This window comes from Cellulomonas composti, assembly GCF_007990245.1.
Lineage (GTDB): Bacteria > Actinomycetota > Actinomycetes > Actinomycetales > Cellulomonadaceae > Cellulomonas > Cellulomonas composti.
Window position 1 is genome coordinate 57672 of sequence record NZ_BJWG01000006.1, and the last position, 176658, is coordinate 234329.

The window sequence follows — 176658 nt, forward strand, 5'->3', positions numbered from 1 at the left end:
CTGCTCGGCCGCGCGAACTGGTGGCTGCCGCGCTGGCTGGACCGCGCGCTGCCCACCGTCATGGTCGAGGTGCCCGACGAGCCCGCCACACCGCTGCCGGCACCCACCGCACCCCGGCAGGAGCGTCCGGTCCCCGCCTGAGCGGACGGACCCGCAGAACGGACCGACCCTGAGAACGGACCGACCCGTCCGAACAGACCGAACGGGCGGTCGGCTGCCCCGTAGCCGACCGCCCGTCCAGGTCCGCCGACACTGGTCCCCCGTGGCCCATGCAGCGGCTCCGAGATTGCTCGGTCGACGGTACGTGAAGCACCTCGTCGTGCCTCACGAACCGTCAGGACAGACCGTAGAACCGGACGGACCGGACACGCATCCGGTGTCCACGCCCAGCCGGACCATGGTCCAGGTCACCCGCACACGCCGGGCGGGGGGTTCAGTTCGAGGTGCCGACGATGTCGACGACGAACACGAGCGTGTCGCCCCCGCGGATACCGGCCTGCGGCACGCCCCGGTCGCCGTAACCGAGGTGCGACGGGATCGACAGCAGCACGCGGGAACCGACCTGCTGGCCGACCAGACCCTCGTCCCAGCCCGCGATCACGGCGCCGACGCCGATCGGGAAGCTGATCGACTCACGCCGGTCGTACGAGTTGTCGAACACGCCGCCACCCCAGGACTGGCCGAGGTAGTGCACCTCGATGTCGTCGCCGGCCTCGACCAGCGCGCCGTCGCCGCGGCTCAGCACGACGATCTCGAGCTCACCCGAGGGAGCGGCGTCCGGGAACGTGAGGGACGGCTTCTGGCCGAACGAGCCGGAGGCGTCGGGCAGTGCTGCGGACATGGAGGGCTCCTTGCGTCGGGTTGTCAGGTGCGCGCCCGTCGACGTCGGGCAGCCCGACCATGGTGCCAGCCACCGCCGACATCCACGACGTCAGCCCACCAGCGAGCGCAGCCAGTGCAGCTGGCGGTCGAGCTGGTGCGCCTGGCCGCCCTCGTGGTCGTTGAACTCGTAGACCTCGATCTGCGTCGCGGGACGCGTCGGTGCGAGACCCGCGTAGTGGTGGTAGGCCGCGTAGACCGTCGAGGGCGGGCACGTGGTGTCGCGCAGCGCGACCGAGAACAGCGCGGGCGCGGTCGCTCGCCGGCCAAGGTGCATCGCGTCGAAGTACGACAGCGTGCGCATCGCGGACTCGACCGCGCCGCGGTGCACCGCGAGGTACTGCACGACCTCGCCGTACGGGAAGCTGTCGGTGATCCCCACCGCCCGGCGGATGTGGCACAGGAAAGGCACGTCCGGCATCGCGGCGACCAGGCCGTCCGACAGGCCCGCCGCGGCGAGCGCCAGCCCGCCCCCCTGGCTGATCCCGGCCACGGTGACGCGCGCCGGGTCGACGCCCGGCAGCGCGCGCACCGCATCGACGGCCCGCACCGCGTCGGTCATCAGGCGCCGGTAGTAGTGGTCGTGCGGGTCCTCGATGCCGCGCGTCATGACGCCCGGTACGGCGGGTCCGCTGCCACCCTCGTCGGGCGTGTGGCCGCCCGCGCCCCACGACGAGCCCTGCCCGCGCGAGTCCATCACCAGGTGCACGTAGCCGGCGCTCGCCCACGCCAGGCGCTCGTGCGCGAAGCCGCGTCCCCCTCCGTAGCCGAGGTACTCCACGACCGCGGGCAGCGCGTCCCCCGACGAGCCCGCGGGCCGCGTGACCCACGCGCGCACGGGCTGGCCGGCGTACCCGGCAAACGTCAGGTCGAGCGTCTCGACGAGCCGCAGCCCGGTGTCGACGGGCTCGGCGGCGAGGAGGACGGGGTGACGGCGGGCCTCGGCGAGCGTCGAGGCCCAGAACGCGTCCAGGTCGTCGGGCTCGTCGAGCTCGGGCAGGTAGCGCTCGAGCTCGTCGAGCGGCAGGTCGAAGAGGGCCACCCGCCGACCCTAGCGAGGTCGGCGGGTGGCAACGGGTCGATGGTCCCGGCACCGGACCGAGGTCCGGCGCGCAGGCGCGGTGTCAGTTCCGCAGGATCGCCAGCAGGCGCAGCATCTCGAGGTAGAGCCAGACGAGCGTGACGATGAGGCCGAAGGCGGCCGACCAGGCCATCTTCTTGGGGGCGCCCGCGTCGACGCCGCGCTTGATCGCGTCGAAGTCGACGATGAAGCTCGCGGCGGCCAGGCCGACCGCGAACAGGCCGACCGCGACGCCCCAGCCGCCCGCGCGCAGCGGCCCGAAGCCGTCGCCGGAGTTGCCGAAGATCATGAACACGACGTTGACCAGCGAGAACACGAGGTAGCCGACCATCGACAGGATGAGCCAGCGCGTGAACTTGGGCGTGACGCGCACCTTGCCGGAGCGGAACAGCGCGAGCGCGGTCGCGGCGACGGCGAGCGTGCCGAGCACGGCCTGCCCGACGATCCCGGGGAACCGCGCCTCGTAGAACGCCGAGATCCCGCCGAGGAAGACGCCCTGCGCGACGGTGTAGAGCGTGATGAGCACGGGGTTCGGCTCGCGCCGGAACGCGTTGACCAGGCCGAGCACGAGCCCGACGACCGCCCCGATGATCCACAGCCCGGGGGCGACCACCCAGGTCACCGCTCCGGTCGCGATCAGGAGCGCCAGCAGGCCGGCGGTCTTGACGATGACGTCGTCGTAGCTGAGCCGGCCCGTCTCGCGGGTGGTCGCGCTCGGTGCGCCGTACAGCTGCTCGAGGGTCGCGGCGTCGACCGTGGAGTCGGGCGCCGTCGTCGTGCCCGCGGTGCCGGAGACGCGCTTGTCGCGCGGGTCCCCGAAGGTCGGGCTGTTGCTGAAGACCGGGTTGGCCACGTCGTCCTCCGGACGGCTCTGCCGCGGTCGCGCCGCGGGCGGTCGGATCCTCTGGTGGGATTCACTGTACGGAACGCACGCGGCCACCCGGGCGTTCCCTGTGGGTACGACCGTGGGGGGATACCGGAACGCGCGCGCTGCCCTCTAGGGTCGAGTGTCCGGTTCCCGACGAAGGACGACGCGATGATCGAGGCCGAGGGCCTGACCAAGAGATACGGCGACAAGCTCGCCGTCGACCACATCAGCTTCCGTGTAGAGCCCGGCAAGGTGACGGGCTTCCTCGGCCCGAACGGCGCCGGCAAGTCGACGACCATGCGCATGATCATGGGCCTCGACCGGCCGACCGCCGGGCACGTGCACCTCAACGGGCAGCCCTACGCGAGCCTGCGCTCGCCGCTCACCGAGGTCGGCGCGCTGCTCGAGGCCAAGGCGGTCCACACCGGCCGCTCCGCGCGCAACCACCTGCGGGCGCTCGCCGCGACCCACGGCATCAGCGACAAGCGGGTGACCGAGGTGATCGCGATGACCGGCCTCTCGGAGGTCGCCGGCAAGCGCGTCGGCGGGTTCTCGCTCGGCATGGGTCAGCGCCTCGGCATCGCCGCGGCGATGCTCGGCGACCCGCGCACGCTCATCCTCGACGAGCCGGTCAACGGGCTCGACCCCGAGGGCGTGCTCTGGGTGCGCACCCTGGTGCGCTTCCTCGCGCACAGCGAGGGCCGCACGATCTTCCTGTCGTCGCACCTCATGAGCGAGATGGCCCTCACGGCCGACGAGCTCATCGTGATCGGGCGCGGCCGGATCATCGCGAGCGGCCCGGTCTCCGAGATCGTGGCCCGCGGCACCCGCTCGACCGTGCGGGTGCGCTCGCCGCACGCGACCCGGCTCGCCGAGCTGCTCGCGGGGCCGGACGTCGTCGTGACGGCGACGGAGCCCGGGCTGCTCGAGGTCTTCGGGCCCAGCGCGGAGCAGGTCGGGGACACCGCCGCGGCGGCGGGCCTGACGCTGCACGAGCTCACCCCGGTGCGCGGCTCGCTCGAGGACGCGTACCTGAGCCTCACGCAGGACGAGGTCGAGTTCCACGCCGAGGCACCGCACGAGTCCGCGCCGACCGATGCTCCGGCCACGGGCGCGACGAGCACGACGGAGGAGGTCCGATGAGCGCCGCCACGACCACGCCGGCCACCGCACCGGCCGTCGGTGCGGCGACGCACCGTGTCACCTTCCCGCGCCTGCTGCGCTCGGAGCGCATCAAGCTGTTCACGGTCCGCTCGACCACGTGGACGCTCGGCACGTTCTTCGTCGGGTTCGTCGGGCTCGCGCTGCTGATCTCGTTGGCCTTCGCGAACGCGTCGGACGAGGGCGTCGACCCCGGCATCGGCCCGGTCGCGGCACTGGCCGTGCTCCAGCCCGTGGTGCAGCTCGCGCAGGTCGCGGTCGTCGTGCTCGGCGCGCTCGCGATCACGAGCGAGTACTCGACCGGAATGATCCGCGCGAGCCTCGCGGCCGCGCCGCGGCGCCTGGGCGTGCTGTGGGCCAAGGCCATCGTGGTCTGGGTCGTCGTGTTCGTCGTCTCGGCGGTGGCCGTCGGGATCGCGATGTCGCTGCAGCGTCTGCTGTTCGACTCGAAGGGCCTGTCGGTCGACCTCGGTGACTCCCAGATCCAGCGCGCGCTGCTCGGCACCGCGCTCTACCTCGCGACGATCGCGCTGCTGGCCTTCGCGCTCGGGGCGCTGCTGCGGCACTCGGCGGCGACGCTCGGCATCGCGCTCGCCGTGCTGATCGTGCTGCCGATCGTGTTCAGCGCGATCCCGTGGGACCCGCTGCACACGATGTTCCCGTACCTGCCGAACGTCGCGGGCACCCAGATCATGGCGACCGACGCGCAGATCGAGTTCAGCAACGCCGCCAGCGAGGAGCTCCAGGGCCTGTCCGCCTGGGGCGGCTTCGCGGTCCTGTGGGCCTACGTCGTCGTACTGCTGGGCGCCGCGGCGATCCAGCTCAAGCGCCGCGACGCCTGACCGGACCCGCTCCGACGCACGACGACGGCCGCGCCCCGAGGTGGGACGCGGCCGTCGTCGTGCTCGTGGTCGTGATCGTCAGACGAGCTCGAGGGCCTCCTCGGGTGAGCCCTCCGCCGCGCGCGCACCCGCGTTCGCGCGCGACCACAGGACGCGCTCGCCGATGCCGTGCGCGATGACGTGGCCGGCGACGAGGAACGTCAGCACGCCGAACGCCAGGACGCCGAACGCGAGCCAGAACGGAGCGGTCGGACCGACCTGCTCGGCCAGGATGCCGGCCACGACGGGCGCGGGCGCGGCACAGCCCCACCGCACGAGGTTGAACGACCCGGTCGTGACGCGCCGGTCGGGTGAGCCGGTCGCGAGCGCCAGGTCGGTGAGGTTCGCGTTCGCGACGCCCATGCACACGCCCGCGAGCACGAGGAACGCGACCGCGACCGGCGTCGCGTGGCTCGTCGCCAGTCCGACGAGCGTGCCCAGCAGGACGACGAGCGCGAACCCGACGGTCTGCACGGCCCCGAACCGGTGCGCCAGGCGGTGCCCGACGACGAGGATGCCGACCGCCATGCCGACACCCCACGCGGTGAACACGAGCCCGAGCGGGACCACGCCGAGCCCGAGGAACACGGGCGTGTAGCCGAGCACGACGAAGAAGACGAAGTTGTACGTGCCGGTGATGACGCACAGCAGCACGAACCCGGTGCGGCGGAACGGCTGCCACACCTCGCGCAGCCGCAGCGACGCGGGCATCACCTCGGGGTCGCGCAGCCGGGTCACGGACAGCACGAGCGCGACGATCATGAACAGCCCGCACAGCAGGAACGGGAACCGCCAGCTGATCTGGCCGAGCAGGCCACCGAGCAGCGGGCCGAGCGCGAAGCCCAGGCCGAGCGCGGTCTCGAACAGCTCGACGGCCCAGGCCCGGTCGTTCGCGAGCGAGACCAGGAGCACCATCGCCGTGGCGAAGAACATCGCGTTGCCCAGCCCCCACAGGCCGCGCAGCGCGGCGAGCTGGCCGATGCTGCCCGCGAGCGACGCGAGGATCGCCGAGACCGCGACGACGCTGACCCCGAGCGAGAGCACGCGCTTGTAGCCGAACCGTCCCGTCAGCATCACGGCGGGGATCATGCCGACGGCCATCACCGCGATGTACGCCGTGAACAACAGCTCGACCTGCCAGGTGCTGGCGCCCAGCTCGGCGCCGATCGCGGGCAGGATGGGGTCCACGATCGCGATGCCCGCGATCGCGAAGAACGCGGTGAGGGCGGTCGCGAGGATCGCGGTGCGGTGCGGTTCGTTGCGTCGTGCGGTGGTGGTCACGCGGCCGTCCTAGTTCTCTGTATGATGCAGGTAACTCGTGGGACGATACACCTACCTCCGGAGGGTCGGCATGGACGAGGCGGTCAGGGACGTCGAGCTGCAGGTCGCGATGCTGCTGCGGCTCGCCGACCGCAACCGGCGCAGCAACGTCCGGCTCGACCGGACGCTCGAGCGCTCCGCCTACCTCGCCCTCCTGCGGCTCGCGGAGGTCGGCCCGCTGGCTATCAACGAGATCGCCGAGCACCTGCGCCTCGACGCGTCGACGGTGACCCGGCAGGTCCTCGCGATGGAGTCGGCGGGGTATGTGAGCCGAGGCCGCGACGACGCCGACGCGCGCCGCTCCGTCATCGCGATGACCCCCGCCGGCCGCGCCGCGCTCGACGGCACGCGGGAGGCGCGCGCGAGCGTCTACGCCGAGCTGCTCGCCGACTGGGACGACGCCGAACGGCGCGTCCTCGCGGACGCGCTGGCCCGCCTCAACGACTCCCTCGACCGAGGCATAGGGCGTTGACGACACCCCAGGGCGTGCCCAACGGGGCACGACCCGGACGCCGCACACTGGAACCGAGGTTAGGCTCACCTACCATGACCGACACCGGCGGGCGCCCCGCCCGACCCGCACCCGCCCTCAGCCACGTGGTCCGTACCGAGCGGCTGACCCCGGGCCTCGTCCGGGTCGTGCTCGGCGGCGAGACGCTCGCGCCGTTCGTCCCGAACCCGCACGCCGACTCCTACGTCAAACTCATGTTCCTGCCGCCGGGGCCACGTCCGCTCACCGCCGACGGCCGCCTCGACGCGGACACGGTCAAGGCGGCGCTGCCCGACGGCGTGGTCCCCCGCCTGCGCGCGTACACGGTGCGCGCCTTCGACGCGGCGGCGCTCGAGCTCACGCTCGACGTCGTCGTGCACGGCGACGAGGGTCTCGCGGGACCCTGGGCGGCGAGCGCGCGACCCGGCGACGAGGCCCTCGTTCTCGGGCCCGGTGGCGGCTGGTCGCCCGACCCGGCAGTCGACCACCACCTGCTCATCGGCGACGTGAGCGCGCTGCCGGCGATCGCCGTCGGCCTCGAGCGGCTCGGCCGCGACACGCGCGGCGACGCCGTGATCGAGGTCCAGCACGCGCACGACGAGCTGGCGCTGGACGCCCCGTCCGGCATCCGCGTGCACTGGGTGCACACCGACGACGACGTCCCGGGTGCGCGGCTCGTCGCGGCAGCGCGCGCCCTGCCGTGGCCGGACGGGACGGTCGGCGTCTTCCTGCACGGCGAGGCCGGTGCGGTGCGCGACCTGCGCAGCTATCTGCGGGTCGACCGCGCGGTCCCCCGCGAGCGCATGTCCGTCTCCGGGTACTGGCGCCTCGGCGTCGACGACGAGGGCTGGCGCCGCGCCAAGGCGCAGTGGTCCACCTCGATCGAGGAGGCCGAGGCGGCCGCCGGCCTGGGCTGAGCGAGGCGGTCTCGTCGGACGCTCTCGTCGGGCGCTCTCGTCGGACGGGGTGACGCGAACGTGCCCCCGCGCGGGCTCGAACCGCGACTGGACCGGGTTTAAGCCGGCTGCCTCTGCCGATTGGGCTACGGGGGCCTGGCGGCATCCTGACAGACGACGAGCCCCCGGCCGGTCTCCCGGCGCGGGGGCTCGCGCGACGCACTCGTCGGAGGCGGTCAGCTCGCGTTCTTGGCCGTGCTCGCGCCGCCGACCGACGGGTCTTTCTCGCCGGGCTCGACGACGCGCGGCCGCGGCGGCACGGACGCGGCGCGGAACTCCGCGCGCGGGTCGTGCAGCGAACCCAGCGGGACCACCTCGCGGCGCAGCAGGAGCGAGCCGGTCCAGCCCGCCATGATGCGCAACTTGCGGTTCACGGTCGGCATCGCGAACACGTGGTAGGTGCGGTGCAGGACCCACGCCGGGAAGCCGCGGACCTTGATCTTGCCGAACATCTGCGCGACGCCCTTGTACATCCCGAGCGACGCGACCGCACCCACGTTCCGGTGCTTGTACTCGGTGGGCTCGGCGCTGCGCAGCACGCGTGCCAGGTTGTCGCCGAGGTGGTTGCCCTCGCGCAGCGCGTGCTGCGCGTTCGGCGGGCAGAACTGGCCGGGGTTGTACAGGTCGGGCACGGCCGCGCAGTCGCCCGCGGCGTACGCGTCCGCGACCACGGTGCCGTCCGCCTCGACGACCTGCAGCCGCGCGTTGGTGGTGACGCGGCCGAGCTGGTCGAGCGGCAGGTCGGACTGCTGCAGCACGGGGTTGGCCTTCACGCCGGCGGTCCACACGATGGTGTCGGCGTCGAGCTCCACGCCCGTCGACAGCACGACGTGGCCGTCGACGCAGCTCGACAGGAAGGTCGACAGGTGGATCTCGATGTTGCGCTTGCGCAGCTGCTCGAGCGTGTAGCCGCCGAGCTCCTCGGACACCTCGGGCAGGATCCGCGGGCTGCCCTCGACGAGCACGAAGCGCAGCTCGTCCTGCTCGACCTGCTTGTAGTGCCGGACGTTGTAGCGCGCGATGTCCTCGAGCTCGGCGAGCGCCTCGACGCCCGCGAAGCCGCCGCCGACGAACACGAACGTCAGCATCCGGCGGCGCAGCTCCGGGTCCCAGGTCGAGGCGGCCAGGTCGATGCGGTTGAGCACGTGGTTGCGGACCGCGATGGCCTCCTCCACGTTCTTGAACCCGACCGCCTGCTCCGCCAGGCCCGGGATCGGCAGCGTGCGCGCGACCGACCCGAGGCCGACCACCAGGTGGTCGTAGGTGATCCAGTACGGCTCGCCCTCCTCGGGCGTGATCTCGACCGTGCGCTCGGCGTGGTGGACCTGCGAGACCTTGCCCTGCAGCACGTCGACGCCCTTGAGCGCGCGGCGGTGCGGGGCGACGACGTTGCGCGGGTCGATCGAACCCGCCGCAGCCTCCGGCAGGAACGGCGCGTACGTCATGTACGGGCGGGGGTCGACGACGACGATCGCGGCCTCGCGGCGCCCCAGACGCTTGCGCAGCCGGCGTGCGGTGTACATCCCGACGGTGCCGCCGCCGAGGATGACGACGCGGGGCACCTTGCGGGGCTTGCCGACGCGGGCCTTCGCTGCGGTCTCGACGGAGTCGATCGTGCTCGGGGCAGAATGCGGCATACCTCAACGGTATCCGTGTGTCCGCAGACCGCAGCGGCCGGGAGCGGTGACGCTGCGCACAACGACGGCTCCGGGCATGTGAGTCTTCTCACGGCCGGTGCCCTGCGCCGCGCTCAGCCGACGAACCGCTCCGCGGCGCTCCACGCGATGCCGTCGAGGATGTCGTGCTCCGAGGTCACCGTGCCGGTGAGCGTCCCGCCGGCGGCGGCGACCTCGTCACGCACCCTGCGCACGACCTCGCCCCACACGAGCGCGCCCGCGCCGATCACGTCCACGCGACCCGGGTGCATGAACCCGAGCGCCGCGCGCTGCTCACGTGAGCGGTGCAGCAGGTCGTCGCACGCGGCGAGGGTCTGCTCGACCGTGAGCTGCGCGCCGTCGATCCGGCTCGGCAGGTAGGTCGCCAGGCCGAGCGCGTGCGCCGTCACGGTCGTCACCGAACCGGCCAGCCCGACGAGCGTGACCGCGCGACCCAGCGGCACCACGCGCGCCGCCTCGTCGAGCGCGGCCCGCACGTCGGCGGTCGCCGCCGCCACCTCGTCGGGCGTGGGCGGGTCGGCGCGAAGGTGACGTTCGGTCAGCCGGACGCAGCCCACGTCCATCGACCACGCCGCCTCGGGTGCGTCGACGCCCAGCACCAGCTCGGTCGAGCCGCCGCCCAGGTCGACCACCAGGTAGGGGCCGGGGTGGTGCGCGGCGACCACGCCCGTCGCACCGCGGAACGAGAGCTGTGCCTCCTCGGTCCCGGCCACGACCTCCGGCTCGACGCCGATCGCGGCGTGCACGCCGGCGACGAAGTCCGCCCGGTTCTCCGCGTCCCGCGACGCCGACGTCGCGACGAACCGCACCGTGGCCGCGCCCAGCTCCTCGCACCGCTGCGCGTAGCGCCGCGTCGCGTCCAGCGTCCGCTCGAGCGCCTCCGGAGCGATCCGGCCGGTGCGGTCGACCCCCTGGCCGAGCCGCACGACCTCCTGACGCCGGTCGAGGTCGACGAGCGTCCCCGCCGCAAGGTCGACGTCGGCGACCAGGAGCCGGATGGAGTTCGTCCCGCAGTCGATGGCTGCCACGCGCGTCACGGCGGACATCCTCGCATCCCCGAGCGACGCCGTGCCGACCGGTTCGCCGACCGGTTCGCCGGGCCGTTCGCGCCGAGCTGTTCGTGCCGAGCCGTTCGCGTCAGACGTTCGCGCCGAGCGCTCAGCAGGTGCAGCGGTCGGGCCGCCAGGTCTCGCGGATCAGCGCGAGCGCCTCGTCGCCCAGCGGGTTCACCCCGGGTCCCGCCGCGAGCGCATGCCCGACGAGCACGTGCAGGCACTTGACGCGCGTCGGCATCCCGCCGGCCGAGATGCCCGCGATCTCCTCGACGTGACCGAGCTCCTCGCGGTCCGCCAGATAGGCCTCGTGCGCGCGCCGATAGGCCGCCGCGAGCTCGTCGTCGTGCTCGAGCCGGGCGGTCCACTCCTTCATCAGCCCCGACGCCTCGAGCGTGCTCACCGCCGCGACGGCCTGCGGGTTGGTCAGGTAGTACGTCGTCGGGAAGGGCGTGCCGTCGTCGAGCCGCGGTGCCGTGCGCACGACGAGCGGGCGACCGCACACGCAGCGCGCCGCGACGCCGACGACGCCCCGCGGCGGGCGGCCGAGCTGCTCGGCGAGCACCTCGAGGTCACGGTCGGTCACCGGTGTGGACGGCACGGCTCAGCCTCCCGCGCTCGGCGCGACGCTCGGCGCCGTGCTCGGCCTGCTGTCCGGCACCGTCGCGCCGGCCTCGTCGGACGGATCGGCGGTCCCGACCGTCCCCGCGACGGTCACCGAGTCCCACACCGCGGTGTACCAGGGCACCAGCGGCGCGGCCGCCTCCGCATCGGTGGCCGGCTCGTCGGTGGTCTCGGGTGCGTCCGCGATGATCTCGGGGTCGACGACCCGGTACGGCGTCTCGCCCGGCATCACGTACGACAACCGCTCACGCGCCTGTGCCGCGATGTACGCCGGGTCGTCCCAGCGCGCCGACTCCGCGAGCAGGTCCTCGTTGCGCTCACGAGCCGCGGCGACCTGCGCGCGCAGCTCGCGCACGTCCGACTGCTGGCGCAGGTACGTGTGCAGCGTGGGGTAGACGAGCACGAACGCCATCACCGCGACGATGCCCAGGACCATCGAACGCACCGTGAGCAGCCGCGGCGCGCGGGCCTGCACCCGCGCCGCGCGGATCCCGCGCGGTGGCGTCGCCGGGCGGCCGCCCGGTCGGCTCGTCGGGCGGGCACCCGCCGGGCCGGAGCCCGCGGTGCGACCGCTCGAGCGCGGTGCGGCGGTCGGCGACGGCACCCGAACCGGCCGCTTCGCCGCGGGCGGCTTCGAGGCCGACGGCTCCGAGGCGGACTGCTTCGAGGTCGACGGCATCTGGGCCGACGGCTTCGAGGCCGACGACTTCGACGTGCCCTGCGCGGCGGCGGGCGGCTTCGCCCCCTGCTGCCTCGACGCGGGCTGCGTCGAAGAGGGCTGCGCCGAGGAGGTCTGCATCGAGGAAGGCTGAGGCTCCGGCACCGCCGACCCGCCCGTCGTCGGGCGCGGCCGGGCGGGGCGCGCCACCGGTCGCGCGCTCGCCGGGCGGCCCGCTGAGCGCGGGTCGAGCGGGCGGCGAGCGGTGGGCATGCCTTGATTCTGCCTGCGCAGTCCCGGATACCCGCGCACCCACCGCCCGCTCGTCGTGTCCCGCGTCAGGGCGTCGTCGCCGGTGCGGGCTCCGGTGACACCGACGGGCTCGGCGTGGCGCCCGACGTCGTGCTCGGCGCGGGCGTGCCCGAGGCGTTCGCGCTCGGTGTCGTCGTCGGCGTCCCCGTGGGCGAGCCGGTCGGCTCGACCGACGGCGTGGTCGACGGCTCGACCGACGGCGAGGTCGCGGGTTCGTCGGACCCGGAGAACGCCCCGGGCACGCCGAGCTCCGGGACGAGAGCGAACGGCCACCCGGTCCGCACGACCACCGCCGAGTCCGGCGAGGGCAGGCGGACCAGGCGCGTGTCGACGTCGACCTTGTAGGAACCCGCCTCGACGGCGAGCCAGGGGTAGGCGTTGCCGATCGTGAACCCGTCGCCGTCGACGCCGCCGATGCGCACGAACTTGGTGTTCCCGATGCGGTCGCTCAGGGAGCTCACCGTCTGGTCGGGCGTGAGCAGCACCGGGTGGCCCGCCTGGTCGAACACCTGCGCGCCGGCGACCGGCCGGCCCGCGGCGTCGTAGACGAACAGGTTGGTCGCGTACTCGCCACCCACCACGACGCCGTCCTCGGGTGCGTACCAGGCGGGGTCGTACGACTCGACGACCGCGTCCTGACCGCCCGCCATCGACAGCGCGAGCACGACCGCGGCGAACCCCGCGACCCAGCTCACGACGAGCAGGACGATGCGCCAGCGCCGCCCCGTGCTCCACCGGCCGCGGCCCCACTGCACGCTCGCGACGACCGCCGCACCGAGCACCGCCCACCCGAGCGCACTGCCCGGCAGCCACCAGCTCCCGCCGGGCTCGGTGCCGAGCATCCGCAGCGCGAGCCCGGCGACGGCCCAGCCGCGCACGACCCACCAGAACGGTCGCAGCACCACGAGGAAGTCCTCGACGGGTGCCCACCACCGGGTGGCACGCAGCCGTGCGAGCGTCCGCTCGCCGAGGCGCACGACGGCCCGGACCGGGGCGCCGAGCGCTCGGCGCATGCTGCGGGTGCGGCGGACGGGCACCGGTTCCAGCCCGGCCGACGAGCGCAGCTCGGCCGCGTAGGCCGCGGGCGGGCCGAACTCGTCGGCGGGGGTCGATCCGTGCGGGCGGCGCTCGTCGGCGAGCGCGTCCGCCAGGTTCGCCTCGAGCCCGTCCGTCAGCTCCTCGACCTGCTCCGGCCCCAGGTCCGCCAGTGCGGCCCTCACGCGTGCCGCGTACGCGGCGACCTCGGTCTGCTCGGAGACGTCCACGACGCTCACCTGTCCTCCCCCGTCCCCAGCAGGCGCGCCATGGTGCCCGCGAACTCGTGCCAGTCCTTGCGCTGCGTCGCGAGCGTCGCCCGCCCTTGAGCGTTGATCCCGTAGTACTTGCGGTGCGGTCCCTCGTCGGACGGCACGACGTAGGAGGTCAGCGAGCCCGACGCGTACAGCCGCCGCAGCGTCCCGTACACCGAGGCGTCGCCGACCTCCTCGAGGCCGGCCGCGCGCAGTCGTCGCACGACGTCGTAGCCGTAGCCGTCCTCCCCCTCGACGACCGCGAGCACCGCGACGTCGAGCACCCCCTTCAGCAGCTGCGTCGTGTCCACGCGCCCTCCTCGTCGGTCCTCGTCCGGCACGACGTCGTCGCCCGGTGCGCGGACACCCCCTGCGTGCCCGCGCATCGCACACTACTACGCACCCCGCACTACTGTTCACGACGACACACCGAACATCCACCCTCCCCGTCCGCCCACCGCCGCCACCTCCCCCACCGCGAGGGCGCAGAACCCGAATCGTTCGAGATGCGGCGGGCGGAGACGGGGATGAGGTGAGGGCGGCGGCAGTGGAGACGGTGCGGAGATAGTGGAGATGGCAGAGAGGCCGGTCGCGTGGGCGACCGGCCTCTCTGTCGGCGGGGGGACCGCCGGTGGTGCGTGGTGCGTCAGGCCTGGAACCGCGGGAAGGCGGAACGGCCGGCGTAGCGGCCGGCGTCGTCCAGCTCCTCCTCGATGCGCAGCAGCTGGTTGTACTTGTTGATGCGCTCGCCGCGGGCCGGGGCGCCGGTCTTGATCTGACCGGCGTTGGTGGCGACCGACAGGTCGGCGATGGTGGTGTCCTCGGTCTCGCCGGAGCGGTGCGAGGTCATCGTCGTGAAGCCGTTGCGCTGCGCGAGCGTCACGGCGTCGAGCGTCTCGGTGAGCGTGCCGATCTGGTTCAGCTTGACCAGCAGCGAGTTCGCGGCCTTGAGCTGGATGCCCTTGGCGAGGCGCTCGGGGTTGGTGACGAACAGGTCGTCGCCGACGATCTGCACGCGGTCGCCGACCTCGGCGACGAGCTGGCTCCACGAGTCCCACTCGTCCTCGGACAGCGGGTCCTCGATCGAGACCAGCGGGTAGTCGCGGATGAGCTGCTCGTAGTACGCGATCATGAACTCGGGCGTCTGCGCCTTGCCCTCGAACTGGTAGGCGCCGTCCTTGAAGAACTCGGTCGACGCGACGTCGAGCGCGAGGCCCAGGTCCTGGCCGGGCACGAAGCCCGCGGCCTCGATGGCCTCGAGGATGAGGTCCAGCGCGGCGCGGTTCGACGACAGGTTGGGCGCGAAGCCACCCTCGTCGCCCAGGCCCGTGGCCAGGCCCTTGCTCTTGAGCACCGACTTGAGCGAGTGGTAGACCTCGGCGCCGGTGCGCAGGGCCTCGCGGAAGGTCGTGGCGCCGATCGGGGCGACCATGAACTCCTGGATGTCGACGTTCGAGTCGGCGTGCGACCCGCCGTTGAGGATGTTCATCATCGGCACGGGCAGGACGTGCGCGTTGGGGCCGCCGACGTAGCGGAACAGGGGCAGGTCGGCCGAGTCGGCCGCCGCCTTCGCGATCGCCAGCGAGACGCCGAGGATCGCGTTCGCGCCGAGCTTGCCCTTGTTGGGCGTGCCGTCCAGGTCGATGAGCGCCTGGTCGACGAGCCGCTGCTCGGTGGCGTCGAAGCCCGTGATCTCCGGGGCGATCTCGTCGATCACCGCGTTGACGGCCTGCTCGACGCCCTTGCCCAGGTAGCGGGACTTGTCGCCGTCGCGGCGCTCGACGGCCTCGAACGCGCCGGTGGACGCACCCGAGGGGACGGCCGCGCGGGCGATGGTGCCGTCGTCGAGTGCGACCTCGACCTCGACTGTGGGGTTGCCGCGCGAGTCCAGGATCTCGCGGGCGCCGACGGCCTCGATGCTGGCCATGGTGCTCCTTCGAAGGATGTGTCGGTTGTCGTCCTCACCCTAGTAGCGTCCGCGGCCCGGTGCGCCGGGACCTCCGTCCACCGGACACCCTCCGCCACGCGGTAGGACGCCGATCGGCAGGCGACGAGCCGTCAGAGCGCGGCGAGGATCTTGTCGGTCTGGTCCTTGGCGTCGCCGAACAGCATCGCCGTGTTGTCGCGGAAGAACAGCGGGTTCTGCACGCCCGCGTAGCCCGTGGCCATCGAGCGCTTGAACACGATGACGTCCCTGGCGTGCCACACCTCGAGCACCGGCATGCCGGCGATCGGCGAGGCCGGGTCGTCGAGCGCCGCGGGGTTGACGGTGTCGTTCGCGCCGATCACCAGCACGACGTCGGTGTCCTCGAAGTCGTCGTTGATCTCGTCCATCTCGAGCACGATGTCGTACGGCACCTTCGCCTCGGCGAGCAGCACGTTCATGTGCCCGGGCAGGCGTCCGGCCACGGGGTGCACGCCGAAGCGCACCTTGACGCCGCGCTCGCGCAACCGCCTGACCAGGTCGGCGACCGGGTACTGCGCCTTGGCCACCGCCATGCCGTAGCCGGGCGTGATGACGACGGAGCGTGCGTCGCGCAGCAGCGCGGCGACGTCTGCGGCCTGCAGCTCGCGGTGCTCGCCCACAGGCCCGCCCGCGACGACGGTGCCCTCCTCGGTGCCGAAGCCCCCGAGGATGACGCTCACGAAGGACCGGTTCATGGCCCGGCACATGATGTACGACAGGATCGCGCCGGACGCGCCGACGAGCGCGCCGGTGACGATCAGCAGGTCGTTGCTCAGCATGAAGCCCGCGGCGGCCGCTGCCCAGCCGGAGTACGAGTTCAGCATCGACACGACGACCGGCATGTCGCCGCCGCCGATCGACGCGACCAGGTGCCAGCCGAGCGCGAGCGCGATCACGGTCATCGCGACCAGCGGCACGAGCGACGGCGAGACGATGAACCAGACCATCAGACCCGCCGAGACGACGAGCGCGGCGAGGTTGAGCAGGTTGCGGCCCGGCAGCTTCAGCGGGGCCGACGAGGTGCGGCCGGAGAGCTTGAGGTACGCGACGACCGAGCCCGTGAGCGTCACCGCACCGATGAGCACGCCGAGGAAGACCTCGACGAGGTGCACCGCGTCGGGCTCCTCGGTGAGGTAGGAGTTGTAGCCGACGAGCACCGCGGCGGCACCCACGAAGCTGTGCAGCATCGCGATGAGCTCGGGCATCTGCGTCATCTCGACGCGGCGCGCGCGCCAGGTGCCGATCACGGCGCCGATCGCCAGTACGAGCGCGATCAGCACCGCGGTGACGAGCGCGGGTCGCACGGACTCGCGCAGCGCGAGCGCGATCGTCGCGGCCAGCGCGAGCACCATGCCGACCATCCCGAGGACGTTGCCGCGGCGCGCGCTCTCCTGCTTGCTCAGCCCCGCGAGGGAGAGCACGAACAGCACGGCGGCCAGCAGGTACGTGGCCTGGGCCAGGGACACGAGCGTCATCTCAGGCATCCCTCCGGAACATGCGGATCATCCGGTTGGCGACGAGGAAGCCACCGAAGATGTTGATGCTCGCGACGGCCGCCGCGACGCACGCGAGGATCGTCACGACGAGGTCGTCGGACCCGATCTGCAGCAGCGCGCCGACGAGGATGATGCCCGAGATCGCGTTGGTCTGGGCCATCAGCGGCGTGTGCAGCGAGTGGCTCACGTTGGAGATCACGTAGTACCCGACGAAGACCGCGAGCACGAAGACGGTGAAGTGGCCGAGGAACGCGGTCGGCGCGAACGAGATGCCGAGCGTGAGCAGCACGGCCGCGAGCGCGAACCCGATCGTGCGGCGCTGCTTGCGCAGCGCGGCAGCCTGGGCGGCGGCGGCCCGCGCCGTGGCGAGCTCCTCCTCGCTCGGCCCGGCCGGACCCGCCGGCGCGGCCGAGACCGCGACGGCAGGCGGTGGCCACATCACCTCGTCGCCCGACGCGACGGTCATGCCGCGCTGCACCGGGTCCTCGAGGTCGAGCACGAGGACGCCGTCCTTGCCCGGCGTGAGGAGCTGCATGAGGTGGACGACGTTGGTGCCGAACAGCTGCGAGGTGTGCTGCGGCATCCGCCCCGCGAGGTCGGTCCAGCCGAGCACGACCACGCCGTTCGGGCTGACCACGCGTTCGCCGGGGACCGTGAGCTCGCAGTTGCCGCCGCCGGGGGCCGCCAGGTCGACGATCACCGAGCCGGGCCGCATCGCGGCGACCATCTCGGCCGTGATCGTCGTCGGTGCGAACCCGCGCACGAGCGCGGTGGTCACGACGATGTCCGCCTCGGCCGCCTCGCGTGCGTAGACGTCGAGCGCCGCGGCCTCCTGCGCCTCGGTGAGCGGCTTGGCGTAGCCGTCGGCGCTGATCTCCTGCTGCGCGAGCGGCTCGCGGACGAACTGCGCGCCCATCGACTCGATCTGCTCGCCGACCTCGGGCCGCACGTCGAACGCGCGCACCTGCGCGCCGAGCGAGTCGGCGGTGCCGATCGCGGCGAGGCCGGCGACACCCGCGCCGATGACGAACACCTTGGCGGGCGGCGTCTTGCCCGCGGCGGTCACCTGCCCGGAGAACATGCCGCCGTACTCGTCGGCGGCCTCGATCACGGCCCGGTACCCGGCGACGTTCGACATCGAGGAGAGCACGTCGAGCGCCTGCGCCCGCGAGATGCGCGGCACCGCGTCGAGCGCGAGGGCCGTCACACCGGCCGCGGCGAGCGTCGCGACGCGTTCGGGCTTCGCGGCCGGTGCCAGCAGCGCGACGAGCATCGCGCCGCGCGTCAGCAGCGCGACCTGCGCGTCGGTCGGTGCGTCGACCGCGGTCACGACGTCGGCGCCCCACGCCCGGGCGGCGTCGACGATCTGCGCACCCGCGTCGACGTACGCGGCGTCGGCGAAGGTCGCACGCTCACCCGCACCTGATTCGACGAGCACGTCGTACCCCAGTGCGACGAGCTGGGCGACGGTCCGGGGCGTGGCGGCGACGAGCCGCTGGCCGACGTCCGCCTCCTGAGGGATGCCGATACTGGTCAACGCGAACCCTCCCTCGCAGGCCGCTCTCGGCCCGCTCCGGGCCCGACCCTATCGATGCCGGTGGCGTTCCCCCGGGACGAGCGTCCCGCCCGCGTCCGGGCCGTTCGTGCGGGTCGGCCGATGCCGTTCAGCCCATGCCGTTCAGCCCGTGCCGTTCAGCCCATGCCGTTCAGCCCATGCCGAGGTCGCCCTGCAGCGCGACGACGAGGGTCGTCCACCGGTCGCGCTCCGCGGCGCCCTGGCCGACGACTGTCGCGGCGGCGACCAGCGCGGCCTGGTCGCCCGCGTCGAGCGCGTCGGCGTAGGCCGTCAACCCGTGCTCGTAGAACGCGACGGCGGTGCGGGCATGCTCGTGGATCTGCGCGACGCGCTCGGAGCCGCCCGGGTCGTCGGCCACCCCGTCCGACAGCTCGGCGACGACCGGCAGCACCTCGCTGCGGACGCGTTCGGCGCGGCGCGCGGGCGGGATCGTCGGATCGGCGTCGAGGGCTTGCGTGAGCTCAGAGAGCCGCACGAAGCCGCCCGCCAGCGCCGGCGCGGTGACCTGCGCATAGACGAGGTCGGCGCTCGCGTCGGCGTTCGTCTGGTCCACGGACCCGGTGTCGGCCGCCATGCCCGCGCCGTACAGCCGGTCGCGACCCTGCACCGCGAGCCCGACCGCCGCTCCCGCGACGAGCACCGCGCAGACGGCTGCTAGTACGGGGGCGAGGACTCGCGTGGTCGCGGCACGGCTCGTCGCCGCACGGCTCGTCGCGCCGGTCCCGCCGCGCGGCAGCGCGCCCACGCCCGCGCCGAGCATCCCGAGCAGCAGGCCGAGCGCGGCCGCGTCGCGTACGAACCAGAACGCCTGTCGACCGCCGCCGAGCACGTCGTGCGCGACGAGCACGAGCCCGCCGGCGGCAAGCAGCGCCGCGACCGGCGCTGCCCCGAGCGCCGCACCCGCACCCGGCGCACCCGCGACCACGGACAGCGCCAGCACCACGGCCGCGCCCGCCAGCTCGGCGGCGAGCAGGTAGCCCTGCATCCGCAGCACCGCGTCGTCGACGCCGCTGGGCGCACGGTGCAGCAGCGCGACGACGAGCACCGCGGACGCGGCCGAGCCGAGCACGGCGGCGAGCACCGTCCACAGCCGCGGACCGCGCGGACCGGGCCACGGCACGTCGTCGCCCGCCTCGAGCGCCCAGGCCGGTGCGACCGCGGTCGTCGTCCCGCGTCGAAGCCAGAGCGGGACCGCTGCCCCGACCGCAAGCAGTGCGGCGCCCGCGGTCAGCACGCCCGAACCGGACACCGACAGTGCCGTGATCCCGAACGCCCAGTCGATCTGCTCGGTCGCGAACGCGGTCAGGTCGAGCAGCCACGTCGCGCCCGCGAGCACGAGCGCCCCGGTGAGCGCGGCGGCCCACCAGTGCGTGCGCGCGCGGCGGACCCGCGGGGCGGCCTGCGCCCACAGCTCGCCGGCGCCGGTCACCAGCACCGTGGCACCGGTCCCGACGAGGATGCTCGCCACGATGTGCTGGGGCCGCACCGCCCCCAACGGCGCACCGGCCAGCAGCACGGGGTCGATCGCGCCGCCCACGGCCAGTCCGATCCCGACGGCGACCGCGGGGAGCCCGACACGCGCGCCCGGTCCGCCGAGCCGGCCGAACAGCGACGCGCGCCACTGCCCGAGCGCGAGGACGACCCCGAGCGGCGCGCCGACGACCAGCGCCGCGACCACGCGGGCCAGGTCGTCGCGCCCCGTCCCGGTCAGCCCGGCCACCGCCACCGACATCACCGACGGGAACGCCGTCCCGGCGAGGAACGCGACTGTCAGCGCGTCGACGCCCGACGAGCGCGCGAGCCGCGCCGGCTGGTCGAGCACCGCGACGCGCTCGGCCACCGCGGGGTGCTGAGCGAGCGGGCGACGACGCGGTGCGACCGGGGCGGGGACCAGGCCCGCCAGGAGCTGCCGCAGCGCGGGCAGCTTCGGCCCGCTCCCGGCGGCGAGGTCCGCGTCGTGCTCGCGCGCACGCAGCAGCGCCGCGGTGACCAGGCGCACGACGGTGAGCACGAGCGCGGCCCGCCACAGGTACGGCAGCAGGACGCCCACGTCACGTCGGGCGATCGACGCGACCGCGGGCACCATCAGCACCGGCCAGTACGCCCACCACACCGTGCGCGCGAACCACGCGAGCGTGACGTCGTGGTGGCGCACGTGTGCCAGCTCGTGGCGCAGCACCGGGTCGAACAGCGCCGCGTCACCGTGCCGCGCCGCGAGCTTGGGCGGCAGCGCGACGCGGTAGCGCCCCGGCAGGCCGAACGTGAACGCGTCGCGCTGGCTCAGTCGTCCGACGAGCAGCGCGGGCGGGCGGCGCACCCCCGCCTCGAGCGCGAGCTCCCCGACCCGCTGCTCCACGGTCGCGAGGGCCGCCGGCAGCGGGCGCAGACCTCGTCGTCGGGTCACGACGCGCGCAGGACCACGAGCATCACGAGCGCGACGAGCACGACGACGACCGCACCGGCGACGGCGCTCGCCGCCCGCTCACGTTCGACGCCCGACGTGCATGCGGAGAACGCCGCCTGCGCGGCGAACGGGTCGGCGGGCGGGTCCTCGAGGCACGCGGCGACCGTGCGCGCCCACCGCGACCCGGCGGCGATGTTGAACGACCACGACCCGACGAACAACCCGCCCGCGAGCACCGCGAGCACGAGGACCAGCAGGTGCACCGAGGTCGGCGTCGGGTAGGCCAGCACCCGAGGCCGCGGCGGCACCTCGCCGGCCATGGTGGTCAGCCCGCGACGACGAGACCGCCGACGACTGCGTCGGCCAGGAGTGCCGCACGGTTCTCGTCGAGGCCGAGATCGAGCGCCCGGCGATGTGCCAGGTCGTGCACCGAGCGGGCCTGCTGCGCGGTGAGCGCCGGCCCCGCCTCGCCCGCACCCTCGCCCGCACCGTCCGGGACGGTCCCGGCCGCCGGCTCGTCGCGACGCATGACCCGGCGCACCCAGGTGACCACGTGCGGCGTGAGCTCCTTCTTCGCCGCGTCCCCCAGCACGCCCTTGGCGACCTCGACGAGCACCTGGACGACCGCGGACGCGATCGCGAGCACGTACGGCGTGAGCAGCGCGAGCTCGAGCCCGAAGCCGAGGGCCTCGTCCCGGCTGCGTACCGCGAGCGCGGCCTGCGGGTCGTCGAAGTACTCGGTGCTCGTGCCGTCGAGCAGCACCAGCTCGTCGGGCGCTTCGCGCTCCAGCACCAGGCCGGTCAGCTCGACCGTGAGCCGTTCGTCCTCGGTCCGCGCCATGCTCCACCCCCGCACCGTCGCGTCCCGTCCAGCGTGACGCTCCGGCGGCCGGGTGGACAAGAGGGGACGAAGGTGACTTATCGCCCCTCGGCGGCGCGCGCCTCGCGCTCCCAGTCCGCCGCGGTGCGACGCAGCTCGCCCTCGGCGTCGAGGCCGGTGGCACGCGCTTCGAGCACGAGCGCGAACAGGCGCGCGCCGAGCGACCCGTCGCCGGCCGGCGCGGGTGCACTCAGCCCGGCACGGTCCGCGCGCGTGACGACCTTCTGTGCCCGCGCGAGCGCGCCGAGCGCGAGCGGGACGCCGTCGAGCGCCGACGCGCGCTGCTTCTCGGCCCGCTTGATCCGGTCCCACCGGACGTTGCGTCCCTCGTCGTCGGTCGCGTCGGTCGCGTCGCCGGACGCGTCGTCGGTCTCGTCGGGCGCGAACACGTGCGGATGGCGCCGGACGAGCTTGTCGACGAGGTCGCGCGCGACGTCGTCGACCGTGAACGGCTCGTCAGGGTGCTCGGCGGCGATCCGGGCGTGGAACACCACCTGCAGGAGAAGGTCGCCGAGCTCCTCGCGCAGCCCCGCGCGGTCGTCGTGCTCGACGGCCTCCGCGAGCTCGTACGCCTCCTCGAGCGCGTACGGGACCAGCGAGGCGTGCGTCTGCTCGGCGTCCCACGGGCACCCGCCCGGTGAGCGCAGGCGGTCCATGACCGCCACGAGCTCGTCGAGCGCGTCGGTCACGTCGCGGTCACTCGGCGACGGACGCCGCGGGGACGAAGATCCAGGCCGGCGCGCTCGGCGCGGTCAGCTGCAGCGTCTCGGGGTCGTACTCGCCGAAGCGCGGGTTGACGTCGATGTCGGCGTCCGTGATCCGCGTGGCGACCTCGGTGCTGAGGTCGTCGGCGTCGTCGGCGTCCTGCATCTTGCTGTTGGTCAGTGCGTACCGCGCGACCGCGAGCGTGGAGGGTGCGTACTCGTCCAGCGGGTCCACCCCCGCCTGCGTCGCGCGGGTGTTGAGCAGATCGACCGTCTCCTTCTCGGAGACGCCGATGCCGTGCTCGGTGGCCACCTGCGTCAGGATCGGCTCCTGGATCAGCACGGTCGTGACGTTCACGGTGTTCACCTCGTCGTACAGCGCACCGAGCTGCTCGACCGCGACGCGGACGTCCTCGGAGCTGATCACGTCCCCGTTCACGACCGCCGCGGCGCCGGGCGTGCCGGCACAGCCGGACAGGAGCGTGGCGGCGCCGGCCAGCGCGCCGACGACCAGCCATCGCACGGGCCTCGCCGTGAGCCTCACCTTGCGCACCCTGACCTCCTGCTGCTTCGCCCGTCGATCGCCGTCATCGTAGGCCCACGATCCGTGTCCGTGACGCGCGGCACTCAGCCGTGGGCGCCTTCGCTTCCCAGCGAGGTGCCGGGCGAGCTCGCAGGTGAGCTCGCAGGCGAACCCTCGGTGGGCCGAGGCGCGTGCCGGTCGAGGAACGCGTAGACCTCCGAGCGGTCGACGCCGGGGAACGCGCCGGTGGGCAGCGCGGAGAACACGTGCTGGTGGATGCGCGCACTCGGCCACGAGCGGTCCGACCAGCGCGCGATCACGTCCGGTGCGGGCCGTCGGCAGCACGCCTCGTCAGGGCACGTGGACGTGCGACGCACCGCGGTGTCCCGTCCGCGGAACCACTTCGCCGACGAGAACGGCACGCCGAGCGCGAGCGCGAACTTGCCCGTGGGCGCGGCGCCGGCCTGCGTCGAGCACCAGAAGGTGCCGGCGGGCGTGTCCGTGTACTGGTAGGACTCGGTCGCGTGGTCGCGGCGGGTCAGCGCGGCGCGCACACCCCACTTGCGGCACACGGGCTGCCCCTCGATCGCCCCGGTGACGTCCACCGGCAGGGGCAGGCCGTCGTTGGCGTAACCGCGGTAGATCGCGCCGTCGTCGGACACCCGCAGGAAGTGCACCCGGATGTCGAGGTGGTGCGTCGCGAGGCTGGTGAACCGCTGCGCGGCCGCCTCGTGCGTGACGCCGAACGCGTCGCGGAAGTCCTCGATCGCGAGCTCCTTGTCCCGCTTGCGTCGCTCCAGGAACTCGACCGCGGCCCCCTGGGGCATGAGGCAGCACGACGCGAAGTACGTGATCTGCAGGCGCTGGCGCAGGAACTCCTCGTAGGACGTGGGGCGCTGGTGTGCCAGCACGCGGTGCGCGATCGCCTGCAGCGCGAGCGAGCGCAACCCGTGCCCGCCGGGCGTCGAGGCGGGCGGCAGGTAGATGCGGCCGTGCGCGAGGTCGGTCACCGTCCGCGTCGACTGCGGCAGGTCGTCGACGTGCCGGATCTCGAGCCCGAGCTGCTCGGCCATGCGCGTGACCGACCGGTGCGTCAGCGGGCCCACGGTGTAGCCCGCGGCGCGGGCCATCCGCTCGCCGAGCTGTTCGAGCTCGGGCAGGTAGTTGTCGCGCTCCTGGCGTTCGAGCCGGAGCTGGGTGTTGGCGCGGCGCGCCTCCTCGGGCGTCGCGATCGCCTCGAGCTCGCGTCGCGCCAGCTCGTCGTGCAGCCCGACGAGCTGTTCGAGGACCGGCGTCGGCACACCGCGCGCCGGGCGCACCAACGGCAGGCCGAGTCGCTGGAACGAGCCTGAGCGCTGCGCGCGTTCGAGCGCGATCTCGAGCGCGGCGCGACGCGACGGCGGCTCGGGGTCGATCAGGTCGTTCACGCTCGCGCCGAGTGCGTCCGCGAGGTCGCGCAGCAGCGACAGGCGGGGCTCGCGCCGGCCGTTCTCGACGAGCGAGAGCATGCTCGACGAGACGCCGACGCGCTGGCTGAGCGCGTCGAGCGTGAGTCCCCGCGCCGTGCGCAGATGCCGGATGCGCCGGCCGACCGTCAGGCGTTCGTCGTCGGATGCCACGAAACGTCACCCTACGTCAAGAAGCCCCAAACTTGACACCCTTCCCGCCGCTCGATCGCCGCGGAGTTGACGAAGGATCGAACCAGGAGGCCCGACCACCGGGCCACGCAGCCCGGGAGCACCCGATGACCGCCATGTCCGTCCGCATCCCGCACCTGCCGCAGGTCGCCGCCGACGCACCGCTCGACCTGCACGCGTGGGTCGAGGCCGTCGCCGAGCTGACCGAGCCCGACGGCGTGGTGTGGTGCGACGGATCGGATCGCGAGCGCCGCTCGCTCGTGAACCAGATGGTCGTCAGCGGCACGCTGCTGCCGCTCGACCCGCAGCATCGCCCCGGCTCCTACCTCGCCCGGTCCGACCCGGCCGACGTCGCACGCGTCGAGGCGCGGACGTTCATCTGCTCCGCCGACGCGGCCGACGCGGGCCCGACGAACAACTGGCGCGAGCCGGTCGTGATGCGCACCGAGCTCGCGGAGGTCTTCGCCGGCTCGATGCGCGGGCGCACGATGTACGTCGTCCCGTTCTCGATGGGGCCGGTCGGCAGTCCGCTGGCACGCCTCGGCGTGCAGCTCACGGACTCGCCGTACGTCGTCGTGAGCATGGGGATCATGACGCGCATGGGGACCGCGGTCCTCGACCTGATCGACGCGGGTGCTCCGTTCGTCCCCGCGGTGCACTCGGTGGGCGCGCCGCTCGTCGGGCCGGACGGCACCGTGCACGAGGACGTGCCGTGGCCCTGCAACCCGACCAAGTACATCGTGCAGTTCCCCGAGACGCGCGAGATCTGGTCCTACGGCTCGGGCTACGGCGGCAACGCGCTGCTCGGCAAGAAGTGCTTCGCGCTGCGGATCGCCTCGGCGATCGGGCGCGACGAGGGCTGGCTGGCCGAGCACATGCTGCTCGTGCGCGTCACGTCGCCCGAAGGCCGGCGCTACCACGTGGCCGCGGCGTTCCCCTCGGCGTGCGGCAAGACGAACTTCGCGATGCTGCAGCCCACCCTCCCCGGCTGGACCGTCGAGACGATCGGCGACGACATCGCGTGGCTGACCCCGGGCGACGACGGCCGCCTGTACGCGATCAACCCCGAGGCCGGCTTCTTCGGCGTGGCCCCCGGCACGGGCGTCACGACGAACCCCACCGCGATCGCGACCCTCGAGCACGACACGATCTTCACCAACGTGGCGCTGACCGACGACGGCGACGTGTGGTGGGAAGGCCTGACGCCCGAGGTCCCCGCGCACCTGACCGACTGGACCGGCGCGTCCTGGACGCCCGACACGGGCCGCCCCGCGGCGCACCCGAACTCGCGCTTCACGGTCGCGGCCGCGCAGTGCCCGACCATGGCCGACTCGTGGGACTCGCCGCAGGGCGTGCCCGTCGACGCGATCGTGTTCGGCGGTCGACGCGCCTCGAACGTCCCGCTGGTCACGCGCGCGCTCGACTGGGAGCACGGCGTGTTCATGGGCGCGACGGTCGCCTCCGAGCAGACCGCCGCGGCCGAGGGCACGGTCGGCGAGCTGCGCCGCGACCCGTTCGCCATGCTCCCGTTCTGCGGCTACAACATGGCCGACCACTGGGCGCACTGGCTGCGCGTCGGCGCGAGCCTGTCCGACGCCGGACGCCCGCAGGTGTTCCAGGTCAACTGGTTCCGCAAGGACGCCGCCGGCCGGTTCCTGTGGCCGGGCTTCGGCGAGAACTCGCGCGTCCTCGCGTGGATCGTCGGCCAGGTCGACGCGGCACGGGCCGGGTCCGACGAGGGTGCGGTGGCCGGCCCCGTCGGCCTGCGACCCGCGACCGGTGCGCTCGACGTCGACGGCCTGGACCTGCCCGACGACGACCTCGCCGCCCTGTTCGCCATCGACCCGGCCGCGTGGGCCGCCGAGGCGGACCTGACCGAGGAGTTCTTCGCCCGCTTCGGCGACCGCCTCCCGCCGGAGCTCGCCGCCCAGCTGGCCTCCCTCCGCGCTCGCCTCCACCCCTGACGAGACCCAGCCCCACCCCAGCCGGGGTCCCGGCCGTCAGCTCGGGGCGTGGCGGTCGAGGAACTCGTAGACCTCCGTGGTGTCGACGCCCGGGAAGACGCCGACGGGGAGGGCGGCGAGCAGGCTCGCGTGCGGACGGGCCGACGGCCACGACGAGCCGGACCACCGCTGCGACAGCTCGGCCGGGGGCTGCCGGCAGCACGACGGGTCGGGGCAGCGGCTCTTGGAGCGCTCGGTCGTCTCGCGGCCACGGAACCAGCGCACGTGCGCGAACGGCACGCCGACCGACACCGAGAACGCGCCCTGCGAGGACGGCTGCACCCGTGAGGTGCACCAGTACGTACCCGACGAGGTGTCGGTGTACTGGTAGTACGGCGAGAACCGGTCCGGCAGCGTGAACACCACGCGCGCGGTCCACTGCCGGCACACGGGTTGGCCCTCGATCGCGCCGAGCGGGTCGGACGGGAAGGCGACGCCGTCGTTCTCGTACGCCTTGTGCAGCGACCCGCTCTCGTGGACCTTCATGAAGTGCACGGGCAGGTCGAGGTGCTTCGTCGCGAGGTTGGTGAACCGGTGCGCGGCGGTCTCGTAGGGCACGGCGAATGCGTCGCGCAGGTCCTCGACCGAGAGGCGGCGCTCGTCCTTGGCCGCGCGCAGGAAGGCGACCGCGCTGTCGCGCGGCAGCATGAGCGCCGCGGCCAGGTAGTTCGCCTCGACCCGCTGGCGCAGGAAGTCGCGGTAGTCGCGCGGCTCGGTGTGGCGCAGCACGTGGCTCGCGAGCGCCTGCAGGAGCGGTGAGCGCGAGTCGCTGAGCCCGCGGTCGCCCTGCGGCAGGTAGATCCGGCCGTGCGCCAGGTCCGTGACCGTGCGCGTGGAGTGCGGCAGGTCCGGCACGTGGTGGAGCGTGAAGCCGAGGTGGCCGGCGATGTCGGCGGTCGCGCGCTGGGACAGCGGGCCGCCGGTGTGGCCGATCGCCGCGAGCAGCGTCGCGGCGTGCTCCTCGAGCTCGGCGAAGTAGTTGTCCCGCTCGCGCATCTGCGCCCGCAGCTCGGTGTTGGCGCGCCGGGCCTCCTCGGGCGTCGCCGCGTGCTCGGTGAGCAGCCGCTCGACCTCGTGCTGCAGCGCGACGAGGGCCTCGAGCGCGTCGGACGGCAGCGACTTGGCGACCTTGACCGTCGGCAGGCCGAGCTGGCCGAACAGCGGGCCGCGCTGCGCGCGCTCGAGCTCGACCTCGAGGGCCGCCCGGCGGCTCGGGGCCTCCGTGCGCAGCAGCTCAGCGAGCGGCACGTCGAGCGCCTCGGCGATCTGCGCGAGCAGGCTCAGCTTGGGCTCGCGGTGGCCGTTCTCGAGCATCGAGACCTGCGAGGGGGCACGGCCGATCGCCGTGCCCAGGTCCTCGAGCGTCAGGCCGCGCTGCGTGCGCAGGTGACGGATGCGCCGGCCCAGCACGAGCGTGTCCAGCGCGGTGGTGGTCGCAGTCGTCGCCGCAGTCGTCGTCGTCGCCGTCATGCGTCCACCGTCACACGGCGCCCAGGTTTCCGTCCAGCAGAAGTATCGCGGATCTTCTCGCAGATTCGTCGGAGAAGAACCGCTCGAGGTGCGCGAACGTGGTGGTCAGGCCGAACGGCCGAGAAGAAGACTCGAACCGGAGGACACCATGACCACGCAGACCGACCCGACCGCGACGCAGCGGCCGGGTCACCCCCGCACCGGCGACCAGACCACCACGGCGGCGCAGCTCGCGGCCGAGTGGGAGCTCGACCCGCGATGGGCCGGCCTGCGCCGGACCCACTCCGCGGCCGACGTCGTCGCGCTGCGCGGGTCGGTCCGCGAGGAGCACACGCTCGCCCGGCGCGGGGCCGAGCGGCTCTGGGAGCTGCTGCACAGCCGCACCCACGTGCCGGCGCTCGGTGCGCTGACGGGCAACCAGGCGGTGCAGCAGGTCCGGGCGGGCCTGGAGGCGATCTACCTGTCCGGCTGGCAGGTGGCGGCGGACGCGAACCTGTCCGGCCAGACCTACCCGGACCAGTCCCTGTACCCGGCCAACTCCGTGCCCGCGGTGGTGCGTCGCATCAACAACGCGCTGCTGCGCGCCGACCAGATCGACGTCGCCGAGAACGGCCGCCGCGGCCACGAGTGGCTCGCGCCGATCGTCGCGGACGCGGAGGCCGGGTTCGGCGGCCCGCTGAACGCCTACGAGCTCATGCACGCGATGATCGCGGCCGGCGCCGCCGGGGTGCACTGGGAGGACCAGCTCGCCGCGGAGAAGAAGTGCGGCCACCTGGGCGGCAAGGTCCTGGTCCCGACGAGCCAGCACGTGCGCACCCTGAGCGCGGCGCGGCTCGCGGCCGACGTCGCGGGCGTGCCGACCGTGATCGTCGCGCGCACCGACGCGCTCGGCGCCGACCTGCTCACGAGCGACGCCGACGAGCGCGACCACCCGTTCCTCACGGGCGAGCGCACCGCCGAGGGGTACTACAGGGTCACGCCCGGCCTCGACGCGGTCGTCGCGCGGCAGGGCGCCTACGCGCCGTTCGCGGACCTGCTCTGGGTCGAGACAGCCACGCCGGACGTCGGGCTCGCGATCGAGTTCGCGGAGCGGATCCACGAGCAGTTCCCGGGGAAGCTCCTCGCGTACAACTGCTCGCCGTCGTTCAACTGGCGCCGGCACCTGTCCGACGAGCAGATCGCCCGCTTCCAGCGCGAGCTCGCCGGTCACGGCTACGCGTTCCAGTTCATCACGCTGGCCGGCTTCCACGCGCTCAACCACTCGATGTTCGAGCTCGCCCGCGGCTACGCGCAGCGCGGCATGAGCGCGTACGTCGAGCTGCAGGAGGCCGAGCTCGCCGCCGAGGACGCGGGCTACACCGCGACCCGCCACCAGCGCGAGGTCGGCACCGGCTACTTCGACCGCGTCGCGACCGCGATCTCCCCCGCGAGCGCCACCCTCGCGCTCGCCGGCTCCACCGAGACGGCCCAGTTCACGCACTGAGCCCACCGTCCCCTTCGCCCGCACTCCCTGTCAGGAGCCCGCCATGACCGTCATCACCGCCCTGCCGAGCAGCACCCTCACCGACCCGTACGCCCGTCCCCGGATCGACATCACCGGCGCCGCCGTCGCCGGGACCGACGAGATCCTCACGTCCGAGGCGCTCGACTTCGTCACCGACCTGCACGCCCGCTTCGCCGGCCGCCGGCACGACCTGCTGCTCGCGCGGCAGCGTCGTCGCGAGGCCTGGAGCAACGGCGTCGACCCGCAGTTCCTGCCGATCACGGCGGGCGTGCGCGCCGACCGGACGTGGCGCGTCGCCGGACCCGGCCCGGGCCTGGAGGACCGTCGCGTGGAGATCACCGGCCCGACCGACCGCAAGATGACCGTCAACGCACTCAACTCCGGCGCCAAGGTGTGGCTCGCGGACCACGAGGACGCGATGAGCCCCACCTGGGAGAACGTCGTCGGCGGCCAGCTCAACCTGTTCGACGCGATCCGTGGCCAGATCGACTTCACGTCGCCCGAGGGCAAGGAGTACCGCGTCGGCGAGCAGACCCCGACGATCGTCTTCCGGCCCCGCGGGTGGCACCTCACCGAGAAGCACCTCGCGTTCGTCGACCGCGCCGGGCAGCGCTCGTCGTCGTCGGCCTCGCTCGTCGACGCGGGCCTGTACCTGTTCCACAACGCGCACGCGCTGATCGACGCGGGCCGCGGGCCGTACCTCTACCTGCCCAAGCTCGAGGGGCACCTGGAGGCGCGACTGTGGGACGACGTGTTCCGGTTCACCGAGACGTACCTGGGCCTGCGGCACGGCACGATCCGCGCGACCGTACTGATCGAGACGATCGGCGCCGCGTTCGAGATGGAGGAGATCCTCTACGAGCTGCGCGAGCACTGCGCGGGCCTCAACGCCGGTCGGTGGGACTACATCTTCAGCGTGATCAAGAACTTCCGGGACCGCGGCCCGCGGTTCGTCCTGCCGGACCGTTCACGCGTGACGATGACCGTGCCGTTCATGCATGCCTACACCGAGCTGCTGGTGGCGACGTGCCACCGGCGCGGCGCGCAGGCCATCGGCGGGATGAGCGCGTTCATCCCCAACCGCCGCTCGCCCGAGGTCACCGCCCGCGCGCTCGAGCAGGTCCGCGCGGACAAGCAGCGCGAGGCCGGCCAGGGGTTCGACGGGACGTGGGTCGCGCACCCCGACCTCGTGCCCGTCGCACGCGAGGTGTTCGACGAGGCGCTCGGCGACCGCGTCGACCAGCGCGACCGGCTCCGTGAGGACGTGCGCGTGACCGCGGCGCAGCTCCTCGACATCTCGTCCGCGGGCGGCAGCGAGCCCGGTGCCGTCACCGACGCCGGCCTGCGCGGCAACGTCTCGGTCGCCGTGCGCTACCTCGAGTCGTGGCTGCGCGGCGTGGGGGCGGCGGCGCTCGACGACCTCATGGAGGACGCCGCCACGGCCGAGATCTCCCGGTCCCAGGTGTGGCAGTGGGTGCACCAGCAGGTCGTCACGGACTCGGGCACGACGATCACGCCAGCCCACGTGCGCGCCGTGCTCGCCGACGTCCTCGCCGATCTGCCGCGCTCGCCGCAGGACCGGTACGACGACGCCGCCGGGCTCTTCGAGCAGGTCGCCCTGGCCGAGGACTTCCCCACGTTCCTGACCATCCCGGCCTACACCCAGCACCTCGTCCAGCGGCCCTGACGCCGCGGGTCCGCTTCGGCGCCGGTCAGTTCGAGTCGTCCTCGTACTCGCCGGCGCCGAAGTCGTCCTCCTTGCCGATCATCGCGCCCTGCGACCGCGCGAACCGACCCAGCTCCGCCATCACCAGGTCCCACCGCTCCTGCGTGACACCCACATCCGGCTCGAAGTACAACGCCCGCAGCCGACCACCATGCACCTGCACGAGCACCGACGCCGCCTCGTCACGATGCCCCAGCTCACGCCCGCCGACCAGCAGGTCCGCCGCCGAGAGCACCGCACCACCCTCACCACAGAACCGCGCCAGGTTCAACGCGCGCGCCGCACCCACCTCGTCCAACGGCGCCAACAACCACGGCTTGGCGTCCAGCCCCGTCAACGTCCCCGCCGCCAGCACCAGCTCCTGCCCCACCCGCGGACCACGCGGCACGCTCGGACCCGGCTTCCACCACTCACCCGGCCACGACCACACCGGCGAGACCCGCACCAGCTCCGGCGGCTCACCCAGATCCACCGACAACAACGGCACCAGCACCGACTCCCCCCGCGGCCCCGACCGCGGCAACGACGCCACACGCTCCGACCACGACAACAGAGCGTCATCAGCCATCTGGGCCTCGACACCATCGAAGGCCATTCGAAGAATCGCATCGAGCCTCATCGGCTCGAACCACCCTCGGCCCCGATCGAGGACGACGCCGATCTCACCATGAGCGAGCATGGAGACCGGGACGAGCGGCGCCGCCAGAACGGCCCACGCGGCCGACCCGAACGCGCGCTCGCAGACCAAGCGAAGGTAGTGCTGCACGCTCTCGTTCGCGAAGTACCGTCGCCTGCTCTCAGCGACGCGGCACCGGTTCGCCTCGGTGTCTTCCAAGAAGCCCGATGCGCCAGGCCACGTAGCCGGCACGCTCTCGATCGGCACGCCCGGACAACCTGCACGCGCGAACCCAAGGAACCAGGGCCACAGCTCGACCAGCGACTGCGGTGAGGCATCCATCGACCCGACCGGGCCACCCGAGTCGCTCATCAACTGCGCCAACTCCTGCAACCGGAACGGCTCCCGCGCCCGCACATGCGCCAAGAATTCGTACGCCTGCTCACGCGACGTGTACTGGAACACCAGGACTCACCGGGTGCCGCGATCGGCCGCCGCGGCGACGTCGCCCAGGATCACGGCGTCGACGAGCTGGCGGGCCCAGGCCAGTACCGCGCGGCCGTGCAGCGGCTTGCCGCCGACTCGCGCGGTCGTCGGGAAGGGCACGAGCACGGTGCGCAGTGCGGGCTTGAGGACTGCGCCGGGGTACAGCCGCTTGAGGCGGAGCTGGGCGGACTCGGGCAGCTCGACGGGCGCGAAGCGCACGAAGCGGCCCTGTGCGGTGACGTCCGTCAGGCCCGCTCGTCGGACGTGCTGGCGGAACCGCGCGACGTCGAACAGCGCCTCGACGGGCTCGGGCACGGCGCCGTAGCGGTCGACCAGCTCGGCGTGCACCTCGGCGAGGGCCGCCTCGTCGGCCGCGACCGCGATCTTGCGGTAGGCCTCCAGCCGCAGCCGCTCGTGCGCGATGTAGTCGTGCGGGAGGTGCGCGTCGACGGGCAGCTCGATCGTGACGTCCGGCTGCTCCTCGGGCACGTCGTCGCGGAACGCCGCGACCGCCTCGCCGACCATCCGGATGTACAGGTCGAAGCCCACGCCCTCGATGTGCCCCGACTGCTCACCGCCCAGCAGGTTGCCGGCGCCACGGATCTCGAGGTCCTTCATCGCCACGGCCATGCCGGCGCCGAGGTCGGTGTTCGCGGCGATCGTCTGGAGCCGGTCGTGCGCGGTCTCGGTGAGCGGCTTCTCGGGCGGGTACAGGAAGTACGAGTACGCGCGCTCGCGCCCGCGGCCCACCCGGCCGCGCAGCTGGTGCAGCTGCGAGAGGCCCAGCAGGTCGGCACGCTCCAGGATGAGCGTGTTCGCGTTGGAGATGTCCAGCCCGGTCTCGACGATCGTCGTGCAGACCAGCACGTCGAACCGCTTCTCCCAGAAGTCGACGATGACGCGCTCGAGCTGGTGCTCGTGCATCTTGCCGTGCGCCACGGCGATGCGGGCCTCGGGGACGAGCTCGGCCAGCCGCGAGGCCGTCCGTTCGATCGACTCCACGCGGTTGTGCACGTAGAACACCTGGCCCTCGCGCAGCAGCTCCCGGCGGATCGCGGCGGTGATCTGCTTCTCCTCGTACGCGCCGACGAACGTGAGGACCGGGTGCCGCTCCTCCGGCGGGGTCGCGAGCGTCGACATCTCGCGGATGCCGGTGACGGCCATCTCGAGCGTGCGCGGGATCGGCGTCGCCGACATCGCGAGCACGTCGACGTTGGTGCGCAGCGCCTTGAGCGTCTCCTTGTGCTCGACGCCGAACCGCTGCTCCTCGTCGACCACGACGAGCCCGAGGTCCTTGAACCTGATCTCGCCCGTCAGGAGCCGGTGCGTGCCGATCACGACGTCCACCGACCCGTCGGCCAGGCCCTCGACGACCGCCTTCGCCTCCTTGTCCGTCTGGAACCGCGACAGCGCCTTGACGTTCACGGGGAACGCCGCGTAGCGCTCCGCGAACGTGTCGAGGTGCTGCTGGACGAGCAGCGTCGTCGGGACGAGCACCGCGACCTGCTTGCCGTCCTGCACGGCCTTGAACGCGGCGCGCACCGCGATCTCGGTCTTGCCGTACCCGACGTCGCCGCACACCAGCCGGTCCATCGGGATCGGCTTCTCCATGTCCGCCTTGACCTCGTCGATCGTCGCCGCCTGGTCGGGCGTCTCGACGTACGCGAACGCGTCCTCGAGCTCGCGCTGCCAGGGCGTGTCCGGCCCGAACGCGTGCCCCGGCGTCGCCATCCGCGCCGAGTACAGCCGGATCAGCTCGCTCGCGATCTCCTTGACCGCCTTGCGGGCGCGGCTCTTCGTCTTGGCCCAGTCGGTGCCGCCCATCCGGCTCAGCGAGGGCGCCTCGCCGCCCACGTACTTGGTCACCTGGTCGAGCTGGTCGGTCGGGACGAACAGCCGGTCGCCGGGCTGGCCGCGCTTGGACGAGGCGTACTCGATCACGAGGTACTCGCGCGTGGCCGCGCTCGCGCCCGACCCGATCGTGCGCTGCACCAGCTCGACGAACCGGCCCACCCCGTGCTGCTCGTGCACGACGAAGTCGCCCGCGCGCAGCGCGAGCGGGTCGACGACGTTGCGCCGCCGGCTCGGCATCCGCCGCATGTCGCGTGTGCTGGCCCCCGCGCGGCCCGTGAGGTCCGCCTCGGAGAGCACCGCGAGCCGCAGCCCCTCGGCGACGAAGCCCGGACCCACGGGCGCGGGGGTGACGAGCACGACGCCGCCCTCGGGCTCCTCGTCCACCGACGTGACGAGCCGCGCCGGGGTGTCCGCCGCGCGCAGCTGCTCGACCATGCGCTGGGCCGGCCCGTGCCCCTCGGTCGCGAGCACCAGCCGCCAGCCGGCCCGCTGCAGCGCGCGCAGGTCCGCCACGGCGCGATCGAGCTCGCCGCGGTAGCGCTCGACGTCGCGCGCCGCCACGACGAGCGTGTGCGCGTCCTCACCGCGGACGGCGGCCGCCGCCTCGTCGTCGTCGGCGCCCGCGTCCAGCGTGAAGCCCGACAGCGTCCACCAGCCCAGCCCGCGCACCGCCGCGAGCGCTCGCACGTCGGCGAACGTCGCGAACGACGCGGCGGACAGGTCCAGCGGCGTCGCGGCGCCCGCGGCGGCCGACGTCCAGGCCGCCTCGAGGAACTCCTGCGTCGTCGCGACCAGGTCGTGCGCGCGGCGACGGATGCGCTCGGGGTCGATCAGGACCAGCAGCGCACGGTCGTCGACGAGGTCCAGCACCGGCACCAGGTCGTCGACGAGCGCGGGTGCGAGCGACTCCATGCCCTCGACCGCGATGCCCGCCGCGAGCTTGTCCAGCATGTCCGCGGCCCCCGGCAGCCGCTCGACGAGCGCCGCGGCCCGCGCGCGCACCTCGTCGGTCAGCAGGATCTCGCGGCACGGCGGCGCCCACACGCCGTGGTCCGCGACCTCGAGGCTGCGCTGGTCCGCGACCGAGAACCAGCGGATCTCCTCGACGTCCTCGCCCCACAGCTCGACGCGCAGCGGGTGGTCCTCGGTGGGCGGGAACACGTCGAGGATCCCGCCGCGCACCGCGAACTCGCCGCGCTTCTCGACCATGTCCACCCGGCTGTAGGCCGCGTCGACGAGCCGCACCGTGAGGTCCTCCAGGTCGACCCGGTCCCCCACCGACACCTCCACGGGGCGCAGGTCGCCCAGCCCCGCGACCACGGGCTGCAGCAGCGCGCGCACGGGCACGACGAGCACGCGGACCGGACCGGCCGGACCGGGCTCGTCGGTCGGGTGCGCGAGCCGGCGGAACACCGCGAGCCGGCGGGCGACGGTGTCGGCACGCGGCGAGAGCCGCTCGTGCGGCAGCGTCTCCCAGGCGGGCAGGACTGCCACCTCGTCGGGCGTGACGTAGCAGCGCAGCGCGGCCGCGAGCTCGTCGGCGTCGCGTCCCGTCGCGGTCACGACGACGAGCGGCCGACCGCCCGCGCGACCCGCGCCCGCACCGCCCGGGACACCGTCCGCGAGCGCCGCCAGCAGGGGCGGCCGCACACCCGCAGGACCCACGACGTCGAGCTCGCCGCGCGCCGGCAACGCCTCGAGGGCCGCGGTGGCGGCCGGGTCGGCGAGCAGGAGGGGCAGCAGTCCGGTGAGGTCCATGCACGGCCTTTCGCGGTTCGTCCTGGCACAGCCAGGCAGCACGAACGCCCCGGATCCGGATGAACGCGGGGTGCCCGACGAGTCTACGAGCGCGCACCGACACGGTCGCGCCCGGCCGCCGGCGTGCGGTGCTCGTCGGACGACCGGACCGTGACGCGCTCGAGTCCGCATCCGCGTCCGCGTCCAAAGGCGAGCGCTGGGGTTGGTTTTTCGCCGCGGGACGGGCACCCTGTTCCGGTGGACTGGACCATGGCTGCCGCGGCGTTCTTCATCGGTATCGTCGTCGGCCTGACGGGCATGGGTGGCGGCGCCCTCATGACGCCCGTGCTCGTGCTGTTCTTCAACGTCCCACCGCTCACGGCCGTCTCGTCCGACCTCGTCGCGAGCGCCGTGATGAAGCCCGTCGGCTCGTTCGTGCACCTGCGCCACGGCACGGTGAACCTCAAGCTCGTGATGTGGCTGGTGATCGGCTCGGTCCCCTCCGCGTTCCTCGGCGTGGTGCTGCTGCAGGCGTTCGCCGATGACGAGCAGATCCAGCACATGATCAAGATCGCGCTCGGGATCGCGCTCATGGTCACCGCGCTCGGCCTCGTCGTGCGCGCCTACCTGCGCCTGGCCGAACGTGCCCGCGAGCGCGACGGGCAGCTCCCGCTGCCCACCGCGGTGCCGGTCGTCACGGTGCGCCCGATCCCGACCGTGGCGCTCGGCATCGCGGGCGGCCTCATCGTCGGGCTGACGTCCGTGGGATCCGGCTCGCTCGTGATCATCGGCCTGATGATGCTCTACCCCGGTCTCAAGGCGAGCCAGCTCGTCGGGACCGACCTGGTGCAGGCCGTGCCGCTCGTCGCGTCCGCCGCGCTCGCCCACGCGCTGTTCGGTGACCTCGACATGGCGATCACCTGGCCCCTGCTCATCGGCAGCATCCCCGGAGTGTTCATCGGCGCGCAGATGTCCGCGCGGATGACCGGCGGGCTGGTGCGCCGGGCGCTCGGGTTCGTGCTGCTCGCCTCCGCGCTCAAGATGCTCGGCGTCGGCAACATCGAGACCGCGGTCATGCTCGTCGCGGTGCTCGTGCTCGCGCCGTTCGCGTGGATGGGTGTGCGTCGCCGGCACGGCTTCCCGGCGATCGCGCGCGCGCAGGAGGCGCCCGCCGAGCTGCCTGAGATCGCGTCCGAGACGGCGACCGTCGGTGCGAGCGCCGACCCCGTCTCCGTGCTCGCCGCGGACACCGGCGGCGAGTCGACGGGCTCCCGGCCGGGATCGACCACCACAGGTCTGTGACCTGCGGCCCGTGACCTGCGGCTCTCGCCGCACGGCGCGCCCGGGCGGTGGGCGTCACCGCTCGTGCGGCTCCGCGGTGCGCGCATCGGCCCGCTCGAACGCCTGCGACCACCGCGCCGGCATCGCGAACAGCGGGACCTGGAGCCCCACGCGCCGCACGCCCGTCCCGACGGCGAGGCACAGCGCGACGACGACCGAACCGACGACCGCCGGGTACAGGATCGCCCCGAGCGTGCTGCCGAGCACGGCGGCCTCGACGTCGTGGCCCACGGAACCGGCGGCCACGATCAGCAGCGCGATCCACAGCGGGTGCAGCACGTAGATCGGCAGCGTCTGCCGACCGAGCGCGAGCCCGAGACGCCGCACCGGGTTCCACCGCACCGCGAGCACGACGACGAGGACCGCGACCACCAGGAACGCCGTGCCCCGGGCCAGCGAGAGGACCGCCCCGGCGACGTCGTGCCCGGCCGTGAAGCGACCGAGCGCCGTCACGCCTGCCGCGACGAACGCCGCGGCGAACGCGAGCGGCACGCTCGCTCGCTCCGCGAGGCGGCGCAGCACGCCCGAGCCGTACACGCCGATCGCGAAGAACACCGCCAGCTCGGGCACCTTGCTCCACACCTGGTCGGACGTCGTGAACGTCGCCGTGACGACGCTGAGGACCGCGAGCCCTCCCAGGACCGCCCAGGCGGGTGCGCGATAGAGCGCACCGAGCACCGCGATGTAGACCGCGAGCGCGAAGACGTACCAGAGCGTCGTTCCGGGCACGACGAGCTGGCGTAGCACGTCGAGCGGCCCGTCCACCCGGTGCGGGAGCCCCGGTTCGCGCACCACGGCGTAGAACACCGCGTAGATCAGCAACCACACGACGTACAGGTAGTAGTTGCGGGCGACCCGGACCGTGAGACCCCCCGCGCGGAACCCCGCCCGCACACGCCCCGCGACGACGAGACCCGAGACCGCGAGCAGCACCGGCATCCGGACGCTGCCGAGCACCGAGTACACGCGGTCCCACAGGCTCGCGCCGACGTCCGCGACCGGCACGCCCGGGTCCGCAGCGTGCCACAGGACCACGTGCGCGAGCACCACGGCCGCGACGCTGTAGCCGCGCGCCGCGTCGATCCACTCCAGACGGACGCCTCTCGGCGCGACCGCCACGGGTGCGCGCTCGCGGGCCCGGGCATCCGTCACCGCAGCCTCACGGGACCGCGGCGAGGTCCTCGTCGACGCCCTCGAGCAGCGCGAGCGCACGGCGCAGCGCCGTGCTCGAGGTGTGGACGGTGTACGGGAAGTAGACGACCTCCACCCCGACCTCGGCGAACCGTTGCTCGAGATCGATCCCCTTGGCGGTGCCGCGCCAGTCGTCGCCCTTGAAGAACACGTCGAAACCCAGCTCGCGCCAGGTGTCGAGCTTGTCCGGGACGACCTCCGCGTGCACCCGGTCGACGAAACCGATGTGCCGGACGATCTCCATCCGCTCGTTCAGCGGGATGACGGGCCGCCTGCCGCGGGCGAGCTCGAGCATCTCGTCGCTGACGACGCCTGCGACCAGGTAGTCGCAGTTCTGGCGTGCGTGGCGAAGGATGTTGAGGTGACCGACGTGGAAGAGGTCGTAGGCCCCCGGCGCATAACCGATGCGAAGCACCATGCGTTGCACTCCTGTCCGGGAAACGGGTGCCGGCATCGGCGGCGGCGAATACGACGAGACTAGGCCGAATCGGACATGTCGGGCAGACGTCGTACGGGTGAATTGCCACGTCCGGGGGACGTCAGGCGTGGTGCGTGACAGCCGTGCCGGCGGCCATCGCCGCGTCCTCGTCGGGCCCCACGGCCGCGTCGTCGCCCTCGGCGGGCCCGTCGGCACGACCGTCGGGCTCGTCGCCACCGCCGTCGGCCCCGTCGGCGACGGCCGCCGCGTCCGGCTGCTCGGGCACCGGCTGCTCGTCGGGCTTGGGGTCCCGTTCTGCGTGCTCGACCGGCAGGTCCGTCTCGACGGCCGACCCCGCCTCCGGCTCGGTGGCGGACGTCGACGGCGCGGGCGCGACGACCTCGTCGGGCACGGCCACCCCGCCAGACGCAGCCACCCCGTCAGGCACGGCCAGCGCGTCGGGCGCGGCTACGGGCGCCGACGGCGCCGCCGCGCGATCGTCGCCCGACGCGGGCGGCCAGACGATCGCGACCGGGGGTGCGCCCGCGGCGGTGCGCTCGGTCGCGTGCCGGGCGGCCGGGGCACCCACCGTGGCGAGCACGGGCGCCGGCGCCGCGGCGCGCCCCTTGTCCCGCCTGCGACGCCGGCGCTTGTGCGCCTGCGGGCTCGCGGCGTAGTACGAGGACTCGTCGGACGCGACCCGGGCGCGGTTGAGCACCACGCCGACGACGCGAGCGCCGCCGAGCCGCACGCTCTCCGCCGCGCGCTTGATCTGGGCACGCCGCACGCGGGACGCATCCACGACGAGCACGACGCCGACCGCGAGACGCGCGATCACGACCGCGTCGGACACGGGCAGCAGCGGCGGCGCGTCGATCACGACGACGTCGAACCGCTCGCGACCCAACGCGACGATCTCCTCGAACTCCTTGGACGTGAGCAGCTCGCTCGGGTTCGGCGGGACAGGCCCCGAGAGCAGCACGGTCAGTCGGTCACCGACCACCTGCGAGACGTCGTCGAACGTGGCCCTGCCCACCAGGCAGTCGGTGAGCCCGGCGCCACCTTCGAGGCCGAGGGTCGGAGCCAGGCTGGGGCGGCGCAGGTCGGCGTCGATCAGGAGCACCCGCTCACCGGCCGCTACGAACGCGGCGGCCGTGCGCAGCGACGTGTACGACTTGCCCTCACCCGCGAGCGCCGACGAGACGACGAAGACCTTCGGGACACCCGCCCGCCCGATCATCTGCAGGTTCGTGCGGATCTTGCGGTACTCCTCGCCCTGCGGACCGCCCGTCGCCTCGAGCTCGGACAGCACGAAGGGCGCCGACTTGCGCACCGAACGCACCGACCCGATCACCGGGACACCCACCGCGTCGTCGACGTCGCGCGCCGAACGGACCCGCGTGTCGAGCGTCTCGCGCAGGTACGCCGCGACGAGGCCGAGCAGGAGACCGGCGAAGACCGCGGCCATCAGGTTGCGCCTGGTGTTGGGCGAGAACGGGTACAGCGGGACGGAGGCGCCCCGCACGATCGTCGCGGTGACCGTGCCGCGCCCCGAGTCGCTCACGGGTGCGAGCTGCTTGATCACCTGGACGAGCTCGCCGGCCACGGCGTTCGCGACGTTCGTCGTGTCCAGCGGCGAGCTGCCCGTGACGGACACGGTCAACAGCGAGGTGCCGCTGGGCGCACTCGCGGAGACCCGGTTCCCGAGCTGCTTGGCGCTGACGTCGAGGCCGAGCTGCTCGATCACGGGATCGAGGACGATCGGCAGCCCTGCGAGCTCCGAGTAGGAGAGCATCTGCGACTGCGTGTAGTTGGAACCCTGGTTGAGGTCCGTCGCCGAGCCGCTCGAGCTCAGCGACACGAAGATCGTCGCGGACGAGCGGTACTGCGGCGTCGCCTTCATCGACATGTAGCCGACGAGCGAACCCAGCACGAGCACGGGCAGCAGCACGATCACCCAGTGCTTGCGGGCTGCGGTCACGAAGTCTCGCAACGACATGGGGGGGCCTCTCCTAGCGTCCTGCTGCGATTGAACCACCGGCCGCCACGAGGCGGTCGACGGCTCGGGGGTCGTTTCGTGCGCCGGCTGCGACGTCGCTCGCCGGGTCGCGACCGGCGAGCACGTCCACGTGCGCGACCGCCAGCCCGACGACGAACCAGAACATCGGCGTGAGCTGGGTGATGAAGGCGACGCTCGTGAGCCCGGGCAGGAGCGCGACGACCGCGACGAGCGCCGCGCTGCGGTTCGCGCGCACGAGCGCGACGGCGGCGACGACCGCCGCACCGAGGAGCACGAGCAGCGGCAGGATCCCGTAGTCCAGTCCGAGCAGGATCGGCGCGCTGTCGATCGAGCCGAACGCGCCGTAGCGGGTCTCGCCCGCGGCATCCGTCGTCACCTCGGAGGTGCGGCCCAACCAGTTCATCGACGGCACCAGGGAGAGCAGGTCGCCGCGGTAGTCCGCGCTGTTCGACGCCTCCGAGCCGGCCGCGGTGAACACGTCCCGCGCGAGCGGCAGTGCGACGGCCGCGCCGACCACGAACAGGGCGGCCGCCGCGCGGCGGAAGCCCGGCGAGACCGCGCCGCCCAGCAGCACGAGGCAGCCGACGAACGCGAGCACCGTCGAGACCATGCCGATGCGGCTGAAGGTGACGACCGCGGCGAACCCGACCGCCGCCAGGGTCGCCGCCTTGAGGGCCGGCCGCAGCCGACTGCACCACACGAACGGCACCGACATCGCCAGGCCGCCGCCGAGCGCGATCGCGCTGCCCCACGCCCCCTCGACGCGCGGTACTCCGCCGCGCCACCGGATCCCGGACCACCGCGCATACCCCGCGCCGCCCCCGAGATGCAGCCCGACGAACAGGTTGTGCTGCGTGACGAACTCGAGGATCGCGAGCAGCGCGACGACCCCGAACGCGACCGCGATCACCGTGGCGACGACGTCCTCGCGGACCCGCATGCCGAGCACGCGGCCGGCCAGGTAGGCGACCCCCCAGCCGAACACCGCCGCGAACGCGCGCTCGAGGGTGACGAAGCCGGCGACGAACGACACCGCGATGACGCCGAGCACCAGGAGCATCACTGCGTCGAACGCCCGCAACCGGATGCCGGACCCGGACCACAGCGCGAGGATGCTGCCGAGGAAGGCCGCCGTCAACGGCGTCACGAACACGACGAACGAGCCCCCGACCCACGGGGGCACGAAGCACATGAACGCGAGGCACGCGCACAGACCGAGCAGAGGGACCTCGCGCACGACGACGACGAACACGGCGCCGAGCGCGAGCAGGACGAGCAGGATCGCGAGCCCGTCCACACTCGAGAGCGCCGCAGTCATGCCACCTCCTCCGCACGTCGGCGCACGCGCGCCCGGGGCGCCAGTATGCGCCCGTGACCGGCTCAAACCGGACATCCAGGGCGCATCTTCACCCTTCCGCCCGGCGCGCTCACCCGACGGGGCGCAGCCTCACGGCGCGGGCGCTGCGACCGCCCCCCGATCGCCGGCCGACCGCCCGGACCGGGTCCGGCCGAGCAGGAACGGCGCCTCGAACAGCCACCGCACGGGAACCCGGTCACGCGACGAGGCGAGCACGGCACCGACCACGAGCCCCGAGATCCACAGCGCGGGGATCATCACCCACCACGGCGCACGCAGCTCGACGAGCACCGCGACCGCACCGAGCATCACCGGGAAGTGCGAGGTGTAGTACACGATCGAGTTGCGGCCGACGTGCCGCAGCCGTCCGGTCCACCGGTGCCCCAGCCGCGCGGCGACGACGACCGCGACGAGGATGCCGGCCACCGACAGCGGCACGAACAGCGACCGGTAGTTCACGTCGCGGTTGATCCCCGAGGCCACCGCGAACCCGAACGCGAGGACCGCCATCACCGCGACCAGCACCCGACGACCCCGCAGCCACGTCGGCAGGTCCCCGAGCGTCTGCACCGCCCACGCGCCGCCGAAGAAGAACACCGCGTAGAAGAGCATCCGGTGCTGCTGCGGAGCGTCCACGAGCGCGGCGCCGACGAGACAGACGAGCGGGGGCACGGCCGCCGGCACCCGGCGCAGCAGCGGTGCGACGAGGTAGTAGCAGCCGATGTAGAACAGGAACCACAGGTAGGACGTCGCGATGTACAGGTGCGGGTTCCACAGCGGGTAGTCGGTGCCCTTGATCGCGAAGAAGACCAACGCCCACACGAAGTACGGCCACCAGATCAGCGCGATCTTGCCGCGGTAGTACTGCCCGAGAGGCTTGTTCAGCGATCGCGGCAGCAGCAGGCCGGACAGGAACATCAGTGTCGGCATCCGATACGGCAGCAGGGCGTCGTTGAACGCCACGACCGCCGCGGGGACCGCGACCCCCTCGATCCTCGGCAGGGAGGTCGCGTGCCACAGCAGCATGAGCAGGATCGCGGTGCCGCGCAGGGTGTCCATCCACTCCATGCGCACGCGCGCCGCCGGCGGAGCGGCCGGGGCGACCTCCGCCCCGGCGGCTCCGCCGTCGGTCACTTCTCTCGGCTCCGCCGCGAGGTCCTGCTCGGACGACCTCATCCGCCGCCGTTCTCCTCGCTACTCGACACCGACCGACTTCAGGTCGTCCCAGGTGAACAGGACCGGCCCGTTGGTGGTCGACGCTGCCACGTACTGGCCCAGTCCGACACCCCCGGCGTCCTGCAGCTCGGCCGTCGTGTCGGTCGCCGTGAGCCGCCACGTGGCCGGCTCGGTCGCGCCGGTCCACACGTTCCCGCGGATCGTCGTGGTCCCGGAGCCCACCGCCTGCAGGTGGAACTTGAGCTGCGTGCCCGGTGCGTACGTGACACCGGTCAGCGTCGCCGTCGCGAGGGTCGTCTCACCCGACGACAGTCGCCGCAGGAGCTGCACCGAGACGGCACCCGTCTGCGTGACCTTCGCGTTGAGCGCGTACTCGGACGTCCAGCTGCCGCCGGTGCGGGCCGACACCCAGGCGCTCACCGTGCCCACGTTCGACAGCTTGTCCAGGACGAGCGTCCCGGTCACGTCGACGTCCTGTCCCGACGCCGCGTCGAGACGCGCCTTCGGGGTCGAGCCGGCGTTCACCGTGACGGTGCCGGTCGTGCCCGTCACCTTGAACAGCGAGGCCGCACCCGCGAGGGTCCACGCGCCGCCCGTGTCCGCCGTGCCCCAGCCGCTGGCCGAGGTCCGGGTGAACGTCTCGGACCCGAACACCACGGGCCCGGTCGGGGCCGTGACGGTCACGGTCTGCGTGGTGGCCGAGCTGTCCAAGCCGTCGTCGTCGGTGACGACCAGCGTCACCGTGTGGTCGCCGGCGGTCGAGAACGTGTGGCTGGCCGTCGAGGCGGAGCCTCCGCCGACGACACCGTCGAACGCCCAGCGGTAGGACACCACCGTGCCGTCGGGGTCCGTCGAGCTGGTGCCGACGACGTTGACCGTCAGATCGCTCGGCGTCCAGGTGAACGCGGCCGTCGGGGCCTGGTTCACGGGGAGCGGGAACGTCGTCACGGTCTGGGTCGACGCCACGCTCACCGCGCCGTCGTCGTCGGTCACCACCAGGGAGACCGTGTGGTCACCCGGCGTGCCGAACGTGAACGAGTCCGTCGGCCCGTGCTCGTCCGAGACCACGCCGTCGAACGACCACTGGTAGGAGGCCACCGTGCCGTCGACGTCGCTCGACGTCGACCCGTCCACGTCGACCGTCAGGTGGTCCACCGTCGGGACGAACGCGGCTGTCGGCGCCTGGTTGGGCGGCGTGACCGTGACGGATCCGTTCGCCGTCGCGGTCGCGCCGTCGTCGTCGGTCACGACGAGCGTCACCGCGTACGTGCCGCCCGCCGCGTACAGGTGCGACGGGTTGGCCAGCGTCGAGGTGCCGCCGTCACCGAACGTCCACGCGTAGCCGACGACCGTGCCGTCGGTGTCCGTCGACGTCGAGGTGAACTGCGCCGAGAGGTCGCTCGTGGTGCTCGTGAACGACGCCGTCGGCGCCTGGTTCGGCACGGTCCCGGTCCCCAGCGCGTAGTGCTGGGCGACCTGCGCCGGCGTGAGCGCGATCGAGTAGACCGCGACCTCGTCGATCGCACCGTTGAACCACGGCTGCGGTCCCCAGGTCGTGTCGCCGCCGATGCGCCAGTAGCCGGTGTACGCCTGCGCCTGGGTCTGCGGGTTCGTGCCCTGGAGCGTGCCGTCGACGTACAGCTTCATGCCGTCGGGCGACTGGGTCGCCACCATGTGGTGCCAGGCGTTGTCGCGGTACGTGCCGCTGGTCGTGATGGTGTTCGTCGTCCCGGTCCAGACGCCGAACGTCAGCCGGCCGTCGGTCTCCATGTAGACGTGCCGGTCGTAGCTGCTCGAGGTGCCCGTCGTCGCGTCGCCGAAGCCGATGAGCTTGCCACCGTTGGACGTGCTCGTCCGGAACCACAGCTCCTCGCTGTAGGTCGTCGGGTTGACGGCCGCGTTCACGGCGCTGACGAGGTTGTTGGCCCCCCCGTTGAAGGACACGCCGCGGTTGTTCGCCGGACCCTGCACGCCGCTGACCACGTTGCGCGTCACGGTACCTCGATACGTGCCCGTGTTGCCGAACGCGCCCGAGTCGGCCGCCGTGCTCACGCCGTTCCCCTCGCCGAGCCGCCAGAACAGGTCCGGGCTGAGCCCGAACACCGCGGCGCCGTAGGCGTCGGCGGGTGCGGTCGGAAGCGTCGAGGTCCGGCCCGAGGCGACCCAGTGCGCGTCGACCTGAGCGGTCGTGAGCGCGGTCGGGTACAGCGACACGTCGTCGATGTCACCCGAGAAGTACGCGGCACCGGACCACGGCGTGTCGCCGCCGATGCGCCAGTAGCCCGAGTACGACTGCGCCGAGGTCACGTCCGTGCGCCGGCCCACGCGCGTCCCGTCCACGAACAGCTGCATGCCGCCCGCACCGAGGGTCGCGACCACCTGGTGCCACTGACCGTTGTTGTAGGACTTGCTGCTCTGCAGCGTCTGCGACGAGCCGGGGTAGACGCCGAACAGGAGCCGGCCCGACGTGTCCATGTAGATGTGCCGGTCGTAGTTGTTCGAGTTGCCGGTCTTCGCGTTGCCGAAGCCGACGATCTTGCCGCCGGCCGTCGTCGTCGTGCGGAACCACGCCTCGATCGAGAACGTCTGCGGTCCGGAGATCGAGGTCTGCGTCGCCGCGAACCCGCTGGTCGAGCCGTCGAAGTGCGCCGCCGTGTTGAGGTCGCCCGAGATCGCACCCGTCACGCCGCGCGTCACGCCGCTGCCCGCGACGGCCGGCAGTCCGCCCGCCCAGTCGGTCACGCCCGAGCCCGAGGGCTCACCGAGCCGCCAGAAGGAGGTCGCCTCGTCGCCGAACACCGCGCCGGCGTACGCGCTCAGCTCGTCCGTCGAGTTGACGGTCACGCTCACCGCAGGCGTCCGCGCGACGTTCCCGTACGGGTCGGTCGCGGTGACGATGTACTGCTGCGTGCTGCCCAGCGGGAGCCCGGTGTCGTTGACCAGCGTGGTCACCGGCTTCCAGAACTTGGCCGTGATGGTCTTGGTGCTGATGGGTGTGGTGCTCGTCGAGCCGCGGTAGACGCGGTACGTGAGCGTCTCGTTGTCACGGTCCCACGTCGTCGGGAAGGTCACGCGCACCTGGCCCTTGACGAACGACGACGCGCCGGCCGTCCACGGGTTGCCCTCGACGTCCGCGGTCAGCGGACCACGCTGGTTCGGCGCGATGCTCGGCACCGCGAACCGGACGAGACCCTGCTGCCCCTTGTTGTTCACACCCGGGAACTCGCCGCCGAACACGACGTACTGATCGTTGCCGGTGACGCTCCAGCCGGCCTGGCCCTGACCGGTGAACGTGCCGGAGATGAAGTCCGGGTACCACGTCAGCAGCGACGGAGCGGGCTCGCCGACGTGGTCCGGGTAGCCGTAGATGTCCGCGGTGTTGACGCCGGTGGCCTGCTCGCTGAACGCCGTGCCGTAGTGGATCTGCCACGGGTCGGTCTGCGGGAAGCCGCCCATGTTGCCGCAGTAGTGCTGGTGCGTCGCGAGGTACACCGCGCCGCCCATCGTGAACGACTGGTAGCCGTCGCCGTGGCAGTCGGCGACCCAGTCGACCGTGCCGGAGGGCGCGTCGAGCTTGAAGACGCCCTCGACGTTGCCCCCTGAGCCGAAGTGGTAGCCCGTGCCGTAGACCTTGGCGCCGTCGACGTTGAGGTCGAGGATCGCCGACGCGTTGCCCGCGTTGCGGATCGTCGAGTTGGCGGGGAGCGGGATCGCGGCACCCGTGACCGGGTCCACCGTGCCCAGCCCGTAGAACGACGTGCCGGCCAGCTGCGTGAACCGACCGCCCACGAAGACCTTGTCCGCCGCGGGCGAGTAGGCCAGCGACGTCACCGCCGCGTTCGCGTCGGCCTGGAACGACGTGAGCGCTCCGGTCTGCCCGTCGAGCGCCGCGAGGTACATCCGGGGAACGAGCGTCCCGCCCGTCTGGCTCGCGACCGACTTGAAGTTCCCACCCACGTAGACGGTGGTGTTGCTCGCCGCGATCGCCAGGCCCGCCGACGCCAGGGTGGGCCGGAAGGCCGCGACCACCTGGTTGGTGGCGGTGTCGATCGCCGCGACGCGGACGTGGTAGACGCCGTCGACCTTGTTGAAGTCGCCGGTCACGTACACGCGCCTGCCGTCGGGCGAACGCGTGATCGCACGCGCCTGCCCGTCGAGGCTGGGCGCGAAACTCTGGATCAGGTTGCCGGTCGTGATGTCGAACGCCAGGAGGTTGTTGCGCACGACGGTGTTCACACCGGGCGCAGCCCCCGCGGGCCGGGCCGTCGTGAACTTGCCCGCGACGTAGACGGTCGTGCCGACCACGACCTGGTCCCACACGACACCGTCGATCTGCACCGTCGGCAGCGCGTCGGTCGAGACCGTCGGCGGTGTGCTCGGGCTGGTCGGGTCCAACGGCACGGTGTCCGCGCTCGCCGGCATGGCGAGGCCGATCGTCGTCATCGCCGCGACCGCGACGACCGCCGCGAGGCGTCGCGCCGTCTTCGTGTTCCTGAGCATTCGGCCCCGCCCTTCGCCGCGTGCGAACGAGTGCACGCACGCACGACTGCATATTTCGGACAAGGCGGACGATATACGCACATTGGACACGCGTCCGAGGGTGCTGGGCGCAGTTCACCCGCACCACCGGGCGGATTCACCCGGGAGGGTCTCCCGACGGTTGCCTCAGCGCGGAACGAGGCCCTGGAACACGATCGGGGCGAGATCCGGCGCGAGGTCGACGAACGCGGCGAGCGGCAGGTCGTCGGGGTCGCCCGCGGCGAAGACGTACGTCGCGGTCGCGCTCGTCCCGGGTGCGAGCGGGGCCGTGGGGACGGAGACGCGCGGGTCGGAGTCGACCGAGGCGAGCGGGATGCCCGCGGCGCCGGCGAACAGGCTCACCTGGAGGGTCGACGGGTCGTAGGGCTCCGACGAGTCGTTGCGCAGGACGAGTGTGAGCGCGTAGGCGGGACCCGAGACCTCACCGGGACCGGTCCCCTGCGACTCGACGTCCTTCACCTGCGTGACCTCGGCCGCGACCCCGCCGACGACCCCGGGCTCACCCGGCGGGGGCTGCGTGGGCTCACGGTCGTCGATCGGCGGGACCGGGACCAGCGGGACGTCGGGCGGCGTCGCGTCGGGGGTCGGCTCGGGCGTCGGCTCGGGCGAAGGCGTCGCGTCGGCGGTGGGCGCCTCGGTGGGTGCGACGGTCGGCTCCGGCGACGGCGTGGGCGACGCGGTCGCGGGGCCGGTGGACGACGAGCCGGCATCGGGGGTCGCGTCGTCGTCGGACGCGGCGTTCACCCCGACGAGCACCGCGACGAGAGCCACGACGACCACGGCGGTGCCGCCGATCCACCACCAACGCCGCGAGCTCGTCGGCTCGGCCTCGTCGGACATCTTCCCCACCCCTCCCCGGGCGGCCGTCCAGCAGCCCGCAGGCCGCAAGTATGACGCTCACCTGCGGCGCGAGGTGGCGTCGGCGGACACAAGCACCCGGGTGATCTCTCGGACAAGTCGACCGAGAAGGGACAGCGCCAACCTAGACTCACGCCGTTGTCGGCGGCAGCCGAGCCGGAGGAGGCCGACGTGAGGGTGCTGGTCCTGTGGGCCGACGACCGCTCGACCAATCTCGGGGTGCGCGCGCTCGCCGCGGGCACCGCGGAGCTCGCGCAGCGGTCGTGGCCGGGTGCGGAGGTCGTGCACCTCTACTACGGCTCGGCGGTCAGCCCGATGCCGTTGGGCAGCTGGCGCCGGCTCGTGCAGGCACGGTTCGACCCCCGGCTCCCGCTGCGTGACTGGCTCGCGGACTTCGACGTCGCGATCGACACCCGCGGCGGCGACTCGTTCGCCGACATCTACGGGCGCGGGCGCCTCCTGAGCCAGAGCCTCGTCGCGCAGCTCGCGGTCGGCGCCGGCACCCCGGTGGTCCTCGGTCCGCAGACCGTGGGCCCGTTCGACTCGCGCCGAGGCCGCGCCATGGCCCGCTGGACGCTGCGGCACAGCGCCGCCGTGATCGCGCGGGACGCGGTGAGCGCGCAGTACGCACAGCGGCTCGGACGACCCGTCGACCTGCTGGCGACCGACGTCGTGTTCGCGCTGCCCCGCCCGGCCGTCGAGCGCACACGCGACGTGCTGCTCAACGTCTCCGGGCTGCTCTGGACGCCGAACCCGCACGTGGACCACCTGCGCTACCGCGAGACCGTGCTCGATCTGAGCCGCAAGCTCGTCGCGTCGGGGCGGCACGTCTCGCTGCTCGCGCACGTGCTCGACGCCGCCGGGCCCGACAACGACGTCCCCGCGGTGCGTGAGGCCGCCACGCTGCTGGACGACCCCGACGTCGCGGTCCTGGTCCCCGACGACCTCACGCACGTGCGCGAGCTCACGGCGTCCGCGCAGCTCGTCATCGGCTCGCGCATGCACGCGTGCCTCAACGCGCTCTCGACCGGCACCCCGGCGGTCCCGCTCGCGTACTCACGCAAGTTCGCGCCGCTGCTCGCCGACCTCGGCTGGGCGCACACGGTCGACCTGCGCTCGTCGTCGGCGCCCGTGGACGAGGTCCTCGACGTCGCGCAACGGCCCCTCTCCGACGACGTGGCCGGCGTGCTGCACCGCGCCGACGAGCTGCTCGAGCCCGTGACCGCGACGCTGCAGGCGGCGGGGGCGCCCCGGTGAGGCACGACCTCGACACAGCGATCGCCGGCGTCGTCGCGGCCGGGCTCTGCTCGGGCTGCGGCGCGTGCACGCTCCTCGACGACGGCCTCACGATGCGGATGTCGGCGGCCGGGTTCGCGCGACCCGGGCGCACCCGGCCCGCGGCCGCGACCACCTCCTCGGCCGCGGCGTCCTCGCAGGTGCGGCGGTTCGACCAGGTCTGCCCGGGCCGGAACGTCGCCGCGCAACGGCCGCCCGGCGCGACCCGGCACCCGCTGCTCGGTCCCGTCCTGGGCTGCTGGGAGGCGTGGGCGCTCGACCCGGAGCTGCGCCGGCAGGGCAGCAGCGGCGGCGTGCTCACCGCGCTGCAGGCCTGGCTCGTCGAGACCGGGGAGGCCGTCCGTTCGGTCGCCGCGGGTGCCGCGCCCGACCCCCGTCGGACGGTCGCGGTGCAGATCACGACACGCGACGAGGCGCTCGCCGCCGCGGGCTCGCGGTACGCACCGGTGGCCGTGTGCGCCGAACCCGCGGCCTCGGACGCCGCGGGCGTGACCGTCGGCAAGCCGTGCGAGGTGAGCGCGCTGCGAGCGCTTACGGCCGGCGGCCCGGCGCCCGTGCTCCTCTCCTTCTTCTGCGCCGGCACCCCGTCCCAGCGGGCCACCGACGCGGTGCTCGCCGACCTCGGCATCGGCCCCGACGAACCGCTCGCGTCGCTCTGGTACCGCGGTCACGGCTGGCCGGGCCGGTTCACGGCCACGACCGACGACGGCCGCGAGGCGTCGGCGTCGTACGAGGAGTCCTGGGGCACCACGCTGGGCCCGGCGGTGCAGTGGCGCTGCAAGGTGTGCCCCGACGGCATCGGCGAGAGCGCGGACGTCACCGCCGGGGACCTGTGGACCACCGACGAACGCGGCTACCCGTTGTTCGCCGAGTCGGACGGCGTGAGTGCGCTGGTCGCGCGCACACCACGCGGGCTGGACATCGTGCAGCGCGCGTTCGCGGCGGGCGTCCTGGCGGGACGTCCGGTCGAGCCCGACGAGGTCGTGGGCGTCCAGCCGCTGCAGCGCGCCCGCCGCAGCACGCTCGCCGGACGCCTGGTCGGTGCCCGGCTCGGCGGCGCCCGGGTCCCGCGCTACCGCGGGTTCGGCCTGCTGAGGCTCGCGGCGGGCGACGTCCGGGCCGCCGTCCGCACGGCGCGCGGGACCTTCCGGCGCGTGCGCGCGGGGGTCGCGCGGGAGACATGAGCCGCGACGTGAACGACGAAGTGAACGACGACGTGAACGGCGACGTGAACCGCGACGTGGAGCAGGCCGGCGACCTCGCCGGACGGGCCGCCCGTGGCGCGGCCGTCACGGTCATCGGGCTCGGCGCACGTCTGACGATCCAGGTCGGCAGCGTCGTCGTGCTCGCGCGGCTGCTCTCGCCGCACGACTACGGCGTCGTCGCGATGGTGCTCGCGATCGTCGGGGTCGGCGACCTGCTGCGCGACTTCGGCCTGAGCGCCGCCGCCGTGCAGGCCCCCCACCTGTCGAACGGCCAGCGCAACAACCTGTTCTGGACGAACAGCGCGATCGGCCTCCTGCTCGGGGCCGTCACGTTCGTCGCCGCGGCGCCGATCGCCGCGTTCTACGACACCCCCGCGCTCGTACCCGTGACGCAGGCGCTGGCCGGGATGTTCCTGCTGGACGGGATGATGACGCAGTACCGCGCCTCGCTCGTGCGCGCGATGCGCTTCCGCGCGGTCGCGTTCGTGGACGTGCTCTCGCCCGCTGCGGCGCTGGTCGCCGCGATCGTGTTCGCCGTGATCGGCGCGGGCTACTGGGCGCTCGTCGCGCAGCAGCTCACGGGCGCGGCCGTCGGGCTCGTCGCGTTCGCGATCGTCGGGCGCTGGCTGCCGGGGCGGTTCGACCGCAAGGCGCCCATGCGGCACCTGTACTCGTTCGGCGGCTACCTGCTCGGGTCCCAGCTCATCGGCTACCTCGCCAACAACATCGACTCCATGACGATCGGGCACCGCTTCGGCCCGACCCCGCTGGGCCTGTACAACCGCGCGTTCCAGCTCCTGATGAACCCGCTGAACCAGGTTCGCGCACCCTCCACGACCGTCGCGCTGCCCGTGCTCTCGCGCGCGGGCACGACCCCGCAGTTCGACCGGATCGTGCGGGCCGGCCAGCTCACGCTCGCCTACCCCGTCGCGATCGGCCTGGCGATCCTCATCGGCATCGCGCACCCCACGGTCGAGATCCTGCTGGGCGACGCGTGGGCGCAGGTCCCGCCGATCCTGCGGCTGCTCGCGGTCGCGGGCATCTTCCAGACGCTCTCGTACGTCGGCTACTGGGTCTACCTCGCGCGGGGGCTGACCCGCCAGCTGCTGCAGTACTCGACCGTCTCTGCGGTCATCCGGATCACGTGCGTGCTCGTCGGGAGCTTCTGGGGCGTCGTCGGCGTCGCCGCCGGGTACGCGATCGCGCCGATGATCGCGTGGCCGCTGTCGCTGTGGTGGCTGAACCGGCTCACGCCGTTCCCGGTCGCGGCGCTCTACCGCGGTGCGGGCCGCTCGCTGACGATCGGAGCGGTCGCGGGGCTGGCGTCCGCCGGTGCGGCCTGGTGCCTGCGGGACGGGTCGCCGTGGCTGCAGGTCGCTGCCGGACTGCTCGCCGGACTGGGCGCCGCGGCCCTGCTCGCGCTCGCGCCGCCGTTCCGCCGCGACGTCGCCACGCTGCGCGCCGCGGTCACTGCGGCGCTGCGTCGGCCTCGCGGCTGACCGGCGCAGGACGGCCGTACTCGACCACGACGTGCCCGAACGCTCCGCCGAGCATCCCGACCCCCCGCTGCACGTTGCGACGCCCGACGAGCCGTGCGACCTGCGATCCGGTCAGCGCGCCGCGCGCGATGCGCACCCCGCCGCCGATCATCCGCACCCCGCCGCGTGCCAGGAACCGCGCACGCACGACGACGCGCCCGAGCCGGCCCGGGGTCGCCGCGACCTCCGCGCGGGCGGCCGAGTTGCCGCTGCGCCGCGCCCGCGCCAGGATCCACCGCGGCGTCGCGCGATCGGCCGGCACGTGGTCGACGACAACCGCCTCGTCGCACCACACGAGCCGCCCGCCGCGGCGCGCGAGCGTGCGGGTGAACAGCGTGTCGCTGCCGCCGCTGAGCCCGAACCGCTCGTCGAACGTCACCTCGAGCGCGCGCACCTGGGCCAGGTCGAGCAGGAGGTTGTTGGTCGCCGCGACGTCCACGGGGGTCCCGGTCGGCAGGCGCCGGCGCTCGAAGAACCGGCCTTCGGACACCCACGGCTCGACCTGCCCGGCGAACTCGGACACCACCGCACCGACGACCGCCGCCGGCCGCGAGCGCTCGTGCTCGGCGAGCAGCGCGCGCAGCCAGCCGGGTTCGGGCGTCTCGTCGTCGTCGACGAACACCAGCAGGTCGGCGTCCCCCACCTCGGCGAGCGCGCGGTTGCGGCCGGCGGCGATGCCCGGGCGGGGCTCGTGCACGTACCGCACGGCGTCGTCGTCGAGTCCCTGCACCCACACCCGCGCCGAGGCGTCGGGGTCGTTGTCCACGACGAGCAGGCTCGCGCCCACCTCCGCGGCCTGCGCGAGGAACGCCGGCGCCGCCACGGCGAGGTCGTCGGGCCTGCGGTAGGTGAGCATCGCCACCACCGTGCGCACCGGACCGACCGTGCGCATCGGACCCACCGTGCTCATCGGGCCACCCGTCCCCGCGCCAGCTCCAGCGCGTCGCGGTACGCCGCCAGGTGCCCGTCCGCGACGACCGGCCACGTCCGCGCCGACAGGTCGGGCGGCGCGGGGTGCGGGTCGGCGCGCACCGCCTCGAGCGCGCGCCGGATCGCGTCCGCCGACACGTCGCCGTCGTACTGCTGCACCCACCGCTCGCCGACCTCGTGCGCCAGGTCGGTGTTCACGTCCGTGCGGGGCGCGAGCACCGGGCGCCCGAGCGAGAGCGCGAGCAGCAGCGCACCCGAGTTGTGCATGCGGCGGTACGGCAGCACGACGAGCTCGGCGGACGTCAGCCGCTCGACGAGCGCGGTGTCGTCGAGATAGCGCAGGTCGAGCACGACGCGCGGGTCCGCGGCGGCACGCTGCTCGAGCACGCGCCGGGTCTCGTCGTCCGCGGGACTGCCCGCCACGACGAGCCGCAGCCCCGGATCGGGCATCGTGGCGACCACGTCGAGCAGGTCCTCGACCCCCTTGTAGGGGCGGATCAGGCCGACGTACGCGATCGTCCCCGGGACCACCTCGGCGCGCGGACGGTCCGCGAACCACGCGACGTAGTCCCCGTGCGGCACGGTCGTCACGCGCGCCTCGTCGGGCACCGGCGTCCGGTCCGTGAGGCGGATCCACCACGCCGTACGGGCGTCGCACGAGCGCAGCACCGCGGCGCTCGCGCGGTCCGGCTCCTCGTGCGGGGCGAGGTTGTGCACCGTGCGCACCAGCACACGACCTCGGCTCGACGCACGGCGCACCGCGAGCGCGAACAGCACGCACGCAGCCAGGTGCCGCACCCGGCTGCGCCGCTCGACGACCACCTCGGGCCAGTGCACGTGCAGCACGTCGAAGGGCTCGAGAAGCGCGGCGCGCCAGGAGAACGTGCGCACGTCCGCGCTCGCACCGAGCGCGTCACGCAGCTGGACGAGGTACGGGTTCGTCGTGGTGCGCGGCGTGCGGAACGACTGCAGGACGCGCAACCGGGGCTGCACGTCGGACCGCGCGCGGGACTGCGCCGTGACTGCCACCCGCACCACCCCGCCCCGGGTCCACGTGCGGCTCCCGCACGCCTCCTGCCTGGCGGTTCACCCTGTCCGCCCCGGTCCGGACAGTACCCGCTGGGCTAGCATCCGTGCAGTCCACCGTGTCCGATTCCACCCGGTACCGGGCCCGGTCCCACCCCCGACCGGAGGTCGCTCGTGAGCGCACCGATCCCGGCGCATGCCGCCGTGCTCGTGGTGAGCCACCGCTCGAGCGACCTGTTGGCCCGGCACCTGGCCGCGACGGTCGACGGGCTCGACGCCGACGTCGTCGTGGTGGACAACTCGCCGGACGACGACGAACGCTCGGCGACCGTCGCGCTCGGCGCGAGCCGCGGCTGGCACGTCGTCGAGTCGCCCAACGACGGCTTCGGTGCGGGCGTGAACCTCGCCGCCCGGCACGCGCTCGCGCGCGGCGCACGCTCGCTGCTCATGGTCAACCCCGACCTCTCGCTGTCGTCGTCGACAGCAGCCGCGCTGCTCGCGGACGTGCGGGCCAGGCCGGACACGCTCGTCGCGCCCGTGGTGCTGCGCGCGGACGGGAGCACGTGGTTCTCCGGCGGGACGCTCGACCTCGGCCTCGGTCGGACCCGGGCGACCGGCACCGCGGGCGACGACGACGTGGCGTGGCTCTCCGGCGCGTGCCTCGCGGTCTCCGACGACGCATGGCAGCTCCTGGCCGGGTTCGACGAGCGCTACTTCCTGTACTGGGAGGACGTCGACCTGTCCTGGCGTGCGCGGGCCGCCGGCCTCCGTCTCGCGGTGCGGCGTGACCTGACGACGATGCACGAGGTCGGTGGCACGCAGGAGCACGCCGGTTCGCGGCGACGTTCCGACATGTACTACGAGCAGAACTGCCGCAACCGCCTGATGTTCGCGGCCCACCACCTCGACGGCGCCGGACGCCGGCGGTGGTCGCGGCACTCGATCGGCTGGGGGCGCGCCGTGGTGCTCCGCGGTGGCCGGCGTCAGCTCCTGCGCGGCCCCGGACCGCTGCTCGCGGTCACGCGCGGCACGCTGTCGGGCCTGCGCTACGCCCGGCGTCGTCGGCCGGCGTGGCCGCTCGACGCGACCGGCGCCACGGGCGCGGCCCGCGCGGCCACCGGCGAGGTCGGATGACGCCCGCCCGCCACCTCGTCGTGGCACATCCGTCCACCGAGCTCTACGGCGCGGACCAGCAGATGCTCGAGTCGCTGACCGCCGCCGTGGACGGCGGCTGGCGCGTGACGCTCGTGCTGCCGGGACCCGGTCCGCTCGCCGAGCGCGGCGCCGCCCGGGGCGCACGCGTCGTCGTCGCGTCGTTCCCCGTGCTGCGCAAGTCGCTGCTCTCGCCACGCGGGCTCGTCGGGCTCGCGGCGGCGAGCGCGCGTGCGATGTGGCGTGCCGCGCGGTGGCTGCGCCGGGAGGGTGCCGACGCCCTCTACGTGAGCACCGTGACCATCCCGTCGTGGCTGTTCGCGGCGCGCCTCGCCCGGGTGCCCGTGCTGTGCCACGTGCACGAGGCCGAGTCGGACCAGTCGCGCTTCGTCACCGCGGGCCTCACCGCGCCGTTGCTCGTGGCGAACCGCATCATGTCCAACAGCGCCGCGGCCCGGGACGCGCTCGCGCGGGTCTTCGGGCGTCTCGGCGAGCGCACGCGCGTCGTCCCGAACGGCGTTCCCGGGCCGCCGGCCGGCCCGGTGCCCGCCCGCGTCGCCGCCGACGACGACCTGCGGCTCGTGCTCGTCGGGCGCCTGTCGCCGCGCAAGGGCACCGACGTCGCGGTCGAGGCGGTCGGGCTGCTCGTGCGGGAGGGTCTCGACGTGCGGCTGCGGCTCGCGGGCAGCACGTTCGACGGCTACGAGTGGTTCGAGGACGAGCTGCGGACGCGCATCGACGCGCTCGGGCTCGCGGATCGCGTGACGCTCCTCGGCTTCGTGCACCCGCCGTGGGCGGAGCTCGCGGGTGCGGACGTCGCCCTGGTGCCGTCACGGGTCGAGCCGTTCGGGAACACCGCGGTCGAGGCCATGCTGGCCGGACGCGCCGTGGTCGCCTCCGCTGCTCAGGGGCTGCTCGAGGTGGTGCACGACGAGCGCACGGGCCTGCTCGTGGCTCCCGGTGACGCCGCCGCGCTCGCGGACGCGCTGCGCCGGCTGCACGAGGACCGCGCGCTGCGCGCACGACTCGCCGCGGCAGGCCGGGCCGACGCGCTCGACCGGTTCAGCACGGCGCGCTACGCGTCCGTCGTGCGCGACGAGCTGGATGCGCTCGTCGCCGGACGGCCCGTCAGGTCCGCTGCGTGACCGTGACCGCCGCGCCCGACTCCCACGTGTTCTTGCTCAGCGAGAGCAGCGGGATCGTGCCGGAGTCGGCGATGATCGCGCAGTTCTTGAACACCTGCGTCGGCAGGAACTCGTTCTGGCGGATCACGACGCCGGCGATCGAGCCGTAGGACTTCTCCGCGAGGTTCACCGAGCACGCGCCGCCGCCGATGGTGTTGCCCGTGAGCTCCAGACCGCTGACCTTGCCCTGGTCCTGCGTCACCATCACGGCGGCGTTGTGCGTGTCCTCGAGCGTGTTGCGCAGCAGCCTGATGTTGCTGCCGATCGAGATCTGCACGTTGTCGTCGTGCGTCGCGTTACCGCCGTTCGTCGGGTCCGACGTGTAGTAGATGTTGTCGTGCAGCCACGAGTCCTGCACCAGCACGTTGCTCCCGGTGATCATGAGCTGGTCCACCACGGTGTGCATGTTCACCCTGGTCAGCGTGAAGTCGTGCCCGATGATCGCGCGGACGTAAGGCGAACGCTCGGCCGCGTAGATCTCCGAGTCCTCGATCGTGACACTGGCCCCCGGCATCACCATCACGAGGCCGAGGCTCGACGTCAGGTGGCGACCCGAGATCACGGTCCGCTTGATCACGACGTCCTTCGCGGTCACGCGGACGAACCCCCGGACGTCGAGCGCATCGACGACGGTGCCGTCCTTGCTGATCGTGAGGTCACCCTGGTGGACCGTCAGCTTGGTGCCCGCCGGGACGCCCGTGTTCGACGGGCCGGGAATCTTCCCCGGCGTCGGGGCCGGGGCCGGCGTGGGGGTGGGCGTGGGCGTGGGGGTGGGCGTCGGCGTCGGCTTGGGGGTCGGCGTCGGGGTCGGCTTGGGGGTCGGCGTCGGCGTGGGGGTCGGCGTCGGCTTGGGCGTCGCGGTCGGCGTCGGCTTGGGCGTCGCGGTCGGCGTCGGCGTCGGCGTGGTGGCGCTCGGCGTCGGCGTCGGCGTGGCGCCGGGCGCGGTCGGCCCCGTGTACGTCGCGAGGCGGATGGTCACGCTCACGCTCGCGTCCTCGTTGTGCACGACCATCCGGCGACCGGCGCCCTTGACGTCCAGCGCCACGCTGGCGTAGCCGACCTTCAGGGTCGGCGTGACGAGCTGTGGCTTGGCCGTGCAGGCCGCCGTCGCGGTCGACCCGGGGCACAGCGACAGGCGCGCCGGGCGCCAGGCGCCGCTGCCGGCCACGACGAGGGAGACAGCCGTGGCATCGGACGGGATGGGCAGAGCCACGACGATCGAGGCGCTGGGACGGATCACCGTCGAGGTCAGGAGGCGCTGATCCAGCCGGTACGTGTCGGCCGACTGCGCCGAGAGTGGCTGCGAGACGACGAGTACACCGGTCAGGACGCCGACGACTCCGCCCGCCAGCACCGCTCTCCACCCACGTCCGCGCGCGCTTCTCGTCGCCATACAGCTTCTCCCGGATGCCGGCGCCACGGGTTGCGTCGCCTCTGCTGCAGGGAGCCTAGGGGTACGGCCGAACGGGTGACAGCAGCAGGACGCTCCAGGTAACGAAACGGACACGACAGGGCGAATGCGAAGAGGTCGCCCCACCTGCGAGTTCACCCCGGCGGATGAACTTTCACCCGTTCGGATGTGATCTTGGACACACTCGAACGGGTCGCGGCGCTACTCGGCGTCTCCGGTCGAGCTGAGCTCGCGGTACCACTTGACCGCTGCCGCGCAGGTGAACAGGCCTGTCGCGACGACGACGAAGCCGTACACGGCGACGAACGCGACCGGCACGCCGAGCAGCAGGAAGCTCCAGCACAGGACGCCGTAGTCGGTCGGGATCACGAGCACCGACCGCAGCCAGGCCGCTCGCCCGGCGGCCGGCGCGAGCGGCACGGTGCCGCGCGCGCGTCGCAGCTGCTCGGTCAGGATCATCCCGAAGAACAGCACGCTCCCGACGACCGCGTGGACGAGCGGCAGCGCGAGCCAGCCGATCGAGACGACGTCGAACCGGTACAGCCCGACCGCGAGCGCGATCGGCAGCGTGACCACCTTCGTCGCGTCGACCATGTGGTCGAGCCACTCTCCTGCCGGGCTGCCCGTGCCGGTCAGTCGCGCGACCTGTCCGTCGGCGGAGTCGAGCGCGTAGCCCAGGACGAGCAGGGCAGTCACCGCGGCACCGAGCCCGAAGGACGGCGACACCGTCGCGAGCAGCGCGATGCCGGCGAACGTCGCGAGCGCGCTCAGGCCGGTCACCTGGTTCGGCGTCAGGCCGCGACCGTACGCCCACGCGGCGAGCAGCCGTCCGAGCCGACGGTTCACGAAGCGGGAGTACGCGGGTGCGCCGCGTGCCGCGTGCTTCTGCGCGTCGGCAAGCCGCCGGACCGTGACCTGGTACGGCTCGCGCACCCGCCCGGCCCGAGAGCTGCGGCGGTCGAGATCAGTCATCGGCGGTCACCGGTTCCGCGCCCACGGGGCGGTCGTCGAGCACCCCGGCAGCGTGCGGCCGGCGGCGCGCGCGCTGCGGCCCGGGCACACGGCGGGCCGCGAGATCGGCCGCCAGGACCGCGTACCCCTGCGCGACGTCGTCCCAGTCGTACTGCCGCGCGCGCTCCTGCAGCGCCCGGCCTCGGTCGGCAGTCCCGGCGGGATCGGCCTCAGCCGCCTCGACCTCGCGTGCGACGTCGGCCGGCGTCCGCACGTAGCGCCCGTCGTCGCCCAGGACGTCGCGGTTGAACGAGACGTCGAACGCGATCGTCGCGGTGCCCGCCCCGATCGCCCGCAGCAGGCTCGGGTTGGTCCCCCCGACGCTGTGACCGTGCAGGTACGTGCGCGCGTTCGCGTAGAGCTGGTCCAGCAGCGCGGCGTCCCACACGCCTCCGACGAGCCGCACACGCGGGTCGTCGCCCGCCGCGGCGTGCACGGCGCGGGTGTACTCGTCGGCGTAGGGCGCCGACCCGACGACGACGAGCGGCAGGGTCGCGCCGCTCGCCACGAATCCTCGCACCAGCGGTTCGACGTGGTTCTCCGGCTCGAAACGCGCGACGAGCACGTGGAAGCCGCCGGGCTGCAGCCCGAGCTCGCCGAGCCGGTCGTGACCCGGCGCGGTCTGCACGGGCGCACCGTAGGACAGCAGTCGCGTGCCGACGCCGAACTCCTCGCGGTAGTACGCGGCGATGCCGGGGGCGTCCGCGATCAGCGCGTCCGACCAGCGCACCGCGAGCGCCTCCGCACGGCGGTAGTACCGCCGGCCCGAGGGCCCCCACTTCGCACGCTTCCACTCGAGCCCGTCGACATGTGTGGCGACCGGGATCCGCGCGGCACGCAGGACCGGCAGCAGCGGGGAGTTCGCGGCGTTGAAGACGAATGCGGCGTCGGTGCGGTGCGCCGCGAGGTGCGCGACCGACAGCGCGGTGTGGCTCAGGGTCTCGAGCGAGCGCCGCCGCAGCGCGGGCAGCGTCACGCGCTCCATGCCGAGGTGGCGCGGCCCGTCGTCGGCGTCGGTGCCGGTGTCGGCGTGCCGGCAGTACACGACGACGCGGTGCCCGTCGCGCACGAGCCGCCGCCCGATCTCCTCGATCGCGGTCTCGAAGCCGCCGTAGCGTGCGGGCACGCCGCGCGTGCCGACCATCGCAATCGACAGGGGCCCGTCAGGCACGCCTCTCCCTTCGGTCGTTCGGTCCCGCCGGCCCCTGGGCGCCCGCGTCGGTCGGCGTCCTCGCCACGTTCAGTAGGCGCCCGATCCGGTGGCCACCGCACGGAACGTCTTCCACAGGATCATGACGTCCATCGCGACGGACCAGTTGTCGACATACCGCAGGTCCAACCGAACGGCGGACTCCCAGTCGAGGTCGGAGCGCCCGCTGACCTGCCACAGCCCGGTCAGTCCCGGCTTGACCCGCAGCCGCCGGTGCACGGCGTCCTCGTACTCCGCGACCTCGGACTCGAGCGGCGGGCGGGGCCCGACCAGCGACATCTCGCCGCGCACGACGTTCCAGAGCTGCGGCAGCTCGTCGAGCGAGTACTTGCGCAGCAGCCGGCCGATCGGCGTGACGCGCGGGTCCTCGCGCATCTTGAACAGCACGCCGGCGCCCTGGTTGGCCCGCGCGAGCGTCGCGAGCCGCTGCTCGGCGTCGACGTACATCGTGCGCAGCTTCCAGATCATGAACGTGTCGCCGTCGACCCCGACGCGCGGCTGCCGGAAGAACGCCGGGCCCGGCGACGTGCAGCGCACCGCGAGCGCGAGCAGCAGCACGAACGGCAGGAGGAGCAGCCCGACGACGGACGCGAGCGAGATGTCCAGCGCCGACTTCGCGAGCAGCCGTCGGCGCGGCGCGTCGAGCTCGACCTCGAGCAGCGACAGCCCGGCGGTCGGCCGCACCGACAGGCGCGGCCCCGTCACCTCGAGCAGGTCGGGCGCCATGACCAGGTCGACGCCGGCCCGGCCGAGCGCCCAGGACAGCCGGCGCATCGCCTCTCCCCCGAGGCACGAGCCGGTCACGATGACCACCTCGGCCGCACGGTCGACCGCCACCTGCACGACGTCGGCGAGCCCGCCCACGACCGGAACGCCCGAGACGGCGCTGCGGCCGTCGAGCGAGCGCAGGCACACGCCGTCGATGCGGTAGCCGTGGTGCGGTTCGCGCGAGAGGTCGCCGATGACGTGCGTGACCGACGCCGGGTCGCCCACGACGAGCGTGCTGCGCATCGCGGTGCCGTCCCGGCGTGCGCGGTGCAGGCGACGACGACGGACGTAGCGCACGAGGCCGGCGCTCATGGCGAGCGCGGGGACACCGACCAGGACGCCGGCGCGCGGCACCTGCGCCCCCGTCGTGAAGGCGTAGACCATGACCGCGACGGCCGCGAGGCCGGATGCGCGAGCGACAGCCTGGAACTCCCCGGGTCCGTCGCCCAGCTCGGTGCGCCGGTACCCGCCGCACGCCGCGACGAGCGCGACGAAGACGATGCTCGCCGACGGCGCCACGATGGCCGCCATCGTGCTCGAGAACGGTCCGATCACCGCGATGTACGCGATGACCGCGGCGCACATCGCGTCGTAGGTCGCGGCCGTCGCCGCGTACCGACCCCGCACGGCACGCCAGGCTCCCGCCGACCCGCCTGCGGTCGCGGCGAGCGGGACGCTGCGCTGCACGAAGGGCTCCGCCGACGCCCAGGACCGCCGCGGCTCACGCGAGGGACGACGGCGCTCGAGGTCGTCGCCGAACGCGAAGAATCCGCGGTCCGCGGTGAGCGTCATCGAGATCCCCCAGGTAGACGGCCGTGCCGACCCGCCGGGTGGCGGATCGGGGCAGGTGGACAGCCTGACGCTAGTGCGACCGACTTGTACCGGTCAGTACCTTCTGTCCGATTTCACCCCGTACGGGGCGATCCTCACCCGGTCGGGCGACCACGACGGCACCGGTCGGCGGGCGCGTTCACCCGCCCGCCCCGCCCCGGCCCGACCTCCGCGCCGGGCTCGACCTCGGCCTCGGGCGCGGCTCGCGAGCCGTCACCTCGCCCCGACCTTCGGCGCGTCCCTACGCGCACCGATGCGCGCAAGGGCGCAGCCCCTGGTGCGCCCACCTCGCCGGCGGCCGCACCCGCGGCTCCGCATCCGCTTCGTCGAGCGTCGCCGCAGGTCGCGCGTCTCACGTCGATGTCATTCCCAGGACATTCTCAGGAAGCGCTCCAAGGGGGAACCGGACATTCCTGCCCGAATGCCACCCGGACATCGCGTGCGCAGGTGGGGCAAAACGGACAGAAATCTCCACGATCGGGTGAACACATTTCACCTGTGATTTCCGCCACAACGCGCGTTGCTCCTTTTGGGTGAACCTCCTGGTCAGCGGCTTTGCACCCTGAGACCGGTCCCAACCGTGAGGACCTTTGTCCGCGTATGCGGCAGTTGACCGAGGTCACCGTTGACGCGTAGTAAATCGCCTCGGTCGCCCCGCAATGTCGATCTTTGTCCCCGAATTTCCGTTTCCAAAGGGAGTCTCATGCTTTTCACAAGACGCACCCGGGCGCGCAGGATCGTGCGCACCTCGGTCGCCGCCGCCCTCGCCGGCGCGGTCGTCGCCGCGCTCGTACCCTCCAGCGCCCTCGCCGTCGAGGGCACGGCAGGTGCCGTCTACCGCGACGAGTGGCCGCAGCTCGCCGCTGACGCGTTCACGCGCGCCGGCCTGACCGGCTGGGGCGCCGCCGACGCCGGCGGCCTCTGGAAGCACAACGCCTCGGCCAACTTCGCGGTTGCCGGGGGCACCGGCGCCCTCACGGTGCCGCGCGCCGGCTCGACCATCAGTGCCGGCCTGCCGTCCGTCTCGTCGACCGACACCGACATGACCGTGACGGTCTCGCCGGACAAGGTCCAGACCGGCTCCGGCACGCACCTGACCTTCGTCGGCCGCCTCGTCGGGACGCTCGAGTACGGCGCCAAGGTGCGGCTCACCGCCGGCGGAGCCGCGACGCTCGCGACCGTCGACGCCGGGACCGCCGGGACCGCCGTGGCGCTGCCGGGCACCGTCACCCCCGGCGACCGACTCACCGTGCGCCTGCAGGTCACGGGCACCAGCCCGACGACCGTGCGCGCCAAGGCATGGCGCGCCGGCACCGCCGAGCCCGCCGCGTGGCAGGTCACCGCCACGAGCTCGACCGCGGGCCTGCAGACGGCCGGCGGCGTCAGCCTCTCGGCATACCTGTCGGGCAGTGTCACGAACGCCCCACTGACGTTCGCGTACGACGATCTCGCGGTGACGACCACCGCTCCGGTCGCCGTCCTGGACGCACCGCCGACCGCCGTGATCACGTCGTCGGTCGATGCCCTGACGGCGCGGTTCAGCGGCACCGGTTCGTACGACACCGACGGTTCGGTGTCGTCGTACGCCTGGACGTTCGGCGACGGCGCGACCTCGTCGTCGGCCACGCCCACGCACACCTACGCCGCGACCGGCACCTACCCGGTCACGCTCACGGTGACCGACAACGACGGCGCGGTGGGCCGGGCGACGGCCTCCGTCGCGGTCCGCGCACCGAACGTGGCGCCGGTCGCGTCCTTCGTCACGGGTGGCAAGGACCTCAACGTCACCGTCGACGCCGCGGGCTCGTCGGACCCTGACGGCACGCTCGCGTCCTACGCGTGGAGCTTCGGCGACGGCACGACCGGCACCGGCCGCACCGCGACGCACACGTACGCGGCGGCAGGCACCTACACCGTCTCGCTCACCGTCCGGGACGACGAGGGCGCGACCGCCACCACGACCCGGAGCGTCACCGCTGTCGAGCCCAACAAGCCGCCGGTGGCCGCGTTCACCACCGCCGCGAACGACCTCGACGTCACGGTCGACGCCGCCGGCTCGACCGACCCCGACGGCACGATCACCGCGTACCGCTGGAGCTTCGGCGACGGCACGACCGGCACCGGCCGCACCGCGACCCACGCGTACGCCGCCGCAGGTGTGTACCCGGTGACGCTCACCGTGACCGACGACGACGGGGCGACGACGTCCACCGTCAACACCGTCACCGCGGTCGAGCCGAACAAGGCCCCGTCCGCGAGCTTCACGACCGGCGGCCAGGACCTGGTCGTGGACCTCGACGCGAGCGCCTCGGCCGACCCCGACGGGACGCTCACGGCCTACGCCTGGAACTTCGGCGACGGCACCACCGGCACCGGCCGCACCGCGACCCACACGTACGCGACGGCGGGCACCTTCACGGTGACCCTGACCGTGACGGACAACCGCGGCGCCCGTACGAGCAGCTCGCGCACGGTCACGACGACCGAGCCGAACAAGGCCCCGACCGCCGCGTTCACCTCGAGCGCGGCCGACCTGCTCGCCACGTTCGACGGGTCGACGTCGGTCGACGCCGACGGGACGGTCGCGTCCTACGCGTGGACGTTCGGCGACGGCACCACCGGCACCGGCCGCACCACGAGCCACACCTACACCGCGGCGGGCACCTACACGGTCGCGCTGCAGGTCACCGACGACGACGGCGCCACGGCCTCGACGAGCCGTACGGTCACCGTGACCGCCCCGGTCGCCGCGCCGTTGGCCTCCGACGCCTTCACCGCGACGCGCAGCAACGGCTGGGGCGCCGCCGCCAGCGGTGGGAGCTGGACGCACATCGGCGCCGTGGCGAACTACTCGACGTCGGCCGGCACGGCTCGCCAGGTGATCACGGCCGCGGGCTCCACGCGCACGTCGTCGCTCGCCGGGATCTCGTCGCTGGACACCGACTCGCAGGTGACGGTCGCGGTGGACAAGGCCGCCACCGGCGGCGCCGCGCAGGTCTCCGTGATCGGGCGCGTCGTCGGCTCCGAGGGCTACGCCGCACGTCTCAAGTACCTCACCGACGGCACCGCGCAGCTCTCGGCGATGGAGGGCGGCACGGCGCTGAAGAGCATCTCGCTCGGTGCGGTCAAGCCGGGCGACAAGTTCCGGGTCCGCCTGCAGGTGACCGGCAGCTCCCCGACGACCGTGCGCGCCAAGGCCTGGCCCGTCGCGTCGGCGGAACCCGCCGACTGGCAGGTCTCCGGCTCCGGCACGCTCGCGGCCTACCAGGTGCCCGGCTCGTTCGCGCTGAGCGCGTACCTCGCGGGTGCGGCGACCTCGGTTCCGCTCACGGTCTCCTACCAGGACCTGCGCGTGACCGGGACGTCCGCGACGAACATCGACGACTCGACCACCGACGACTCGGAGGTCGTCGCGCCCGGCAGCAGCATCGGTGTGCCCGCGGGCACGACGATCACGCGCGTGTACGACGGCAACCTCACGATCACGGCCGACAACACCGTGATCGACGGCTGGGACATCCACGGCTACGTGACGGTCAAGGCCAAGAACGTCGTCATCCGCAACACGTACATCCGTGGCACGGACGTGCCGCAGACGAACGACCTGCTGCGCGTGCAGGGTGACGGCTACTCCGTGCTGGTCGAGGACTCGACGCTCGTCGCGAGCACCAGGACCCCGAACCAGGACGGCGTCAAGGGCTGGAACTTCACCCTGCGACGTGTCGAGATCGCCGCGGTCATCGACCCGGTGCACATCCACGGCAGCAACGTCGTCGTGGAGAACTCGTGGCTGCACGACAACGCGCACTTCCTCGAGGACCCGAACTGGGGCGGCACCCCGAGCCACTCGGACTCCATCCAGATCCAGGCGGGCACGAACATCACGATCCGGAACAACACGATCTCCGGGGCGGGCAACGCCGCGCTCATGCTCACGCAGGACGCTGGTGCGGTGGCGAACCTGCAGGTCACCGGCAACTCGATCGACGGCGGCGCGTGCAGCATCAACATCAAGTCGACGACGAACGCGCCCACGTACGTCACGATCGCCGACAACGTGTTCGGCCGCGGCCAGATCTACAAGAACTGCGCGGTCCGGGTCCCCACGGCCTGGTCGCTCGACATGCGCAACAACGTGTGGGTCGACGGCGGCGTGGTCGCCCGGACCAACATCTGACGTCTCGACGTCAGGCCGAGGTCCGCAGGGCCCGTTCCCGCTCCGGCGGGGGCGGGCCCTGCGCGTCGGACCGCCCGCTCATCCGGCACCGGCGCCGCTAGGCTCCGGTCCGACGGTGGGGCGGAGGTGAATGCGTGGAACGGCTCACGTTCGTGACGCCGGTGTTCGAGGCGGAGCTGCTGCTGCTCGAGCTGCAGGCGCGCTCGTTCGCCCGTCACCTGGAGCCCGGTCACCCGGTCGTCGTGCTGGACAACACCGCGCGCGGGCTCTCGGCGCAGGCTCGTCGCCGACTTCTCGCGGCCTACGGACCGCATGCCGGGTCCGTGCGTCTGCTCCGGCCCGACGAGGTCTGCGCACTGCCCACGGCGTCCGGCTGGCGCTCGCAGCAGGTCCTCAAGCTCGCGGTCGCCGCACTCGTCGACACCGCCGCGTACGTGACCCTCGACGCCAAGAACCACCTGGTCGCCGCGCCCGAACCGGGCACGTTCGTCGGACCCGACGGCCGACCGCGCGTGCGGGCCTACGGCTACCGGACCCATCCGCTGCGGCCGGCGCTCGAGCACGTCCTGACGTACCTCGGGCTGCCGGTCGAGGACGCACTCGACCGCTTCGCCGCGACCGTCACGCCGTTCACGCTCGAGGTGGCGACCGTGCTCGCCGTGACCGCGGACGTCGCCGCGCGCGCGGGCCGGCCGTTCGCGCAGGAGTTCGTCGAGCGCGAGCTCACCGAGTACTTCCTGTACGCCGGGTGGTTGCTGCGGCGCGACGGCACGCTCGAACGCGCGCTCGAGCTCACCGACGACGCGAACCCCGTCGTGTGGCCCCGCGCCGCGACCCTCGAGGGCGTGCGTGAGGTCGTGGAGACCGCCCGCTCGAGCGGTGCACCCGTGTTCGGCGTGCACCGCAACGCCGTGCCGCGCCTCGACGAGGCCGCGCGCGCCGAGCTCGCCGCGTTCTGGGCCGAGCGCGGCCTTGTCGACGACGAGGCGGCCGGCGAGCGGTTGCTGCGCGAGCTGGCCGCGGACCACACCCGGCAACGCCGCCGCCAGCAGCTGCGCGACCTGCGCCCACGTGTCCTCACGCTGGGGCGGCGTGCCCGGGCGCGCGTGCTGCGCCACGACGGGTGACACATTCGCCACGAGTCCGACATTTCGCGCTGATAGCGCAAATGACACCATTTCGTACGCCGTTCGCTCGGTGACACACTGTGATGTTCGCCACACTTGACGAGGCGCCACGTCCGTATCTCGCCTGGTCAGCGGGTCGGCGGTATCAGCCGAAGGGTCGTCTTCACCGTATTTGTCCCCTTTGCGCGAGATCGTCGAAATGCGACGGCTGGCTCAAGAGTGCCGGTCCCGGGGCCGAGACCCCCTCCAGACCGACATCGACTGGAGCCCGCCATGCCCCTGTTGCCCCGCCCGCGCCACGCGCGCCGCACCGGGCGCACTGCGCTCGTCCTCGCGCTCGCCGCCGCCGTCGCGTCCGCCGCGATCACCCCCGCCGCGGGTGCCACCGCGAAGCCGAGCGGGCAGACCGCCTGGGCCGTGGCCGCCAACGACACGTTCACCCGCAAGCTCTCGACCGGGTGGGGCGCGGCCGAGGTCGGCGGCGCCTGGCAGGCCAGTGCGGCATCGCCCTTCGCCGTCTCCGGCACCACCGGCACGCTCAAGCTCGCCGCGGGCGCGACGAGCTCCGCGCTCCTGTCGTCGATCTCCGCGACCGACGTCGACCTGCGCACATCGGTCGCGATCGACAAGCTGCCCTGGGGCGGCGCGACCACGCTGACCTTCTCGGGGCGCCGCATCGCCGGCAAGGACTACGGGGTGCGGCTGCGCCTGCAGTCGGCGCGCGCCTCCACCGTCGCACTGGTCGCCGGTTCGAGCACGGTCGCGAGCGTCCGGCTGCCCGACCTCACCGCGCGCACGAGCGCCAAGCTCCAGGTCCGTGTCCAGGTCACCGGCACGTCGCCGACGACCATCCGCGCGAAGGTGTGGCGCTCGGGAACCACCGAGCCCACCGACTGGCTGTCCAGCACCACCAGCTCCACGACGAACCTGCAGAGCGCCGGCGCGGTCGGTGTGACCGCGTCGGTCGCGCGGGAAGCGACGACGGCGCCCGTGACGATCCGCTACGACGACGTCACGGTCCGCACGCTGCAGCCGGTGCCCACCACGCCGACGACGATCGGCGTCCCGCCGGGCACCAAGATCACCAAGGTGCAGGACGGCAACGTGACCATCACCGCCGACGGCACCGTGATCGACGGCTGGGACATCCGTGGCTACGTCTCGGTCCGGGCGAAGAACGTCGTCATCCGCAACAGCTACATCCGGGGCACCGCCGTACCGCAGACGAACGACCTGGTCCGGGTCCAGGGCGACGCCTACTCGGTCACGATCGAGGACTCGACGCTGTCCGCCCAGACGGCCAGTCCCAACGTCGACGGCGTCAAGGGCTGGAACTTCACGCTGCGCCGCGTCGAGATCTCGAACGTCGTCGACACGGTGCACATCCACGGATCGCACGTGCTCGTCGAGTCCTCCTGGCTGCACGACAACTCGGTCTACGAGCAGGACCCCAACTGGGGCGGCTCCCCCAGCCACGCGGACTCGGTCCAGATCCAGCAGGGGACCGACATCGTGATCCGGAACAACACGATCTCGGGCGCGAACAACGCCGCCGTGATGCTCACGCAGGACAGCGGGGCCGTCTCGGCCCTGACCATCTCCGGCAACAAGATCGACGGCGGCGCGTGCTCGGTCAACATCAAGGTGATGGAGACCGCGCCGAGCGGCGTCACGCTCGCGGACAACACGTTCGGCCGGGGTCAGCTCTACCGCAACTGCGCGATCCGCGTCCCGACGGCCTGGGCGCTCGACCTGCGGGCGAACGTGTGGGTCGACGGCGGCGACGTCGCCCGCACCAACATCTGAGGCGAGCCGGCGGCCGTCAGCCCTTGGTGTGGTAGCGCAGCTGGGCGGCCTCGAGACCCTGTGCGACGACGAGCTCGACCGCGTCCGCCGCGGCGTCCACGAGCCAGGGCACGTCCTTGGCCTCGGCCGCGGTGAAGTTGCGCAGCACGAAGTCGGCGGCGTCCATCCGCCCCGGCGGGCGCCCGACCCCGACGCGCACGCGGACGTAGTCCTTCGTGCCCAGCGCCTTCGTCGTGTCCCGCAGCCCGTTGTGACCGCCCTCGCCGCCGCCCTTCTTCAGGCGGACGTCGGCGAAGGGGATGTCCAGCTCGTCGTGCACCATGACGACGCGCTCGGCCGGGACGTCGTAGTAGCGCGCGAGCGCGGCGACCGGTCCGCCCGAGACGTTCATGTACGTCGTCGGCTTGGCCAGCACGACGCGCGGCCCCGGCGCGCCGCCCGGCAGCACGCCGAGCCGAGCCTCGGCGACCGCCGCCTGGGGGCGCTTGGACAGCAGCCCGCCCCCGCGCGCGCCGAACGTGACGCCGGTCCGGCGCGCCAGCTCGTCGAGCACCATCTGGCCGACGTTGTGCCGGTTGCCCGCATACTGCGGGCCGGGGTTGCCCAGCCCGACGACGAGCCACGGTCCGGCGGTCACGCTTCCTCCAGGGTGAGCGGGCGACGAGCGGCCCTCGTCGCCGAGACGACGACGCCCGGCACCAGACGGTACCGGGCGTCGTGAGCTGACGAGGATCAGGCCTCGGCGGCCTCGCCCTCGGTGGCCTCGCCGAGGTCCTCGGCGGAGACCTGCGGCTGCGTGATCGTCACGATGATCGCCTCGGCGTCGGTGACGAGCGTCGAACCCTCGGGCAGCGTGATCGAGCCCGCGTGCACGATGGCACCTGCCTCGAGGCCCTCGATGTCGACCACGACCGCGGCGGGCAGGTGCGTCGCCTCGGCCTCGAGCGCGAGCGTCTGGGTCTCGACCACGTGGATCGTGCCCGGGTAGGACTCGCCGACGACCTGGACCGGCACCTCGACCTCGACCTTCTCGCCCTTGCGGACGATCAGCAGGTCGATGTGCTCGATGACGTTCTTGACCGGCTCGCGCTGGACGTCCTTGGTGATCGCGAGCGTCGTCTTGCCGTCGAGCTCGATCGCGAACAGCGCGTTGGCGTGCTTCACCGCGAGCATCGTCTCGTGACCCGGGAGCGCGACGTGCACCGGGTCGAGGCCGTGCCCGTACAGGACGGCCGGGATCTGGCCGGACCGGCGCAGGCGGCGCGCGGCGCCCTTGCCGAACTCGGAACGGGTGGTGGCGGCGAGCTTGACCTCGGACACGGGGACTCCCAGGAGCAGGGCACCCGGTGATGGACCGGGCGCGGCGAACGGCAGAGGAACTGCTAGTCAGACGTGGGCGGCACGGGGGCCGACGGTGGCCTCGACGCGGGACACAGGACGGGCACGCGGAGGCGCTCGCCAGGTCGATCACGGACCCGGGGCGGTCCGTGGACCGTCCGGCGTCCCTCGCCGAGGCAACCTGAGGATCTTACCCGCAAGAGGTCCCGGGTCCGAAACCGGCAGGTCGCGCGCGGCGGCGCGAGCGGCCGTGCTCAGCCGGCCGCGGGTCGCGCGATGGTCCGCACGGGCGCTGCAACGACCGTCGAGTCGGCCGGGACGTCCTGCACGACGACGGCGCCCGCGCCGATCCGGGACCGCGCGCCGATCGTCACCGCGCCGATGATCTTGGCACCGGCGCCGATGTACACGTCGTCGCCGATCGTCGGGGAGCCGAACCGCGGGCTCGTCTCGGTGTCGTTCTTGCCGAGCGTGACCTGCTGGTAGATCGTCACACGCTTCCCGACCACCGCGCCCGGCGCGATGAAGACCCCCATCGGCTTGTGCGGGAACGTCGGAGCGCCGTCGAACGTGGCCAGCAGCGAGATGTAGCCGCCGAACCCCTCGAGGTAGAGCTTGTGCACCGACGCCTCGATGCGGCGGCGCGGTCCACGGGCACGGACGGTCACCTGGCGGTGCGCCCACCAGCCGCCGTACGCCTTGACCCAGATCCGCGGAAGCACGCGCCGAGGCTACAGGGCACCGAACCCGGCGCATCACCCACCCGGCCGGCCGTGCGCTCAGGCGGCGCCGCCAGTCGGTGCGCTCAGGCGGTGCGGTCAGGCGTTGCCGTCGAACAGGCTGGTGACCGAGCCGTCGTCGAACACCTCACGGATCGCGCGCGCGATGAGCGGCGCGATCGACAGCACGGTGAGCTTCTCGAAGCGCTGGGCGTCCTCGATCGGCAACGTGTCGGTGATGACGACCTCCCGCACGCCGCAGCTCTCGAGCCGCTCGACGGCCGGGTCGGACAGGATGCCGTGCGTCGCGGCGACGATGACGTCCTTGGCGCCGGCCTCCTTGAGGACGCGCACGGCCTCGGAGATCGTGCCCGCGGTGTCGATGAGGTCGTCGACGAGCACGCACGAGCGGCCCTCGACGTCGCCCACCACGCGGTTCGCGACGGACTTGTTCGCCGAGCGCACGTCGCGGGTCTTGTGCACGAACGCGAGCGGACCGCCGCCGAGCTTGTCGGCCCATTGCTCCGCGACGCGGATGCGACCGGCGTCCGGCGAGACCACCGTGACGTTGGTGAGGTCGACCCGCGAGCGCACGTAGTCGACGAGGATCGGCATGGCCCACAGGTGGTCGACCGGCCCGTCGAAGAAGCCCTGGATCTGCGCGGTGTGCAGGTCGACCGACATGATCCGGTCGGCGCCGGCGGTCTTGAACATGTCCGCGAGCAGCCGCGCGGAGATCGGCTCGCGGCCGCGGCTCTTCTTGTCCTGCCGGGCGTACCCGTAGAACGGCGCGACGACCGTGATGGTCTTGGCCGAGGCGCGCTTGAGCGCGTCGACCATGAGCAGCTGCTCCATGATCCACTTGTTGATCACGGGCGAGGCGTGCGACTGCAGCACGAACGCGTCGGCGCCGCGGACGGACTCCGAGAAGCGCGTGTAGATCTCGCCGTTCGCGAAGTCGTACGACGACGTGGGCACGAGCTCGATGTCGAGCTCCTGCGCGACCGACTCGGCGAGCTCCGGGTGCGCGCGCCCGGACATCACGACGAGCCGCTTCTCTCCGTCGTGGGAGATGATCCCCGTCATCGTGCATCCTTCTCGGTCGTGCCGGCGGCGCCGGGCTGGGCGTTGCCGGGTGGGGGGGTACGGGGCTCCGAGAGGTGCGCCGGCTGGTCTGGCAGCCGCGGAGGCGGCGTGACCGGGATGCCGCGAGCGGCGGTCGCTGCCCGCTCGAGCTCGGCCCGCGCCTGCGGCGACAGCTCGTCAGGGCCGGTCCGTGCGCCCGCCGCGGCGGCAGCGGTCGCGGCGGCGGTCCCGGCGCGCGAGCGCAGCACCCAGCCGTCGATCACGCGCTGCGCACCCGCGCTCACCGCGAGCGCGCCCGCGGGCACGTCCTGGCGGATCACCGAGCCGGCGCCCGTGTACGCGCCGTCGCCGACCGTCACCGGCGCGACGAACATGTTGTCGGCGCCGGTGCGGGCGTGCGCGCCGATCGTCGTGCGGTGCTTGTGCACGCCGTCGTAGTTGACCGTCACGGAGGCCGCGCCGATGTTGGTGTGCTCCCCCACCGTGGCGTCGCCGATGTAGGACAGGTGCGGCACCTTGGCGCCCTCGCCGAGCTGCGTGTTCTTGGTCTCGACGAACGTGCCGACCTTGCTGCCGCGGCCGAGCACCGTGCCGGGGCGAAGGTAGGCGAACGGCCCGACGCTGACCCCCTCGCCGATCACCGCGAGCGTCGCCTGCGTACGGCTGACCGTCGCGCCCGGGCCGACCTCGACGTCCGTGAGCGTGGTGTCCGGCCCGACACTCGCGCCCTCGCGGACCACGGTCGTGCCCTGCAGCTGCGTACCCGGCAGGAGCGTGACGTCGCGCTCGAGCTCGACGTCGACGTCGACCCAGGTCGTCGCCGGGTCGACCACCGTGACGCCCTCGCGCATCCAGTCGTCGAGCAGCCGGCGGTTGAGCTCGGCGCGCAGCACCGCGAGCTGCGCGCGGTCGTTGACACCCTCGACCGCGAACGGGTCGTCGGTGCGCAGCGCGCGCACGTGCCGGCCCTGCGCCCGCGCGATGCCGACGACGTCCGTCAGGTACACCTCGCCCTGCGCGTTGTTGCGACCGAGCCCGACGAGCGCACCGCGCAGCACCGCCGCGTCGAACACGTAGATGGAGGAGTTGATCTCGCGGATCGCGCGCTGCTCGTCGGACGCGTCCCGGTGCTCGACGATCTCGAGCACGTCCCCCGTGCCGGGCTCACGCACGATGCGGCCGTACCCCGTGGCGTCCTCGAGCTCGGTCGTCAGGATCGTCACCGCGTTGCCGTCCGCGTGGTGCGCCGCGAGCAGCTCGCCCAGCGTGCCCGCGTCGAGCAGCGGCACGTCCCCGGCGACGACGACGACCGCACCCTGCGCCAGCACGTCCGAGGCCGACCCCGGCACCCCGGGCGCCTCCAGCGCGACCACTGCCCCGGCCTGCGCCGCTGCGTCGAGCGTGGTCATCGCGACCTGCACCGCGCGACCCGTGCCCGGGATGTCGTCCTGGTCGGCGACGAGCGCGTCCGGCGCGATCTGCTGCAGGTGGGCGACCACCTGGTCCCGCCCGTGCCGCACGACGACGACGACGCGCTCCGGCTCGAGCGCCTGGGCGCCGGCGATCGCGTGGCCGAGCATGCTGCGGCCGGCGATCGTGTGCAGGACCTTGGGAGTCGCCGAGCGCATCCGGGTGCCTTCGCCTGCGGCGAGGACGATGACGGCTGCTGGGCGGGGGGTCGTCACCTGTGGGTGCTCCTCGCGGGTCTGCCCGGGGTCCGGGCGGCGGAACCGTGCGCGCGGCAACTCTACCGCCGTGCGCCCCGCCGCCCTGCCGCCCGCGACGAGTCCCCGCTCACAGTGCCACCCGAGGTTCGGCTCAGGGTCGGGGCCTGCCGGACCCCGAGCGGGGCGCGCGGTACTTCCGGGCCGGAGTCGGGGAGGTCACCGATGCCGGGGGGTCGGCGCAGCCGAGACGCTCTCGTCGGAACCACCACCGACGACGACCGGAGACCCCGATGACCACCACCACCCACCCACCCCGGGCCGGCGAGCGGACGCGGCCGCGGGCCGACCGCCGCGCCGCGCACCGCGAGCGCCAGGCGTCCGCCGACGCCACGTTCACCGCCGAGTTCGGCCAGTACCGGCTCCGGCAGATCCTGGCGATCTGGGCCGCCGCCGCGCTGCCCATGGGCGCGATGCTCTGGTTCGTGATGCCCGTGCTCGTCGTGCCGCGCGCCGACTTCCCCGGGCTCGTGTACCTGCTGCTCGCCACCGGCGGGCTGGTCTGGCAGGGCGTCGTCGCGTTCGTCGTACTGCGGCACGAGGTGCGGCCGTTCACGTGGGCCGCGCTGCGCAGACGGCTGTGGCTGCACCGTCCGACGAGCCCGCGCACCGGCCGCGGCTCGTGGTGGCTGCTCGCGTGGACCTTCCCGGTCGCGCTCGCGCTGCTGGCCTACGACGACCTGGAGCCACTGCGCCCGCTGCAGGACGCGTTCCTGCGGCTGTTCCCGGCGCTCGAGGCGCCCGAGCACGCCCTGATCGAGAACCTGGCCGATCCCCGGACGGTCGGGCAGTGGTGGCTGCTGGGCGTGCTGGCCGTGCTCCTCGTCTTCAACTACCTGCTGGGCGAGGAGCTGATCTTCCGCGGCATCCTGCTGCCCAAGATGCGCGGCGTGTTCGGGCGCTGGGACGTCGTCGCCAACGGCGTGCTGTTCGCGACCTACCACCTGCACCTGATCTGGACGCTGCCGCTCACCCTCGCGCGCGACTGGGTCTACGCCGCCCTGATGCGCCGCTACCGCTCGTCGTGGATGAGCACGCTGCTGCACGCCTACGACGGGGTGTTCCTGGCCGTGCTGTTCCCGCTCGTGATCGCGGGTGTCGTCACGTCGTGAGACACCTGCGGCCCCGCGCGCCAGTGATCGCGGCCGGACGGCTCACCGCGAACGGCGTCGGGCGACTACCGTCGGATGCGCACCCGACCGCCGGGGCACGCATTCGACGGGAGACGCTCCATGGCGCTGCTCGACGGCACGACGGTCCTGGTGACCGGTGTCCTCACCGAGGGCTCGATCGCCTTCCACGTGGCCCGCATCGCTCAGGAGCAGGGCGCGCAGGTGGTCCTGACCTCCTTCGGCCGCCAGATGCGGCTCACCGAGGTGATCGCACGGCGGTTGCCCGCACCCGTGCCGGTCGTGCAGCTCGACGTCCAGAGCTCCGACGACCTCGAGGGGCTCGCGGCTGCCGTCGGCGAGTACACCGACCACCTGGACGGGGTGGTGCACTCGATCGGGTTCGCGCCGCAGTCCGTGCTCGGCGGGCACTTCCTGGACGGACCCTGGCCGGATGTCGCAACCGCGCTGGAGGTCTCGGCCTACTCGCTCAAGGCCCTCGCCATGGCGAGCCGGCCGCTGCTCTCGCGGGGCTCGTCGATCGTCGGGCTGACGTTCGACGCGAGCGTCGCCTGGCCCGTCTACGACTGGATGGGCGTCTCGAAGGCCGCCCTCGAGGCGACCTCGCGCTACCTGGCCCGTGACCTGGGTCCCGACGGCATCCGCGTCAACCTGGTGGCTGCCGGCCCGATCCGCTCGACCGCGGCCAAGTCGATCCCCGGCTTCGAGGGCATCGAGGCCGGCTGGGACGCACGCGCGCCGCTGGGCTGGGACGTCGGCGACGCGGACCCGACCGCGCGCGCGGTCGTCGCGCTGCTCTCCGAGTGGTTCCCCGCGACGACGGGCGAGATCGTGCACGTCGACGGCGGCGTGCACGCGATGGGCCAGTAGCACCGGAGGTCGTTGGTCCCCAGGTTTCGGCCCTACACTGACCTACGGTTGCGTAACCTACGCCACCGTAGGTCAGGAAAGGCGCCCATGACCACGCTCACGCTCACACCGACGTTGCCGCTGCGGCACGCCCTGCCGACGATCATCCAGGGCGGCATGGGCGTCGCGGTCTCGTCGTGGCGGCTGGCGTCCGCGGTCGCGCGCCGCGGCCAGCTCGGCGTCGTGTCGGGCACCGCGCTGGACCTCGTGCTCGCGCGCCGGCTCGAGGACGGCGACCAGGACGGCTCGATCCGACGCGCGATGGCCGCCTTCCCCGTGCCCGCGATCGTCCAGCGCGTGCTGGCCCGCCACCTCAAGGTCGGCGGCCGCGCGCCCGGTGCGCCGTACCGGCCGGTCACGCGGCTGAGCCTGCGTCCCAGCCGCGCGATGCAGGAGCTGACCGTCCTGGCCAACTTCGTCGAGGTGTGGCTCGCCAAGGAGGGCCACAACGGCCGCGTCGGCATCAACTTCCTCGAGAAGGTCCAGATGGCGCTGCCGGCCGCGGCCTACGGCGCGATGCTGGCAGGGGTCGACGCGGTCCTCGTCGGCGCGGGCATCCCCCGGCACCTGCCGCACCTGCTCAACGAGCTCGCTCTGCACCGCACCACGCGCATGCCGGTCGACGTCGCCGGTGACCCCGGCGGGGACCACGCCGTCGAGATCGACCCCGTCGACCTCGTCGGACCCGACCTGCCGCCGCTCGAACGACCGATGTTCCTCGCGATCGTCTCGAGCGAGGCCCTCGCGGCCTACCTCATGCGCGACCCGTCGATCCGACCCGACGGCTTCGTCGTCGAGGGGCCTTTGGCCGGTGGCCACAACGCGCCGCCGCGCGGACGGCCCGTGCGCGACGAGCGCGGTCAGCCGGTGTTCGGCGAGCGGGACCAGGCGAACGTCGCGAAGATGGCGGCGGTCGGCCTGCCGTTCTGGCTCGCCGGTTCGCGCGGCACGCCCGAGGGCGTCCGGGACGCCGTGGAGTCCGGTGCGGTCGGCGTCCAGGTCGGCACGGCGTTCGCGCTGAGCTCCGACTCCGGCCTCACCCCGGACCTGCGTGACCAGCTGCTGACCAAGCTGCGTGCGGGCGAGCTGGAGGTCCTCACCGACGGTGAGGCGTCCCCGACCGGCTTCCCGTTCAAGGTCGTGCAGCTCGAGGGCACGCTGTCCGACCTCGGGCTGCGCGACGCCCGGCCGCGGCTGTGCGACCTCGGGTACCTGCGCACGCCCTACATGCGCGACGACAACCGCGTCGGCTTCCGGTGCCCCGCCGAGCCCGTGGACATGTACGTGCGCAAGGGCGGCACCGTCGAGGACACGGTCAACCGCGTCTGCCTGTGCAACGCGCTGTCCGCCGACGTCGGCCTCGGTCAGACGAGACCGACCGGGGAGGCCGAGGAGACCCTCCTGACCCTCGGCTCCGACCTGTCCGGCGCGCAGCGGCTCGCCGAGCTGCACCCCGACGGCTGGTCCGCCGACCAGGTCCTGGACTGGCTCCTCGCCCCCGCCTGACGCCCGCCCGTTCGTCGGCCCCGGGTGCGGCACGCTCCGCGCACGACGACGATCGACGGCATGACCACGGCGACATCACCGATCCCGCCCGACCCCGCAACGTCCCGAAGCGGGCGCGTAGCACGTGCCGCGGGCCAGCTCACGCTCGCAGCGATCCTGCTGACGGCCGGCGCGACCCATCTGACGGTGGCCCGCGAGGAGTTCCGGGCCCAGGTGCCGCCGTGGCTGCCCCTCGACCCGGACACCGTGGTCGTCGGCTCGGGCGTCGTCGAGCTCGCCCTCGGTGCGGCGCTGGCGACGACGTGGCGCCAGCCCGCGCGGGCCTGGGTCGGTGTGACGGCCGCGGCGTTCTTCGTCGCCGTCTTCCCCGGCAACGTCGCCCAGCTCGTCGAGCACCGCGACGCCTTCGGTCTGGACACCGACGCCAAGCGCCTCGCGCGGCTCCCGTTCCAGGCGCTGCTCGTGGGCGGTGCGCTCGTCGCGACCGACGTGCGCCGGCTCGTGCGCCGGCGGCGCTGACGCGTCAGGCGGACTCGACCCGCAGCACGGGGTAGTCCGCGGCGATCTTCTCGAACTCCGCGAGCGGTGCGCGCCGGTCCACGCTCACGTGCGGGCGCGCTCCGGGTGCGAGGTCGAGGTAGCGGCGCAGGATCGGCGCCCGCTGCTCGACCGGGACCTCGACGAGGCGCACCGGCTCGGGGTGCGGCGCGCGCAGCACCGCGCGTCCCTCGTCGGCCCGCAGGTTGCGCACCCACTGCGCCTCGGCACCCAGCATGGAGACGACGTACCGCTGCCCGCCGAGACGGACGAGCACGAGCGGGAACTCGACCGCGCGTCCCGAGGCGCGGCCCCGGACCTCGAGCGTCACGCCGCGACCGCCGAGCGTGAGGATGCCGTGCCGGTACTGCCACGCGCTGACGTCGTTGAGCCACCGCGCGAGGCGGTTGGGGCGCCCGCCCGCGTACATCCACCGCTTCGAGGCGGCCCACGGCCGAAGGCTCACGGCTCACCCGGCCGGCGGCGGATCGCGGGGACCACGGCGTGGACGCGCGCGAGGAGGGCGGTCGACGGTGCGACGAGGAGCACGGGGCGAACCGCGACGACGTGCGCTGGCATGCTCGCCCTCCTGGCCAGTCTGGTGCGTGGAACTCCAGGTCTCTCGACGAAGGTACGGCGTTCTGCTTGTGCTCCGCCCCCAGGATTCGAACCTGGACTGCAAGGCTCCAAAGGCCTGCGTGCTGCCGTTACACCAGGGCGGAACGCCGGGCACGCCCGACGGCGCCCAAGTCTGCCAGGCCACCCACTCGCCGAGGGGTATGGGTGGGGGTCGGGGTGGGTGTGCCGCCGGGAACGGGCGGGGGCACGGCATGATGGGCGCGTGACCTCGGACTCCAAGCGGGTGCCTCGTTCCCGCATGACGGGCGTGCAGCGGCGTGCGCAGCTGCTGGACGTGTCGCGCAAGCTGTTCGCCGAGAAGGGGTTCGAAGGCACGAGCGTCGAGGAGATCGCGGCGCGCGCCGAGGTATCGAAGCCTGTCGTGTACGAGCACTTCGGGGGCAAGGAGGGGATCTACGCCGTCGTCGTCGACCGCGAGATCCAGGCGCTGACCGGCGCGCTCAGCGGCGCGCTCGAGGGCGGCGGGCACCCCAAGGTGCTCGTCGAGCGGACGGCGCTCGCACTGCTCACCTACATCGAGACGTCCGAGGACGGGTTCCGCATCCTGGTACGCGACTCCCCGGTCGCGCAGGCCACGGGCACGTTCTCGAGCCTGATCGGCGACGTCGCCACGCAGGTGGAGCACATGCTCGCGGACCAGTTCCGCGCCCAGAACCAAGACCCGAAGACCGCCCCGATGTACGCGCAGATGCTCGTCGGGATGGTCGCGTTGACCGGCCAGTGGTGGCTCGACGCGCGCCGTCCGGGCAAGACGGAGGTCGCCGCGCACCTGGTGAACCTCGCGTGGAACGGCCTCGCGGGCCTGGAGCGGCGGCCCTCGCTGACCAAGGTCTCCGTCGACCAGGGCAGGCGCTCGCGCTGACACGGGACCCTGGTCCGCCACCAAGAATGTCGACGTCGAGTAATCTCGGCCTCATGGCTGGCGACGAGGGTGCGCACGACGAGGTCGACCGCATCGTCGAGGCCTGGCACCGCGAGCGCCCCGACCTGGACGTCCGCCCGCTCGAGGTCCTCTCGCGCGTGAGCCGGCTCGCCCGGCACCTGGACCTGGCCCGTCGCGGAGCGTTCGCCCGGCACGACCTGGAGACCTGGGAGTTCGACGTGCTGGCCGCGCTGCGCCGCGCCGGCGAGCCCTACCGCCTCTCCCCCGGCACGCTGCTCAACCTCACGCTCGTCACCTCCGGGACCATGACGAACCGCATCGACCGCCTCGCCGAGAAGGGGCTCGTCGAGCGCGGCCCGTCCCCCGACGACCGCCGCGGCGTCCTCGTGCAGCTCACCGACGCCGGCCTGACGCGCGTCGACAACGCGTTCGCCGACCTGCTCGACACCGAGCGCACGCTCCTGGGCGACCTGCCCGAGCCCGACCGCGTCCGCCTCGCCGAGCTGCTGCGCCAGGTCGTCACCCCGTTCGACGCGCACTGACCGTCCGACGAACCAGCCCGACGAACCAGCCCGACGAACCAGCACGGTCACTCGGCGAGCTCGGCCGCCTCGAGCCAGGACTCCTCGAGCGACGCGCGCTCGTCGGCCAGCGCGCGCAGGTCCGCGTCCAGGCGCAGCACGGCGGTGTGGTCGGTGGCCTGCGCGGCGAGCTGCTCGTGCAGCCTCGCCTCCTGCTCCGCGATCCGGCTCAGCCGTCGCTCGATGCGCGCGACCTCCTTGCGGGCGGCGCGCACGTCGGCCGCGGACGCCGCCGGCACGGCGGACGTGGATGGCGCGGCGGGGCCGGCACCGGGTGACGCGGTCTCGTCGGGCACGGGCGCTCCGCCCACGACGAACGCGCCCGACGACGCCCGACGCAGGTCCAGGTACTGCTCGACGCCGCCGGGCAGGTCGCGCAGCGCGCCGTCGCCGAGCAGCGCGACCTGTCGGTCGCAGACGCGTTCGAGCAGGTAGCGGTCGTGCGAGACGACGACGAGCGTGCCGGGCCAGCCGTCGAGCAGGTCCTCGAGCGCGGCGAGCGTGTCGGTGTCCAGGTCGTTCGTCGGCTCGTCGAGCAGGAGCACGTTGGGCTCCCCGACGAGCAGGCGCAGCAGCTGCAGGCGCCGTCGCTCGCCGCCGGACAGGTCGCGCACCGGCGTGCGGGCGCGCTCGCGTGCGAAGCCGAGCCGCTCGACGAGCTGGGCGGCGGTGAGCTCCTTGCCGCCGACGACCACCGAGCGCTTCTCGCGCTCGACGACCTCGACGACACGCAGGTCCGCGAGCTCATCGAGGTCCTCGACGTCCTGCCGTAGCTCGGCCACCTGCACGGTCTTGCCGCGCTTGACCCGGCCCGCGTCGGGGGTCAGACGTCCGGACAGCAGCCGCAGCAGCGTCGTCTTGCCCGCGCCGTTGACGCCGACGACGCCGATCCGGTCGCCCGGGCCGAGGCGGAACGTCACACCGTCGAGCAGCGTGCGCGTACCGAACCGCACGGTGACGTCCTCGACGTCCAGCACGTCCTTGCCGAGGCGCGCGGTGGCCATCCGCGACAGCTCCATGCGGTCGCGCGGCGGCGGCTCGTCGGCGATGAGCGCGGCCGCGGCGTCGAGGCGGAACTTGGGCTTGGACGTGCGCGCGGGCGCGCCGCGGCGCAGCCACGCGAGCTCCTTGCGCAGCAGGTTCTGCCGCTTCTCCTCGGTGGTCGACGCGGTCCGGGCGCGCTCGGCGCGCGCGAGCACGTAGGCCGCGTACCCGCCGTCGTACTGGTCCACCGCGCCGTCGTGCACCTCCCACGTGCGCGTGCACACCGCGTCGAGGAACCAGCGGTCGTGCGTCACGACGACGAGCGCGCCGGGGCCGCGGCCGCCGAACCGCTGCGCCAGGTGCTCGGCCAGCCAGGCCACGCCCTCGACGTCGAGGTGGTTGGTGGGCTCGTCGAGGACCAGGACCTCGTCGTCGCGGACCAGCAGTGCGGCCAGGGCCACGCGACGACGCTGTCCGCCGGACAGGCTCGCGAGGTCCGCGCCGAGGTCGACGTCCGGCAGCAGGCCCGCGTGCACCGCGCGGATCCGCGCGTCCGAGGCCCACTCGTGCGCGTCCGCGTCGCCGTGCACGGCGTCGAGCACCGTGCCCGAGGCCACCTCGTCGCGCTGGTCGAGCATCGCGAGGCGGACGCCGCCGGCACGCGTCACGCGTCCCTCGTCGGGATCCTGGACGCCCGCGAGGACGCGCAGCAGCGTGGACTTGCCCGCGCCGTTGGGGCCGACGACGCCGATGCGCTGACCGTCGTCGAGCCCCAGGCTCACGCCGTCGAGCAGGACGCGCGTGCCGAGCGTGAGGGTGACGCGGTCCGCGCCGAGCAGATGAGCCATGACGGGGTCGAGGCTACCGGCCGCGCGGGCGGTTCAGTCCTCCGCGACGATGCGGGCACCGGGGACGGGCCCGGTCGCGGTGAGCACGCGGTCGGCCACGCCGGACGCCGTGAACGCTGCGGCGAGCACCAGCGCGTGCTGGCGGTTGCGGGCGAGCGCCGCGACCGTCGGGCCCGAGCCGGACACGACGACGCCGAGCGCGCCCGCGTCCTGCGCCACGGCCAGCGGCTCGGCCAGGCCGGGCTCGAGCTCGAGCGCGGCCGCCTGCAGGTCGTTGTGCAGCGCGGCACCCAGCGCGTGCGGGTCACCCGCGCGCAGCGCCTGCATCAGCCGCACGTCGTCGTCGGGGTCCGGCGGGACGGCCACGCCCCCGCCGCGGCGCAACGCCTCGCGCGGGTCGTCCGCGAGCGCGTGCAGCCGGTCGAACTCGCGGTACACCGCCGGCGTCGACAGCCCCGTGTCCCGCACCGCGAACGCCCAGTGGAACTCGCCGCGGCTCAGCGCAGGCGTCAGCAGCTCACCGCGGCCCTGACCCATCGCGGTGTGGCCCTGCAGCACGAACGGCACGTCGGAACCCAGCGTCGCCGCGAGCTCGAGCAACTCGGCGCGCGACAGGCCGGTGCGCCACAGCGCGTCGCACGCCAGCAGCGTCGCCGCCGCGTCCGCCGACCCGCCCGCCATGCCGCCGGCCACCGGCACGCCCTTGTCGACGTGCAGCGCGACGCCCTCGTCGGTCCCGGTCGCCGCCGCGAGCGCCTCGACCGCGCGCAGCGCCAGGTTCGTCGCGTCCGTGGGCACCAGCGCGGCCTGCGGTCCGCTGACGGTCACCGTGCGCTCGTCCGACGAGCGTGCGACGACCTCCTCGTAGACCGACACCGCCTGGAACACCGTCGTGAGCTGGTGGTACTGCTCACCCGGGCCCAGCGGGCCGACGCGCAGCGACAGGTTCACCTTGCCGGGTGCGCGCACGTGGACCTCGTGCGCGGGCTGGGGCACCGAGCTGAGGGTCACGGGCCCACTGTGCCAGGTCGCGGGGCGCCCGGCGCCAGGGTCGTCGGTTGCGGGGTCGTCGGCTGCGGGGTCGTCGGTTCCCGGGCCGGCCCGCCGTGCGCTCCGTCGACGGACGCCTCCGCCAGGGCCGCGGCGACGCGCGCGAACGCCACGACGTCCACCTGCTCACCGCGGGACTGCGGGTCGACCCCCGCCGCCGTCAGCGCGGCCAGCGCCGCCTCGGTCGAACCCGCCCACGGTGCGAGCGCCGAACGCAGCATCTTGCGACGCTGCGCGAACGCCGCGTCGACGACGGCGAACACCTGCTCACGGGTCGCGGACGTGGTCGGCGGCTCGCGGCGGTCCAGCCGCACGAGCGCGGAGTCGACGTTGGGCGCGGGCCAGAACACCGACCGCCCGACCGTCGCCGTGCGGCGTGCCGCGGCGAACCACGCGACCTTCGCCGAGGGCACGCCGTACGTGCGGCTGCCCGGCGGCGCGACGAGCCGGTCCGCGACCTCCGCCTGCACCATGACCAGCCCGCGCTCGAGCGAGTCGAACCGCTCGAGGAACGTCAGCAGCACCGGGACCGAGACGTTGTACGGCAGGTTGGCCACGAGCGCCGTCGGCGGCGGGCCGGGCAGCGCGTGCACCTGCAGCGCGTCGTTCGTCACCACCGTGAGCCGGTCGCGGCCCGCCTCGTCGCGCAGCACCACGGGCGCTCGCTCGTCGGATGCGTGCTCGTCGGGCTCCAGCTCGTCGGGACCCACGCGGCGCAGACCCGGGACGTGCCGGGCGACGGTCGACGGCAGGAGCGCCGCGAGGACGGGGTCGATCTCGACCGCGACGACGTCGGCGCCTGCCTCGAGCAGGCCGAGCGTGAGCGAGCCCAGGCCGGGACCGACCTCGACGACGCGCTCGCCGGCGACGACGTCGGCCTGCCGGACGATCTTGCGCACCGTGCCGCCGTCGAGGACGAAGTTCTGCCCGAGCGTCTTGGTGGGGCGGATGCCCGCCGCCGCGGCCAGCTCGCGGATCTCGGCGGGTCCGAGCAGCGTCACGGTCACCCGGCCGAGCCTACGGCCAGGGGCCCCGTCGGCACGCCGACGAGGCCCCTGGTGACGCGCGGTGACGCCGCGCGACCGCGGACGATCAGGAGAACAGCCGCGAACCGCAGTGCGGCCACTGGCCCGCACCCGAGCGGTTGTAGAGCATCTGGGCCCGCGAGGTCTGCTCGGCCGACGACGCCTCCGAGGGCAGACCGGCGCCACCGACCGCACGCCAGGTGCCCAGCGAGAACTGGTAGAGGCCGTAGTACAGCCCGTTGCTGGACACGATGCGCGGGTTGCCGCCGGACTCGCACTGGGCGAGCGCCGCCCAGTTCAGGCTCGCGGCGTCGCCGGGGGACGAGATCGGGCCCGGGCGCACGGCCGGCCGCTCCTTGGTCCCGACGAGGACGACCGCGTCGACCGGCTCGCTCGTGACCTCGTCGGACATGACGATCCGGGCCGTCTCGGTGCCGTCGATCGTCGTGATGCTCTGACGGATGGTCCGTACGCCCGCCTTGCCGGCGGTCTCGACCGTCTTGGAGCCCTCGTAGCTGTCCGGGTCCTCGCGGGTCGTCGTGGTGAACGCGATGTCCTGCGTGGTGACCTCCTGGCGCACCAGCACGCGCTGCACGACGACGAGCACGCCGCCGTTGCTCCCGGCCTCGAGGCTGACCCGGTCCAGCGGGCCGAGCTCGACGTCGGCCGACGTGAGCGCATCAGGCAGCGTGCGGGCCGTGTCCTCGACGGTCACGGTGTGGCCGTCGGCGAGCACGCTCACGTTCTCGGCGGTCGCGAGGTCGATCGCGAAGCCGGCGCGCGAACCGGAACGGGAGGCGACGAGCGCGATCGACGCGTCGCGCACGGCGAGCACCTCGAGCGCGTCCGCGGCCGTCAGGGCCGTCGTCCAGACCTCACGCTCGGTGCCGTCCTGCTCGACGGTCAGCCGGTGCGCGTGCCGCACGACGATGTCGGCGCCGTCGTTCAGCGCGCCCTGCGGGCTGACGTCGTCGCGCTCGTCGACCGGGACACCCTGGTCCTGCAGCAGACCCTCGACCGAGCCGGCGAACGTCGAGACCTCGCGGACCTCGCCGTCGACGTCGATCGTGACCTTCTTGTGAGCCTGGGCGAACACGGCGGTGCCCGTGACGAGCACGAGCGCGGTGGCCGTCACGACCGCGGGCACGACGAGCCGGCGGCGGCCCTGCCGCCCCCGCTCCGGTGCGGTCCCCGACGATGCGTCGGAGGTCGTGGCGCCCGGCTCGGTGGCCGACGGGGTCGTCGAGGCCGAGGCGCGGGCGAAGATGCGGGGGAGGTGGGAGAACGGCACGGGGCTCCAGCCGTCGCGGTGCCCGGGCACGAGGGACGGGAACAGACACACCACGGCCTCGCGGCTGAGTGTGGTGGCGGGCGCTGCCTCGCGCGTCTGTCCCGGATCCTCGATCCGGCGGTCGCGGGGGTCCTCGTCGGACCTCCGAGTCACGCGGGTTCCCGGGTGGTTCTGAGGGCGGGAAGCCCATGCGACACGCGGACCGTAACCGAACCGTGACACTCAAGTCCAACTCTGGTTGCCCCGGGCGCCTACCGTGCGGTGACGGTGGCGCCCTCGCAGGTCACGGCTCGGTCAAGCGTTTCTTCGGTGCACCCCGCGCGATCGTCAGCCAGGGGTCGAGGCGCGGTCAACGCCGGTTCAGCGGGATCCTCGCCGCGGGCAAACAGCCGGTCAGTACCAGTGCTTGAGCTGGAAGTGCTCGTACGCGCCGCACGGGGTGCCGTAGCGGCTCTTGATGTAGTTGAGTCCCCAGGTGATCTGGGTCGCGGGGTTGGTGCGCCAGTCCGCGGCGACCGAGGCCATCTTGGAACCGGGCAGGGCCTGCGGGATGCCGTAGGCGCCGGAGGACTTGTTCTCCGCGTTCACGCGCCAGCCGCTCTCGGCCTTCCACAGCGGGTAGAGGCACGCGAACTGGTCGTCGCCCCAGCCGCGCGCGGCGGCCATCTCCTTGCCGAGCGCCTGCGCGCTGCCGGGCGAGACGACGATGGTCGGCAGCTTCGCCGTACCGACCGTGACGACCTGCGTCACCGGCGGCGTCGTGACGATCGACGTGACGACCGTTCGTCCGACGACCACGCCACCCACCGTGTCGAGCTCGTACGTGGTCGTGCGGACCCCGGCGCGGCCGTGGGTCGTGATCACGCGCGTGCCCTTGACGAGCGTCGGGTCCTCGACCTCTTCCTCCTCGAACGGGATCGCCTCGGTGACCGTCTGGCCGTCGGTCGCCGCGCGCGTGACGAGCACGACGAGGCCGTCGACCGCCGTCGCGTCCAGCGGGACCGAGACCTGGTCGCCGGCCGCGAGCACGAGGCCGATGTCCTTGAGCGCGTCGCGCACCGACGCGGCGCTGCTCACGCCGTCGATGACCTGCCCGTCGACGACGAGGTGGATCTCCTTGAGCGTCGAGACCCGCAGGGTCCCGCGCGTGAGCGACGAGGACCGCGATGCGGAGAGCCGCACGTCGCCGTCGCGCAGCCCGAGCGCCTCGACGGCCTCGCCGACCGTCAGTGCCGTGGTCCACACGGTCCGCTCGGTGCCGTCGACGTCGATGTCGAGCTCACGCGCGTGACGCACGACGATCTGGTCGCCGCGCCCCACGGCCGTGCTCAGGCCCGGAGCGACCAGGTCCCGCTCACCGACCTCGATCCCGCCGGCGGACAGCACCTGTTCGACCGTGCGGCCGAAGCCCTCGACCCGGACGGACTGACCGTCCACGTCGACCGTGACCTCCTTGTGCAGCACCGCGAAGGCGCTGGTGGCACCCGCGACGAGCGCGAGCACGAGACCCTGCGCGGCGAGCTGCAGCGGCCGGCGTCGGCGCGCGCGAGGGCGCCTGCTCGGCGGGGCGGCAGCGCTCACGCGGGGGTCCTCCTCGGGGCGGTCGTCGTGCGGTCCGGCCGGACGACGGTCCGACCGTAACCGATCCGTGATCGGCGTCGGTAGCCGGAGTCTGAACTCCGGACGGTCCGAGTCACCCGGCCGCCGCAGTCGCGTCGGCGTGTCGCTCGGCGTGTCGTGTCCGATCGGTCACAGCCCGTCGTCCCACGCGCCGTAGACCTGCTGCGACGTCCGGTCGATCGTCGCGCACAGCTCCGCGAGGTCCGCGCCGCGGGCCGCCGCGAGCGCACGGACCGTTCCCGGCAGCAGGTAGGGCGCGTTCGGGCGGCCGCGGTGCGGGTGCACCGTCAGGTACGGCGCGTCGGTCTCGACCAGGAGCAGCTCGGCGGGCAGCGCCCGTGCCGCCGCGCGCAGCGCCTCGTTCGCGGGGAACGAGAGCGGGCCGGCGAACGAGCAGAACCAGCCGCGCTCGGCTGCGAGTGCCGCGAGCGCCGCGTCGCCCGAGAAGCAGTGGAACACCGTCCGGTCGGGGGCGCCGTCGCGCGCCAGCACGTCGACCACCTCGTCGTGCGCGTCGCGGTCGTGGATCTGCAGGGCCAGACCGAGCTCCTTGGCGAGCGCGACGTGCGCGCGGAACGCCTCCCGCTGCACCTCGCGGCCGCGCGGACCGGCCCGGAAGTGGTCGAGGCCGGTCTCCCCGATCGCGCGGATGCGCGGGTTGGCCAGCGCGACCGCCGCGACCCGCGCCAACGCCTCGTCGAGCGGTGCGTCGTGGCGTGCCTGCGGGTCCGGGTCGAGGCCGTCGGGCGCGACCTCGTGCACGCCCGCGTGCAGCACGGCCTCGTTGGGGTGGATCGCCACCGCCCCGAGCAGTCGCGGCTGATCGCGCACCACCGCGTCGGTCCAGGCGACGGCCTCCAGGTCGCAGCCGACCTGCACCATGCGCGTGACGCCGACCGCGGCGGCCCGGTCCAGGTGCGCGGCCAGCCCGGGCGGATCACCCGTGTCGGTCGCACCCTCGTCGGGGCCGTGCCAGCCCTCGGCGACCCAACCGACCACCGTCTCGAGGTGCGTGTGGTTGTCGACGACCGCGACGGGTAGCGGCTCGGGCGTCGGCGGCCAGCCGCGCTCGCGCGTGCGCGCCATCCGTCCTCCCGATCCGCGTCTCGCCGACGAGCTGCCGGCCCCGGCCCGACTCAGCGCTCGGCGTACCGCGCGAGCTCCTCCTCGACGATCGAGTCGTCGAGCTTGGTGAAGACCGGCGTGGGCTTGGCCACCGGCGTGCCGGGCACCAGCGTGCGCGACTGCCACGTGGGCACGTCGCGGTAGTCGCCCGTGATCACGGGGTAGGTGCGGGCCTCGTCGTCCAGGTCGGTGACCTCGTCGATGCGGGGCTGCGGGGCGAGCACGCCCGCGGAGCCCAGCGTCTCGTGGATCCTCTGCGCGGAGTGCGGCAGGAACGGCGCGAGCAGCGTGTTCGCGTCGCTGACCACCTGCGCGGCGGTGTTCAGCACGGTGCCGAGCCGCTCGCGGTCCTGGGTCAGCTTCCACGGCTCGGTCTCCGAGACGTACCGGTTGGCCTCCTGGACCAGCCGCATCGCCTCGCCGATCGCGGCGCGGTGCCGGTGCGTCCCGACGAGCTCGCCGACCTGACCGAACGCCGCCGACGACTGCGCCAGCATGGCCCGGTCCACGTCGGCGAGCGTCCCCGCGGCGGGGATCTCACCGAAGTTCTTGTGGATCATGCTCGCGGTCCGGTTCACGAGGTTGCCCCAGCCCGCGACCAGCTCGTCGTTGGTGCGGCGCAGGAAGTCCGCCCACGTGAAGTCGGCGTCCTGGCTCTCGGGCCCGGCCACCGAGATGAAGTAGCGCAGCGCGTCCGGCTGGTAGCGCGCGAGCATGTCCCGCACGTAGATGACGATCCCGCGCGACGACGCGAACTTCTTGCCCTCCATGGTGAGGAACTCGCTGCTCACCACCTCGGTCGGCAGCTGCAGGTCCCCGAACAGCCCGGGCTCGCCGCCCTTGTCTCCCCGACCGTCGTAGCCGAGCAGCTCGGCCGGCCAGATCTGCGAGTGGAAGGTGATGTTGTCCTTGCCCATGAAGTAGTAGGACAAGGCCTCAGGGTCGTTCCACCAGGCTCGCCAGGCCTCCGGGTCGCCCGTGCGGCGCGCCCACTCGACGGACGCCGACAGGTAGCCGATCACGGCGTCGAACCACACGTACAGCCGCTTGGCCGGGTTCTCCTCCCAACCGGCGAGCGGGACCGGGATGCCCCAGTCGATGTCCCGTGTCATCGCGCGCGGTCGCATGTCGTCGATGAGGTTGAGGCTGAAGTTCAGGACGTTCGGCCGCCAGTCGGCGCGCGTGCGCAGCCAGGCCTCGAGCGCGCCGGCGAACGCCGGCAGGTCGAGGAAGAAGTGGGTCGACTCGACGAACTTCGGCTTCTCACCGTTGATCCGGCTGCGCGGGTTGATCAGGTCGATCGCGTCGAGCTGGTTGCCGCAGTTGTCGCACTGGTCGCCGCGCGCGCCGTCGTAGCCGCAGATCGGGCACGTGCCCTCGACGTACCGGTCCGGCAGCGTGCGGCCCGTGCTCGGGCTGATCGCCCCCATCGTCGACTGCTCGACCATGTAGCCGTTGCGGTGCACCGTGCGGAACATCTCCTGCACCACGGCGTAGTGGTTGCGCGTCGTCGTGCGCGTGAACAGGTCGTAGCTCAGGCCGAGCGCCTGCAGGTCCTCGACGATCACCCGGTTGTACCGGTCCGCGAGCTCCTGCGGCGTCACGCCCTCCTTCTCCGCCTGCACGAGGATCGGCGTGCCGTGCTCGTCGGTCCCCGAGACCATGAGCACGTCGTGGCCCGCCATCCGCATGTAGCGGCTGAAGATGTCGGACGGGACGCCGAATCCGGCGACGTGACCGATGTGGCGGGGGCCGTTCGCGTAGGGCCAGGCGACGGCCGACAGGATGCGCGACATGCGCCCGATCCTAGGTGCTGGCGCACGCGTCGCCGTCGCGCACCGGGACGAACGGTGAGACGGCGGTCGGGATGTCGCCGATGCCCGGCCGGTACGCGCGCACCCCACGACGCAGCGCGTCCGCGATGCCGTCCATCTCCTTCAGGACCAGCTCGAGCACCTCGTCGAGCGAGCCGACGCCCGTCACGAGCCGCGTGACCGAGGTGACGAGGTCCTGCACGAACCGGCCGATCTTGACGCTCAGGTGCGCGACCCGAGCCGAGACCCGCCCGATCACGTGCGGCAGGGCGAGACCCCCCGAGAACGCGAGCTCGCCTCCGCACGACACGGCGAGCCCGATGACGTCGGAGAGCGCGTCGCGCACCAGGTCGTGCACCGCCTGGACGATGTCGGCGAACCATCGCAGGGCGCCCGCGACGGACGACGCACTGCGCGCGACGCCGGTGACGTGCTCGCCCAGCGAGGTCCCGAAGGTGCGGTAACGGTCGATCGCCACCCCGCTCATTCCCGCGAGGTCCGCGCGCACCCGGTCCGTCAACGTGGTCCCGACCGAGTCGACGTCGACCGCGATCGCCGCCCACTCGTCGGCGTGCGCCACGACCGCGTCGTGGTCGCCCGTGAGGTCCTCGAACCAGCCACGCAGCGGCTGGACGTGGTCGAGCACCCAGCTGAGGCCCATCGACACGACGCCGGCCAGCGGATCCTCCACCAGCGAGGCCACGCCCGCACCGATCGCCACCGACGAGAGCCCCGCGGCGAGCCAGGAGCCGCTCGCGACCTGCTCCGAGAGGCCGAACAGGTCCTCGGGCAGCCCCGAGCCGGTCAACCACCCGGCGACGTCCGGCCCCGAACCATCGGCCGCCCCCTGCGCGGCCGACACGTCCACGCTCACAGCCCGCTCGCCAGCTCGCGCAGGACCCGGCTCACCTCGGCGTCGACGTCCTCGTACGCGATGCTCATCTCCGCCAGTGCCCCCGGCAGCTCGTCGACGACCGCGCCGCAGCGCTCGATCGTCCGGCGCACGGCATCGGCATGGCTGAGCGCCTTGATCCCGACGTGCGCGCAGAGCAGCCCGAACGCCTCGGCGTCCATCACCGTCGCGCGGCCCTTGTCCGCCGCCGCACCGAGCTCCTCCCCGAGCGGTCGCACGTGCTTTGCATGGTCCCGGATGTCGTCGATGTCGATCTCGTACCCGCCCATCAGCCCGCTCATCAGCCCTCTCCCCCGTGCTCGCGTCGCGACCCCTCGTCGGGATGCGACCTTCGTCGTGCCGCGACGCTAGCCGCGCGCGGCACGACCGCGTGGGGGCCCTGTGGACAGAGTGGGTCGTCAGCCGACGACCACGCGCACCGTCGTCAGCCGACGACCACGCGCACCGTCGTCAGCCGACGACCACGCGCACGGCTCGGTCGTCGCCCGCCCGGGGCGTGCCGCGGCCGTCGGTGTTGTTCGTCAGCACCGTGAGGCTGCCGTCGGGCGCCACGACGACCGCGCGCAGCCGGCCGAGCACGCCGTCGAGCAGCGCCTGCGCCCGGCCGACACCCGCACCCTCGTCGGACGGGCGCAGCGGCAGCCGCCACAGCACCTGCCCGCGCAACCCGGCCAGGTACACGCCCTCGTCCGTCACCGCGAGGCCGGACGGCGACGCGTCGTCCGTGCGCCACGTCGCGAGCGGCTCGACCAGACCGCGGTCGCCGCCGTCGCTGCCCTCGACCAGCGGCCAGCCGTAGTTGCCGCCCGGCACGACGAGGTTGAGCTCGTCCCACGTGTCCTGGCCGAACTCGGACGCGAACATCCGCCCGTCCGCCGCCCAGCCCATCCCCTGCACGTTGCGGTGCCCGTAGCTCCACACCGGCGACCCGTCGAACGGGTTGCCGGGTGCAGGATGCCCGGTCGCCGTGATCCGCAGGATCTTGCCGCCCAGGCTGTCGAGGTCCTGCGAGCTCGAGCGCACCCCGGCATCGCCCGTGGACACGTACAGGCAGCCGTCCGGTCCGACGGCGAGCCGGCCGCCGTCGTGGTAGCTCGCGTGCGGGATGCCGGTGAGGATCGGCGTGAGCTCACCCAGAGACGTGCCGGTGAGCGTGCCGCGCAGCACCCGGTTGTCGGTGTCCGTCGTCGCGTAGAGGACGAGGTCGACGCCGGCCGCGCTCTCGCCGAGCACCGCGACGCCCAGCAGACCCGCCTCGCCGACCGGCGCGACGACGTCGACGAGCTGCTCGGCACCCGGCCCTGCGACCGCCGCGGGCCGACCCCCCGGCGGCACGACCATGAGCGCCGCGCGCTCGCGCAGCGTGAGCACCGCGGTCCCGTCCGCGGTGTACGCGAGCCCCCACGGCACGTCCAGCCCCGAGAGCAGGTCGCCGCGCTCGAGCACCTCGATCGTGTCCGGGCCGTCCGGCGGCACCGGCGTCGGGCTCGCCGTCGGGACGGGCGTCGGGGTCGGCTCGTCCGTTGGGCTGGGTCCGGCGCTCGGGGTCGTGACGGGTTCCGACGAGGGCGGCGCGTTCGTCGGGCTCGTCGTCTGCTCGTCGTCGCCCGTGCAACCCGCGAGCGCGAGGCCGACGAACGCGAGCCCGGCCACCGTGCGCGCGAACGGACCCCAGCCGCCTGCGCCCGCCGTTCCCATGTCGCCGAGCCCAGCACGCCCCGCCGCCGCCCGCCACCCGAGCGGCGGTCGTCAGGTGTCGGCTCAGACCTCGCCGGAACCCAGCAGCTCGACGCCCGCCGCGCGCAGGTCGTCGCGTGCGGCCGAGCCCAGCTCCGGCGTGACCGGGACGGTCAGGTCCGTCAGCACCCGCGTGCGCAGGCCGGCCGCCTGCGCGTCGAGCGCGGTCGCCCGCACGCAGTGCGACTCGGCGATGCCGACGACGTCCACGTCCGTGACCTGGGCCTGCCGGAGCAGCTCGAGGAGCGTGCGCCCCTGCTCGTCGTGACCCTCGAAACCCGAGTACGCCGCCGCGTACTCGCCCTTGCGCACGCTCACGTCGGGGGCGAGGTCCGCGAGCGCCGGGTGCAGCTCGGCCTCGGCGGTCCCCGCGACGCCGTGCGGCGGCCAGGTGTCGACGAAGTCCGGGTGCTCGGAGAAGTGCGCGCCCGGGTCGACGTGCCAGTCCTGCGTCGTCACGACGAACCCGTACCGGTCCCGGTGGCTCGCCGCGAACTCGGCGATCGCGACCGCCACGTCGTTGCCGCCGTTCACCGGCAGCGCGCCGCCCTCGCAGAACGCCGGCTGCACATCCACGACGAGCAACGCCCGCCTCACACCCCGATCCACCACCACCCTGCCACCCTAAGCCGCCCCGTCCCCCACAACCCCTCGATGCAGCCATGAATGCAGATCCCGGCGGGTGCACCCCCGCACACCTGCCCCCATCCCTGCACCCACCGATCACGCGCCCCCGGGACCGAGTCCGGGCTCGGCCGGGCTCGGCGAGGCCCGGCCGGGGTGCATGCCCCGGGTAGCCCACCGACCCACGCTCCGCGCGGCGATGGGTGCACAGATGAATGCAGATCCCGGCGGGTGCAGCCCCGCAGATGTGCATTCATGGCTGCATCGACGGGTTGCGGGGGCGCGGCGGGGCTGGCCCGCAGGGTGGGGGCGGGGGCGGGCTTGGTGGGGGCGGGGGCGGGCGGTGGGTTAGGGGCGGGGGCGCAGGGTTGCCTCGTAGAGCGGACGGCGGGGGGTGCCGGTGGCGGCCGCGACCTCGGCGACGACCTCCTTGTGTCGCTCACCCGCATCGACGCGGGCCCGGACCTGCGCGACGAGCGTGGCGAGGTCCGGCACGGCGGGGCGCGCGGCCCCACCCACCACGACGACGATCTCGCCCCGGACGTGGCCGTCGGCGGCCCACTGCGCCAGCTCGACGAGCGGGCCGCGACGGACCTCCTCGTAGCGCTTCGTCAGCTCACGGCACACCGCCGCCGGCCTGTCGGCGCCGAACGCCTCGGCCATGGCCGCCAGCAGGTCGGCCAGCCGGTGCGGCGACTCGAAGAAGACGAGCGTGCGCCGCTCGTCGGCCAGGTCGGCGAGCGCCCGCGCACGCTCTCCCGCCTTGCGCGGCGCGAAGCCCTCGAAACAGAACCGGTCCGTCGGCAGCCCGGACAGCGCGAGCGCCGTCAGCACAGCGCTCGGACCGGGCGCCGCGGTGACCCGCAGCCCCGCCTGCGCGGCCGCGCCGACGACCCGGAACCCCGGGTCCGAGACGGCCGGCATCCCGGCGTCGGACACGACCACCACGGTCGCCCCCGCGGCGACCGCCGCGAGCAGCTCGTCGGAGCGGGCGGCCTCGTTGTGCTCGTGGTGGCTCACCACCCGGCCGCGGACCTCGACGCCGAGCCGGGCCGCGAGCGCCCGCAGGCGTCGGGTGTCCTCGGCGGCGACCACGTCCGCCGTCGCGAGCAGCGTGCGCAGCCGGTCGGACGCGTCGCCGACGTTGCCGATCGGCGTCGCAGCGAGCACGAGCACTCCCCCGTCCGGGACCGGGGCGTCGTCCTGCTCGCCGCCATCCCCGTCAGCGACGTCGTCTTCGAGCACGGACTCGACGGTCGCGGGCTCGACGGTCGCGGGCTCGTCGGACGCACTCTCGCCGGATGCGGGCTCGACGGTCGCGGGCTCGTCGGACGCACGCTCGCCGGACGCGGGCTCGACGGTCGCGGGCTCGTCGGACGCACGCTCGTCGGACGCGGGCTCGACGGTCGCGGGCTCGTCGGACGCGTGGTGCTCGGGCCTGCTCACGCGGACAGCCTGCCACCCCGGAGCTGAGCGTCGGCGATGCCGACGCGCTCTCCCGCGCGGCGAACGTCCGGATTCGCGCACGTTGCGCCCGTAGCATGTCCGCGTGCCGCTCACGCCCGACGACGACGCGCCCCGACCCACACCCGACGGTGGCCCACCCGCGGACGTGCCCCCACCGGACGAGCCCGCGGCGACCGGCACGACCAGTCCGATCGACGGGACCACCCCGCCCGACGAGCAGGAGCCTGCCGCCGCGACGGTGCCGGCCGACGGGCCCACCCCGCCCGACGAGCCGCCGACCGACACGACCTCCCCGCCCGACGAGACCCCTGCGCCCGACGAGACCCCTGCGCCCGACGAGCCCGCGTCGACCGGCGGCTCGGACGCGTCCGCGGTGCCGGCGGCACCCGCCCCGATCACCGCACCGGCGTCGCCGTTCCCGCCCACGAGCGAGGGCAGCGACCCGTGGCCGACGGGACGCGGCTACGACGGCCTCGAGCAGACCGCGTCCGAGCCGGCACCCCCGCCGACGCCGCCGAGCCTCGACGAGCTGCGCGAACGCCTGCTCGGCCGCGCCACGATGCTGCTCGACGCAACACGACGCGACCGGGTCGTCGGGTGGGCGTGGGCGCTCGGCGTGACGTTGCTCGCGGGCGTGCTGCGGTTCTGGGACCTCGGCCGGCCGCACTCGCTCGTGTTCGACGAGACGTACTACGTCAAGGACGGGTGGTCGCTCGTCACGCAGGGCTACGAGGGCCAGTGGGGCGACGAGCCGAACCCGGACTTCGAGGCCGGCGACGACTCCGACCTGCGCACCGACGGCTCGTACGTGGTGCACCCGCAGGTCGGCAAGTGGATCATCGGGATCGGGATGCGGCTGGGCGGCGGCGTCGACAGCTCGACGGCGTGGCGCCTGAGCGTCGCGGTTCTCGGCACGCTCAGCGTGCTGCTGCTGGTCCGGATCGCCCGACGACTGTTCGCGTCGACCGCGTGGGGCGTGATCGCGGGTCTGTTGCTGGCGGTCGACGGTCTCGCGATCGTCCTGTCCCGCACGAGCCTGCTCGACCCGATCCTCATGTTCTTCGCGCTCGCGGCGTTCGGGGCACTGCTGCTCGACCGCGAACAGGCTCGCAGACGACTGGCGGAGCGGACCGCCGCGATCTTCGAGCGCGGCGAGGATCTCGGCGACGGTCCGCGGCTGGGCTGGCGCTGGTGGCGGTTCGCCGCGGCGGTGCTGCTGGGTCTCGCGATCGGTACGAAGTGGTCCGGGATCTACTTCCTGGCGGTGTTCGGGCTGCTCACGGTCGCGTGGGACGCATCCGCACGGCGTGCGATCGGCGTGCGGCCGTGGGTGCGGGCGTCGTTCTTCAAGGACGCGATCCAGGCGGGCCTCGTCATGGTGCTCACGTCGGTCCTCGTGTACGTCGGGTCGTGGTGGTCGTGGTTCGCGCACTCGAACGCGTGGGGGCGGAACTGGGCCGAGCAGAACCCCGGCCAGGGGGTCACGTGGCTGCCGCCGGCGCTGCGCTCGTTCGTCGAGTACCACCGGCAGATGTGGGTGTTCCACAACGGCCTGGAGACGCCGCACACGTACGCGTCCCACCCGCTCGGGTGGATCGTGCAGTGGCGGCCGACGTCCTTCTTCTGGGACGCCGACGTCGCCAAGCTGCAGGGGGCGGACGCGCAGTCGTTCTGCGGCGCGGACCACTGCGCGCAGGCGGTCGTCGCACTCGGCAACCCGGTCCTGTGGTGGTCGGGTGCGGCCGCGATCCTCGTCGCCGTCTACTGGCTGGCGCGCTACCGCGACTGGCGGGCAGGCGCGGTGCTCGCGGGCCTGCTGGCCGGGTGGGTGCCGTGGTTCGCGTACGCCCACCGCACGATCTTCTCGTTCTACGCGATCGCGTTCCTGCCGTGGGTCGTGCTCACGCTCGTCTACGTGCTGACGCTGATCGTCGGACCACCCTCGCTGTCCGACCGGGCGCGCCGTCCCGCGATCATCGGCGTCGGCGTGTTCGTCGGGATCGTGGTGGCCGTGGGGCTGTACTTCTACCCGGTCTGGACCGCGATGCCGATCCCCTACGACCAGTGGCACCTGCGCATGTGGCTCGACACCTGGGTCTAGGACCCGGGCGCGAGCACCAGCACGGACCACACGACCAGCCCGCGGCCGTCGTCGGGCTCGGGCGGCGCGGTCTCGTCGGGGACGATCTCCGGGGCGTCGGGGGTCGAGCGTCCGACGACGAGCCCGCAGCAACCGATCGCGGCGCCACCACGTACCCGCACGGGGTACAGCGGCATGCCGTCGTCGTCGTCCCGCCAGCGATCCAGCGTCAGCCGCTCGGTCTGCAGGACGGCGGGCAGCCGGCGCTCCGAGAGCACGTGGGCTACCAGTCGACCTGCGGCGAGGCGTACCAGCGCAGTCCGAGCCGGTCCCAGAACGGCCCCTGCGCACTGACGCGCGCGGCGAAGTCGTCCCAGTCGCGGCTCTCGGGCGCCGTCCAGGCCACCTCGGCGACGGCCGCGAGCCGCGGCAGCAGCATGAACATGAGGTCGTCGAGGTCGCGGATCGTCTCGGTCCACACGGCCGCCTCGACGCCGATCACCGACTCGGCCGGCAACCCGTCGATCAGGGTGGTCGGCTCCCACTCGTAGGCGTCGCGCAGCTCGACGTGACCGGCCCAGTCGAGCCCGATCTCGGTGTTCGCGTCGTACTTCATGTCGAGGTAGACGCGCGAGCCGGGCGACATGAGGATCTTGGCGCCCGCACGGGCCGCCGCGACGAACGCGTCCGGCTCGACGCGCGTGTCCCAGTACTGCACGACGGTGCCCGGCTCGAGCGGCGTGTGGGCGATCTCCTGCCAGCCGACGACCTTCTTGCCGGCCGCGCGCACGACGGCGGCGGCGGTCGCGACGAACCGCGCGTACTCACCCGGCTCCATCGTCAGGACCTCGTCACCGCCGATGTGGACGTACTCGCCCGGCGTCATCGCCGCGACGTCACCGAACACGGCCTCGAGGAACGGCGTCGTCGCGGGCAGGTCGGCGTGCAGCCGGCTGAAGCCGACCTCGATCCCGGTGTACGCGTCGGTCGGCTCCCCGTCGGGAGTCAGGTCCCCGTAGGCATGCGTCGCGGCGTTGACGTGACCCGGGACGTCGATCTCGGGGACGACGACGATCCCGCGTGCGGCGGCGTAGTGGACGATGTCGGCGTAGTCCGACGGCGTGTAGAAGCCGCCGGGGTCGCCGTTCACGGACGTCTCCGACGACAGGCGGCTCAGCTGCGGACGCGACGGCACGTGCAGCCGCCAGCCCTGGTCGTCGGTCAGGTGCAGGTGCAGCGTGTTGAGCTTGTAGTGCGCCATCACGCCGATCACGACCTTGACGGCGTCGACGCCCAGGAAGTGCCGGGCGACGTCGATCGACAGCCCGCGCCACGCGAACCGCGGCGCGTCCTCGACGATCGCGGGCGACACGACGCTCGACCCGTCGCCGGGGTGCTCGATGAGCTGACGCAGCGTGACGATCGCGTGCACCAGGCCCGCGGTGCCGTGCGCGACGGCGTCGACGCGGTCGGAGGTGACCCGCAGCCGGTACGCCTCGGCGCCGCCGGCGAGCGCGCCCTCCTCGAGGACGCGCAGCCGGATGACGTCGCGGTCCGCCGCGCCGTCATCGGCGTACCGGACCTCGATCGAGCGACCAGAGACCCGACCGAGCAGGTCGGCCGCGAGGATGCCGAGCGCGATGAGCTCGGGACGCGGGTCGACGACGACGGTCGTCGCCTCACCGACGACGAACGGCTCACCGTCGAGACGTTCACCGCGCTGCGGACGAGGGACGAGCGACTTCAGGCTCACGACGCTCCTGGCGGTACGGGCCGGACGGGACGAATCGAACGCTACCCGACGGACCTGGCGAGCCGACGCGCGATCCCCGCGCACACGAGCAGCTGCAGCTGGTGGAACGCGATCACCGGCAGCGCGACCGTTGCCGCGAGCACCGGATTGAACAGCACGGCCGCCATCGGCAGGCCCGTGGCCAGGCTCTTCTTGGACCCGCACATCAGCAGCGCCACCCGGTCGCCGCGCGCGAGCCGCAGCCGCCCCCCGGCCCACCACGTCGTCGTGAGCATCACCGCGAGCAGCACACCGGACACGACGAGCAGCCCGACGAGCGCCGGCACCGTCACGTGGTCCCATGCGCCGCTGGTCTGCGCCTCGCTCACCGACGAGTACGCGACGAGCAGGATCGTCGTGCGGTCGGTGACGCGCGTGAGCCGCGTGTGCGTGCGCAGCCAGCGCCCCAGCCGCGGTTCGAGGAGCTGCCCGACGACGAACGGCAGCAGCAGCTGCAGCAGGATGCCGGTGACCGACCCGAGCCCCATCGCCCCGGGCGTCCCGCCCATGAGCAGCGCGACGAGCAGCGGCGTCGCGACGATCCCGACGACGTTCGAGATCGTGGCGCCGGTGATCGCCCCGGCGACGTTGCCGCGCGCGACCGACGTGAACACCACCGAGGACTGCACCGTCGAGGGCAGCAGCGACAGGTAGAGCAGCCCGGTCTGCAGCTCGGGCGCGAGCACCGCGTCCGGGACGAGCTGCACCGCGAGGCCGAGCACCGGGAACAGCAGGAACGTCGCGGCCAGCATGCTGCCCTGCAGCCGCCAGTTGCGCAGCCCGGCGATCACCTCGCGCGTCGGCATCCGCGCGCCGTACAGGAAGAACAGCACGACGATCGCGCCGGTGGTGACCGCGCCGACCACGTCCGCCGCGGCGCCCGAGACCGGCACCAGCAGCCCGAGGACCAGCACGCCCACGACCATCGCGACGAGCGGATCCACCCACCCGACGACCCCCCGAAGCCGCCCCAGGCGGCCGGAGCGTCTCCCGTCAGGCACGCGCCCATCCTTCCACCCCGACCACCCGCGCCCCGACGGCGCCACCTTTGACCTGGGCCACGAGGCGATCCCGACCCGGGCAGCGGCACGCGGCCGGAAACGTGCACACCCCCGCCCGCTCTTTCGCGGACGAGGGTGTGAACTTGATGCGTGGGGTGGAGCTGAGGGGATTCGAACCCCTGACCTTCTCATTGCGAACGAGACGCGCTACCAACTGCGCCACAGCCCCTTGAAGCGGGCTACAGACTAACACCAGCCCCGGGCCGGAGACGAAATCGGGGCCTCCCCCGGGCGCCCGCGGACCGCCGCGTCACTGGCCCGACGCGCGCCGCTTGGCCAGGATGCCGTCGAGGTCGATCGAGCCCGTGGTGGGCGGGGCGACGACGGCCGCGGGTGTCGTCGCACCCTCGTCGGACTCGCTCGACGAGGTGCCGGCGGAGGTGCGGACCGCGGTCGAGCCCTCGAGGTCCGTCAGGGGTGCGGGCTCGTAGCGCGGGGCGCTCGGCTTGAGCGCGTACGTCGGCCTGGGCACGGGGACGGGCGACCAGGTGCCGTCCTCCGCGGCGCTGTCCTGCTCCTCGACGACGACCTGGGCGATCGCCTGCGTCGGCGTCTGCGACGGCTTGACGGCGCGGCCGGTGATGACGGGCCCGGGCTGGCGGGCGACGACGACCTCGCGCTCGGCCTGCGCGATCCGCCCGGTCCAGGCGGCGTCGGCCGCGCGGCCCGCGATCACGGCGCGACGGCCCAGCACGACGACGGTCGCCAGCAACGCGGCAGGCACGGCGGCGACGACCCACGTGACGGCGGGCAGTGCCGCGGCGGCCACGACGCCGAGGACGGTGAGGACGAGCAGCGCGCCCGCGAGCGCACCGCGACGCCTGGCTGCGGCACCCCGGCGGGCGAGCGCGGCGGCGTGCGCCGCGCGGGTCTGCGCGCTGCGGCGCGCGGCCTCGGCCGTGATGCGGTCCTGCTGTGCGGTGGGTCGGTCCACGGCGGTGCCTCCTGTCGCGGTCACCGTGCGTCGCACGGGAAACCCTGAGCCCGGGGTGAGCAACCCCGTCGTGCTGGTGGTCCCGCACTCCGGCGCCGACACCTGGCTGCGTGCCCGTCGCTCGCTCACCGCGAGGACGCGCAGGCCGTCGGAGAACCGGTCGTCGACGCGCGACTCCACCAGCTGTTGTCGGTGTCGCAGCTTGTGCGGCACCAGATATGCCACCCACAGGCCGACCAGCGCGAGCGCGACCGGACCTGCGATGCCTTTCACGTCCCGACGGTAGGACGCGCTCCCCCGTGCCCGGCGCACCCCCGCGGCGTGTCTCCCGACGAATGCGCGCCGACGGGCACCGAGCGGTTCGTCGGCTCAGCTCGTGTGGTACCGGTGGAGCAGGCCCTCGGGGACCTCCTCGGCGGTCAGCGCGAACGACCGGTGGTCGCACCACTGCCCGCGGATGTGCAGGTAGCGCTCGCGCACACCCTCGTCGCGGAACCCGAGCTTCTGGACGACGCGCAACGACGGCTCGTTCTCGGGGCGGATGTTGATCTCCACGCGATGCAGCTCGAGGACCTGGAAGCAGTGGTCGACCGCCAGCGCGACGGCGGTGGGGATGATGCCCCTGCCCGCGACGTGCCGCGAGACCCAGTATCCGATCGACGCCGAGCGCAGCGAGCCGTACGTGATCGACGAGACCGTGACCTGCCCGACGAGCTCGCCGTGCAGGTCCACCGCGAACGGCAGCGTCTGGCCCTCGCGGGCCTGCGCGGCGAGCAGGCGGACGAACGCGCCGAACGTCGGGCGTGGACGGTCGACCGGGACGGGGCTGGTCGCGTCCCACGGCTCGAGCCAGTCGGCGTTCGCGGTCCGCAGCGCGAGCCATGCCTGCCCGTCGCGGCGCCGCAGCGGGCGCAGCCGCACCGGGCCGTCGACGAGGGTCACGGGCCAGCCGGTCGCCATCAGCCCTCCAGCACGAGGCAGTGGATGACCTGGCCGGCGTGCACGGTGGCGTCCTGCTCCCCGACGACCGCGAGCGCGTTGGCGAGCGCGAGCGCGCTCACCGTGGGCGACCCGGGGTCTCCCAGCGGCGTCACGCGGTAGCCCTCGTCGGGCGAGCCGAGCACCGTGGCGGGCACGAACTGGCGCAACCCCACGGGCGACGACCAGCCGTGCGTCGCCTGCGCCGCGACCGACGGCCGGTACAGCTCGACATGCCCCGCCATCGCGCGCAGCGCGGGCCGGACGAAGACCTCGAAGGACACCTGCGCCGCGACGGGGTGGCCCTGCAGCGCGAACACCGGGACCTCGCGGTCGCGCCCGAGCTCGGCGCCGACCGTCCCGAACCCGTGCCGGAAGCCGGGGGTCATCGCGACCTGGTCGAGGCGCACCGAGCCGAGCGTCGCGAGCACGTCCTTGACGGTGTCCCCGACGAGCTCGGACAGCCCACCGGTCACCACGACGAGGTCCGCGCGGACGAGCTGGTCCTCGAGGGCCTCCCGCAGCGCGGACCGGTCGTCGCTGACGATGCCGACGCGCACCGGGGAGGCGCCCGCGTCCCGCACCGCGGCCTCGAGCGCGTGGCCGTCGGCCTCGAACACCGTCCCCTCGGCCGGGCGGACGGCGCCGGGCTCGACGAGCTCGTCGCCCACCGAGAGCAGCACGACGCGCGGGGTGGGGTGCACGTGCAGGCGCCCGTGCCCCATCGCGGCCGCGAGCGCGAGCTGGCGGGCGCCGAGCCGCGTGCCGGCGGGCAGCACCACCTCGCCGGTGCGCACGTCGGCACCCGGGGCGCGCACGTGCTGCCCCGCGACCGCCGGGCGCTGCATCGCGAACCGGGCCGCGCCGCGGTCGGTCTCCTCGATGGGGACCACCGCGTCCGCCCCCAGCGGCAGTGGTCCGCCCGACGAGATCCGCACGGACTGCCCCGGCGCCAGGCGCAACGGCATGCCGCCCGCGCGGACGTCGTGCGCGACGGGCAACGACAGCGTGCTCTCGTAGCCCGCGCCGGCGGTCTCGTGCGAGGCGACGGCGTATCCGTCGCGTTCGGCGACGGGGACGGGCGGCAGGTCGCGACGCGCGACGAGGTCGGCTGCGAGGATGCAGCCGACCGCGTCGTGCAGCGCCACGTCGAGCGGGGCGACCGGCCCGACGGCGGCGAGCACGGCCGCCAGGTGGTCCTGGACCGATCTCATGCGGGCATTGTGCCCCGCTGGTGCTCGTTCTCGGGCTACTTCCCGAGCGATGCCACGTACGTGGTCAGCCAGGCGCGGAAGTCCGGACCCAGGTCGTCACGGTCCGCGGCGATCCGCACGACCGACTTGAGGTAGTCGAGCCGGTCCCCCGTGTCGTAGCGCCGGCCGCGGAACACGACCCCCGTGACGCCGCCGCCCTGCTCGGGCGGCAGGTCGAGCAGGGTGGCCAGGGCGTCGGTGAGCTGGACCTCGCCGCCGCGACCCGGCTCGGTGCTCTCGAGCACCTCGAAAACCGCCGGGTGCAGCACGTAGCGGCCGATGATCGCCAGGTTGCTGGGCGCGTCCGCGACGTCGGGCTTCTCGACGAGACCCGTGATGCGCACGACGTCCTGCGACGCACCGTCCAGCGGCTCGACCGCGGCGCAGCCGTACAGCGAGATCTGCTCGGCCGGGACCTCGAGCAGCGCGATGACCGACCCGCCGCGCTGCTCCTGGATCGCGAGCATGGGGGCGAGCAGGTCGTCGCGCGCGTCGATCAGGTCGTCGCCCAGGAGCACCGCGAAGGGCTCGTCGCCCACGTGGCGCTTGGCCTGCAGGACGGCGTGGCCCAGGCCGCGGGGCTGGCCCTGGCGCACGAAGTGGACGTGGGCGAGGTCGGTGGAGGCCCGAACTTTCGCGAGCCGTTCGAGATCACCCTTCGCCTCGAGCGTGGCCTCGAGCTCGGGTACTGCGTCGAAGTGGTCGGCGAGCGTGCGCTTGGAGCGGCCCGTGATGAGCAGGACGTCGTCGAGCCCGGCCGCGACGGCCTCCTCGACGACGTACTGGATGGCCGGCTTGTCGACGACCGGGAGCATCTCCTTGGGCGTCGACTTCGTGGCGGGCAGGAATCGGGTGCCGAGTCCTGCCGCAGGGATGACCGCCTTGTGGATCGTCATGGCGCCGACGCTAGCCAAGGGGCAGACGGATCGCCCACCCCTGCGACGGTGTGACCTTGCTCATCACACGTCCCGTCGCTGGTCAGTCGGGCGGCGGGCGCAGGAGTTCGCCCCCGGTTCGCCGAGGGCGCAGCCAGGTGTCGCACCAAGTTTGCAAGACTGAGCCCCATGAGCAGCGCCCAGCCGCCCGTCCCCGCCCCTGGCGACGACGCCGACGACGCGAAAGAGGCGCTGCGCGTCGCCATCAGGGCAGCGCGCGCGCGGCGCTCCGCCCGGCGCCGCGAGGCCGACGCCGAGTCCTTCGCCGACGTCGTCGTGCAGATCCCCGCCGTCGCGCGCGCCCGATGCGTCTCCGTCTACGCCTCGCGCGCCGGCGAACCCGGGACCGGCCCGCTGCTCGAGCGGCTCGCGAAGCGCGGCGTCACCGTCCTGCTGCCCGTGCTGGGCGCGGGCCTCCAGCGGGACTGGGCCCTGTACGCGGGACCCGACGACCTGCGCGAACGCGCCCCCGGCCGGCCGCCCGAGCCCGGCGGTCCGACGCTCGGCCCCGAGTCGCTCGCCGACGCCGACGTGATCATCACGCCCGCGCTCGCGCTCGACACCGCCGGTACGCGGCTCGGTCAGGGCGGCGGCTGGTACGACCGCGCGCTCGAGCACGCCCGGCCCGATGCGCTCGTCGTCGCACTCGTGCACCCCGAGGAGCTGCGGGACGTCACGACCGACCCGCTGCCGCGCGAGCCGCACGACCGGCGGGTCGACGCGGTCGCGACGACCGAGGGCTGGCGGATGCTCGTCGGCTGACCACCTGCTCGTCGGCCGACGCTGGTGCCGGTCAGGAGCGTGCCGGTCAGGACGACGACGCGGCCTCGGGCCGCAGGATCAGCCGACGGGAGGCGTCCGCGGTCACCGCGGCCGACGTGAACGGCCACGGGAACGTCTCGCCCGCCGCCCACGCGCCGAACTGGTCCGCGTAGTGGTTGCTCGCGGGGTGTCCCGACGAGCCCGTCAGGTTGACCCACGTCGACGAGTCGAGGTCGCCCAGGTCGACGACCATCCGCATCGACGGCGCTGCGGTCACGTCGTAGCCCTCGCTGGCGTTCCACGCGGTCGCGTTGATGATCGACGACCCGCCGCCGACCGCGATCGGGTCCGGGTTGACGAAGTCGCGTACCAGGCCGGGGATGGACGAGCCGCCGAGCACCGGGTGCTCGGGCGCCGCGGTGTGCAGCCGCCCCCAGCGCCAGTCGGTCGCGTCGGTGCCGAGCTGCACGGTGAGCTCGTTGCGGGCCGTGACCATCGCGCGCGTCAGCACCTCGTCGCGCCCCTCGACCACTCCCGGTGTCGTGCGGTCGTCCCACCACGGCGAGTCGGGATCGTCGAGCAGCCCGCGCACCACCTCGAGCCAGCGCGAACCGCCGTCGGGTCCGTGCCCGTCCGGCAGGTCGTCGGCGAACGCGAGGCGCAGCAGGGTCGACCACACGGCCGCGAAGTACGCGGCGGCGGCCGAGTCGGCCGACGAGACGTGGTCCCACGTCCGCAGCAGCTCCTGGCCGTCGTCGTCGTACGGGTCGTCGATGTCGAGCGCGAGGAGGCTGGGCACCAGGACGTCCGCGAACGGGTTGTGCTCGTCGGTCTGCAGCGTGTTCATGTCCGCGACCGTGACCTTGTGACCGTCGGCGAGCAGGTCCTCCAGGCCCTCCCGGATGAGCTGCGAGCGGTAGCCGTAGTCCCAGTCCTTCGTCAGGAACGGGCCCTGTCCCGCGGGTGTGACCTGCTGGTTGGCGGCGACGATGAAGCCGTCCTCGGGGTCGGTCGCGTGCGGCATCTGCTCCGAGTCGACGTAGCCCTGCCAGTCGTACGCCGAGTCCCAGCCGGGCCGGGGCCACGTCCCGTCGGAGGGGACGTCGCCGACGACCGCGGCACGCACCGGGATGCGGCCCGGCGCCTGGTAGCCGATGTGCCCGTCGGCCGTCGCGAACACGATGTTCTGCGACGGCACCTCGAGCAGCCGGCCGACGCGGGCGATGTCCTCGGCGTCCTTCGCGAGGTCGATCGAGATCACGGCGTCCGCCGTGCGGCCGGGGGCCAGCGCCGTCCAGGCGAGCGCGACCTCGTATCCGCGGCGGGCGCTGCCGTCGGGCAGGGGCGCGTCGGAGACCGCGGCCAGGTCGAGCACGTCCGAGACGATCGGCCCGTGCGCGGTCTCGCGCACCTCGATCGTGACGTCGTCGCCGCCGTTGACCTTGATCACCTCGGTGCGCGTGGTGATCGGCTCCCACTCGTCGTCGCGCTGCGTGCGGTTGCCGTCCACGCGCTCGAGGAAGAAGTCCGTGACGTCCGCGCCCAGGTTCGTCAGCCCCCAGGCCAGGTCGGCGTTGTGGCCGATCACGACGCCCGGGAAGCCCGCGAACGAGAAGCCCGACACGTCGTACGGGCAGCCGGACGAGACGGTCGTGCAGCGCAGGCCGACCTGCATCCAGATCCCTGGTGCCGAGATGCCCAGGTGGGGGTCGTTGGCCAGGATCGGGTGGCCGTCGGCGGTGAGGTCGCCGCTGACCACCCACGAGTTGGAGCCGATGCCCTCGCCCACGCCGAGCAGGTGCGGCACCGCGTCCATCGCGGCCTGCGCCTGCGCGAACGCCGCCTGCACCGCGTCGCCGCCGAGGTCGACCTCGTCGGTGTGCAGCGCCGTCTGCGTCGTGATCGTCTCGTCGCCCGCCGCCAGGATCGGCGCGTTGAGGTCCTGCGGGTAGGTCGGGAACAGCTCGTCGACCTTCGCGACGTCGCGCACCGAGCCGTACGTCGTCGCGCGCTCGAGCTCGTCGTCGTAGTTGCCGCGCAGGTCCCAGGCCATCGCCTTGAGCCACGCGAGCGAGTCGATCGGGTCCCACGGCTCGGGCGAACCGACGTGCACCTGCAGGCCCAGCACCGTGTACTCGAGCGCGATCTGCGACGGCGCCTTGCCCTTCAGGTACGCGTTGACGCCGTCGGCGTACGCCTGCAGCGCCTCGCGCGTCGACGGCTCGAGGAGCTGCCACTCCTGCTCCGCGACGTTGCGCCAGCCGAACGTGCGGATCACCTTGTCCGCCTCGAGCGCGTCCTCGTTCTCCCCGACGAGCTCCGAGAGCCGGCCCGCCGTCACGTGCCGGCGGTAGTCCATCTCGAAGAACCGGTCCTGCGCCGCGACGAAGCCCTGCGCCATGAACAGGTCGTGCGTGCTGGCCGCCCCGATCGTGGGGATGCCGCGAGCGTCGCGGGTCACCGTGACGTCGGCCGACAGGCCCGGGATGGTGACCGTCCCGCCCGTCTGCGGCAGTGGACGACGCACGACGACGACCGCAGCGACGACCACCGCCACGAGCGCCACCACGACGACGATGGCGACGGACATGAGCGTGATGCGGAAGGCGCGGCTGTGGAGCACGTCTGCGAGGGTAGTCGCCGAGGCGGACGATTCGTCGGACAGCGGGAATCGGCGGGCCGCGCGCGCCGTTACCATTGGCACTCGGAACTTGTGAGTGCCAGGCGGACACGTCGCCCGGCCAGACCCCCGGAGCGACCGGTGCCCACCTACGCCTACGCCTGTACCGCCTGCGACCACGCGTTCGACATCCAGCAGTCCTTCAGCGACGACACGCTCACGGCCTGCCCCGAGTGCGAAGGTCGCCTGCGCAAGGTGTTCTCGTCGGTCGGCGTCGTCTTCAAGGGCTCCGGCTTCTACCGCAACGACGCGCGCGCGGGTGCGAAGTCCGGCACGTCGACCGGGACGCCGTCCTCGTCGCTGCCCGCCGCGTCGAGCACGTCCGCCGACTCGTCCAGCAGCTCGTCCTCGTCCTCGAGCACGTCGAGCTCGTCGACCGGCGCGAGCACGACGAGCACCGCGAGCACGACGAGCAGTGCCGCCCCCAAGGCGGCTTCAGCCTGACCCGTTCAGCCTGAAGCGTTCAGCCTGACTCGTCAGAGGCGCGGTCCGGTCAGCGGTCCCGCGACGCCGATCGCGCCGGCGGTCAGGCGCGCGGCGGCGCCGGGGGAACCGACGGCGGCACGCTGGGCGGAGCGCCCGGGGTCGAGCCGAGGTCGGTGCGGCCCTGCTGCGCGAGCAGGTCGCGGATCTCCTGCAGCAGCAGGATGTCCTCCGCGGGCGCGGCGGGCTCGGGCTCCTCGCCCTTCTTGCGTCGCGCCGCGAGCGCGTTGAGCGGCAGCACGACGCAGAAGTAGATCGCGGCCGCGGTGAGCACGAACGTGATCAGCTGCGTGAGCACGACGCCGGGGTACATCGGCACCTTGCCGTCCGGCGCGATGGTCCAGATCTGGTCGAGGTTCGGCTGCCCGAAGATCCACCCGATCAACGGGTTGAGGATCGCCTCGACGAACGCCTTGACGACCTCACCGAACGCGGCACCGATGACGACACCGACCGCGAGATCGACGACGTTGCCCCGGGAGATGAACTCCTTGAACCCCTGGCCGACCTTGGCGAGGCCCTTGGCCCCGCTCCCGACGGCTGAGGTGGCGGCGTCGAGCTGCGGCATGGGGAACCTCCGAGGTGTGGGGATCGTCGGGTCGCGTCGTCACCGCCGATCATGGCACGACCACGACCGACAGCAGGGCGGACGCCGCCGCTCCGGCCAGTGCCGGCGCCTCGTCGGGCTGCACGGCGAGCAGCACGGGCGACGCGTCCTGCTGGCGGTCGGCCCCGCCGAGCCCGAGTCCGCCGCCGGCGCCGTCGTCGCCCGTGCCCGGTACCGGTAGGACCAGGGCCCGCCGGGCCACGACGACGCCGCTCTCGCCCGTCTCGGGCGTCGCGGCGAGCACGTCCACCCGCGTGCCGGGTGCGAGCAGTGCGGCCACAGCGGGGTCGGACAGCCGCACCGCCGCGACCACGGTCCCCGCCGGGCCGCCGACCTCCGCGGTCGCGAGCAGACCGGGGACCAGCGGCAACCCGGCCGGGACGGGAACCGCGGTCCCGGCCCCGAGCACCTCGGCCGGGTCGCGGAAGGCCGCGTCGACCGCGGCCGACGCCGGGACGTGCGCGACCCGCACGTCGGAGTCGGCGAGCGTCGTCCCAGCGGCGAGGTCGTGCGCCGCCACGAGCAGCGAGACCGTCGCGGGCGCGGGTGCTCGCAGCGACTGCAGGCCGAGCGCCGTCGCCAGCGCGAGTGCGGCCGCCGCGACCAGGAACCGCCCGCGCCACAGCGCCGCCCGCCAGCGCATCGATCGCGGCGCACCCCGCGACGCGAGCGGCGGTACGGGTGCGGACCGCATGCCGGCCGGGTCGGCCGAGGATCGGGCTGTCGTCATGCCCGCCATGCCACCACGTCACCTGCCGCCCGACGCCGCCGACCCCGCACGGCGGTGGACGGGCCCGGCCGGGCGCGGGCTGGGGGCGGGTCAGCAGTTCACCAGTGCGGGGGCTTGTCCCGTTGCAGCCTGGCGTCGTTCGCGTCGCCGTCTGAACCCCAGCCGACGTCCGAGTCGTCCGCACCACGGAGCTGCAGCAGCGCGTCGTCGGACCGCGACGCCCCGCTCGACGCGGGCGCGCCCGCGTCGTCCGACTCGTCCGGCTCGGGCGCTGACACGGGAGCGGCCGGCACGTCCTCGAGCGCGGGCAGCGTGCTGCGCAACGGGGCGTCGTCGGGGCCGACGGTGCCCGCCGGACGGATCGCGCGGCGAGATCGGCGGGGGGTGCTCACGCCCCGATGATCCCCGTGCCGGGGTCCGTCAGGCCAGCGCGCGCGTGATCGCGCCCCGCACCGCGGTGTCGACGCGGTGCGACCGACGCGTGATGCCCAGCTCGTCGCGCAGCGCCGCGGCGAGCTCGTCGCGCGTGCGCTCCTCGCCGTCCGAGCGCAGCCACGCGACCAGGTCGTCGAGCTGGTCGTCGCTGTACGCCGCGATCGGCAGGCCGCGCCGCACGTCCGGGCGCACCCCCGTCCGCACCGGCAGCGCGGGCTGCTCGACCCGGACGACGGCGAGCGCCGGCGCGGCAGCAGCCGCCTCGGCCGCAGCGGGCTCGGTGCCGACCGGCTCAGCAGGCGCGTCGTCGGCCCGCTCGTCGTCCGTCCCGCCGGCGACGACGGTCGACGCCGTCACCTCGGCAACGGCCTCCTGCGGCGCACCCTCGTCGAGACCATCCGCACCGGCGCCGTCCACGTGGTCAGCGGGCTCGGCCGCGGCGTCCTCGTCGGAGCCGACGAGCGTCGCGGCGTCCTCGTCGGGCACGACGAGCGTCGCAGCGTCCTCGTCGGGCGCGACGAGCGTCGCGCCACCCTCGGTCGACGGCGGGACCCACGCCACGGCGGGCTCGTCGTCGGACCACACGGGCGGAACGCCGAGCACGAGCGCGTCGGTGCGCGGTGCGGCGGGTGCGGGGATCTGCTGGTGCACCGCGCGGCGGATCCGGTCGACCTCGCCGTCCGGGTCGAGGAACGCGGCCGCGGACCAGACGCGCAGCACGGACCAGCCGAGCCGTTCGAGGCGGTCGGCGAGCAGGCGGTCACGCACGCGCACACTCGGTTCGCGCACGTACGCTTCGTCGTCCGTGAGGACAGCGACGAGCATGCGACCGGGTGCGTCGGGGTGGCCGACGACCATCGGGATGCGCACGCCGCCGGGCACGCCGTGGTCGAGCTCGACCGTCAGTCCGTGCCGCCACAGCCGCTCGGCGAGGTCGACGAGCAGGCGGTCCGGCTCCGGGTCGACCGAGACCTGCTCCACCTCGCCCGAACCGCGCTGCTGCGCGAGGTCGAGCAGGTCGCGCAGGAGCCGGGGTCCGTCACCGCGCAGGCGCTCGGGGTCGAGGTCGGCTGCGGTGAAGCACGAGACGACGACGAGCCGGTGCCGGCTCGAACCGAGCGTGTCGAGCAGGAGCGCGTCGCCGTCGGGCTGGCTGAGCGCACCGAACGTGTGCAGCACGCGGCGGTGGGGCGTGCGGCCCAGGCCGAGCGAGAGGATCACCGCGTCGCGGCGCAGCCCAGCGACGCCCGCGAGGTCCGTCGCGACGAACGGCTCGGTCCGGGCCGGGTCGAAGAACGCCGCGAGCGCGGGGTTGGTGCGCACCTCGGCGAGCACGGCCTCGCGCACCGCCTCGGCGTGCGCGGTGGTGACGGTGACGACCGCGAGCGACTCGTCGGGCCGCGAGAGCGCATGGTCCAGCACCAGCTCGAGCACGTGCTGGACCTCGACGTTCGTGGTCTCGACCAGGCCGGTGCCACGCTCCGGCATGCCGGTGCCGTCGACCACGTCGAGCCGCACGAGCGGCCGGTGGTCGGGCAGCGGCGTGGGCCGCAGCACACCCTCGTAGCCGTGCTGGGCCAGGAACGCCGTCAGGTACGGGTCGCGGCGGGCGACGTCCGCGCGCAGCGCGACGGTCGGCAGCACGTCGGCGAGCTCGCGCACCGCGGTCCCGGACGCACACCGCGCATCGCCCACGACGACGACCTGACGGCCGCGTGCCAGAGCGGCCAGCGCCACCTCGGTCGACAGGTGCGACGCCGAGCCCAGCACGACGAGGTCGACCGTGCGCGATGCCGGCAGCACCTGCGGAACCAGCATCGGGCTGGCGACCAGCACGGGGCGCAGCCGTCGGCCGACGTCGTAGAACCGCGCGAACGTGTCGCGCAGCGACGTCACCCGCTCCTCGACGAGCTCGGCGAACAGCCCTTCCGCCTGCTCGCGGTGCCGTCGCAGCACCGCGCTCACCTGCGCGCACACCGCGGCGCGCACCGGCAGAGCCAGGCTGCGCACGTGCTCGCGGTCGAGCTCGGCGTACCGGCGGGACAGCGCGCCGAGCGCGTTCCCGTCGTAGCCCGCGAGCATCGGGTCCTGCGCGAGGATCTGCTCGATCACGCTGCTCCACCAGGCCAGGTCGAGCTCGGCCGGTGCGGTCGCGGGGTCCACGCGGCGCGTCGCGAGGTCGTCGACGAGCTCGCCGAGTCCCACCGCCCGCAGCCGGTGCAGCAGGCCCGTCCGGTCGGGCAGCGTCGTGAGCGCGTCCTGCCCGTCGCGCAGCCGCGTCAGCCGCTCGAGGAGGTCCGCGAACGGCATCGAGCTCAGCCCGGCGCCGCCCGGCGTCGTGGCGAGGACCTCGTCGAGCGCGTCGAGGTCCTCGCGCACCGCGCGGTACTCGTCCTCGATGATCTCCAGGCCGTCGGGCAGCCGCGGCCAGCCGCCGCTCGGGCAGTGCGCCTGCCACACCGCGCGCCGCTGGGACACCTCCACGAGCGCCGCGTGCAGGTCCGTGACGGGCCGGCCCGGGCGGACCATGTCCTTCGCCTGCTTGACGAGCCGGCGCCGCAGCACCGAGCCCATCTCGACGGCGTGCTCGGCACGCCACTGCTTGCTCGCGGTCGCGGCGACCAGGTCGGCCGCGGTGCGCTCGAACACGATCGGCAGGAAGACGTCGAGCGAGGCGCGCACGCCGTCGAGCATCCTGAGCTGCTCGGCCCACGCGTCGACCGACGTCGCGGGGGCCAACCCGGTCTCCGCGTCGATCTGGCCGAGCCGCTCGACGAGCTGCGGCAGCGTCCCACCGAGGAGCCGCTCGATGCGGCGCCGGGCCACGTCCGCGTCGGCGTGCGTGCGCAGGTCGGCGCCGTACCAGGGGGTGTCCTGCGGGCGCACCGAGTACGCCCCGAGCTCACCGGCGCGGCGCAGCTCGTCGGACACGCGCGTGCGAGCCCCCTCGTCGAGCGCACGTACGGCGTCCGGTGCCAGGCGCACGGTGGTGCGCGGCGCGGGCCGCGTCGAGGTGAGGCGGGCGAGGTGCTGCAGCGCGTCGTACGCCGAGACACCCCACGGCTCGCGCGTCGCGTGCAGCGCGGTCACGTACCCGCGCAGCGCCTCGCGGTATCCGACGAGCTCCGAGCGCAGGTCCTGGATGCCACGCGTGTCCTGCGCGGGCGCCTCGAGCGTCATCGCGCCCAGGAGCCGGCGCGACGCGGCCGTGCGCCAGCCCGCTTCGGGGGCGATGTCGAGCACGAGGTCGTCGAGGCCCAGCGCGCGCAGCCGCTCGCCGAGTGCCTGGGCCGAGCGGCGGTGCCCCGGCACGTAGAGCACGGTGCGCCCCTCGGCGGCGGCCGCCGCGACGACGGCCGCGATCGTGCCTGCCTCGTCGGATCCGGCCGGCGCGTCGACGAACAGGTGCGCACCCGTCGCGACGACGTCGAGCACGTGCTGCTGGGCCGGGTCGAGGTCGCCCACGCCGCGCTCGTGCGCCGGGTCACGGTCCCCGACGACCGGCGCGGGCAGCGCGACCGACCGCAGCCGCTCGCGCTCCGCCTCGACCCCCGAGAGCGCGGCGAGCACCTCGTGGTGGCCGATGCCGGCGGCGAGCTGGTCGACGTCGTCGACCAGGATCTGCCCCGGGTGGACGAACGTGCCGACGACGATGCGGTCGACGAGGTCGAAGTCCTCGAGCACGGCCTCGCCGAGCGACGCGAGCCGATCGAGCGCGGTGCGCGGGTCGAACCCGTCGGACGTGAAGGCTCCGCGGGCGACCGCAGCGGGGTCCAGCAGCGCGCCGCGCGAGCGCAGCGCCCGCGCGAGCACCGGGTTCACCTCGACCGACGGCTCCAGCTCGAGCTCGTAGTCGCTCTCCCCCGTGCCGCGCGCGTGCAGGGTCACCGGGCGCAGCAGCACGGGCGCGCGCATGGTCCGCACGCGGGCGGGCGTGGGCACCTTCTCGGCCGACGAGGGATGCGCGCGGGTCACGGCGGCGAGCGCCCCCATGTCGTCCTGCGCGGCCGCCGGCGCGGCTCGCTCGGTCCAGGTCGCGACGCCGATCGCGAGCGACGTCGGCGCGATCCCGTAGCGCTGCTCGTACGCGGCGGCACGCGCCCCGACGGCGCGGGCCCGGCGCCGCGCGGTGGACAGCGCCGCACCCTCGCGCACGAGGTTGGACAGTCGCGTCTCGCGGCCCGCGAAGAGCTGGGCGATGCCGGACGGGTGCGCGGCCGACAGGTCGAGCGCCGCCTCACCGAGCAGATCGATGTCCGCGAGCGACGACCCACCCGCGGCCTCGACGAGCGCCGCGCGCCACGTGGCGACCGCACCCTCGACCAGCTCGGCCGGTGACGGTGGCTCGACGAGCGCGACCGGACTCGCGTCGACGTCCGTCCGCTCGGGGCTGCCGGCGTCGGGGGTCGCGTCGGAGGGCGTCGTTGCGTCGTCGGGAGCCTCTGCGGGTCCCGAGCCGGGCGTGCGCGCGGGAACGGTCACGGTGCGACCGTAACCGGGAGGCGCTCCGCGGCCCGTTCGGCGCGCCGGAGACGCCCGCACCGGACCGGGCACCCGACCTGCCACCGGACCGGGCACGTCCGGACAGACGCAAGGAGCCGGTCACCGCGAGGCGACCGGCTCCTTGGACGTGAGAACGGTGCGCACCGCGCAGGGGGCAGGCGATGCGCACCGTCAGATGAAGTTTGGACCATCAACCGCCTCCTGGTCAACTGTCCAGCCGGCGCCACCGAAAAAAGGCCGCCGAGCAGCCCGGACGCCCTCGCCGCCGGTCAGTTCGGGCGAGCTTCTGGCGGCGGATCGCAGCCAGAATCTCGCCCGATCGTGATGGGATGTCGCCGTGAAGGTCGGCTGGAAGCGGCTGCCGCGCGAGACGTGGTGGCGCGCGCAGGACTACACGTACGCGGTGCGCTGTCAGCTCGTCGACCCCCGCGTCGATTCCGTCCTGCCCCGGCCCGCGCACCCGATCGGCCGGCCCGTCGTGCTCGTGCCCGGCGTGTACGAGCCGTGGCAGTTCCTGCTGCCGTTGGCGCGCCGCCTCGTCGCACGCGGCCTGGTGGTGCACACCGTCCCGGAGCTGGGCCGCAACGGGGCACCCGTCAGCGAGCAGGCCCGCGTGCTCGGCGCGGTCCTCGTCGAGCGGGACCTGCGCGACGTGCTGCTCGTCGCACACTCCAAGGGCGGTCTCATCGGCAAGCTCGCGATGCTCACGTCCGACCCGGAGGGCCGCATCGCGGCGATGGTGGCCGTCAACAGCCCGTACGCGGGAACACCGCTGGCCCGCTGGTTCCCGACCCGGGCCGTGCGGGCGTTCAGCCCGAGCGACCCGACGCTGCGCGCGCTGGCTGCGGAGCGGGAGGTCGACGCCCGCATCACGGCGCTGCGCAGCGTGTGGGACCCGCACATCCCCGGCGCGGGCGCGCTGGGGGGCGCCGCCGACGTGGTGCTCCGCACGCCCGGGCACTTCCGGGCGCTCGAGGACCCGGCCGTGGTGCAGGTCGTCGTGGACACCGCGTGCGCCACCGACCCGCGACCGGACGCCTGACGCGTCGGCGGCCGTCCGGGCGGGCAGTCAGCGGGGACGGTCAGCGGGACCGGTCAGCTCGAACGGTCAGTGGGGACGGTCAGCGCGAACGGTCAGGCGGCGAGCACGTGCCGGTCGCCGCGGCGCACCAACGCCCCCGCGGGGACGCGCTGGTCCGGCTCGACGACGACACCCGGCGCGAGGCGCGCGTCGGCGCCCACGTCCACGCGCGAGCCGAGCCGCGCACCTGACCCCACGGCCGCACCGGCGCCGACGTGCGCGTGCGCGCCGACCTTCGCGCCGGCCCCGACGAACGCGCCGGACTCGATCCACGCGAACCGGTCCACCCAGGCGCCGGCCTCGACCCGCGCGCCGGGGTCGACCCAGACGGACGGCGCCAGGTGCGCCGACGGGTCGACCGTCGCGCCCTGCGCGACCATCCCTCCGCCGTTGTCGTGGCGCTGGTAGCGGACGGTCGTGCCGTCGTCCTTCTCGAGAAGTTCGTATCGATTCATCTTGCGCGGCACAACGTCCGTCCGCGCCCCCGTGTTCCCGGCCCCCACGCACGTAGCCTGGCCCGATGGTTCCCGACGAGTGGATCGAGCATCGTCGCCCCGGCGACCGCGAGCTGCTCGGCTGGGTGCGTCCCGAGGTCGACCAGTTCGTGGCGGTCGACCGGCTCGGCCGCGACCTGACCGGGCCCGTCGACTGGCTCGCCGCCGAGGAGGCGCTCGACGGGCGCGGCATCGCGTGGCTGTCCGGCCTGTGGCAGCTCACGCACGACGGGAAGGTGCTGCGGGTACGCGTGATCGACGTGCGCCCGGACGCCGTCGTCGTCGCGACGGACGACCACGGCTCGATCGACGTCCCTTCGACGCGCCACACCCTGCCGTTCCCCGCGCCCGCCGAGCTGCGGCCGTTCGAGGGCGACCCGTTCCTGCTGGCGGGCCCCCTCGACTGACGGACCGCAGGAGCGCCCGTCCGCGGCGCGTCGGCAGCCGAGTCCTGTGGGCTGACGGCAGGATCGCCCGCATGGGTCCTCGGGTCAGCGGTGCCCCGATCCCGCGCCGCACGGTCGTCGGGTACGCGCTCGGGTCCGTCGGCACGGGCGGGTTCGGCACGCTGCCGGGTCTCGTCCTCGCGTACTACCTGACCGACACGCTCGGCGTCGCGGCCGGTCTCGCGAGCCTCGCGGTGACGCTGCCCAAGGTCTGGGACGTCGTGATCGACCCGTTCGTCGGGGCGCGTTCCGACGCGTCGGCGGCACGGCGCGGCTCGCGCCGCCCGTTCCTGCTCGCGGGGGCGCTGATGCTGCCGCCGCTGTTCGCCGCCGTGTTCGCGGCACCCGCCGCGCTGCAGGAGGCCGCCGCCGCGGTGTGGGTGGTCGTGACGTTCGTCGCCGCGGCGACCGCGTTCAGCCTGTTCCAGGTGCCGTACATCGCGCTGCCCGCGGAGATCGCGCCGGACTACGCCTCGCGGACACGGCTGCTCGCGCCGCGGATCGCGGTGCTCGCGGTCGCGATCCTCGCGTTCGGGGCGGGCGGCCCGCTCGTGCGTGACGCCGCGGGCGGCGGGCGGACCGGGTACGCCGTGATGGGCGTCGTCAGCGGCCTGGTGATCGGGCTCGGGATGCTCGCCGCGTGGTGGGGCGCGCCGCGACGAGCCGTCGCCGCGGGCACCCACGCCGCGCCCGTGGCCGTCGTCTCCCGGGCCGACGAGGCCGCGCTCCTCGACGGTCTGCCGGCGGCGCCGATGCCCGGCCGGCGGGGCGACGCGCTGCGCGCCGGTCTGGCGGCGCTGCGCGAGCTGCCCCCGTTCCGTGCCCTGCTCGCGACGTTCGTCCTGCAGGCGCTCGCGACGGGCGCGATGCTCGGCTCCGCGCAGTACGTCGCCACGTACACGCTGGGCGACGAGGCCGCGGTGACCTACCTGTTCGTCGCGCTCGTCGCACCCGCGCTGCTCGTCATGCCGCTCGCGACGAGGCTCGCGCACCGCATCGGCAAGCGGCGCGCGCTCGTCGGGTCGTCGGCGCTGTTCGCGTGCGCGGCGCTCGCGCTGCTGCCCGCGCGCGAGGCCGCCGGGCCCTGGGTCTACGGGCCGGTCGCGCTCGCCGGTGTCGCGTACGCGGGCATGCAGCTCTACCCGCTCGCGATGCTGCCGGACGTCGCCGTGGTCGACGCCCGCGAGCACGGCGTGGACCGCGCGGGCGTGCTTGGCGGCGTGTGGACCGCGGGCGAGACGGCCGGGCTCGCGCTCGGACCGACGCTCGTGCTGGCACTGCTCGCGCTCACCGGGTTCGTCTCGAGCACCGGCGATGCGACCGCGGCCCAGCCGGACTCCGCGCTCACGGGGATCGTCGTGGCGTTCTCGCTGCTGCCCGCGGTTCTCGTCGGGCTCTCGCTGCTGCCGCTGTCCCGCTACCGGCTCGACGCCGACGTCGTCGATGCACCCGAACCCCCGGAGGCCACGTCGTGACCCGCACCCCCGACGACGTCCTCGCCGAGCTGCTCGCCCTGCGGGCGGCGGACCCACCGACGCACGGCGGACGCGTGCTGTCCTACGTGTACGACCCTGGCCGGGCGGACCTGGACCGGGTCGCCGAGCAGGCCGCGACCGCGTTCCTCCCGGTCAACGGCCTGGACCCGACGACGTTCACGTCCGTCGCCGCGATCGAACGCGGGCTCGTCGGACGCGCGCGCAAGACGTTCCACGGCGACGGGGACGTGGTGGGCTCGGTGACCTCCGGCGGGACCGAGTCCTGCCTGCTCGCGGTGAAGGTCGCGCGTGAGACGTGGCGGGCCGCCGCACCCGGCCGCGAGCACGCTCGCGCCGCGATCGTCCTGCCGACCACCGCCCACCCCGCGTTCCACAAGGCCGCCGCATACCTCGACCTCGACGTCGTCGCGGTGCCGGTGGACGTCGACTCCGGCCGGGCCGTGGCTGCCCGCCTGCTCGCGGCGCTCGACGTCCTCGGCGAGCGGGCCGCACTCGTCGTCGTCAGCGCGCCCAGCTACCCGTTCGGCGTCGTCGACCCGGTCGCCGAGGTCGCTGCCGGCGCGTCCGCCCGAGGGGTGGCCTGTCACGTGGACGCGTGCATCGGCGGCTGGGTGCTGCCGTGGTGGGGCGACCTCGAACCGTGGGACCTGGCAGTCCCCGGCGTCACGTCCCTGTCCGCCGACCTGCACAAGTACGGGTACGCGCCCAAGGGCGCGTCGGTGGTGCTGCACCGCGGGCGCGAGCGGCACCGCGCGCAGTACTTCGCGACGACCGCGTGGCCCGGCTACCCCGTGGTCAACCCGACCGTGCTCGGCTCACGCGCCGCAGGCGCGATGGCCGCGGCGTGGGCGGTGGGCGAGGTGCTGGGCGACGAGGGTTACGCGCGGCTCGTCGGACGTACGCGCGAGGCGACACAGCGGGTGCTCACGACGCTGCGCACGGTCGCGGGCCTGCGGGTGGTGGGCGAGCCGACCGGACCGCTCGTCGCGATCGCGACGGACGATGCGCCCGGGGGTGCCGTGGACCCGTTCCGGCTCGTCGACGCGCTACGCCGACGCGGCTGGCTCGCGCAGTGCCAGCCGGCCATGACCCAGCCCGACGGGACCGTCCTGCCCCGCACCGCTCACCTCACGCTGACCGCGGTCAGCGCAGACGTCGTCGACCAGCTCACCGCGGATCTCGTCGGTGCCGCCGACGAGGTGCGCGGTGTCGCCCCGGCGCAGCCGGACCCGTCGCTCGTCGCTCGTGTGATGACAGAAGGTCTGCCCGACGAGCTGGCGGGCGTGATGGCCACGCTCGAGGCACTGCCGGCCGACGTCGTCCGCCCCGCCCTCGTCCAGCTTCTCCAGGTCGTCATCGACCCGGGCACGAGCGAAGGTGGGAACCGCTGAGCGACGCCTGCCCGGCGCCCGTCTCGTCCAGGCTCAGACGAGCCGCCACCACTTGATGTCCGGTCCTGCACCGCAGTGCGGGCAGGGCGGGAGCGTCTCGGCGTCCTCGGCGAGGACGACCGTGTGCCCGCATGCGTCGAGGAACTTGCCCTTGCCAGGCTTGGCGCCGACTTCGTACATGTGCCACCTCCTTGTGGTGGGACAGGCATAACGCCTGTTCGGACGCTTCCTCTGGGACGAAAGGCCGTTCCCTGGCGCCCCGCCCGGACGGGCGTGCGATGCTGCCAGCACCGTCCTTCTGGAGGCTCGATGACCCCGACCCATCTGCGCCGCAGGTCGCTGCACATCCTGTGGTTCTTCGCCGGGGTGATCGCGCGGGTCGTGTGGTCGGACGTCGTGCTGCGCCGGATCGGTTTCGCGGCGCGGGTGCGGCGCACGCGCCCCGAGCGCTACCGCCGCGAGGCCGTGCGGTTCCGGTCGCTGGCGATCCGGATGGGCGGCGTGATGATCAAGATCGGCCAGTTCCTCTCGTCGCGGCTCGACGTCCTGCCGCGCGAGATCACCGCCGAGCTGGCCGACCTGCAGGACGAGGTGCCGGCCGTGCCGTTCGACGCGATCGCCGCGCTCGCCGAGCAGGAGCTGGGCGCGCCGCTCGCCGAGCTGTTCGCCGACGTGTCGCCCACGCCGCTGGCCGCCGCGTCGCTCGGTCAGGTGCACCGCGCCCGGCTGCGCACCGACGCCGACGGCCTCGGGTTCGTCGACGTCGTCGTGAAGGTGCAGCGGCCGGGGATCGCGACGGTCGTCGAGACCGACCTCGCGGCGCTCGGGCGGGTGGGCCGCTGGCTCATGCGCTACCGGCCGATCCGCCAGCATGCGGACGTGCCCGCGCTGCTGCGTGAGTTCGGCTCGACGCTGCGCGAGGAGATCGACTACCTGCACGAGGCGGACAACGCCGAGACGTTCGCGACGAACTTCGCCGACGAGCCGGGCGTGCGCGTGCCGCGCGTCGTGCGCACCCTCAGCGCGCGGCGGGTGCTGACACTCGAGGACGTGTCCGGCATCAAGCTCACGGACTACGACGCGATCGAGGCGGCAGGGATCTCGCGCGCCGAGGTCGCCGACCGCCTCGTGCACACCTACCTGCGGCAGGTGTTCGACGACGGCTTCGTTCACGCCGACCCGCATCCCGGCAACCTGTTCGTCGAACCCGCGACCGCCGAGCACGGCTGGCGCCTGACGTTCGTCGACTTCGGCATGGTGGCGCGCATCCCGCCGAGCGCGCGGGCGGGTCTGCGCGAGCTGCTCATCGGCGTGGGCACGCGCGACGCCGCACGGGTCGTCAAGGCGTACCAGCGGCTCGGGATGCTCCTGCCCGGCGCGGACCTGTCGGGCATCGAGGCGGCCGAGGCGCACGCGTTCGACCGGTTCTGGGGCATGTCGATGGACGAGCTGCGCAACGTCGACCGCCGCGAGGTGCACGCGTTCGCGCAGCAGTACCGCGAGCTCCTGCTCGACCTGCCGTTCCAGGTGCCGCAGGACCTGATCTACACCGTGCGCACGGTCTCGATCCTGTCGGGCATGTGCACCGGTCTGAACCCCGAGTTCAACATCTGGCAGCACCTCGCGCCGTACGCGCGCACGCTCATCGACTCCGACTCCGCCGCGGGCGGTTCGTCGGCCTGGTGGGGCGAGATCGGTCAGGTGCTGCAGGCGCTCGTCGCGCTGCCGGGCCAGGCGAGCCGCACGCTCGCGCAGCTCGAGGGCGGCCGGCTGCGCGTGCGCGACGAGCAGACGACGAACGCGGTGCGCGCGGTCGGCCGCTCCGTGGACCGGCTCACCGCGGCCGTCGTGGCGTCGGGCCTGGTCGTCGCGGGTGCGCTGCTCGTGGGCTCCGGCCACGTGGGCTGGGGCAACGTGCTGTTCGTCGCGTCGGGCGTCGCGCTGCTGCGCGTGCTCGTCGGCGGCCGACGACGCTAGCCGCCCGTCGCCATCCTGCGCGTCGCCATCCTGCGCGTCGCCGCCTGCTCGTCGTCATCCTGCGCGCCGCCGCGTGCTCGTCGCGGTCGAAGCGCGTTGTCGCGCCGCGGCGCGCGGGCTCAGGCCTGCGCGCCCTTGTCGTCCATGCGCGTGATCGTCGCGTCGATGGCGCTGCGCCACGCGAGGAGCATCTCGCGCCGCGCGGCGTCCCGGTGCGTGAAGAACTCGGGCGGCAGGAACGTCTCCAGTCCCTTGCGCAGCTCGGTCCGGGCCGCGTGCAGGTGGGCGCGCACGTCCTCGGGGATCGGCCCTGGGATCGGTCCGTGCGTCGGGCGAGTGGTGCTCTCGGTCATGACCTGCTCCTCTCGATGCGCCCAGCATAGGCACGCACCCCTCCGCTCCAACCGTCGATGCAGGGATGGATGCAGCACCGGACGGCTGGACCCCGTCGATGCTGCATCCATCCCTGCATCACCGGTGCGAGGGCCGGGTCAGCGGGAGCGACGGTCGTCGCCGGTGGGAGGGCTGGGTCAGCGGGAGCGGCGGCCGTCGCCGGCGGGGGCGCCCGAGGGCCGCCCGGCGCGGCGCGGGCCCGCGCTGCGACCGCTCGACGCACCCGCCGAGGAGCCCGGGCTCGAGTAGCCCGACGCGCCCGAGCTCGACGACGTGTAGACCTGCGTCGAGCCGCCCGATCGTGCACCTCGGGACTGCTGACCGCCGCCCGACGACGAGCGCGCGGGCTGCCGCGTGCCGGCACCCTGGCCGTCGCGCGATCCAGCGGCGCGGCTCGTCGTGCCCGCGCCGCTGCCGTTCGACCGCTGCGCGCCGGAGCGACCGGAGCCGGAGCCGGAGCCGGAGCCGACGTTCGCCGTGGCGGGCCGTCCGCCGCGGCGGCGACGGGACTGGCCCGCCGCTCCGTTCGTCGAGCCGGGGGCGTTCGAGGTGGCCGGGGCCGACGGGCCGCGACCGGTCGAACGCGGCGGCGCGGCAGGTGCCGGCGGCGCGACGTACGGCGCCGCGGGACCGACGAGCGCGACCAGCACGGGCGAACCGGGCCGCACGGGCGTCGGCGTCGCGGTGATGCCGGCCTGACGGGTCATCGCCCGCACGTCGGCGAGCTGCTCGGGCAGCACGAGCGTGACGACCTCGCCGTCCGAGCCCGCACGCGCGGTGCGGCCCGAGCGGTGCAGGTAGGCCTTGTGCTCGGTCGGCGGGTCGACGTGCACGACGAGGCCGACGTCATCGACGTGGATGCCACGCGCGGCGATGTCCGTGGCGACCAGGACCTTCACGCCACCCGTCGAGAACGCCTCGAGGTTGCGCTCGCGCGCGTTCTGGCTGAGGTTGCCGTGCAGGTCGACCGCCGGGATGCCGGCCGTCGTGAGCTGCTTGGCGAGCTTCTTGGCGGAGTGCTTGGTGCGCGTGAACAGCACGCGCCGCCCCGAGCCCGACGCCAGGTGGTGGATGACCTCGCGCTTGTCGGCGAGGTCCGCGACCGTCAGCACGTGGTGCGTCATCGCCGAGACCGGCGAGCGGTCGCTGTCGACCGAGTGGCGCAGCGGGTCGCGCAGGAACGCGGCGACCAGCTTGTCCACGCCGTTGTCGAGCGTCGCGGAGAACAGCATCCGCTGCCCGCCCTTCGGCGTCGCGGTGAGGATGCGCTTGACGCCGGGCAGGAAGCCGAGGTCGGCCATGTGGTCGGCCTCGTCGAGCACGGTGATCTGCACGTCGCCGAGCGAGACGACGCCCTGCTTCATGAGGTCCTCGAGCCGGCCCGGGCACGCGACGACGATGTCGACGCCGCCGCGCAGCGCCGACTCCTGCGGGCGCTGCGAGACGCCGCCGAAGATCGTCGTGACCCGCAGGCCCGCCGCCTGGGCGAGGGGCTCGAGGACGGCCGCGATCTGCGACGCGAGCTCCCTCGTCGGAGCCAGGACCAGACCGCGCGGACGGCTCGCGGTACGGCGAACGGGCGTCGTGCCGGGCACCAGACCCGCGAGGCGCGCGACGAGCGGGAGGCTGAACGCGAGCGTCTTGCCGGAGCCGGTGCGACCCCGGCCCAGCACGTCGCGGCCCTTCATCGTGTCGGGGAGCGTCGCGGCCTGGATCGGGAACGCGTCCGTCATGCCCTGCGCGGCGAGCGCACGGGCGAGGACCTCGGGCACGCCGAGGGAGGAGAAGCTGGTCACAGAGAAGTCGCCTTTCAGGCGTCGAGGGGCGCCCACCAGGCGACTGACACCCAGGACGCGGGCCCGCGCTGGTCCAACAGCCGCGCAAGAGCCGGACCCAGTATCCCCCACGACCGCCGGAATCCTGGTGTCGGCCTGCTCACAGTCGTGCGCGAGGGCGGCCCAAGGTCCCGCGCGGGGCCCCGGCGGGCGGCGCTAGCGTCGATCGAGCCCACCAGCGGGAGCGACGATGACGAGCACCAAGGACGCGGCCGGCACCTTCCTCGAGGCGCGGCGGATCGCCGTCACGGGGGTGTCCCGCACGCCCGGCGGCCACGGCGGCAACGTCGTCTACACGCGCCTGCGCGAACTGGGCTACGACGTCGTCGCCGTCAACCCGAACGCCGACGAGGTCGAGGGCGACCACGCCTACCCCGACCTGGCCTCGGTCCCCGGCGGCGTCGAGGCCGTCGTGATCGCGACCCGCCCCGAGCACGCGCTCGCGACGGTACAGGAGGCCGTCGACCTGGGAGTCCGGCACGTCTGGATGCACCGCTCGGTGGACCGCGGGAGCGTCGACGACGAGGCCACGCGCCTGGGCCGCGAGCACGGCCTGACCGTCATCGACGGCGGTTGCCCGCTCATGTTCGGCGCCGCGTCCGACCGCGGTCACCGCATCATGTGCCGCCTCATGACCCTGACGGGTCGCGTCCCGCGCACCGTGTAGCCATCGGTCTCGTCGGGCACGGCGCACGACGAGAACGCCCGCGGGCTCACGCGGCGGGGCCGGGTGCCTCCCAGTCGCGCGGCGTGATCGCCGGGCGACCCGTCCACTCCTGCGCGAGCATCGGCGAGGAGATGAGCATGTCCGCGGTGGCGACGTTGCAGGCCATCGGCACGTTCCACACCGCACCGATGCGCAGCAGCGCCTTCACGTCGGGGTCGTGGGGCTGCGGCTCGAGCGGGTCCCAGAAGAACACCAGCATGTCGATGACGCCCTCGGCGATCTTCGCGCCGATCTGCTGGTCGCCGCCGACCGGGCCGGACAGCAACCGGGTGACGGGCAGGCCGAGCTCGTACTCGATCATCGTGCCGGTCGTGCCCGTCGCGTACAGGTGGTGCCGCGAGAGGGTGCCGCGGTTGAACTCTGCCCAGCGCAGCAGCTCGACCTTCTTGTTGTCGTGGGCGACGAGCGCGATGTGGTGCGCGACCTCGGGCATCTGGGCATCCTTCCAGCACGGCTGAAGCGACCCTGCGACCTACGGCTCACCCTAGATGCCGGCGGTGGCGTTCGTCGCTGCCCTCGTCGTCGGACCCCTACCGGCTGCTCAGACCACGCCCTCGGCGGCGAGCGCGTCCGCGAGCAGCTCCACCAGCGCCTCGAGCTGCACGTCCGTGGAAGAAGCTCCGTCCTCCTCGTCCGCACCGTCGAGCGCCCGAGCCGCGAGGCCCGACTTGCTGTCGATCAGAGCCGCGATCTTGGCGTCGATCGTCTGCGCGGCGATGATCCGCCACGCCGTCACGGGCTCGTCCTGGCCGATGCGGTGGATCCGGTCGATGGCCTGCGTCTGCTCGGCGTCGGTCCACGACAGCTCGGCCAGCACCATGTTCGAGGCGACCTGGAGGTTGATCCCCACGCCCGCGGCCGTCAGCGAGCACACGACGATCGACACCGCGGGGTCCTCGACGAACGCCTTGATGTTCCGCTCGCGCACGCGGGTCGTCTGCTCGCCACGGATCGAGGCGTACGTGATGCCGCGCTCCGCGAACGTCTGCTCGGCCTGGTCCATGACGTCGATGTGCTTGGCGAAGAACACGACCTTGCCGACGTTGCGCGCGAGCTGCGCGGCGTAGTCGGCGGCCAGCCCGGCCTTGGCCTGCCCGATCCGGCGCACCATCGTGAAGACGTTCTCGCCGCCGGCCTTCGAGCTCGAGTCCTTGAGCTCGGCCGCCGCGACCCGACGAGCGAGGTCGTGGTCGAGCCCGACGACGACCTCGCCGCGCACCGCCACGGCGGAGCGGTAGTGGCTGACGAGCCGGGCCGCGAGCTTGGCCTCCGACGCGCGGATCGAGCGCCCGACCGCGCCGTCGAGCTCGACCGGCAGGTCCGCGACCCGACGAGCGGGGATGTCCGCGACCACGTCGACCTTGCGACGTCGCACGATCCCCATGTCGATCACCGCGGCCCGCGCGGCCGACGAGAACCCCGGGTCGGCCGGCGTGAGCCCGGTGTCCTCGAGCGCGGTCAGCAGCGTGCCGAGCGGCCGCTTGTCGTCGATCCAGCCGAGGAACTGCCAGATGGCACGGAAGTCCTCGACGTCGTTGATGAGCGGTGTGCCCGTGAGCGCCATGAACAGCGGGCGCGGCGAGCGGGCCCGGATCCGCTCCGCGATCGCCAGGACGTGCTGGGAGCGCTGCGAGCCCTTGTTCTTGATGAAGTGCGCCTCGTCGACGACCATGCCGCGGAACCCGAGGTCGCCGAGCCACCCGACGTGCCGGTCGAGCAGCTCGTAGTTGACGATCACGACGTCCGCGAAGGCGTCGACCTTCTCGCCGTCGCCGTGCACCACCGTGGCCCGCCGGAACGGCGTCCACATCCCGACCTCGTGCGCCCAGTTCGTCTTGACGACGTTCGGCACGACGACCAGGAGCGGGTAGGCGTCGGCGGCCTGCGCCGCGAGCAGCGCCTGCGCGGTCTTGCCGAGGCCCGGCTCGTCGGCGAGCAGGAACGTCCGGTGCCCGCGGGCCGTCGCCGCGACGACCTGCGCCTGGTGCGGCATGAGCTGGCGGCCCAGCGGAGCCGACGCCGTGCGCCCGTCGGGCATCTCCATGCAGGCGGGCGCACCGGGCGAGGCCTGCTCGAACGCGCGGAACAACGGTTCGAGCAGCTCCCAGCCGGCCAACCGCCGCGGCTTGGCGGCGACACGCTCGGCCGCGGCCTCGAAGTTCGGCGCAAGGAACGGGTTGGCGAGCTGGCGCGAGACGACCGACTGCGGCACGACCCGCGGCGCGGTGCTCGTCGCCGCCGCCGCGACCGGCGGTGCGGGCTCCGGCTCGTCGGGCGGTTCCAGCCCTCCGGCGCGCATGATCGTCGCCTTGAAGGCACGTGCGGCGTCGGAGACCCTCGCGTCCTCGGCAAGCAGCGCGAGCAGCGACGTGTCCCGCGCGGCGGTCCTGGCCAGCAGCGTCGCCACCCCGTCGAGCCGCTTGAGCTCCTCGGCGCGCCGCGGCCCGGCCAGGCTGCTGTCGCCCATCACCCGGGCCCGCTCCTCCCGCACGAGCAGACCCACGACCTGGAACTTCGTGCGCACGGCAGGACGCGTCGGCGGTCGCTGCACGGTGCGGTCGATCTCGCGCGCGAGCTCGGCGAGCACGGGGATCATGCCCTTCTCGGCAGACCGCCCCGAGCCCCTCGCCTGCTGGCCGGCGTCCGTGCGCGCGCGACCCGACCCGCGCTGGCCTGCTCGTGCCACATGTCCTCCTCAAGCATCAGCCATCCACCGGACCTGGGCGACTCTGCGCTCACGTCCGCACCGCACCTGCACCGCGGCATCCCGCGCTGCAGCCTTCTCGCGCGCCGCGCCCGACGAGCCGACGACTCGCCCGGCCACGCCCTCGCCGGTCCGCCGGCGCGGACCGCCCGCGAGGAGCGCCGACGCCGGCTCGACGACACCGGCGCCGTCACGCACCTGACCCCGCGCGCCGTGCGCCTGGGCAGACCTCGGACACCACCTGAGGAACACGGCGACGACGTCCCCGCAGCCTGCGGCGACGCGACCCGAGAGTCGTCGACCGGCGGCTCGACCGCGCCGAATGCCGCCCGTTCCCCGCTTGTCGCGGCGAGCCCGGCTCACGACGTGCTCACCACGTCCACAACCCCCGCGAGACGCATCCTAAGACCATCCCGACCGACAACCGCTGCACGCGCGAAATGAGCTGGGTGATTGGCCGCGGCCGACGTGCCAGGCGTGCGCACCATGGCCACTCGGCGAATGAGCGCGTGGCTGTGGGTCCCGCGCACTACTCTGCGGTCATGGCCGATCAGCGTGACGACACGACGTTCGTCGCCCCGCTGTACACGTTGACCGAGGCCGCCCGGATCGTCCGCGTGCCGGCGGCGACGCTGCACAACTGGGCTCGCGGCTACGTGTTCAAGGACGTCGACGGCCACCAGCGCTCGTCGCCGGCGCTCGTCACGACGACCCGCGGTGGACGCGGAGCGGTCGTGCCGTTCGTCGGGCTCAGCGAGGCGTACGTGCTGGCCGCGTTCCGCGCGGCGGGCGTTCCGATGCAGCGCATCCGCCCGGCCCTGGAGCGTCTGGAGCACGAGTTCGGCATGCACGCGGCGCTCAGCAGCGAGCAGCTCAAGACCGACGGCGCCGAGGTGCTGTGGCAGTACCGCGACCGGGACGACGACGGCGACGTCATCGACAGCCTCGTCGTGGTCCGCAGCGGACAACCCGTGTTCAAGGAGGTCGTCGAGCAGTTCCTGCAGACGATCACCTATCGCGACGGTCGCGTCGCGCTCATCCGGCTCCCCCAGTACCCGACGCCGGTGATCGTCGACCCCCGTCGCAACTTCGGTGCACCGACGGTCGAGAGCCGCGGCATCCGCGTCGCCGACATCCTCGACCGGGTGCGTGCGGGCGAGCCAGCCGGCGACGTGGCCGACGACTTCCTCCTCCCGGTCCGCGACGTCGAAGCGCTCGCAGCCGCCTGAGCCCGCTCGCACTGTGGCGATCTTCTTCCTCGACCGGGGACTCGGGGTCGCGCCTGCTCCCGGACGGCCTCCGTGCGATCGGCTGGGAGCTGACGACGATGGACGAGCGGTACGGCGTGGACCGCAGCCAGGAGATCTCCGACACCGACTGGATCCGCGACGCCGCAGTTCGCGGCGAGTGCATCCTCACGAAGGACTCCGCGATCGCGCGTCGGCCCGCCGAAGCCCTCACGGTGTACACCTGCTCCGCGCGCGTGTTCACGATCAGGAACGCACGCTTGACCGGCCCGCAGATGCTCGACCTGCTCGTCGCCAGCTCGGCGTCGATCCAGCGGTTCGCCGCTCGCGTCGACGGCCCGTACGTCGCGGCCATCCGACCCTCCCGGATCGAACGACTCCGGCTCAACTACCCGTGAGCCCGCGCGCTCCAAGCCGCCGAGCTGCACAAAGCTCGAGACTCCTGCACAGGATGACTTGAGAACACCGTCTTGCCACGGTCCCGAACACCGACGGCTTGGGCCGGCTACTGCTGCGGCCCTGGCCGCCCTGGGTGCGGCTGGCGGGTCGGCGCGCCCTCACGCGGCGGGCACCGTCAGCGTCATGACGCAGTTGCCCTGACCCTTCGGGCGTTGGTACGCGAAGCCCAGCTGCTCGTACATGGTTCGAGTCGAGTTGTAGAGGAACGACGCGGACGTCTTCTTCCCGGGCGGCAGGTCGTGCGGGTAGGACTCGACGAGGCCGCCGCCGGCCTCGGAGATGAGCTCCAGCGCGCCGCGTACCGCGACCGACGCCATCCCCTTGCGTCGGTACCGACGGTCGACGAACAGGCAGGTGATCCGGTAGTCCGGGCGCTGCACCAGACCCCGCTCCCACTCCTTGCGGTGGTGGATGTTCTGCAGCTCGTCGACGGTCCCGTACTGGGCCCACGCGACCGCGGTGTCGTCGTCCAGGACGAGCGCCGCGTGCGCACGTCCCGCCATCACGAGCTGGCGCTTGAACTCGCGGTGGCCGAGCGCCCTTCGCTCGTCCCGCGGGTCGGGGTACAGGTGGAAGTAGGTGCACCAGCAGCCGCCCCACACGCCGTTGTGCCGCTCCGCCAGCTCCGCGAACGCATCCCAGGTCTGCGCGTTGAGCGGCTCGATCTGGTAACCGTCGATCGCCACGGTGCCCACGCTCGCGAACGTACGCGCGCACCCGCCACGTCACAACCCCACCGAGACACGCACCCGCTCTCGCCGCCAGTTCCCTCGCCGCGCGAGCCGCTGCTGGGGTGCCGCACGACAGAACGTCCGCCTGAGCGTCTAGGGGGCGGCACCGCCTCTCCCTTGGAGCGCCACGCCACCTCGAGTGGGTCGCTGGCCGTGCGCAGCCGAACTCCGGCGAGCCCGGCCACGGGACGACCTCCAACCGGCGACGTCGCGCGGTCCACTTGGGTCCGGCGCGCACGCGCGCTCGTGCCTACATGCGGGCTTTGCGCCAACCGGCGGCGACGGCTTCGGCTTCGGTGCAGAACCAGCGTTCGCCGTATGCCTCGTTGATGACCGTCTCGTCGTAGTACGCCTGGCCCGGCACGTGAAAAATCAGCTCCCCCGTCTTGAATGACACGTTTCCCTTAATGAGACAGGCCGCGTCGGGGTCATCCGCGGACACGAGGCCGAAGTCATTGGGGGTGACGTCGGGGTCCGGGTCATCGGCGGATACCAGACCGAAGTCATTGTGGGTGACGTCGGGGTCCGGGTCATCGGCGGATACCAGACCGAAGTCGCGGTGGGTGGCGGTCGGTTCTGGTTCGACGGCGACTGGTGGCGGTGGGCCGTCACCAGTCGTGTCCGTCGACACTGTCGCGCCATCAGCGTCGGCGACACACGTCCAGTACACGCCCCGGAGCGACGACTCCTCACTCGTGTACCAATAGCCGCGGAGCTCCCAGGTGTCGCGGCCGGCCGAGCTGGGGTTCCCGGAGAACTCGACGTGGTTCGCGTCCACCAACGAGCGCAGCTCGCTCACGCACGCCGCCTTGGCGTCCGGGACCGCCGAGTCACATGCGCTGACGGTCAGCGTCGTGAAAACGCCGAGCAACACGGCGAGCAGCATCCCGTGGTGGCGCAGTCGAACCCGAGTGGGCATGTGGTGATGGTAGCGGGGCCAGTCGTCCAGGGTGCCTGGTTCTCGTCGCCCGATGTCGACGTCGCGTGTTGCGCAACAATCTGCACACCTGCACGTGGGAGTGCTCGCCCGAGCGGCTCCCCCGGAAGGTGCTTGCGGTGCTGTCGATGCACAAGCTGATCGTCGGCGACGGGCATGCGTACCGGACGAGGCATCGCCGCCGGCGATGCGGGGCTGTCCGCCGACGATTCGCTCACGGTGTACTCGAGCAGACGGGCAACCCGTCGGGCCGGTGGGATCGGCGACGGTGTCAGCGGGATCGGCGACGGTCGGCGTCGGGTGGGTGCGGCCGCGTCAGAGGCTGCGATGACGGCGGTCTTCCATGACGGGCGCGACCCGATCAGCCTCGAACCGTTGGGTATGCCCTACACGCAGCTCATGCCCGGCGAGGTCGGCACACTGTGGCCGGGTACGACCTGACCTTCACGGCGCCGAAGTCCGTCTCGGTCCTGTGGGGGTTGGCCGACGACCAGGCACGCGCCGCTCTGTACGACGCCCACCACGCAGCACTGGCCTCCGCACTGAGGTTCGTGGAGCAGTTGTTGATCCGGACACAGGTCGGCGCGGCCGGTTTCCCTGCTCGACGCCGCCGAAGCACCCCGCCGGCTCGGCGCCCAAAGTCTGGCTGAGCGCCTCGCGGACCTTCACATGACGCACCTGCCCGACGACCAGCGGTAGGCAGCCAAGACCGCGCTCGTCTCGACGCGGCGGCTCGACGTGCTCGTCGGCGCTGCCGGCACGGGGAAGACCACAACGCTGGCCTGCAACAGCACGCTGTGCGCCTGGGCAGATTCGAACTGCCGACACCCGCTTTAGGAGAGCGGTGCTCTATCCCCTGAGCTACAGGCGCGCGGCACTCGTGGGACGTGCCGGTGGCCCTGGCACGGGGTTCCAGGGCGCGCTCAGCCTATTGCAGCACGCCTCGTGCCGGTGCCGGGATCCGCTCCTGCACTCGGCACTGCGTCCGGGCGGGGGTTGCGACCGTGCGAGCGGGTTCCGACCGCGCGAGCGGACCGGAGCCCAGGGCGAGGTCCGGCGGTCTTCGTTCCGAGGTGGGGGCTCAGGCCGGGCGAGCGGGTGGGCGAGCGGGTGGGGCGGTCGTGACGGGGGCGAGCTCGAGGACCGGGTCGAGGTCGTTGCAGGCCGCCCAGCGGTGGACCTGGGTCTCGATCGCCGCGATGGTCGCCGGCTCCAGCTCTACCCACGGGCGGACGACGACGGTCGCGGTACGGCCTTTGGTCGTCGGTCGCCACGCTGCGACGACCTGGGAGTCCAGGAGCACCGGGTGGAAGAACTGGTTCGAGTTGCCGGGGCCGATGTCGGCGGCGGTCGCGTTGAAGAACCGACGGGACTCCGAGAAGCCGACGACGTACTCGTCGTAGGTCTGCAGCAGGTGGACGTCGGGCGACGCCGGCACAGGTACGGGTGCAGGCGCCGGGACGTGCCACAGCGTCAGCCCGTCGACCTCGATCCGCTCGACCTCGCCCGCGAGGTCGGCCAACGCGCGGCGCAGGTCGGTGCGGGTCTGGCTCGACCACCAGGACAGGTCTGCGACGGTCGCCGGGCCGTGGCCGACGAGGTAGCGGCGAACGAGCTCGACGAGCGCGTCGTCGCCGCGCAGGTCGCGGCCGCCGGGGACCCGCTCGTCGAGGAGCGCGTACGTCTGGCGGGTGCCGCGCGCGACGCCGGAGACGAGGAGCGCGTCGAGCTCGCAGCGCAGCAGCACCAGCGCCAGCGGAGCTCCGGCCAGGTCGAGGCCGGAGGCGGCGAGCGCGATGCGGACCTCGTCGCGCGTGAGGTGCTCGCCGCCGGCCAGCACGCGCGTCAGAACTGCGCCGGCGCGGGCCACCAGCTCGTCGTCCACGCCGATGGTCCGCTCCTGGTAGCGGCAGGCCGCCGCGACGCGAGGGCCGGTCAGGGCCTGGACCCAGCGCACGTCGTCGGCCGCGAGGAAGTGCCACGTGGGCCGCAGCGCGTGGGTGCGCAGCACGCGACCCTCGTCGAGCGCGGTCTGCACGGTGGCCAGGTCGGCGCCCGAGCGCTGGGCGAGCGACCACCGCGCGTACCCGAGCTCCTGCGCCTGCACCGCGAGCAGGTGCTCCACCACGCCGGGTGCGGACGCCAACGGCGGTCCGACGAGTCGCTGCGCGGCCACGCGCGAGCGCGCCACCTCCATCGGTTCCACCCTGGTGAGCCTAGACAACGGCTCGCCCGGTGCCTCCCCCGGCGGACGGACGGGCCAGCCCGTTCAGGCGCCCGGTTCCTCCGCCACGTCGACGAGATCGCGCTCCTCGACGGTCGTCACGGGAACGGCGGTGTTGTCCCCCGAGAGCCAGCGCAACCAGCGCACGGACGGGTCCGGTTCGAGGAACAGCGCCCGCACCAGCAGGGTCATCGGGATGGACAGGATCGCGCCGATCGGGCCGATCACGAAGGTCCAGAACGTCACGGAGACGAACGACAACGTGAGGCTCAGGTCGACCGCGTCGCTGACGAACTTGGGCTGCACGAGCACCTGCAGCACGACGTTGACCACGCAGTACACCGCGATCACGGCCAGCATCATGGGCCAGCCCCCGACGACGAGCCCGAGGATCGCCGGCGGGATCAGGCCGATCACGAAGCCCACGTTCGGGATGAAGTTCGTGACGAACGCGAGGATCGCCCACACCACCGGCGCGGGCACGCCCAGCCACCACAGCGCCAGACCGTCGAGCACCGCGACGATCGCGCCGAACGTCGCGCTCACCACGTAGTAGCGCCGCACGCCCGACGTGTATCGCGCGGTGCGCTCGAGCGTGACCGCGCGCTCGGAGCCGTAGACCTCGTCCGCCCGCGCGTACCGGGCGCCGTCGGCGGACATGAACAGCACGTACGCGAACACGACGAACAGCGCGCCCGCGACGGCGAGCACGGAGCTGCCGAGCGAGGCCGCGAACGAGACGAGGTTCGCGGGGTCGACCGCGCGGGAGGCGGCATCGGTCGCCGTCGAGTCGAGCCCGACGGACGCGAGCCACGACATCAGGTCGTCGAGAGCGGCCTGCAGCTCGGGGCGGTAGTCGACGACCATCGACGCGAACTGCGCGATCGCGTAGGCGCACAACCCCACGATGGCGACCACGACGAGCCAGCCGGTCACGACCACCGTCGACGTCGCGGCCCACCGCGGCCAGCCGCGACGCTCGAGCGGGAAGCGGATCGGGTGCACGATCACCGTGACGACGGCGCCCAGTGCGAGGGGCCCGAGCACCCCACGCGCACCGTGGATGCCCGCGAGGACGACGACCGCCGCAGCCAGGCCGAGCAGCACGCGCTGCGCGTAGCCGTGCGACGTCATCTCAGCACCGTCATCTCAGCACCGCCGTCAGGTCCTCACGTGAGTGGACTCCGGTCTTCGCGAAGACGCGCGCGAGGTGCGAGTCGACGGTCCGCACGGACAGGGTCAGCCGCGCGGCGATCGCGCGCGACGTCATGCCGCCGGCCGCCAGCGCCGCGATCTCCCGCTCGCGCGGGGTCAGCGCGATCGCCGGCTCGGTCGTCGGCAGCCACAGGCCGCACCGGTTGAGGTCCCGCTCGGCGATCCGCGCCAGGTCAGGGTCCGCGGCGCCGAGCGCGTCGACGTGCGCGGCGACGGCTGCCGCACGGGGCCCCTGCACGACTGCGGCCAGCGCCTCGACGCGGGGGCCGACGTCGACGGCCGACGCGCCGGAGCGCACCAGCCGGTGCAGCGCCTCGAGCTCGATGCGTGCGTAGCCGTTCGCGCGGGCCCACGAGGCCAACGTGCGCGCCTCGTCGGCGACCCCGGGGTCGCGCAGCCAGGCGAGCGTGTCCAGACGCAGCAGCCGGACCTCGCCGTCGTACACGGCGGCGGAGCGCGGCGGCGTCGTCGCGAGCTGCTCGAGCTGGCGCCGGGCGAGGGCCGTCGAGCCCGACGCGGCGTTCGCGAGCGCCTCGGCGGCGCCCGTGTAGCCCCACATGCCGCCGCGGTCGCTCAGCCGCAGTCGCGCGTTGGCGGCGCGCAGGTCGCCCGCCGCCTGGGACCAGGCGCCACGTGCGATCCCGACGAAGCCGCGACCCGCCTGGGCCGCGACCCAGTCCAGGACCACGGGGCTCTCCGGGTCGAGTGCGCCGGCGGCGTCCTCGAGCTCGTCGAGCCAGCCCGCCCACAGGACCACGGTGAACGCGGCCGTCACGATCTCGCCGGCCGCCCAGCGGTAGTGGTCGCCGTGCGCACGCGCCACGGGCAGGTACCGCTCGCACAGACCGCGCGCCTCGGCGAACCTCCCGGCGTGCGCGAGCCCGAGCGCGGTCGGCGCGACGAGCCGCACGGCGGACGCCGGCGTGCGCGGGTCCGCGAGCACCGCGAGCGCCTCGTCGCGCGTCTCGGCGTGCCGGCCGCCGAAGCCGTACCGGACGAGGCGTGCCGTGGTGAGCTCCTCGACCCAGCGAGTGGCTGCGCCGGCGTGCACGATCGTCGCGGCGGCCTCGTCGAGCGCGGTGACTGCACCGTCGACGTCGTCGTCCCCGTACTGCACGAGCGCGGCGACCAGCTGCACACCGCGCACGTAGACCTCGGCGCACGCGGGCCGCTCCGGGAGCAGCAGGCCGATCACCGCGAGCGCATCGCGTGCGTCACGTTCCGCGAGGGCAAGCTCGCTCATCGCCCAGCGCGCCTCGGCGCGCAGGAGCAGCAGCTCTGCGGAGTCGAGGGTGCCGGGCTCCGTGACGCGCAGCACGACGTCGACCATCTGCACCACGGTCTCGGGCTGCTGCAGCTCGAAGGCCGCGTCGACGGCGGCACGGAGCCGGGCGGGTCCGACGACGAGGCCCGCGTCGAGTGCCAGCACCACGGACCTCACCAGCGGCATGCCCGACGAGGTGTGCGCGGAGCCGGCGACGGCGTCGAGCACCTCGCGGCGGCGACCCCCGGAGATGCCGGCCCGCACGGCCTCGGCGTACAGCGCGTGCGCGAGGTCGACCACCAGGTCGTTGCCGCCGGCCGCGGACGGCTGCGCCCGCAGGGTCGCGACGCCCGCGTGAGTCAGCTCGTCGACCGCGGTGCGCGGCACGACGTCGAGCAGGAGGCTCATCGGCGTCGGGCACAGCAGCGCGACGACCTCGAGCGCGCGGCGCGCCTCCGGCGAGAGCCGGGCGGTGTCGTTCTCGACGACCTCGATGAGGCGGCTGCCGGGAACGGCGCGACCCGTCCACACCCACACGCCGTCGCTCTCCCGCATGGCCCCGGCGGCGCGCTGCGAGCGGACGAGCTCACGCGCGTGGAAGACGTTGCCGCGGGTCTCGCCCCACACGCGGCGCACGGTGTCGACCGTCGTCGGGCCGCCCAGCTCCGCGACGAGCCACTGCTCCATCTCGACGGCGGTGAACGGGTCGACGTCGATGCGCTCGACGACCTCGTCCTTCCACAGCTCGAGCCACGGCGACTCGGCGGCGCCGGCCTGCCGGCAGGTCGCGACCAGCAGCACGTCGCCCTGGCGCACGAGCCAGGCGAGCGCCTGCGCGGACGCGTCGTCGAGCAGGTGCGCGTCGTCGACGCGCAGCACCACGGGCGCGCCGGACGCCCGCTCGGCGAGCGAGGCCGACAGCGCGCGAACGGTGCGCGCGAAGCTGCCCATCGCGAGCAGACCGTCGTCGCCGAGCAGCGGCTCGAGCGCGGCGAGCGGGATGCCGTGACGGGTGGCGGCCCCGGACAGCGCGACGACGACGGGCGCCGACCCCTGTCCGCGCGCGCAGAGGCGTTCGAGGGCTCGCGCGGCGAGCGCGGTCTTGCCGACGCCGGCCTCCCCGACGACGAGCACGCTGCGCCCGGCCTCGAGCGACTCCCGCACGTTCTCGACGACGAGGCGGCGCGACTCGGGCATCAGCCACGGGCTGCCGGCCTGGGTGGGCAGAGCCGGGCGGCCCTCGACCGTCCCCTGCGTGGGCAGGCTCGCACCGTGGTGCGCTGCCGGGCGGTTGAGCGGAGTCACGCGGAAGGCCTTTCGTCCGACGGGGCTGCGCCCATCATCCCCGGCGTCGGGCCGTGCTCGTCACCCATCCGGGCGCCGTCTCGCAGTCCGGGCGATGTTCACCCGGTCAACCGGCGGCTCCGGACGGGCAATGGAGCCGCGCCACGCGGTTGCGTAGCGATTACCGATGCCTCCCGGACCCGCCCGTTCCTAGCCTCGACGGGACACACCCGCGTCTCCAGACCACCCCGCGCCGGTGCATGCCTCACGCGGGGGCCGTTCCGAAAGAAGGATGGCCAGTGCCCACTTACACAGCGCCAGGCGTGTACGTCGAGGAGGTTCCCTCCTCCCAGAAGGTCCTCGCATCGGCCCCGACCGCGGTCGCCGCATTCGTCGGATTCACGGCGCAGGCGCCGAGCGACGACCCCAACGACCCGCAGGGCCTCGCGCCGCGGATCGTCACCAGCTGGAACCAGTACGAGGCGCTGTACGGCGGCTTCGTCGAGGGCGCCCTGCTCCCGCTGTCGGTGTACGGCTACTTCCTCAACGGCGGTCAGGTCGCGTACATCGTGCGCATCCCGAACGCCGAGCCGGCGGGCGAGCCGTCGCGCCTCGAGCTGCCCGCGCTGGACCGTTCGCTCGGTCTGCCGCTGGCGATCGAGTCGGTCGAGCCCGACGCCGAGCTCTCCGTCCTCGTCTCCACGGCGGACTCGTCCGACGACGAGGACGGCCCCGCGCCGTTCACGATCACGATCGTCGACGGCGGCGAGGAGGTCGAGCGCTTCGACGACCTGACCATCGGCGGCCCGCGTGACGCGGCGACGGTGATCAACAAGACCTCGACGAAGGTCAAGGTCGAGATCAAGCTCGCGGACGACGTCGACCTGTCGAGCCAGCTCGAGATCCTCAAGCCCGGCCAGTACCGGCTCGAGAAGGCCGCGCCGGTGCCGGTGCCGGTCTCGGGCCGCAAGTTCGCGGGCTCGGAGTCGAGCCGTTCGGGCATCAACGGTCTCGCGATCGCGGAGGACGTGACGATCGTCGTCGTGCCCGACCTGCTGACCGCCGCGACCAAGGAGGACGGGTCGATCGACCTCGGCCTCTGGAAGGCCGTCCAGACCAGCCTGATCGCGCACTGCGAGCTGCACGCGAACCGTGTCGCCATCCTCGACGCGCCTCCCGGGATGACCCCGCAGCAGGTCAAGGAGTGGCGTTCGGACGCCGCGCAGTACGACTCCGCCTTCGCGACGCTGTACTACCCCTGGATCAAGGTCGAGAACCCGACCGGCACCAACGGCAACAGCGAGATCCTCGTGCCGCCGTCGGGCCACGTCGCGGGCGTGTGGGCGCGCACCGACGAGACGCGCGGCGTGTGGAAGGCCCCGGCCAACGACACGATCCGGGGTGTCCTCGACGTCGAGCGCTCGATCACGCAGAACGAGCAGGGTCTGCTGAACCCGATCGGCATCAACGCGATCCGCCCGTTCGGCACGCGCGGCATCCGCGTGTGGGGTGCGCGCACCCTCTCGTCGGACACCGACTGGCAGTACATCAACGTGCGCCGCCTGTTCAACATGGTCGAGTCGACGATCCTCACGGGCACCCAGTGGGCCGTCTTCGAGCCGAACGACGTCGCACTGTGGGAGGGCGTCAAGCGCACGCTGAACGCCTACCTGCGCGGCCTGTGGCAGGCCGGCGCCCTGTTCGGCGCCTCGCCGGACCAGGCGTTCTTCGTGAAGTGCGACGCGGAGACGAACCCGCCGGAGTCGATCGACGCGGGCAAGCTCGTCGTCGAGGTCGGCATCGCGCCGGTCAAGCCCGCCGAGTTCGTCATCTTCCGCATCAGCCAGAACAAGCAGACCGCGTCCTGACGCGCCGAGAACTCACAGACAGGATCACCTAGATGCCCAGTGCACTGATCAACACCGACCCGATCGTCTCGCAGAACTTCTTCCTCGAGATCGACGGTGCGGTCGTGTCGATCCTCAGCTCGGTCTCCGGGCTCGACGTCGAGGTCGAGGTCGTCTCGATCGAGCAGGCCGGCGCGAACGGCAAGGCCCAGGTCATCAAGACGCTCGGCAAGTCCACCAAGGCCCCCGACATCCAGATGGTCCGCATGGCGCCGGCCGACAGCACGTCGGACAAGCTCTGGGGCTGGTTCAACGACATCCGCGACAAGGGCATCCTGCTCTCCGACCGGACGAACAACCGCAAGAACGGCTCGATCGTCATGTACGACTCCACCAACGCCGAGGTCGCCCGGTTCAACTTCACCAACGGCTGGCCGAGCAAGATCTCGACCGACCAGCTCTCGGTCGAGTCGAACGACCCGGTCAAGGAGACCATCACCCTCACCGTCGAGTCGCTGGCCCGCGTCAAGTGAGCCTGCGCACCCGGTACGAGTTCACGCTGCCCCGGGGGTACGTCGACCGCGATGGCGGCGTCCACCGGGACGGTGTGATGCGGCTCGCCACAGCGCGCGACGAGCTCGAGCCGCTGCGTGACCCCACGATCACGGGTCCGGACGACCCGCGCCTGACGATCGTGGTGCTCGCCCGGGTGGTGGAGTCCCTCGGCACGCTGTCCATGGTCACCGCGCACGAGATCGAAGGTCTCTTCGCGGCCGACCTGGCCTACCTCCAGGACTTCTACGGAGTGATCAACTTCGGTAGCCAGGAGGAGTTCGAGGAGTTCGTCGCAGCACAGCGCGCGTTCGGTCAGGCGCCCGGGGTCTCGTCCGACGAGACCCCGGCGCCCGCCGGCGCGCCCGAGCAGCCCGCGGTCGCGGAGCCCGCGGTCGGGGAGCAGGCCGCGCCGCCGGCTCCGCGGCCGGGCCGTGCCTCGATCGAGGAGATCCGCTCCGAGGCGCGTCAGTAGGATTCGATGCTGCGCTATCCCGTCGACGTGCTCTGGCAGGAGATCGCCTACCTGGCGTACCACCTGCACTGGCCGCTGTCCGATCTGCTCGACCTCGAGCACCTGGACCGCGTGCGGATGGTGCGCGCCGTGTCCGCCATGAACGCCCGAGCGTGGGAGGCGGTGAGAGAGAGTGCCTGACGGCCCCCTGGGCGGCGACGCCCCGGTCTCCGCGAACTTCCTGTTCGAGGTCGACGGCGTCCCGATCGGTACGTTCCTCGAGGTCAGCGGCCTCGAGGTGAGCGTGAGCACGCAGGAGTACGTGGAGGGCGGCCAGAACCAGTACGCGCACCGGTTCCCGGGCGTGCTGCGCTGGCCGAACCTCGTGTTCCGGCGCGGCCTCGTCGACTCGGACGCCCTGTTCACCTGGGTCGGCAAGGCGTCGGGCGACGGGTTCGCCGCGAACCAGAACAAGCTCACCCGCGCCACCGGCGCGGTCACCGTCATCGACCACCAGGGCACCCGGCTGCGCTCGTGGTCCCTCGACGGCGTGTTCGCCGTCGCCTGGTCCGGCCCCCACCTCTCGGTCCAGGCGAGCGATGCGCTCGTCGAGACCCTCGAGGTCGCGCACAACGGCTTCCGGGCCCAGACGCAGTGAGCCGACGATGACGACCGACGAGACCGCGGGCGCCGCCGCCGCCGAGCGCGAGCACCTCGACCCGACGCGGCTCGGGCGCGCAGTCGCCGCGCGTCTGCGCCGACCCGGCCCCGCTCTGGGTCGCAGGCGCCCCGCGCCGATCGGCTCGCTCGCGTCGTCGTCCACCCGGTTCGCGCGCGGCTGGGGCCGTCCCGTCGAGATCCGCCGCGCCCTGGCGGGTCCCGCCGCGGCCGTCCCGGTGCACCGCACGCCGACCGACGCCGCGCCGCCGCGCTGGTGGTCGCAGGTCGCACCCCTGCGCGCCACCGCCCACCCGGACGCCGCGACCGAGGCCGCGTCGATCCCCCGGGGGCTCCCGCGGATGGTCGACCACGCACCCGGCGGCGAGCGCAGGCCCGGCAGCGTCCGTGAACGTCTCGCCCCGCAGACGATCCGCGCCCGCGTGGACCCCGGCGCGCGCGCGGCCGGGAGCATGGTCACCGCCTCCGACGGCGCCCGTCCGCGCTCGGTGTCCCGGGTGCCGGTCCGACCGACCGGACCACCGGGCGCCGGCCACCCGGGGAACGCCTCGGGGTCCGGACCCTCGTCGTCGTCCGTGCCGCCCAGCGGCCCGGCGGACCGGACTCCCTCGCACTCCACGACGACGTTCACGCCGGTACGGCGCTCGCCCGCGACGGGTCCGACGACCTCCACCCCGACAGCCTCGTCGGGCCAGCCGGCCGCCGCGCAGCAGTCCGTGCCGACGTCGCCGTCCACCGGTTCGACCCCCGCTCCCGGGCCCGGCGGACCGGCATCGGTCGTACGCGCACGCGGGCGCTTCCTGCGCCGCCGCGTCCGGGCGGCCGCCCTCACCGACGCGCGCGTCGCGCGCACACGTCCGACGAGCGTGCCCGCAGCCACCGCACTCGCGCCTGTGCCTGCGCCTGCGACCGGCACCCCCGCGGCCGGCTCCGGGACCGCGCGCGCCGCCGCGAACCCACCGCTCGCCGCTCGTTCCGCGGCGGACGGCACCGTCGGCCCTGCCTCGGCGGCCGCACCGGCTCCGGCCGTGCCACCCGCCTCCGCACCGGCTCCGGCCCTGCCACCCGCCTCCGCACCGGCTCCGGCCGTGCCACCCGCCTCCGCACCGACTCCGGCGACCGTCCCGGCACCCGCGACCTCCGCTCCGGGCGCCGTCGCGACCTCGAGCCTCGCCGAACCGGCGAGCAGTGGCGGGGCAAGCGTCTCGCCGCTGCGCCGAGCGCTCGGCGCGAGCACCCGGGACGGCTCCGCCGCCGAGCCGCTTCCCTCGACCGCCGGCCGCGGCCTGCGGGGTGCCGTCCGGCGCCTCTTCGCGGGGGCCGACGGGGCTCGCGACCGGCACCGCCCGCACGAGACGGTTCACGCCGACCCGACCCGTCGCGCCCGATCCTCGGTCGCGCCGGGCAGCGCCGCCGCGGCCGTCCGCGGACCGGCCGGGGCGACGCCCGCCTCCCGACCGGTCGCCCCACCGCCCGATGGCACCACGACCGCGACCGGCGCTGCGTCCAGCACGGCCGCAGCGCGAAGCGCCGCATCGGCTCCGACGCATGCCGACGCCCGTGCGGCAGTCGGTGCCGGAACGACGACCGCCTCGTCGGCGAGCAACACGGTCGCGGCAGCTGCGGCCACCTCGGCCACGGCCACCTCGACGGCCAGATCGACGGTCGGAGCGTCGGCGCCGGCGCGCGCCGACGGCTCACCCGCGGTCCGCGGATCGGCGACCAGCACCGCTCGCCCGGCATCGACCGGCTCGGCTCCCGCAGCCACGGCGGCTGCACCGTCGGCGGCACCATCGGCGGCACCATCGGCGGCAGCGTCTGCTCCGGCCGTCCGCCGTTCGGTCGGGCACCTGCCCGGCGGGGGCCACCGCCGCACGGGTCACCGGCCGGACTGGGTGGACAGCTCCCAGCGCGGGCTCGGCATCGAGCCCGTGACGCTGCGCCGGGCGACCCGCTGGGCGGGCGCACGCTCAGCTCAGGCGGAGGACATCGCCGTGGCGCGAACGGCGGCCCGGCCCGCGCCGCCCGCCTCTCTGCGCGGGCTCCCTGCCGACGCGACGTCCGCCGTCGCGCGGCGCAGCACCCGCTCGTCGTCGCAGTCCCTCGCGGGCGCGTCGGCCGGCGGCCCCGCGACCTCGTCGTACGGCTCGGCCGGCTCCCGGTCCGGCACCCGGGCCGGGTCGTCGGTCGTCGGCACGGCGAGCACCCCGACGAGCACTCCGACGAGCACCCCGACAAGCTCTGCCGCGAGCACCCCGACGAGAAGTGCGGGGAGCGCCTCCGCGAGCGCGCCGGGCACGGCGTCCACGACGACGACCGCAGGCCCGGCGGCCGCGCCGTCGGACTCGACCCGCACGGCGCAGCCGCCGGCAGGCTCGGCCGCGACCGCAGGGGCCGCGGTCGCTGCGGTGGGCGCCCCGGTCCGCCGCGCCACGGAGGTGGACTGGTCGGCCCTGGCCACGCCCGCCTCTTGGGAGCCCGCCCGCTCCGCGCGCCGCGGTCCCGGCCACGTCGTCGCCGGCATGGTGTCCGAGCCGATCCGACCGGTCACGGGAGCGACCTCCCGCCCCGCACCACCTCCGCCGGCCACCGCGACCACCGCCGCGCGCGGACCCCAGTCGTCGGCGACCGTCCGCCGTTCGCCGCTGCGTCCGACCGAGCCACGGTCCGCCGCGCGGGGTCCGGTGCGTCGCGCGAGCGAGCGCGGCGCCTGGCGCCCGACGGGCCCCGTCGCCACCTCGTCGCACGGTCCCGGTCCGGCGGCACGTGGCGAAGCTCGGCCCCCGGTCGGTGCGGGAACGCCCGCGAGGTTGTCCGCCACGGCCCTCGCCGCCGAGGCGCTCGCGACCAGCCCACTCGGAACCAGCCCGTTCGGAACCAGCTCCCCCGGTACCGGCTCACTCGGAACCGGCCCGCTCGGTTCCGGAGCCCTCGCCCCCGGACAACTCGCGGGTCCCGGCCTCGCCCCGTCCGCGCCCGCCTCCGCCGCCGGTGCTCCGTCGCTGCCCTCGTCGTGGGCGATGCTGCCGCCTCGCACGGTGGTACGCCGCAGTACGGGCACCCTCGACGCCCCCGCCGCGCCCCGCACGTGGCAGCGCGGCATCCGTCCCTCGTCCGGCTCGACCCCGGGCGCTCCGCAAGGCGGCCCGCCCGGTGCACCGCCTGCCACGCCGTGGACCGGCGCCTCGCCGTCCGGACCCCGCGGGTCACGACCGGCAGGTGGGCACCGTGCCACGACCAGCTCCCCAGGAGGCACCATGAGCCTGCCGACGACGGCCCCGGCCGGCCCGGGGTCCGGACCCGGACCCGTACCGACCGAGTTCGACACCGAGTCGATCGTGACGACCGTCGAGAAGCGCGTCGTCGCGCGGCTCGAGCGGTGGCGCCGCGAGGAGCTGGACGACCACGTGCTGCAGCTCGTCGAGCGGCGGCTCGAGGAAGAGACCGAGCGACGCTCGTGGCGGCGCGGGACGGAGGTGTTCTGATGGCCGTGGAGAAGGCGTTCCTGGAGGTCGAGGGCGGCGAGCGGATCCCGTGCCTGTTCAACCCCGCGCAGCTGCAGATCACGCGCAGCAACTCGTGGGCGGGTGACTCCGTCCCGGGCCGGGACGTGCCGAAGCTGCGGTTCACGGGCGCGGAGTCCGGCGTGCTGCGGGTCGACCTGTTCTTCGACACCACGCACGACGGCACGGCGGTGACCGCGTACACGGGCAAGATCGTCTCGCTGATGGACATCGACCCGGCGCTGCCCGGGTCGGACGAGGCGAGCCACAACCTCCGACCCCCGTACGTCACGTTCCACTGGGGTGACCTGCACTCGTTCAAGGCGGTCGTCGCCGACCTCGACCTGGCGTTCACGTACTTCTCGGGCACCGGCACGCCGCTGCGCGCGACCATCGCGCTCACGCTGCGGCAGTACGAGCCGTCCCAGGCCTTCGGCCGGCAGAACCCCACGTCGGGGACGCCGAAGCCGCACCGCGTCCACCGGGTGCAGTCGGGCGAGACGCTCGACCGGATCGCCGCCCGCTACTACGGCGACTCCACCCGCTGGCGTGCGCTCGCCGCCGCGAACGGGATCGCCGACCCGCTCTCGCTGCGTCCCGGCACGTTGCTGACGGTGCCGAGGATCGACGCATGACCACGACGTCGGCGTCCCCGGCGGCGCAGCTCGTCCAGGAGACCTGGCCGACGGTCAAGTTCGACGGGCAGGAGCTCGACGACACCTGGGGTCGTGCGCTCGTGGACGTCCGGGTGCAGTCGGGGCTGCGGAGCATCGGGCGCACCACGATCACGTTCGACGACCTCGAGTACGGTCTCGCGTCGTCGGGATCCGTCTCGCTCGGTGCCGAGGTCACGGTGTCGAGCCTCGCGGGCGACGCTCTCTTCCAGGGCACGGTCACGTCGCTCACGAGCGAGGGCGGGCGCTCGGGTGCACGGCTCGTCGTCGTCGCCGACGACCTCGCGACCGGCCTCACCCGGACGAGCGACGCGACGACGTACCACTCGATGAGCCTGCAGGAGGTCGTCCGCAAGCTCGTGATCTCCCCGCTGCGGCTGGAGGAGTCCGGCCTGCCGACGGCGACGCTCCCGTTCGTGCTGCGCAACGGCAGCGCACTGGGCCTGATCGCGGAGATCACGGAGCGCTACGGGCTCGACTGGGCGGTCGCGGGCAGCACGTTCGCCATCTGGCCCGCCGACTCGGGGACGGCTCCGGGGACGGGCACGGAGTCGCTCACGCTGCCCGGCTCCCTGCAGTCGTTCACCGTGCGGCAGGTCGGCGACGCCACGACGAGCGTCACCGTGCGCGGCTGGGACCCCGTCTCGCAGCAGGCCGTCGTCGGGACGGCGACCTCGCCGAGCTCGCGGTCCGGGGTCACACCCGGGAGCGGCTCACCGCAGCTCACCCGCACCGACACCCGGATCGGCCTCTCGTCCGCCTCGGAGGCACGTGCGCTCGCCGCCGGCATCGCCGCGCGCACCGGACGCGTGACGGCGCAGGGGCGCGCCTCGATCACCCCCGGGCTGCAGGTCGGCGGGCTGGTCACGATCGACGGCGCCGGTCCCGGCAACGGCACCTACTACGTCCGCGAGGTCACGCACCACTACAGCCCCGACGGCGCACGGACCTCGTTCGTCGCGGGCGACCGGGACCCCGTGCGCCTGTCCGACCCGTGGGCCCAGGCCGCGCCGTCGTCGAGCTTCCTGCGCAGCGGGCTCGTCGTCGCGATCGTCGACGACGTGCAGGACCCCGAGAACCTGGGCCGCGTCCGCGTCGGCTTCGCGACCGCGAGCGACCTCGCGCGCTCGTCGTGGGCGCGCGTGCTGCAGATGGGTGCGGGCTCGAACCGGGGTCACGTGTTCCTGCCGAGCGTGGGCGACGAGGTGCTGGTCGGGTTCGAGAACGACGACGTCGCCCGGCCCGTGGTCCTCGGCGGACTGTTCAGCGAGAAGGCCGCGGTGCCCGGCACCTCGGTGGTCAAGGACGGCAAGATCGTCGGGCACGTGATCCAGACGAACAGCGGGCACGTCATCCACCTGTCCGAGGGTGACCAGGACGCAGAGTCGTTCATCCTCGTCGAGGTGGCGGGCCAGGACCAGAGCCTGAAGATCGGCAAGACGGGAGTCGAGCTCCTCGCGAAGGGGGGCGTGCCGCTCAAGCTCACCGTGGGAGATTCGTCGTCGATGGTGTTCGACGGCAAGGGTGCGATCACGATCAAGGGCTCCGAGATCACGCTCGACGCGACCAAGAGCGTGATCGTCAAGGCCATGGACAAGGTCGAGCTCACCGCCACCAACAGCGTGGCCGTGCAGGGCACGAAGGTCTCGGTGAAGGCGAACGCGACGGCGTCGTTCGAAGCCACCGGGATCACCGAGGTCAAGGGAGCGATGGTGAAGATCAACTGATGAGCGACCTCACCACCACCCCGGACTTCGTCGGCCGCGGCTTCGCCTGGCCGCTCGGCGTCGACCACACCGGCTCGATCGCCCTGAGCGCACGCGGTGGCGACATCGACGACGCGATCCGGGTGGTCCTGCTCACCGCGCCCGGCGAGCGCCTGATGCGCCCGCAGTTCGGCTGCCGGATCTGGGACCTGCTCTTCGAGCCGGTCAATGCGAACCTCGTCGGGCTCATCTCCCAGGCGGTGCGCGACGCGCTCGCCCAGTGGGAGCCGCGCATCGAGGTCGAGGACGTGCGCCCCGTGCAGGACGACGACGACTCCGCCCTCGTCCAGATCGCCATCACCTACCGCGTGAAGTCGACCAACGACCAGCGCAACCTCGTCTACCCGTTCTACGTCATCCCCCGTGAGGACTCCTGATGCCGCCCCTCGAGCCCCCGCACCTCGACGACCGTTCGTTCCAGGACATCGTCGACGAGACCAAGCGCCTCATCCCCAGGTTCACGCCCGAGTGGACCAACCACAACGTGTCGGACCCCGGCGTCGCGCTCATCGAGCTGTTCGCCTGGATGTCGGAGATGGTCCTGTTCCGGGTCAACCAGGTGCCGGACCGGATGTACGTCCATTTCCTCAACCTCGTCGGGATCGAGCCGTTCCCGCCGAGCGTGGCTCGGGCCGACCTGACGTTCTGGCTGTCGGCCCCGGCGGACCGGATCGTCCCCGTCCCCGCCGGCACCGAGGTCGCGACCGCCGGTGAGAACCCGGTCGTGTTCACGACGAACGTCGAGGCGGCCGTCGCGCCCCCGGTCCTCGTCGCGGCGCAGGCGGTCAACGGTGACGGCCAGGCGCTCGACGTCTGGGAGGACCTGACGGTCCCCGGCGCGTCGGCCCTGTGCTTCACGTCGACACCCGTCGCCCCCGGCGACGCGATCTACCTCGGCGCCCGCGAGTCCATGGGCGGCTACGCGGTGCGCCTCGACCTGTCCGCGCGGGCCGAGGGCATCGGCGTGGACCCGACGAACCCGCCGCTCGCCTGGGAGGTGTGGGACGGCGAGGCGTGGGTCGCGTGCCAGGTCGAGTCCGACAGCACGGGCGGCCTGAACAAGGCGGGCTCGGTGCTGCTGCTCCTGCCGCCGCGGCACGAGCCCCTGCTCGTCGGCGGCGTGCTCGCGCACTGGGTGCGCGCCCGTCTCATGCGCCCGCAGCCGGGCCAGCCGACGTATGCGGCGTCGCCGCGGATCGCGTCGGCGTCGATCGTCGCGCTCGGGATCACCGTCGCGGCGGAGCACGCGACGACGCACCCCGGTGAGCTGCTCGGCCGCTCCACGGGCGTGCCCGGGCAGTCGTTCACCGTGTCGGACTCGCCGGTCGCGCAGCGGCGCGACGAGGAGGGTGTGCACGTCGTCGTCCGCGGTCGCACCCAGCGCTGGGACGAGGTGCCCGACTTCGCGTCGTCGGGCCCGACGGACCACCACGTGGTCTGGGACTCGACCACGGGTGAGGTCCGCTTCGGCCCGGCTGTCCGGCACCCCGACGGCCTGGTGCGCCAGCACGGCGCCGTCCCACCCGACGGTGCCGAGATCCGCGTGACCTCGTACCGCACCGGCGGCGGCGTCCGTGGCAACGTCGGTGCGCGCACGCTGACGGCGCTGCGCAGCGGCGTGCCGTTCGTCGCGTCGGTGAGCAACGCCCGCGCCGCCCGCGGCGGCGTCGACGCGGAGACCGTCGCCGAGGCCAAGCTCCGCGGTCCGCTCACGTTGCGCACGGGTCAGCGGGCCGTGACGGCGTCCGACTTCGAGGCGCTCACCCGTCAGGCGTCGATCGAGGTCGCCCGGGCCCGGTGCCTGCCGGCGTCCTCGAGCGGCTCGGCGGTGGTGCGCGTGCTCGTCGTGCCGCAGGTGCGCACCGACCCGCGCACGCACCGGATCGACGACTTCGCGCTCTCCGCGGAGCTGTTCGACGAGGTCGCGGACGCACTCGACGCCCGCCGCATGGTGGGCGTACCCGTCGAGGTCGGCACGCCCTTCTACCAGGGTGTCAGCGTCGCGGCGCTCGTCCGCACGCTGCCCGGCCGCCCCGCGGCGATGGTGCGTCAGCGCATCTCGGACGCGCTCACCCGGTTCGTCCACCCGCTCACCGGCGGCCCCGACGGCGGCGGCTGGCCCTTCGACGCACCGCTCACCGCGACCGCGGTCGCCCAGGTGATCGAGGGTATCGACGGCGTGCTCGCGGTCGACGAGCTGCAGCTCTTCGAGTACGACCTGCGCACCGGCCGACGCATCGGCGGCGGACGCGAGTCGATCCCGCTGGCCGAGCACGCGCTGTTCCTCTCGGCCGACCATCGCGTGGTGGTGCGGTGAGCGCGCGCACGTCGGACTGGCTGCTGCGCCAGCTGCCCTACGGCATGCTGGCGGAGGACTTCTTCGTGCGCTTCGTCTCGATCTTCCAGACCGAGGCCGAGACGCTGCTGCAGCACGCCGACAACATGCCGTACCTCGCGGACCCCGACGTCACGCCGACCGCGATGGTGCGCCACCTCGCGCAGTGGCTCGGGATGCCCGGGATCGACCCCTCCTACCCGCCGGACGTGCAGCGACGTATCCTGCGGACATCGGCTGCCGCGCTGCAGTGGCGCGGCACCGTGACGGGTCTGACCGCGTTGCTCGAGCTCTACGCGGGCGGGTCCGTGCAGGTCACCGAGGGCGGCGGGGTCTTCCACGAGGGAGCGGCGCCGGAGGGTCCCGCGTGGGTGGTTCTCGAGGTCGAGTCGACGGGACCGCTCACGGAACGGGACTTCCTGGCTCTCGTCCTCGACGAGGTCCCGGCCCACGTGCACGTGGAGGTCCGCATCGGCGGCCGCCGCGCGTGGCCACTGCTCGAGCAGGACGACGAAGGAGAGCTGGCGTCATGACGGACCTCGACGCGACTGGGGACATGCTGCAGGTCACCTGCCCGGAGTGCGGCACCGTCTCGGCCGTGCGGGCGACCGCTCGCCTCGCCAGCGACTTCTGCCCGTCGTGCGACTACCCGCTGTTCTGGGCCCGGCCGCAGTCCTCGGCGCTCGCCGAGGACGAGTCCGACGACGCCCGCTGGCGCGCACCCGGCGCCTCCGGCTCCGTCCTGGCCTCGACGCTCGCCTGCCCCTCCTGCGCCGAGCTGAACTCACCCACGGCCGTCACCTGCGTCCGCTGCGGTGAGTCCATGACGCCCCCACCGCCGGCTCCTGTCCCCGCACCGCCGGCGCCTCAGCCCGTCGTCGTGGTCCAGGCACCCCCTGAGCAGATCCCCTGCGACCACCCGGACACCTGGTGGGTCGTCGTCCTGACCGCCACCGTCAGCGTGGCCGTCACCCTCCTGATCGTCTGGCTGGTCTAGCGGCAGGTCCCACCCGTCGGAAGCTGCCCGGGACCGCGGTCAGGGTGTGACCGCGATCGGACCGTCGTCCGAGTTGCGCCACGGAGCCGTTCCCGTGAACGTGGCTCGCGCCTGCGACGCCGCGGTGGGCGCGAACGCGCACGTCGCCTCGCCGGCTGCCAGCGCGACGGTGCAGGCGTCGGTCCACGCCCCCGTGGTGCCGGTCCGGGTCTGGAAGAGGACGGAGCCCGCCACCGTGCCGCTCACGGTCGACGTCACCCGCGCCGTGAGCGTGCCGGACGCCCAGGAGAGCACGGTCGTCGTCGGCCGCACACCGGCGACGACGACCGTCGACGACTGGGACGTCGCCCAGCTGCCGGTCGAGGAGAAGGTCGCCCGGGTCTCCATGTCCGACGTCGGCGCGTAGGCGCAGTCCGCGGTGCCGCCCGAGACGGCGACCGACGCGCAGACGGTCGTCCACGGGTCGCCGCTGCCGGACCTGGCCGCGAACGTGACCGTGCCGGTGATCGTGCCCCCCGCGCTGGAGCTCACGGTCGCGGTGAGCTCGCCCCCGGCGTAGGCCAGGACCGTCGTCGTCGCCGCCTGCACCATGATCGTGTCCGTCCCGGAGGTGGACGCACGCAGGCCCGTCGCGCCCAGGTACGCCACGCGCAGCGTCGCGTTGCCCAGGGGCCACCCGCCCGCTCCGCCTGTCGTCGCCTCGGACGTGATGCTCACGGCACCGTCGGCGTCGAGCGACACCGCGCCGGACGCCGGCACCCAGTCGGTGCCGTCGCGCCGCTCGAGACGCACGGTGCCGGAGGTGACGGGTGTCGTACCACCGGCGACCGTCACGGTCGCGTCGACGCTGAAGGTCCCGGGCCTGGTCACCGCGTCCGGCACGCCGGACATGGTGGTCGTGGTGCTGCGCAGCGCGGTGAGCCTGACGAGCTGGTAGGTCGCGTCCTCCGGCACGGTCGGGGTCGTGGACGGTGAGACGTCGATCTCCCAGCCGGTCGCGCTCGCTGTGACCTGGGCGCCGTCGCGCGGGATCCAGACCGTCGTGTCGCTGCCGTTGACGGCGAGCACGAAGGTGCGTGCCTGGTCCTCCTGCTCCGACGGCGTGACCGTCGCGGACAGCGTGTCGAGCCCGGTCGCACCCGCGATCGCCCGCAGCACCACCTGGGTCTCGTTGACGTTGATCGACGTCGTGCTGACTGTCGGGACCGTCACCGGTGCACCTGTGTAGGTGCCCAGGTGCCCCGCCGGGCCGCGCACGGTCGCCGTCCAGCTGCCCGGCGGCACCTGCTGGAACGTCGTCGTGAACTGGTTGCCGGTGGTGCGCACGACGGGCTGCGCCGCGAACGTCGGTCCGGCGGCGGACGCGAGCGTGACGAGCGCGCCCGTGAGGTCGGCACCCGACGAGTTGACGTTGACGGTGAGCGAGTGGGTCGCCTCGGTCACCACGAGGTCGACGACGAACGTCTGACCCGGTGCGACGCTGACGACCTTCTCCGCGGTGAGCCCGCCGGGTGTCGTCGCGCGCACGGTGTAGGTGCCGTCCTGGACGCCCGTGAACTGGTAGTGCCCGTCGGCGAGGGTCGTGAAGTCGGCGACGCTCGTGCCGTCCGCGAGCAGCTCGACGACGGCGCCCTCGACGGCGGACGTGGTGCCGTCCGCGTTGAGCTGGTTCACCGTGCCCTGCACGGCGGAGCCCGGCCGGGTGATGTTGACGTCGAGGACCTTGTCCTCACCCGCCGCGATGTCCAGCGACAGGGTCACGGGCGCGTACTCGGACGACGTGATGTTGAGCGAGTACGAGTACGGCTGGAGGTTGTCGAACTTCCACTGCCCGGCACCGCCGTCGCAGTCGATCGGCCCGCAGGCCAGCGTGACCTCGTTGACCACCGAGTCGACGCGGTACGTGAGCTTGACGGTCAGGTTCGTCACGGGTCCCGACGAGTTGCCCGTGTTGATCGTCAGCGAGCCCGTCTCGGCGACGAGCAGGACGTTCTGCTCGACGGTGCGCTGGGCGGGCGTGGACGTGGCGATCGGGGGGATCACCGGGTCTGCGACGTCGGGGCTCGTCACCGGGGCCGGCCTGGTGGACCAGGGCTGGTAGCCCGGCGCGACCACGGACACGTTCCAGGCGCCCGGCTTGAGACCCGCGACCTGGGACGTGCCGGTGACGGTGTAGATGCCGCTCGCACCGGTCGTCGTCTCGAACGACGTGCCGTCCTTCGTGACCGTGACCAGCGCGTTGGCGACGGTACGCGTCGACGTGTAGACGACCGAGGTCGCCTTCCCGGTGAGCGTGCCGAGCCGCACGAGGTTGATGGCAGCGGGCGTGCCGCCGGCCGGCAGCACGATGTCACCGGTGAACACGTCGAAGCCCGCCGCGTACGCGGTGACGTGGTACGTCGTCGGCGGCAGGAACCCGAAATCGACCGTGCTGACACCCGGCGCCGTGGTCCGCGGGTCGAACCCGTCGACGACGACGGTGACACCCGTGACGTCGACGGCCGCGGGGCTCCCGGTCGGGCCGTCCGTCTTGAACGCCAGGAGCAGCTGGCCGTACTTCGTCATCGTGATCGCGGGCGGCGCGTAGGCGGGCTCGTCCGGCGCGTCCACGGGCACCGTGAACGACTTCGGCTCGCTCGACCATCCCGCGAGCCTGGCCTGGATCACGTAGTTCCCGGGCCGGACGAGGCGGCCACCCGTCGGGTCGATCGGCTGCGCGGAGTCGCTCCACTGCAACGTCGGCTGGCCGTCGTCCCCGACGACCGCCCGCACGACGATCTGGCCGGTGCCGGGTGGCGCGGAGATCACGTCGAACGTGATGTCCGCGAGCGACGGCGTGGTGCCGGCACCGGGCGCGGCACTCGCGGGCACGAAGCTGATCGTGCCGCCGAAGTGCCGGCCCTTGGGCGCCAGCTCGTAGGCCGCGAGGTCCGCGACCGGGGTGCCGTTGAGGCGCGCCGTCGTGTAGCCGGTGGCGGTGATCACGAGGTCCATCGAGTCCTCGACCAGCCCGATGACGACGACGCCGGGCCCGGGCGTGCAACCGCTCGTGCAGATCTGCAGCCATCCGTTGTCGTCGGTCGTACCGGTCCTGGTGTCCAGGACGGGGATCAGGTCGTCGTACCCGACGACGCCCGTGATCTGCACCGACGCGCCACCGACCCCCAGGGGGACGCCGGTCTCGAGGTACGTGACGACCCGGGCGGAGACCGACCCGACCGGCTTCGAGAGCACGATGCGGGCCTGCACCTCCTGGTTGAGGCCCACCTGCAACCCGAGCGACTCGCCGTCGGCGCCCGCCAGGTCGGCGGTCAGGTCGAACGTGCCCGGGTGCAGCCCGGCGAGCCGCGCGATGCCGTTCGAGTCGGTGTTCGCGGTCGTCGTGCCGCCCGGGCCGACGGCCTCGACGCGCGCGCCGTCGGCGGGTCGCAGCGCCCCGGACGCGTCCGCCATCAGGACGGTCGCGAACACGACGCCGTACCGGTCGAGCGTGAAGTCCACCCGGCGCGCGTCGCCACCCGCCACGGCGACCGTCACGGGGCTGGGCGAGAGGTACTCCCCCCCTGCGGGAGGTACGGCGTAGACCTCGTACCGTCCCGCGGGCAACCGGTCGAGCTCGTAGCCTCCGTTGACCCCGATGAAGGCGCAGAAGCCGGTCTCGCTGTCGCAGGTGTCGGCGACGGTGCCGGGCTTGCACGGGTCCGCGTCGGGGGCGTCCCCGCCGGTCGGGACCGCCACGACGCAGGTCGACGTCGAGACCACGCCGATGCGGGGCGAGACGGAGCCGTTGATCGACGGCGACGGGTAGAGCGGGACCGTCGCCGCCTCGACGTCCTGGTCCATCGCCACGCGAACCTCGACGTGGCCGTCCTCGTAGCCGGGGGCGGAGATCGTCAGCCGGTACAGGCCGGGGTACAGGCCGCTGCCGTCGTCCGGCAGCGTGTACGGGTCGTCCGGGCCCGCCGTGGTGGTGATCGTCCTGGTGCCCGCCGAGCTACGCGCGAGCGTCGTGACCGTGACCTCGCACTTCTCGCCCGGGCGCGGGTGCGGGCACTCGATCCGGCCGCCCGTGGCGGCGTCGGTGACGCGACCGACGATCGTCGACCCGTCGACCAGGCCGTCGTTCTCGATCGGCGTCAGCATCAGGTCCTGCGTCCTGGTCCCGCCGTCGACGACGACGACCTGCGCCGAGGCCGGCTCGCTCCCGAACGACTCCGCCGTGAGCACGTACTGGCCGGAGGGGATGCCGTCGAACCGGAACCCCTCATCCTCCGCGCCGATCGACGTCGACATGGTCTTGAACGAGCCGTTCGGACCCGAGAGGGTCACGCCCGCGGCGCCGATCCGTTCCAGGGTGTCGGCGTCGACCACGTCCCCGCGCACGACACCGCCGAGCTTCGCCATGTTCAGGTGCAGCGCGGCGGAGCCGCCGGTGCCGAGCGTCAGCTGCCGCGTCTCGGTCGCGTACCCGTCGGCGCTGAGCGTGAGCGTGTAGGTCGCCGGGACCGGCAGGTCGGGCAGCACGAACAGGCCCGGGTTGTCCTTCGTCGTCGTCGTCGCGGTGCGCACGACGCTGCCTGCGACGGCCGTGACGGTGACGCCCCCGAGGGGCTGGCCCGCGGCGTCGCCCTTGCCGCGCCCCTCGACCCAGCCGGACAGCGTCCGGACGCTGGGGTCCATCCGCAGGTCGACGGAGCGCTCCTGGGCGGCGCCGAGGCTCACCAGGGCCGCCTGGGTGCCGAGCGTGTCGGAGGACGCCGAGACGAGGTACGTCGTCGGTGTCGCGAGGCCGTCGACCTCCCAGTGCCCGATCCGACCCGACGTGGCCGACCGCGTGGTCACGGTGGTCGTGCCGTCCGAGATGGTCACGACGACGCCGCCGGCGGCGCCGCCCGAGCTCGTCACGGTCCCGGAGAGCCGACCCTTGCCGGGCGTCATCTCGAGCTCGAGCGGCGTCGCGGCCGCCTCGGCACCGGTCACCCAGTAGCGGACGGTCTGGTAGCCGGGCTTCGCGAGCACGACGAGGTAGCGGCCCGACGAGGACAGCCCGCCGAAGGCCCAGGTGCCGTCGGCGCCGGTGACCGTGCTCATCCGCTGGTTCGACTCGCCGTTCACCGCGGCGGACAGGCTGGACGACGAGACCTTGCCGACGTCGCCCTGGGTGCCCGGTGCCGCCAGCGCACCCGCCGCGGACCCGGCCGGGAGCGACGCACCGGGACCCGCGTCCGGCAGCTCGCCGCCGGCACCCTCGGCCTCGTCGGCCGTCACCGTCGAGGCGGGCAGCAGCTGGACGGTCACGCCGCCCGGGTCGCTCGAGGTGACGACCCCGGCGACCCGCACGCCGTCGGGCACGACGCCGTCGGGCACGTCGTCGTCACCGCCGTCGCCGTCCCCGCTCCCGTCGTCCCCGCCCGTGCCCGGCCCGCCGGTGCCGTCGGAGGCACCCGCGGTGGGCGTGGCGCTCTGCGTCGGGCTCGCGGCCACGCGGGAGCCGTCGAAGCGCTGCGACACCCACGGCAGCGCGGCCAGCACGAGCCCCACCCACAGGACGGTGATCCCGACGATCGCGGCGATGCGGAGCATCCCGCCGACGAGCAGCGGCCGGGCGGTGAAGGTGGCGTCGAAGCGCTGGGGGGCGCGCTCGCCCGTCGCGACGATGCGGAACGGCATCCGCCGCGGTTGGCCGACGAGCCGCGCCCGCGTGACCCGCGCACGCGCACCCACGCGCAGGCTCGAGTGCGGAGGGACGTCGACGTCGGTGCGGTCGAGCCGCACCTTGATGTCCTTGCCGTCGCCCGTGACCGCGTCCAGGCGCACGCGGGCCGGTGCGTCGCCGCCGTTGGCGAGCAGCACGTCGACCCGCCGGCTGCGGACCGCGCGCGAGTCCGCGGGCTCGACCGTCAGGACGAGGCCCGAGCCGCCGTCGATGCGCAGCGATCCGTCCGCGGTCGAGGTGCGGTGCTGCCCGTCGGGCGAACGCGACTCGACCGTCAGCAGGAACGGGTAGTCACCGGCGGCCACGCCGACCGGCGGCACCATCGCGAGCTCCACGGTGACGGTCGCGTCGGGGTCGACCCCCGGCACCGCGATCGGCGCCGGCTGCCAGCCGCCCTCGAGCCCGACGACCGTCAGCAGGAGGTCGAGCGGCACGCCGGCGACGTTGCGGACGTGGACTCGCTGCGTGGCGGTCGCGCCGGGAGCAGCGTGCACACCGGCCTCGACCAGCACGGACACGGCGGGGCGGCGGGTCGGCTCGGGTGCCATGTCTCCTCCTGTCTGATGCGATCTCGGAACGGTCTCGGGTGCTCTGCCGGGTGGCCTTCGCGTGGTGCTGCGGGCAGGTCGTGTCAGTCGTCGTCGGTGATCGTGATCGGTAGTGACGCGATCTGGCTCGCCTTGAGCGTGATCGGCTCCGAGGTCGCGAGCACCGCTCCGTCGACGGTGGTGCGTACCTCGACGATGTAGTTCTCGGGTGCGTCGACGTCCACGAAGTCGTACGCACCCGACGCGTCGGTGGTCCCGACCAGCACCGGCTGGGCCGCCGTGCCGTACTCCGAGGCGCGGTACAGCAGCACCGCGAGACCCGCGACGGAACCGCCGCCCGCATGCCTGACGGTGACCTCGATCCCGGCGGGCGCCTCGAGCAGCATCGGGAGGTCGAGCTGCTGCGCGGCCGTCAGCACGACGATCTTGGAGTTCGCGCGCGTGCCCGACCTGGTGAACGTCACGGTGTAGGTGCCGGGGTCGAGTCCGTCCACGACGTAGTCGCCCACCGCGACCGAGCCGTTGGCCTCGGACGCCGTGTAGACGACGCGCTGCTGCGAGCCCGAGCTCACGGTCACCTGGACGTTGCCCGCGGGAACCGCACCACCGCCCTGGGTGGTCTGGGTGACCCGGCCGGAGATGCTCGCCTGCGCCGCCTTCATCGTGACGTCGACCGTCGTCGACGACGAGGCGCCCGCGGTCACGTTGCCGAAGGCGTCGACCGACACGGAGACGACCTGCGACTGCAGGTCGGCCCGGGCGAACGTCACGGTGTAGGTGGACGGGACCCGCAGGCCCGTGACGTCCCACCTTCCGACGGGGTCCGTGGACTGCGTGACGGTCTGCACGGTGAGCGCGCCGTCGCTGACGGTCACGCTCACGCCACCCGCGCCGCCGCCACCCTCGAGCCGCGCGTTCCCACCGATCGCGACCTCGTCGCGGCCGAGCACCACGGAGACGCCCGTGAGCGCCTGGCCCTCGCTGAGGGTCAGGTTGAGCGTCGACGCCGCGTAGCCCTCGGCCGAGACGACGACGGTGTAGGTGCCTGGCGTCGGCAGGCCGCGCAGGACGAACGTGCCCGCCTCGCCCGCCTCGGTGACCGTGACAGTCTCGACGACCACCTGGCCGTTGCTCGCGACCACGCTCGCCTCGCCGATCGGACCGTCGAACCCGCTCACCGTCCCCGCGATGGACCCGTCGCCCTGGAGCAGCGGGAGCCGGACGCCCGTGCGGACCTCGCCCGCCGCGACGTCGACCCGCTGCACGGTGCTCGCGTAGCCCTCCTTGGACACGACGAGGTCGTACACGGCGGGCGAGGGCAGGTCGGTGAGCTCGAACGTGCCGTCCGACCCGATGGGCGACTGACGGACGATCGCGCCGTCCGTCCCCGCGGTCGAGGGCGCCTCCCCCGGCTCGGGGGGCACGTTGCCCGCCAGCGGGTCCGCGTCGAGCGGGAGCTGCACCGTGAGCGTCGCACCGCCCACGTCCTCGCCGAGCACCGTGCCGGAGATGGTCGCGGGCACGCCGCCGACGAGGATCGTCAGCCCGGAGGCGACCTGTCCGACCTGGACGGTCACCGGCTGTGCGTCCGCCTGCGTGGGCGCGGCCGGGTACCAGGTCTCGTCGAAACCGGCGCCGCGCACCCGCAGCGTGTAGTCGCCCGCCGGCAGGGCGTCGAGCGTGAACGTGCCGGCGTCGCTGGTCGAGACCCCGGTCAACGGCTCGGCCGGGTCGGACCCGAACACCTCGACCGCGACCGCGGCGACCGGCACCCCCGTGGAGATGTCCACGACGGTCCCGGACAACGACGACGTCCCCTTCGCCGCGGCGGCGTCACGCGCCTGCGCGACCTGCAGCGCGAGGTCGCGGTCCGCGGCCGAGCGGTTGACGACCGAGCTCAGTGCGATCGTGATGACGACCGCGAACACCGTCACGGCGAAGAGCAGCCCGAGCAGCGCCAGCAGCCCGCGGCCGAACCGGGGCTTCTGGACGAACACGCCCGCCGACGCCGGCGGGGCGTCCGCCGGCGGTGCGCTCGGTCCGTCGAGCCGCAGCTCGAACGGACGCAGCGCCGGGTCGCCGAACCACGGGCGCCGGGCCTGGGCCGCGAGCGCGAGGGTCGCGCTCTGCCCCGGCGGCAGCGAGAAGGTCGCGGGGCGGAACGTGAACGTCGTCTTCGCCTCGGGGTCCTTCGCCACGATGCGGCCGTGCTGGACCGTGTTCCCCTCGTTGTGCACGAGAACCGCGAACGTGCCGGTGGTGCCGGCCGTGACCGTGGGCGGGTCGAGTCTGACCGTCGCCCGCGGTACGGGCGGCACGTCGAGCACGACCTCCTCGACCGCGACGACCGTCGCGTCGGCCACGTCGCGGATCTGGACGGCGACACGTCGGTCACCCGCGGGCACGCCTTCCGGCAGCGTGATCGAGACCGCGACCGCGGCCGTCTCGTCGGGGAACAGCCGCAGGTCCGCGGGTTCCACGCTGACCCACGACGGGTCCGCGCCGAGCACCCGCACCTCGTAGCCCGTGATCAGCGCCGACGTGTTCGTGACGGTCGCGAGCAGGGTGACGGGCGTTCGCGGCGGGGCGACGACGCGCCTGGGCTCGAGATCGACGCGCACGTCAGCCCACCACCAGGTCCACGGGTGCGGCCGCGCCACCGGTGACGACGACGATCGACGTCGCGACGACCTTGCCGTCGAGCGTCACGGTGACGGTCCACGTCCCGGCCGGCAGGTCCGACAGGACGTAGCTGCCGGCGCCACCGGCGCCGTTGCTCGTCGTCGTCGTGCTGCGTGGCGTGAGGCCGTCCGTGGCGGTGACCGTGGCGCCCACGACCCCGACCGTGTCGAGATCCCCGTCGCCGTCCTCGTCGACCTGCCGGGTCACGCGACCGGAGATGCTGCCCGTCGCGGACGCGAGCGTCACGTCGACGTCGGGCGCCGGGCCGTCGGCAGGGATCGTCACGGGCCGCGTGACGGACGCGAAGCCCGGCTTGGTGAAGGTGAGCGTCACGGACGTCCCCGCCTGCAGCCCGGCCAGCGTGAACGCCCCCACGTCGCCGGTGGTGAGGGTGGTCGTCGAGAGTCCGGCCTGCGCGCCGCCGAGCGTCACGGTCACGCCACCCAGTCCGGCACCGCTGGCGTCGACCACCTTCCCGCTGACGACTCCCGTGCCACCGACCATCGCGACCGAGACCCCGCCGCGCGCCTCGCCCGGTCCGAGCGCGACGACGACCGTCTGCGAGCCGAAGCCGTCCTTGGTGAACGTCAGGACGTAGGTCGCGGGGGTCGGGAGGTTGGGCAGGACGAACGTGCCGACCTGCCCGACCGTGGGCGTGCCGACCTCGACGGTCTTGCCGTCGATCGTCGTCGAGACCTTCACCCCGCCGAGCGGGGTCGAGCCGTCGGTGACGGTGCCGGTGATGGAACCGGTGCCCGCGCCGAGCCGGACGTCGAGCGCGAAGCGCTCCTGCCCGCCGAGCACGCGCTCGGTCGAGGTCGTCGGCTGGTACCCCTCCGCCGCGAACGTGAGCTCGTACGTGCCCGGGGCGGGCAGCCCCGCGAACGTGTACGCACCGGACGCGTCGGCGGTCGCCGACCACTCCTGCGTCGGGTCGGCGCCGTTCCACGTCGGCCGGGCCGTCACCTGGATCTCGGTGGCGTCCTGCGGGTCCGCGGTCTGCACGTTCCCCGAGAGCGTGGCTGCGTGCCCGCGGACGACGAGGTCGGCGCCGTCGGTGATCTCGCGCCCCACGGCCTCGACCGTCCCCGCACTCGCCTCGCTCACGGCGGCGGGGTACCAGGCCTCGTCGTAGCCGCTCGCCTGCACGCGCAGCAGGTACGAGCCCGGGAACAGGCCCGACATCGTGTACGAGCCGTCGGCCTGCGTGGCCGCCGACGCGACGGGGACGAGCTCGTCGTCGCTGTTGTACCGCAGCGCGACGACCGTCAGCCGGCCGACCCCCTCGCCGTCGTTCTCGCCCAGCACGACCCCCGTGACGGTCCCGCCCACACCCGCCGGCAGCGGTCCCTCCTTGGCGAGGGCGCCTGCGGGGGCGCCACTCGCGTCGGTCGCCTCGGTACCCGCCTCCGGGCTGTCCGACGCCGCGAAGAAAGACGCCGGCGCGACCTTGGTGAACGGATCCGTGCCGAGCACCTGGCGCATGCCGAGCAGGAAGGCGAGCGCCCAGAGCGTGAGGATCGCCAGCAGCACGAGCGCGGTGATGAGCCCGCGGCTGAACGTCGAGCGCTGCCGCAGCACCACACCGACCGATCCCTCGGTCTCCTCGTGCAGCGCGGTCACCGTGACCGGGCGGTCCCGGTCCGAGCCGAGGAGCTGACGCGGACCCTTCACCAGCAGCGTGGCGGCGACGGTGGAGCCCGGCGCGAGCGACAGCGTCGCGGGGACCAGCGTGGTGCGGACGGTGCGGTCCGTGTCGGTGGCGCGCAGCGCGATGTCGAGCGGCACGTTGCCGTCGTTGCGCACCTCGATGGCGAAGTCCGCCCGGCCCCGGGTGCGCACCACGGACGGCGTCGCGTCCAGCCGCACGTGCGGCCGGGGCGGCACGACGAGCTCGACGTCGTGGAAGGCCTCCCGCCCACCCGGTGCCTGGCCCGACACGACGAGCGTCATGGGGTAGGTGCCGGCCGGGAACGAGTCCGGCAGCGCGAGGGTCAGCGTGAGCGCGCCCGACGCGTCCGGGAACAGCGCGAGCGCGGGGGGCTCGGTCCGCACGTTCGCCTCGGGGACGCCGAGCGCGCGCACCGAGAGCGACTCGATGACCTCGGAGGTGTTGACCACCTCGAGGGGGACGACGCCCGTCCCGCCGGGTGCGACGTCGAGCCGCTCGACGGTGCTGCTGACCCTCATCCCCGGACGCTCTCCAGCGGGTCGCGCAGCTGCGTCGTGACGGGCTCGATCGCGGCGACGGGCGGCGCCAGGGGCTCGAAGTCGTAGGCGTCCGCCGCGACCGTGGCCGTGAGCGTGAACGACGCCTTCAGGGTGCCGCCGAGCCCGCTCCACAGCTCGCGGGGACGGTTGAGCTCGTCGGTCGCGATCGCGAGCTGCACGGTCGACGACGGCGGCCGCTGCAGGTACTCGGTGGGGAGCACCTGCTGGGCGACGAGCCGGGTCATGACGTCGCCGAGCAGGCTGTGCTCGTCGCGCGGCGAACCGGCCCAGGCGCTCACCAGGTAGTGCAGCTGCACCATCGGCAGCGGTCGTCGGCGCTCACCGTTGCCCCGCACCTCCGCGGGACGCGGCGGCTGCGGGCTCCGCGCCACCTGGTACAGGTAGAGGTTCACCGTCAGGCGGTTGACCTGGGCCGACCACGTGCTCGACGGCGGGTCGAACGAGATGTCGCCCTGGTCCTCGGGCAGCGGGAGCGTCGCGCGCAGGAGTCGCTCGAGCCCGTCGTCGATCGCGGGGATCAGCACCGGCGGCCTCCTCCCGCAGTCGTGGCGTGCAGCGCGGCACGGGTGCCCGAGCGGACTGCACGCTCACGGCATGCGTTCGCGCAGGACGCCCGCGCACGCGAGCAGATGCCCGGCACAGCCAGGACACCTGACGCTAGGTCGGCCGCTCGAGCACGGGCATCGGTAATCGCTACCGAAGTTCGGCCGCGACGGGCTCCGGGTGGCGGCCCGGGTTCCCCGCCGCGGCCGCGACCGGCATGATCAGGCCCGACCGACGAAGGGGACCGGGATGCCGACCACCGCGCAGCGGGTACGGACCGCGTTCGACGACGCGCTCGCGCGCCGCGAGGCGCTGCCGTCCTGGGCGCCCGCGGCGACGGCGCGAGCCGCCCGCGACGCATGGTTCGCCGACGCGGACGCGTTCGGTGCCGCCGAGGCCGCGCTCGACGAGGTGGCCGGGCTGTTCGGTCTCGGCCCGGCGGAGGCCGCGCTCGTCGGCGTCGCGCACGTCGTCGAGCAGCACCCGTCGGCGCACGTGCTGGTGGGGGTGCTCGCGGGCGACGAGGGAGCGGCACGGCCCACCGTCGCGCTCGCGTTCGAGATCGCCGGGCTCTCGCTCGCCGACCCGGTGGCGCGAGCGCGGCTGGGTGAGGGTGCGCGGCTCGTGCGCTCGGGCCTCCTCGTCGTCGACGGCGACGGACCGCTGCCCGCCCGCCGGCTCCGGTTGCACGAACGCGCGGCGATGCGGCTGCTCGGCGAGGCCGGACCGCTGGCCCCGGCGCTCGACCGGCTCGTGCTTCCCGCGTCCCCCGCCGACGTGCCCGGGACCGCCGCAGTCGCCGCCGCCCTGCGCGCGGGTGAGCCGCTGGTCTGGGTCCACTCCCCGCTCGGGACGGTCGGGACCGCGATGGCGGTGGCGGCGTGCCAGGAGCTCGACGTGGACGTGCTCGTCGCGGACCTCGAGCGGCAGCCCAGCACGCCCGGCGTCCTGCCGGACCCGCTCGTCGTGCGCGGCGTGCTGCGCGACCTCGTGCTGGAGGCCGGGCTGCAGGGCGCGGTGCTGGTGCTCGGCGGGGCCCACCTCGCCGGACCCCTCGTCCAGGAGCTGGACCGCGCGGTCGTCCCGGTCGTCGCGGTCGGCCGCACGGCGTGGGACGCGCACTGGGCGGCCGAGCTCCCGGCCACCGTCGCCGCGGGCCGGCTGACGAGCGGTGACCGCAGCGCGCTGTGGGACGCCCGGCTGGGCGCGGGGGTGGTCGGCCGGGACGTCACGGCGCTGAGGCTGTCCCCCGAACAGGTCGCCGTCGTCGCACGCCGCGCCCTCGCGGACGCCGAGCTCGCGGACGAGGACACCCCGTCCGGGCCGACCCTGCGCGCGGCCGCACGGCGGCTGTCGGCCGGTGGCTCCGCGGGGGCGCGCGCATCGGCCGGTACCGGCAGCGGCGCATCGCTCGACGACCTCGTCCTGCCCGCACGCACGCGGCTCGAGGTCGAGCGGTTGGTCGGCTGGGTGCGGGACCGTGACGACGTGCTCGCGCTGGGCGACCTGCACGGCAAGGGCGGCAAGGGCACGGGCATCTCGGCGCTGTTCTCCGGCAGCCCCGGCACGGGCAAGACCCTCGCCGCGCACGTCGTCGCCGACTCGCTTGGTGCGGACCTGTTCCAGGTGGACCTGTCGGCCGTCGTCGACAAGTACATCGGTGAGACGGAGAAGAACCTCGAGCGCGTCTTCGGCCAGGCCGAGTCGCTCGGTGCGGTGCTGTTCTTCGACGAGGCGGACTCGCTGTTCGGCTCGCGCTCCGCGGTGAACGACGCGCGCGACCGGTACGCCAACCAGGAGGTCTCCTACCTGCTGCAGCGGATGGAGGCGTCCGAGGGTGTGACGATCCTCGCGACGAACCTGCGCGGCAACCTCGACCCCGCCTTCGCCCGGCGTCTGCACTTCATGGTGCACTTCCCGGATCCCGACGAGGAGACGCGGACGCGCCTGTGGCGCCACCACCTCGGCCAGCTCCCCCGCACCGACCCGGACGACCCCGTGGACGTCGACCTGCTGGCGGCCTGCCTGGAGCTCGCGGGCGGCGACATCCGCAACATCGTCCTCGCCGCAGCGTACGACGCGGTCGCGCAGCGCAAGGACGTCGGCATGAACGAGGTGCGCGCGGCGGCGAACCGCGAGATGGCGAAGCTCGGCCGACGGGTCGGCGACACCCGCTGGACCGTCTGAGCCCCGCCCTCGGGGCGTGGAACGGCCGACGGGCACGGCGAGGCACCCGAACGGGTGATGAGGGCCGCTGATCTGCGTAGCGATTGCCGATGCCCCGCGGCCGCGGACCGGGTCAGGCTGCACCTGGGCGGTGCCGTGCCCGGCCGTCCACGTGTCCATGTCCGTCCGCCCCGACGGCATCCCGGGAGACCTCATGAGCCCGCACCACGCGCGCGTCCCCGTCGCTGCAGCGCCCGCCGGCGCAGAGCAGGCCACGTCGCCGGCTCCGGCACCGGTCGAGACCGCGCCCGCGCCCGCGCCCCTGTCCGGCCTCACTGTGGGCCGCGCCGACGACCCGGCCGAGCACGCCGCCGACGCCATGGCGGACGCCGCGCTCTCCCGGCTGCGCGCCTCGGAGCCCGGCGGCGAGGCGGACTCCCACCGGCACGACCCGGGCTGCGGTCACCTGCGCCGCTCCCCCGGTCCCGCCGCCTCCGGCGCGACGATCGGGCTCGCGGGCGGTTCGCTCGACGACGGTGCGAGCGCGAGCATCGAGTCCGCGCGTGGCGGCGGCGCGGCGCTGCCGACGCAGGTGCGCCGACGCATGGAGACCGCGTTCGGCACCGGGCTCGGCCACGTGCGCGTGCACGACGGCCCGCAGGCGGCCGCGCTGAGCAGCTCGATGTCCGCGCAGGCGTTCACCACGGGCTCCGACATCTTCTTCGGTGCCGGCATCTACACGCCGGACTCCCCCGACGGCGACCGGGTGCTCGCGCACGAGATCGCGCACGTCGTGACCGAGGGCTCCCCCGGCGTGCGCCGGTTCCTGGGCTTCGGCAAGAAGAAGACCCCCGCGGAGAAGGCCGCCAAGGAGGCCAAGAAGGCCAAGGAGGCCGAGGACGCCCGCAAGGTCAAGGAGAGCCACAAGACGCAGGCGCGCGAGGAGTCGAACCTCAAGGAGTCGCGCAAGCAGGGCGTCGCCGGCCGCGAGGAGATGGCCCGCGACCTCGCGCTCGAGGACGAGAACCTGCCCGCTGGGGACCCGAACGCCCCGACCGGCACGTTCACGAAGAACACGCAGGGCTCCGGCGCCGCGATGGTCTCGCTCTACCAGCTCATGGACCAGGCCAAGGCACGCGAGGAGGAGGTCTTCGCCGAGCTGTGCAAGAAGGGCGTCGGCACCTCCGACGCGAAGCGCGCCGAGATGGCCTACCACCAGGTCTTCTTCGACGAGTTCCCCGCGCTCACCTCGGTCCGGCCGCCGCGCGAGACCGAGGCGGAGCGCCTCGTCGCCCAGGTCCGCCAGGTGCGCTCCGGCGCCGAGGCGGGCGAGCGGGCGACCGCCGAGGACAAGGCCACGGTCAAGGACCGGATGCTGCCCAAGGCCGTCGAGGTCGTCTACGACCGGATGGCGACCAAGGCCGCCGAGCTGCTCAAGGCCGACCCCGAGCTGGGCGAGGTGCTGGCCCAGGACGCCGCCCGCAAGGCCGTGCTGCCGTCGGTCGAGGCCAAGACGCAGGGGCTCATGCCCAAGGCCGACGGCCCGCTCGACCAGGCGGGCTGGGAGGCCGCGGGCGATCGGCTCGCCGCCCGCACCCGGCAGGCGGCGCGGGACCAGGCGGCGGTCGAGGCCAACCTCATGCTGCTCGACCCGTCGCAGCGGGGCGGCGCCACGCCGTCCACGCCCGGCGAGAAGTCGGGCCTCGAGTCGGCCCAGGAGACGATGGGCGACGTCCAGAAGTACACCGGCTGGGCCTCCAAGGGCGTCAACACGGTGGTCGGCGGCGGCCTCAAGCAGGGCGGCAAGGACAAGGACAAGGCGCTCAAGGACCAGGCGCAGGCGCAGGGCAAGCTCACGGGCGACGCCGACCCCACGGGCGTGCTGCCCAAGCAGGTCGACGTCCTCGGGCTCAACGACACGGTGGTCAGCGGCAAGAAGGCGCACATCCAGCTCGGCAGGAATCAGCGCGACTGGAACGACAAGAAGGAGGCGCCGAAGTCCGACGAGACCAAGGCCGCCACGGGCATCGCGTCGGTCACGAGCGTCATCAAGAGCCTGATGGGCGCGGTCGACAACGCGATGGCGATGGCCGGCTCGATCAAGTCGTCGTGGGAGACCAAGGACCCGTACGAGGGCCTGAAGGCCGCCAAGGCCGGCTCCTCGGCGCTCAGCGGGCTCGTCGACGCGGCGAAGTCCACCGCGAACCTCGCCAAGACGATCGACTCGGGCGTCTCCGACGGCGTGAAGTCCGTGATTCCCGGCCTCGACATCGCGACGAGCGCGCTCGCGATGGTGCGTGGTGTGACCGACGTCGCCACCACGGGTATGCGGCAGCGCGAGACGGACCTGTCGATGTTCGACGCGCGCGTCAACACCACCGACAAGGTCAACGTCATGGTGTATCCGCTGATGAAGGTCTCGCAGGTCTACACCAAGCAGCTCGAGCAGAACTGCTGGACCCTCGGCACCGCGGTGATGAACTTCAGCCTGTCGGTCGCACAGGTGGCGTCGGCCGGCGGCTTCGGCATCCCGGCGGCGATGAAGGCCGCGACCGCGACCCTGGACAAGCTGCACGACCTCGGTCACTACATCGCCGACAAGGTGCTCGCGTCGATGGCCAAGAAGGCCGAGAAGGAGTCCTCCGTGCAGCACCTCGAGGGTGCCGCCGAGAACGAGCTCAAGAAGCACCCGAAGATGGCGGTCGACGGCATCGTCGTGAAGGCGGCCCAGGGAGACCCGACCGCGCTCGCCTTCCTCGCGAACTACCGGATCGACGGCAAGCCGATCACCAAGGACTACGTCTCGCGGATCAAGCCCCGACCGGTGACGAAGTTCGACCCGAGCAGCCCGGGCGGCAGCGGCGACGACAGCGACGACAAGCTCCTCGTGCGGATCCGCGAGACCGTGTTCGCCTCCCTCGGGACCGACGAGGACCCGCAGAGCGTCTACGACGACCTGAAGTCGCAGATCGGCAAGGTCTCCGGCCCCGCCGGCGGCCTGATGGACTCGTGGAACGAGGCGGGCGAGGTGCGCGACAAGCGCAACAACCTGGCCAAGGACGGCAAGCTCGGCGAGAACACCAAGTCCGACCGCGGCTTCTTCTGGCGCCTGCGGATGACGCTCTCGAGCGAGAAGCGGCAGAAGCTGAAGAACCGCACGGAGGCGTACGAGGGCGTCGAGGCGCTGCCGTCCGGGGTCGCCGGGATCGTCGGCAGCAAGGAGCTCAAGCTCAGCGCGACCGGACCGGAGCTCACGCAGTGGTTCTCCGAGGTCACCGAGGCCGAGCTCGAGCAGGAGATCAGCCGCAAGCCGCGACGCAACTCGCCCGAGGTCATCGACATGCTGCGTGAGGGCCTGCGCGAGAAGAAGGACGCGAAGAAGAAGTCGAAGTCGGGCAAGCCGTGACGGACGACGGCACGCTCCCCGACGACGACCCGGCCGCCTTCCTCGACGACGTCGCCCGCGCGGTGGCCGAGTCGGGCCGCGACGTGACCCTCGACCCGGTGCAGCTCACGCTCGACGTCGGTGACGCGGACGGGATCCGCGTGCTCGTCGTCGTGCGACCCGTCGCCCGTGCCGTGAGCCTGTGGGCCGTGCTGCCCGACGAGGTGCCGGCCGCAACCCGGGCGACGGTCGGCGAGCTCGTCCTGCGCGCAGCCGACGACCAGCTCGGCGCCGTGCTCGAGCTCGACCTCGACCGTGGCACCGTCTCGGCCCGGCACGCCCTGCTCTTCGGCGAGGAGCCCCTCGACGCGGGCGTGCTGACGAGCCTGGTCGGCGCCGCTCTCGACGAGGTCGAGGAGGTCGCCGCCCGCTACGCGGGAGCGGTCGCGGACGTCGCCGCCGGCACGATCGGTCCGCGCGAGGCCGCAGCGGCCGTCCGCACCGCCCAGGTCGAGGAGCTCACGCAGCTGCTCGCGGACGTCGAGCGCACGATCGGGAGCTGACCGGCACAGGGCAGGTTTGCGCAACGACTACGGATGGAACGCACGGCTCGCGCGGCTACGCTGCTCCGGGCCGCGCGGACGTGCGGCACGGACGAGGATCGGGAGGATCGGTGGCGGGACGGACGTCGTCGCGGCGCGCCGGGCTCCTCGCGCCCGGTCTCGTCACGGCCGTCGCCACCGTGCTGACGCTCTCCGGTTGCTCGTTGTTCGACCGGGACGAGGAGCGCACGGACGCCGTCTCGGTGTTCGACGTCGAGGTGGGCCAGTGCTTCCGGGTCCCGGACGACATCACGGTCGAGCTCACGGAGCTGCCCGCCGTCGCGTGCACCGAACCCCACGAGCAGGAGGCGTACGCACGCCTCACCTTCACGGAACCCGGCACCGGGACGACGCCCAAGACCTTCCCGGGCGCGGACGCGCTGAAGTCCTTCGCCGACGCGGCGTGCGCCGCGGCGTTCGCGGACTACGTCGGCGTCGACTACCGCGACTCGTCGCTCTACTTCACGTACCTCGCCCCGTCGCCCCGCGGTTGGGAGCAGAACGCCGACCGGACCACGCTCTGCTTCGTCACGACGACCGGCGAGGAGCTCACCGCCTCCGTCAAGGGAACCGGCTGGTAGTCGAAGGGACTCGATCATGGGCAAGCCCGCAGCCGTCGCCACGGCGACACTGACCTGCACGTTCGGCCTCGCGCCGAGCACGCTGAACGTCCTGCCCGTGAGCGGCGTGCTCGTGGAGGGCAAACCCGCCGCGACGATCATGGACCAGGTCCCGGTCCTCAACATCCCGCCGTTCGGCATGTGCCAGTCGCTCGCCAACCCGACGGTCGCGGCCGCGACGGCCGCGGCGCTCGGCGTGCTGACGCCGATGCCGTGCATCCCCGTCACCACCGCGCCGTGGGTGCCGGGCTCGCCGCAGACGCTCATCGGCGGGAAGCCCGCGCTCACGGCAGGCAGCCAGTGCATGTGCGCCTGGGGCGGCGTCGTCCAGATCGTCAACCCGGGTTCGGTGCGCACGCTCGAGGGCTGAGCCCGCAGCGCACGGGCGGGTGGAGCGCGAGCGCGCGTGGCAGGATCGCGGAGTGAGCAGCGAGACGAGCCCCACCACCACGCCCGATGCGGCCACCACCGCCGAGAGCACACCCGCGAACGCCGGCGGCACGCGCCTGTGGGTCGAGCGCATCGGCCCGCGCCGGTACGTCGGCCACTCCTCACGCGGCGCACGCGTCGAGATCGGCGACATCTCCTACCAGCAGGCGTTCACTCCCGGTGAGCTGCTCAAGATCGCGTTGGCCGGCTGCAGCGGCCTGTCGGCGGACGTGGCTCTGGCGCGGCGGCTCGGCGACGACGTCGAGGTCAGCATCGACGTCGCCGGCCTCGCCGACGACGAGGAGGATCGCTACCCGACGATCTCCGAGCGGCTCGTCGTCGACCTGTCCGGCCTCGAGCCCGACGCGCGAGCGCGTCTGCTGACCGTGATGCAGCGAGCGATCGACCAGCACTGCACCGTGGGTCGCACGCTCAAGGCCGGCGCGGCCGTCGATCTGACCGTCGACGGGGAGCGCTGAGCGCCGTGCCCGCCGTCGTCGAGGCCGCCGTCGCCCGGGCGGTCGCGGTCCCCTCGTCGGCGGTGCACGCGCACGTCGCGAGCGTGCGTCGTCGCCACCCCGACGCGACACCCGCCGAGGTGATCGCCTACCTCGAGCGCGAGTACCTCGTGGTCGTCGCGAGCACCGGTGGTGCGGTCGGCGCGGTGGCCGCGGCCCCCGCGGTCGGGACCGGCGTCGCGCTCGTGCTCACCGCGAGCGACGTCGCGACGTTCTTCGCCGGCTCGGCCGCGTTCGTGCTCGCGGTCGCGTCCGTGCACGGGATCGACGTCGAGGACGTCGACCGGCGCACGGCCGTGCTCCTGACGACGCTGCTCGGCGAGTCGGGCGCGAGGGCCGTCGGCGACGTCACCGAGCTCGGCGCGTTCGGCGTCGGCAGGCTGCTGCTCACCCGCATGCCCATCGCGACCGTGCGCAAGGTCAACCTCACGCTCACCCGGCGGATGGTGCGCAAGCAGCTCGCCCGCCAGGGCGGGTTGTTCTTCGGCCGCCTCCTGCCGTTCGGCATCGGCATCGTCATCGGCGCGGCCGGCGGGCGCGCGCTCGGGCGCGAGGTCGTCAAGGGCGCCCGGGCGGCATTCGGCGCCGCACCGTCGACGTTCTGCGACGTCATCGAGGTCACCGGCCCGCACACGGGCGCCGAGCTGCCCGACGACAGGTCGCTCACGCAGCACTGACCCGGACGCGAGCCGTCGCCGACGTGCGGCGGCTCCCCGAGGCGTCTACCAGCGGTCGTGCACGTGCTCCCGGATGTGCTCGTCGTAGATGCGCGCGAGCGCGGCCTCGACGGGTGCGGGGACGGGCGGCAGGTCGGCCGCGGCGGCGTTCGCGCGCGCCTGCTCGGGGTTGCGTGCGCCGGGGATCACGACCGAGACCCCGGGCTGGTCGACGATCCAGCGCAGCGCGAGCTGCGCGGTGCTCGCCCCGGCAGGGGTCAGGGCGGCGACCTCGCGCGCGGCCGCCACGCCCACGTCGAACCGCACGCCGGCGAACGTCTCGCCGACGTCGAACGCCTCGCCCCCGCGGTTGAAGGTGCGGTGGTCGGACTCCGCGAACGTCGTCGTCTCGTCGTACTTGCCGGACAGCAGCCCGGACGCGAGCGGGACCCGCGCGATGATCCCGACGCCGGCGGCGGCCGCCGCGGGCAGGACGCGCTCGAGCGGCTTGCGGCGGAAGGCGTTGAGGATGATCTGCACGCTCGCCACGTGCGGGCGGGCGATCGCGGTGAGCGCCTCCTCGACCGTCTCGACCGAGACTCCGTAGGCCGCGATGCGCCCCTCGGCGACCATCTCGTCGAGCGCGTCGTAGACGTCGTCGCGCGCGTACACGGCGGTCGGCGGGCAGTGCAGCTGCACGAGGTCGAGCGTGTCGACGCCGAGGTTCTCGCGCGAGCGGTCGTTCCAGCGCCGGAACGCGTCGGCGTCGTACGCCTCGGCGACGTGCGGGTCGGCGCGGCGGCCCATCTTCGTCGCGACCGTCAGGTCCGCGGCCGCGGCCCCGCGCGCGGCGAGGAACTGCCCGACGAGCCGCTCGGAGCGCCCGTCGCCGTACACGTCGGCGGTGTCGAGGAACGTCACGCCCGCATCGACGGCGGCCTCGAGGACCGCGAGCGCCGTCTCGTCGCCGACATCTCCCCAGTCGCCGCCGAGCTGCCAGCAGCCCAGCCCCACGACCCCGACCTGCCGACCCGTCCGTCCCAGCACGTGCGTCTGCATACCCCGAGGCTAACGTGGCGGGATGCGCCCGGTGCACGTCACGACGAGGCTGCCCGTCGGACCCGACGAGGCATGGCTGCTCCTGGCCGACGCCCGCAACCACGCGCGCTGGATCCCGCTGACCACCGTCACGGCGGACGGGCCGCCGGCGTCCGGCGTGCGCGTGCGGGCCGTCTCGGGGCCGCGGGTCGCCGGGCGGCGGTGGGGCCTGGTCGACCGCATGACGATCGTGCGGGCGCAGCCGCCGTCGGCGGGCCACCCCGGCGTCGCCACGTTCCGCAAGGACGGCCCCGTGCTGCTGGGCTCGGCGCAGATCGCGGTCCGTGCGGCGGGAGCCGCGGGTCCCGGTGGCGTGGCTCGCGTCGACGCTCCCTCGTCGTGCCTGGTGCGCTGGACCGAGACCGTCCACGTGCGCGGTCCGCTGCCCCGCGTGACCCACGCGCTGCTCGCGGTGCCGATCCGCGCCATGGTCCACCTCGCGCTACGGTCGGTCCGTCGCGATCTGGCACAACGGATCGCCACAGAATCGCGCGATCACGCAACGAATCGCACCCAGGTGCGCAACGGCACCTGATCGGTTGTGCGCCGGCGCGCTCCTAGGCTCTTGAGGAACGACACGACGCCCGAGGAGCCCCATGACCGCCACCGCCCCCGGCCAGACGCCGCGCCACTACCTGATGTGCGAGCCGACCCACTACACGGTCTCCTACGAGATCAACCCGTGGATGGACAAGACCCGTCACACCGACGCGGACCTGGCCGTGCAGCAGTGGCGTCGCCTGCGGGACACCTACCTCGACCTCGGTCACACGGTCGAGACGATCGAGCCGATCCCGGGCCTGCCGGACATGGTCTACGCGGCCAACGGCGCGACCGTCGTCGGCGGCGTCGTCTACTCCGCGCGGTTCCGGCACCCGGAGCGCCAGCCCGAGGGCCCGGCCTACCAGAAGTGGTTCGCGGACCGTGGCTACGTCACGCACACCGCCGCGCAGATCAACGAGGGCGAGGGCGACCTGCTGGTCGTCGGCGACCTGATCCTCGCCGGCACCGGGTTCCGCACGGACCGCGCGGCCCACGCCGAGATGCAGGAGCTGTTCGGCGTGCCCGTCGTCTCCCTCGAGCTCGTCGACCCGAGCTACTACCACCTCGACACCGCGCTCGCGGTGCTCTCCTCGGACCCCGCGTCGCCCCAGATCGCGTACTACCCGCCCGCGTTCAGCAGCGGCAGCCGCGCGGTGCTCGAGCACCTGTTCCCCGACGCCGTGCTCGCCACGGCCGACGACGCCCGCGCGCTGGGCCTCAACGCCGTCTCGGACGGCCTCAACGTGGTCGTCGCACCCGACGCGACGCACCTGGCCGGAGAGCTGCGCGACCGTGGTTTCCAGCCGATCCCCGTCAGCACGTCCGAGCTGCTCAAGGGCGGCGGCGGCGCCAAGTGCTGCACGCTCGAGATCCGGCGATGAGCACGCCCGCGCTGCTCGGGGCGCTCGCGCACAACTACGCGCCGCTGCCCGTGACGCTGGTGTCCGGCGAGGGCGCGTGGGTCGTGGACGACGAGGGACGCCGGTACCTCGACCTGCTCGCGGGCTACTCCGCGCTCAACTTCGGCCACCGCCACCCGGCGCTCGTCGCCGCCGCGCACGCGCAGCTCGACCGCCTCACGCTGACCAGCCGCGCGTTCGGGCACGACCTGCTCGAACCGTTCGCGCGCGCGCTCGTCGGCCTCGTCGGACCGCTGCTGGCCGGGGACGACGCACTCGTCGTGCCGATGAACACCGGCGCCGAGGCCGTCGAGACCGCCGTCAAGACCGCCCGCAAGTGGGGTTACGAGGTCAAGGGCGTCCCGGCGGACCGCGCGACGATCGTCGTCGCGGCCGGCAACTTCCACGGGCGCACCACGACGATCGTCTCGTTCTCCGACGACCCCGACGCGCGCGCCGGCTTCGGCCCGTTCACGCCCGGCTTCCGCGTCGTGCCGTACGACGACGTGGCGGCGCTGCGCGACGCGGTCGACGAGACGACCGTCGCGGTGCTGCTCGAGCCCGTGCAGGGCGAACGCGGCGTCGTCGTGCCGTCGCGCGACTACCTGCCGGCCGTGCGCACCGTGTGCGACGAGGCGGGCGTGCTGCTCGTCGCCGACGAGATCCAGTCCGGCCTCGGGCGGACCGGGTACACGCTCGCGTGCGAGCGCTGGGGAGTGCGGCCCGACCTCGTCACGCTCGGCAAGGCGCTGGGCGGCGGCATCGTGCCGGTCTCGGCGCTCGTCGGTCGTGCCGACGTGCTCGGCGTGCTGACCCCCGGCACGCACGGCTCGACGTTCGGCGGCAACCCGCTCGCGTGCGCGGTCGGGCTCGCCGTGATCGACCTGCTCTCGACCGGCGAGATCCAGGCCGCCGCGCGCGAGCGGGGCGCCGCGCTCGGCCGTCGCCTCGACGACCTCGAGTACACCGGCGCCGTCGAGACCGTGCGCCGCGCGGGCCTGTGGGCCGGTCTCGACCTGCCGGGCCCCCTGACGGGCCGCCAGGCCTGCGAGCGGGCGATGGCCGCGGGTGTGCTCGTCAAGGACACGCACGGCGCGACGATCCGGCTCGCACCGCCGCTGACGATCTCCGCCGACGAGCTCGACGAGGCGCTCGACCGACTCACGGACGCGCTGCCGACCCGCTGACGATGTCTGCTGACCACACCCGCTGACGATGCCCGCTGACGACTCGCGCAGCGGGATGATGCAGGCATGACCGATCCGCTCGACGCCGCGATCCTGCGCGTGCTCTCGCTCGACGCGCGCGCCACCTACGCCCAGGTCGGCCAGCAGGTGTCGCTCTCGGCCCCGGCCGTCAAACGACGCGTCGACCGGCTCCGCGAACAGGGCGTGATCCGCGGGTTCACCGTGCGCCTCGACCCCGCGGCGCTGGGGTGGCAGACCGAGGCGTTCGTCGAGCTGTTCTGCCACGGCTCGACGAGCCCTGCGACGATGCGCACCGCGGTCGAGCAGTACCCCGAGGTCGTCGCGGCGAGCACGGTCACCGGCGACGTCGACCTCGTCCTGCAGGTCCGGGCCCGCGACATGCGGCACCTCGAGCAGGTCGTCGAACGGCTCGCCGCCGAGCCGTTCGTCTCCCGCACGCGCTCGACCGTCGTGCTCTCCGCTCTCGTGCGACGCCCCGACGTCGTGCCGTGAGCGGTGCGCGGCGCACCGTCAGAGGTCGTCGCAGCGGTTGTTCACGACCATCACGGGGCACTCGGCATGGTGCAGGACCGCCTGGCTCGTCGAGCCGAGCAGCAGACCCGTGAAGCCGCCGCGCCCGCGTGAGCCGACCACGATCAGGTCCGTCGCGGCCGAGAACTCCGTGAGCAGCTCCGCACCCGTTCCGTCGAGCGCGAACCGGCGAACCGCGATCTCGCGACCGGCCAACGCCTGGTCGACGACGACGTCGAGGCCGACGGCCATGTCCTTGAGCACCTGCTCGTGGTCGACGGCAGCCGGGAGCCAGGCGAGCACGCCCGTCATCGAGCCGACGGGAACGCCGGCCACGGCGGTCAGTGACGCGCCCCAGACCTCGGCCTCGTCGATCGCCCGGCGCAGCGCCCGCTCGGCGGACTCGGAGCCGTCGACACCCACGACGATGCGCCGCACCGGGCGCACGGGCGGCAGCTCGGCGTCGTCGGGCAACGGATGGCCCTGACCGTCGCGCAGCGGCACGACGACCGTCGGGCAGTGCGCGTGCGCCGGCAGCGCGGAGGAGACCGTGCCGAGCAACCGGTCGGCGAACCCGCCGCGCCCCCGTGTGCCGACGACCGCCAGGCGTACGTTCCGCGACATGTCGACGAGCACGCCGGACGCGTCGCCCGTGCAGACCTTCGCGGTCACGGGCACACCGCGGTCGGCCACGCGGGCCGACGCCTCGGCCAGCACCGCGGTCGCGCCTTCGAGGATCGCGGAGTCGTCGAGGGCGGCGTACCCGCCGTCGAGCGCGGCCGCGGCGAAGGACGGCAGCGCGTACGAGCACACCAGCCGAAGCCCCCAGCCGCGGGCCTGGGCCTCAGCCGCCGCCCAGTCGAGCGCGTACAGGCTGGCGCCCGAGCCGTCGATCCCCACGAGGATCACGTCGTCGCGAGTCATCCCTGCCCCTCTCGTCGTCGATGACCCGTCCAGTCTCTCGCACGACGGCCCGAAAGGGACGGACCGGACGTCCCGATCGGGACGCGACGAGACTCAGGCGACGTCGGCGGAGTCGCCCCAGCCGGTGAGGTACGGCGCCCAGTCGGCGCGCTGGGGCTGCGTGCCCGGCAGCGGCCCGCGGGGCTCACGCGGAGTGAACGACAGCTCCCAGCCGAGCTCGGAGAGCAGGTGGTCGGCCTTGCGGTGGTTGCACCGGGCGCAGGCCGCGACCACGTTCTCCCACTCGTGCGGTCCCGAGCGGCTGCGCGGGACCACGTGGTCGATCGTGTCCGCGCGGCTCGTGCAGTACGCGCAGCGGTCCCGGTCGCGGGCGAGCACGCCGCGGCGTGTGATCGGCACGTGCGCACGGCGCGGGACACGCACGTAGCGGTGCAGTCGGACGACCGAGGGGGCGACGACGGTGAGCCGCTCGGAGTGCAGCAGGAAGTCGCTGTCCTGCTCCACGACGGCCTTCTCGAGCAGCAGCAGGAGAACGGCGCGACGCACGGGCACCACGCACAGCGGCTCGTAGGAGGCGTTGAGCACCAGCGTCCCGCTCATCGGACGGCGCCCCGCGAAGCGCGCGCCCAGGGAACCCCTGGCGCTGAGCTATGAAAAGGCGGCACGGCATCCTCCCGACCCCCGGACCCGGCTGGCCCGTCGACGGACGTACGTGGTGCGCGACCAGAGTAGCCACGTGCGGGCACCGTCCGGCAACGACAAAGCCCCGACGACATCGCGTGTCGTCGGGGCTTCGTCGAGGTTCGTGGCTGGTCAGCCGATCCGGATGAACACCGGCGAGCTCTGCCAGATGGAGCGGAACTGGATCGTCTTGCCCGGGCGGGGCGCGTCGATCTGCGTGTTGCCGCCCGCGTAGATGGCCACGTGGCCGGGGCTCCAGATGATGTCGCCCGGCTTCGCGTCCGAGCGCGAGATGATCTGGCCCGCGTGGTGGATGGCACTCGTGGTGCGCGGCAGGCTGATGCCGAGCTGCTTGAACACGTACTGCAGGAAGCCGGAGCAGTCGAAGCCGCTCGGCGACGAACCGCCGGAGACGTACGGCACACCGACGTACTTCGCGGCGATCTCGAGGACGGCGTTGCCGGAGACGGCCGCGGGGATCGGGTTGTTCGCGACCCGATCCGTGCTGCGCGACGTGCTGCTGCTGCTCGACGAGCGGACCGGGGCCGGGGCCTTGACCACCGGAAGGACGACCTTGAGGTCCGGGGCGTCGATCGTCCACGCGGCGTCGGCGGGCGCGGTCACGACGGGGCCGGTCTCAAGCACCGCCCGGGCGCCTGCGGTCAGCGCGGCGGTGTCGACGGCGGCAAGGGCGCTGGCGTCGTCGGTCGGGCTCGCCATCGCGGGCGCAGCGCCCAGGACCGACGAGACGACCAGACCGGACGTCGCCGCGGCGACGACGGACCGACGACCGACGGTGCCGAGCTGCTCGGTTGCAGCGGCGGCGGCCACGGTCAACGGCGTCGAAGGCCGACGTGCGGCCCGGTGACGTGCATGAGTCATGCGCGTGCCTCTCCTGACGCCTACGAGGTGAGCTGTCGGGTTCGGGTGGGAGATCACCCGGCCTCTTCACGGACCGAGGTCCGTTCTGAGGCTTCACCCCAAGGACACCGAAGTGCCCATCTTGGTTCCCCCGCCCCTGCCGGCGGTTTCGTGCGGACCTCGGTCGCCGGCAGGGTTAGGCGATCCGACCAAGGGCTTCGCGGTGGAGGGGTACCTCGAAGCAGGTCGACCGTACAGGACGCCCCGCGGGATTGTCACGTTCCGATCACAGGGACAACGAATTCAGTTGGACAAGTGACCTGATGATCGTGGGCCTCCGCGTGATGACGCAGGTCACAGCCCCGATCTCCGCCCGACGAGCCGGTCCGAGGGTCACATCGCGACCCGGCGCGACCACATCGTGGACACCGGGCCCGATTCGTCGCCTTCGCGCCACCCCCACCCGCCGATCCGCCCGCCGATCCGCCCGCCGCCGTCCGACCTCCGTGCAGACGCCCGCCCCCACCGACACGGACAAAGGTCCCACCCGCCGCCACGCGGGGTTGGGTGGAGTTCACGTCGCCGAGCAGCGGGATCCCCACCCACCCCCACCGATCCCCGCCGCGCGGGTGAGGTTCCCGTCGCGTGGCAGCAGGACCTCCACCCACCACAACCGATCCGCGCGCCGGCGGTAGCAGCCCGCCGCGCGGGTGGGGTTCTCGTCGCGTGGCAGCGGCATCTCCACCCACGACCGATCCGCGCGCCACCGGGCGGGCCGGCGCGAGCAGTCGCGCACGCCGTCGGCAGCCCCGCGCGCCCACGGCAGCTCCACGCTGTCGTCGACACACGCGCCGCCGCTGCACACCGCGCACGGGTGGGGTTCCCATCGCGTGGCAGCGGGATCCCCACCCACCACGACCGATCGGGGCGCCGGCGGTGGCC

Annotated in this window: 146 protein-coding genes, 4 tRNA genes, 2 pseudogenes and 1 riboswitch (1 of these 153 cut by a window edge); of the genes and pseudogenes, 61 read left to right on the forward strand and 91 right to left on the reverse strand. The window is 73.6% G+C overall.

Features of this window, described 5'->3' with window-relative positions; translation table 11 throughout:
- Window positions 1–141, forward strand: partial view of an MMPL family transporter gene (locus tag CCO02nite_RS07920; protein ID WP_186812622.1) — the 3' portion only. 2079 nt of this gene lie to the left of the window's left edge; only the last 141 of its 2220 coding nucleotides appear in the window; the start codon falls outside the window, past its left edge; its stop codon occupies window positions 139–141.
- A gap of 292 nt (window positions 142–433) precedes the next feature.
- On the opposite strand, the gene CCO02nite_RS07925 is transcribed toward CCO02nite_RS07920, so the two are convergent.
- The 3 genes from CCO02nite_RS07925 to CCO02nite_RS07935 form a co-directional block, all read right to left on the reverse strand.
- A complete protein-coding gene (locus CCO02nite_RS07925; protein WP_146842597.1) occupies window positions 434–841 on the reverse strand; it encodes an FKBP-type peptidyl-prolyl cis-trans isomerase in 408 nt (135 codons plus the stop codon).
- Window positions 842–931: 90 nt separating this feature from the next.
- The gene (locus tag CCO02nite_RS07930; RefSeq protein ID WP_146842598.1) at window positions 932–1921 is read right to left on the reverse strand and encodes an acetylxylan esterase; all 990 of its coding nucleotides are present in this window, start codon (window positions 1919–1921) and stop codon (window positions 932–934) included.
- 82 nt (window positions 1922–2003) lie between these two features.
- Window positions 2004–2813, reverse strand: coding sequence for a Bax inhibitor-1/YccA family protein (locus CCO02nite_RS07935; protein WP_146842599.1), 810 nt, complete (start codon window positions 2811–2813; stop codon window positions 2004–2006).
- 183 nt (window positions 2814–2996) lie between these two features.
- Here CCO02nite_RS07935 and CCO02nite_RS07940 point away from each other — a divergent pair, with 183 nt between their 5' ends.
- Both CCO02nite_RS07940 and CCO02nite_RS07945 read left to right on the forward strand, forming a co-directional pair.
- Window positions 2997–3971 carry an ABC transporter ATP-binding protein gene (locus tag CCO02nite_RS07940; RefSeq protein WP_146842600.1) on the forward strand — a complete coding sequence of 325 codons (975 nt, stop codon included), beginning with the start codon at window positions 2997–2999 and terminating at the stop codon, window positions 3969–3971.
- Window positions 3968–4831: a DUF2705 family protein gene (locus tag CCO02nite_RS07945; protein ID WP_186812623.1), complete on the forward strand. Its 864-nt coding sequence runs from the start codon at window positions 3968–3970 to the stop codon at window positions 4829–4831. The genes CCO02nite_RS07940 and CCO02nite_RS07945 overlap by 4 nt, the downstream gene beginning before the upstream one ends.
- A 78-nt stretch (window positions 4832–4909) precedes the next feature.
- On the opposite strand, the gene CCO02nite_RS07950 is transcribed toward CCO02nite_RS07945, so the two are convergent.
- Window positions 4910–6151, reverse strand: a complete 1242-nt coding sequence (locus CCO02nite_RS07950) for an MFS transporter (RefSeq protein WP_146842602.1) — start codon at window positions 6149–6151, stop codon at window positions 4910–4912.
- 70 nt (window positions 6152–6221) lie between these two features.
- Between CCO02nite_RS07950 and CCO02nite_RS07955 the strand changes: the two genes are divergently transcribed.
- Window positions 6222–6662 (forward strand): MarR family winged helix-turn-helix transcriptional regulator, encoded by a 441-nt coding sequence (locus tag CCO02nite_RS07955; protein WP_146842603.1) that lies wholly within the window; start codon window positions 6222–6224, stop codon window positions 6660–6662.
- 74 nt (window positions 6663–6736) lie between these two features.
- Window positions 6737–7597: a siderophore-interacting protein gene (locus CCO02nite_RS07960; protein WP_146842604.1), complete on the forward strand. Its 861-nt coding sequence runs from the start codon at window positions 6737–6739 to the stop codon at window positions 7595–7597.
- 61 nt (window positions 7598–7658) lie between these two features.
- Here CCO02nite_RS07960 and CCO02nite_RS07965 read toward each other — a convergent pair.
- The 5 genes from CCO02nite_RS07965 to CCO02nite_RS07985 all read right to left on the reverse strand — a co-directional run bounded on the left by CCO02nite_RS07965 (window position 7659) and on the right by CCO02nite_RS07985 (window position 11424).
- Window positions 7659–7732 (reverse strand) — tRNA-Leu (locus tag CCO02nite_RS07965).
- 80 nt (window positions 7733–7812) lie between these two features.
- Window positions 7813–9273 (reverse strand): NAD(P)/FAD-dependent oxidoreductase, encoded by a 1461-nt coding sequence (locus CCO02nite_RS07970; RefSeq protein ID WP_146842605.1) that lies wholly within the window; start codon window positions 9271–9273, stop codon window positions 7813–7815.
- 113 nt (window positions 9274–9386) lie between these two features.
- Window positions 9387–10349: a Ppx/GppA phosphatase family protein gene (locus tag CCO02nite_RS07975; protein WP_146842606.1), complete on the reverse strand. Its 963-nt coding sequence runs from the start codon at window positions 10347–10349 to the stop codon at window positions 9387–9389.
- A gap of 121 nt (window positions 10350–10470) precedes the next feature.
- The gene (locus CCO02nite_RS07980) at window positions 10471–10965 is read right to left on the reverse strand and encodes a DUF501 domain-containing protein (protein ID WP_146842607.1); all 495 of its coding nucleotides are present in this window, start codon (window positions 10963–10965) and stop codon (window positions 10471–10473) included.
- Window positions 10966–10968: 3 nt separating this feature from the next.
- A complete protein-coding gene (locus CCO02nite_RS07985) occupies window positions 10969–11424 on the reverse strand; it encodes an FtsB family cell division protein (protein WP_146842608.1) in 456 nt (151 codons plus the stop codon).
- Here CCO02nite_RS07985 and CCO02nite_RS07990 point away from each other — a divergent pair.
- A complete protein-coding gene (locus tag CCO02nite_RS07990; protein ID WP_146842609.1) occupies window positions 11411–11800 on the forward strand; it encodes a hypothetical protein in 390 nt (129 codons plus the stop codon). The two genes, CCO02nite_RS07985 and CCO02nite_RS07990, sit on opposite strands and share 14 nt — an antisense overlap.
- A gap of 184 nt (window positions 11801–11984) precedes the next feature.
- On the opposite strand, the gene CCO02nite_RS07995 is transcribed toward CCO02nite_RS07990, so the two are convergent.
- From CCO02nite_RS07995 to CCO02nite_RS08045, 11 genes are all read right to left on the reverse strand, one after another.
- Window positions 11985–13232, reverse strand: coding sequence for a hypothetical protein (locus CCO02nite_RS07995; protein ID WP_146842610.1), 1248 nt, complete (start codon window positions 13230–13232; stop codon window positions 11985–11987).
- Window positions 13229–13558 carry a PadR family transcriptional regulator gene (locus CCO02nite_RS08000; RefSeq protein ID WP_146842611.1) on the reverse strand — a complete coding sequence of 110 codons (330 nt, stop codon included), beginning with the start codon at window positions 13556–13558 and terminating at the stop codon, window positions 13229–13231. Before CCO02nite_RS08000 ends, CCO02nite_RS07995 begins: the two co-directional genes overlap by 4 nt.
- Window positions 13559–13893: 335 nt before the next feature.
- Window positions 13894–15174: a phosphopyruvate hydratase gene (gene eno / locus CCO02nite_RS08005; protein WP_146842612.1), complete on the reverse strand. Its 1281-nt coding sequence runs from the start codon at window positions 15172–15174 to the stop codon at window positions 13894–13896.
- 131 nt (window positions 15175–15305) lie between these two features.
- A complete protein-coding gene (pntB, locus tag CCO02nite_RS08010) occupies window positions 15306–16688 on the reverse strand; it encodes a Re/Si-specific NAD(P)(+) transhydrogenase subunit beta (protein ID WP_146842613.1) in 1383 nt (460 codons plus the stop codon).
- 1 nt (window position 16689) lies between these two features.
- Window positions 16690–18246 (reverse strand): Re/Si-specific NAD(P)(+) transhydrogenase subunit alpha, encoded by a 1557-nt coding sequence (locus CCO02nite_RS08015; RefSeq protein WP_146842614.1) that lies wholly within the window; start codon window positions 18244–18246, stop codon window positions 16690–16692.
- Window positions 18247–18415: 169 nt separating this feature from the next.
- Complete coding sequence (locus CCO02nite_RS08020; protein ID WP_146842615.1) at window positions 18416–20689, reverse strand: M48 family metalloprotease; 2274 nt, start codon at window positions 20687–20689, stop codon at window positions 18416–18418.
- Entirely contained in the window at window positions 20686–21009 is a 324-nt protein-coding gene (locus tag CCO02nite_RS08025) for a hypothetical protein (protein WP_146842616.1), read from the reverse strand. The genes CCO02nite_RS08020 and CCO02nite_RS08025 overlap by 4 nt, the downstream gene beginning before the upstream one ends.
- Before the next feature lie 5 nt (window positions 21010–21014).
- Window positions 21015–21530 carry a hypothetical protein gene (locus CCO02nite_RS08030; protein ID WP_146842617.1) on the reverse strand — a complete coding sequence of 172 codons (516 nt, stop codon included), beginning with the start codon at window positions 21528–21530 and terminating at the stop codon, window positions 21015–21017.
- 77 nt (window positions 21531–21607) lie between these two features.
- The gene (locus CCO02nite_RS08035) at window positions 21608–22258 is read right to left on the reverse strand and encodes a nucleoside triphosphate pyrophosphohydrolase (protein ID WP_246117424.1); all 651 of its coding nucleotides are present in this window, start codon (window positions 22256–22258) and stop codon (window positions 21608–21610) included.
- Between the two features lie 7 nt (window positions 22259–22265).
- A complete protein-coding gene (locus CCO02nite_RS08040) occupies window positions 22266–22826 on the reverse strand; it encodes a SurA N-terminal domain-containing protein (protein WP_146842618.1) in 561 nt (186 codons plus the stop codon).
- Between the two features lie 74 nt (window positions 22827–22900).
- Complete coding sequence (locus CCO02nite_RS08045; RefSeq protein WP_146842619.1) at window positions 22901–24415, reverse strand: helix-turn-helix domain-containing protein; 1515 nt, start codon at window positions 24413–24415, stop codon at window positions 22901–22903.
- 134 nt (window positions 24416–24549) lie between these two features.
- Between CCO02nite_RS08045 and CCO02nite_RS08050 the strand changes: the two genes are divergently transcribed.
- Window positions 24550–26397, forward strand: a complete 1848-nt coding sequence (locus CCO02nite_RS08050) for a phosphoenolpyruvate carboxykinase (GTP) (protein ID WP_246117435.1) — start codon at window positions 24550–24552, stop codon at window positions 26395–26397.
- Between the two features lie 36 nt (window positions 26398–26433).
- Here the strand turns inward: CCO02nite_RS08050 and CCO02nite_RS08055 are convergent, their stop codons facing one another.
- Window positions 26434–27906 (reverse strand): XRE family transcriptional regulator, encoded by a 1473-nt coding sequence (locus tag CCO02nite_RS08055; protein WP_146842621.1) that lies wholly within the window; start codon window positions 27904–27906, stop codon window positions 26434–26436.
- 148 nt (window positions 27907–28054) lie between these two features.
- Between CCO02nite_RS08055 and aceA the strand changes: the two genes are divergently transcribed.
- Both aceA and aceB read left to right on the forward strand, forming a co-directional pair.
- Window positions 28055–29389, forward strand: a complete 1335-nt coding sequence (aceA, locus tag CCO02nite_RS08060; RefSeq protein ID WP_146842622.1) for an isocitrate lyase — start codon at window positions 28055–28057, stop codon at window positions 29387–29389.
- Window positions 29390–29432: 43 nt separating this feature from the next.
- Complete coding sequence (gene aceB / locus CCO02nite_RS08065; protein WP_146842623.1) at window positions 29433–31097, forward strand: malate synthase A; 1665 nt, start codon at window positions 29433–29435, stop codon at window positions 31095–31097.
- Window positions 31098–31122: 25 nt separating this feature from the next.
- Here the strand turns inward: aceB and CCO02nite_RS08070 are convergent, their stop codons facing one another.
- Window positions 31123–32217 carry a hypothetical protein gene (locus tag CCO02nite_RS08070; RefSeq protein WP_146842624.1) on the reverse strand — a complete coding sequence of 365 codons (1095 nt, stop codon included), beginning with the start codon at window positions 32215–32217 and terminating at the stop codon, window positions 31123–31125.
- Between the two features lie 6 nt (window positions 32218–32223).
- Window positions 32224–35850 carry a transcription-repair coupling factor gene (mfd, locus tag CCO02nite_RS08075; protein ID WP_146842625.1) on the reverse strand — a complete coding sequence of 1209 codons (3627 nt, stop codon included), beginning with the start codon at window positions 35848–35850 and terminating at the stop codon, window positions 32224–32226.
- 237 nt (window positions 35851–36087) lie between these two features.
- Between mfd and CCO02nite_RS08080 the strand changes: the two genes are divergently transcribed.
- Window positions 36088–37131 carry a sulfite exporter TauE/SafE family protein gene (locus CCO02nite_RS08080; RefSeq protein WP_246117425.1) on the forward strand — a complete coding sequence of 348 codons (1044 nt, stop codon included), beginning with the start codon at window positions 36088–36090 and terminating at the stop codon, window positions 37129–37131.
- Between the two features lie 54 nt (window positions 37132–37185).
- Here the strand turns inward: CCO02nite_RS08080 and CCO02nite_RS08085 are convergent, their stop codons facing one another.
- The 7 genes from CCO02nite_RS08085 to CCO02nite_RS08110 all read right to left on the reverse strand — a co-directional run bounded on the left by CCO02nite_RS08085 (window position 37186) and on the right by CCO02nite_RS08110 (window position 48711).
- Window positions 37186–38322, reverse strand: coding sequence for an acyltransferase family protein (locus CCO02nite_RS08085; protein WP_146842626.1), 1137 nt, complete (start codon window positions 38320–38322; stop codon window positions 37186–37188).
- Window positions 38323–38329: 7 nt separating this feature from the next.
- On the reverse strand, window positions 38330–38779 hold the full coding sequence (locus CCO02nite_RS08090; protein ID WP_146842627.1) for an FAD synthase family protein: 450 nt from the start codon (window positions 38777–38779) through the stop codon (window positions 38330–38332).
- A gap of 121 nt (window positions 38780–38900) precedes the next feature.
- On the reverse strand, window positions 38901–40778 hold the full coding sequence (locus CCO02nite_RS08095) for a tyrosine-protein kinase domain-containing protein (RefSeq protein ID WP_186812625.1): 1878 nt from the start codon (window positions 40776–40778) through the stop codon (window positions 38901–38903).
- A 13-nt stretch (window positions 40779–40791) separates the two neighbouring features.
- Entirely contained in the window at window positions 40792–42117 is a 1326-nt protein-coding gene (locus CCO02nite_RS15670; RefSeq protein WP_186812626.1) for a hypothetical protein, read from the reverse strand.
- 129 nt (window positions 42118–42246) lie between these two features.
- Complete coding sequence (locus tag CCO02nite_RS08100; protein WP_146842629.1) at window positions 42247–43332, reverse strand: acyltransferase family protein; 1086 nt, start codon at window positions 43330–43332, stop codon at window positions 42247–42249.
- Between the two features lie 18 nt (window positions 43333–43350).
- Window positions 43351–47832 (reverse strand): LamG domain-containing protein, encoded by a 4482-nt coding sequence (locus CCO02nite_RS08105; RefSeq protein WP_146842630.1) that lies wholly within the window; start codon window positions 47830–47832, stop codon window positions 43351–43353.
- Between the two features lie 165 nt (window positions 47833–47997).
- A complete protein-coding gene (locus CCO02nite_RS08110; protein ID WP_146842631.1) occupies window positions 47998–48711 on the reverse strand; it encodes a hypothetical protein in 714 nt (237 codons plus the stop codon).
- Between the two features lie 189 nt (window positions 48712–48900).
- Here CCO02nite_RS08110 and CCO02nite_RS08115 point away from each other — a divergent pair, with 189 nt between their 5' ends.
- From CCO02nite_RS08115 to CCO02nite_RS08125, 3 genes are read left to right on the forward strand one after another with little or no spacing between them, the layout of a single operon-like run.
- Window positions 48901–49986 (forward strand): polysaccharide pyruvyl transferase family protein, encoded by a 1086-nt coding sequence (locus CCO02nite_RS08115; RefSeq protein ID WP_186812627.1) that lies wholly within the window; start codon window positions 48901–48903, stop codon window positions 49984–49986.
- The gene (locus tag CCO02nite_RS08120; protein ID WP_146842633.1) at window positions 49983–51209 is read left to right on the forward strand and encodes a Coenzyme F420 hydrogenase/dehydrogenase, beta subunit C-terminal domain; all 1227 of its coding nucleotides are present in this window, start codon (window positions 49983–49985) and stop codon (window positions 51207–51209) included. The genes CCO02nite_RS08115 and CCO02nite_RS08120 overlap by 4 nt, the downstream gene beginning before the upstream one ends.
- 8 nt (window positions 51210–51217) lie before the next feature.
- Complete coding sequence (locus CCO02nite_RS08125) at window positions 51218–52729, forward strand: lipopolysaccharide biosynthesis protein (RefSeq protein WP_246117426.1); 1512 nt, start codon at window positions 51218–51220, stop codon at window positions 52727–52729.
- Here CCO02nite_RS08125 and CCO02nite_RS08130 read toward each other — a convergent pair.
- Together CCO02nite_RS08130 and CCO02nite_RS08135 are read right to left on the reverse strand one after the other, a co-directional pair.
- Window positions 52698–53678, reverse strand: coding sequence for a glycosyltransferase family 2 protein (locus CCO02nite_RS08130; protein WP_246117427.1), 981 nt, complete (start codon window positions 53676–53678; stop codon window positions 52698–52700). The genes CCO02nite_RS08125 and CCO02nite_RS08130 overlap by 32 nt on opposite strands.
- A complete protein-coding gene (locus tag CCO02nite_RS08135) occupies window positions 53675–54727 on the reverse strand; it encodes a glycosyltransferase (RefSeq protein ID WP_186812629.1) in 1053 nt (350 codons plus the stop codon). The genes CCO02nite_RS08130 and CCO02nite_RS08135 overlap by 4 nt, the downstream gene beginning before the upstream one ends.
- 171 nt (window positions 54728–54898) lie before the next feature.
- Between CCO02nite_RS08135 and CCO02nite_RS08140 the strand changes: the two genes are divergently transcribed.
- On the forward strand, window positions 54899–55858 hold the full coding sequence (locus CCO02nite_RS08140) for a glycosyltransferase (protein WP_186812630.1): 960 nt from the start codon (window positions 54899–54901) through the stop codon (window positions 55856–55858).
- Window positions 55855–57021, forward strand: a complete 1167-nt coding sequence (locus CCO02nite_RS08145; protein ID WP_146842636.1) for a glycosyltransferase — start codon at window positions 55855–55857, stop codon at window positions 57019–57021. Before CCO02nite_RS08140 ends, CCO02nite_RS08145 begins: the two co-directional genes overlap by 4 nt.
- Here CCO02nite_RS08145 and CCO02nite_RS15675 read toward each other — a convergent pair.
- The 4 genes from CCO02nite_RS15675 to CCO02nite_RS08165 form a co-directional block, all read right to left on the reverse strand.
- Window positions 57005–58414 (reverse strand): hypothetical protein, encoded by a 1410-nt coding sequence (locus tag CCO02nite_RS15675; RefSeq protein ID WP_186812631.1) that lies wholly within the window; start codon window positions 58412–58414, stop codon window positions 57005–57007. The genes CCO02nite_RS08145 and CCO02nite_RS15675 overlap by 17 nt on opposite strands.
- 258 nt (window positions 58415–58672) lie before the next feature.
- The gene (locus CCO02nite_RS08155) at window positions 58673–59443 is read right to left on the reverse strand and encodes a CDP-alcohol phosphatidyltransferase family protein (protein WP_146842637.1); all 771 of its coding nucleotides are present in this window, start codon (window positions 59441–59443) and stop codon (window positions 58673–58675) included.
- Window positions 59436–60626 carry a DUF1972 domain-containing protein gene (locus CCO02nite_RS08160; RefSeq protein ID WP_146842727.1) on the reverse strand — a complete coding sequence of 397 codons (1191 nt, stop codon included), beginning with the start codon at window positions 60624–60626 and terminating at the stop codon, window positions 59436–59438. The genes CCO02nite_RS08155 and CCO02nite_RS08160 overlap by 8 nt, the downstream gene beginning before the upstream one ends.
- Window positions 60627–60722: 96 nt before the next feature.
- A complete protein-coding gene (locus CCO02nite_RS08165; protein WP_146842638.1) occupies window positions 60723–62252 on the reverse strand; it encodes a sugar transferase in 1530 nt (509 codons plus the stop codon).
- 742 nt (window positions 62253–62994) lie between these two features.
- Here CCO02nite_RS08165 and CCO02nite_RS08170 point away from each other — a divergent pair.
- The 3 genes from CCO02nite_RS08170 to CCO02nite_RS08180 all read left to right on the forward strand — a co-directional run bounded on the left by CCO02nite_RS08170 (window position 62995) and on the right by CCO02nite_RS08180 (window position 69401).
- Window positions 62995–66468 (forward strand): PKD domain-containing protein, encoded by a 3474-nt coding sequence (locus tag CCO02nite_RS08170; protein ID WP_146842639.1) that lies wholly within the window; start codon window positions 62995–62997, stop codon window positions 66466–66468.
- Window positions 66469–66602: 134 nt separating this feature from the next.
- Complete coding sequence (locus CCO02nite_RS08175; RefSeq protein ID WP_146842640.1) at window positions 66603–67595, forward strand: DUF6492 family protein; 993 nt, start codon at window positions 66603–66605, stop codon at window positions 67593–67595.
- A gap of 273 nt (window positions 67596–67868) precedes the next feature.
- Window positions 67869–69401 carry a right-handed parallel beta-helix repeat-containing protein gene (locus CCO02nite_RS08180; protein ID WP_146842641.1) on the forward strand — a complete coding sequence of 511 codons (1533 nt, stop codon included), beginning with the start codon at window positions 67869–67871 and terminating at the stop codon, window positions 69399–69401.
- Between the two features lie 16 nt (window positions 69402–69417).
- Here CCO02nite_RS08180 and pth read toward each other — a convergent pair whose 3' ends face one another.
- The 5 genes from pth to glmU all read right to left on the reverse strand — a co-directional run bounded on the left by pth (window position 69418) and on the right by glmU (window position 74229).
- Window positions 69418–70038: an aminoacyl-tRNA hydrolase gene (gene pth, locus CCO02nite_RS08185; RefSeq protein WP_146842642.1), complete on the reverse strand. Its 621-nt coding sequence runs from the start codon at window positions 70036–70038 to the stop codon at window positions 69418–69420.
- A gap of 95 nt (window positions 70039–70133) precedes the next feature.
- Complete coding sequence (locus tag CCO02nite_RS08190; RefSeq protein ID WP_146842643.1) at window positions 70134–70721, reverse strand: 50S ribosomal protein L25/general stress protein Ctc; 588 nt, start codon at window positions 70719–70721, stop codon at window positions 70134–70136.
- 272 nt (window positions 70722–70993) lie between these two features.
- A complete protein-coding gene (locus CCO02nite_RS15865) occupies window positions 70994–71461 on the reverse strand; it encodes a serine O-acetyltransferase (protein WP_222593171.1) in 468 nt (155 codons plus the stop codon).
- Between the two features lie 96 nt (window positions 71462–71557).
- Window positions 71558–72544: a ribose-phosphate diphosphokinase gene (locus CCO02nite_RS08200; RefSeq protein ID WP_146842644.1), complete on the reverse strand. Its 987-nt coding sequence runs from the start codon at window positions 72542–72544 to the stop codon at window positions 71558–71560.
- Window positions 72541–74229 carry a bifunctional UDP-N-acetylglucosamine diphosphorylase/glucosamine-1-phosphate N-acetyltransferase GlmU gene (glmU, locus tag CCO02nite_RS08205; protein WP_146842645.1) on the reverse strand — a complete coding sequence of 563 codons (1689 nt, stop codon included), beginning with the start codon at window positions 74227–74229 and terminating at the stop codon, window positions 72541–72543. Before glmU ends, CCO02nite_RS08200 begins: the two co-directional genes overlap by 4 nt.
- 272 nt (window positions 74230–74501) lie before the next feature.
- Between glmU and CCO02nite_RS08210 the strand changes: the two genes are divergently transcribed.
- From CCO02nite_RS08210 to CCO02nite_RS08225, 4 genes are all read left to right on the forward strand, one after another.
- Window positions 74502–75380, forward strand: coding sequence for a CPBP family intramembrane glutamic endopeptidase (locus CCO02nite_RS08210; protein ID WP_146842646.1), 879 nt, complete (start codon window positions 74502–74504; stop codon window positions 75378–75380).
- A gap of 120 nt (window positions 75381–75500) precedes the next feature.
- Window positions 75501–76268, forward strand: coding sequence for an enoyl-ACP reductase FabI (fabI, locus tag CCO02nite_RS08215; RefSeq protein ID WP_146842647.1), 768 nt, complete (start codon window positions 75501–75503; stop codon window positions 76266–76268).
- 87 nt (window positions 76269–76355) lie between these two features.
- Entirely contained in the window at window positions 76356–77813 is a 1458-nt protein-coding gene (locus CCO02nite_RS08220; RefSeq protein ID WP_146842648.1) for a nitronate monooxygenase, read from the forward strand.
- Window positions 77814–77873: 60 nt separating this feature from the next.
- Complete coding sequence (locus tag CCO02nite_RS08225; RefSeq protein WP_146842649.1) at window positions 77874–78332, forward strand: DoxX family protein; 459 nt, start codon at window positions 77874–77876, stop codon at window positions 78330–78332.
- Window positions 78333–78336: 4 nt separating this feature from the next.
- On the opposite strand, the gene CCO02nite_RS08230 is transcribed toward CCO02nite_RS08225, so the two are convergent.
- Both CCO02nite_RS08230 and CCO02nite_RS08235 read right to left on the reverse strand, forming a co-directional pair.
- Window positions 78337–78816 (reverse strand): nitroreductase/quinone reductase family protein, encoded by a 480-nt coding sequence (locus CCO02nite_RS08230; protein ID WP_246117428.1) that lies wholly within the window; start codon window positions 78814–78816, stop codon window positions 78337–78339.
- A gap of 184 nt (window positions 78817–79000) precedes the next feature.
- Window positions 79001–79072 (reverse strand) — tRNA-Gln (locus tag CCO02nite_RS08235).
- Between the two features lie 155 nt (window positions 79073–79227).
- On the opposite strand from CCO02nite_RS08235, the gene CCO02nite_RS08240 reads away from it, so the two are divergent.
- Window positions 79228–79851 (forward strand): TetR/AcrR family transcriptional regulator, encoded by a 624-nt coding sequence (locus CCO02nite_RS08240; protein ID WP_146842730.1) that lies wholly within the window; start codon window positions 79228–79230, stop codon window positions 79849–79851.
- Between the two features lie 53 nt (window positions 79852–79904).
- Window positions 79905–80414, forward strand: a complete 510-nt coding sequence (locus tag CCO02nite_RS08245) for a MarR family winged helix-turn-helix transcriptional regulator (protein WP_146842650.1) — start codon at window positions 79905–79907, stop codon at window positions 80412–80414.
- 47 nt (window positions 80415–80461) lie between these two features.
- Here CCO02nite_RS08245 and CCO02nite_RS08250 read toward each other — a convergent pair whose 3' ends face one another.
- The 12 genes from CCO02nite_RS08250 to rsmI form a co-directional block, all read right to left on the reverse strand.
- Window positions 80462–82285, reverse strand: coding sequence for an ABC-F family ATP-binding cassette domain-containing protein (locus tag CCO02nite_RS08250; RefSeq protein WP_146842651.1), 1824 nt, complete (start codon window positions 82283–82285; stop codon window positions 80462–80464).
- A 33-nt stretch (window positions 82286–82318) separates the two neighbouring features.
- Window positions 82319–83296 (reverse strand): 4-(cytidine 5'-diphospho)-2-C-methyl-D-erythritol kinase, encoded by a 978-nt coding sequence (locus CCO02nite_RS08255; RefSeq protein WP_146842652.1) that lies wholly within the window; start codon window positions 83294–83296, stop codon window positions 82319–82321.
- Window positions 83293–84342: a ribosomal RNA small subunit methyltransferase A gene (locus tag CCO02nite_RS08260; RefSeq protein ID WP_146842653.1), complete on the reverse strand. Its 1050-nt coding sequence runs from the start codon at window positions 84340–84342 to the stop codon at window positions 83293–83295. Before CCO02nite_RS08260 ends, CCO02nite_RS08255 begins: the two co-directional genes overlap by 4 nt.
- Before the next feature lie 85 nt (window positions 84343–84427).
- Window positions 84428–85804 (reverse strand): resuscitation-promoting factor, encoded by a 1377-nt coding sequence (locus CCO02nite_RS16220; protein ID WP_281284582.1) that lies wholly within the window; start codon window positions 85802–85804, stop codon window positions 84428–84430.
- Window positions 85805–86044: 240 nt separating this feature from the next.
- A complete protein-coding gene (locus CCO02nite_RS08270) occupies window positions 86045–87232 on the reverse strand; it encodes a resuscitation-promoting factor (protein ID WP_246117429.1) in 1188 nt (395 codons plus the stop codon).
- Between the two features lie 168 nt (window positions 87233–87400).
- Window positions 87401–88357, reverse strand: a complete 957-nt coding sequence (locus CCO02nite_RS08275) for a TatD family hydrolase (RefSeq protein WP_146842654.1) — start codon at window positions 88355–88357, stop codon at window positions 87401–87403.
- A gap of 50 nt (window positions 88358–88407) precedes the next feature.
- Complete coding sequence (metG, locus tag CCO02nite_RS08280; RefSeq protein ID WP_146842655.1) at window positions 88408–90192, reverse strand: methionine--tRNA ligase; 1785 nt, start codon at window positions 90190–90192, stop codon at window positions 88408–88410.
- A 10-nt stretch (window positions 90193–90202) separates the two neighbouring features.
- Window positions 90203–91084 carry a hypothetical protein gene (locus CCO02nite_RS08285; protein ID WP_146842656.1) on the reverse strand — a complete coding sequence of 294 codons (882 nt, stop codon included), beginning with the start codon at window positions 91082–91084 and terminating at the stop codon, window positions 90203–90205.
- Window positions 91081–91404 carry a hypothetical protein gene (locus CCO02nite_RS08290; protein WP_146842657.1) on the reverse strand — a complete coding sequence of 108 codons (324 nt, stop codon included), beginning with the start codon at window positions 91402–91404 and terminating at the stop codon, window positions 91081–91083. Before CCO02nite_RS08290 ends, CCO02nite_RS08285 begins: the two co-directional genes overlap by 4 nt.
- Window positions 91405–91573: 169 nt before the next feature.
- Complete coding sequence (locus tag CCO02nite_RS08295) at window positions 91574–92821, reverse strand: PQQ-dependent sugar dehydrogenase (RefSeq protein ID WP_146842658.1); 1248 nt, start codon at window positions 92819–92821, stop codon at window positions 91574–91576.
- A gap of 63 nt (window positions 92822–92884) precedes the next feature.
- Window positions 92885–93457 carry an isochorismatase family protein gene (locus tag CCO02nite_RS08300; protein ID WP_146842659.1) on the reverse strand — a complete coding sequence of 191 codons (573 nt, stop codon included), beginning with the start codon at window positions 93455–93457 and terminating at the stop codon, window positions 92885–92887.
- Between the two features lie 375 nt (window positions 93458–93832).
- Window positions 93833–94729 (reverse strand): 16S rRNA (cytidine(1402)-2'-O)-methyltransferase, encoded by an 897-nt coding sequence (gene rsmI, locus CCO02nite_RS08310; protein ID WP_146842733.1) that lies wholly within the window; start codon window positions 94727–94729, stop codon window positions 93833–93835.
- A 304-nt stretch (window positions 94730–95033) separates the two neighbouring features.
- On the opposite strand from rsmI, the gene CCO02nite_RS08315 reads away from it, so the two are divergent.
- Window positions 95034–97052 (forward strand): dolichyl-phosphate-mannose--protein mannosyltransferase, encoded by a 2019-nt coding sequence (locus CCO02nite_RS08315; RefSeq protein ID WP_246117430.1) that lies wholly within the window; start codon window positions 95034–95036, stop codon window positions 97050–97052.
- Here the strand turns inward: CCO02nite_RS08315 and CCO02nite_RS08320 are convergent.
- From CCO02nite_RS08320 to galU, 8 genes are all read right to left on the reverse strand, one after another.
- Window positions 97049–97309, reverse strand: a complete 261-nt coding sequence (locus CCO02nite_RS08320) for a hypothetical protein (RefSeq protein WP_146842660.1) — start codon at window positions 97307–97309, stop codon at window positions 97049–97051. The genes CCO02nite_RS08315 and CCO02nite_RS08320 overlap by 4 nt on opposite strands.
- 5 nt (window positions 97310–97314) lie before the next feature.
- Complete coding sequence (locus CCO02nite_RS08325) at window positions 97315–98784, reverse strand: beta-N-acetylhexosaminidase (protein ID WP_146842661.1); 1470 nt, start codon at window positions 98782–98784, stop codon at window positions 97315–97317.
- Window positions 98785–98825: 41 nt separating this feature from the next.
- Window positions 98826–99824 carry a bile acid:sodium symporter family protein gene (locus CCO02nite_RS08330; RefSeq protein ID WP_307724042.1) on the reverse strand — a complete coding sequence of 333 codons (999 nt, stop codon included), beginning with the start codon at window positions 99822–99824 and terminating at the stop codon, window positions 98826–98828.
- Between the two features lie 156 nt (window positions 99825–99980).
- Window positions 99981–100053, reverse strand: a tRNA-Ala gene (locus CCO02nite_RS08335).
- Between the two features lie 81 nt (window positions 100054–100134).
- The gene (locus CCO02nite_RS08340; protein ID WP_146842662.1) at window positions 100135–101091 is read right to left on the reverse strand and encodes a hypothetical protein; all 957 of its coding nucleotides are present in this window, start codon (window positions 101089–101091) and stop codon (window positions 100135–100137) included.
- A gap of 96 nt (window positions 101092–101187) precedes the next feature.
- Complete coding sequence (locus tag CCO02nite_RS08345) at window positions 101188–101778, reverse strand: GNAT family N-acetyltransferase (protein ID WP_146842663.1); 591 nt, start codon at window positions 101776–101778, stop codon at window positions 101188–101190.
- Complete coding sequence (locus tag CCO02nite_RS08350; protein WP_146842664.1) at window positions 101778–103010, reverse strand: molybdopterin molybdotransferase MoeA; 1233 nt, start codon at window positions 103008–103010, stop codon at window positions 101778–101780. The genes CCO02nite_RS08345 and CCO02nite_RS08350 overlap by 1 nt, the downstream gene beginning before the upstream one ends.
- A 35-nt stretch (window positions 103011–103045) precedes the next feature.
- On the reverse strand, window positions 103046–103945 hold the full coding sequence (gene galU, locus CCO02nite_RS08355; RefSeq protein ID WP_146842665.1) for a UTP--glucose-1-phosphate uridylyltransferase GalU: 900 nt from the start codon (window positions 103943–103945) through the stop codon (window positions 103046–103048).
- Window positions 103946–104113: 168 nt separating this feature from the next.
- Here galU and CCO02nite_RS08360 point away from each other — a divergent pair, with 168 nt between their 5' ends.
- Window positions 104114–104746 carry a 5-formyltetrahydrofolate cyclo-ligase gene (locus tag CCO02nite_RS08360; protein ID WP_146842666.1) on the forward strand — a complete coding sequence of 211 codons (633 nt, stop codon included), beginning with the start codon at window positions 104114–104116 and terminating at the stop codon, window positions 104744–104746.
- Window positions 104747–104792: 46 nt separating this feature from the next.
- Here the strand turns inward: CCO02nite_RS08360 and CCO02nite_RS08365 are convergent, their stop codons facing one another.
- Window positions 104793–107369 carry a penicillin acylase family protein gene (locus CCO02nite_RS08365; RefSeq protein ID WP_443092612.1) on the reverse strand — a complete coding sequence of 859 codons (2577 nt, stop codon included), beginning with the start codon at window positions 107367–107369 and terminating at the stop codon, window positions 104793–104795.
- Window positions 107370–107507: 138 nt separating this feature from the next.
- On the opposite strand from CCO02nite_RS08365, the pseudogene CCO02nite_RS16290 reads away from it, so the two are divergent.
- Window positions 107508–107648, forward strand: a pseudogene (locus CCO02nite_RS16290) (FmdB family zinc ribbon protein); the annotation flags it as partial.
- Window positions 107649–107662: 14 nt separating this feature from the next.
- Here the strand turns inward: CCO02nite_RS16290 and CCO02nite_RS16295 are convergent.
- The 5 genes from CCO02nite_RS16295 to CCO02nite_RS08390 all read right to left on the reverse strand — a co-directional run bounded on the left by CCO02nite_RS16295 (window position 107663) and on the right by CCO02nite_RS08390 (window position 114163).
- A complete protein-coding gene (locus CCO02nite_RS16295) occupies window positions 107663–107854 on the reverse strand; it encodes a hypothetical protein (RefSeq protein WP_307724043.1) in 192 nt (63 codons plus the stop codon).
- A gap of 98 nt (window positions 107855–107952) precedes the next feature.
- Window positions 107953–108477 (reverse strand): large conductance mechanosensitive channel protein MscL, encoded by a 525-nt coding sequence (gene mscL / locus CCO02nite_RS08375; RefSeq protein WP_146842668.1) that lies wholly within the window; start codon window positions 108475–108477, stop codon window positions 107953–107955.
- Between the two features lie 49 nt (window positions 108478–108526).
- The gene (locus tag CCO02nite_RS08380) at window positions 108527–109246 is read right to left on the reverse strand and encodes an SAF domain-containing protein (RefSeq protein ID WP_246117431.1); all 720 of its coding nucleotides are present in this window, start codon (window positions 109244–109246) and stop codon (window positions 108527–108529) included.
- 98 nt (window positions 109247–109344) lie between these two features.
- Window positions 109345–109638 (reverse strand): hypothetical protein, encoded by a 294-nt coding sequence (locus CCO02nite_RS08385; protein ID WP_146842669.1) that lies wholly within the window; start codon window positions 109636–109638, stop codon window positions 109345–109347.
- Window positions 109639–109666: 28 nt separating this feature from the next.
- The gene (locus tag CCO02nite_RS08390; protein ID WP_146842670.1) at window positions 109667–114163 is read right to left on the reverse strand and encodes a PDDEXK-like endonuclease domain-containing protein; all 4497 of its coding nucleotides are present in this window, start codon (window positions 114161–114163) and stop codon (window positions 109667–109669) included.
- Between the two features lie 358 nt (window positions 114164–114521).
- On the opposite strand from CCO02nite_RS08390, the gene CCO02nite_RS08395 reads away from it, so the two are divergent.
- A complete protein-coding gene (locus CCO02nite_RS08395; protein ID WP_146842671.1) occupies window positions 114522–115226 on the forward strand; it encodes an esterase/lipase family protein in 705 nt (234 codons plus the stop codon).
- Between the two features lie 92 nt (window positions 115227–115318).
- Here the strand turns inward: CCO02nite_RS08395 and CCO02nite_RS08400 are convergent, their stop codons facing one another.
- On the reverse strand, window positions 115319–115720 hold the full coding sequence (locus CCO02nite_RS08400) for a transferase (RefSeq protein ID WP_146842672.1): 402 nt from the start codon (window positions 115718–115720) through the stop codon (window positions 115319–115321).
- 65 nt (window positions 115721–115785) lie between these two features.
- On the opposite strand from CCO02nite_RS08400, the gene CCO02nite_RS08405 reads away from it, so the two are divergent.
- The 3 genes from CCO02nite_RS08405 (at window position 115786) to CCO02nite_RS08415 (ending at window position 119092) form a co-directional block, all read left to right on the forward strand.
- The gene (locus CCO02nite_RS08405; protein WP_146842673.1) at window positions 115786–116166 is read left to right on the forward strand and encodes a hypothetical protein; all 381 of its coding nucleotides are present in this window, start codon (window positions 115786–115788) and stop codon (window positions 116164–116166) included.
- Window positions 116167–116237: 71 nt separating this feature from the next.
- Window positions 116238–117680 carry an MFS transporter gene (locus CCO02nite_RS08410; RefSeq protein ID WP_146842674.1) on the forward strand — a complete coding sequence of 481 codons (1443 nt, stop codon included), beginning with the start codon at window positions 116238–116240 and terminating at the stop codon, window positions 117678–117680.
- Window positions 117677–119092, forward strand: coding sequence for a pyridoxal phosphate-dependent decarboxylase family protein (locus CCO02nite_RS08415; RefSeq protein WP_146842675.1), 1416 nt, complete (start codon window positions 117677–117679; stop codon window positions 119090–119092). The genes CCO02nite_RS08410 and CCO02nite_RS08415 overlap by 4 nt, the downstream gene beginning before the upstream one ends.
- A gap of 33 nt (window positions 119093–119125) precedes the next feature.
- Here CCO02nite_RS08415 and CCO02nite_RS15680 read toward each other — a convergent pair whose 3' ends face one another.
- The gene (locus CCO02nite_RS15680) at window positions 119126–119272 is read right to left on the reverse strand and encodes a zinc ribbon-containing protein (protein WP_186812632.1); all 147 of its coding nucleotides are present in this window, start codon (window positions 119270–119272) and stop codon (window positions 119126–119128) included.
- 129 nt (window positions 119273–119401) lie between these two features.
- Here CCO02nite_RS15680 and CCO02nite_RS08420 point away from each other — a divergent pair, with 129 nt between their 5' ends.
- On the forward strand, window positions 119402–121069 hold the full coding sequence (locus tag CCO02nite_RS08420; RefSeq protein WP_146842676.1) for an ABC1 kinase family protein: 1668 nt from the start codon (window positions 119402–119404) through the stop codon (window positions 121067–121069).
- A gap of 119 nt (window positions 121070–121188) precedes the next feature.
- On the opposite strand, the gene CCO02nite_RS08425 is transcribed toward CCO02nite_RS08420, so the two are convergent.
- The gene (locus tag CCO02nite_RS08425) at window positions 121189–121422 is read right to left on the reverse strand and encodes a hypothetical protein (RefSeq protein WP_146842677.1); all 234 of its coding nucleotides are present in this window, start codon (window positions 121420–121422) and stop codon (window positions 121189–121191) included.
- A gap of 177 nt (window positions 121423–121599) precedes the next feature.
- A complete protein-coding gene (locus CCO02nite_RS08430) occupies window positions 121600–123258 on the reverse strand; it encodes a DEAD/DEAH box helicase (RefSeq protein WP_246117432.1) in 1659 nt (552 codons plus the stop codon).
- A 229-nt stretch (window positions 123259–123487) separates the two neighbouring features.
- On the opposite strand from CCO02nite_RS08430, the gene CCO02nite_RS08435 reads away from it, so the two are divergent.
- On the forward strand, window positions 123488–123964 hold the full coding sequence (locus CCO02nite_RS08435) for a CoA-binding protein (RefSeq protein WP_146842678.1): 477 nt from the start codon (window positions 123488–123490) through the stop codon (window positions 123962–123964).
- 46 nt (window positions 123965–124010) lie between these two features.
- Here the strand turns inward: CCO02nite_RS08435 and CCO02nite_RS08440 are convergent, their stop codons facing one another.
- Both CCO02nite_RS08440 and CCO02nite_RS08445 read right to left on the reverse strand, forming a co-directional pair.
- Window positions 124011–124457 carry a methylglyoxal synthase gene (locus tag CCO02nite_RS08440; RefSeq protein ID WP_146842679.1) on the reverse strand — a complete coding sequence of 149 codons (447 nt, stop codon included), beginning with the start codon at window positions 124455–124457 and terminating at the stop codon, window positions 124011–124013.
- Window positions 124458–124565: 108 nt separating this feature from the next.
- Window positions 124566–126710 carry a DEAD/DEAH box helicase gene (locus CCO02nite_RS08445; protein ID WP_146842680.1) on the reverse strand — a complete coding sequence of 715 codons (2145 nt, stop codon included), beginning with the start codon at window positions 126708–126710 and terminating at the stop codon, window positions 124566–124568.
- Between the two features lie 560 nt (window positions 126711–127270).
- On the opposite strand from CCO02nite_RS08445, the gene CCO02nite_RS08450 reads away from it, so the two are divergent.
- Together CCO02nite_RS08450 and CCO02nite_RS08455 are read left to right on the forward strand one after the other, a co-directional pair.
- The gene (locus tag CCO02nite_RS08450; protein ID WP_146842681.1) at window positions 127271–127957 is read left to right on the forward strand and encodes a DUF433 domain-containing protein; all 687 of its coding nucleotides are present in this window, start codon (window positions 127271–127273) and stop codon (window positions 127955–127957) included.
- A 53-nt stretch (window positions 127958–128010) separates the two neighbouring features.
- Entirely contained in the window at window positions 128011–128373 is a 363-nt protein-coding gene (locus tag CCO02nite_RS08455; RefSeq protein ID WP_281284585.1) for a PIN-like domain-containing protein, read from the forward strand.
- A 159-nt stretch (window positions 128374–128532) separates the two neighbouring features.
- Here CCO02nite_RS08455 and CCO02nite_RS08460 read toward each other — a convergent pair whose 3' ends face one another.
- Both CCO02nite_RS08460 and CCO02nite_RS15870 read right to left on the reverse strand, forming a co-directional pair.
- On the reverse strand, window positions 128533–129129 hold the full coding sequence (locus CCO02nite_RS08460) for a GNAT family N-acetyltransferase (RefSeq protein WP_146842683.1): 597 nt from the start codon (window positions 129127–129129) through the stop codon (window positions 128533–128535).
- 286 nt (window positions 129130–129415) lie between these two features.
- Window positions 129416–130084, reverse strand: a complete 669-nt coding sequence (locus CCO02nite_RS15870; RefSeq protein WP_222593172.1) for a sunset domain-containing protein — start codon at window positions 130082–130084, stop codon at window positions 129416–129418.
- A 174-nt stretch (window positions 130085–130258) separates the two neighbouring features.
- On the opposite strand from CCO02nite_RS15870, the gene CCO02nite_RS16065 reads away from it, so the two are divergent.
- The 3 genes and pseudogenes from CCO02nite_RS16065 to CCO02nite_RS16340 all read left to right on the forward strand — a co-directional run.
- A complete protein-coding gene (locus CCO02nite_RS16065) occupies window positions 130259–130543 on the forward strand; it encodes a hypothetical protein (protein ID WP_246117439.1) in 285 nt (94 codons plus the stop codon).
- A complete protein-coding gene (locus CCO02nite_RS16070) occupies window positions 130525–130752 on the forward strand; it encodes a relaxase domain-containing protein (protein WP_246117433.1) in 228 nt (75 codons plus the stop codon). Before CCO02nite_RS16065 ends, CCO02nite_RS16070 begins: the two co-directional genes overlap by 19 nt.
- Before the next feature lie 61 nt (window positions 130753–130813).
- Window positions 130814–130939 (forward strand): annotated as a pseudogene (locus CCO02nite_RS16340) (hypothetical protein); the annotation flags it as partial.
- Here the strand turns inward: CCO02nite_RS16340 and CCO02nite_RS08475 are convergent.
- From CCO02nite_RS08475 to CCO02nite_RS08490, 4 genes are all read right to left on the reverse strand, one after another.
- Window positions 130901–130973 (reverse strand) — tRNA-Arg (locus CCO02nite_RS08475). The pseudogene CCO02nite_RS16340 and the gene CCO02nite_RS08475 overlap by 39 nt on opposite strands.
- Window positions 130974–131183: 210 nt before the next feature.
- Window positions 131184–132299 carry a winged helix DNA-binding domain-containing protein gene (locus CCO02nite_RS08480; RefSeq protein WP_246117438.1) on the reverse strand — a complete coding sequence of 372 codons (1116 nt, stop codon included), beginning with the start codon at window positions 132297–132299 and terminating at the stop codon, window positions 131184–131186.
- 72 nt (window positions 132300–132371) lie between these two features.
- Window positions 132372–133460, reverse strand: a complete 1089-nt coding sequence (locus CCO02nite_RS08485; protein ID WP_146842685.1) for an AI-2E family transporter — start codon at window positions 133458–133460, stop codon at window positions 132372–132374.
- Window positions 133461–133470: 10 nt separating this feature from the next.
- Window positions 133471–136110, reverse strand: coding sequence for a helix-turn-helix transcriptional regulator (locus CCO02nite_RS08490; protein ID WP_146842686.1), 2640 nt, complete (start codon window positions 136108–136110; stop codon window positions 133471–133473).
- 278 nt (window positions 136111–136388) lie between these two features.
- On the opposite strand from CCO02nite_RS08490, the gene CCO02nite_RS08495 reads away from it, so the two are divergent.
- From CCO02nite_RS08495 to CCO02nite_RS08510, 5 genes are read left to right on the forward strand one after another with little or no spacing between them, the layout of a single operon-like run.
- The gene (locus CCO02nite_RS08495) at window positions 136389–137957 is read left to right on the forward strand and encodes a phage tail sheath family protein (protein WP_146842687.1); all 1569 of its coding nucleotides are present in this window, start codon (window positions 136389–136391) and stop codon (window positions 137955–137957) included.
- Window positions 137958–137989: 32 nt separating this feature from the next.
- Entirely contained in the window at window positions 137990–138469 is a 480-nt protein-coding gene (locus CCO02nite_RS08500; RefSeq protein ID WP_146842688.1) for a phage tail protein, read from the forward strand.
- Window positions 138466–138963, forward strand: a complete 498-nt coding sequence (locus tag CCO02nite_RS08505; protein WP_222593173.1) for a hypothetical protein — start codon at window positions 138466–138468, stop codon at window positions 138961–138963. Before CCO02nite_RS08500 ends, CCO02nite_RS08505 begins: the two co-directional genes overlap by 4 nt.
- Before the next feature lie 6 nt (window positions 138964–138969).
- Window positions 138970–139143, forward strand: coding sequence for a DUF6760 family protein (locus tag CCO02nite_RS15685; RefSeq protein WP_186812633.1), 174 nt, complete (start codon window positions 138970–138972; stop codon window positions 139141–139143).
- Entirely contained in the window at window positions 139136–139600 is a 465-nt protein-coding gene (locus tag CCO02nite_RS08510; RefSeq protein WP_246117434.1) for a phage tail protein, read from the forward strand. Before CCO02nite_RS15685 ends, CCO02nite_RS08510 begins: the two co-directional genes overlap by 8 nt.
- A gap of 1380 nt (window positions 139601–140980) precedes the next feature.
- Here the strand turns inward: CCO02nite_RS08510 and CCO02nite_RS08515 are convergent.
- Entirely contained in the window at window positions 140981–141388 is a 408-nt protein-coding gene (locus CCO02nite_RS08515; protein ID WP_146842689.1) for a hypothetical protein, read from the reverse strand.
- Between the two features lie 207 nt (window positions 141389–141595).
- Window positions 141596–142357: a hypothetical protein gene (locus tag CCO02nite_RS08520; protein WP_146842690.1), complete on the reverse strand. Its 762-nt coding sequence runs from the start codon at window positions 142355–142357 to the stop codon at window positions 141596–141598.
- A 520-nt stretch (window positions 142358–142877) separates the two neighbouring features.
- On the opposite strand from CCO02nite_RS08520, the gene CCO02nite_RS08525 reads away from it, so the two are divergent.
- Genes CCO02nite_RS08525 through CCO02nite_RS08555 form a run of 7 tightly spaced genes read left to right on the forward strand, consistent with a single transcriptional unit; the run spans window position 142878 to window position 148895 of the window.
- Entirely contained in the window at window positions 142878–143105 is a 228-nt protein-coding gene (locus CCO02nite_RS08525; protein ID WP_146842691.1) for a hypothetical protein, read from the forward strand.
- Window positions 143105–143758 carry a CIS tube protein gene (locus tag CCO02nite_RS08530; RefSeq protein ID WP_186812634.1) on the forward strand — a complete coding sequence of 218 codons (654 nt, stop codon included), beginning with the start codon at window positions 143105–143107 and terminating at the stop codon, window positions 143756–143758. The genes CCO02nite_RS08525 and CCO02nite_RS08530 overlap by 1 nt, the downstream gene beginning before the upstream one ends.
- On the forward strand, window positions 143755–145524 hold the full coding sequence (locus CCO02nite_RS08535; protein ID WP_146842692.1) for a phage baseplate assembly protein V: 1770 nt from the start codon (window positions 143755–143757) through the stop codon (window positions 145522–145524). The genes CCO02nite_RS08530 and CCO02nite_RS08535 overlap by 4 nt, the downstream gene beginning before the upstream one ends.
- Complete coding sequence (locus tag CCO02nite_RS08540) at window positions 145524–145940, forward strand: GPW/gp25 family protein (RefSeq protein ID WP_146842693.1); 417 nt, start codon at window positions 145524–145526, stop codon at window positions 145938–145940. Before CCO02nite_RS08535 ends, CCO02nite_RS08540 begins: the two co-directional genes overlap by 1 nt.
- Window positions 145940–147880, forward strand: a complete 1941-nt coding sequence (locus CCO02nite_RS08545; RefSeq protein WP_146842694.1) for a putative baseplate assembly protein — start codon at window positions 145940–145942, stop codon at window positions 147878–147880. Before CCO02nite_RS08540 ends, CCO02nite_RS08545 begins: the two co-directional genes overlap by 1 nt.
- Window positions 147877–148431, forward strand: a complete 555-nt coding sequence (locus CCO02nite_RS08550; protein ID WP_146842695.1) for a phage tail protein — start codon at window positions 147877–147879, stop codon at window positions 148429–148431. Before CCO02nite_RS08545 ends, CCO02nite_RS08550 begins: the two co-directional genes overlap by 4 nt.
- Entirely contained in the window at window positions 148428–148895 is a 468-nt protein-coding gene (locus CCO02nite_RS08555) for a hypothetical protein (RefSeq protein WP_146842696.1), read from the forward strand. The genes CCO02nite_RS08550 and CCO02nite_RS08555 overlap by 4 nt, the downstream gene beginning before the upstream one ends.
- 39 nt (window positions 148896–148934) lie before the next feature.
- Here the strand turns inward: CCO02nite_RS08555 and CCO02nite_RS08560 are convergent, their stop codons facing one another.
- From CCO02nite_RS08560 to CCO02nite_RS08575, 4 genes are all read right to left on the reverse strand, one after another.
- Window positions 148935–155159: a carboxypeptidase regulatory-like domain-containing protein gene (locus CCO02nite_RS08560; RefSeq protein WP_146842697.1), complete on the reverse strand. Its 6225-nt coding sequence runs from the start codon at window positions 155157–155159 to the stop codon at window positions 148935–148937.
- Window positions 155160–155242: 83 nt separating this feature from the next.
- Window positions 155243–157780 carry a carboxypeptidase-like regulatory domain-containing protein gene (locus tag CCO02nite_RS08565; RefSeq protein WP_146842698.1) on the reverse strand — a complete coding sequence of 846 codons (2538 nt, stop codon included), beginning with the start codon at window positions 157778–157780 and terminating at the stop codon, window positions 155243–155245.
- 1 nt (window position 157781) lies between these two features.
- Window positions 157782–160031 (reverse strand): carboxypeptidase regulatory-like domain-containing protein, encoded by a 2250-nt coding sequence (locus tag CCO02nite_RS08570; protein ID WP_146842699.1) that lies wholly within the window; start codon window positions 160029–160031, stop codon window positions 157782–157784.
- Entirely contained in the window at window positions 160028–160597 is a 570-nt protein-coding gene (locus tag CCO02nite_RS08575; protein ID WP_146842700.1) for a Pvc16 family protein, read from the reverse strand. The genes CCO02nite_RS08570 and CCO02nite_RS08575 overlap by 4 nt, the downstream gene beginning before the upstream one ends.
- Before the next feature lie 268 nt (window positions 160598–160865).
- Here CCO02nite_RS08575 and CCO02nite_RS08580 point away from each other — a divergent pair, with 268 nt between their 5' ends.
- The 7 genes from CCO02nite_RS08580 (at window position 160866) to CCO02nite_RS08605 (ending at window position 169013) form a co-directional block, all read left to right on the forward strand.
- A complete protein-coding gene (locus CCO02nite_RS08580) occupies window positions 160866–162803 on the forward strand; it encodes an AAA family ATPase (RefSeq protein ID WP_146842701.1) in 1938 nt (645 codons plus the stop codon).
- Window positions 162804–162996: 193 nt separating this feature from the next.
- Window positions 162997–166188, forward strand: coding sequence for an eCIS core domain-containing protein (locus CCO02nite_RS08585; RefSeq protein ID WP_186812635.1), 3192 nt, complete (start codon window positions 162997–162999; stop codon window positions 166186–166188).
- Window positions 166185–166730 (forward strand): type III secretion system chaperone family protein, encoded by a 546-nt coding sequence (locus tag CCO02nite_RS15690; protein WP_186812636.1) that lies wholly within the window; start codon window positions 166185–166187, stop codon window positions 166728–166730. Before CCO02nite_RS08585 ends, CCO02nite_RS15690 begins: the two co-directional genes overlap by 4 nt.
- A 110-nt stretch (window positions 166731–166840) precedes the next feature.
- Window positions 166841–167350: a septum formation family protein gene (locus CCO02nite_RS15695; RefSeq protein WP_186812637.1), complete on the forward strand. Its 510-nt coding sequence runs from the start codon at window positions 166841–166843 to the stop codon at window positions 167348–167350.
- Between the two features lie 16 nt (window positions 167351–167366).
- Entirely contained in the window at window positions 167367–167759 is a 393-nt protein-coding gene (locus CCO02nite_RS08595) for a DUF4280 domain-containing protein (protein ID WP_146842704.1), read from the forward strand.
- A gap of 52 nt (window positions 167760–167811) precedes the next feature.
- Complete coding sequence (locus CCO02nite_RS08600) at window positions 167812–168297, forward strand: OsmC family protein (protein WP_146842705.1); 486 nt, start codon at window positions 167812–167814, stop codon at window positions 168295–168297.
- A gap of 5 nt (window positions 168298–168302) precedes the next feature.
- Window positions 168303–169013 carry a hypothetical protein gene (locus CCO02nite_RS08605; protein WP_146842706.1) on the forward strand — a complete coding sequence of 237 codons (711 nt, stop codon included), beginning with the start codon at window positions 168303–168305 and terminating at the stop codon, window positions 169011–169013.
- Between the two features lie 45 nt (window positions 169014–169058).
- Here the strand turns inward: CCO02nite_RS08605 and CCO02nite_RS08610 are convergent, their stop codons facing one another.
- A complete protein-coding gene (locus CCO02nite_RS08610; protein ID WP_146842707.1) occupies window positions 169059–170051 on the reverse strand; it encodes an aldo/keto reductase in 993 nt (330 codons plus the stop codon).
- Window positions 170052–170073: 22 nt separating this feature from the next.
- Here CCO02nite_RS08610 and CCO02nite_RS08615 point away from each other — a divergent pair, with 22 nt between their 5' ends.
- The 4 genes from CCO02nite_RS08615 (at window position 170074) to CCO02nite_RS08630 (ending at window position 173232) form a co-directional block, all read left to right on the forward strand.
- Window positions 170074–170625, forward strand: coding sequence for an SRPBCC family protein (locus CCO02nite_RS08615; protein WP_146842708.1), 552 nt, complete (start codon window positions 170074–170076; stop codon window positions 170623–170625).
- A gap of 61 nt (window positions 170626–170686) precedes the next feature.
- Window positions 170687–171514, forward strand: a complete 828-nt coding sequence (ddaH, locus tag CCO02nite_RS08620; RefSeq protein WP_146842709.1) for a dimethylargininase — start codon at window positions 170687–170689, stop codon at window positions 171512–171514.
- Window positions 171511–172719, forward strand: coding sequence for an ornithine--oxo-acid transaminase (rocD, locus tag CCO02nite_RS08625; protein WP_146842710.1), 1209 nt, complete (start codon window positions 171511–171513; stop codon window positions 172717–172719). Before ddaH ends, rocD begins: the two co-directional genes overlap by 4 nt.
- Window positions 172720–172785: 66 nt before the next feature.
- Window positions 172786–173232, forward strand: a complete 447-nt coding sequence (locus CCO02nite_RS08630; protein WP_146842711.1) for an Lrp/AsnC family transcriptional regulator — start codon at window positions 172786–172788, stop codon at window positions 173230–173232.
- 18 nt (window positions 173233–173250) lie between these two features.
- Here CCO02nite_RS08630 and CCO02nite_RS08635 read toward each other — a convergent pair whose 3' ends face one another.
- The 3 genes from CCO02nite_RS08635 to CCO02nite_RS08645 form a co-directional block, all read right to left on the reverse strand.
- Window positions 173251–174174 carry a universal stress protein gene (locus tag CCO02nite_RS08635; RefSeq protein ID WP_146842712.1) on the reverse strand — a complete coding sequence of 308 codons (924 nt, stop codon included), beginning with the start codon at window positions 174172–174174 and terminating at the stop codon, window positions 173251–173253.
- Window positions 174175–174267: 93 nt separating this feature from the next.
- Complete coding sequence (locus CCO02nite_RS08640) at window positions 174268–174774, reverse strand: HNH endonuclease (RefSeq protein WP_146842713.1); 507 nt, start codon at window positions 174772–174774, stop codon at window positions 174268–174270.
- Between the two features lie 213 nt (window positions 174775–174987).
- Window positions 174988–175737, reverse strand: a complete 750-nt coding sequence (locus CCO02nite_RS08645) for a C40 family peptidase (RefSeq protein WP_146842714.1) — start codon at window positions 175735–175737, stop codon at window positions 174988–174990.
- Between the two features lie 3 nt (window positions 175738–175740).
- A riboswitch (cyclic di-AMP (ydaO/yuaA leader) is annotated at window positions 175741–175892 on the reverse strand.
- Between the last annotated feature and the right edge of the window lie 766 nt (window positions 175893–176658).

What these genes read in the sequence shown, in the direction of transcription:
- CCO02nite_RS15685 (WP_186812633.1), top strand. Translation starts at nt 138,970, where the DNA reads ATGCTGCGCTATCCCGTCGACGTGCTCTGGCAGGAGATCGCCTACCTG.
- CCO02nite_RS15670 (WP_186812626.1), bottom strand. Translation starts at nt 42,117, where the DNA reads ATGACTGCGGCGCTCTCGAGTGTGGACGGGCTCGCGATCCTGCTCGTC.
- fabI (WP_146842647.1), top strand. Translation starts at nt 75,501, where the DNA reads ATGGCGCTGCTCGACGGCACGACGGTCCTGGTGACCGGTGTCCTCACC.
- aceB (WP_146842623.1), top strand. Translation starts at nt 29,433, where the DNA reads ATGACCGTCATCACCGCCCTGCCGAGCAGCACCCTCACCGACCCGTAC.
- mfd (WP_146842625.1), bottom strand. Translation starts at nt 35,850, where the DNA reads ATGGACCTCACCGGACTGCTGCCCCTCCTGCTCGCCGACCCGGCCGCC.
- CCO02nite_RS08555 (WP_146842696.1), top strand. Translation starts at nt 148,428, where the DNA reads ATGACGGACCTCGACGCGACTGGGGACATGCTGCAGGTCACCTGCCCG.
- CCO02nite_RS08380 (WP_246117431.1), bottom strand. Translation starts at nt 109,246, where the DNA reads ATGACGACAGCCCGATCCTCGGCCGACCCGGCCGGCATGCGGTCCGCA.
- CCO02nite_RS08580 (WP_146842701.1), top strand. Translation starts at nt 160,866, where the DNA reads ATGCCGACCACCGCGCAGCGGGTACGGACCGCGTTCGACGACGCGCTC.
- CCO02nite_RS08545 (WP_146842694.1), top strand. Translation starts at nt 145,940, where the DNA reads ATGCCGCCCCTCGAGCCCCCGCACCTCGACGACCGTTCGTTCCAGGAC.
- galU (WP_146842665.1), bottom strand. Translation starts at nt 103,945, where the DNA reads ATGACGATCCACAAGGCGGTCATCCCTGCGGCAGGACTCGGCACCCGA.
- CCO02nite_RS08165 (WP_146842638.1), bottom strand. Translation starts at nt 62,252, where the DNA reads ATGACGCTCACCGCGGACCGCGGATTCTTCGCGTTCGGCGACGACCTC.
- CCO02nite_RS08480 (WP_246117438.1), bottom strand. Translation starts at nt 132,299, where the DNA reads ATGGAGGTGGCGCGCTCGCGCGTGGCCGCGCAGCGACTCGTCGGACCG.
- CCO02nite_RS15870 (WP_222593172.1), bottom strand. Translation starts at nt 130,084, where the DNA reads ATGCCCACTCGGGTTCGACTGCGCCACCACGGGATGCTGCTCGCCGTG.
- CCO02nite_RS08345 (WP_146842663.1), bottom strand. Translation starts at nt 101,778, where the DNA reads ATGGCGACCGGCTGGCCCGTGACCCTCGTCGACGGCCCGGTGCGGCTG.
- CCO02nite_RS08055 (WP_146842621.1), bottom strand. Translation starts at nt 27,906, where the DNA reads ATGACGGCGACGACGACGACTGCGGCGACGACTGCGACCACCACCGCG.
- CCO02nite_RS08090 (WP_146842627.1), bottom strand. Translation starts at nt 38,779, where the DNA reads ATGGTGCTTCGCATCGGTTATGCGCCGGGGGCCTACGACCTCTTCCAC.
- CCO02nite_RS08130 (WP_246117427.1), bottom strand. Translation starts at nt 53,678, where the DNA reads ATGAGCACGGTGGGTCCGATGCGCACGGTCGGTCCGGTGCGCACGGTG.
- CCO02nite_RS08225 (WP_146842649.1), top strand. Translation starts at nt 77,874, where the DNA reads ATGACCACGGCGACATCACCGATCCCGCCCGACCCCGCAACGTCCCGA.
- CCO02nite_RS08290 (WP_146842657.1), bottom strand. Translation starts at nt 91,404, where the DNA reads ATGAGCGGGCTGATGGGCGGGTACGAGATCGACATCGACGACATCCGG.
- CCO02nite_RS08155 (WP_146842637.1), bottom strand. Translation starts at nt 59,443, where the DNA reads ATGACTGATCTCGACCGCCGCAGCTCTCGGGCCGGGCGGGTGCGCGAG.
- CCO02nite_RS16065 (WP_246117439.1), top strand. Translation starts at nt 130,259, where the DNA reads ATGCGTACCGGACGAGGCATCGCCGCCGGCGATGCGGGGCTGTCCGCC.
- CCO02nite_RS08540 (WP_146842693.1), top strand. Translation starts at nt 145,524, where the DNA reads ATGAGCGACCTCACCACCACCCCGGACTTCGTCGGCCGCGGCTTCGCC.
- CCO02nite_RS08025 (WP_146842616.1), bottom strand. Translation starts at nt 21,009, where the DNA reads ATGGCCGGCGAGGTGCCGCCGCGGCCTCGGGTGCTGGCCTACCCGACG.
- CCO02nite_RS08435 (WP_146842678.1), top strand. Translation starts at nt 123,488, where the DNA reads ATGACGAGCACCAAGGACGCGGCCGGCACCTTCCTCGAGGCGCGGCGG.
- CCO02nite_RS08200 (WP_146842644.1), bottom strand. Translation starts at nt 72,544, where the DNA reads ATGACGGGGATCATCTCCCACGACGGAGAGAAGCGGCTCGTCGTGATG.
- CCO02nite_RS08210 (WP_146842646.1), top strand. Translation starts at nt 74,502, where the DNA reads ATGACCACCACCACCCACCCACCCCGGGCCGGCGAGCGGACGCGGCCG.
- CCO02nite_RS08485 (WP_146842685.1), bottom strand. Translation starts at nt 133,460, where the DNA reads ATGACGTCGCACGGCTACGCGCAGCGCGTGCTGCTCGGCCTGGCTGCG.
- CCO02nite_RS08595 (WP_146842704.1), top strand. Translation starts at nt 167,367, where the DNA reads ATGGGCAAGCCCGCAGCCGTCGCCACGGCGACACTGACCTGCACGTTC.
- CCO02nite_RS08615 (WP_146842708.1), top strand. Translation starts at nt 170,074, where the DNA reads ATGCGCCCGGTGCACGTCACGACGAGGCTGCCCGTCGGACCCGACGAG.
- CCO02nite_RS08640 (WP_146842713.1), bottom strand. Translation starts at nt 174,774, where the DNA reads ATGAGCGGGACGCTGGTGCTCAACGCCTCCTACGAGCCGCTGTGCGTG.
- CCO02nite_RS07970 (WP_146842605.1), bottom strand. Translation starts at nt 9,273, where the DNA reads ATGCCGCATTCTGCCCCGAGCACGATCGACTCCGTCGAGACCGCAGCG.
- CCO02nite_RS07940 (WP_146842600.1), top strand. Translation starts at nt 2,997, where the DNA reads ATGATCGAGGCCGAGGGCCTGACCAAGAGATACGGCGACAAGCTCGCC.
- CCO02nite_RS08560 (WP_146842697.1), bottom strand. Translation starts at nt 155,159, where the DNA reads ATGGCACCCGAGCCGACCCGCCGCCCCGCCGTGTCCGTGCTGGTCGAG.
- aceA (WP_146842622.1), top strand. Translation starts at nt 28,055, where the DNA reads ATGACCACGCAGACCGACCCGACCGCGACGCAGCGGCCGGGTCACCCC.
- CCO02nite_RS08100 (WP_146842629.1), bottom strand. Translation starts at nt 43,332, where the DNA reads ATGAGGTCGTCCGAGCAGGACCTCGCGGCGGAGCCGAGAGAAGTGACC.
- CCO02nite_RS08295 (WP_146842658.1), bottom strand. Translation starts at nt 92,821, where the DNA reads ATGGGAACGGCGGGCGCAGGCGGCTGGGGTCCGTTCGCGCGCACGGTG.
- CCO02nite_RS08360 (WP_146842666.1), top strand. Translation starts at nt 104,114, where the DNA reads ATGAGCAGCGCCCAGCCGCCCGTCCCCGCCCCTGGCGACGACGCCGAC.
- CCO02nite_RS08440 (WP_146842679.1), bottom strand. Translation starts at nt 124,457, where the DNA reads ATGCCCGAGGTCGCGCACCACATCGCGCTCGTCGCCCACGACAACAAG.
- CCO02nite_RS08240 (WP_146842730.1), top strand. Translation starts at nt 79,228, where the DNA reads ATGACGGGCGTGCAGCGGCGTGCGCAGCTGCTGGACGTGTCGCGCAAG.
- rocD (WP_146842710.1), top strand. Translation starts at nt 171,511, where the DNA reads ATGAGCACGCCCGCGCTGCTCGGGGCGCTCGCGCACAACTACGCGCCG.
- CCO02nite_RS08420 (WP_146842676.1), top strand. Translation starts at nt 119,402, where the DNA reads ATGACCCCGACCCATCTGCGCCGCAGGTCGCTGCACATCCTGTGGTTC.
- CCO02nite_RS08410 (WP_146842674.1), top strand. Translation starts at nt 116,238, where the DNA reads ATGGGTCCTCGGGTCAGCGGTGCCCCGATCCCGCGCCGCACGGTCGTC.
- CCO02nite_RS07985 (WP_146842608.1), bottom strand. Translation starts at nt 11,424, where the DNA reads ATGGTCCTGGGCATCGTCGCGGTGATGGCGTTCGTGCTCGTCTACCCC.
- CCO02nite_RS07945 (WP_186812623.1), top strand. Translation starts at nt 3,968, where the DNA reads ATGAGCGCCGCCACGACCACGCCGGCCACCGCACCGGCCGTCGGTGCG.
- CCO02nite_RS08405 (WP_146842673.1), top strand. Translation starts at nt 115,786, where the DNA reads ATGGTTCCCGACGAGTGGATCGAGCATCGTCGCCCCGGCGACCGCGAG.
- CCO02nite_RS08400 (WP_146842672.1), bottom strand. Translation starts at nt 115,720, where the DNA reads ATGAATCGATACGAACTTCTCGAGAAGGACGACGGCACGACCGTCCGC.
- CCO02nite_RS08245 (WP_146842650.1), top strand. Translation starts at nt 79,905, where the DNA reads ATGGCTGGCGACGAGGGTGCGCACGACGAGGTCGACCGCATCGTCGAG.
- CCO02nite_RS08160 (WP_146842727.1), bottom strand. Translation starts at nt 60,626, where the DNA reads ATGGTCGGCACGCGCGGCGTGCCCGCACGCTACGGCGGCTTCGAGACC.
- CCO02nite_RS08105 (WP_146842630.1), bottom strand. Translation starts at nt 47,832, where the DNA reads ATGCTCAGGAACACGAAGACGGCGCGACGCCTCGCGGCGGTCGTCGCG.
- CCO02nite_RS08050 (WP_246117435.1), top strand. Translation starts at nt 24,550, where the DNA reads ATGTCCGTCCGCATCCCGCACCTGCCGCAGGTCGCCGCCGACGCACCG.
- CCO02nite_RS08030 (WP_146842617.1), bottom strand. Translation starts at nt 21,530, where the DNA reads ATGGCGCGGACCGAGGACGAACGGCTCACGGTCGAGCTGACCGGCCTG.
- ddaH (WP_146842709.1), top strand. Translation starts at nt 170,687, where the DNA reads ATGACCGCCACCGCCCCCGGCCAGACGCCGCGCCACTACCTGATGTGC.
- pntB (WP_146842613.1), bottom strand. Translation starts at nt 16,688, where the DNA reads ATGACGCTCGTGTCCCTGGCCCAGGCCACGTACCTGCTGGCCGCCGTG.
- CCO02nite_RS08585 (WP_186812635.1), top strand. Translation starts at nt 162,997, where the DNA reads ATGAGCCCGCACCACGCGCGCGTCCCCGTCGCTGCAGCGCCCGCCGGC.
- CCO02nite_RS08535 (WP_146842692.1), top strand. Translation starts at nt 143,755, where the DNA reads ATGACCACGACGTCGGCGTCCCCGGCGGCGCAGCTCGTCCAGGAGACC.
- CCO02nite_RS08645 (WP_146842714.1), bottom strand. Translation starts at nt 175,737, where the DNA reads ATGACTCATGCACGTCACCGGGCCGCACGTCGGCCTTCGACGCCGTTG.
- CCO02nite_RS08250 (WP_146842651.1), bottom strand. Translation starts at nt 82,285, where the DNA reads ATGGCTCATCTGCTCGGCGCGGACCGCGTCACCCTCACGCTCGGCACG.
- CCO02nite_RS08525 (WP_146842691.1), top strand. Translation starts at nt 142,878, where the DNA reads ATGAGCCTGCCGACGACGGCCCCGGCCGGCCCGGGGTCCGGACCCGGA.
- CCO02nite_RS08635 (WP_146842712.1), bottom strand. Translation starts at nt 174,174, where the DNA reads ATGACTCGCGACGACGTGATCCTCGTGGGGATCGACGGCTCGGGCGCC.
- CCO02nite_RS08610 (WP_146842707.1), bottom strand. Translation starts at nt 170,051, where the DNA reads ATGCAGACGCACGTGCTGGGACGGACGGGTCGGCAGGTCGGGGTCGTG.
- CCO02nite_RS08350 (WP_146842664.1), bottom strand. Translation starts at nt 103,010, where the DNA reads ATGAGATCGGTCCAGGACCACCTGGCGGCCGTGCTCGCCGCCGTCGGG.
- CCO02nite_RS15680 (WP_186812632.1), bottom strand. Translation starts at nt 119,272, where the DNA reads ATGTACGAAGTCGGCGCCAAGCCTGGCAAGGGCAAGTTCCTCGACGCA.
- CCO02nite_RS08180 (WP_146842641.1), top strand. Translation starts at nt 67,869, where the DNA reads ATGCCCCTGTTGCCCCGCCCGCGCCACGCGCGCCGCACCGGGCGCACT.
- eno (WP_146842612.1), bottom strand. Translation starts at nt 15,174, where the DNA reads ATGGCCAGCATCGAGGCCGTCGGCGCCCGCGAGATCCTGGACTCGCGC.
- CCO02nite_RS08095 (WP_186812625.1), bottom strand. Translation starts at nt 40,778, where the DNA reads ATGTCGTTGCGAGACTTCGTGACCGCAGCCCGCAAGCACTGGGTGATC.
- CCO02nite_RS07955 (WP_146842603.1), top strand. Translation starts at nt 6,222, where the DNA reads ATGGACGAGGCGGTCAGGGACGTCGAGCTGCAGGTCGCGATGCTGCTG.
- CCO02nite_RS08275 (WP_146842654.1), bottom strand. Translation starts at nt 88,357, where the DNA reads ATGGCGCGCACGCGCGAGCGCGGCTGGCCGCCGACGCCCGAGCCGCTA.
- CCO02nite_RS07960 (WP_146842604.1), top strand. Translation starts at nt 6,737, where the DNA reads ATGACCGACACCGGCGGGCGCCCCGCCCGACCCGCACCCGCCCTCAGC.
- CCO02nite_RS08110 (WP_146842631.1), bottom strand. Translation starts at nt 48,711, where the DNA reads ATGTCCGACGAGGCCGAGCCGACGAGCTCGCGGCGTTGGTGGTGGATC.
- CCO02nite_RS08630 (WP_146842711.1), top strand. Translation starts at nt 172,786, where the DNA reads ATGACCGATCCGCTCGACGCCGCGATCCTGCGCGTGCTCTCGCTCGAC.
- CCO02nite_RS07990 (WP_146842609.1), top strand. Translation starts at nt 11,411, where the DNA reads ATGCCCAGGACCATCGAACGCACCGTGAGCAGCCGCGGCGCGCGGGCC.
- CCO02nite_RS07925 (WP_146842597.1), bottom strand. Translation starts at nt 841, where the DNA reads ATGTCCGCAGCACTGCCCGACGCCTCCGGCTCGTTCGGCCAGAAGCCG.
- metG (WP_146842655.1), bottom strand. Translation starts at nt 90,192, where the DNA reads ATGTCGCGCATCCTGTCGGCCGTCGCCTGGCCCTACGCGAACGGCCCC.
- CCO02nite_RS08500 (WP_146842688.1), top strand. Translation starts at nt 137,990, where the DNA reads ATGCCCAGTGCACTGATCAACACCGACCCGATCGTCTCGCAGAACTTC.
- CCO02nite_RS08220 (WP_146842648.1), top strand. Translation starts at nt 76,356, where the DNA reads ATGACCACGCTCACGCTCACACCGACGTTGCCGCTGCGGCACGCCCTG.
- CCO02nite_RS08170 (WP_146842639.1), top strand. Translation starts at nt 62,995, where the DNA reads ATGCTTTTCACAAGACGCACCCGGGCGCGCAGGATCGTGCGCACCTCG.
- CCO02nite_RS08530 (WP_186812634.1), top strand. Translation starts at nt 143,105, where the DNA reads ATGGCCGTGGAGAAGGCGTTCCTGGAGGTCGAGGGCGGCGAGCGGATC.
- CCO02nite_RS08450 (WP_146842681.1), top strand. Translation starts at nt 127,271, where the DNA reads ATGGCCGATCAGCGTGACGACACGACGTTCGTCGCCCCGCTGTACACG.
- mscL (WP_146842668.1), bottom strand. Translation starts at nt 108,477, where the DNA reads ATGCCGCAGCTCGACGCCGCCACCTCAGCCGTCGGGAGCGGGGCCAAG.
- CCO02nite_RS08425 (WP_146842677.1), bottom strand. Translation starts at nt 121,422, where the DNA reads ATGACCGAGAGCACCACTCGCCCGACGCACGGACCGATCCCAGGGCCG.
- CCO02nite_RS08145 (WP_146842636.1), top strand. Translation starts at nt 55,855, where the DNA reads ATGACGCCCGCCCGCCACCTCGTCGTGGCACATCCGTCCACCGAGCTC.
- CCO02nite_RS08570 (WP_146842699.1), bottom strand. Translation starts at nt 160,031, where the DNA reads ATGAGGGTCAGCAGCACCGTCGAGCGGCTCGACGTCGCACCCGGCGGG.